We start from the raw sequence: 227,814 nt of genomic DNA, 5'->3' as shown, positions 1-227,814 counted from the left end.
ATGCCTATATCAAACCCCGCATAAAGCTCGAATTTGGTGCGCGGGGAGACCCGGAACCAAGCGAGATAAAGGCGATTTCCCCCTATCTGGCTGCGGTATTCCGTGAAGAACTACCGGATGCAATCTGCGACGTTCCTACTCTTTCCGTGATCCGAACCTTCTGGGAAAAAGTAACAATTCTTCATGCCCTTCATCATAATTCCAAACTGCGCGATGGGATGTCTCGCCACTATTACGATACTCTAATGCTGAGCCAATCTGGAATAGTTGAAGAGGCTTGCGAAAATTTGGACCTTCTTGAAAAAGTCGTGCGCAACAAAAGCCTGATGTTTGCTGACAATAAAGCTTCCTACGAGACGGCCATCGCAGGATCTTTGCGCCTCATCCCTGGTCAAGAAATCCTTACGAAACTCAAACAAGATTACGCCGATATGTCAGAAATGTTCATGGAGGAGCCGCCGAGTTTCGAAGAGCTAGTGGATGGACTTTCCAAACTTGAAGAGACGCTCAACCAATAAAAAGTCTGGCAACAAATGCGAGATAAAAAGAAGCGGCTTGCCTAGAGAGGCAAGCCGCTTCAGCCAGAAGACTACCTGTCAGGAGGAGGATCAGGCAGCCTTGTCAGCTATCTCGGGCGCTTCTTCCGACGTGCCGGTTTCCGAAGCATCATCTTTCAATGCCTCGTCAGCCTTTAGCGGGTCTGCAAAGCGCATTGCGTCAGGAACCCACCCGGCGGCTGTTTGTTTCACTTCAGCCTCTGCAATGAAGTTTCCGGAGAAGATGCGCTCGGCAGTTGCTACAAGATCGGCCTTTTTGGATGCGCCATAGCGGTTTGACATTTCCACACCGCCAACTTCTTCCATACCGGCAAGCGTTTTTGCCTTGGGCACACGGTCAAAATAATTGGTCGCAGTCGGGCGCCACCAGGCCGCCATGTCGATTTCCAGCACGCGCCCGAGATAATCGTGTAGCGAGACTTGCCGGTCGCCTTCAACATTAAGACTGGCAATAAGCGTTCGCGAAACGACATGGCCGAGCCAGGCGCTGCGCGCATCATCGCTGAGCTGCCTAAACGCCATGAAACGCTCGACATCGGTCGTGCCCGATTTCCAGCTTTCATCGAGCGATGTGCGAAGCTCCACCAAGGCTGCGCTTGCCGGTGCATCCTTTGCTTCAAAATCATGCGCAGGCCCATGCGCAACCGGGCCTTTCAGCGTCGATGCCTCCTGTGCCCGCCAGTCATGGCTGTCGCTATCTGCAAGCGTGAAGATCATAAAGTCGAGCGCGAGGGCAGGATCGCTCGCGACGTGAAGCGACAGGATATCGCGGCGCTGCATCGCCAGTTCATCAACCAGGCGTTTCGAAAGCGCCGCGCGTTTGGGTTTGGGCGAGGCCCCTTCCTCGACCAGTTCGACGCCCTCATCTTCGTGACCGACATCCGCCTTTTCGATATAATATTGCGGAACCAATGCTGGTACCCCGTCGTTACCAAGCACCAGAAACGCGCCCGCTTCGCTGCGATACTCATCGGCCAGAACGGGTTTGCGGTCATTCAGCGTGCGCATTTCCTGCTCAATTTCCGAAAGGCGATTTTCAGCCGCAATCACATCGTCTTCGCTGCTGTCTTCATCTTCTAGGATGGCGGCCTGATTGTCATATTGGGCCTCCAGTTCGGAAAGCCGCGCTACTGCTTCTTCGCTGAGCGGTTCGAGCTCGGTAGGAAGCCGGTTCAATCCTTCGATGAGCTCGTGCGAGACATAACAATCGAGCGTCGGTCTCACCCAGGCGAGGCCGTGCTCGTCTTTGACTTCATCAGCCCGCCATTCCATTTTCTCGGTCGCCAATCGTTCAAGCAGCGCAACATCAACCCAGCTTTCGCTCTCATCATCATCGAAGAGTTCCCGGTCAATCTTGCCGCCTACTTCAAGATAGGCATCGCGCCCGACCAGAACCGCGCGCGGATCGCTGGCCCGGACAGTAGCGTCCAGAACCATGCGCCGGATGCTGTCGGCATTGACGCCATAATATCCTCCCGACACTTCCTCGAACACCTGGGCCTGGCGTTCAATATTCGAGGTCGCGCCATAGGCTTTAGCAAAATCAAGCGTGATATCGCCGCTGGCCAAGGCTTCGAAGACGACCGGGGCGAGCTCGGCCAGACGCAGCCGTCCTTCGACAAAGCGAACGGTTTGGCCAAAACGAATGGCGACATCTTCGACGCTTGCGCCGTCATTTATAATGTCTTGAAATGCTTCGGCTTCATCGGCGGGGTTGAGTTTTGCCCGCTGAAAGTTTTCCGCAAGGCTGATTTCGCGGATTTCATGCGCCTCGCCGTTTTTGATCAGGCATGTGATCGGCTCGTTCTTCTTGATCGCCTTGCTCTTGGAAAGCGCTTTCAATGCCTTGAGCCGCCGGCCACCTGCTGTGACTTCATATTTGCGGCGGGGAAGCGCGTTAACGACGAGATTTTGAAGCAACCCTCTTGCGGCGATATCAGCCTTCAGCCAGGCATCGGCCGCAGGGTCGCTGCGTTTGCGCACATTCTTTTTCGACGGCACCAGTTTGTTGAGCGGAATGGATTTAAGCATGTTCTTTCTCCTGATTAATCGAACCATCGGTTTCAGGCGACCATCGCCAAAACCGGGTTCAAGACAGGGCAAGCCTCCTCCCCTCTCATTTTCAGGAGTCACGGGTTGGCTTGCGGGCGGCTTGAAATTTTGAAGAGCGCTGGAGTGCTCAGGCCGCCAGTTTATCCAGTATCTGCGATGCTTCATTCACAGGGACAAAAAGCCGCGTGCGATAGCGGATGATCTCGGTGAAGCAGCCCTTGGATTTATACCAGGCCAGACGCTCGGCAGAAAAACCCGTGAGCTCCAGTCGCTGGCTGCCGTTGACCAGCGAGCGTTTCGCCATGAGGTTATCTTGGGTTTGGAAGGCTAGCGCCTTTCCGCTTTGCATCACCATTTTCGCAATCCTGGATGGGTCAACCGCATGCTCGAGATCGAGACCAAAGGCGTGTGCAAGATCGGGCATGTCGAGCTCGGAAATTTCGCGGCCGATGATCGAACGTCCGTCGCTCGCGGCAATCCGCGTGACACGGACAATCTCCCCTGGAATCTTGTTCCAGACAGGAAGGAGCAGCCCAGTGGCAAGATGAACGCGCTCGCGGGCGATTTCTGATCCCGCCTTTTCTTCCTCTTCCAGCCAGCATTTTCGAAAGCTTTTGAAATCGGTCTGCTGCCAAAGGCTTTCCGATAATGCGTCAAGCGTCCAGTTTGCCGATTTTAGCGGTCTGATAAGGCGGCGGCGTTCGATAGTCTCACCCTTGTCGGTGATCATACGCCGGGTCGGAACCGACAAGGCCACACGGCCGGAACGCGCATTGCAAAGCAAATGGACAGTCGGCGAGCTAAAATCATGGAGTTTGTACAATCTTTTGAAGCTGACCGGTTTGAGCGGGCGCCGGGTTTCCAGCGTGACAAGATGCGTGGTTGCTCCGGAGATGCTGTCGGTTCGCAAAAGCTTGTCCGAAATGATCTTGAATTCATCGACGGCAATGGTTTCAACGCCCAGGTCCAGAGTTCCCGCTTCGCGCGCCGCTTCGACGCGCGCTTCGATCAGCGCCAGATATTCGTCAAATATCGCATTCTGCAAAGCGATGGGCAGCGCCAGTATCCGGTTTAGCCAGCGCTGGATGGTTGGCAGTTTCTCAACGAGATCACCGTCAGGTGTTTCAAGTTTGAGACCTGTGACATCCTGAAATTTATCCAGGGACACTGCTTCCAGCTTGCCTTCATAAAGCAGGTGAAACCAGCTTGTGAGCGCATCTCGGGCATATTCGCTTTCCAGATTATCAGCCGGATCGAACAGGTTCTGCCCGCCGGTCTGCCGTTGCCCGCGTGTCAGAGCGCCAAGGCTATCGAGCCGCCGGGCGATAGTGGAGATGAACCGCCGCTCGCCTTTGACATCGGTGGTAACGGGCCGAAAAAGCGGCGCGGATGCCTGATTGGTGCGGTTGGTGCGACCGAGGCCCTGAATGGCATTGTCCGCCCGCCATCCCGGTTCGAGCAGGAAATGCACACGGCGCTGCTGGTTTTGTGCGTCCAGATCTGCATGATAGGACCGGCCTGTCCCGCCCGCGTCGGAAAAGACCAGCACGCGTTTTTCTCCGTCCATGAAACTCTGGGCTTCGATTAAATTCGATCGCGCCGTGCGGCGTTCGAGGCGCTGCCGTCCGTCGCTGCCGCCGATAAGCCTGCGGGTTCGACCGGTCACTTCGGCCACATGATCTGTTCCAAAACGTTCGATCACTGCATCCAATGCAGCCCATATCGGAGGAAGCGCGCAGAGTTTTTCAATCATCGCATCTCTTGCCTGAACCGCGCGCGGGCAAAGGACCGGATGACCGTCGCTGGTGGACATCGGCTCTGAACGCAAATTGCCGTCATCATCACGAAAAACCTGCATGAGCCGGACTGGAAAGCTTTTGGCGAGATAGTCGATGACATATTCGCGCGGGGATAAATCAATATCCAACTGCTCGCGTTCTTCAGCGCTGAGATCGGCAAGCCTGCGGTTAAGCATGGCCTCGGCCGTCGATACCAGCTGCACAACGGCGGAATGCCCTTCTTCCAGTGCCTGCTCAATAGCCGGAAGCAGGCTGGGCAATTTCATCGATAGCAATAGCTGCGCGAAGAAGCGCTGTTTGGTGCCTTCGAATATCGAAAGCGCTGCCGCTTTGGCGTTGCGGTTGAGCGTGTCGCCGCTATCCTCATCGACTATCCGCGTGGCTTCGAGCGCCGCCTCGAGATTTTTGTGAATAATCGCCCAGGCCGCTGCATATTCGTTATATATGGAAATCTGATCCTCAGACAGCGCATGCTCCAAAATCTCATATTCAACGCCCGCAAAAGACAATGCACGCGCCAGATAGAGCCCCTGCGATTTCAGATCGCGCGCAACCAGTTCCATTGCAGATATGCCGCCAGCGCGAATGTCGCTCAAAAACTTATCATAGTTGGGAAAGGCCGTTTCCGGACCCCACAATCCGAGGCGCGCTGCATAACCAAGATTGGCAATATCCGAAGCTCCAGTAGCTGATGCATATAATATTCTCGCGCGGGGAAGAAGATTTTGGAGGCGCAGGCCTGCCATGCCCTGTTCCGATCCCTTGACCTTGCCGCGGCTTCCCGTTCCTCCCAGTGCATTCGCCATCGCATGGGCCTCATCGAAAGCGACAACGCCGTCAAACTCGCCCCCTGCCCATTCCAATATCTGAGCAAGCCTTGTTGTATCCATCCGGCCCGAACGCAGCGTGGGATAGGTGACGAACAATATCCCGTCGGACATGGAAACCGGCTTTCCCAGCTTCCAGTTCGAAAGCGACTGGATATCAAGCGGCAAGCCGCCAAGCGCGGACCAGTCCCGGCGGGCATCCTCGAGCAAGGCTTCGTTCTTGGTGATCCAGATATGGCGGCAATGACCCTGCAGCCACCGGTCCATGATGACGCTGGCAATCTCGCGGCCCTTGCCCGCGCCGGTTCCGTCTCCCAGAAAAAATCCCGTCCGGTATCGAAAACCATCTTCGGATGGCTCCAGCCCGGCTCCCTCATTGATCGGCTTGTAAGTTCCGGGCAAATCACGAGCGAAGGCATTTACCGCATAAATGAGCGTTTCGCACTGCGCGTCCGAAAGAAGCTTTTTCTTTCTCCAGTCTGCTGGAACAACCGGCTGATGTTCGGGGACCGGCGCAGCAACTGATCCCATCGCAACCGATTCCACCAGCGGGGTCGGATGGACGGGGGCGTTGTCGATGGCAATGCGGCTGGGACGATAGGCCAGGTAAATGCCTTTTTGCTCCGGCGTTGGTGCCACATCCTCCAGCACCTCAAAAACCAGCTTTTCTGATATCGGCGTGCCAGAGAAGGGCTTTGAGGCGGGCGCGACGGGGCGTTGCAAATTGTTGTTCAATATTAGCGCAAGCGGTTTTGCCTTGGGCCTGGATGTCAGCACCGCTGATTGAGAAGCGGCGCGCTCGGGTAAAGCACGGCACACCTCGCACAAGCCTTCGAAATCGTCGATGTCGATTGGAACTGCGTATTGTTGGGTAGCAATTTTATCGAAAACCACCAGACGCACAGTGACGCCCGTTCCCCGGCGCGCAAAGGATCGCACGATACGCGCATCCAAACGCAAAGCGCAGGATGAAGCATCATTTTTGGCAAATTTGGCCGCATCAAAACCTTCGGGCATGATCGCGATAAGCCGTCCACCTGTCGCCAGCCGCCGCCAGGCAGAGTGCAAGTGCCGCAGGGCTGCGCGACCATCCTTGCCCCGCTCTGCGCTTTGCGCAAATGGCGGGTTCATTAGCACAAGATTTGGATTGTGGCGGGGTGGAAGCAGTTCGTCGATCAGCTCACCATCATGGGATGAGTGCGCGGCGTTCGGGAACAGCCCACTTAAACACGCTCTGCGCAGGTCGTCGATTTCATTAAGTATCAGCGTCGCGCCGACAAGGTGCGGCCAGATGGCCAAGAGTCCAGTTCCGGCTGATGGCTCGAGAACGATATCATCGGGCATTATACCTGCAGCCAAGGCCATCGCCCAGGCAAGCCGGGCTGGTGTTGAAAATTGCTGGAGCGCGATTTGATCGTCGTGCCGATTATGTTGAGGCGGAAGGGCCTGCTCAACAGCCCCAAAGCATCTCTCGGCCTCCGCAAAATCGGAATTGGGCGAGATGCCGGAATGTTCGCGAAGGTGTAGAAGTTCGCCCAGCTCGATCGCGCAGCCGGTCATCTTGACCGACCAGCCATCCGCTGCATCGCTGCTCCCGGTTAGTTTTTCAAATATCGCGTTGATATCTTTTCGCGTGACTTGAAAGCCTGCTCCGAGACGATCTGCTATTTTATGAGCGGCCTTGATCACTATATCCGGCATCAGGTTCTGAGCATCGTCAAGTTGCAACTGTGCATTTTGTAAAGTCATGATAGCTTTCCTCCGTTGGGCACGGACAAAGCCGAAACGGCCTTATTGTGCGCACAAGGGGAAAGCCCCCTTTCCTCTCATTTTACGATGGTGCGGGTTAGCCAGCAGCAGCGGTTATGCGGAACAACTCGTCGTTCCAGTCATCGCCCCGCCGATATGGTCGGCGCGGTATTATCGACCGGCCAGGCATCTGGAAATGTTCGCAGGCCTTGGCTTCGGCAAGATCACCGCCAGCGTCATGATCGACAAATAAATACAAGAATTTCACGCTTTCAGGAATGGTCACAATCCCAAAACGCTCATTGCCGAGCGTTGCCCAGGTCGGGATACCGGTCAGCTGCGTTGCGGATATTGCGCTCTCAGTACCTTCCGCTAATCCAAGGACTCCATCTTCGGGCGGATAAAGGCGCACAGCCCCCGTGCCCAGCGATCCCAGCGCGCGTTTGGGCTTCTTGAATTTAGCCTTACTCGAACCATCGGGACGCAGGAAAGTACGGTGAATGGCCATGATGTCCGCGTCCGTGCGCACCGCAGCCAGCATGGCTGGTAGGAAACGGACATGGCCTTTTGGTCCCAGCGGAGTGCGCTCAAGGAAGCGCAATTCTGGAGACGTGATATTGATCAGGCGCTTTTGGAGATAGGTTTGAGCAATGCTTCCCGACAAGCGCCGAGCTTGCCGCCAGAGGCGCTGTGCATTGGCGCTCGGTTTAATCTCCTTGGGCGGTGCTGAGGAAATTGAGGCAGAGCCGCCACAAAAAAGACTGCGTGTAGAAACACCTTGGCGTTCAAGTGCCGCGAGCACATCTTTCTGCGGACAGCCTGCAAAACAATGGAAAAGAATCGCGTTTCGGCCGATGCTCACACCAAGTGATGGTGTATTATCATCATGGGCCGGGCAGCAGCACATTCCTTTGTCATTTTTCCAATAGCCTGAAAATTTTTCACAAATCTGTCTGGCAGTTCTCTCCAGATACGACTTGGGATCAGTTAGGACGTTACGGGACATCGAGGAGTTCCTTGTATCTGTGCCAGTTCTCCCCTTCCCGGCAGCCTCCTCTCTTCAAAACGTAAAAAAGCGCTTTCCTACAGCTATATGTTCTTTTTATGTTCTCATTTGATTCGATGCAAGATGGAGATGAAATTTGGCAAAGATGCTATCATTAGGAGTGGTTGGTGCTGTGTTGTGCGGAAGCGCGGCATGGGCACAAAACGTGAGTTTATCTGACAGTGTTGAACCTCCTGCACCGGAAACAGATGGCCAAAAGACCGTCGAACGTTCAAATTTCCAGCTATTCCAACACGGAATCTGGCAGCCAGCAAATCCAATACAATCAGTCCCGAGAACACAGGCCGTCAACGACGGAGCCAAAACCAATTTAAAACGGAGCAAACGTACACGGCTAAGCCGAACAGCCTCGGCCAGGCGAACTATTTACTTTAGCTCCATCAGGGCAGCCGAAAGAAAGCACGCGCTTCCCATTGGATTGCTCGACGCGCTAATTTGGCAGGAATCGCGGTACAATCCGATGGCTGTTAGTTCTGCCGGTGCCGGTGGATTGACGCAGCTTATGCCGGGGACCGCTTCGGACCTTGGCGTAAAAAACCGGTTTGATCCTGCCGCAAATATTGACGGAGGGGCGCGCTACCTCAGGCAAATGCTCGATAAGTTTGGCGGCGTCCACTTGGCGCTTGCGGCATATAATGCCGGACCTGGTGCGGTGCTGAAAGCTAAAGGCATTCCCCGGTACCGGGAAACCCGCGATTATGTGAAGAAGGTTCTTGCGCGCTGGACAGAATCGCGACTGTAGGACAGAGAGCGCACGATCATGGACCATTCAAACTCACACCGCCTTCGGCTGACCGGGCAATTGATAAAGGGCGAACGCCGCCATTTGCTTAAGTGCGCCGATGAGAAAGTCTGGCGGCTGAATCTTCTGGATGTGAAAATTCCGAAGGACGGTACCGAAGTGATAATTGAAGGCGTTCAATCGGGTGTTGACGGCATTGATGTCGACTGGATTGGGGCCAAAAAGTAAATAATCAAATGCTCTAATCAAGCAACTCAACAGCCTTTCTCTTATGCTCTGGTGCAAGATGTGCATAACGCAGCGTCATTTCGTAGTCACTATGCCCCAACAGCTCCCTGATCGCATTCAAATCAACGCCAGCCATAGCCAAGCGTGATGCAAAATGATGCCGCATGTCATGCCAACGGAAATTGACAATGCCTGCTTGTTTCAAGATTGCTGTCCACGATCTTTTTACATTGTTGAAACGGTGGCCATCGGCATTTTTAAACACCCTGCCCGATGATTTGGTGCATTGTTTCTGCCAACGAGACAGAATGTCGAAGCTCGTCCGGTTCATCGGAATATGCCTCGTTTTTCCTGACTTGGCCGTTTCTCCAACGACAGCAATTGATCTCACGCTGAAATCAACATGTTGCCACTTGAGGTCAAATATCTCCCCTCGCCGCATGCCGGTATGGAGTGATAGTAAGATCATGGGCTTGAGGTGATCGGTGAACGCATATTTGTTCAGGTTAGGAAGCGCACGATATCCGCGTTCTTTACGCCACCGGTTTGCACTATCCCGCTCGCCACGACGGCGCTCTTCGCGGCGATCTAGTGCATCAAGCAGCGACCCAAGCTCTTCATCATCGAGATAGCGAACACGCGGCCTTGTATCCTCTCTTGCCTTTTTCACTTTGGCAATTGGGTTTTGCTCAATGATCTCAAAATCGACCGCCCGGTTGAAAACTGCCTTTATGGAAGCAATGTCACGATTGATGGTCGTTGTCTTGTTGCCCACAGCGATCCGGCTAGCCCTCCAGCGTTCCAGATCAATAACGCTCACATCATCCAGTTTTCGTTTCAAAAAATCTTTGAACACTGTCCGGATCCGCTTGATATTTTGCTCATGCGCCTTTTGATGAGATTGAGCCCAGGGTTGGAAAAATAGGTCGATAAACTCACCGAGCGTGATTGCTTGCGCGTTTGATCTTTTCTCGTCCATTGGATCGATGCCGGAATGATATTGGGAAATTATTTGCTTCGCCTGATTTCTCGCCTGTCCAACGGCCATGGAATCTGCGCGTCCAAGACGCCAGCGCTTGCCGCGATCGTATTCGCAGTAGAATGACTTTACACCCGAAGGTTGCACGCGAACCAGAAAACCATTCAAACGGCTATCTCTTATTTCATAGGGTCTTTTTGCCAATTTGGCACGTTCCACAACCGTCTGTGTAAGTGCAGTTTGCACGGCCATTTCCTTTCTATCTCAACACACGCACTTTTTCTGTAAGTGCAATGTAAGTGCAAAATGATGAAATCTGCCGGGATCAATGAGTACAAAACGGGAACACCAAAATCAACCTATCTTTTTGATTTTATTGAATTTATAGTCCCAAAGCATACCAAATCGTCCCAACAAATATCACGCATTTATCAGCTGGGGGTGTGGGGGTCGGAGGTTCGAATCCTCTCGTCCCGACCAATTTTTTAACTCATTGTAGCGTTCGATTGATACGATCCAGTCGGTCGCACTGTTGCGCCCGTGATAAGGCGAAATCGACGCCACATTATTGTCCACTTTGGGCGCAAAGGCGGACACTAGGAATGCGGCAGATGTTGGTCGGATAAGCGCCTCAATCTCAGACAGGTGGCCATTATGCCGATTGCAGAAAGTCCGGTCTTGGCGGATCAGGTCGCGGCAACGGACGGCTGGCGAACGACCGACGCGGATACGAGATAGGGCTGTCGCATCGACCGAAAGCTGCTGGTCATCGATATCAAATAGCGAGAGGAATGGAGTTGCCCGCCGAATGCAAGATTACCGGCAATAACAGACTGCCGGTGCGCAGGCGTATCCACACGGCGAGAAAGGAAGGGATTGCTGTTAGGCCAAGATAGATCGGATCGAAGGCGAAGCTCCCGTCAGAATAGCTAAAGGCATGGGCGAGACCAAAAAGTAGACAGGATAAAATCGCGCCCCACCCCCACTCAACGCCAAACTTCCGAACGCGGCCTGCGTAGGCTTCATAAAGCGCCAACAAAACGATGCCCCGATAGAAGGGCTCTTCCTCGAAGCTTGGCATGGTAAGTTGGAACATAATCGTTTCCGTCGATGCGCCATCGTTGGGAAATGCAAAAGCAATGGCGACGAAAAAGGAACAATAGGCGATGGCGAGCGGAATGCAGCTCTTCAAACTGCCTTCTGCCTGTTTAAAAGTCAGTCCCGATCGCTGCCACCCAAAGCCCGGAAGCGATGCAATGATCAATGTGCATGCGAGTGCGAAGACTTTGCCTTGCCAGTTCCACTGTGAATCCGGGAAGATATCTGGAATGAGACCGTAAGCGTTCGTGAGCAGTGCATCGTTAAGAAAAACCAACCCGGCAGCGACAAGAAGCCAAGTGAAGGAGAAGTTTTTCCGATCGGCGATGCCAATCAATGTGCCCGGGACTATCAGCAGCGCCAAAACGCCGACGATCCCGACAACGCCGTCCACAGATACTCTCCTCGTGACCTCTAAGCTGGGCAAACTGTAACACTGTACCAATACAGTATGCAACTACCTCAACGCCCAGACGGCTAGAAAGACGGTCCGCCTCCCACGCCAACAAGAATCGTTGAGCGGGTGACAGTTCTTGGACCGTTAGCTGTTTATCGGGTTCTGACCGCTTTGGGTGCGGAAGGTGACGCTGGAATGAAACCATTGTGACGTTCCGGAGTTAGATCGATTGCGGGTGTCAATATTCTCCTCTAAACGCTTGATATGCGCCGTCGAAATTTGTGCTTTGCTTTAGGTATCATTTTCTTGGTGGGCATTGCATTGACCGCGAGAGAGACACTGGGTCGTGATCGAGCCGATCTATTGGCATGGTTTTCGTTTGATGATGGACCAATGACTTTTGCTAAGACTTACTCCTCAGGTTCCGTTGGTTCTTTCCATATTGGTGAAAGCCGGAATCAAGTCATAGAAAAAGCTAGTCGGCTGGATTTGCTGGAGCAAGATCGACCGCCGTTAGCTAACGATAACAGGATAGCTTTGCGCGCAAATGGCGGAGGGTATATTATCTACACTCTGACCTTTGAGGATAATCGCCTTCGAACCGTCGGAGTGTTTTATTCAGCTTTTGCGGGACTTTAGCTTGCGACCACTCTCGGGACATCGCGGAAGCTAGCAAGGAACGAATTGGAAAGCGCTTCCGACTGCACTCGAACAGGCATTGAAAACCACGCTTGTGATGCGCGCTGCATTTAGTGCGATATCCAGCAGGAAGGCAGCGATAACAAAGATGAAAATAGAATAGCCCCACCCCCAATAATCGCTGAAAACAATATTCATTACCCAGTTTTGACCAAGCACGTACCACAAGGTCATGAAGGCGGTACTAGCGGTCAATAGAAGCGAAATCGGAGCGAGATGCGTTGTTGCCTTCCCTTTAAACACGGAGAGTATGAAAGCCAAAGCAAGCATGATCGCATTGCTGCCTGCAAATATCTTCAGATCAGTGCGAAGCTCATCCATAACGTTTTCATACCTGCCAACCACCAGTTGTTCGACCCGCTCCAGTGCATTGCCATATCGTGCAATCGATACTTCGTAATATTTGCGTACCGCAATACGCGCCTTTTCTCTTTGTTCGCAGTCCAGTTTGCAGTTTGCAGACAGAATATCTGCAACAAATATGTCTATGCCGCCATCAAGTTGTTGCTCCATATCACCCAACTTTGATTTCAAGTTGGGTGATATTTTTTCCGCTGCTGAAGCCACCGTATCGGCCACAGAAGTCAGTTTTGGATGGGTGATTGATTCACTGACCCTGTCACTCACTTTTTCAATCACAAACTCTCGGGTTCGTTGACCAAAATCATCGGGAGCAAGATTGATGTACAAGAACAACGCTGCAAAAACTGCGGTGCCTATTCCAGTCAGGCAGATATTTGTGATCCGAAGGGAAGCAACATTCATCTCTAAATAGGTGGATGTTATTCACATGGTTTACAACCTCCGGTCTTTGGCGAACGTTTTGCCAACGTCCGCTTTCGGGATTTCGCAGACGCGACGCTAATCTTGGCTTTCAACCTGCACGCGGACTGAATGCACTTTGCAAACGACACTGCAAAGGCTGCTGCAGACATCTTATTGTGCACGACAACAATATCTGTTAACAGTTTGTTAGGGTTCGTATAATGCAAAGCGTGGGTGCGGTTGTACCGACGTTGCGAAAAATGGGGTTTCTTATGAAAAAGATGATTGTTTCGGCCACGGCCGGCTTGCTGGCACTTGCTGCTACGCCGGCTCATGCGACAGAAGTTATTGGTGATGGCGCAACCAGCGGGAATTGCTTTCCATTTACATGTGCTGGAACCGGGCCAAGTACCCGTTATCAACAAGTTTACAATGCTGGCGAGTTTTCCGGTGCGCTGGCGATAACTGGCATTACGTTTTTCACATTTCCGGGTTTTGATGGCCTCGCGAACGATGGCAATTTCACGCTCAGCCTCTCGACTACAGGTGCGCCCGTAGACGGGCTCGACAATGTCAATTTCGACAATAATCTTGGCGGTGACGATATCGTTTTGTTCGATGGTTTGTTGCCAAGCTTTAACGGAGCTGGCGAACTGACCTTCGCGTTCAGCTCCACCTTTAACTATGACCCGTTCGCAGGGAACCTGTTGCTCGATGTAAGCAATGACGGACTTGGTGGTGGCACGGCCTTTTTGCAGGCCTTTAACGGGGATGCCGGCGGAATTTTCAGCCGCGCTCATAATTTCGATGGCACCGGCCAGGCTGGTTGGGGCTTGAAGACAAGATTTGAGACAGGGGCCCTGGGCGCAGTTCCGGAACCCGCAACCTGGGCATTTATGATCTTTGGCTTTGGCGCCGTTGGCGGAGCCCTGAGATCAAATCGGCGTCGTCAACGTAAAGCGAATGTGAAAGTCAGCTACGCTTGAACCATCAGAAAGCATTATTACGAAGCCCTGCTGGAGCAATTCAGCAGGGCTTTTTATTGGGTCCTGACGTCCGCGTGCGCCCCCTCCCCGCTATTCGATCCCCTCGTGGTCATAGCTGATAATCCGGGTGATCTGCCAGCCGGCGGAGTTCGCCGCTGACCGTTTCCACATATGCATGAACACGCCCTTTTCGCGCGCGATGCTCGGACCATCGGGAACCACTTCGTGAAATTCGTGACGGCCGATTTGCATCGCGCCAAAATCACCGATCATATGGGTGGTCATGCTGCCGGGCACCAGGACCCGTTTGCCGCCCGAAGACCCGCTCGCGCAATCCCTCGCGACATCCGCAATAAACGCCGCTCCGGTGGTATAGGACAGACCATCCCGATCGTGATAAAATTCCAGATCATCCGCCAGCAATTGTTCCAGCACCGTCATGTCGCAGTCTTCAAAGGCCGCCTTGAACAGCCGGGCATCGAGCGCCGCAAGATCAGCCGCAACAGATTCTTCGGTTTCAGCTAGCGCACCTGCTCCTGCTGCAAGCGGAGCCGAAGCACCGCCGACGGCCAGCGCAGCAGCGGACATGAGTTTCTGTGATCGAGTCATCGCTAAAATTCCTTGTCTTGCCCGATCCCCTTGATCTGACTGAGTTACTGTATTGATACTATAATACACTATGGTCAAGCGGTTTCAGCCATTGGCGTGCGAACTGATGTCTAATACCGAACGGGCGGCGGCGGTTCCCTGCTGATTGGTGGTTTTCCGCTGTCAAACCTAAAAAACCCCCCACTTAATCCGTTTACTTATGGACAGACCACGGTCAGCCGATTGAGGACGAATGACGACATCAGCCAGAATAGATAACCGCCTTCCTGTTTTCGGGATGTTTTTGCTGATCTCCGGCCTATTCGGAATATTGGCGTGGGGCGGCGTCAATCTGACGCGGGATGATAGCCGCATTGCAGTTGTCTGGTTGGCCAATGCCTTTCTCGTCGCGGTCATATTGCGGTCGCCGTCCAGGCGCGTTCCGACTTATTTATCGGGCGCTTTTGTCGTCAATATTGTGGTCAATCTCATCGCCGGCGACGCCCTGTTGCGGGCCATTGGTCTGGCCGCAGTCAATCAGTTTGAGATTATTTTGATCTGGTACCTGATAAGACGGCTCGGGCTGCCGCGACCCAATATGCAAAATCTGACAGAGCTCGGCAAATTTTGCCTGGTTGGTGGTCTTGTTGCTCCGCTGGCATCAGGCTTTCTCGCGGCTGTGTTTCTGTCCCCAGACGGATGGCAGTCCTTTTTGCTATCCTGGCTAAAATGGACTTCAACTGATGGCCTCGGCGTGCTGTTGCTGAGTCCGGCATTGATGGTGATGATCGATGTCGCCAGACAGTCCAACCCGTCTTTGCCTGCTGAGAAACGCCTCATTTTCAACACCAGTCGGCTGGAGTGGTTTTTCATTCAGATATTCAATCTGGGCTGTGCGATCATGTTGTTCGGCGTTTTGACCTTTCCGATATTCTTTCTGATTGCGCCATTGGTCCTGTTCAGTGCGTTGCGCCTCGGCACGCCCGGAACCGCGGTGTCAATCATATCCATCGCTGCTGTTGTGGTCTTTGCTGCTGCATTTGAAACCGGGCCCTTTTATGCCGTGGACTTGTCGCTCACGGCCAAATTATTCGTGCTGCAGGTATTTCTGTTGAGCTGTTTTGCGGTCGGCATGCCAACCTCTGCGATACTTGCTGAAAAAGAGCAGATCCGCAAATCGCTGCAAACGCATCGAGAAATATCCAGTTCGATGCTGAAAAACATGAACGAAGTGATTTTCCGGACCAACGGCGCCCTTGAGTGGGAATTCCTGAACCCGGCCTGGGAAAAGCTTACCGGCTATTCGGTGGACGATAGCCTTGGCAAACATGCGACAGAACTGTTTTGCCAAAATGGCACACAGTCACTGGACAGCTATGTTCGATCGATCCGCTCGGGCACCCTGCCCCAATCCAGTTTTGCCGGTTCGCTGCGACATAAAAACGGTGCAGCGATTGATGTCGAGCTGAGCTTTTCGAGCCTCCCTAATGAAGACGCCACTTTCCTTGGGATTGTCGGCAGCATTCGGGATGTAACCGAGCGAAAGGAAATGGAGAGGAATCTGATTGCCGCAAGGGTCGATGCGGAGAAAGCCGCAAACGCAAAAACCCGTTTCCTCGCCAGCATGAGCCATGAAATTCGGACGCCAATGAACGGGGTGCTGGGGTTCACCCAGTTGCTGCTCGATAGCTCGCTGCCGGCCGAACAGCAAAAGCAAGCCCGCATGATCCTCGATTCCGGCAACGCGATGATGCGCCTGCTCAACAATATTCTGGATATCTCAAAGGTCGAAGCCGGTCAGATCGAATCCCGAGAAACACCAATAGAAATCGGCCATGTGCTTGGAAGCTGCGTTGATCTCATGGCCCCGACGGCCGATCAGAAGCAGATTGCCCTGCATCTCGAAATTGATGACAGCATGCCCGAATTGGTATTGGCAGATAGCCATCATTTGCGTCAGATCATACTCAACCTGCTCGGCAATGCGGTGAAGTTTACCGACGAAGGATCGGTCGTCGTCAAGGCAAGCGCTGAGGATGATCCAAACCAAACCGACAATATGATGATCCATATCAGCGTGGAGGATACCGGAATCGGGATCGCGGCTGATCGTCTGGAAGCCATATTTGCCCCCTTTGAGCAGGCCGCAAACGACACGTCCGAAACGTTCGGCGGCAGCGGCTTGGGCCTCACCATCAGCAGACAATTGATTTCGATCATGGGCGGGACGATCGACGTCAGCAGTACCGAAGGAAGCGGGACTGCCTTTCACATCCACTTCCCCGCAGAAAAGAGTAATATTCAATTGGCACAAGTGCAACATCGCGACGAAAGCGCAACATCAAACCAGATCCCTACTCAACATCCGGAAGCCGGACCAGGACTTGGTAAAATCCTGCTGGTCGAAGATCATGATATCAATCAGATATTGATCTCCGAAATGGTCAAACGCCTGGGCTATGACATTACACTGGCCGTCAATGGCCAGGAAGCAATCGAGAAAGTCGATGCCGCCGTGCAGCAAAACGCGCCTTATGATTTGGTCCTGATGGATCTGCAAATGCCCGTCATGGACGGCTATGAAGCCACCCGATCGATCCGCGTAAGTGGCTATAACGAGACGCAATTGCCGATCCTCGCCATTACCGCCAACGCTTATCCGGAAGACGTTACACGCTGTTTGGAAACCGGCATGCAGGACCATATCGCCAAACCGGTAATCTTCGATACGTTGCGGGTGGCGCTGGAAACATGGGTGAAAAAAGACCAACAAGCATCGCCACAATCGGTCTCTGAGCCATCGGACTTGCCCTATAGCGATGCGCTGGAGAAAAAATTCCTGCAGCATAAAACGAGATTACTCGACAGTCTGGCCGCGCTTCTCAATGCAGATAACTGGGCCCCTGATGGCCTGGACGATGCCGTGACTCAGCTTCACAAATATGCCGGCAGCGCAGCATTTTTTGGCGAAGCCGAACTGGGCGAGAAAGCGAGACAGATCGAGACCCGCCTGGCCGAAGACGCGCCAGCACGAAACCCTTCGGATGTTCGCAACGCGTTGAGTGATTTTCTCGCTGCGGCCTAGCAGCGGGCGTACGAATAGCCGTCCCGCATTCGGCACCCGGGAAAGCGGGACGGTTCCGATGGCGATCAAATCAGGGTCCGAATGCACAACTTTGATGGCTACCGGTCGGAACTTGACAATATAGCCATTTAGTTTGAAGCGAGGAGCATGCAGGATTATCTAATTCCGTTGATGATATCGGCGTTGCTCATAGCCATGTGCTTGTATCTGCATTTTTTGGTTTTGCGGATGGCCGCCAGAAAAGTCTCTGCAATTCAGTCCAGTACACGCTATCCGGTACTCGCGATCATGGCGCTGATATTCGCGACCCATCTGCTCGAGATCACACTTTTTGCCACCGCCTATTGGGCGATCGATGCGGCTGGTGCCGGCAGTCTGGCCGGCGCGCACATGTCCACGCCAGCGGACTATTTCTACTTTTCGGTCGCCTCTTACACGACACTCGGCATTGGCGACATCACACCCGAAGGCGCGATGCGCATCGTTGCCGGTATCGAAGCGTTGACCGGCCTGCTGCTAATCGCCTGGAGCGCTTCTTTCACTTATCTCACAATGGAGCGTCTTTGGACGCCGCAGCAGGAAAACTAGCGGATTGCCAATTATCAGCGATCAATTGATCGCAAAAACCGCGCCACCGCTACGATCGCGATAATAATCGATCCGTTCTCCATTCCAGTGATAGTCCAGATGACGCCCCTGTGAGACATGGGAACAGATATCCGGATAAAAGGCCGCCACGCATTGCCCTTTCTCGCAACGGACACTGGGATAGACGATTCCTTCTGATCCAAGCGCGCGTAGAGAGGATCCCAGCCGTTGGCCGGGTTCATAATTGTCGGGCGACAAGACGGACGCGTGTGCAGCCGGATCAGCTTGATGCCCGCGAATGTCATGCAGCCCAGCATCGACATCCAGGGTCAATTCTCGGAATTGCGATGTCCACCCGGGATCTTCATCCGTATTTGCCATGAACAGGGCGTGGTGGTGCACGGTCTCGAGCAACGCCACTTCAAACGTTTCCCCGGCATAAAGGGCGCCATAGCGACCATCGCTAAACCGCGACGGTCGTTGCGGGCTAACATGGGTAAATGGAGCCATCAGATAGGAAGCACCGGGTCCGCTGACCCGGCGATCAACCGGTACAAGGTCAAGATCTCCGATGGTTTCCATGATCCTCGGATTGGTCTTCTGTTCGGCTGAGATCAGCAAAGCCCAGTCTGCAGGATCGGCAATATCCTCAAACAGATCAATCGGCGGAAAGATGCTGCGGATGATCCGGACCGCCCCTTGCCAGTGGACATCCGTGACCGGGATTCCGGCCGGGTCGATCACCAGGCTCCGCGCTCTGCATCGAGATAGCGGCGCACCCGCATCAGGTCCGTCAATTCTCCGCCGAGCATGATGTCCAGTGCCGAATGCCCCTGAAACGCTTTGTTGGGCGCCTGTATCCAGGCATAGCCGCGCTGGGCGTTTCGAAATATCGTGCGCAAGGCCTTGTGAATGCCGACCAGATTGGACAGCCGGGCCTTGCCGTCCCGATCAATCCTGCCAAGCTGCCCACCCTTCCAGCGCCGGTAGGAGCGGACCGGCAGATCAAGCAGGATCGCGGCCTGATCGTCGGTCACCTGCCATTTGGCAAACAGATTAACAACCGCCCGAAACAAGGCCGCCCCTTCAGCATCCGTGATCGGAGCCGGCTTGAAATCGGCGACATCAGTGTCAATTTGGCGCAAAGCGGTCATGGGCCGTTTCCTTTCAATATGGCATTATATAGCATAATTGCTGCCATATTGCAATATCAAGGCTGCGGCCTGTGCCGGTCTCCGTGCTAGAAAGCGGAAAACGGCTTGTCTTTGTCCACACGAACATCCTGCGGCAGTCCCAGAACCCGCTCGGCAATGATATTTTTCAGAATTTCGTCGGTTCCGCCGGCAATTCGCAGACCCGGCGCCCACATGAAGCTTTCCTGGAATATCGCACTGGCGGGAGCCTCGTCCTTGTCTGACAGGATACCATAATGGTCTTGCATCTCAATCGCACTGTTACAGATATCCTGCAGATGATTGGCGTTGATAACCTTGCCAATGGAATTTTCCGGACCGGGCGTCTCACCTTTCGACAGCGCGGTCTGGGTCCGGAACTTGGTCAGCTTGTAACCCTGCGCGGCGACATACCAGTCCGCCAGCTTGGACCGGAAGGCCTGATCGCTGATCGAACCGGAACTGCGGGCATAATCCATGATTTCCTGCCAATCCGGCCCCGGAGAACCACCCACAGCCAGACGCTCGTTCATCAACGTAACCAGCGCGACTTTCCAGCCCATGCCCGGCTCGCCTAGACGATCACTGTCCGGAATCCGCACGTCGGTAAAATAGACTTCGTTGAACTCGCTGCCGCCAGAGGCCTGGTGGATCGGGCGGACATCGACCCCTTCCTGTTTCATGTCGACAATGAACATGGTCAGGCCTTTGTGCTTCGGAACATCCGGATCGGTGCGGACCAGCACGATGCCATAATCGGAATAATGCGCGCCCGATGTCCAGACCTTCTGGCCGTTAATCACCCACTCATCGCCGTCTTTGACAGCCTTGGTCTTCAATCCAGCGACATCGGATCCCGCGGCTGGCTCCGAAAACAGCTGACACCAGATTTCTTCACCAAACAGGGCCTTTTGCACATAGCGCTGCTTATGTTCGTCCGATCCGAATGCAATCACGGTCGGTACGCACATGCCAAGGCCGATCGCGAACGGCGCGGTCGGTGCATCAAATTTGGTTTCTTCCTGGTTCCAGATCACCTGCTGCATTGGCGACCCCCTCGCCCGCCAATTTCCTTTGGCCAGGTAATCTGGGCAAAGCGGTTTTCCGCTTTGGTTTTCTGCCATGCTTTTGCGCGCTGCAGAAAGTCTTCTTTGCGACCGGAACGCAGACCGGCGGCCTTTTTCGGCTCGAGATGTTGGCTGAGAAAGGCGTTGGCTTCAGCGCGGAAGGTCGCTTCTTCAGGGGAGTCTGTAAAGTCCATTATCGTGTCCTTTTCGGCAAATTTTCAATCACGCGGCATTTTTGGCTTCAAGCGCCGATACCAGTTTTTCTTTCCAAACCGCGGGGCTACCTGCTTGCACAGCGAGCAATTTGGCGCGGCGATAATAGAGGTGGCAATCTACTTCCCAGGTAAAACCCATGCCGCCATGGGTCTGGATATTTTCCTTGCTGGCAAACCAGAAGGCCTCCGAAGCGGCAACCCGGGCCGCGGCGGCAGCCTCTGGCAATTCGGCAGCATCGGTGGACAGCGCCCAGGCGCCATAATAGGCGTTGGATCGCGCCACTTCATTTTTCACATACATATCGGCCAATTTGTGCTTGATCGCCTGGTTGCCACCAATCGGGCGACCAAAAGCCTGACGTTCCTTCGCATAGTCGGTCGCCAGTTCCAGGCAGCGCGATGCCCCACCCAGCTGTTCAAACGCCAACAAGACCGCCGCCCGGTTGAGAAGCTGATCGTGGAGCGCCAGGCCATTGCCATCGCCGAGACGCTCTGCGGCGGCATTGGCAAACTGGATTTCAGCATGACTCCGCGTCGGCTCGATTGTTTTCAGCGGTTTGCGTGAAACACCATCCTGATCCAGCGCAACGACGAACAGGCCGGTACCGCTACCATCCTTCGCCAGCACCACGGCATGGGTTGCGATGTCTCCGTCGGTGACCGGGATTTTCGTGCCCGACAATTGTCCGTCTTTCACAGTAGCGCGGACGGTAGAGGCATCCAGCGCCCCGGGGCCCTCACTGGTGGCCAGGCAACCGATGATCGAACCGTCTGCTACCTTGGGCAGCAACGCCTTCTTCTGATTGTCGGATCCCGCCAGTTTGATCGCTTCGGCAAAGAAAAAGGCCGACGATCCGAATGGCACCGGCGCAAGCACACGGCCGAGCTCTTCAGCGATGACGCAAAGCTCGAGCATGCCGAGACCCAATCCACCATATTCTTCGGGAATAGCTGCGCCCAGCCAGCCCATCTCGACGATTTTCTGCCACACTTCTTCATTGTGGCTAACGGCATCATCGTCGAGCACTGCCCGCACATGTGCGCTGGTGCATTGCGCTTCAAGAAACTTCCGCGATTCATCACGGAGGAATTTCTGATCGTCAGAGAAATCAAAATTCAATGGTCCGGCTCCTAAGATTCTGGCGGATTTCAATCAGGTTCGAATCATCCGCTCGGATTGTGCAATCTTAGGCCCAATTGATCTTAATCAGTCAATTAAATTTATTTCTTCATGCTTTGGCTTTCCTACACCTAACCAAATAGGTTATTTTAAGCCTCCCTGCCACTGAAAAGCGCCGTCGCCCGCCCCAAGCATCGTCGTCGCGCCATGCCAAAAGGAATTCTCATGTCTCTGCTTTCCACTCTCATCGACCCCCTGTCGAAAATCATCGATAAAATCATTCCGGACAAAGCAGCCCGGGACAAGGCCAAGCTCGAGCTGCTGCAGCTCGAAGGCAGTCAGGACATGGAAGAAATCAGAATCCAGCTGTCGGCTATCCTGGCAGAAGCAGGATCCGGCGACCCGTGGACCAGTCGTGCTCGCCCCAGCTTTCTATATGTCATGTACCTGTTGCTGCTCTGGTCTATTCCAATGGGATTGATCGCGGCCTTTCGTCCGGAAGCCGCGAACGCCATTGCCACAGGAATGAATGCTTATCTCAGCGGCATCCCTGAACCGCTTTATGCCTTATTTGGCACGGGTTATCTTGGTTATACCGTGGCCCGGCAATGGGGCAAAATTCGCGGCGTGGACAAATAACCCCGAAATCCCGGCAGTTTTTCGCTGAAAAATCATGCAGGTTAATAATATTCTGCCTAATAAATGCGCAATTTCTGCCATTTTTCGCGATAAGGCACAAATGGGCTTGCCATGCTTATAGGTTTGAAGATAGAGGGGAAAGTCTAGTTCATCCAAAGGGGATATTTAATGTCTAACGAAACAAGTTTCCGCAAAATGCTGGCAGTAGCCGGTGGCCTTGCTCTTGCAGTTCCAGCTCTTTCAGCCTGTGCTGAGCAAGCTGAAGACGCTGCAGCAGCTGCTGAATGTGCCGCTGAATGCGCTGCATGTGCCGCTGGCTGTGCTGCTGAAGCTGCTGGCTGTGCCGCTTGTGCCGCTGGTTGTGCTGCTGCATGTGCCGCTGGTTGTGCTGCAGAAGCCGCTGGCTGTGCTGCTGAAGCTGCTGGCTGTGCCGCTTGTGCCGCTGCCTGTGCTGCAACTGAGTAATATCAGTTAAACGCATTGGAAAATGCATTAGAAAGGCTATTTGAGCTTACTGGCCAAATAGCTAAAGAGGGCGTCTCGCTAGTACCCAGAGTGGTGCCGGCAGACGCCCCTTTCGTTCAGTATCAACATTATCCCAAAGGCGACTGCATTGCTCCCGGCAATAAGTCTCGCTGGTTTTATCACGCGCATAAACCAGAGGAACGGGAAGAAGGCGAGCATGGGCATTTTCACATGTTTCTGCCGCTGGACGTCTTCAAGGGCGTATCATCGCTCTTCCAACCACCCAAAAAACTGCCCAATGGCAAGCCGACACAAGGTGTTGTCCATTTCGGGGCGCTGAGCTTTGGCCTTGATGGCATGCCGCTCAGCTGGTTCACGACCAACTATTGGGTGACCTATGAATATTTCATGCCGGCTGATGCGATTGCTCAGCGGCTGAAGCTGTTCGACATGTCCAACGCCCCCGGCGATCCGTTGGTCAATGACTGGCTCACCGCCGCGGTGAAGGTCTTTCACGACCCGATCATCACCATGCTCGAAGAGCGCGATGCCTTGCTGGCCGAGAAACGGGAAGAATTGGGCGATGGGGTTTTTGAGAATAAAAGCGTCGAGATCATGTCCCGCCAAGCCTTCGATCTTTAGGCCGGAACCAGTTCATCCCAACAGCTAGTGGTGCGCCCGACAGGATTCGAACCTGTGGCCTCCAGATTAGGAATCTGATGCTCTATCCACCTGAGCTACGGGCGCTTTATCGACGGACGTTTAAGCCACTCTCGCAGGTTTCACCAGTCAATTTTGTTGTTCCGGCGGGGTAATCGGAACCAGCAGCGGCGCGATTTCGACACCCTCTTCTTCCAGTTCCACGGCGTCATCGAGGGACGCGGTACCGTGAATGGGTTTGGCTTCCTTGTCGCCATAATGAATCGCCCGGGCCTCATCCGCAAATTTGCCGCCGACCCATTCCGACTGCGCTAGCATCTTTTCTTGCGCCTTGGCCAGTTTACCGATCAATTCCTGATATTCCGCCGGCACCGGGACCCCGCCGCTCGATGCCACCGGTGCTTCTGGCGTCGGGGCGCCTGTGGTGTTGGCTGTGGCGGCAGCTGTGGTGTCGGTCGCTTGTTCAGGCTGCCCGGACGACTGACCTACGCTGGTCTGATTGCCCTTTTTGCCGACATTGGGTGCCATGACGGCCTTCATCACCGTGGCGCAGTCACAGACCGGACAATGGACCAGGCCCTTGGCTTGCTGATCCTCAAAATCCGCAGACGAGCCAAACCAGCCTTCAAAAAGATGCTGGCCGTCCTTACAGATCAAATCGAAAACGATCATCCTGTCTCTCCCGGCAGCTGAAAGACCCGGCGGTTCTCAATTGCAGGCACCTGTCCGCGGACATCCTTCAGTCTGGTCCAATCAATATCGCAGGTCGCTACGCCGGTTCCGCTTTCCATGTCGAGCAGCACCTCGCCCCAGGGATCGACGACCAGCGAGTGGCCGTAAGTTTCACGCCCGTCTTCATGTTTGCCGCATTGCGCGGCGGCAACGACAAAGGCGCCGGCTTCAATCGCCCTTGCCCTCAGCAAAACCTCCCAATGGGCCTGACCGGTCGGCACGGTGAACGCGGCCGGAACTGTCAACAACCCCGCTCCCGCATCGGTCAGCGCGGTGTACAGGGCTGCAAAGCGCACGTCATAACAGATCGACAATCCCAGTTTGACGGCCCCGATGTCGGCAACCACCGCCGCTGTTCCGGGATCATAGGCCGAGGACTCTTTCCAGCTTTCACCAGAAGACAGCGCGACATCGAACAAGTGGATCTTGTCATAACGCGCCGCAATGTCGCCATTGGGCGCAATGACGAAGGACCGGTTCACCGCCTTGTCGCTATCGCTCCGGTCGGATTTCAGTGCGAGCGAGCCCAGCGCAACCCATGTTCCGGTTTCCGCTGCCGCATCGCGCGCCACTTGCAGCACCGCGTCATCCTGCTCGCGGCAGATATGGGTCTGCGCCCGGCTGCGCTTGCGGTCCAATAATCCGGTCATTTCCGGCGTGAAGATTATCTCCGCGCCTTGTTTTGCCGCGTCAGCAATATCGGCTTGCAACCGGATAGCGTTGGCAGCAGGGTCAATGCCGCTGCACATTTGTGCCAAGGCGATACGTTGGATCATCTAGCCCGCCAGCAAGGCGTCCAGTTTGCCATCTTCCTCGAGCATAGCGAGTTCGTCAGAACCCCCAATATGCTGTCCGTTGATGAAGATTTGCGGCACGGTGGCCCCACCATTGGCGCGTTGAATCATTTCGGCCCGCTTGGGACCGCCCATGGTGATGTCGGTTTCCTCAAACGCCACATTCTTGTGCGAGAGCAAGGCTTTTGCGCGCGCGCAATAGCCGCATGTGAATTTCGTGTAGATTTCAACCTTCGCCATAACGTGCTCATATCCTTTGTCTTCGTCTTTCAGATGGTCTTTCGCAAGGCAGATTGCAACACCCGTGGAGCTGCGCATCGACATTATCCCGGCTGACTGGTTTGCTCCGTCACCACTCGGGCCCAGCAAAAAACCAGAATCTTGCCAGCCCCCGCCCGCTTGAGAGTCCGCGCGCACGCATTGGCAGTGGCGCCGCTGGTGTAAACATCGTCAACCAGCACCACCGGTCTCCCGGCCAAGACCGGTTTTATCCCGGCATTTGCAGCAAAGGCCCTGTTCACTAACCGATGGCGTTGATTGGCCGTTAATCCGCGGAGCGGCGGAGTTGACCGCAATCGGACCAGAGCATCGGGATAGAGAGTGCAGCCGCTGTGTTTTGACAAGGCCCGACCGATCAGCACGGACTGATTAAATCCGCGCGACCATATCCGCCACCGATGCAAAGGCACGGGCACAATCATGGCATCCTGCGGAATGGAATCCTGAAACCGCATCATCTGCTGCCCGATCAGGTCCGCCAAACCCAGTCGCGCACCATATTTTAGCCGGAGCGCGGCTTTGGCGCTGTGATCATCATATGCCACCACTGCGCGCACGCCGTCATGGTTCAGAGGCGAAATCAGACAATTCGCGCAAAGGGCGTCAGCATCCTGTTCAAAAGCAAACGGCATGCCGCACGAAGCGCACCAGGGTGGGTTGATCAGGGACAACTGGCTCCAGCATGTCAGGCAAAACCGGTTGTCCGCATCGACAATCACCCCGCAGATCGGACAGCGGGGCGGGAGCGCAAAGTCCAGAAGCGGCTTGGTCAGGGACGAGAAAAAAGCCATTAACTCTTGTCGCCCGATGCCGTCACAGGCACAAGGCCGCATGGCTTCGGGCACGGATGATAGAGAGATATTTGATCGTCGGCGACGGCGACATTTCAGGGACCGGGCGTTCGCACGGACCGGGGCGGATGGCTTTCTGAATCGTATCTTGACCGAAGAACTGGTAGACCGCCTTGCCGATGTGAAGCGTGAATTCGCGGATTGCCTAGTGATCGGGCAGGCTGCGCCGGACTTGCGCGTGGCCTTGCAGGAGCGCGCCATCCATGCCGTGTTTGCCGATGCCAGCTTCGGATATGCCGATGCGCAAGGCGGAGTCCAATGCGATGAGGACCGCTTACCATTTGCGGACCACAGCTTTGATCTGGTCATCAACATCGCGACCCTGGACAGCGTCAACGATCTCCCCGGCGCGCTTCGCCTAGCCTGCCGGGTTTTGCGGCCAGATGGGTTTTTCCTCGCCGGATTTGTCGGCGCGGAGAGCCTGACCGCGCTGAAAGACATTTTGATGGCCGCCGAGGGTGATCGGATCTCGGCGCATGTCCACCCCCAAATCGACATTCGCACCGCTGGAGATCTGATGGCCCGCGCCGGATTCGCGCTGCCGGTGGTGGACAGCGACAATCTCCGCCTGCGTTATAGCGCGCTCGACCGGCTCATTGCCGATATCCGTGATATGGGCGGCGGCAATATATTACAGTCCGGACCGGACGCCCTGCCCCGGATGACCGTGGCGCATGCGCTGGCCAACTTTGCTGCGCGGCAGGAACCGGATGGCAAGGTGAGCGAGCAGATTGAACTAATCTATCTGTGCGGCTGGTCGCCCCATCCTGACCAGCCCGTTCCAGCCAAACGGGGCAGCGGTCAGATGTCACTCAAGTCCGCGCTGCGGAAAAACCGCCCGGCTAGCGTCGTCCTGGCAAGCGGCGATGAGCTGGTCCACCAAAGGGCCATCTGCTGGCGGCATATCAAGGGCGTGCAATTCCGCTATTGGTGACCATTGCAGAGCGGCCTCTTCCTGGCTTGCTGGCGCCCCATTCCATTTGCGGCATCTATAAAGCAGCAGCAGCAAGTGTTTCTCGCCAAGCGGCTCGCTGGCAAAGGCAACCGGTTCGAGATCCTCGATCGCGACCGCGATATCGAGCTCTTCGTTCAGCTCGCGGACCAAGGCCGCTTCGGGCACTTCACCGGCCTCAACCTTGCCACCCGGAAACTCCCAAAGCCCCGCCATAGGCCGCCCTGCCGGCCGCTTCTGGACCAGAACCCGACCGGAATCGTCGATCAATGCCGCCGCAACGACAAACAGATATGTCGGATTATTTTCCATTTTTTTTCGCGATGTAAGGATTTTGTTAATCCCTTTCTGTGAAATACCAAATCGTTCACAACGTAGCAGATCTTTTATTTATGCGGAGAGGGTTATGATCAGATTGTTGAAAAAAATCCATCTCTCCGAAAGAGGTGCAACGGCCGTGGAATATGGTCTGATTTTGGCGTTAGTCGCGCTCGCTGCCATTGTAGCGATAAGCGGTCTTGCCAATACAACAGGCAATATGTGGGATGATGTCGCCGACAAGGTGGTTGAAAGTTCCTGACGGCCAAAGTGCTTTAAACATTTGTAAAGAATTTGGTTCTACTGTGTTGAATATCGATCGATTACTACAGATCGATTTGGGTAAGTGAAGTGAATTTGTCATATAGGAGACCAGACATGAAACTCGTACGTAAAATGTTCAAGAACGAAGAAGGCGCAACGGCTATTGAATACGGCCTGATCGCTGCTCTGATCGCTGTTGCAGCCATCGTTGCAATGGGTCAGCTGGGTAACACCCTCAGCAACACCTTCTCCGAAGTTGATACTTCGATGCAGGGCTAATCTCCGGATTAGATACCAAATTGGAGACGGCAGCCTTCACCGGCTGCCGTCTTTTTTGTGCCTGCGAGACGCGCGATGCCAGCCGCAGTTTCGCAAGAGCCTCAATAAGTGACGATCTTGACCTTCTGCCCTACCTGCAACCGATCGCTGGCCCGCAACCGGTTGAGTACCAGAAAACGGTCCTTCTGATAGCTGGTATAAGCCATTTTGGCAGCGAGACTGTCAATCGTGTCTCCCGATCGCACCGTAACCACATCAATCTTGCGCGGTTTTATCGCCGCCGCTTCGCTGGTCGAAAGCCGATTGACGCTTTGATACATCGGCGAAAAGACCGATGCCCTGCCAGCCGGCGCCAAAGTCGCAAAGTGGAAAGCACTGGATTTGGAAAACTCGTAGGCGAATATCGTGACATCTACCTGTCCGCTCCGGCCGCTAACCCGGCCGATTGCATAAGCCGCAGGCAGACCATTGACTGTCGTGCGTTGAATATCGCCATAAGCAATCTCCTGCCCCTTGCCCGACAAGGACTTGAAGGCCGCCGCGATATAGCTTGTCATATTTCCATTATAGGCACCGGTGGTGAACTGGCCTTGTCCACTCGATCCATTAATTGTCACTGCCCGGGTGCCATTTTGCATCGAAAATCCGTTGGGCACGGCAAATTTCAGCTTCAGATCAGGATGCAGAAACTGATTGCCCTCGATCACCCCCTGCTTGGGATCATCGCCATAGAGAACGCCATCGAGATTCTGAAGAAAGACGGCCCGATTGCGTTTGCTCGACGTCGCGCCGGTTTTCCCGGCATTTCTCGCCGCCCGCGAAACCCGTTGCGCAGGATCAGGGTGGGTGCTTGCCCATTCCGGAACGCCGCGCGCATCCCGGCCGGCCAAACGGGCGTCAATCGCCGATTGCGACGCGAGCGAAGCCAGCATGGTCGACAGCGCCTGCGGATCATAGCCCGCGGAAGCGAGATATTGAATGCCGAGATCATCGGCTTCATATTCCTGTTTGCGGGAATAGCGCAGCGTCAACAACTGACTGCCTTTACCAAAGACTTCCTGCCCCAGCTTTCCCAGAGAGGAATCGCCGAGCAGAACCGCTGCGCCAATCTGTCCGATCGCGCCCAATATGCTGTTTCTTTTGGCGGCTTTCTGTCGTTTCTGGCCATGGCGCGCTGCGACATGCCCGACCTCATGACCCAATACGCCCGCCATTTCGGCTTCGTCATTCATCAGGGCCATAAGTTGCCGGGTGAGGTAGACATAGCCGCCAGGGATCGCAAATGCATTGTTGACCGGGCTGTTCAGCAAGGTGACGGTAAAGTCGCTACGCGCATCGCCCAAGCCGGATTGCACAGCGATATTCTGCCCGATGCGCACGACATAAGCCGATTGCGGACCGGTATAGGCGCCGCCAAATTCCTGCATCAATTGCGGGTGGGCTTCGGCGCCTTTGGCCTTGTCTGCCGCTGAAATCGTGCGGACTTCGCCCCTTTCCACCGCGGCATCACTGCCCGCAGATTCGACCGCTCCAGCATCCGCCCCCGAGCCGGTGCACGCCATTAAAGACAGGATCGCGACCGTGGTTAGCAATTTGGGTGATATGGGTTTCATGCGACTCTCCTTGTCAAAACTCTACAATAGAGGGTCAGACAACGGAAGGGTCGGGCATGTAAATAGCTGTTCAAAAGCACGGCGCTGGTCGTCTATTTGCCTCCGCCAGTCGAGAAAATTTCTATAAACTACCGATTTTAAGGAATTTTTCTCGGCGCATCGAACGCAGTTCTTTCCGGCTCATATCCTGTAGCGCTTCAATTTCGGCCATGATCGCCTTGCCGAGCGTCGCAATTGCCAGGTCACGATCGCGGTGGGCGCCACCAACCGGCTCTTTAACGATGCGATCAATGACACCGAGCTTCTTCAAGTTTTGCGCGGTTATCTTCATCGCATCCGCGGCAACGTCGGCTTTGTCTCCCGTGCGCCAGAGAATTGAGGCACACCCTTCCGGTGAAATGACCGAATAGACTGCATGTTCGAACATCAGCACCCGCTCCGCCGCAGCGAGCGCAACCGCGCCGCCAGAACCGCCTTCACCGACAATGACCGCCACCATGGGCACACCCAGTGACAGACATTTTTCGGTCGAGCGCGCAATTGCTTCTGCCTGACCACGCTCTTCAGCGGACACGCCGGGAAACGCGCCAGACGTATCGACCAAAGTGATGACCGGGAGCGAAAACCGATCCGCCAGATCCATCAGACGGATGGCCTTGCGATAGCCTTCCGGCTTCCCCATGCCGAAATTGTGCCGCAAACGGCTTTCGGTATCGTCCCCTTTTTCATGGCCGATGACGACGACCCGTTGATCCCCTTTTCGCGCCAGACCGCCAATAATGGCCTGGTCATTACCGAAATTGCGATCGCCGCCAAGCGGGATGAATTCATCGAACAGGCCGGCGACGAAATCCTTGAAATGGGGGCGGTCGGGATGCCGCGCGACCAGGGTTTTCTGCCAGGGCGACAGGCGCGCATAGGTATCGCGCAGCAATTTGGCAGACTTTGCCTGCAATTTGGCGATCTCTGATTCGATATCCAGAGAGCCTTCGTCAGCCGTTTCTCGCAACTCGATGATCCGGGATTCCAGCGCGGCGATCGGCTTCTCAAAATCAAGAAATGATGTCATCTCTTTCGGTTAGAACTGCTGAGCAGAAACGTCAACGCGAGAGATCATGTTGAGTCAGTGGATGACGCCGGTTAACCAGCTCGACCAGGCGCGCGCTGTCGACATGGGTATAAATCTGAGTGGTGCTGATATCGCTATGCCCCAGCAACGTCTGCAAGGCACGAAGATCGGCTCCGCCTTCCAGCAAATGTGTGGCAAAAGCGTGGCGCAGGACATGCGGGCTGACTTTTCCGGGGTTGATATCCGCCTGCACGGCAAGCTGCTTGACGATCTGAAACAGCCTTATCCGGCTCAAATGACCGGTTCTGGAAGGGAATAGATAGGTCTCATCCTCCTTGAGAAACCGTGCCCAGCGGCGCACCGCCTTGCGGGCCTGATCCGAAATCGGAACCAGCCGCTCCTTGCCGCCTTTTCCGCGAACGATCAGAAACGGCTTGTCTTCCTGAACGGCCCGGCGCGGCAAAGCAGCGAGTTCGCTAACCCGCAAGCCGGATCCGTAAAGCAATTCGATCACCGCCGCCAGGCGTGCGTCATTGGGTTTGACGGTCTCGGCGTCCAGTTTCGCCGCGATGACCGCGAACAGGCGCGCCACTTCTTCATGAGACAATATTTTCGGTAGCGATCGGAGGCTGCCCGGGCGCGGCAAGGCATCGGACGGGTCATCAGCACGGAGCCCTTCTTCCTGAAGAAATCCGAAAAACCGGCGTAGCGACGAGGATTTGCGCGCGATGCTGGCATTTTTGAGATCGCTCCAGTTGCTTGCCAGGGATTCCAGCTGCGCGCGATCCGCTGCGGTCAGACGCCCTTTGCAATGACCGGATGCCTGCTCCAGATCGGACCGGTATGCTTGCAGCGTGTTGGGCGAAGCACCGCCTTCCACCGCCATCATTTCCAGGAACCGGTCTAGCGAGACTGCATCATCATCCATGCTCAAATCCAATAGACCGTGGCTACGGTCTTGGAAAGGAGGAGATCATGACCTTATCATGTTCGCGATAGTGCTTCGGCGGCAATCATCCGGGCTTCCGCTTCCATGCCGACCCGTTTCAAGGACCGTGTAATATAATAGAGATGCAGCGGCGACATGGCTTGCCAGTCTCTGCCCTGCATGCCAACGGCCGCCAACAGGGCAACTGTACCACCCTGCCCGCGCTGGGCAGCGGAACGAATGGCACCGGTCCAGCGTGAACTGGCTGTCAGGTCAATCGAGAGATCGCCCGAAAATTCCTGCAGCGCTTGTGCATCGACACGATTCAGTCCAGCGAGCGCAGCCAGCAAAAACTTGCTTTTCAACTGACCGCTGCTGTCATCATTATCTGCAAATTCGTCAAGCGCATCATAGCTGACCGAGACAACCGTCTCCGGAGCCGCGACCGCCAGCAACGCCCAAGCTTCGCTGCCTGCTGTTGTCTGGCTTGCCCAAAGCGCGGCGTTGCGATCATAGCCGGCGCTCAGCATCGACGCGATCAAATCTGCGCTTTGCTCCGCAAGCCCTTGCGATGCCGGTATTTTTGCTGCAGCACGAGCCGTCAATATCTTCGCTGAATAGGTGGCCAGCGGTCCCGTCGAGCGGTTCCACAAATCCTGCATTGCCTCCACACGTTCGCTACTGGTTCCACTGGTATAGGCTTGTCGCAAGGTTGATGCGCGGGCTTTCAAATCGTCGCTGGCATCAGGATCTTCATAGGTTACCGAATAGAGATCAACCATGGCACGGTTGGACAACACGCCCAATGCAGCGGCCGTATCGGCGGCCTTCATCCGTGAATTTTTGGACAACATCGGCGCGCGCACCCGCCAGCCTTGGACATGCCGTCCGGCCTGTCCATAGAGGCGATCCGGCGGTTCCACGCCGGTGGCGGCACCGAGGCCAAAGCGCCAATTGTTGAAAAATTCAATGTCATCCCACTTGATCGTGACCGCTCGGCGTCCCTCAAAGCCCGCACCCACGGCTTTTTCTGCGAGCAGATAGTCGATCCCGGTGGCCACCTTGTTGCGGCGAGCGGATCGCAGAAGCGACGTCGCGCGACTCTGCTCCCCGGCGAAGGAGGCACAAATCGGGCGGAACAAATCCCAGGTTGGAGCATCAGACACCCGCGCACCGCCTTCAACATAGGGGCACATTCCCGCAGGATCGGCGGTGGCAAGATGGGCTTGCATGGCGACTTCATATAGCCGCTGGGTAAAATTACCGGCATCGACCTTGAGCACCAGCGCCCGTGCCGCTTCGGCTTCGCCGATCAACAAAAGACGCCAGGCCCGTTCAGCCACCCAGTCCGCAGGATTGACGTTATCCGGACTGTTCACTTCGCTCAACAAGGTGCGGCGCAACAGGATGGATCCCCAGCGCGAAATAATCGGCCCGTCAAGATTGCGGATCAAATTGGTCAGATACTGCCCGCCTTCCGCACCGAAGCCATCGGCTGCAATACCGCCTGTATCTTCGGTCAGAACGCCAACCTGCTTCATCGATCGTCGGGCGCCGGCGGCCAGATAATATTGCGGCCGCAATGCGTCATCCAGTTCACTCAGGTCGCCGTCTTCATCGAGATCGAGGAGCGAGGACGGCGGCCGGATTGCAACACTGGGCCCGGAACCGCTGTCGGGCACCGTGGCCGGCGTGGCGGCGGATGGCGGTGTCGGTCGACTGGTGGTCGGACCGGGTGCCGGTGTTGGCGCCGGACTTGGCGCTGGCGTCGGAGCGGGTGCCGGGGCCGGGTCACCAAATCCAGGTGGCAATAGCGATTCCGGAGAACTTTGTCCCAGAACCGGCAGCGACATCGCCAAAGCGGCAAGGCCAGTCGTGGCAAAAGCGATTTTTTTCCAACCCATGCGCATCTACTCGCTCAATTCCTTACCGATCACCGGCTTTTCTACCGGACCGACATCCTGTTCGACATCCATGGATGCGAGCAGAACCATCGCGGCAATCACAACAGCAAGAAAGACGATAAGGAAAACCAGATTACGCGGCATGAGTGTTCAACTGACTTTCTTCCATCCCAATAACAATCCGGAAACGCATTGCATTTTGCACTCGTCTCCATCCTCTGTATAGCCTTTGCCTCAATGGACAAAAACATGAAAGACCCTTTTCAGCCTTCCGCCGAAGAATCCGGTGAAGAGTGCAAGATATCCTCCGACAAGCCTTTGGTTTTGATCGGATTAATGGGTGTGGGCAAAACCACCGTCGGCCGCCGGCTGGCAAAACGGCTTGACCTGCCCTTCGTAGACGCGGATGAGGAAATTGAAAAGGCAGCCGATCTGAAGATTTCCGAGATTTTTGAGCGGTTTGGTGAAGAATATTTCCGCGATGGGGAACGCCGCGTCATTGCCCGGCTGATGGAAGACAAGCGGCAAGTCATCGCCACCGGCGGCGGCGCATTCATGAATGATCAGACTCGTGCCTTGATCCTGAATCAGGCCACTGCCATTTGGCTGGATGCGGACATTGATATCCTGGTCAAACGGGTGGCACGGCGCGATACGCGGCCGTTGTTGCGCCAGGGCGACCCGGAAAAAATCCTGCGGGATCTGGCCGAAAAACGCAATCCGATCTACGCGCAAGCCCATGTGCATGTGACCGGAAATGATGCACCGCATGAATTGACTGTTGAAAAGATAATCGAGGCCCTGACGGCATGACCACTATTACCGTTGACCTCGCTGGCGAGGCCTATGACATTATCGTTACAACCGGACTATTGGATCAAGCGGGCCGCCAGTTAGCGCCGCTTTTGGCCAATAATCGCACGTTCATCATTACCGATGACCAGGTTGGCCACCATTATCTGGCCCCGCTTGAAGCCAATCTCAGCAAAGCCGGAATCGCGTCGCATAGTCTAGTTGTCGAAGCGGGCGAAAAGGCCAAAAGCTGGCAAAATCTCGAGCGGGTGACGGACTGGCTGCTCGAACAAGGTGCGGAACGTTCCGACCTGCTGATCGCCTTGGGTGGCGGAGTGATTGGCGATCTCACCGGTTTTGCAGCGGCCATTATGAAGCGCGGCTGTGGCTTCATTCAGATACCCACCAGTCTGCTCGCTCAGGTCGACAGCAGCGTTGGTGGAAAGACCGCGATCAATAGCCGCGCCGGGAAAAATCTCATCGGCCGATTCAACCAGCCCCGCCGGGTGCTGATTGATCCGCTGGTGCTGAACAGCCTGCCCGACAGAGAGCTCCGCGCCGGCTATGCCGAGGTGGTCAAATATGGCCTGATCAACGACGCGGATTTCTTCAGTTGGTGCGAACAGAACAGCGCCGACCTGCTCGCCCGCGACCCGGACGCGCTCACCCACGCGATCATCCACAGCGTCAAAACCAAGGCCGCGATTGTCATCGAAGACGAGCTTGAACTCACTGGCCGCCGCGCGTTGCTCAACCTCGGGCACACCTTTGGTCATGCGCTCGAGGCCGAAACCGGTTATTCGGACGCACTGGTCCATGGCGAAGCAGTCGCTGCGGGCATGGCCCTCGCTTTTCATTATTCCGTCCGCCGCGGCCATTGTCCGGCTGACCACGCGGCGCGGGTGGAACACCATCTCAAGCGTAGCGGACTGCCCCATGATCTCGCGTCAGCGGGCGTCGATGCCAGCGGCGAGACATTGGTCAATCACATGTTGCATGACAAGAAAATGAGCGGTGGAAACCTGCCGTTCCTGCTCGCCAATGGCATTGGTGAAACCTATCTGGCCAAAGATGTGGATCTGCAGGATGTCGCGGCGTTTCTCGATCAGCCCGGCTGATCTGACCAACCGCTGATCAATCCCCGCCGTCGCGCTGCGCGCCCAGTCCAAATCCCAGATGACGCCCGGCCATCATGTCACCGGACGCGCGCTGGGCTTCGAGCCGGTCGCAATCCAGTTGCCGGAACTCGCGGTCAACCTCGTCAATCAGCGAATCATCAACATCTATGGCGATCATCGCCTGCCGCGCCAGATGGATCGCCGATTCAAACACTTCCCGCTTGGCACCGGCAATGCCGGCCTTTTTGACCTCGAGCAGATGCACCCGGTCATAGGCCCGCACAAACAGCTTCGCGTCGGGAAACGCCAAAGCGATATTCTCGAGTTTTTCGGCGTTGAACTCATTGCCATCCATGCAAAACACAATGGCGGCGCACTGATCTGCCCCCGCCCCGCGCAGCAGATCGACACGCGTGCCATCGCCATAGAAAACTTTGCGGCCAAATTTCTGGCTGACGCCAATTTGCTGAGGTTTGACATCGATGATGGTGACCGAGATATTGGCGCCATTCAGCATCTGAGCGACGGTCTGGCCAAAACGCCCGTGACCGACCACGATGATCGACGCCTGATCCGCCAGCGAGGGATCGTCCAGATCGGCATCACCGGCGGCAGTAGACACGGTAAAGCGCTCGGCGATCAGCATCAGCAGCGGCGTGGTGGCCATGGATACAGTGATAACCGCGCCAAATAAACTGCTCGCCTCGGGCTGTATCAGCAACGCCTGCTCGGCCTCTGCAAACAGGACGAAACCAAATTCGCCGCCCTGACTCAGCAACATGCCCATGCCGAGTGCGGGCATCGTGTCCATACCGAACAGTTTTCCAAGGCCGAAAATAATTGCGATCTTGGTGATCACCAGAACTGCAGCGGCGCCAAAGACAAAGCCCGTATTCTGGGCGATCACATCAAGGTCGAGCATCATCCCGACCGCGAGGAAAAAGAAGCCGAGCAGCAACGATCGGAACGGATCAATATCCGCTTCCAGTTCGTGTCGGTAGGGTGAATTGGCCAGCATCACGCCTGCCAGAAACGCGCCCAGCGCTGGCGACAGGCCGATGACTTCCATCAACGCCGCGCTGCCGCAAACCGCGACCAGACCGGCGACGATGAACAATTCGCGTTCGGCGATTTTGCCAATCAGTTCGAGCAATGGCTGCAGCAAATAGCGGCCAGCCAATATCAAACCACCAATAGCCAGAACGCCGAACAGGGCCGTTTGCCAGGCCGGCAATGCGCCAGCTTCCGGCGGCGCGCGGGACAAGACCGCGATGATGGTGAGCAGCGGGATAATCGACAAATCCTGAAACAGCAGGATTGAGAAGGCTTTCTCTCCCGTGGGCGTGTTGAGGCGGCCCGATGATTGCAGCATTGGCAGCACCTGCGCAGTCGACGACAAGGCCAGTGGCAAGCCCAGCGCAATGGCCGCACCAAAGGTGAAATTGGTCGTCGCCATGATCAGGATGAACAGCGCAATTCCGCAGAACACAACCTGACTCATACCCAATCCGAAAATCGCCTTTTTCAGCCGCATGAGCCGCGCCGGGGCGAGTTCCAGCCCGACCAGAAAGAGCAGCAATATGATCCCGATCTCGGAAAATTCGAGGATCGTTTCCCCTTCGCTGATCAGCCCGAATCCTGCTGGTCCGATCAAGATACCGGCGATCAAATAGCCCAAAACCGCGCCAATGCCGAACCGCCGAAATAGCAGCACCATGACCAAAGCAGCCCCAAGCATGACAAATCCGCCCAGCAGCAGATCACCCATGTGGGTTTCAGCCCCTTCCATCGCTATGCGGCCTCCGATTTCGCGGCCGCGTCGGCGCAGGCGGCCAGGATCGCATCAAACGGCAACAGGATGGCGGCATGCCGCCCCTGGTGCTCTTTGGCCGGCATGAGTTGCTGCATATTTTCCCAATCACCGGGATGATCAGCTTTTCCCGCCAGAAAGTCGCTCAACTGCTGGCGGACGGCGGTGATCTCATCGGCTGCGCGCCCCACTGCTTGCTGTCCCAGAATCGCCGCAGCCGCTTGCCCGAGCGCGCAGGCATGAACCTCGACACCCATTTCTGTGATCCGGCCGTCTGCCGAAAGCGTAACGTCCGCCGCAACCCGGCTCCCACAGGTGCGGGACCGCTGTTCTGCCGTGCCAGCAGGGTTCGGCAATCGGCGCTGATGCGGAATGGAAACCGCAAGACGCAGAATATCCCTGGTATAAAGCGCTTCGCTCATTCCGTTGGGCTTTCTTCGCTCGCGGCAAGATCACGCCGCTCCTCGACAAACTGGACCATCGCCTCACCGCTCGCATTGAGCAGCGGATAAGTCCGCGAATCCGCCACCCATTCCGGGCGTTTTTCATCCGCGCCATACACGCTGTCATAAACCAGGATCACCAACAAATAGGCCAGCGTTGCCCCGATAAGGCCCTTGATCATGCCAAAGCCAAAGCCGAGTACCCGATCGATCGGGCCCAGCAGTGATTTGCGCGATTTGCGGCCCACCGCCTTTGCGATCCCGCGACCGAGCGCGTAGGTAACGATTACAATCGATGCAAAAGCCAGCACCGAAGCGCCGCCTTCATTGCCGATTGGGCCAGTCAGGAAATCGGCCACCGGCGCATGCGCAAATCGCACCGCAAAAATGACCAGAACCCAGGCCATAAGCGACAGAGATTCCTGGACAAAACCGCGCATAAATCCAAAAACCGCTGCTCCGCCCATGAGCACCAAAACAAAAATGTCCAAACCAGTCATAGGCTCTTGCTAGTCACGGCCAAGCATATGGTCAACGAGATTGGCAAGTTGGGCAAAGTTCACACATTTCACACCCTGTGCGGCGGCATCCTTGGACGCCGGAAGCAGCGCCCGGCCAAAGCCCAGTTTCGATGCTTCCTTGAGCCGCAACGGTGTGTTGGAAACCGGACGGATTTCTCCGGAAAGCGCGATTTCCCCAAAAATAACCGCGTCGCTCGGTATCGGTTTTTCGGCATGCGCGGAAATCAGGGCCGCCGCCACCGCGAGATCAGCGGCCGGATCGGTCAGCCGATAACCCCCAGCGACATTCAAATAGACTTCCGCCCCGGAGAAACTCAGTCCGCAACGCGCTTCCAGAACCGCCAATATCATCGCCAGACGCGAGCTGTCCCAACCAACAACCGACCGGCGGGGCGTGGCGCCACTGGCCAGACGCACGGTCAAAGCTTGTATCTCGACCAGCACCGGACGCGTGCCCTCAAGGGCCGGAAACACCGTGGCTCCGGTGACTTCTTCGCTGCGGTCGGTCAGGAACAGAGCGGACGGGTTCTGCACCTCGTCGAGGCCCATTTCGGCCATCGCGAAAACACCGATTTCATCGGTCCCGCCAAAGCGGTTCTTGATCGATCGCAATATCCGGTATTGATGGCTGCGTTCGCCTTCAAAACTCATCACGGTATCGACCATATGCTCGAGCACCCGTGGCCCGGCAATATTGCCATCTTTGGTCACATGCCCGACCAGCATGATCATCGTGCCATGTTCCTTGGCAAATTTGATCAGCTCCTGAGCCGAAGCGCGCACCTGGCTCACCGTCCCGGGCGCCCCTTCGATAAGATCGCTGTGCATGGTCTGGATCGAATCGATGACGACAAAATCCGGCGCGTCCTTGCGCAGCGTCGTCAGAATGTCGCGCACGGACGTTGCCGATGCCAGCTGCACCGGCGCCTTGCCGAGTCCGAGCCGGCGCGCGCGCAGCCGCACCTGATCGGCGGCTTCCTCGCCGGAAATATAGGCCACCGAACAGCCCGCATTGGCAAGCTTGGCCGAAACCTGCAGCAATAATGTCGATTTTCCGATTCCCGGATCCCCGCCCATAAGCGTAGCAGAACCGGCCACCAGCCCTCCACCGATTGCCCGATCAAATTCGGCGATCCCGGTCTTTTTCCGTTCGGGCAGCTGAATGTCCGAATCCAGTCCGACCAGCCGCACCTCGCGGCCGCCGGTCTGCAAATTATGTTTGGCCGCGAAAACCGTGTCCCCGGCTTCTTCCTTCAGCGTATTCCAATCCCCGCAATCCGGGCATTGGCCCTGCCAGCGATGCGAGATTGATCCGCAATTCTGACAGGCATATTTTTTCTTCGGCTTGGCCATCACTATCCCCGACTAGAACAAACATAGAACATAATTTGTTTTCTTGGGCATTTCAACCGCTTTCCCGCTTGCACCATTTGGCGCATGCTGTCACTCTTGCGGCAATGCGGCAGAAAGAACTCAGACTGGCTCTTATATGTTATGGCGGCGTCAGTCTGGCCATTTATATGCATGGCATTACCAAGGAAGTGTGGAAACTGGCCAAGGCCAGCCGCGACTTTCATGATCGCGCCAAAAACGCGTCCTGCAGCCGCGGCACCTATTATGACATATTGGAGTGGATTGAACAGGAAACCGGGGTCAAGCTGCGGATATTGCCGGATATTATTGCGGGCGCCAGCGCGGGTGGAATCAATGGCATCTTCCTGTCACAGGCGATATTGTCGGGGCAGTCGCTGGAGCCGCTGACCGAAATGTGGCTCGATACAGCCGATGTCGATACCCTGCTCGATCCCGATGCGCGACCCCTGTCCCGTTTCTCCAAATTCTGGGCAGAACCGATTGCCTGGTTGGCGCTGGGTCGCAAAGGTGGGGCGGTTGAACAGACGGTTTCCAAAGAAGCCCGCGAAGAGGTCAAAATGAAGTTGTCGCGCTTCGTCCGGGCGCGCTGGTTTGCGCCGCCTTTTGGCGGGAAAATCTTTTCCGGACTGATTTTCGACGCGCTCACCGCGATGCAGAAAACCGATCACGGCCCGCGCCTGCTGCCGCCGGGTCAACCGCTTGATCTCTATGTCACGGTAACCGATTTTGTCGGCCATCCCGAACGCCTGCAATTGCATAGCCCGCCGGAAGCGCTCGAAATGGAGCATCGCATCACGATCAGCTTCTCCACCCGCGGGCGCCAGGGTCCGGATATTGCGGATCCCGCCGAACTGGTCTTTGCCGGCCGGGCCACCGCGAGTTTCCCCGGGGCCTTTCCGCCATTCACGGTTGTCGAACTGGATACCGTACTGGCAGAGCGCGATCATCAATGGCGCAACCGGGATCGGTTTCTTAGCCGTGTCCTGCCCAACCAGAGCCGCGCCGGCACGGTCGATGACACCGTTTTGATCGATGGCTCGGTGCTCGCCAATGCGCCTTTCGCGCAGGCGATCGAAGCGCTCAAGAACCGGCCCGCAAAGCGCGAAGTGGACCGGCGTTTTGTTTACATAGACCCGCGGCCCGATCTCGATGTCGCCAAAAGCGACCGCGCCCTGCAGCGGCTTCAGGCGGCGCAGGAGGCGGAAGACGAAAGCCTGCCCGGGTTTTTCTCGACCATTTTCGGGGCGATATCCAATATCCCGCGCGAGCAGCCGATCCGCGACAATCTCGACCAGATTTCGCGCCGCTCGAACCGCATTATCCAGATGCGACAGATTACCGACAATTTGCGGGGCGAGGTTGAGCAGAATGTCGAATCCATATTCGGTCGTACGCTGTTTCTCGACAAGCCGACCCCGGCCCGGCTTGCAGCGTGGCGCCGGAAGTCGCGGGACAAGGCCAGCAAGATGGCCGGATTTTCCTATAGCGCCTATGGTCATCTAAAACTGGCCACGGTGATCGAGGATATCGCGCATACCGTCCGCCGTGCCGCCGATGATACCAGCGCCAATAGTTTGCCCGTCATTCGCGATCTGATCTGGGCCGAATTGCGCCGCCAGGGCTTCGAGAATATCGGCAAGAAAGGTGGCGCCGGTCCCAGCAAACTGGCGGCTGAATTTTTCCGACACCATGATCTCGGTTACCGGATCCGACGCTTGCGGTTCCTGGCCAGGCGGTTGGCCGAAGATCTCGACAGCGCGGCGCCCGCTGATCAGCCAGCGATCGAACAAATGCATGATGTCATTTATGAATGTCTTTCGCTCTACATCGAACGCGAGACCATAGACTATCTTGGCGATGCTTTTGTCGCATTGGCCAAGGATCCGGCGAACAAGCCTGCCGCCCTGCTCGAAACACTGGCCGCCGCGCGGGATCTGGCGACGGCCGACAGCATGGTCGATCAGAAACTGGCCGATGCGCTGACCCGATTACCAAAAGTTGAAAAACGGTCGATGCTGCTCGCGTTTCTTGGCTTCCCCTTTTACGACATCGCCACCTTGCCTTTGCTGCAAGGCGAAGGGCTGGACGAATTTGATCCGATCAAAGTCGATCGGATCTCGCCCGAAGACGCCAAGTCGATCCGCAAGGGCGGCGTTGCAGCGACATTAAAAGGCATTGAATTCAATAACTTCGGAGCATTTTTTAGCCGATCTTATCGGGAAAATGACTATCTCTGGGGCCGTCTCCACGGCGCCGAACGGATGATCGATATCCTGCTGTCCACCCTACCCGAAGCCAAGCGTCCTGATGCCGAGAAAACCCTGCAGTTCAAAAAGATCCTGTTCCTCGCCATCGTCAATGAAGAGGAGCAGCGGCTGACCAAGGTCGGGCCGCTGATCACCTCTTTGCGCAAGGAAATTGCCCGCGCGACGATCTAGTGAGAATGATCCCCGCTATCGTGATCGCCGCCGTCATGATCCCCGCCACCATGGGCTGGCATCGCCAGGCTTTTGTAGACCGCCTCAACAAATGCATCGCCTTTGATAAACGCGTCCTTGTTGGTGTCCCACTGGGCCGCCGGCTTCATCGCCTGGATCTCAGCCAGTGACTTACCTTCGCCGCGCGCCTGTTCCACCGCACCGATCACGTTTTTCAGCATGTCGCGATAGTCCATCAGATCCGCCTTGGTCGCCATCGGCCCATGACCCGGAATGATCCGGGTGTCGTCATTGGCCAAACTCAGCGCTTTTTCCGCTGCGGCCAGAACACCGCGCGCATTGCCGCCGCTATTGAGGTCGATAAAGGGCAATGTGACCTTGTTGAAATACAGATCACCCATGTGAATGACATTGGCCTTGGTCCAATGGACAATACTGTCGCCGTCGGTATGGGCGTGTTTCATGTGCATGACACGCACCTCATCCCCATTGAGGTGAAGCTTTAATCCATCATGATAGGTCACCACCGGCAAGGCTTCCTTGGGTGATGCTGGATCATTGCCGCGTCCGGATTTCTGCACCCCAAGCATCCGCTCGCGGACATGGTCATGGGCCATGATCAGCGCGTCGGCTTTGCCAAAATTCTCGTTCCCACCGCTATGGTCGCCATGCCAGTGGGTGTTGATCAGATATTTGACTGGCTCGGCGCCAAGCGCGGCGATAGCTGCCTGGATTTTCGGCGTCAGCGGGGCAAATTGATCGTCGATCAGGACGGTGCCATCGGGACCGTAAGACACACCGATATTGCCGCCCGCTCCAAACAGCACCGCGACCCCGTCAGTCAGCGCTTCGGTCTTGATCTCGACTTTGGCGAAGCGATCATTGGACTGCGCATTGCTCTCCGCACAAGCCGTCAAGGCCAGCGGCGAAGCGGCGCATAATGTCAGCGCCAAACCTGATTTCCATATCTTTTTCATCGTGAGATCTCCTTAGCTTTCCTGTCTTTTAGACCATCAGCCGGTTCACGCAATGTTTGTGGTTGCCAGACCATCGCACAGCACTCACACCGCCGGGTCCAACTCCGCATCCCATCGCGTGGCGAGAAGGCTCTCGCGCTTGCCGATCCGGTTCAGCCAATGGCGCAAGGGTAGCAATTGTCCAATCAGATGGTCACCTTCGTTGGTCATCTGCACCGGGCGCAAAATGCAATAGAGGAAAATATCCGCGAGCGAGAATTGGTCACCGGCAAAATAGGGGACCTCCTCGATCCGGGCGCAGACAATCCCAAGATGTTCGGCAATTTCAGGCAAGGCCGCTTCGATAATATCCGACCGCAAGGGTGTTTTTAAGACCCGATTGGCGAGACGCGGCATCAGCAGCCCATGTTCGGCGACCGGAAAAATATAATTATTGGCCACGGATATCCAGCGATCCATTTCCGCCCGTGCGGCAGGCTCATTTGGCTGAAGCGCGGACTCATTATGCGCATTGTCGAGATATTGGCAAATGGCCACGCTCTCGAAAAGCTCGAGACCATCAATCGTCACCGTCGGCACTTTGCGAAACGGATGGCGCCTCTGGTTTTCCGGACTATTGGCCGGCGTTGCGGTAATCTGCCATGGCACGCCCGCTTCTTCGGCAACCGTTTGCACTATCCGGCTGTAGGTAGAGATGATCGTCCCATAAATGTGAAGCGAGGATGACGGCATGATGCCATGCTAGCTCCGAACAGGCGGGATGTCACCCACGCTAGCCGGTGGCGCCAAACGCCTGGTCTCATGCTGCAGCTGATCCGATCAAGGGTCAGTTACGGAACATCAGCCTGCTAATCCGCCAAGCCGTCCCAGGCCTCTTTAATCTTGGAGAAGAAGCCGCTGCTATTGGGACTTTCATCACCGGTTTCGGTTTCCTGAAATTCCCGCAGCAATTCCTTTTGCCGGCTCGACAATTTGGTTGGTGTTTCCACTTCGATCTGGACCACCATGTCGCCATGACCACGCCCGCGCAGAACCGGCATACCGGCCCCGCGTTGCCGGATCTGCTTGCCCGACTGGATACCCGCCGGAATGCGGATATCATGCTTGGTACCGTCCAGTCCGGGAATGGAAATTTCACCCCCGAGGGCCGCAACCGAAAAGCTGATCGGCGCGCGGGTGAACAGGGTTGTGCCATCGCGTTCGAACAGATCGTGCCGTTCGAGATGAAGGAAAATATAGAGATCACCGGCCGGCGCTCCGCGCGCGCCCGCTTCCCCTTTGCCACTGAGCCGAATCCGCGTACCGCTGTCGACACCAGCGGGAATTTCGACTTCCAGCGTTTGCGGCTTGTCGACCCGGCCTTCACCCAGACAGACATGACACGGACTTTCGATCACTTCGCCACGCCCCTGACAGCTTGCGCAGGTCCGCTCGACCACGAAAAATCCCTGCTGCGCCCGGACTTTGCCATGACCATGGCAGGTGCCACAAGTCTTGACGCCAGTGCCGGGCTCGGCTCCGGATCCGTCGCATTCGTCGCATCCGACGGAAACATCAATTTCGATTTCAGTTTGTTTGCCATGGAAAGCATCTTCGAGGCTGATTTCCATGTCATAGCGCAGATCCGCACCACGGGCTGGGCCGCGTTGCTGCTGCTGTCCGCCAAAGCCACCGCCACCACCGCCGCCACCGAAGATGGTTTCGAAAATATCGCCAATGTCGTTAAACGCTGCGCCGGCAAAACCGCCCTGCCCACCGCCAGCGGCATTGCCGCCGCCATTGGTGAAGGCTTCATGACCATAGCGGTCATAGGCCGCGCGCTTCTGCGGGTCTTTCAAGACATCATAGGCTTCGCTGACCGTTTTAAACTTAGCTTCTGCCGCAGCGTCGCCCGGATTGCGGTCGGGATGATATTGCATCGCCAATTTGCGATATGCGGATTTCAGTGTCGCTCCGTCGCAACCGCGATCGACCTGAAGCTCCTGATAGTAATCCATTTCGGTCGCCATTACTGTGCTTCCCCCGAAGCCTGAAGCATAAACAAAAGCCGTGCTCCCGCGCGTTTGGGAAGTTCCTCAACACCAGGTTTGAGCCCGAGGAAATCCCCGCTGGCGCGGGAACACAGTCTAAATTGCATTACTCAGCCGCTTTTTCTTTGGTGTCCGAATCCGCGTCATCGCTGTCATCAACCTCGGAGAATTCGGCGTCGACCACATCATCGTCAGCCTTGGCCGCAGCATCGGCCGCTGCAGCGTCTGCTGCGTCACCACCGGCCGCCTGTTCGGCTTCGTAGATCTTCTGACCCATTTGCATGGATACCTGCGCAAGCGCTTCCGACTTGGTCTTCATCGCTTCGGGATCGCCACCTTCAATGGCATCCTTGGTTTCCTGCATGGCCGTTTCGATCTGGCCCTTGAGATCCGCGTCGATCTTGTCCCCATGTTCCGAGAGCTGTTTCTCGGTCGTGTGAACCAGACTTTCTGCGTTGTTCTTGGCTTCTGCCTCTTCCCGACGCTTCTTGTCTTCCTCGGCAAATTTCTCCGCATCCTGGACCATCTGATCGATGTCATTATCGGTCAGGCCGCCAGACGCCTGGATCTTGATCTGCTGTTCCTTGCCGGTGCCCTTGTCCTTGGCGGAAACGTTGACGATACCATTGGCATCAATGTCAAACGTCACGTCAATCTGAGGAACACCGCGCGGTGCCGGCGGAATGCCGACGAGATCGAACTGACCCAGCATCTTGTTGTCCGCTGCCATTTCGCGTTCACCCTGGAACACGCGGATGGTCACAGCCTGCTGATTGTCGTCAGCGGTGGAGTAGACCTGCGATTTTTTCGTCGGGATCGTTGTGTTGCGATCGATCATCCGGGTAAAGACACCGCCAAGGGTTTCAATGCCCAGCGACAATGGCGTCACGTCAAGCAGCAGCACATCCTTGACGTCGCCCTGCAATACGCCGGCCTGAATGGCCGCGCCCATGGCTACAACTTCGTCCGGGTTCACGCCGACATGCGGCTCCTTGCCGAAGAATTTCTGGACCGTTTCGCGGACCAGCGGCATGCGGGTCATCCCGCCAACCATGACCACGTCGTCGATTTCGCTGGCGTCAACACCGGCGTCTTTCAGGGCCTTCTTGCACGGATCAAGCGTACGCTTGACCAGATCGCCAACCAGCTTCTCGAGGTCGGAACGGCTGATGCTCTTGACGAGATGCTTCGGACCATTTTGATCGGCCGTGATGAATGGCAGGTTGACTTCCGTGGTCTGCGCCGAAGACAATTCGATCTTGGCTTTTTCAGCGGCTTCTTTGAGGCGCTGCAAGGCCAGCTTGTCCTTGGTCAGGTCAATGCTTTCGGCTTTCTTGAAGTCGTCCGCCAGAAACTCGACCAGCTTGGCATCGAAATCTTCACCGCCGAGGAACGTGTCGCCGTTGGTTGATTTCACTTCAAACACGCCGTCGCCAATTTCGAGGATCGAAATATCGAACGTACCGCCACCAAGGTCATAAACCGCGATGGTCTTGCCGTCGTTCTTTTCAAGCCCGTAAGCCAGCGCCGCAGCGGTTGGCTCGTTGATGATGCGCAGCACTTCCAGACCGGCAATCTTGCCGGCATCTTTCGTCGCCTGACGCTGGGCGTCGTTAAAATAGGCCGGAACCGTAATCACCGCCTGCGTGACTGTCTCGCCGAGATAACCTTCCGCGGTTTCTTTCATCTTCTGCAAGGTGAAAGCGGAAATCTGGGCTGGCGAATAATCCTCGCCGCCGGCCTTGACCCATGCGTCGCCATTGGACCCTTTGACAATGTCATAAGGAACCAGTTCCATGTCTTTCTTGGTCATCGGATCGTCGAAGCGGCGGCCGATCAGGCGCTTCACCGCAAAAATCGTGCTTTCCGGATTGGTGACGGCCTGACGCTTGGCAGGCTGCCCGATCAGTCGCTCGCCATCCTTGGTAAAGGCCACAACCGACGGGGTCGTCCGCGCGCCTTCAGAATTTTCAATAACCTTTGGCTTACCGCCGTCCATAACGGCCACACAACTGTTCGTGGTGCCCAGATCAATACCGATTACTTTCGCCATTTTTCCCTCAATTCAGTGTTTAACTATTTTCTATACGAAGCAAAATAACCGCCCGGCCCTTTTTTAGTGGCACCGCTACGGCTTCGAATTGGGATATAGGTGGCATTTTCTTGGGCACAAGCCTTGGCACCGGGATGGAGAAGGCATACATAAGAAATATCAGGCTATGACCATCTAAATTCAGGAGTTTTCTGCCAGTTATGAAGAAACATCTTTCGATTATTTTTGGTGCGATTGCTGCGCTTTTTCTGGCCTCTTGCGGACAGGGCGATGTGCTTTATGTGGATAAAGCAGTGATCAATCTCTCTCCGGTCGATGGTAATCCGTCCTCCGGCTATCTCGAATTGCATGGCGGTCGACAGGATGTTTCGCTGGTGGGTGTCACCGCTGCCGATGCCCGCCGGGTGGAAATGCACGAGAGTATCGAAACCGATGGTGTCACGCGCATGGAGCCGGTCAAATCGGTCCCGGTTCCGGCTGGCGAAACGGTCCGATCTCGAACCTGGCGGCAAACATCTTATGCTCTGGGGTATTGGCGGCGGATCAGTGAAACAGGGTTTCCTAACCATGACTTTTATCTTTTCCAATGATGATCGGATCCAGATCGAGGCAGCCATTCAGCCGATCGGCGGTGCAGCGGCGGCCAAAGCGGAAGCGCAGGACGAACCCGCCGAAACGGACGCCAATCGATAAGCGATGACGAAAGCGGGATCCCGATCCGGCCGACCGCTTGCCGAAGCGGAAATCAATCTTTGCCGAACCATGTTCGGTGACGCGATTGATTATCGCCCGGTCCGGTTATTCAATCGCAAATGGCTCCCGTTCCAGCCCCGCAAGGTCACCATGGCGCCGGATGGCAATCTCTGGTTTCATCCCGACAGCAATCTGTTTGCCGATGATTTTTCCAAGCAGGACCTTAACCTCCAAGGTTTATTCATTCATGAAATGGTGCATGTCTGGCAGCATCAGCAGGGTATTTTTCTGCCGCTCGCTCGCCATCCGTTTTGCCGCTATGACTATGAGCTGGTGCCCGGCAAGCCTTTTACCGACTACGGAATCGAGCAGCAGGCGGAAATTGTTCGCCACATATTCCTGCTAAAACAGGGCGCGCGGCTGAAAAACGGATTGCAAATGTCCCATTTCGACGGACTGATCACTTTCGGGACGACCGCGGGCAACTATGCCTGATCGCGACGCGGGGCAGCGCGGGCTTCAGTCAAAAAGCTCTTCGAGAAAGGACTTGCGCCGCTTTTTCGGGCGTTGGTGTCGGTAGGTATCGCGGTATATCGATCGGTCTGGCCGATAGGTCGGCTCCGTGAGATGCCCGGGCCGCGACCGCTCCACGATTTTGTCAATTTCCCCGCGATCCAACCACACACCGCGGCATTGCGGGCAATAATCAATTTCGACACCCTGTCGCTCGCTGATCGCGAGATTGGTCCGACACACGGGACAGGCCATGCCGGATGAAAGCGTTGCGGCTTGTGGATCTTGATGCGCATGGTTGGTCATCGGGCAGGTCCTTTCGTCTGCTTGCCAGAGGGTCAACAAGTTTGCCAATCGGAAGGCGGAGTCAGCAAGGGCGACATGTACGTTTTCCGGCGGGGACCGGGGAGTGAAAACATTGTACATGCCGCCCAGCTACACCTGGTCTGCACCACGGGGTTCAAATGGGCGCAGGTTCCAGTTCGCGCTTCGCAGCGACGATTTTGTCCTTGATCCGCAAGCGGATCCGTTTGAGCTGTTGCATTTCGTGCTGGCGTCCAGCCGTTTTGCAATTGTCGATCAGGCGATTGAGGCGTCTGTGGCGTTTTTTAAGTTCGTCAAGATAATGCTTCATGTCGTCCTCCTGAAAACAGAAATGGCAAATCCGTTCCGATTGATCCAATCGAAACAGTTCGCTTAACTTGATAGATAATAACGATGATGAAAGCGGAACGGTGATAACCCTTTATCAATCCACAACTAGTTCGGCAGGAGGCCGATCTCGATCGCGCATCATCCAGCGCGAAATCATCAATATTGCGACGATGCCGAGACCGCTGGCCAGGCCGGTCCAGACACCAATGCCTTCCCAGCCCCGCCAAAAGGCAAGACCCGCCCCGACGCCGATACCGATAAACCAATAGCCCATCAGCGCAAAGACCATCGGCACCGTGGTGTCATGCAATCCGCGCAGCATCCCTGCTCCGACGACTTGTGCCCCATCGACAATCTGGAAAATGGCTGCAATGGCCAGAAAGCTGACCGCCAGGGCTGCGACCTGCCGGTTTTCCGGTTGCGCTGGGTCAATGAACAACCCGATCAGGAAATCGGGCGCGAGAACAAAGACCAGAGCCATGGCCGCCATAAATCCGGTGCCCAGCACGAAACTGACCCAGCCGGCACGAGTAATTCCGGCCTTGTCCTTGCGGCCATATTGGATGCCGACCCGAACCGTAGCGGCCTGGGCCAGGCCCATGGGAACCATGAATGTCAGCGATGCAAGCTGCAGGGCGATCGCGTGTGCCGCGACGGACTCGGCGTTGATCAATCCCATTAGCAAGGCGGCGATACCAAAGACCGAGCCTTCGAGACCCATGGTGATGGCGATCGGCAATCCGAGTTTCCAAAGCGCTCGATAGCGCGCCCAGTCGCTCACCCAGAAGCGCCCGAAAAGACGATAACGGCGAAAGCGCCGGTGCAGCACAACCACCAATGCCATGCCGCCGAACATCAACAGGTTGGTCATCACGCTGCCAATCCCCGCGCCGACGACGCCAAATTCTGGCACGCCGAATTTGCCGAAGATCAGTGCATAGTTGAACAGCGCGTTGGCCAGCACCGCGATCACGCTGATGATCAACGCCCAGACCGGTTGCTCAAGCGCCGAGACAAAATTGCGCAGGATTATGAAACACAGAAACGGCAATATCGACCACATATAGGCCGATATGTAGGTGCCGGCGGTATAGGCGAGATCTGGTTGCTGACCGAAAGAAACCAGAATGGCTTCGGTGTTCCAGAGCAGCATCCAGAAAGGGATGATCACCGTAACGGCGGCCCAAATGGCCTGCCGGAAGGTTCGACGCAAATCACGGACGCTGTTGCTCTTGCGCCCGATTTCGGTGGCCATCATCGGGGCCGACGCGGTCACCAGTCCCATGCAGAAAATCGCACAGCTCATCGCGAGATTAAAGCCGAGCGTTGCCCCGGCAAGCTCGCGCGCACCCAGCCAGCCGATCATCAGAACATCGGTCGCTCCGATCATTGCCATCGTCAGATTCGACAGGATAAGCGGCCAGGCGAGCTTCAGCGTCGTCGACGCTTCCCGTTGCCACGGTCCCGAAGACCGAAAATGTTGCGCTGTCGAGGCCATAGCAGCCCGTTACCGCAAGCCGCTTCCTCGCGCTAGCGAAAGAAACAAAGGGTGGATATGGCCTTCAGAATCATTGTCGCGCCGCCGATAGAATGTAAAGGGTGGGTCGTAAGCCTATCGATCTGCTTTCCCGGAAAAATGCGACCCGCAGAAAGACAGACTTACGACCGCCGATTGATCGGAGGAATAGATCAATCAATCGGGATAACCGGGTTCTCCTCGGCAATCATCATCGAGGGCGCCGACATCATTATAGCCATCGCAATCATCATCCTTGTCGATGAAATAGCCGGCCGCCGCGCCGGCGGCTGCACCAATGGCAGCGCCTTTCAAGGCATCGTCCGTGCCACCGGTCACCGCCCCGATGACAGCGCCGGTGGCCGCTCCGGCCGCCGCGCCCTCACCCGCATAATTGCCGGCGCAAGCCGATAGCGTGAGCGCCGCTGCAGCGGATAATGGCAGTATTGAAACTTTTCCAAGGGATACTCGCATGGGGACTTACTCCTGAGATTCTGTGGCCCCCGCAGCATTTCAAACATGGCGAGCCTCTCGGTTTCCTGAACATGTCGGGTTTTCGGGACGAATCGTATTGCCGCTGCGGCCAATGTGCATTCAGGGCAGCAGCACTGACCCGCCCGCTCGCCAGTCAGTGCCGCCGTCGTTCTGACACCCCTCAAAATTGACGCTTGCGACGCCTTGCCATCCTCTGCCACTAAGGCGGTTCAGATTGTGGGGACCAACAGACATGCTTTCAGCGATAGGATTAGCCGGCGGGCTGGCGCTGCTTATTTACATGACGGTTCGCGGCGTGAATATCCTGATCGCCGGCCCGGTTGCCGCGGCGATCGTGGCGGCCACCAGCGGCCTGGCCTGGTTGCCACCGCTGGCCGCAGAAGGCGCACCCGATTTCGCCACCGCTTATATGGATGGCTTTGTCAGCTTCTTCAAAAGCTGGTTCTTCATGTTCTTGCTCGGAGCCATATTCGGCGAGATCATGGGCGCCAGCGGGGCCGCAGCCAGCGTGGCCCACTGGATTATCGAAAAAATCGGCATCAAACATGCCGTGCTCGCCGTGGTCGCGGCCTGCGCGGTGCTGACCTACGGCGGCGTCAGCGTGTTCATCGTGGCCTTTTCGGTCTATTCGCTGGCCGTCCATCTGTTTCGCGAAGCCAATCTGCCGCGACGCTTCATCCCCGCAGCCCTCGCCTTCGGATCGGTGACATTCACCATGACAACCGCAGGCAGTCCCGAGATCCAGAATCTGATCCCGATGGAATTTCTGGGCACGTCCGCTTATGCCGGTTGGGAAGTCAGTCTGGTTGTGGCGGTTTTCATGGCGATAACCGGCCATTTCTGGCTCAACTGGATGGTCAAGCGCGCGGTCGCCAATGGCGAGACGTTCGTCGGCCGTGAAACCGACGACAGCAATACCGACTATGGCGCCCTGCCTGCCCCCATCCTGTGTTTGTTGCCGCTCGCTGCGGTTCTGGGCATTTTCCTGATTTTCCAATATCCCCAGAATATGGGCCCCTTGTCCGGCATATTGCCACAAAACTCACTGGACAAATGGGCCCTGGTCGCCGCGCTGGGGGCCGGCGCAGTGGTTGCGCTGATGGTCGGCTACCAAAAAATCAAGGCGATGCCCGAAGCATTTTCCCGCGGCGCAACCAGCGCGGTGGTTGCAATTACCAACACCTGTGCGGTTGTCGGTTTCGGTGCGGTTGCCAAGCTCTCTCCGGCCTTTCAGGAAGCCTTGGTGATGGTCCAGAATATTCCCGGCAGTCCGTTAATCGGTGCCGCTGTGGCGGTGACCGTGATCGCCGGCCTGACCGGTTCGGCTTCGGGTGGTCAAACCATCGCCCTGCCGTTGATTGCGCCCCATTATCTTGATGTCGGGGCGCAACCCGATGAACTCCATCGGGTCGTGGCCATATCCTCCGGCGCGCTCGATAGTCTGCCGCATAATGGCTATGTCGTGACCACCATCCGCGCCGTCTGCGGTGAAACCCACAAGGATGCCTATGGCGCGGTGGGAGCCCTGACGGTGATCATTCCGGTGGTTGGAACCATCATGGCGGTGATATTATTCGGCTTGTTCTGACCCACAAAAAGATGCTTAAAACGCGTCATGACAATCACCGCACGCACCTATCAACCGAGTGACAAGCCAGACTTCATCGCGCTGAACCTCGAATGGATCGAGAAATCTTTCTCGGTTGAGCAGAGTGATCGCGACCAGCTGGAGAATCTCGAAACAACAATCATCGGTGCTGGTGGGCAGATCATCATCGCCGAACAGGATCATCGGGTCGTCGGCACGGGCGCCGTCGTTCCGCCCCATCATGATCCGAACGATGGCCGGCAATGGTTGGAGGTTATCAAAATGGCGGCGCGCAAGGATCTGCGCGGGCGGGGTATTGGACAGACGGTCATGAACGCCCTGATCGCCGAAGCGCGCCGGCTGCGTGCCGACGCGCTCTGGCTGGAGACCAACGGGGATTTGAAAGCGGCGATCAGGCTGTACGAACGCAGTGGCTTCGTGCATCTGCCGGAAGACCAGCTGTGGCCGACGCCATATGCGCGCTGCAATGTCCAGATGACATTGATGCTTTAGCCACTATTTGAGCCGTTCAATCTTGCTCGCGGCTTCATCGATAATTGCCGCGACGTCGAGAATCTTTTCCGACCCCTTTTCTTCATCGGCCAGACGGATCCGGATCGCGCTTTTCATATTGCCAATCGCGCGCCGGATGGAAGCGCCATCGACCGCCTGATCCATTTGCGCAATGCCATCGAGCCGGGCCATGATCTCAGCGATATGCTTTTCTTCTTCCGCTAGCAGCGTGGTGCCGGCATCGGTGATCGAATAGACTTTTTTGCCACCATCATCGACTTTCTCGTCAATCAGATCCATTTCTGCCATCAAGGTCAGCGTCGGATAGACAATGCCCGGACTCGGCGCATAATGGCCGCCCGTCAGCTCTTCTATCTGTTGAATCAGGTCATAACCGTGGCGCGGTTCCTGTGCGATCAGGTGAAGCAGCACCAGCCGCAGTTCACCCCGGCCGAAAACCCGGGCGCGGCGCTTGGCCCTGGCCCCTTCCCGGGCTGCCTTTGCAAAGGCGCGCGCAAATTTCTGTCCGTTCATAGCTCCCCAGCGTTTACCGCTCCAGGCATTGCCACCGCAATCATTATAGTTGGAATAGCGCATAAAAGATCCTTTCTAATCTGTCTTAGTAAGCTCTAAGATATATCTTTATAATGCAAATGCAAGGCATGGACATGATCTTTTCACTAACGCTCGGAAATGACAGGGCTAATTTGCAGGCGCGCTTTTCGATTGTCGTGACATAGACCACGGACCCGCGGCGCGAAGTTCGGCGACTATGCTAGCCCGATGGCGCTATTCGGAATCCGCTTTTTCCGGATCAGCTTCCGATCCATCGTCTCCTTCCGGAGTAAGCAGCCATTTGCTCGCCTCGAGCAAGAGCTGGCGATAATTGTCATCTTGATAGCTGCTGGCCTGATGGCCGAGAGCGGAATAGAATACCCGCCCCTGCCCGACCCGATGATGCCAGATCATGGGGTGGTCACCCATTTTCAGGTCGCCACCAAACATCCAGGTCGAGGGATTATAGCTGTCCTCATCAATCGACACGAGCACATTCACACGGTCCCGGGGACTAGTTTCAAACGTATACCATTCGTCATTTTGCCGCCAGATTGCCGGCAAATGGCGCGTCGCCGGATGCCCACGATCCTCGACCGTCAGATCGGCATCCTGAAAATGCGGGATATTGGGATGGCTACGAAACTGGGTGCGGATCAGCACCTCCGGTTGCCATTGCCATGCATAGGACCGATCGCCGCCGGCTGCATGCAGCCCCAGAAACTGCCCCCCGTTCTCCATGAATGCCTTGAATGCGGCCTGTTGATCTGCCGTCAACGCATCGCCGGACACGTTGTTCCAGACCACCAGATCAAACTTGGCCAGATCGACCGCATTATGGACCGCGCCATTTTCGGTCGGGAACACCGTCCAGCCTTCCGCCTTGGCAAATTCGGCAAACATCGCATGGGCCGCCGGGATCGCGTCAATATGCCGGAAACCGTTGGTTTTGCTGAAAACCAGAATATGTGGCTGGTCGGACGCTGCGTCCGGTATGGTCGGCGCGACCAGGTCATAGGTCGGTTCGACAAACATCTCGTGTTTCCACAGAATATAGGTCGCATAAGCCGCGAACAGCAGAAACAGAATGGCCACAGGAGCGACAACAAATTTCAGCAGTTTCACGACAATGCCCATTATAATCTCTCTTTAAAGAACGCCCTGTTTCCATAATTTGGCGGCATAGTCCGCTGCGCGTGCGGTGAACGCCATATAGGTCAATGACGGATTGACATAACCGCTCGAAGCCATGGCAGATCCGTCAGTGACAAACAGATTGGGGACATCATGGCTTTGGTTCCAGCCATTAAGCGCCGATGTCCTGGCATCCTTGCCCATCCGCACCGTGCCCATTTCGTGAATCGCGGAAATCGGTTTTTCACTGCCATCATCACCGATGATCGCAACCGCGCCGGCGGCTTTCAATATACGGTCGGCCTGCGCGGTGATATCCTTGCGCATCTTGCGTTCATTCTCACCAAACTGCATCGCGATGCGAACAAGCGGCATACCAAAAGCATCCCGCCTGCTGTCATCCAGGCGAATACCGTTGTCCGCGTTGGGCAGGCATTCGCCAAAGGCCGACATATAGAACAGCCAGGGGCCCGGCTTGCGCAACATTTCCTTATAGTCCGCGCCAATCCCCTTCTGGTGCATCAGAAACCGGTGATCGAGACGGATGGTGTTGCACTGAAAGCCATAGCCGCGAATGAAATCGGCGTCGTCATCCTGTCCGTTCAGGTTTCGAAAGCGCGGAATATAGGTGCCATTGGGGCGTTTGCCGACAAAATAGCGATCAATATCATCGAAGAAGAGACCAATATTTGTGCTGTGTTCGTTGTGATCCATCAGATAGCGACCGACGACACCGCTGCTATTGGCGAGACCGTCTGGAAAAGTCTCCGATTTCGAGTTCAGCAAGATTTGGGCGCTGTGGATGGTCGATGCATTGAGGAAAATGATCCGGGCCTTGTAGACCAGCGTCTCGCCGGTTTTCATATCGCGCACCTGTACGGCGGTGGCCTTCCCGGTTGCCGGATCGTACAGAATTTTCTGCACCGCACTTTCGCTGCGCAGGGTCAGGCGACCGGTTTTCATCGCGGCGGGCAAGGTCGCGCTTTGCGTGCTGAAATAGCTGCCGGTAGAACAGCCCCGAGGACAGGCGCCGCAATAGTGACAAGGGCTGCGCCCTTCGAGCGGCTCGGTGAGCACCGCCGCCCGACCGATCGTGTAGGTCAGATCGCTGGCGTGGCGCGCAAGACGCCGCTTGATCCGCTTTTCCAGCGCATACATGTCCATCGGCTTCTGAAAGGTACCATCGGGGAAAGACGCCAGCCCTTCCTTCTGTCCGGTGACACCAATGAATTTCTCGACATGGCTGTACCAGTCGGCGAGATCGTCATAGCGCACCGGCCAATCGGTTCCGTGACCGTCTTCGGCATTGGCAACAAAATCCTGCGGCCCCCAGCGATAGGTCTGCCGCCCCCACATTAACGAGCGACCGCCGACACGGGCGCCTCTGATCCACTCGAAATTTGTGTCCTTTTCCTGAATATAGGGTTCGTCACTATCCTTGATGAAATGCGGCCGGGTGGTTTCGTCAAAGGCATAGCTTTGGGACTGGACATAATAATCCTCGGCATTGCGCTGATAGTCCGCCAGGCCGCCAAAAGGGATTGCCCAATTGGGCGCGTGTTCTCCGACATATTCTCCCGGATGGTTGAGCGCGGTGCCGCGTTCGAGCATCAGGACTTCCAGGCCCTTTTCGGTCAATTCCTTGGCTGCGAATCCACCTGTAATGCCGGAGCCGACCACAATTGCGTCATATATTCGCGTCGTCGACGCCTGAGATTGCGTTTCTGCCATTACATATACGGGACCGAGGCCCAGCTGCTGTCCTCGACAGACAGATCGGTTTCGCCGTCAAATTGGCCTGGCATCATTTCATAGCGCAAGACCTGTTTGGCCCCCACTTCCGACATGAAAAAGCCGACGACGGTGATTTCCTTGAACAGAGCCAGAAACGGAATATCGGTCTGTTCCTCGGTTACCGATTTCCCGCCGAAAGCAAACCAGCGATGGTCGCTTTGTTCTTCCTCCATTTGCTCCAGCACCGCCTTTTGCGCCCCGCCATCGCAAGCGACAAACGCTTTGCCATGGACCGCCCGGGCGCGATTATCAGCATCCAGCAAGCCTTCGTCGAACAGGGCTTTTTCGGGAACCGCCATCCATTGATCGTAAAGCAGTTCGAGAAATTTCGGGACATCAGCATCAATCGCGCCAGGCGTTTCGGTTCGGGGCAGCAGCGTTTCGCTGAGCGCAGCGACGAGCTTCCGTTTTTCCGGAGAAAAGGCATCGACTGTTTGATTGATAAACGCGTCGCGCTCCATCATCGGCATTATATCATGCGCTGCACCGCTGTCAGCCAGCATCGCCGCGAGACCCTGAGAATAGACAATACCGCCAACCGCCGCAGTTGCCGCCGATGCCATCAGGAAATCACGCCTCGCAACCGTCATGCTGGCTCCGCCTGATCCGCCCGGCGCCGACTGCGCAGCCACAGCCCGCCGAACCCGATCAGCGCAAAGCACAGCGTGACCACCCAGCGGTGCGGCCAGAACATATATTGTGCACTCGCATAGCGCAGCGCGCTGTAAATGGAGTAGATCGTCTCGATTTTGAGGAGATGATAGAGTTCAAAAACCAGGTCGGCGAGAAGCGGCGTGCCGAAATGAACAAAGGCCAGAAATCCCAGCAAAAAAAACATGCTCTTGTTGGTTATCCGCCCCATGGATTGGGGGTAACAGTGGCCAGTTTCAAAGTCAATTTGAGCCCAAATCGGTGATCGGGCCGCCGCGCCATATTAGCTGTGTCTAGCGCGGTTGGACACCGCGCAGGGCGAGATAGAAACCGGTCACCAGCAGGGCGATGAGATTGCACAGCATGAAGGATGCGGTCACAGCGCCATGACCAATGGCCGGAATGAAGTCGCGCGAAACCATTGCCGTCACGACAAACAGCGAGGCAAACAGGCCCCAGCCGGCGATGATTTTGGGAATCTGGCCGGAACGCAGGAACAGCAGGAAAAAGCCGGCATTTGCCGCCGTTGTGACAATCAGGCCGAGATGAAAAGATGTATAATCAGACGTCGCCTGAAGCCCGGTTAACAACAACCGTTGCTGATCGTTCGCCAGCACCAAATAGGCCGGATCACCGGCAATCTCGGCGGCGTTCATGGCAAACATGGCTCCCATCAGGATCAATACCGATGCCCCGAGGCCAACGAACAGGCTCCAATAGGCCAGCAACGGGCCAGCTCTGCGCAACAACAGAAACAATCCGGCGTTGATGATGACTTCGAGCGCAAAGACAAAGGCGGCGATATAGGCTTTGGCGCGCAAGCGGGTCTCGGCCTCCAGCATATTCTCGGCCGTTCCAACCACATCGGCGGTCAGGTTGATATCGATACCGCTGGAAATCGAAAAAGCCGCTCCGGCGCCGACCACAACGGTCGCCAACAAAGACCAGCCGACCCATCGGGCCAAGAGCTGATCGTCGAACCGCTCAGTCGGTTGCATCCGGTATTCCCCCCGCTAATAATGATTTAGTGCCATATTACAGCAATACACCTAAGTCAATGCAGCCAGCGGCTGCAAGACCAACCCGTTCCCTGAAAGCCGCCGATTGATTCTGACAGTCTGGCGCGCGCCTGCCGCCTGCGCTAGGCTCGGGACATGAACCCACTCTACGACAAGATCGGGATTGGTTATGCCAACCGCCGCCAGCCGGACAGCCGGATTGCAGCCCGCATTCACCAAGCGCTCGGCACCGCGCAAACCATATTGAACGTCGGTGCGGGCACTGGATCTTATGAACCAGCTGACCGTACGGTCACCGCACTGGAACCGTCCGCTGAAATGATCCGCCAAAGGCCGACCGGCCTCGCCGCTGCGCATCAGGGCGTGGCGGAGGCCATGCCGTTTGCCGACCAACAGTTTGACGCCGCCATGGCGGTGCTGACGGTCCATCATTGGTCCGATCTGGATGCGGGCCTGCGCGAAATGCGCCGGGTGACCAAAGGCCGGCTGGTGATTTTGACCTTCGATCCCGCCGGCCCCTATTTCTGGCTGGCTGACTATTTTCCCGAAATCATCACACTTGATCAACCGATCATGCCCAGCCTCTCCGCTTTTGAAAAGATACTCGGTCCGATCACTGTGGACCCCGTTCCGGTGCCGCACGACTGCACTGACGGCTTTCTCGGCGCCTATTGGCGGCGGCCGGACGCCTATCTGGATCCCGCGGTTCGCGCGGCGATCTCTACCTTTGCCAAGATGGATGATATTGCCGAACGGCTGGGGCTATTGAAACAGGATCTCAGCGCCGGCGCCTGGACCGAACGCTATGGCCATCTGATGACACAAGACAGCCTCGACATCGGATACAGGCTGGTGATTGCCGACCAACGTTGATCCGGTCCGTCGGGCTGCGACGAGCCGGATCGGAACCTATTCCGGCGCCTTGGCGACACCAACAAAGGCGGGCCGCAGCAAACGGTCCTTGATCATATATCCAGCCTGCATTTCCTGCACGACCGTGCCCGGTTCATGTTCGTCGCTGGGCACTTCGACCATTGCCTGATGCTGATTGGGATCGAGCGGCAAACCAACTGATGCGACGCGTTTGATGCCATTTTTCTCGAATACGGTTTCCAGTTCCCGGCCGGTGGCTTCGATGCCGCCGATCAGGCCCTTCCACTTTTCCTCATCCTTCACTTCGGACGGGATCGCCGCCAGGGCGCGTTGCAGATTGTCCGATACGCTCAAAATGTCGCGGGCGAAACCGGTGGCAGCATAAGCGCGCGCATCCTGGGCGTCCTTTTCGAGACGACGACGCACATTCTGGGTTTCCGCTTGGGCATAGAGCACCTGTTGCTTGGCCTCGGCCAACTCATTTTCCAACGCCGCAATCCGATCCTCGGGTGTCGGCTCCCCACTGTCCCCTTCACCGCCTTCCTTCAGCGATTCAGGCACGCCTTCAAGTTCCGCTTCTGCAGCGGCGTCGATTTTCGGTTCGTCTTGGGCTTCGGGTTTCGTATCACTCATTTTTTTGTCACTCATTTCAATATTCTAGTCCGGTTTACTTTAGCAATCTGGACAATGTTTGTGCTGTGAAATCTACCATGGGTACGACACGGGCATAGTTCAACCGGGTGGGGCCAATAACCCCGACCACGCCAACCACTTGTCCGTCGCCATCCTTATAGGGCGCCGCTATCACAGATGAGCCGGAAAGGGAGAATAATTTATTCTCTGCGCCGATAAATATTTTCGCGGCTTCGGCATCACGGGCATTGTCGAGCAAACGCGCAATTTCCTGCTTGCCTTCCAACTCATCGAGCAATTGCCGCACCCGGTCGAGATCATCCAGCGCGCTGTCCTCCAGCAGGTTCGCCTGTCCGCGCACAATCAATATGGGGCGTTCCGATGGGTCCTGAGTCCAGGTGACCAGACCGCGCTGCACGAGATCTTCCGACGCCTTGTCAATCGCGGTCCGACCGGCCTGAATGTCGCGGTCCATTCGCGCCAGCGCCTGGGTCAGCGTCTGACCGCCATATTGAGCGGTGAGATAATTGCCGGCCTCGATCAAGGCCGATTCCGAAATGCCGAGGGGAAGATCGAGCACGCGGTTTTCCACACCGCCATCCTGCGACACGAGAATGGCCAACCCCTGCCCTTCGGACAATTTCACAAAACTGAATTGTTTGAGCGTCGGCTCGCGCTTGGGCACCATGACGAGGCCCGCACAGGATGACAGGCCGGAGAGAATGGTTGTGGTTGCCCGCAGCGCATCCTCAACCGGGCCGCTTTCGCTAATCTGACTCTCAATCGCCTCGCGCTCTTCCTGGGATGGCTCGGCAGCCTGCATCATCCCGTCGACAAACAACCGCAATCCCCGCTCCGTCGGCATCCGTCCGGCGCTGGTATGCGGCGCGGCGAGCAATCCCAGTTCCTCGAGGTCCTGCATCACGTTGCGGATCGACGCCGGAGAAAGCTCGAGACCGGGTACTTTTGATATGGTGCGCGACCCCACCGGTGCCCCATTGTCCAGATAGGATTCCACCACCACCCGGAAGATATCGCGGGTTCGGTCGTTCATTTCGGTGATCGGTGTGGTGGTCATGAATGGTAGATAGGAACATTTCGAACGGGTTTCCAGCGGGATAATCCAGTCGCCCGTCCGAGACGAGGGTTGCATCCCCTGAACACTCTTCTAAACCCCGTCGAAAGCCAAAGGAGAATCACATATGCGCCCATCAGGACGCGCGCTCGACGAGATGCGTGCTATTACTATCGAAACCGGATTTACCAAACATGCCGAGGGCTCCTGCCTGATCAGCTTCGGTGATACGAAGGTCATTTGCACCGCCAGTATCGAAGAGCGCATTCCACCCTGGCTGCGCGGCAAGGGCGAAGGCTGGGTCACTGGTGAATATTCGATGTTGCCCCGGGCCACCAACACCCGCAATTCGCGCGAAGCCGCCCGTGGCAAGCAATCGGGTAGAACACAGGAAATCCAAAGACTTATTGGCCGCTCTTTGCGGGCCGTCGTCGATATGAAAAAGCTCGGCGAGCGCCAGATCACCGTCGACTGCGATGTTATTCAGGCTGATGGTGGCACACGGACCGCTTCGATCAGCGGCGCCTGGGTTGCCTTGCGGCTCGCGGTTAATGGCCTGCTCGAGCAAAAGCTGATCAGCGAAGATCCAATCGAACAGAAAATCGCCGCGATTAGCTGCGGTATCTATAACGGCAATCCGGTGCTCGACCTCGACTATGACGAGGACAGCAATGCCGGCGCAGACGCCAATTTCGTGCTCACCGGCGACGGCAATATTGCCGAAGCGCAGGCGACCGCCGAAGGCGAGACGTTTGATGACGAAGGGCTGATGCGCCTGATGCGGCTGGCCAAAATCGGTTGCGACCAGATTTTCGAGGCGCAGGACAAGGCGGTTGGTTGAAACAGAAACCGTCACCCCGGACTTGATCCGGGGCTCAGCTAACAGCAACGCCGCTTCCCGACTTCTTGTTTGGCTGGGTCCTGAAACACGTTCATGATGACGAAAAAGAGAAAAGCATGACCCACCGCAAACTCAAACCCGGCAAGCTGGTCATCGCCAGCCATAATCAGGGCAAGGTTCGGGAAATCCGGGCCTTGCTGGCGCCGTTCGGGATCGAGCCGGTTTCGGCCGGCGAGCTGGGCTTGCCGGAACCGGAAGAAACCGGAACGACCTTCGCGGAAAATGCGTTGCTCAAGGCCCATGCCAGCGCCCAGGGGGCCGACTGCGTGGCGTTGGCGGATGATAGCGGGCTCTGCGTTGCGGCGCTGGACGGCGCGCCCGGTGTCTATACCGCTGACTGGGCAGAAGCCGACCGGTTCGAAGGCGGACCGGGTCGCGACTGGTACATGGCCATGGGCAAGGTTGAAGGCAAGCTGTCCGAGCAGGGACCGGATACGGATCGCAGCGCCTATTTCATCTGCACCCTCGCGCTCGCCTGGCCAGATGGCCACGAGCAGATTTTCGAAGGCCGGGTGCACGGGTCCCTGGTTTGGCCACCGCGGGGCACTCTGGGCTTTGGCTATGACCCGGTCTTTCAGCCGGACGGGTTTGACCGGACCTTCGCTGAACTCGACCCGCAGCAGAAACATGACATGAGCCATCGCGCCGATGCGTTCGCCAAACTGGTCAGCGCCTGTTTCTAACTAATCTCGCCCTGATTAGGGAACCTGCCGACCAATGAAGTTGCCGGGTGGACTGTAGCGACAGACCAACACATCGCGCTGGCTATTGCTGGCAATGCCGCAACCAATCCGGGTGGTCTCACGCCAGATGATCTGGGTGTAGTGCCCGACATCCTGCCAGCGGCCGGTGGTGCTGACATCGGGGAATGTCCCGGCGACAAAAAACTGTTTCTCGTCAATCCAACCGTTCGCCATGTCCTGAAAGGAAAAGGCGCCTGCGGTTCCGGCCCACAGATTTTCGCCCTGATTGGGGCGGGAAGAACCGGGGCTATGCTCGAAACGGCCATTGGCGATGAGCACTTCGGCATAGTCGCGCGCGGCCGCGCTGAGCGCGGGGTCCAGTGCAACCGGCGGCACACCGACTTCGGCGCGCGCAGCATTATGCTCGGCCAGCATGACTTCCAGTAACGACCCGGTTGGCGGTGTTGGAGTTGGGGTTGGAGTTGGGGTTGGTGTGGGCGTCGGTGTGGGCGTCGGTGCTGGGGTCGGCGTCGGCGTTGGAGTTGGCGTGGGTGTCGGCGTGGGGGTTGGCGTGGGGGTTGGCGTTGGTGTGGGCGTCGGGGTCGGGGTCGGGGTTGGCGGCAATGTCACTGGCGGTGTTTCGCCACCTGACGTGCTACCACCGCCGCAGCCAACCAAAGCCACGATCATTGCCGCTTGCACGACTGTGCGCGGATATTTACTGATGCGCCGATGCTTCATAGTCCATCCTCCACCGTTTCAACCAAATCATCGGACTGTGATGCGCTTGCGCTGTACATTCACTGGCCCTTTTGTATCGCCAAATGTCCCTATTGCGATTTCAACAGCCATGTTCGCGATCACATCGATCATGAGGCATGGCAGACAGCCCTTCTTGTTGATCTCAGGCATGAATATAAAGTTAATGCCGGACGCCCGATCAGCTCGATTTTCTTTGGTGGTGGCACGCCGTCGCTGATGGACCCTCGTCTCGTCGCAACTCTGGTCGCGGAAGCCGACAAATTATGGGGCCTGACCAAGAGCTGCGAAATCACGCTAGAAGCCAATCCATCATCGGTGGAAGCCAGTCGCTTTGCCGATCTGGCGCTGGCCGGTGTTAACCGGGTTTCCTTGGGATTACAGTCGCTTGATGATCAATGTCTGGCATTTCTCGGGCGGGAACATGATGTCACAGAAGGCCTCGCCGCACTCGAAACCGCACAGCGAAATTTTGATCGTGTGAGCTTTGACCTGATTTATGCACGGCCCGGCCAATCCTGCGACGACTGGCAGACAGAACTCGAAAAAGCATTGAGTTTTGGTACCGATCATCTGTCGCTTTATCAGCTGACGATCGAACCGGGTACGCGTTTTGAAACACTGGTGCGGACCGGCAAATTGATCCCGGCTGATGACGATCATTGCGCGGACCTTTTCGCTCTCACTCAGGCCATGACTCGCGCCGCCGGCATCGCGGCCTATGAGATCAGCAATCACGCCCGGCCGGGGCAGGAAAGCCGTCACAACCTCACCTATTGGCGCTATCAGGATTATATCGGTATCGGCCCCGGTGCTCACGGCCGCCGGCAAAACCAAGCCACTGAACGCCACAAGAAGCCCGAAAACTATCTTTCTGCTGTGGCCCGCAACGGCAACGGATTGAAGGTGGAACAGAAGCTCTCTGCGAAAACCCAGGCCGCTGAGGCGCTGATGATGGGGTTACGGTTGACCGAGGGTGCTGATTTGGCCGCGCTGGAGCGCAAAACCGGATTGGTGATTGCGGACATGATTGACCGGCAGGCCGTGGCCAGGCTGGTGGATCTGGGATTTGTGACCGATCGGGGTGATCGCCTTACGGTCCGCGCCAAGGGCATGCCGTTGCTGGATGCCTTGCTGCCCGAAATTATCGCCGATGGGCAGTTTGACTAGGGCTGCCGCTAATCTTGCGCGCTTGGACTTTTGGCCCGGGCCTGCTAGATTCCGCTAATGTCCGCCAGCGCTGCCCTGATCGAAAATTTCTCGCGCCATTTGCGCGAAGGCCGGCGGCGGTCTGTCCATACAGTTCGGGCCTATGTCACGACGGCGGAACGGTTTTGCGGCTTTCTGACAGATCATCTCGGCGGCCCCGTCAGCGCCGCTCAGCTTGGCCAGCTCGGCCAGGCCGATATCCGCTCTTATCTCGCCTGGCGCCGCAATGATGGCCTGTCCAATAACAGCACCGCGCGCGAGCTTTCGGCGATCCGGGCATTTCTGCGCCATGTTGGCGGCGATGAAGCACAGATTCCGCCAATGAAGGGTCCCAAAGTCACCCGCGGCGTGCCGCGTCCGGCCAATCCCGACACGATATTGGCGATGGCTGACGATATTGCCGAAAATGCCCGCGAAGACTGGATCGGCGCGCGCGACTGGGCGGTCTTGCTGTTGCTCTACGGATCCGGTTTGCGGATCAGCGAAGCGCTCGATCTTGCCGGCGACGTGCTACCCCTGTCCGACACGCTGCGGATTACCGGCAAACGGGGCAAGACAAGGATCGTTCCGTTGTTGCCGCAAGTGCGAGATGCGATCATGTATTATGTCGACCTGTGCCCCCATCCCGTTCTCGCCGACAAAGCGCTGTTCCGCGGCAAACGGGGTGGCCCGCTGTCCCCCAACATGATCCGGCGCGTGGTACAAAATGCCCGGCGCAAGCTGGGGATTTCGGACAAAACAACCCCCCACGCGCTGCGCCACAGCTTTGCCACCCACCTGCTGGCCGGCGGCGCCGATCTGAGGAGTTTGCAGGAACTGCTCGGCCATGCGAGCCTGAGCTCCACGCAGGTCTACACGGCCGTCGATGCCGCCCATCTGCTCGACGTCTATCAAAACGCCCATCCGCGCGCGGGATAAACGGCGACCGCCTTACGTCAGACTGGGTCCCCGCTTTCGCGGGGATGACGGAAACGGTCATTCGGAAAGATTATGAATGGATGTACCCGACTATGATTGAAGCCGCCGCTCAATCGCATCCCAGATCATGCCCGCCGTGTCGGTTCCATTAAACGCGTCTATCGCCACGATGCCGGTTGGCGACGTGACGTTGATTTCCGTGAGCCACTTTCCGCCGATCACATCGATACCGACGAATATCATGCCGAGTCGTTTGAGATCCGGCCCCATCGCGGCGCAGATTTCTTTTTCGCGATCGGTCAGCTCCGCTGCTTCTGCATAGCCGCCCTGCGCGAGGTTCGAACGGAATTCCCCTTCCCCCGGCTTGCGGTTGATGGCGCCCGCAACCTCGCCATCGACCAGCACGATCCGTTTGTCGCCATCCTGCACTTCGGGCAGAAACGGCTGGATCATGTGCGGCTCTGGCCAGGTCTGGTTGAACACTTCGATCAGCGCGCTCAAATTGCTGCCGTCTTCCGGCACCAGAAATATGGCCTTTCCGCCATTGCCGTGCAGCGGCTTGACGACAATGCCGCCATGCTCCGCCTGAAACGCCCGGATTTCCTCGAGGTCCCGGCTGACCAGAGTCGGCGGCATATAGTCTGCATAGTCGAGCACATAGACCTTCTCCGGTGCATTGCGCACCGAAACCGGATTGTTGACGACCAGCGTTTCGTCCTCGATCCGCTCAAGCAAATGGGTTGCGGTGATATAGCCGACATCAAAAGGCGGATCCTGCCGCATCAACACGACATCAATATCGCGACCAAGATCCAGTTTCACCGGTTCGCCGGCGGTAAAATGGTCGCCTTCGACAGCCTGCACCGTCACCGGTGTCGCCATCGTGGTCAGACGGCCGCCAAGATAGGTCAAGTCCTTCACGTCATAGTGAAACAGCGTATAGCCCCGCTGCTGAGCGGAAAGCATCAGTGCAAAACTGCTATCGCCAGCGATATTGACGCTTTCCATCGGGTCCATTTGCACTGCGATTTTGAGGGTCATGCTGCTCTTTCCGGTTGATATTGCAATGGTCTGACTAGAATCCGTGCCAGACATTGGTTAGATGGATCGGCCACCGCCGCGGTGCAACCAAAATCACGTCGATGCGGGCATCTTCCCCGCGCGTGCAATAGCGCGGATACAGAATCTCGACGGCCGCAGCCACGCGTTTCAAGCGATGCAGGTCAATCGCATTTTCCAGATCAGCACGGGTTTTGCGGGCCTTGACCTCAACAAAGGCGACCAGCTTGCGCCGGCGGGCGATCAGATCAACCTCGCCGCGCGGCGTCCGCACTCGCTGGTCCAAAATCCGCCAGCCATGAATCCGCAACCAGCCCGCAGCAATGCCTTCTGCGCGGCGCCCCTGCTGTTCGGCGTGCCGGCGGCTCATCAGTCCTGCGCTTCTTTCCACGCGCTGGCCAGCGCATAGAGCGCCTTGCGATCAGCGCCAAAGCGCCGGGCGACCGTTCCAGCCGCCTTTGACGCCGGCATGTCCTGCAAAGCATCGCGCAGCGCCTGTTCAACCGTTTCCTGGCTGGCAGCGGCCGCAGGACCGGGCGGGCCCACAACGACAACAATCTCGCCTTTCGGTTTCTCATCACCATAGCGGCTTGCCAGTTCCAACAGCGAGCCGGTCACAGTTTCTTCAAATCGTTTGGTGATTTCCCGGATCACCGCTGCCGGACGATCGCCGAGTTCAGCCAGTGCGTCCGCCAGCATATCACCAAGACGGGATCCGTTTTCGTAAAAAATCAAGGTCGCTGGGACCGCTTTCAACGTCTCCAACGCAGTGCGCCGCGCCATTTGCTTGTTGGGCAGAAATCCCTCGAACAAAAAGCGATCGCTCGGCAAGCCCGACAAGGTCAAAGCAGCGATCACCGCGCTTGGCCCCGGAATGGTGGTTACAAAGCATCCCTTTGCGCGGGCATCGCGAACCAGTTTGTAACCGGGATCGGATATCAGCGGCGTCCCCGCATCGCTCACCAGAGCAACAATTTTACATGCGATGGCATCCAGCAAAGCGGCCCGATGACCCTCACCCTTGTGGTCATTATAGACCATCATTTTAGTCTTTTTACCAATATGGTTCAATAACTTACCGGTAACTCTTGTGTCTTCGACCAAAACCATGTCGGCGCAACCCAATATTTGCTCCGCGCGATGCGACAAATCTCCGAGGTTGCCGATTGGTGTGGCGACGATATACAGGCCATGTTCAACGGGAGCAGACATAATGACGGCCATGGCAGATAAGATGCATTCAGGACAAGACGAAACCCACATGACATTCCGACGACGCCTGTTGCGGTCGGCCGGTCTGGGCGCCATTGTCTTTCTCGCCGGTTGTGAATCGCTGGTCCCTCGCGGCGGCGACCGTGCGCCAGCACCGACACCGACGGCACCGCCCGTGACCAGTGAATTGCCCACCGATCAGAAGCATCATCGCATTGCGCTGTTGGTTCCGCTTTCGGGAAAAAATGCCGGTGTCGGCCAGTCGCTGGCCAATGCCACCACAATGGCATTGCTCGATACCAAGGCGCAGAACATCCGCATGACCAATTATGACACCGCCAAAGGCGTGACGGCTGCGGCGCGCAAAGCCATTGCCGATGGCAACAAGCTGATCATTGGCCCCCTGCTCAGTGACAATGTGGTCGCAACCGCCAATATCGCGCGCCCCGCCGGTGTACCGATCTTGAGTTTTTCCAATGATGCGGGCGTCGCCGGCAATAATGTCTTCCTGCTCGGTCATATCCCGTCCCAATCCATCAACCGGGTGGTCAGCTATGCCAAGTCCAAAGGCATGAACCGGTTTGCAGCGCTGGTCCCCAATGGCGTCTATGGCCAACGCGCCTCGTCCACGCTGCTGCGTTCGGTCAAGAATGCCGGCGGCACGGTCGTGTCGATTCAGAATTTCAACCGGGATTCGAGGTCAGTTGAAGCCGCATCCAAGAAATTGGCGGAAAACGGTGATTTCGACGCGGTTCTGCTGGCCGATAACGGCACGATGGCGATCAAGGCCGCGCCCTATATTCGCAAAAATGCCAGCAGCAGCGCCAAAATTTTGGGCACCGATCTGTGGAACACCAGCAGCAGTCTCGCCGGTGCGCCGTCAATGCGTGGCGCCTGGTTCGCGAGCGTTTCCGACGGGTTGTACCGCCAATATGCCGACAAATATCGCAGCCGCTACGGCCGCGCACCGTTTCGGCTTTCCAGTCTCGGCTATGATTCGGTTCTGCTGACTGTCAGGGTCGCGCAAAATTGGAAAGTCGGCACCCCCTTCCCGATCACGCAACTCACCGACCGGGGCGGCTTTGTCGGACTGGATGGCGTCTTCCGCTTCCGCCGCGACGGCATCTCGGAGCGGGCGCTTGAGGTGCAGGAAATCAAGGCGGGTAGCTTCACTGTGGTTGACCCTGCGCCAAAAGGCTTTTGAGCACGGTCGACACTGGACAGCACGCCCCGCCGCCAGACCGTCTTGCGATTGAATAGCTCGCGGCAGGAAAGCCCATCGTCACACGCGAAAAAGCAACCGAGCGGCGGAGTGACCACTCTTAGCCGCCCAGGGTTGTAGGCCATTCTTGATGCTGACAGACCGACACCATCGAAGTGTTTAACCAGTTTCGGCCAAGGCCGGTCGCCTGGTGCCTAGCCGATATTCTGCCCGGTATCTGCCCAGTCCTTCAGAAAGCCTTCAATACCCTTGTCGGTCAGGACATGCTTGAACAATCCGCGAATGACATTGGGCGGCATGGTCGCAACATCCGCGCCAATCCGTGCCGATTCCAGCACGTGAACCGGATGCCGGATCGACGCCACCAGGATTTCGGTTTCATAGGCGTAATTGTCGTAGATCAGACGGATATCGTCGATCAGCTTCATGCCGTCGAAGCCATTATCATCATGCCGCCCGACAAACGGAGAGATGAAGCTCGCACCGGCTTTGGCCGCCAGCAGCGCCTGGTTGGCCGAAAAGCAGAGCGTGACATTGACCATCGTGCCGTCGCTGGTCAGCGCCTTGCAGGTTTTCAGGCCATCAATGGTCAACGGCACCTTGATGCAGACATTATCGGCGATCTTCCGCAGCGTCTCGGCTTCCTTCATCATTGTGTCATGGTCCAGCGCAACCACTTCGGCGGATACCGGACCGTCGGTCAGGCCACAAATTTCCTTGGTGACTTCCATGATATCCCGACCGGATTTCTTGATCAGTGACGGGTTTGTGGTCACGCCATCGACCATGCCGGTCGCGGCGAGATCGGCAATTTCGGCGGTATCAGCGGTATCGACAAAAAATTTCATGCTTCATGCTCCTGCGCGGAAGGAAAAAGGGCGTTGTGCAATGCCTATCGCTTTTCCGTGAAGCGCGAAACTGGAGCCTCCAGAAAGCTGTGCAGAAACCTGTGGATAGCGTGTGGGCGATACGAGGAAAACCAGTCAGCGGACCCCGAATATCGCGATCAGCAGCGGATCGTTGGTTGCCCGCGGATTGGCCCGTATCCGCGCTTCCTGTGCGCCAATCGCGCGATAGATCGCTTCGCTGGCCTTGGCGGTCACGTCCTCGCTTATCGCCGAAAAGTTCACATCGCTGACTTGCGCAAGAACCAGATTAATCACTTCATTGTCGAACAGATTCAGCCCCTCACCGACGCCCGGCAGCATCTCCGACGCCAGACCGTTGCCCAATTGCGACCGCAACAGACCCGTAGCGGCCTGTTCTCCGCCGCCGATAATCGCCGCGGCGTCGGCAATATTCATCGTCCGGATTGTGTCGGCGATAAGCGGCGCTGCCAAATCAGCGCCTTTTTCCGCCGCGCGATTGACCTGCTTGAGCAAGCGGTCCTGAATCGGCTTGGAGCGCAACACCGCCGTGGCGATGTTGGTTACACGGGTACCGCCAAGGCGTTCAGGCACGGCAATCCGAGCAATCTGATTGTCAAAAAACCCGTTGGGTTGCAGCAATTCGGCAAAGGCATTTTGCGACGAAACGGTCAGCAGCCTGCGAATCGCTTCGGTGAGACTTAGACCAGGAAGAGTGGAACAGCCTGAAAAAACGAGGGCTGTGGCGACCCCGCATCCCGATAAAAAAGTCCTGCGATCGGTCAGCGGCATCGTCTTTCTCCCCTTCTGCTGGCCCAACCATAGCAGGTGATGACGCGATCCTAAAGCCAGCCTATAGGGAGAGAATGAATCGCGCCCAAAACCGAGTGAGAGTCCTGTTGCTCAACGCCGCCCTCGGTCCGCTGGATTATCGGGTTCCGGAGGGGATGAACGTTGGCCCTGGTTCTATTGTCATGGCTCCGCTCGGCCCGCGCAAATTGCCCGGCGTGGTGTGGGAAGCGGACCGGTTTCCGGCCGAAGAGATCGATTTCAAAAAACTGCGCCCGCTGCTCGAATGCCGCGATGTACCGCCCTTGTCCGCGCCCCTGCGGCGCCTGATCGAATGGACCGCCAGCTATTATTTCGCCGCTCCAGCCTCCGTTCTGCGGATGGTATTGTCGAGCGGCGCGGCCTTTACCGACAACCGCCCGATCATCGAGTATCAGCTGAACGGGATTGTTCCGGAACGGATAACCCCCCAACGCGAGCAGGTTTTTGCCAAACTGGGAGATGCCCAGGGGACGATCAGCGAACTGGCGTTCAAGGCCGATGTCTCGGTCGCGGTCATGCGGGGGCTGGAGAAAGCTGGCGCGCTCGAACGCAGCGAAGTTTCGCCTCAGGCCACCGTGCCGCAGCCGATTGCCGATTTTGCGCTGGTGGATCTCAGCGCCGACCAGCGCCGGGTCAGCGATCGGCTCAGCAGGGCTGTGGAGGAACGAAAATTCCAGCCATTCCTGCTTGATGGCGTGACCGGGTCCGGAAAAACCGAAGTCTATTTTGAAGCTGTGGCCGCCGCCCTGCGAAACGACATGCAGGTCCTCGTGCTGTTGCCGGAAATTGCGCTGACCGAACCGTTTCTCGAACGGTTTAGAGCCCGCTTCGGGCAGGAGCCGGTCGCATGGCACAGCGGATTGAAACAGTCCGAACGCAAGCATAACTGGCGCGCGCTGGCGGAGGGTACGGCAAAAGTGGTTGTAGGCGCGCGATCCGCCTTGTTTCTGCCCTATCAAAATCTCGGCCTGATCATCGTCGACGAGGCCCATGAAACCAGTTTCAAACAGGAAGACGGTGTGCGCTATCATGCCCGCGATGTTGCCGTCATGCGCGGGTTGCACGAGAAAATACCGGTTGTTCTCGCCTCGGCAACACCGGCGATTGAAAGCCGCCATCAGGTCGAGCAAGGCAATTATGAACTGCTCGAACTACCCGCGCGTTTCGGCCCTGCCACCATGCCGACAATCGAAGCGCTGGATCTGACACAGGATATTCCGGCCAAGGGGGCATGGCTTGCCCCTACTCTGGTGCACGCACTTGAGGACAATCTCGCCAAGGGCGAACAGTCGCTGCTGTTCCTCAATCGGCGCGGTTTTGCGCCGCTGACCCTGTGCCGAACCTGTGGCCACCGGATCGCCTGCCCCAATTGCACCGCCTGGATGGTCGAGCACCGTCTGACCAAAAGGCTGGCGTGCCATCATTGCGGCCACATCATGCCGCAGCCGGAAAAATGTCCGGAATGTGATGACGAGGACTCGCTCGTCGCCTGCGGGCCGGGGGTTGAGCGCATTTGCGACGAAGTGAAAATGCTGTTCCCCACCGCACGCACCGCCATTGTGACGTCAGACACGATCTGGTCTCCTGCCAAGGCCGGGGAATTTGTCGCCCAGATGGAGGCCGGCGCGATCGATATTGTTGTCGGGACCCAGCTGGTCACCAAAGGCTATCATTTTCCCAACCTGACGCTGGTGGGCGTGGTCGATGCGGATATCGGTCTGGAAGGCGGCGATCTGCGGGCCGCCGAGCGCAGCTTTCAGCAGATTGCACAGGTCGCGGGCCGCGCTGGCAGAGCCGAAAAGCCTGGCCATGTCTACGTCCAGACACGAATGCCGGGCGCTGCCGTGATCGAGGCGCTGATCAACGGGGACCGGGACGGATTTTATGCCGCCGAAACCGAATCCCGCCGTGCGGCCAGTGCGCCACCCTTTGCCCGGCTGGCGGCGATCATTGTTTCCTCGGAAGACAATAGCGAAGCGATGGAAACCGCCCGTTTGATCGGACAGACCGCCCCGAAAGTCGAAGGCTTTGCGGTCTATGGCCCTGCCCCGGCGCCGTTGGCGATGTTGCGCGGTCGCCATCGCCACCGGCTGCTGGTGCACGCCCACCGCGCGGTTGATTTGCAGGATATTCTGCGTCAATGGCTCGAAAAACTTGAATGGCCGCGCGCCGTGCGGGTCGGCGTTGACGTTGATCCCTATAGCTTTGTGTGATCATCCGCTTTATCCTGACGTCATGACATCCCGTCGCCTCGCGCCCCTTGCTCCCACGCCTCACCAAACAGAGAGTTCCCGATGAACCGCATTTTGTTCTTTTTTGCTGTCCTGCTGGTTTTGGTTCCGACCCAGCCAGCCCTTGCTGATCCGGCCGATATCAGCGCCGCGAGTCGATCCGTTGTGCGGGTGGTGCTGGCGGCCACGGATGGCGACAAGGTAGCCTTTGTCGGTCACGGCAGCGGCTTTGCCGTCGCACCCGACAAGATTGTCACCAACGCCCATGTGGTGGAAATTGCACGGCAGGAGAAATCGGTCGTTATCGGCATTGTTCCATCACAAGGGGGGACCAGCTACGGCGGGCGGGTGATTGCCTATTCCCCCGGCAATGATCTGGCGCTGATCCAGTTGCAGGATGGCGGAAGACTGCCGCCGATGACAATTTTCGGTGGCCCGGTTGGCGACGGCGCCAATGTGGTGGCAATCGGCTATCCGGGCTCGGTCGACCGCGCACAGGGCCTCAATCTCGATGATCTGATCAACCCGATGTCGCCGGTCAAAACCCGCGGATCGGTTTCCGGGGGCGGACAACCAAACAGTTTGACACCATTTTGCACACCGCACCGATTGCCAGCGGCAACAGCGGCGGACCGCTGATCGACAGCTGTGGCCGTATCCTGGGCGCGAACAGTTTCGGTTCGCTGTCCGATGGCAATGACGCCGAATTCGGCTTCGCCGTCTCCAGTCGGGAAATTTTGTCCTTCCTCCGCAAGGCCGGCGTCAAACCGGGCATATCATCGACACCATGCCGGTCGGTTGCCGATATCAGCCGGGCCGAACAGCAGCGCGAAGCCGCCGCTCGGGCGAAAGTCGAAGCGGCCCAGAAAGCAGAAATTGCAAAAAGAGAGCGCGCTGAAGCGGAACTGCGGACCCGGATTTCTCAGGAAGTGACCATTCAGCGCGAAAACTATATGGCCTTCGCGGCGCTGATGCTGGCGCTGTCTCTGGTGGCAGCGGCCGCCGGCGGATATTTGCTGATCCAGGCGAAACGCAATCCTGGCATTGCAACGGTGGCCGGCGCTGCGCTTTTGATGGTCGGCGCGATTATCGTCTTTCTGTCGAGGCCGGCTTTCAGTGATATTGATGACCGGGTTGCCGAAGAACTGAACGGTGGAAAGCCGGTAAACCCGGATGATGCGAACCAAGACGCAATCACTTCCACAGCCGGGCAATATCAGTGCCGGGTCAATATGGAACGCAGCCGGATCACGATCTCACAAACCGATACGCTGCCCATCGAATGGGCCGAAGGCGGATGTGTGAACGGCCGCACCCAATATGGTCGCGACGGCGCAAAATGGTCGCGGATATTTGTGCCCAATGAAGAACAAACCGTCACCATTAGCAGCTTTGACCCCGCCAAGGCGGAATTCACCACAGAACGCTATTTGCTCGGCTTGGGCGCAATGACCAAGGCCCGGGAAATTCGCCAGAAATATGGCAACAGAAGCTGTACGGCCGATCAGAAGTCCCTGTCCGATATTGAAGATATGGTCAAAGCGATCCGCAGCGAATTGCCGATGCAGCCCAATGAACGGCTGGTGTACGAATGCGAAAAAGCACAGCCATGAGTGCACACGAATGACGAAGCGCGGATGACGGTAGAAGCGAAGCAACGCCAGTCGGCGACCCGGTTTGTGCTGTTGACGGTGTTTATCTATTCGGCTGGATTCGGGATCATCATGCCGGTTTTGCCGGAGCTCATTCAGGAGCTTGAGGGCGTCAATCTGTCAGAGGCGACGATGATCGGCGGGTTTATCGGCGCCGCCTATGCCCTGTTTCAGTTTCTGATGGGACCACTGGTCGGCAATCTCGGCGATCGATTTGGTCGGCGCCCAGTTTTTCTGGTTTCCCTGCTCGCCTATGGCTTTGATTTCATTCTGATGGGCTTCGCGCCCAATATCATCTGGCTGTTCATCGGGCGCTCCATCGCTGGCGGACTCGGCGCGATTTTCGGACCGGCCAATGCCGCGATGGCCGACATCTCGAGCAGCGAGGACCGGGCCAAAAGCTTTGGCCTGGTCGGGGCCGCTTTCGGTGTAGGCTTCATCATTGGCCCGGCTCTGGGTGGTTTTCTGGGCGACTATGGCACGCGTTTGCCGTTTTTCTTTGCCGGCGGAATGGCCTTTCTAAACTTCATCTACGGCTGGTTCGCGTTTCCCGAAACCATGGCGCCAGAGGAAAAGCGCAGCTTTGCCTGGCGGCGGGCAAACCCGCTGGGCGCACTGGTCAATCTCGGCAAACTTCCCCACGTGCTGGGCGTTGCCGCGATCTATTTCCTGTGGATGCTCAGCAGCTCTATCTATCCGGTCAGCTGGGCCTTTTTTGCCCGTGCGCAATATGGCTGGGATAGCAAGACGGTCGGCCTGTCGCTGACCTGTGTCGGCGTGTCCATGGCGCTGGTTCAGGCCTTTTTGATCGGCCGGTTTGTCAGCCGCTTCGGGGAACGGAAAACCGCGATGTTCAGTATTTTCTCCGCAATCGCAATCTTCGTTGTTTATGTCGTGAGCGATAGCGCCATCGTCGCCTTCGCCATGTGCCTGATCGTCGGCCTCCAAGCGATGGCCATGCCGAGCATCAACGCGATGATGTCGCGCCGGACACCCAATAACATGCAAGGCGAATTGCAAGGCTTTAACGGCAGTCTTGGTGCGCTGGCGGCGCTGATCGCACCATTGCTTTACAATGGTTCGCTGTCCTATTTTACCGGCGACACCGCCCCGTTTCGGTTCGTCGGTGCCCCCTTTGCCGTTGCCGCGGTCATCGGATTGATCACCCTGGTGGCACTGCTCCTGCTGCGACCAGCCGCGTCCGGTCAGCCGACCCCCTAGCCCCTAGCGGATAACGCATCCGAACGGACAGCGAAACGGCAGTTGCACCGCCAATCAGTTCAGTATTCATCACCGGATCGTGCCAGATCAGGACGAACCAAGATAACCATCGCTTATTGGTTAAAAATTCGCTAAGGGCCTGTGAAGGGTCATGAATTTACGTACAATAATATAGGGGAAATCATGAAAATGACGTTTATCGCAGCGACAACCGCTGCAACTATGATGGTCGCGACGCCTGCCAATGCGGGGCTTATTGCGGACATTAACATCGACCAGCAATTTGCGGCCGGCGACGGCTTCAGCTTTACCGGCTTTGGACTGACCGATGTCTATTCGATCGAAACCCGCTTTTCGTTTGACGACTTGGGTGGCTACACCAAGATTATCGACTTCAAGGGCCTGACGACCGACGACGGCTGGTATAATATCAACAACAGACTGAACTTCTATAACGTGGCCGTATCTACGGATAACGTCTTCCAAGAAGGCGTGTTGGCTGATCTGCTGGTCACCAGAGACGCCGCCGGCATGGTCAATGGCTATGTTAATGGCGAACTGGCCGTCAGCTTTGATGACTCGGCATCACAATTTGCCGTTTTCACGGGCGACATCAACATGTTCATTGACGATACTGCAACCGGGGGAACCGAGAATAGCAGCGGTTTTCTTTCCTATGTCCGACTCTATGACATGGCGATCACGCCAGCTGCCGCCGTACCTGAACCGGCAACCTGGGCGATGATGATTTTCGGCTTTGGTCTGGTCGGCGGCGCATTGCGTCGGCGCAAAACGGTGAAGCCGGTCAAGCTGGCCGTTTCCTACAGCTAAGCGACACATCCCAAAGGGAGGGTCCCCGTGACCCTCCCTTTTTTCTTATCAGGCAACGCCATCGGCCGCTACTGCTGAGCCTATGTCAGGCGAATGAATAGATTTCCGCCGCTGCCGCCTCAAACGCGGCCATTGCCGTCCGCCAGGGGCCGGGGCCGTAGCTGATCCGGGCCACGCCCAGCGCAGCCAGTCTCGGGATCGAAAGGCCATCCGGCATCATCATCACATTGACCGGCAAGACCGCTTTCTCGCAAATCGCACCAATGGACTTTTCATCCGCTGCAAAGGGAACGAAAAAGCTGTCCGCGCCCGCGTCGGCATAGGCCTGGCACCGGTCCAGCGCCTGCGCGATCAGCGCATCATCATGATCCGCCGCCGGTGTCTGGATGAACAAATCGGTGCGGGCATTGATGAACAGGCCCGTATCCGCTGCGGCCTTGATGCGATCCGCCTGTTGCATCCGATCACGCAGCCCGCCGGCGGTCAGATCCTGATCTTCCAGGTTCAGCCCCGCCACACCAGCCGCTTTCATCAGGCCCGCGCGATCTCCAACGGCCGCAGCATCACGCCCATATCCGGTTTCCAGATCGATACTGACAGGCACGTCCACGGCCGCTGCAATATGCTTGGCATTGGTTAGCGCATAGTCAAACGGCAATTGCTCCCCATCGTCATATCCTTGCGCCCCAGCGACCGACAGACTGCCCGTCGCAACCGCCTTGGCTCCGGCACGGATCGCGGCCTGGGCACTGCCCGCATCCCAGATATTGTAGAGGATCAGGGGATTGCCCGGCTTATGCAGGGCGGAAAATTGGGTGATCATATCCGTCATTTTGCCGCTTCCTTTTTCAGCAACCGCTCTTTTATCTCGACGCCATAAGCATAGCCGCCCATGCTGCCGTCGCTGCGCACCACCCGGTGGCAGGGAATGAGCACGGCGACATTATTGGCACCATTGGCGCTACCAACCGCGCGCACGGCCTTGGGTTTGCCGATCGCTGCGGCAATATCGGCGTAGCTGCGGGTTTCCCCGAGTGGGATTTTCTGGAGCTCTTGCCAGACCGCTTCCTGAAAAGCTGTGCCTTGCACATCCAATGGAATATGGCTGAAATCTCCCGGCTGCTCGACCGACGTTGCGACCTGCGCCAACAAATCCCGAAATGCTGCGTCACCGGGCTGAAGGTCAGCCTTGGGAAAGCGGTCGCGCAAATCGTCTTCGCCTTCATTGAACGAAAGACAACATACGCCCTTTTCCGTGGCGGCGACCATCATCCTGCCGAGCGACGTTTCGACCGTGGCCCAGCGGATCGTCACGCCCGCTCCGCCATTTTTCCAAGCGCTTGGCTTCATACCCAATCTCTTTTCATTATCTGCATAAAATCGCGATGCCGAACCGTAGCCCGCATCATATATGGCCTCGGTCACAGATGCCCCTTCGTCCAGAGCCTTTCTGGCGCGTTCCTGCCGTAATGCCCGGGCATAGGCGGCCGGAGACAAGCCCGTTTCGCGCTTGAAAATACGCTGCAAATGGGTCGAGGAATAGCCTGTGATCGCGGCCAGTTCATCCAGTGTCGGCGGTCTCTCAGCCATGCGGATTGCATCTACGACCGATTTGACCGCCGCTTCATCCCGGGCCACATTTTTCGGCATGCAGCGCAGACAGGCGCGCAATCCGGCTGCCTCCGCCTGTTCTGCCGTTGCAAAGAACCGGACATTCTCCCGCTTGGGATGGCGTGCGGCGCAGGACGGGCGACAATAGATGCCGGTGGTCAACACACCGGTGACAAATTTGCCGTCATAAGAGCGATCGCGTGCGGTTATCGCCTGCCAGGCTCGCTGCTCTTCAATAGAGGATTCTTGCTTGTTCATAACATTCTTTTGCCAAGCTTTTGCTGACGCCGCATCCCGTATCTTGCGATCAAAGCGAATTTTGTTTGGCGCGCTATTCCATCACGCCCATATCGAGCCTGTCGAAGCCTATTTTCTGTATCCGTCGACAAGCTTGGGGTGAGTGCCGAGAGTGTCTAAAAATCCTGCCCAATTCGGCCCGCCGAAAATCATTCCCAAAGCCATCTTGCATCGCAGCAAAATGGTTGCTAGACGCCGCCCAACTCAAGGTGAGATGCGATTAATTTCACCGTTTGCAGGGTCCAATTCATATACCAGTTTTTTGACCACATGATCAGGTCAATAATACAGGCACGGAGTATCAATCGCGTGGAGAATTCCAGCGGCATTAGGGCGAGTTTAGCAGGGCGTTACGCCACTGCTCTGTTTGCTTTGGCCACCGAAAACAAAGCTATCGACACCGTCGAATCGAGCCTCAATGCCCTGGGTCAGGCGATGACCGAATCGGAAGACCTGAAGGCGTTGATCGCGAGCCCGGTCCTGTCCCGTGCGGATGCCGGCAAGGCGATTGCCGGTCTGGCCGCGAAGATGAAGCTCGACGAACTGACAACCAACACCCTCGGCGTTCTCGCCGCCAATCGCCGGCTGGACCAGATCCCCGCGCTGATCCGCGGCTTTTCGACTCTGGCATCAGGCCATCGCGGTGAAATCACGGCTGAAGTAACCTCCGCGCATCCGCTGGACGACAGCCAGGTAGATGCGCTGAAGACACAGCTCAAAAAACGCGTGGGCAGCGACGTCTCGGTAACCACCGCCGTGGACCCCGCCATATTGGGTGGCCTGGTCGTCAAGATCGGCAGCCAAATGATCGACAACTCAATTAGAACCCGTTTGAACACGCTTTCCCAGGCCATGAAAGGCTAATGGCTCCGGCCATAAAGGACTAAAAGGAAGACACATGGATATTCGCGCCGCAGAAATTTCAAAGGTCATCAAGGACCAGATCGCCAATTTTGGCAATGAAGCCCAGGTTTCCGAAGTCGGAACCGTGCTCGCCGTCGGTGACGGTATTGCCCGTATTCACGGCCTCGATCAGGTTCAGGCTGGTGAGATGGTTGAATTCTCCAACGGCACGCAAGGCATGGCGCTCAACCTCGAAGCCGACAATGTCGGTGTCGTGATCTTCGGCTCGGATGCTGAAATCAAAGAAGGCGACGTCGTCAAGCGGACCGGAACCATTGTGGACGTTCCGATCGGCAAGGAACTGCTCGGCCGCGTCGTTGACGGCCTCGGCAATCCGATCGACGGCAAAGGCCCGATCAAAACCTCGCAGCGCAGCCGCGTTGAAGTGAAAGCGCCTGGCATTATCCCGCGGAAGTCGGTTCACGAGCCCGTCCAGACCGGTCTCAAGGCGCTCGACGCCTTGGTTCCAGTTGGTCGCGGCCAGCGCGAACTGATCATCGGTGACCGCCAAACCGGCAAAACCGCCGTCGCCATTGATACGTTCATCAACCAGAAGACAATCAATGCTGGTGATGACGAAGGCAAGAAGCTTTATTGCATCTATGTTGCCGTCGGCCAGAAGCGCTCGACTGTTGCACAGATTGTGCGTCAGCTCGAAGAAAATGGCGCGATGGAATATTCGATCGTTGTTGCCGCTTCCGCTTCGGAGCCGGCACCGCTTCAGTATCTCGCCCCCTATACCGGTGTGACCATGGGCGAATATTTCCGCGACAACGGCATGCACGCCTGTATCGTTTATGACGATCTCTCGAAGCAAGCCGTTGCCTATCGTCAGATGTCGCTGCTGCTACGTCGTCCTCCGGGCCGCGAAGCTTATCCCGGCGACGTTTTCTATCTGCATAGCCGCTTGCTTGAGCGTGCTGCGAAGATGAACGAAGATAATGGTTCTGGTTCGCTGACGGCGCTGCCGATCATCGAAACCCAGGCGGGCGACGTTTCGGCCTATATTCCGACCAACGTGATTTCGATTACCGACGGCCAGATCTTCCTCGAAACGGATCTGTTCAACCAGGGTATCCGTCCGGCGATTAACGTCGGCCTCTCGGTTTCCCGTGTCGGCTCCGCTGCACAGACCAAGGCGATGAAGAAGGTTTCCGGCTCGATCAAGCTCGATCTCGCCCAATATCGCGAGATGGCCGCTTTCGCGCAGTTTGGTTCCGACCTTGATGCATCGACGCAAAAGCTGCTCAATCGTGGTGAGCGCCTGACGCAATTGCTTAAGCAGGCGCAATTCTCGCCACTGCCGTTCGAAGAGCAAGTCGCTTCCATCTACGCTGGCACCAGCGGGCATCTCGATGCCGTCGCCGCAACCGATGTGGTTCGCTACGAACAGGCGATGCTCGCACATATGCGCAGCGATCATGCCGATCTGCTCAAGACCATCCGCGATACGGCCGATCTTTCGGACGACAGCAAGAAAGCCCTCGAAGACGCGCTCGTCGCGTTCGGCAAGAGCTTTGCCTAATGGCGTCGCTCAAGGAACTTAAGGATCGGATCGGGTCGGTTAAATCGACCCAGAAGATCACCAAGGCCAAGAAGATGGTGGCCGCTGCCAAATTGCGCCGGGCGCAAATGGCAGCAGAGGCTGCGCGTCCCTATGCCAATGAAATGGCAAAAGTGATGAGCAGTCTGGCCGGCAAGGTAACGGTGGATGAAAATTCACCGAAATTGCTGGCTGGGACCGGCAAGGACCAAGTCCATCTGCTGGTTGTTGCGACATCCGATCGTGGCCTGTGCGGGGCGTTTAACGCCAATATCGTCAAGGCTGCGCGCATCAAGGCGGAAGAGCTCACCAAAGAGGGCAAGACCGTCCTGTTCTACATGATTGGCCGCAAGGGCATTCCGGTGATCAAGCGCGCTTATCCCGATCAGATTATCAAGCATTACGATACCAGCGTGGTCAAGGCCCCCGGCTTTGAAGAAGCCAAGGCGGTAGCGACCGAACTGACCGAAATGGTTGAAGACGGCAAATTTGACGTGGCGCATCTCTTCTATTCCAAGTTCAAATCGGCGCTGGTTCAGGAACCGACGCGCCAACAGCTCATTCCGGTGGCTATTGAAGCCGCGGAAGGCGATGGATCTGATGCCGCGGTGGAATATGAGCCCGACGAGGAGGAAATTCTCACCGAATTGCTTCCGCGCAACCTTACCACCCAGGTTTTCGGTGCATTTCTGGAAAATAACGCTGGCGAACAAGGCGCATCGATGACCGCCATGGAAAACGCCACGCGCAATGCAGGCGATCTGATTGACAGCCTGACCATCGAATATAACCGCAGCCGTCAGGCCGCGATTACCACCGAACTGATTGAAATTATCGCTGGCGCTGAAGCGCTCTAAAGCAAGTACGCAAGGAAAGACACATGGCAAAAACCAACAATGTAGGCCGCATTTCACAGGTTATCGGCGCTGTCGTCGACGTAACCTTTGACACGGATATCCCGGCCATTCTCTCGGCTCTCGAAACCGACAATAACGGCAACCGCCTGGTTCTCGAGGTTGCCCAGCATCTCGGCGAGAATACAGTTCGCACGATTGCGATGGACTCCACCGAAGGTTTGACCCGCGGTCAGGAAGTGACCGACACCGGATCACAGATCATGATGCCCGTGGGCCCAGAAACGCTTGGCCGGATCATGAACGTCGTTGGTGAACCCATCGATGAACTCGGACCGATTGGCGCCAAGAGCACCGCGCCTATTCACGCCGAAGCACCACCTTTTGTGGACCAGTCCACGGATAGTGAAATCCTCGTCACCGGCATCAAAGTCGTCGATCTGCTCGCGCCTTATGCAAAGGGCGGTAAAATTGGCCTGTTCGGCGGCGCCGGCGTGGGCAAGACCGTTCTCATTCAGGAACTGATCAACAATATCGCCAAAGGCCATGGCGGGACATCCGTTTTCGCCGGTGTTGGGGAACGGACCCGTGAAGGCAACGATCTCTATCACGAATTTCTCGACGCCAACGTCATCGCCAAGGGCGAAGACGGCAACGCCAAATCCGAAGGCTCCAAAGTGGCTCTGGTCTATGGCCAGATGAACGAACCTCCAGGCGCGCGTGCCCGTGTTGCTCTGTCCGGTCTGACCATCGCGGAATATTTCCGTGACCAGGAAGGCCAGGACGTGCTGTTCTTCGTCGACAATATCTTCCGCTTCACCCAGGCTGGCTCGGAAGTGTCCGCGCTGCTCGGCCGTATTCCTTCGGCGGTGGGCTATCAGCCGACCCTGTCGACCGACATGGGTGCGCTGCAGGAGCGGATTACGTCGACCAACAAGGGTTCGATTACATCGGTTCAGGCGATTTACGTTCCTGCCGATGACTTGACCGACCCGGCACCGGCAACCAGCTTTGCCCACTTGGACGCAACCACCGTTTTGAACCGGGCCATTTCGGAGCTGGGCATCTACCCGGCTGTTGACCCGCTCGATTCCACCTCGCGCGTTCTCGAGCCACGCGTTGTCGGCCAGGAACATTATGACACGGCGCGTGCTGTTCAGGAAATCCTGCAGAAATATAAGTCTTTGCAGGATATTATCGCCATTCTCGGTATGGACGAGCTGTCAGAAGAAGATAAGCTGGTCGTCGCCCGGGCACGGAAAATTCAGAAATTCCTGTCGCAGCCGTTCCACGTTGCGGAAGTTTTCACCGGCATCAAAGGCAAATTTGTCGATCTCGAAGACACGATCAAATCGTTCAAGGCCGTGGTTGATGGCGAATATGACCATCTTCCGGAAAATGCCTTCTACATGGTCGGCGGCATCGAAGAAGCGCTCGAAAAAGGCAAGCAACTGGCAGCAGAAGCGGCTTAATCCATTACCCCTCCCTCACGGGAGGGGAATAGGGACATAATAAGATGGCAAACCTACATTTCGAACTCGTAACCCCCGAGAAACTCGTCCGGTCGGATGATGTTTACATGGTGGTTGTCCCTGGCACAGAGGGTGACTTTGGCGTGCTTGCTGGTCACGCCCCATTTATGTCCACAATTCGGGATGCCGAGCTGTCCATCTATGCCAGCGAAGGCGCAGAAGCCGAAGTGATTACGGTTCAGGGCGGTTTTGCCGAAGTCAATGAAAAGGGCCTGACGGTCCTCGCAGAGGCGGTTTCCTAAGACAACCAGACGCAACTGGTGTGGCCGCCAACCCTAGTGCCGTCAGGCTTCCAGCAATGTCGTCGCCTTGCGTTCGCTGCGCCAGAGCAGCAGTCCGCTCACCAGGATCAAACCGGCACCGACAAGCGCCAGTGAATCAAGCTGGTCGCCGAAGATATTGACGCTGATCAACCCCGATATCACCAGTTGTATATAGACAATCGGCGCAATCGAAGCGGCGGTGGCACGCATGGTCGCCATATACAGCAGAAAATGGCAGCTGGTCGCGGTAACCGCGATCACCGCACAGCGGAGGATCACATCCCAGGCCGGAGGACCCGTTATAGTCATGACGGGAACCAGCAAATGCCCGGTGATCGCCGCCATCGTGAGAAACAGCGCGGCCCAGAAGGACAGGTAGAATTGTGCGGCGAAGATCGATCGCTGCGTTGACACCATCCGGTTCAGGATCAGCATGGCGGCCATCGCAAAGGCGGAAATCAGCGGCAGCACCGCCACCCAGCCAAATTCCGCGACATTCGGTCGCAACATGATCAACACACCGCCAAAGGCGACGAACGTGGCCACCCACGTGCCGGGCCGCATACGCTCCTTCAGAAGCCAGCCGGACAGCAAGGCGGTGATGATCGGATTGACGAACGCGATCGCGACAGCGTCCGCCAGCGGCATGATGTAAATGGCTGAAAAAAAGGTCAAAGTTCCAACCGCCAGGGCCAGACCTCGGGCCGCATGGAGCCAAGGACGATTGATCGTAAAGCCGGGCCGCCCTTCCCTGATCAGCAGCAGACAGGCCAGACCAATGGCCCCGATGGTGAACCGCAACGCCGCAACTGCGCCGGCTGGCCAGTCCCCTGCCATCGACTTCACAATCGCATCACCGATCGGAAAGCCGGAAAACGCAATCAATGCCAGCGTAATCCCGCTCCCGGGAATCGCATTGCCGCTTTTGCGTCCTGTGTTCAAATCTGTCCCGATCAGCAGTTGGTGTCATCCTGCGATCGCAGTCTATGCATCAGGAAACAAGCAGCATTTTTACCAATCGCGGGCTTCGATTGTCCCAATTTCCTCGAATCCATTATCCAAAGATTAACCATTTTCGTTGAAAGAGGGACCTAATCATTTGGAAACAACTATTTCCGGCGGAGAACCATGAGCGCATTTGGTAAGAAAAACGGACTGGGTGGCGGAAGACCATCATTCGGCGTTGCAAAGCCCATGTCAGGTGGCGGCAAGCAAAGGCCCGATGGGGAACAAACCGATGCGGAAGCAGAAGAAGGCGGCGCGCAATTCCCGCCCATCGACGCCGCTCCCCTGCCCGGCGACAATAGCGAACCAGCCGCTCCGGACCAGAGCGATGCCATGTCGCGCTTGGCAGAACGCTCCAATCCGATCGCAGAAGCCGAAGACAAAGATGAAGGCTTTGGCGCATCGGTTCACAAGATCAAGGAACAGGTTCTTCCCCGCTTGCTGGAACGGGTCGATCCCGAAGCCGCAGCGACGCTGAACAAGGAAGAGCTGACCGAAGAATTCCGGCCGATCATCATGGAAGTGCTGACCGAGCTGAAACTGACCTTGAACCGGCGCGAGCAATTTGCGCTGGAAAAAGTGCTGGTCGACGAACTGCTCGGCTTTGGACCGCTGGAGGAACTGCTTCAGAACCCCGATATTTCAGACATCATGGTCAACGGCCCGGAACAGACCTATATCGAGATCAAGGGTAAGCTCGAGATCGCGCCGATCAAATTCCGCGATGAAGAGCATCTCTTCCAGATCGCGCAACGGATCGTGAACATGGTCGGCCGTCGCGTCGACCAGACCACACCGCTGGCCGATGCCCGTCTTGCCGACGGGTCTCGTGTCAACGTGATCGTTCCACCGCTCAGCCTCAAAGGCACGGCGATCTCCATTCGTAAATTCTCCGAGAAGCCGATTACGCTCGATATGATGCAGGGCTTTGGCTCGATGTCGACGTCAATGTGTACCGCGTTGAAAATCGCTGGCGCCTGCCGCTTCAACGTTGTTATCTCCGGCGGTACGGGTTCTGGTAAAACGACCATGCTCAACGCGATGTCGAAAATGATCGATCCGGGCGAGCGCGTGCTGACCATCGAGGATGCTGCCGAGCTTCGTCTGCAGCAACCGCACTGGTTGCCGCTGGAAACACGGCCACCAAACCTGGAAGGGGAAGGCGCGATCACCATTGGTGACCTCGTGAAAAACGCCCTGCGTATGCGTCCGGACCGGATTATCCTGGGTGAGATTCGTGGCGCAGAATGTTTTGACTTGCTGGCCGCGATGAACACCGGTCATGATGGCTCCATGTGTACGCTTCACGCCAACTCCCCGCGCGAGTGTCTTGGCCGTATGGAAAATATGATCCTGATGGGCGACATCAAGATCCCGAAAGAAGCGATTTCGCGCCAGATTGCCGAATCGGTCGATCTGATCGTCCAGGTGAAACGTCTGCGCGACGGTTCGCGGCGGACGACCAACATCACCGAAGTGATCGGCATGGAAGGCGATGTTATCGTCACCCAGGAACTGTTCAAATATCAGTATCTCGATGAAGATGCAGACGGCAAGATTATCGGCGAATATCAATCTTCAGGCCTGCGCCCCTATACGCTTGAAAAAGCGCGGCAATATGGATTTGAACAGCCACTTCTCGAGGCTTGCCTGTAATCTGACGGTCAGTCGGTTGAGATAAATCCCAACCCGAACGCCACAGATATACCAAAGGTCAGCAATCCGGCGGCAGAGATGAACTGCCACGGCATGAAACCGACTTTGTTGATATCCTTTCGCTTCAACCGGCGGCGGTTAGCAACTTCCGAAATGACCGTGACGAGCGCTGCAACGCTGCAGACAATCACCCATTGCGGCACCATGGGGTTCAGGCCTTGTCGAGCATCTTGATGATGCCGGAAAAGTCCATGGCGCCCTGCTCTTCCGCTTCGGCATATTGCGCGTACAACGCCGCGGCCTTTTCGCCCATTGGCACAGATGCGCCAGCGCTTTCGGCCGCTTCCATGGCCAGCCGCAGATCCTTGAGCATCAGCGCAGCGGCAAAACCGCCTTCGTAACCGTTGTCAGCCGGGCTTTGCGGGCCGACACCAGGCACCGGACAATAGCTGGTCATCGACCAGTTCTGACCCGAGGCCTTGGATGAAATATCATAGAAATTCTGCAGATCGAGGCCTAGTTTCTCGGCCATTTTAAACGTTTCGCAGGTGGCAATCATCGACGCGCCCAGCAGCATGTTGTTGCAGATTTTGGCGGCCTGTCCCGCTCCGTTGTCACCGGCGTGAATCACCGCTTTGCCCATGTCGGACAGGATCGGTTCGGCCCGGTCAAAGCCGGCTTTGCTGCCGCCCACCATGAAGGTCAGCGTTCCGCCATTGGCCGCGGCAATGCCACCGGACACGGGGGCATCGACCGGCACCAAACCTTTTGCGTCGGCCATGGTCGCGACGTCTCTGGCGCTATCGACATCGATCGTGGAACAATCGATCACCAAGGTGCCGGGATCGCCATTGATGATGACTTCATATTCATAGACCTTGCGCACATGAGTGCCAGCCGGCAGCATCGTGACCACAGCTTCCATATTGTTCACCGCGAGCGCGGCATCGCTGACCGGATGGCAGCCCGCCTCTCCGGCCCGCGCGAGCGCTTCGCCAGACAGGTCAAAGGCATGAACCTCATGCCCCGCCTTTGCGAGATTGGCCGCCATGCCGCCGCCCATATTGCCGAGACCGATAAATCCGATTTTCATTTCGCGTTCCTTAAATCGTCATCCTGAACCTGTTGCAGGCTGTTCAGCCAGGCCGCACCCTATCGGGTTCGGCGGACCAGCTTAACGGCCCTTCCAGTTGCCTTCGCGTTTCTCGATAAAGGCAGCCATGCCTTCCTTCTTGTCCTCTGTCGCGGTCAGGATCTGGAACAGACGCCGTTCGTGCAGCAAGCCCTGATCGAGCATCGTTTCAAAGGCTGCATTGACCATTTCCTTGTTCACCTGGATCGCCATGGGCGGCATGGATGCAATCGTGCCCGCCGCCTTGATCGCTTCGTCGAGCAATTCATCATGCGGAACAACCCGGGCAACCAGGCCAGAGCGTTCGGCTTCATCGGCATCCATCATGCGGCCGGTCAGACACATATCCATCGACTTGGACTTGCCAACCGCGCGCGTCAGCCGCTGTGATCCTCCCATGCCGGGCGCCACGCCGAGCTTGATTTCAGGCTGACCGAATTTGGCCTTGTCGCTGGCGATGATAAAGTCCGCCATCATCGCGAGTTCACATCCGCCACCCAGCGCAAAGCCATTGACCGCTGCAATCCATGGCTTGCGGGTCGTCTTGACGATCTGGCTGGTCCATTTGGAGAAAAAATCCTCGAGATAGAAATCCGCTGCGGCCTTGTCGTACATTTCCTTGATATCGGCACCGGCGGCAAAGGCCTTGTCACCCGAACCGGTCAGAACCGCACAAAGCTGAGTCTCGTCCGCTTCAAATGCCGCAAAAGCCGCGATCAGTTCATCGAGCACTTCGCTGTTCAGCGCGTTCAAGCTTTTTGGCCGATTGAGCGTGATCAGCGTAACCTGACCGCGCTTCTCGGAAAGTATTGTGTCGTAGCTCATAATGGTTTCCATTCCTCATTGGCGGGTAGCGGTGCGAAAATCGCGTCAATCCATTCCTCCGACACGGCTTCTGGTGTCGGCGGATTCCATTTGGGATCATTGTCCTTGTCGACGATCAGCGCGCGCACCCCTTCCAGGAAATCATGCATCACCAGAACATGATACCCGATGCGATATTCGTTGCGCATCTCGTCCGCGAAAGTCTCCATCGCCGCGCCTTCCTTCAACTGACGCAGTGCAACCTTGCAAGTCTGCGGGCTCTTGGTCCCAAGCGTATCTCGTTCCTTGGCAGCCCACTCGCTGTCATCCGCTTCGAGCTTGGCGAGAATTTCTTCATACACATCCGACGCAAAAAAACGGTCGATCCGGTCGAGATTGCCGGTAATCCGCGCTTCGGGCACAGCACCGGACAATTGCCCCAATATACCTTCGATCCGACCCGGATTTTCGGCAATCCGATTCTTGGCCTCATCGAGATGTTCCGATTCCAGATAGTGGGTCGCCAGGCCAACTTCCTTGCATTCCGCGCCGTCCAGGCGGGCGCCGGTCAACGCCAGAAATTGTCCGAGACGACCCGCAAGGCGGGAGAGGTACCAGCCGCCACCGACGTCTGGAAACAGGCCAATCCCGGTTTCCGGCATCGCGAAACGGGTGTTCTCGGTTGCAACGCGATAGCGCGCGGGTTGAGAGATGCCGACCCCGCCGCCCATGGTGATCCCATCCATGAAGGCCACCACTGGTTTGGGATATTCGAACAACAGATGGTTGAGCTGATATTCCTTGTAGAAAAAGTCGCGCCCCTCCTTGCCATCCTTCAGGCCCGAATTGCGAAGCATAGCAATGTCGCCGCCAGCACAAAAACCACGGCCTTCGCTATGGTCGATGATCACCGCCTCGATGCTGTCATCGTCACGCCAGGCCAACAGGGCGTCGGTCATCGCAAGACACATGTCGAGATTCAGCGAGTGAATGACCTTGGGCCGGTTCAGGCTGATATGCCCGACACGCCCGTTTTTCCTGATGATAAGATCGTCTGTCATTATGGTCCTTTACTGCCGCAGCATTTCGCGAGAAACGATCATCCGCATCACCTGGTTGGTGCCTTCGAGAATCGAGTGAACCCTGAGGTCGCGCCAGAAACGCTCAATCGGATAGTCCTGGAGATAGCCATAGCCGCCAAAGAGTTGCAGCGCATCATTGACGATTTTCGATCCATTGTCAGTCGCCAGCCGCTTCGCCATGGCCGCAAATTTGGTCTTGTCGGGCGCTCCGTCGGTCACCTTTGCAGCGGCGAGGTAAAGCAATGCCCGAGAGGCTTCGAGGTCGGTGGCCATATCGGCGAGCATGAATTGGGTGTTCTGAAAATCGCTGATACTCTTGCCGAATTGCTTGCGCTCCTTGGTATAATCCACGGCCTCATCGAGACAGCGTTGCGCGCCGCCGAGCGAACAGGCGCCGATATTCAACCGCCCACCATCCAGCCCCGCCATCGCGATGCGAAAGCCTTCGCCCTCGCCACCGACGCGGTTCTCGACCGGGACGCGGACATTGTCGAAATTCACCTGCGCCGTGGGCTGGGAATGCCAGCCGAGTTTCTTTTCATTGGCACCAAAGCTGACGCCATCCATATCCTTTTCGATAACCAGACAGGTCACGCCGCCTGCGCCATTATCCGACGTCCGGGTCATCGTGACATACAATTCATTCTCGCCGCCGCCGGAAATAAAGGCTTTGGACCCGCTGACCACATAATGATCACCGTCCAGCACCGCTTTGGTTTTGAGCGACGCGGCATCGGATCCGGCACCGGGTTCGGTCAAGCAATAGCTCGAGATCTTGTCCATCCCGACCAGATCCGGAAGATATTTGTCCTTCACCGCCTGCGCGCCAAATGTGTCAATCATCCACGCTGCCATGTTGTGGATCGAGATAAAGGCGGACGTTGACGGGCAGCCATAGGCCATGGCTTCCATGATGATCGCGCTTTCCAGTCGACCGAGGCCGATCCCGCCGGATTCCTCGGACACGTAGATGCCGCCGAACCCCAGTTCCGCTGCCTGTTTGATGGTATCACGAGGAAAAATATGCTCCTCGTCCCATTGCGCGGCATGGGGCGTGATGGCGTCGGCGGTAAATTTCTGCGCCATTTCCTGAATGGCAAGCTGGTCTTCGGTCAGGGAAAATTGATTGGTCATTGAGGCTTCCATCAAAAAGGGCGGCGGAATAGTCCGCCGCCCATATTTCAAATTGCTACGGTCTCAGGCGAGTTTCCGCATCACGTCACCGAACAGCTCTTCGTCCGAAGGCAGTTCCTTGGCAACCGCAAGCGGCTTGGAAACCCAGGTTTCGTTGATCAGATCGCGCCAGGTGATGTTATTGTTCGTGCCATTGCCACCCCAACTGCCACAGCCGAGCGAGAAGGTCTGGCGCATACCGTTCCAGAGATTGCCGCTATTCGATGCGGACTGTGGTTGGTTGACCATGACCCGCGAGGTGTGGGTCGCATTGGCCAGCCGCATGATATTGTCATCCGACTGGGAATAGATGCCGCAGCTGTGGCCCTGCCCCTGATAGGCCTGAATATTGTTGGTCAGCGCAATGGCTTCGTCAATATCGGCCGCTCGGTAGAGCGCCATGATAACCGTCAGCTTTTCGCCTGAAAACGGGAAATCCGGTCCGAAGCCGGTTTCCGGGACCATGAAGAAGGTGCGCCCCTCGGGCAGATTAAACCCGGCCATGCCTGCGATTTTCTCTGCGGGCTGGGCCACAATCGCGGTGTTGAATTTGCCATCGGGCCACAGCGCATCCTGCAGTTTCTGCTTTTCTTCCTCATTGACCAGATAGCCGCCTTGATGCTTCAGCTTCTCGACCATCTCGTCATAGATCGCATCAACGAGGATCACGCTATTGTCCGATGAACAACTAGCCGCCAGATCCAGTGTCTTGGAAATACGGATTTTTTCTGCGGCATCTTCGAGATCAGCGGTTTCATCCACCGTGACCACGGCATTGCCAACCCCGACGCCGAGCGCAGGGGTCCCGCTGGAATAAGCGGCTGTTACCATCGCGCCGCCACCCGTGGCGAGCACCCGGTCACATTGCCGCATCAGTTCGTTGGTCTTTTCGACCGACGGCACATCGATGCTCAGAACCAGATCAGCCGGCGCGCCCATTTTGACGATCGCGTCGCGCATCAGGTCGCAGATCATCTTGTTGGTCAGCTTGGCCCGCGGATGCGGTGCGACGATGATTGAATTGCGGCCCTTGACCGCAGAAATCGCCTTGATGACCGGCGTTGCTTCGGGGTTGGTCGATGGCGACAAGGCCCCGATCACCCCAACAGGTTTGGCGATCTTGACGATATTGCGTTCATGATCCTCTTCGAGAATGCCGACCGACTTGTCGTCGATAATGTCGAACAGGGTCGCCCGGGTCTTGCGGAAAATCTTGAGATATTTGCCGTCATAATTGCCCAATTGGGTTTCATCGACCGTATGCTGGGCAATTTTCTCGGAAACCGATTCTTCCGCAACCGCCCAGACCATCGCCCGGATCAGGTCATCAACCTGCTCCTGGGTATAATTCTCGATCTGCGCTTGTGCGGCCCGCGAGCGCGCGACCAATTCAGCGATTTCTTCGACGACCGGGTCGTGCGGGTTTGAGGTTTTATCCAGCATTATGCGCTCCTGAAATTTCTATGTGCCTGTCGGTCAACGAAAAAGGGCGTGTTGAACCGGCTTTTTTGGTTTCTTTCACTATAATTCACTGCCGGTCAGCATGCAACGGGCTAGCCCATGATTCCCGCAACTATTAGCGTTTGCATTGTCACAGCCATTGCGCCAATCGTCAGCGAAACGAAAGGCTTCACCACCACTCTATGCGCCAAGTGACAACTGATGTTTTAGATAAAGAGCCGCCACAACCCGCGGTGATCGGCCAAAATCGACCGATCGCCGGGATATTGACCCGGCTCGCGGCAATGCTGTCACTGGCGATCATGTTTGCGTTTGTCAAACTCGCCGGTGCCGAAGGGGTCCATGTCACCGAGAGCCTGTTCTACCGCCAATTAACCGCGATGCCGATCATCTGTCTGCTGATCTGGCGCAGCGCCGCGGGATGGCCCGCGATCCGGTCGGACAAACATCATCTCCATATCCTGCGCTCTGCCCTCGGCATATTTGCCATGGGGCTGAATTTCTGGGCGATCACCCTGTTACCGCTGGCCGATGCCACGACCATCAGCTTCACCGTACCGATCTTTGCGACATTATTTGCTGCGCTGATCCTGCGCGAACAGGTTGGCATTCGCCGCTGGTCCGCCATTTTGATCGGATTCATCGGCGTCCTCGTCGTGATCCAGCCGGGCGGTACACTGATCCCCGCCTTTGGTGCCACGGTGGCGCTGGCTGGCGCCCTGGTGACCGCCGCCGTGACGCTGGTGATCCGTATGCTGGGGCGAACCGAAACGAGCATCGTGACGATATTCTGGTTCTCGGTCTACACGCTGCCCGGACTCGCCTTGTGCGCCTATATCTATGGCGGCGGGCATGATTTGAAGACCTGGGGCTATTTGCTCGGCGTCGGGATTTTCGGTGCACTCGGTCAACTGACCATCACCCAGTCGCTCCGCTTCGCGCCGGTCTCGACGATCATGCCAATGGACTATAGCGCGCTGCTCTGGGCTAGCCTGATCGGCATCACGGTGTTCAGCCAGTGGCCCGGCCTGTCAATCCTGCTCGGCGCCCCGATCATCATCGGATCCGGCCTGTTCATCGCCTGGCGCGAGCATGTCAAAACCAGCAAGCCGCTGCCCGAAAATCCCTAGCCGCCAAAGCGCTTCCGGATTGTCTCGCATTCGGCATAATAGCCCCGTACAAACCCGGGAACCTGATCCCTGTCTATCGCCGCCTTGTGATCGCCAGCCATGAACCGGCGTTTATACGCGGTATCTCCTTCGCTAAACGGTATTTTTTTGCCATTCCGATCCGCTCGGACATAGACGGCCCCGTTGATTGCGCTCCAGAAACTCAACCCCGGCATGGCGGACTGGTTGATCAAACCGGCGCCACTGCCATCCTGCATGATGTACGATGTCGCGCTGAGGCAATCGCGCGCGAGCTGGGCGGCGGTCGGCCGATCGCCATTCTTCAAGGTCCAGTTGTCGAGTTGTGACACGATTGTCAGCGCTCTGCTCTGGGGCATCACGAAGGGCGCCGCTATTGAGTACCGGTCCTGGTCGTGGTCTTGGTCCTGCGCCGGCATTCCCGCCAAAGCCAATACAAGCGTTGGAAACATATCCGCAAATTTCATCAAATCTCACCCCTTGCTGCACGCCATAACACGCAAATAGCGCTTGCCCAACCGGTCTCTAACAGCATAGGCTTCTGATAATTCGGGGAGGATTATAATGGCAATTTTCATGCGCCGGGTGGCGGCCATTTTGGCAGCGCTGAGCTTCAGTGGCCTGGCCATGGCATCGGAGCCATCGGAAACCATCGTCTATCCCGAAGTCACGGTCTACGAAGCGGCCCGGATCATCACCATGGAACCCGGCTATCCGGAGGCAAAATATGTCGCGGTGGCTGACGGTATCATTCTCGGACTGGCGCAGGAGGTTGAGGATCTCGAGCCCTGGACCGGCGGGCGCGACACCACTTATGATCGTCGCTTTGCCAACAAGATCATGATGCCGGGCTTTGTCGAACCCCATATCCATCCGATGCAGACCATCATGATGTTGCCGCTCCCCTTCATCAGCCCTGAGGCCTGGGAACTGCCAGGAAAAACCTATCCGGCGGCGCGCGGCAAGGCGGCCTATGAGCGGCGCCTGAAAGAAGAACTCGCTAAAAGCGATGAGGAGCTGTTCATCACCTGGGGCCATCACAAACTGTTCCACGGCGCGATGGACCGCACGGCGCTGGACCGGATTGCACCGGACCGGCCGGTGGTCATCTGGCAGCGCAGTTTCCATGAGATTATCGTCAATACACCAGCCCTCGCTTTGCTGGGCATCGGAACGCAGGAGGCGTTTAACGCCGCTTTTGACAAGCCTCGGATTACGCCGGGCCATGCCGATTTCGATTCTGGAATCATCCATGAAACCGCCCTTTTCAATGGCATTGACAAACTTCGCCCCTATCTCTTTTCACCAGAAAAAGTGCAACTCGGCCTGGCTCAGATGCGTCAGATGATGCTCGAAAATGGCGTGACCACCAGCGCCGATCTTGCGTTTGGCGGCTTCGGCGGACCGGAGATGGAATCCCGGCTGTTCAAGAGCCTCTATGACCAGCCGACAACCCCCTCACGGATTCTTGCCATCCCGATTGCTCCTTTGGTTACCGGCGATCCCAATAGCTGGCTGCAGACCATGAAAAGCCGGTATGAGAGCGACAAGTTCCGCATTTCCAACCGCGTGAAGCTGTTCGCCGATGGCGCCTTTTTCGCGCAATATATGCAGATGAACCCGCCCGGCTATAGCGACGGCCATGATGGCAAATGGCTGACCCAGCCCGACGAACTGACCGCACAAACGCGGCGGTTCTGGGACGCCGGCTGGAACCTCCACACCCATGTCAATGGCGACAAGGGGCTCGATGTCGTACTGGGCATTACCGAGAAACTGCCAGTCAGAAACGGCCAGCAGATCGTCCTCGAACATCTCGGCTATTCAACCGAAGCGCAGAACCGGCGGATTGGCGAAATGGGACTCTATGTCTCTGCCCAGCCCAATTATATCCGCATTCTTGGTGACGCTTACGCCAGAACCGGTCTAGGGCCCGACCGCGCCGCACAAATGAACCGGCTCGGCTCGCTCGAGCGTAAGAATGTTCCGCTGGGTCTGCACAGCGATTTCAACATGGCGCCGATCAACCCGCTCTACCTCGCCTGGGTAGCTAGCAACCGGATCACGCTCGATGGCAATGTAAAGGCGCCGCAGGAGAAGCTTTCGCTCGACAAGGCGCTGCGCGCGATCACCATCGAAGCCGCGCAGGTCATTGGCATGGATGCGCTGGTCGGTTCGATTGCTGCGGGCAAAAAAGCCGATTTCACCATCCTCGACCGCAATCCTTATCATGGCGGCGCGACAAAGTTACAGGAAGTGCAAGTTGAAGGCGTCGTGTTTGAGGGCCGCTGGTTTCCAGCGCAATGAGCTGATCGCGGCGCCGACAGGAAAGAAAGCCCCATTGAAAACAGCCAATTCATGGTGATGATTGCCCGTCCCATTCAGCAAAGCTTCACTGACGGTTGAACATCAAGGGCAACTCCACTTGGCGTTTCCCGCCAGAACCGGGAACGATCTGAAAGATGAAGTTCATGCCGCTTGCCAAAATGCCAAAACTCATCGCCGCCGGATTGATTGGCTATCTATGGAGCGTTCCGCTCAACGCAGAGACAACTGATAGGATCAACACGCCCGAGCGGATCAACATATTGGTGACCTATGGCGATGACGAATGCCCGGAAGCGCAAGGCGAAGAGATTGTCGTGTGCGCCAACCGACCGGAGTCCGAACGCTATCGGATTCCCAAGGAATTGCGGGAAGCCAGAAAAGAAGAACAAGCCGCAGAACAAAGCTGGTCGTCGGTCGTCGCCTCTCACGACGAAGCCGCCCGGCCCGGTCGGCCCAATAGCTGTTCCGTCGTCGGAACCTTTGGGTTTTCCGGCTGTCAGGCGGCGATCATGCGGCAATGGTTTGACGAGCGCCGGCAGAGTGGCGATTGAACCAGCGCGCATCGTGCGGATATCATTTGTGTTTTTCCTGGATCCTATTGTCGCCTGATGTCTGGACCTACCGGAAGCAAACTAACCCGTTGCGCTTCGAAAATACCGTGCGAACCACACTATTAGTCCGGTTATCGACAATAGCAGCAAAATGGTCCCGACTAGCAAAATCACTGGCTGACGCAGCGGCCCAAATGTCTCGCCGGAATGTATGGCATTATTCACCGCGCCGACTTTACCAAGACCGGACACTTGCGCCTTGTGAACGACATGCTCGCAGGACGCAGAAACCCAAACCCGCCGGTCGCCGTCGCGCTTGTCAAGATCGCCTGGAGCAGACAGGTATATCGTGTGATAAGGCTGCCACGGCGCGGCGAATTCTGCTTCCAGAACCTTTGTGCCGGGAAAAGCTGCAAGGGCTATCTGAGAGGCCTGGTTGATCGAGACCATGCCATCGCAGCGCGCCGATTCCAAAATAGTCCGCGCATCATCGGGCAAGATATCGGTGTTCGGCTTGATGATTGCAGGCCCCCAGTCCGGCTTGGACCAATAAGTCCCGGTCAGTCCCCAGATTACGATCAGCAATGCCCCCCAAAAGCCGAAAAAGCTGTGCAGGCTGAACGATTGGCTGGTTCGGTTTCCCTTGAGGCGCAGACGCTTTGCTTTCGACCAGAAACCGGCACGAATGGGCCACCAGAGATAGAGGCCGGCCAAAGCCAATAGCGACAATATCGCACCGAGGATCGCGACCACCAGTTCCCCGGTCTCGCCGGCCAGCAATTCATAGTGGAGGTCAATCAGCTTATGCGTCCACGTGCGATCTAGATAAAAGGCAGCAATGGCTTTCCCGGTTGCAGGATCAATGCTGACAATCTGCACCTCACCGCCTGCGTCCGGTGGGGCCGACATGCCATAGACCATCGGGATATCGGTCGCGATTTCGGCATGGGGACCGAGATATCCGACCGGCAGAAAATGCTCTCCCGCTTCCGCCTGAGCAGCAGCGATCATTTTTCCCAGATCGGGATCGGGTTGGAGTTCTGCGCTTAATTCCTTTGGAAACGCACCCGTTTCCGCGTGCATGAGCGGTGCGGAAAAGGCAATCGCCATGCCCGAAACCGTTACCACTATAATGAAGATCGAGACAATCGCGCCGATCCAGGCATGCAGGGTTGCGTTGAGTGCCTTGAAGGTCGAGCGATTTGCCATTCCAGCCTAAACTCCGTTCGGATCAGAACGCAAATTCAAGGCCAACGCTCACCTTGCGCGGTTCCCCAACATTGGCAAGATCACCACTGTCAAAAACCGACACCTCGTAAAAGGCATCGAAAGCGTTGGTCAGGTCGAGGAACAGCCGCAATCCTTCAATCTCGTAACTGACTTGAAAGTCAGCGACGAAATAGCTGCCGACACTGTTAACCGCGAAATTGGCATCATCACTGAAATACCCATCGCTGTAGCGACCAAATCCACTCAGTGCGAAACCAGCGGCTGGTTCCCAAACAAAACCGCCTACCGCAGTGAGTCCCGGCGTCCGCTGAAACTCGTTGCCATCGATCAAAGCACCGGCATTGGAATTGCTCTGGAATTTCGTGTCGGTTATGCCAATTCCGGCTTGCAAACTGAGCTGGTCATTGACGGCAAAGCGGGCTTCAAGTTCAGCGCCGACAGAGCGCGCTTTCGGCGCATTGCTAAAGACATTTGCGAAAAAACCCGGTCCGAGTTCCACCAATGTTGCGATCTGCAGGTCATCAATGTCGCTATAGAAGATATTGCCATTCAGAGTGAGCCGCTGATCAAGCAATTGCGCGCGGAAAAACGCTTCGTAATTCCACAATGTCTCCTGTTCAAATGTTTCGGCGGAGAATGTATCGAAATTAAAGGTGAAGCCGCCAGCATTAAAACCGCGTTCAGCGATAAGACCGATGCGAACCGCATCCGACACGTCATAAGCCAGTTCAAATTTGGGCAGGAACGCATCAAAGCTTTCATCAAAATCGATTGGGATCACACCCGCGAAACCGCCTTGCCGGGTCTGACTGTCGCGCTGCCAGCGCCCACCAATATTGGCATGCAGGGCGGATGACAGTGCGATATTCGCCTCGGCAAACAGACCGATACTATCCCGCTGGTCGCTGAAATCGCCAATGCCGATGCCAAATCCGCTGAGATCGAGCGTTTCTTCGCTGTCAAAGCGCGATACGTAGAAACCGGCAAGGCCGCTCACCAATGTATCGCCATTCCCGAATCGAGCGAGCAGCTCATTGGTCAGCTCATCCGATTGAATGTCCGCATTGCCCTGGCCCGGAGCCACAATTCTTTGAACACTGACATCAGAATAGCTGGTCGTATTGCTCAGCATAAAATGATCGCTGACCGCATAATTGAAGGCGGCTGTGACGGCATCCGAATTTGTTTCAAAAATCGAGAAGCCAGGGTTGAACCGCTGCAAATCCGAAAAGGGCGCGTCAACCCCTTCTGTTTGTGGTCGCGCCGTGTCGGTATGCGTCACCGTGACAAGTCCATCAAATCCGGGAAGTGCATCGGGCTTGATGCTCAGTTTTCCGCGTAGATTAAGCGTTTTAACCTGGCGGAGATCCCTTCCGAGATCCGCTGTTACGCCGAACGGCCGGACGAAGCTCTCTTGTTCACGATAATCGGCCGATGCGCGAAACGCCAATTGACCATCGGCAATCGGTCCGCTGATTACCGCCGATGCCTGATAGGTATCAAAATTGCCAGCTATGGCACGCACGCGCCCCTCGAATTCATCGTGATTGGGCTTGGCGGTTTCAATAAAGATGGCACCGGCAATCGCGTTGCGCCCTTGGGTTGTGGTTTGCGGCCCGCGAAATATCTCAACCCGCTCAATATCCCAGACGGATTCACCGGAATAGACAAATTCGTTAAACGTCAACTGGCGACCATCGACCTGAATGGTCGTCCGTGGCTGTGAACCACCGAAGAAGCTTTCCAGACTGGTGAGCACGCCACTGGTATTAGAACCCCGAATGGTTGGACCTTGGTTGCCATTGCCGGACGTCGTCACATTCGCGGTTTGATTGAAAATGCGCTCCAACGTGTCGGGACCTGCAAAAGCATCCAGATCGGCCTGAGTCGTGACGGTGACGGAAGACGCTGTTTCCTGAAGCGCGCGCTCCGTCCGCTCGCCGGTCACGATGATGGTGTTAGCCTCATCATCCAAATTTTCCTGTGCTGAAGCCACAGCGGGAATAGAAAGCGCCACCGACGCCAGTAATGCTCTACGAATCACGAGATGCTCCATCAAAATGATGGCACAGCGATAAGCAGGTCATAGGCTATTGTAAATGATAATTAATCGCATTATCAATTTTGACAAGCGTCAAGCTTTTGCAACGGTTTCCTGACACGACTCCTGCTCGCGCATTGCAGCCTGATGGCGAAGTGCCGCTTTATTACAGCGGAGAATGCGACAGAATTGCACCTGTATCGGATGCAAAACGACAAATCACATCCTCAGAAATGGAGAAATGGTGATAACGGGCGCAGGCCCAAAGGATAAGGGTCGCCCCTCAGCAACAACCGCTCTGGCTATTTTCCGTCGGTAAAACTGCCGCCGCCGCTCATGATTTGAATCGAGCCGACGACGTCTTCTGAAAGCCGCCTGCCGCTTTTCCGGGCTTCTGCCCATTGGCTGTTGGTCAGACAAACCCGGCGTTTTCTGGCAAGGCTGCCGATAATCGGTTCGGAGCGGCAACGCACATAGTCCGGATGCCGCTTATCGGTAATTTTCTCTTTTTCGGCAAGTTCTTCGGCCGACTTGTCGGCTTCATTTGTCGCCTGCAACTGCGTCGCGCCCGCGGCGCTGGCTAAGGCACCAGCGACCATCAGAGCCACCGCCTTGCTTGCGAAACTTGTGGTTCGTGCTGAAAATTTGATCATTTTTCAATTCCCCCGTTGATACTCCCGGTCCGGAGCATAGCATGATAATACAAAGAACAGAAATCGCATAATCGGGCCGCTTGTCGGAAGACATTGCGGCGCACGACTAATTCACGCCGCGCTCCTGCCCTTCCCAATAGGGGGCTCGCAATTCGCGGCGGAGGATTTTTCCGCTGGCGTTGCGCGGCAATTCCGGGATCACATCAACCGTCTTGGGCACCTTGAACCCGGCTATCCGCTCGCGCGCCCAGGCGATGACGCTGTCCGTGTCGACCTCTCCGGCATCGGGCTTGGGTGAGACCACGGCCTTGACCGCTTCGCCCCATTTGTCATCGGGAATGCCGATCACCGCCACTTCATTGACCTGCGGATGGCCGAAAATCGCGTTCTCCACTTCGGCGGGATAAACATTCTCGCCGCCGGAGATGATCATGTCCTTGACCCGGTCCTTGATGTAGAAATAGCCATCTTCATCCATCACCGCCGCATCGCCGGTATAGAGCCAGCCATCGGCATCGACTGTCTCGGCTGTTTTTTCCGGATTATTGAAATAATGCAGCATGTTGAGACCCGACCGTGTGGCTATTTCTCCGATCGTATTGGGCGGAACTTCCTGATGCTGTTCATCAACAATTTTCATCTCAACACCAGGCAGCGGCACCCCGATGCCGCGCATCCGGTCGTTGCCCGCCGGATCATGATCTTCTGGCGGCAGAATGCAGACCGTGCCGGTGGTTTCGGTCATGCCATATTGCTGACAGAACAAGGCCTGCGGCATCGTCTGAATACATTGACGAAGCAGCTCAAGCGGGATCGGCGCAGCGCCGTAAGTGACCGAGCGCACGCTGCTGAAATCGGTCTCTTTTGCGCGTGGCCAGTTGACCAGCATCTGCAGCGCGGTCGGCACGAGGAAAAACTGGTTGAGCCCCTTGTCGACACAATCAAGCACGCTGTCCGGATGGAATTCGGGAATGACCATCATCGTCGCGCCATTATAGAAGGCTATCGGACCGATTCCGGACCCCGCGATATGCGCACAGGGCATCACCGCCAGCGTGCTATCCTCGGGACCAATATCAATCCACGCATGTTCCGGCTTGTTCTCGACCAGCGGGCGCATCTTGAACAGGTTATCGTTGGTCAGCACCGCACCCTTGGGATTGCCGGTGGTACCGGACGTGTACAGTTGCAGCACGCCTTCGGCTGGGTCGGTGTCAGGCAGAGCTCCAGGCGCGGTTTTGATCAACCAGTCATCGAGCGATTGCAGGCCGTCGGCCTCTCCTGCCACCAAGATCGTTTGCACGGTTCCGGATTCGGCGGCCGCCGCCTTGGCAACCGCGGCAAATTCCGGTTCGCAGATCAGCATCGGGGCCTTTGTATCTTTGAGCACATAGGCAACCTCGGGGGCCGCGAGGCGCCAGCCGATCGGCGCCATCACCGCGCCGGTCCGGCTGGCCGCAGCGAACAGGGTGAAATAGAGCGCACTGTTCTTCCCGAGCCAGCACACCCGCTCGCCCTTGCCCAAGCCAGAGCCGGTGAGCGCGCGGGCATAGTCCGTGACGATGCGATCTAGCTTGGCATAGGTAATGGCACCAGCAGGATCATCCAGCGCGACATTGTCCGGCAATTGCTCGGCCCAATAGGCTATGGATGATCCCATGCACCGGCGCAATTCTGGTTGTTCTGTCGACATGCCCACTCCCTGTTTTCATTGCGCAAAGCGTAAGCCGTCATTCTGGCCAAAGCAAGAGCGGTCAGCTTACTGGCGTGTATAGATCAATGAGATATTATTTGCTGGCATTTCAACAAGATCGCTGCGGACAAAGCCATTGGCCTTCGCGAGCGCATTCATGTCCTCGACTTCGCGAATGCCCCAGCGCAGGTCACGGCTTTTCAAGCTCCGGTCAAAATCGAGATTGCCTTGCGCGGTCGGTGCGTCGCCGCGAAAATAAGGCCCGTAAAGATAAAGAAGGCTGCCGCGCGCAAGCAGCCTGGCGGCCTTTTCCATCAGCCCGATCGATGCCTCCCACGGAGCGATATGCACCATGTTGATGCACAGCAGCGCTGCAGGCGGGTCAATCGGCCAGTCGGATGCAAGCGCATCAAGTTGCAACGGCGGCAGCACATTGCCAACCCCGGCCCGCTTGGTCCAGGCAGCGATCGACCGACAGCCATCCGGATCGGGATCGCTGGGCTGCCAGGTCAGATTCGGGAACTTCTCTCCAAAATAGACCGCATGCTCGCCGGTGCCGCTGGCAATTTCTAGAACCGTGCCGCGCTCAGGCAATATATCCTGGAGCAACGCAACAATGGCATCGCGGTTGCGCAGGGTGGCAGGTGCGTGTTTTTCATCTTCCGGTCCGGCCTGATCGCGAAACCAGGGTGCGGAATCCCCGCTATTGGTCATTGCTGTTCTCCTCAACCGGTTGCCGTAGCCAGATCGCGGCAAGGAAACTGCCAATCACGACATGATAAACTGCCGAGATCGCGCTGGGAACCGGCGCCAGCGCCGCCTGCATCGGGGTTGCGAACTGCGCCGCAAAGGTCGGTGTCGATGCCAGACTGGATCCCAGTCCGCTATTCTGCATGCCGACTTCGATGCTGATCGTGCGCCGCTCGCCCACACCATAGCCCAGCATCCTGGTCAGCGCATAGCCAAGCCCGAAACCGAAGACGTGCAGCAGCAATATGGCCAGCATCAAGATCCCGAAATATTGTTCAATCAGGGCCTTGGAATTGGCCACGATACCGCCGACGATCAAGACAACCACGATCACCGAAGCGAGCGGGGACACCACCGCGATACGCCGGGTTATCTGGGGAAAATAGCGATTGAGAACCACGCCGGCGACCACCGGCAACAACACGATCGAGACCATGTTGATGAACAGGTTCCATTGATCAATCTCGACATATTTTCCGGCCAGCCAGCCGGTGAGCAGCGGTGTTGCCACCACGGCTACGAATGTCGAGGCCATGGTCATGCTGACCGACAGCGCCAGATTGGCGCGGGCGAGATAGGCGACCACATTGGATGCGGTTCCGCCAGGGCAGCAGGACACAAGGATCAGTCCGACCGCCAGTCCGGATTCCAGACCGACGCCGGTCGCGATGGCAATGCCTGCCAGCGGCATGACCGTAAATTGCAACGCCACCCCGGTGGCGACACATTTGGGAATTCGCGCGATGCGCTTGAAATCATCCACCGACAGCGTCAGCCCCATCCCAAGCATGATCAAGCCCAGCATCACACTGACCAGCGACTGTCCAAACGGACGGAACCGGCCATCGACAACCCAGAGGAAATGGTCCGGCAAAAACCAGGCCCAGGCGGTACCCAGCACTGTCCACAAAGCGAACAGGCTTGTCAGGCGCTGAAAAATCATTCAGCCGCTTCGGCAAATTCCTCGGGTTCCTGCCAGACCAATATCGGCTTGCGCGCAGCCTGGGTTTCATCAAGCCGCCGCAAAGGTGCGAAATGCGGTGCAGACTTCAGCAGCTCATCCCCGGCCTTGGCGCGTTCTGCCACCGATCGGAACGCACCGATAAACTGATCAATCGCCGCCTTGCTCTCGGTTTCGGTTGGTTCGACGAGCATCGCGCCATGAACCACGAGCGGGAAATACATGGTCATCGGATGATAGCCTTCATCGATCAACCCCTTGGCCAGATCCAGTGTTGTCAGGCCATTGGTAAACCCATTGTCGGAGAAAAGCGCTTCGTGCATGCACGGGCCCAGATCCGCAAAAGGCGCCTCGAGCACGTCTTCGAGACTGCGCAGCACATAATTGGCGTTGAGCACGGCATCTTCCGCCACCTGCTTGAGGCCGTCAGCGCCATGGCTCAGCATATAGGTCAGCGCGCGGCTGAACATGCCCATCTGCCCATGAAAGGCCACCATCCGGCCAAAGCTTTGCTCGTGATGGGCCTCGGCGGTTTCCTCTTCAACCAGATGGAAACGGCCATCTTCCCATTTCTCGACAAATGGCAACGGCGCGAAGGGCTCCAGCGCCGCGGAAAAGACCACCGGCCCGGATCCTGGTCCACCGCCGCCATGGGGTGTTGAAAAGGTCTTGTGCAAATTGATATGCATCGCATCAATACCAAGGTCACCGGGGCGCACCCGACCGACAATCGCATTGAAATTCGCGCCATCGCAATAGACCAGACCGCCAGCGTCATGCACCGCATCGGAAATGGCTTTCATATCCGGTTCGAACAAGCCGCAGGTGTTCGGGTTGGTGATCATCACACCAGCCACATCGGGACCAAGCCGCGCCTTGAGCGCATCGAGATCGACACGCCCGGCTGCATTGGCGGGAATATCCTCCACCTTATAGCCCGCAAAGGCCGCCGTCGCCGGGTTGGTGCCATGGGCGCTTTCTGGAACCAATATGACTTCGCGCGCATCACCGCGCGCTTCGAGCGCAGAGCGGATGGCGAGGATCCCGCACAATTCGCCATGGGCGCCGGCCTTGGGGCTCATCGCCACGGCCGGCATGCCGGTCAATGTCTTCAGCCATTCGGCCAGTTCGTGGATCAACCCGAGCGCGCCCTGAACGCTTTCAGTGGGTTGCAACGGATGGATATCAGAGAAGCCTTTGAGGCGGGCCATTTTCTCGTTGAGCCGCGGATTATGTTTCATCGTGCAGCTGCCGAGCGGAAACAAACCGACATCAATGGCGTAATTCTGCCGGCTCAACCGCGTGTAGTGCCGCACGGCTTCGGCTTCCGAAAGCCCGGGAATGGCAATTGGTTGCGTGCGCTCAAGGCCTCCCAGGCGAGAAGCGACGTCCGGTGCTTCCGGCAAATCAACCCCGCTGCGATCCGCCGAACCAATTTCGAAAATCAAAGGTTCATCCACCATCAAGGCGCGATTGCCAGTATGGGTTGCCGGGCCACTGGGTGAAGGCGCTGCAACATTGGCGTCCTGTTTGGTCGGGCGGCCGGTTTCTGCCATGCTCATGCCATTTCTCCTTCCAGCGCGTGCGCCAGGGTTTCAATATCCTCGTCGCTCGCGGTTTCCGTCACCGCCACCACCAGTCCATGAGCCAGCGCCTTTTCGTCCGGATACAGGCGCCCGAGCGACACACCGGCGAGAATTTTCCGGTCCGCAAGCCTGCGAACAATCAACCGGGCATCGTCATTCAGAACCAGCGTAAATTCGTTGAAAAAGCTGTCGTTCAGCAGCGAGATGCCATCTATACGCGAAAGTCTGTCGGCAGCCGCCACCGCCTTTTTGTGGTTGAGCATCGCCAGCTCGCGCAGCCCTTTTTCACCGAGCAAGGTCATGTGCGCAGTGAATGCCAGCGCACAAAGGCCGCTATTGGTACAGATATTGGACGTCGCTTTTTCGCGGCGAATATGCTGTTCGCGGGTCGACAGGGTCAACACGAAGCCGCGTTTGCCTTCGGCATCGACGGTTTCACCGCATAGCCGGCCGGGCATCTGGCGAACATATTTGTTCTTGCAACCAAACAGACCGACATAGGGACCGCCAAATTGCAGACCGACGCCGAGCGACTGCCCTTCCCCGACAACAATATCAGCCCCCATTTCACCCGGCGACGTGATCGCCCCCAGAGCCACCGGCTCGGTCACAACGGCGATTACCAGCGCTTTGTGCGCATGGGCCTTTTCCACCAGCGCAGACATGTCCGACAGGCGGCCCAATATATCCGGATATTGCACCACAACGCAGCTCGTTTCGTCATCAATCTGCGCCAGCAACGCCGCATTGTCGGTCGTCGCCGACAGTTCGGGTGCGTGGCCAAATATCTGGTCCTTGGTAAAGCGCGCCATGGTTCGGGCGACCGACACATAATGTGGATGCAGGCCGGAAGACAATATCACCTTGCCGCGCTTGGTGATCCGCCGCGCCATCACAATGGCTTCCCAGCAGGCCGTGGATCCATCATACATCGACGCATTGGCAACATCGATACCGAAGAGCCGGGCGACCTGGGTCTGGAATTCGAACAGGGTCTGCAAGGTCCCCTGCGCGATTTCGGGCTGATAGGGCGTATAGGCGGTCAGGAATTCCCCGCGCTGAATGATATGGTCCACACTGGCCGGTACATGATGCCGATAGGCTCCGGCGCCGAGGAAGAATGGCATGTCCCCTGCGGCATGATTCTGTTTGGCGAGCTTTTTCATATGCGCTTCCACCGCCATTTCCCCGGCGTGCATCGGCAGTGCACGGATCGGACCATCCAGCTGCGCATCGGCAGGAACATCGACAAACAGATCGTCAACCGATTGCGCGCCAATTGTGGCTAACATGTCTTGACGATCATCGGGTGTAAGCGGCAGATAACGCATTATAAATTCCTGATTGGGTTAAAGGTCTTCGACAAAGGCCTTATAGGCGGTTTCATTCATCAGATCGGAGAGTTCAGACGTATCGGACAATGTCAGGCGGAAGAACCAGCCATCTTCTTCGGCAGAATTATTGACCAGTGCGGGTTCGTCTTCGAGAGCCTCATTGGCTTCGACGACGGTTCCGGATACCGGCGCATAGACATCGGAAGCGGCCTTGACCGATTCCACGACAGCCGCGTCATCCCCTTGTGCGAGCTCCGCACCGATTTCCGGCGTTTCTACAAAAACGATATCGCCCAACTGCTCTTGCGCATAGTCGGTGATTCCCACCGTTGCGGTATCGCCTTCGACGTCGATCCATTCATGTTCATCAGTAAAATAGCGGCTCATAGTCTTGCTTTCTCCTCACTCCGTAATTTGATCATGCTTTGGGTTTGCGATGATAGCGATGCGGCACAAAGGGCATGTCTGCGACCGTACAGGCTATTGCCTTGCCCCGCTGCTCCACAGTAATTTCGGTTCCGGTTTGCGCCTGGGCCATCGGTACATAAGCCATGGCGATGGGCTTTTGCAGGCTCGGCGCGAAGCCACCGCTGGTGACCTTGCCAATATTCCGGCCCTCGTCGTCGACCACGTCCGCCCCTTCGCGGATCGGCTGACGACCATTGACCATCAACCCGACGCGCCGCTTATCGGCTTTGTCGGGATATTGCGCGAGCACGCGATCCGCTCCGGCAAAATTGCCCTCCTCGCGCCGCGCTTTTGACAGCGCAAAATTCAGGTTCGCCTCCACCGGCAACACCGTCGCATCCATGTCATGGCCATAGAGCGGCAAACCCGCCTCCAGCCGCAAACTGTCTCGAGCGCCCAGGCCAATGGGTTTCACCTCGTCCAGTGCACAGAGCGCTGCCGCAAGCTTTTCCATATGTTCAGCCGGGACGCTGATTTCAAAACCGTCTTCACCGGTATAGCCCGAGCGGCTGATCCCCAGCGGGATGTCACCCCACAGGAACGGTCCCGCTTCCATGAAAAACAATTCGGTCGGACCGGGCCAGTCCGGCTGCATCGGACGGATCTCCAGACGCGCCAGCGCTGCGGCGGCTTTTGGCCCCTGCAACGCAAGCAGACCGGCATCTTCCATATGGTCGAGGGTGATATCCGACGGCAATTGGGCCTCAAGATAGGTGATATCATCATATTTGGTCGCGCCATTGACGACCAGATACAGATTGCGACCGGTATTGGTCACCATCAGGTCATCGAGGATTCCACCATCCTGCGCCAACAGCAAAGTATACCGGATTTTGCCAACGCCCAGAGCGGAAATATTACCGGGAACAATGGATTCCAGAGCCGCAGCGGCGCCATCACCGGTCAATTGCACCTGCCCCATATGGCTGACGTCGAACAGTCCAGCATTTTCGCGGGTCCACAAATGCTCGGCCATCACGCCTTCATATTGCACCGGCATGGCATAGCCCGCAAAAGGCACCATCCGGCCACCCTGATCTCGGTGCCAGCGATCCAGCGGCAGAGTCTTTATATCATCCGTTATGCGTTCGCTCATCAAAAAGGTCCGATACTCAAAAGGTTACAGCACGCAAAAAGCCCGCATGCTGCCCCCTCTGTCACGGAACCTGAGAGCTTGGTCTGTCCGGGCGCGCCCAAAACAGATTTCCCCTTCGGTGGGGCGCGAGCATGGTTTGCCTGCGCCCTCTTTCCAGAGTGCTTGTGAAGCAATGCGGTCCATGGGCCTGAGAGTTTCCGGGGCGGTTGCTCCTTCGGCGGCTGGCAATCGGATCAAGGATTGCTAACGCTCTCCCGCAAGACTTCGTGGTCGATACCTGAAAGGTGGAAACCAAAAGCAGATGAAAGCGTGACCGACGCCAAGTTTAGAGTCAATGATTCGATAGTCTGACCAGGATTATTTTAGGCCTGCTGATGGCGAGCGGCGGCCAGCGACCAGATCGCATCATTTTCATGGACGGTTTCACCTGGCGCCTCCGCATGCAGCAATGCCGCGATCGCAGCGGCAACATCCGCTGCATCAATCGACCGATAACGCCGAAAACGACCGTGCAGCAGATTGTCGAGAACCGGACTGGCGATAATCGCCAGGCTCTCACCCAGCCGGAGATCATCGGTGCGGTTGCCCCGCAGCAGGCCGGGACGCACAAGGTCCAGCCGATCAAAACCCTGGTCCCGCATGATCTGTTCCGCCTGTCCCTTGACCTTCAGATAAAAGCTCGAGGCATCGGGGTCAGCCATGGTTGAAGATACCGCGATACAATGGGTGGCACCAGCCGCTCTTGCGGCAGTTACCACCCCACCGACCAGGTCACGGTCAATCCCCGCGAACGCTTCCTTCGAACCGGCTTTTTTCATCGTCGAACCGAGACAGGAGATCACCGTTCCGAGGTTTATTGTCGCGATCAACTCGGGCCACTGGTCGGGTGGTGCGACATGGATTTGGGCAGCGCCATAGTCCCGCGTCGCCGGCCGCCTCAGCAACAGATGCACCGGACGATCCTCGCCGTCGGCAAGCAATTGATCGACCAGCAAATTGCCGATCAAACCCGTGGCACCGACGATCACTATAGCCTGGTTCATCGCCGCTGCTCCCCAAAAATTTCGGCATGGCAATTGCTAGCGTAGCGATCGGTCATGCCGGCCATGAAATCCGCAATATGCCGCATCCGCTGCGGTTCCGCCGATGGCAACGACTGCGCCCAGCTTTCGGGCATGAGCGATGGTTTTTCGCGATAGGCCTCAACCAGTTCGGACACCACGACCCTTGCTTCGTCAGCCGCCGCCATTTGTTCGGCGTGATTATAGAGATTGGCGTACATGAAGCGTTTCAGTCGGCGCTCCTTCTCGGCCATGTCTTCGGAAAATCCACCGATCATCTGTCCGGCGGCCCGCACATCATCGACGGTTTCCACGGCAAGCGCCGACAGCCGGTTGCGGGTGGTCTCAATTACGTCGTTGACCATCAGACCGATCTGATCCCGGATCAGTTCTGCAACCAGCAAATCCCGGTCCACATCTGAAAAACGCGCACAAATGGCCTCCCAGCGCGAAGCGATAAACGGGAGTTCCAGCAATTGATCGATCGATAGCAAGCCCGCGCGGATCCCGTCATCAATATCATGATTGTCATAGGCGATATCATCCGCAACCGCCGCAATCTGGGCTTCCAGCGAAGGCCATGTCTTGAGATCCAGGTTCATCGCGGCATTGGCTTCGGCCAAGGCCCAGGTTGGCGTATCGATCGGCCCGTTATGCTTGGCGAGGCCCTCGAGCATTTCCCAGGTCAGATTGAGCCCATCCCAGCGCGGATAGGGCCGTTCCAATTGGCTCAGGGTGCGAATGGTCTGGGCATTATGGTCGAAACCGCCATATTCTTCCAGCGCCGCCTCCAGCGCGTCCTCCCCGGCATGACCAAAGGGTGGATGACCGATATCATGCGCCAGACAGAGCGCCTCGGTCAGATCCTCGTTTAGACCCAGCGCCCGCGCAATCGTGCGCCCGATCTGGGCAACCTCGAGACTGTGGGTCAGACGGACCCGGTAATGGTCACCATCCGGGGCCACGAACACCTGGGTCTTGTGGCGCAAACGGCGAAAGGAAATCGAATGGATGATGCGATCGCGGTCGCGTTGAAAAGCATCGCGTGGCCCCCGGATATTGGCCTGATTTTCGGCGCGCCCCTCATCATGCAATCGCCCGCGACTCTGTCCGGGGTCGCTGGCATAGCGGGCCGCACCGATCATGGGTTGAGCTTGTTCACTTCCACACCATCGGCGCTCACCCAGGCAAACCCGTCGCCACCATTTTTACGGAAGCCTGATTCAAATTTCTTCGCAGCCGTCAAATCGTCAAACGGGCCGACCACCAAACGCCGGGTTCTACCCCAGGGAGACGTCCAGCCCTCCTGCTTGGCAAACAAATCAGCATTTCTCCGCGCCATCTTGCGATAGTCAAATTTCAGCGCCGACAGGTTGGATCCGGTGGCAATCTGGACCCAGTAGCGCTTGGGATGATCGGGTTTTTTCGGTTCAGCAGTTTCGGGCTTGGTCGCGATCTTTTTCGGTTTGGGTTTGGCAGGCGTGATTTTTCCGAGATCCACAGGCACGACCTTTGATCGAGTTTCCTGTTCCGGAATTTCAATCGCGCCGATAATGGCGGACAAGGATTTGGTTGGTGGCGGCGACCCGACGGCACCGGACGTCATTTCTTTTGTGGCATTGGTCTGGGCCAGATCAAAGGTGATTAAATTCGCCGGTTTGTCGGCCTGGCCTGCAGACGCCTTTGCTGATTCTGCCGCCGCTTGATCTCCGATCTTCACTTGCCTTTTCACGGTTTCGGATACCAGCGGTGCGCGCGCCTCATTGGCCGCGGTCTGAACCGGTTTCCGGGCATCGCTCGGCTTTCCCTCGCCGCCCACCTCGGTTTCGAAACCGGGTCGCGCCGACGGGTCGGCATTGGCTGTTTTTGGTTGCGTATCCTCCGGCGGACTGACAGCGCGCACCAGGGGCCGAGCTGTTGCAGGGACCGGCAATTCGGTCCGTGGCAGCGCCACTGCAACCTTGGTATCTGCGCGTTCAGATGGCCTGGAATTGTTTTTCGTCGATGAGGAACCCGGGCGTCGACGCGGCGATGTGTCTGGCATGGCCAGAACGCGGGGCTTTTCAACCTCTTCGCCAAGCGGCTCACCGACCGGGATCAAACCGGCATCGGCTCCATCCCCACCGCGTACGGCAGAATTGGCCGCGAACCGAACAGAAGCGACATCAACACCAATATTTTCACTCGCCGGAAAATGACCGAAATGCACGGCAGCGGCTTTCTGTGCTGCGGTCAGTTTCGACATGCGATCGAAAAACGGTTTGATCGCCGCGGCCATCCGTTTCTGCATAGTCTGGCGGGCAATCTTGTTTGCTTCTTTCTTTTCACCGTTCATCGCAAAAATAAACGCCCGGTTGCGCCAGGCATCGCGGTCACTTTTCTGCAGCAACGGGTTCAGCTTTGCATCGGCCGCCTCAATATTCCCGCTGATCCCGAGCGAAATCGCATAGCGATTGAGCAGCTGCTTGCTTTGACCTTGCTGCATCGCCAATTCATAGTCTTTCTGAGCATCCGCATTGCGACCGATCAAGTCATAGGCAAGACCCCGATCAAGCGCAATCTCACGCGGGGCAATGCCGTGGACAATGGCTTCGTCAAAATAGCGTATCGCGCCAAATGGGTTTTCTTCTCTCAGCAAAGCCCGCGCAAGACCGGCCTTGACCCGGCCACTGCGCGGATAAATCTGGTCTGCCTTGGCTAGAAAACCGATCGCTGCGCGGGTATCGCCCATGTCCAGGGCAGCGAGACCGGCATCGGCAAGAGCCGTTGAATCATTCGAATTGCGCGCGATGCGGCGCAGCGCATCTTGAAGGTCGTTGGACGATGACGAAGCATTGGCCTGCGCGGCCGCAGGCTGGGCCGGAAGACTCGCCATTGCCATGGGCAACGCACAAAGTGCGAGAAGTTTTCTAAGGCGAGATCACAATCTTGCTAAGCGTCCAAATGGTGACAAAATCAAGCACTGGCGGTGGCCACCAAGGCCAGCTGCCCTGCCCTGAAGACCAATGCGGTCCGACGGTTGCATTTCATTCTCGGCCGGGGGACAGATTGCGGTCTCCTTATTGGTTGTTCTGGCGATTCAAAAAGCGCGGAATGTCGAGTGGATCTCCGGACTCTTCGTCATCATCTTCTGCAGCGGTTTCATCGTCTTTCGATGATCCCCGCGTCAGATTCGACATCCGTTCGAATAAGGTTCCCCCGCCGGTTGCGACACGTGGTGCGGGTTCGCCAGGAGCCGCCGTATCTTCTTCCAGCGGCTGGATGGTATCCCCACCCAGTACAAGCTCGTCTTCTTCCGGCTCGTCGGTAGCCATGCCCGGTGTCAGAGACGCAAAGGAGGGTGCCGCGTCTTCATGGGGGCTATCGTCATCATAGGTCGCTGCTGGCGCTGGCGCTGGTTCCGGAGCAGATTCTGCTGGTGACGCCTCGGACTCCGCCATTTCTGGCGCCGCTTCCTCAACAGCTTCCGTGGCTTCCAGCTCTTCGGACAGATCAAGCGGTGCCTCTTCGGCTGCGGCTTCCGCTTCCGGCTCGGACGCGATTGTTGATGCAAAGGACGGCGCCAGCGGCTCTGCCCCAACCGGATTGCTCATAGCAAAGGAAGAGGCTGGCGGTGCAGCCACCGACCCATCGCTGTCAATGCCGGTTGCGACGACCGACACGCGGATACGACCGTCGAGATTCTCGTTAAATGCGCTGCCCCAGATGATATTGGCATCCGGATCGACCAGTTCACGAATATGGTTGGCGGCTTCATCAACTTCCATCAGGCGCATGTCTTCGCCGCCGGTGATGGAAACAATAACGCCCTTCGCGCCCTGCATCGACACACCGTCGAGCAATGGATTGGCAATGGCTTTTTCAGCGGCTTCGAGCGCGCGTCCGTCGCCTTCCGCTTCGCCCGTGCCCATCATCGCCTTGCCCATTTCGTGCATGACCGACCGCACATCGGCAAAGTCGAGATTGATCAGGCCAGGCATGACCATGAGATCGGTGATCCCGCGCACGCCCTGCTGCAACACTTCGTCAGCCAGCAGAAACGCTTCCTTGAAGGTGGTGTTCGGATTGGCGACGAGGAACAAGTTCTGGTTGGGGATAATGATCAGGGTGTCGACATTTTTCTGCAATTCTTCAATGCCGGCTTCCGCGGATTTCATCCGCCGTGTGCCTTCAAAAGTGAATGGCTTGGTTACGACACCGACAGTCAAAATGCCTTTGTCGCGGGCCGCCTTGGCAATAACCGGCGCTGCGCCGGTTCCGGTGCCACCGCCCATGCCGGCAGCGATAAAGCACATATGCGCGCCATCAAGCGCCTGCTCCACGAGTTCCAGTGTTTCTTCGGCCGCCGCGCGACCCACTTCGGGACGCGAACCGGCGCCGAGGCCTTGTGTGATGTCGGGACCAAGCTGGATACGGCGCTCGGCGGGAGAACTGTTGAGCGATTGGGCATCGGTGTTGCTGACGATGAAATCAACGCCTTCCACCTTGGCGGCGATCATGTTGGCGATCGCGTTTCCGCCGGCACCGCCCACTCCGATCACCGCGATCCGCGGCTTGAGTTCTTCCACTTCAGGTGGGCCGATATTGATGCTCATTTCACTGTCTCCCCAGACATAAACTGATTGTGTAACATTTGGGTAACGCTTTGCACAAATTTCACCGAGGAATCACCCGAAAAGTTAATTTTTTTCGTAAATTTTCAAAAATTCCCCCGGATAGCGGACATCAGTCGACCAATAACAGCGGAACCACCATATTTCTGAACAGTTTGACGGCTCTTTGGAAGCGATCTGAGATCGACGGGTTCCTGCGACGCATAAAGCGCAAGACCAGCCAATCCGGCGAAGGCCGGGCCGCTATGCGCCTCGGGCAAAGCGGTCAGACCGATAGGGCGGCCGATCCGTACCGTCTGACCGAGCGCGGACTGGGCATAGTCCGCAATGCCTTTCAATTCTGCGCCACCGCCGGTCAGCACGACCTGACGACCCACGGGTCCGGTAAAGCCGAGAGTCTTAAGTGACTGCCCAATTTCACCGATCAGATGGTCGAGCCGCTGGCGAATAATGGCGATCAACTGGGCTTTGGTAATGCGGCCATCTTCATCATTTTCGCGCTCGGATTCGTCGAGGCCGAGATCAATCACGTCATGATTGTCGCGCGGACTGGTCGTGGCCGAGCCGTGGAAACATTTGATCCGCTCCGCTTGCGCCCGGCGCAGACCAAAAGATGATGCAATGTCGTCGGTAATGTCAGCAGCCCCATAAGGCAGCGTGTCGAGACCCACCAGCATGCCGCCAGCAAAAAGCGACACATTGGTCACCTCCGCGCCCAATTCGACCAGCGCGACGCCAAGCTCCCGCTCTTCCTTGGACAGGCAAGCCGTGCCAGCAGCGATGGGCGAAGCTATAATCGACCGGACGTTAAGGTGTGCGCCGCGTACGCTCATGTCGATATTGCGCACCGGGGATCCATCAGCAAGAATGACATGAATATCAACGCCGAGGCGGTCGGCATGCAGACCCTTGGGTTTCTTCACACCATTGAGGCCATCAAGCGTGTAGAGCGCGGGCTGCGCGTGGAGAACCATCTTGCCTTGCGGATCAATGCTGTTGCGACCGGCGCTGAGGAGATCATCAATATCCTCCTGCTCAATCCGGTGCCCGCCAAGTTCGGTTTCGACCGCGGTCAGCTTGCTGGTCAGGCCACCGGCAGAGAAACTGACCCAGACGTCGTCAATATTGGTCCCGGCGATCCGTTCGGCCTGCTCCACCGCGTCGCGCACATCCATCTCGGTCAGCTCGGTATCGGCAATATAGCCGCGCTTCACACCTTTGCTGGCGCGCTGTCCGGTGCCCAATACGGTGATCTCGCCATTTTCCATGCGGCCGGCGATCATCGCCGTGGTTTTCGACGAGCCAATATCAAGCGCCGTAAAGATTTTTTCTACCCGAGCTGCCATTAGTCCCGTTCCCCCAAATATGATATTCTGTCAGCCATGATCATGTTCAACTTTCCGGTTCTGTCGCCGGCTTGGGCGGCATCCGCAAATAGGCCCGCTCGTCATCTCGCAGATCGAAATGCACGACCCCGCGTCCGAGCAAACGGTTCACACCATCCATCCGCGCAAAGTTGAGCAACGCTGCGGCAGCCGTCTCCTCGCCTTCAGGCAGAGCCAGCGTCTCGCCGCTTTCAAATTCCAGATTCCAGCGCCGGTTCCCGATCCAGGTGGCACCGGTCACCCGCGGACTGAGTGCGGGAGCCACATCGAGCAAACGGGCCAGTTCCGGCACACGCTTATTGGCCTTTTTCCCGACAATCACCGGCAAATCCGGGATTTCCTCGGCCTGGATATTCTGCAATTCAAACCCCTGCTTGTCGATCAGCGACAGCTTGCCATTGCGCTGCCAGACCGCGGCCGGTTCCCGTTCGATGATTTCGACCACCAGGGTATCCGGCAGGCGGCGGGAAATGCGGGCATCTTTAATCCAGCCATTTTGCATCAGCTCGCTGCGCACCTGGTCAATATCGACCAGCATCATCGACCGGTCTTTCTGCGCCAGGGTAATTTCGTATATTTTCAGCTCGTCAATCCGGTTGACGCCGGTCACCTCGACCCGCTGAACCTCAAAGCCGGCATTGCCGACCAGTTCGGCGGTCTGATTGGACAGACGTTCGGTAATGCCGGTATAATGCGCCACACTATAGGCACCGAGAATGAACACGCCGACCAGGCCGATGGTCAGGCCTTTCTGGACCTGCGCCTCAGTCACCGGCATCGCCCGCAGAATCTTGTCAAAGACCGACAGTTGACGGACCTTGCTCTTCGCGGCCTTGCGCGGTTTTCCCTTTTGTTTCTTGTTGGTGCGTCTGACCGATGCTGCTGTCATAATGCTTCCCTCAAAATCAATTCCACCAGCTCTTCATAGCTGATGCCCATATGCTTCGCCTGTTCCGGAACCAGACTGAGCGGTGTCATACCCGGCTGGGTGTTGGTTTCGAGCACAAACAGTCCATCGACTCCCCGCTCGTCATCCCAGCGATAATCTGTCCGCGATGTCCCTTTGCAGCCCAGCAGCTCATGCGCACGCAGCGCATAGTCGAGACAGAGCTTTGCAATCTCGGCCGGGATATCAGCCGGACAGATATGCTCAGTGAGACCTTCGGTATATTTGGCGTCATAGTCGTAGAAACCGGATTTGGTGCGCAATTCCGTGACGCAAAGAGGCTTGCCGTCGACCACCGCAGTGGTCAGTTCCCGCCCCTTGATAAACGGTTCCGCCAACAGCTCGTCAAATTCCTGCCAGGGTCCCGTGACATCCCGGCCAACCGGATTGCCATAGTTGCCCTGATCGGTGATGATCGCCACGCCGACCGAAGACCCTTCATTGACCGGTTTCAGCACATAAGGCCGCGGCAGCGGGTCTGCTTCAAATATGTCGGCACTCTTGACCATCTTCCCTTCCGGCATCGCGATGCCTGCAGGCACCAGCTGCTGCTTGGTCAGTTCCTTGTCGATCGCGATGACCGAGGAGGCAAGACCGCTATGGGTATAGGGGATCTGCATCAAATCAAGCATCCCCTGCACCGAACCGTCTTCACCCGGGCAGCCGTGCAACGCATTGAACACCACATCCGGCTTCACGGCATCGAGCACCATCGCAATATTGCGATCCATATCAATTCGGGACACCCGATGCCCGTTTTTCTCGAGCGCATCGGCCACACCATTGCCGCTCATCAACGACACCTCGCGCTCGGCCGACCAGCCGCCCATCAAGACCGCGACATGGAGTTTACCGGTCATGCCGCTTCTCCCACGCGCTGGATTTCCCAATGCAGGTCCACGCCGCTATGTGCTTTCACGCGGCGCCGGACTTCTTCGCCCAGTGCCTCGATATCCGCCGAGGTGGCGCCGCCGAGGTTGAGCAGAAAGTTGCAGTGTTTCTCGGAAACCTGCGCCTGGCCGATTTGCAGGCCGCGACAGCCTGCCTCGTCGACCAGCTGCCAGGCTTTGGCGCCATCGGGATTTTTGAATGTCGATCCGCCGGTCTTGGTGCGCAACGGCTGGGACGCTTCGCGTTCATCGCCAATTCGTTTCATTTCCGCTGCGATTAATTCCTTGTCGCCTGCCTCGCCTTCGAACGTCGCGCTGACCACAATGGCGCCTTCGGGCAATCCCGAATGGCGATAACTATAGTCCATCGCTTCGCGATCAAATTGCGCCACCGAACCGTCGCGCAGCATGATTTCGGCCGCGACAAACACGTCACAGACTTCGCGGCCATAAGCACCGGCATTCATCCGCACGGCGCCGCCCACAGTTCCCGGGATACCGCGGAGGAATTCCAGCCCCGCGAGGCTGTTGTCGCGCGCGAAGCTCGCGGCGGAGATACCCGGCGCACCCGCACCGCAGACGATCCGGTTGGGATCGCTTGCGTGCATAGCAATACCGGAAAATGCCTTGCCCAATCTGACCACCACGCCCTGGATGCCCCCATCGCGGATGATCAGATTGGACCCTAGCCCCAAAGGCCAGACCGTCATCCCAGATCTGAGATTACGGAGAAACTGTTGTAGATCATTTCGATCCTTCGGTTCAAACAACCATTGTGCGGCTCCGCCGCTTTTGAACCAGACAAGCGGCGCCAGCGGCGCATCAGCGGTCAATTTCCCGCGCGTTTCGGGCATTGTGATCACCGCGCTCATGCCTGTGCCGCCTTGATAGTATCAGCCAGTCCCGCGGCCCATTTGGTGATATCGCCGGCCCCCAGACAGACGACCATGTCCTTGTCTTCGATCACATCTGCGAGTCGCTGTGCCAGTGCCGGGGCATCCGCAACCGTTTCGGCAATCCGGTGGCCGCGTTTCTTTAGACCATTGACCAGCGCCAGACTGTCGACGCCCTCGATAGGGTCTTCGCCGGCGACATAGACGGGTGTGACAAAAACCATATCGGCATCGTTAAAGGCCTGCTGGAAATCTTCCATATGATCGCGCAACCGGGTGAAACGATGCGGTTGCACCACCGCGATGACACGGCCTTCGGCGCCTTCGCGGGCAGCGGACAGCACCGCCCGAATTTCAACCGGATGGTGACCATAGTCATCGATGATCGTGACACCGTCCACTTCACCCACTTTGGTAAAGCGCCGTTTGACGCCGCCAAACTGATCAAAGCCACTCGCAATCTGTTGATCGGTCATGCCCATTTCGAGGCCGACCGCGACCGCCGCAATAGCATTTTCGACATTGTGCCGGCCCGGCATGGGCAGCGCGATCCCTTCGATCGTGCGCGTCTCGCCATCGCGGTCGCGGATCATCACGTCAAAGCGATTGCCACCGGGATAGGGTGTGACGTTAATCCCTTTGACATCGGCCTGCGCCGAGAAGCCATAGGTGATCAGACGGCGATCACGAATGCGCGGCAGGATCGCCTGCACTTCGGGATGATCGAGGCACAGGATCGCTGCGCCATAAAAGGGCACGTTTTCGATAAACTCGACAAAGCTGTCCTTGATCTTTTCAAAACTGCCATAATGGTCGAGATGTTCGGGATCGATATTGGTGACAACGGCAATGGTACCGTCAAGCCGTAGAAAACTGCCATCGCTTTCATCCGCCTCGACAACCATCCATTCGCTATCACCGAGACGCGCATTGGAGCCATAATTGTTGATGATTCCGCCATTGATCACGGTCGGGTCAATGCCCCCCGCATCAAGCATCGCTGCAACCATAGACGTGGTGGTTGTTTTGCCATGTGTGCCGGCAATGGCGATGGTTCTTTTGAGCCGCATCAGTTCGGCCAGCATCTCGGCCCGGCGCACCAGCGGAATTCGTTCTTCGAGCGCTTTTTCGACTTCCGGATTGCCGCGCTTAACAGCGGTGGAAATCACCACCACAGCGGTGCCCACGACATTCTCGGCCTGCTGCCCGATCATCACCTTGATGCCTTTGGCGCGCAACCCTTCGATAATATAGCTTTCGGCCAGATCGGATCCCTGCACCGCATAGCCCATATTGTGCATTACTTCAGCAATACCCGACATACCGATGCCGCCAATGCCGACAAAGTGGATCGTACCAATATCCGTACCGACGCCCTTCATTGGACATTGTCTTTCGCCAGCGCCTCGCGCTGGATGCCGCCCAGATTGCCCGACTCTTTCTTGACCTTCAGGGTTTTGGACAAAGGCGATGTGCCTATGCTTTCGACCAGGTCGGCGAGATCACTGACCGCTTCGGGCCGTCCGCATTTCCGGGCAAATCGTGCAGCGTTCTGCAGCGCATCGGGTCCGAGTGCCATTTTCTGCATTTGCTTGGCGAGTTCCTTGGCGGTGAATTGCGGTTGTGCGATCGCGCGCGCGCCGCCGGCAGCAACCATCTCGCGCACGTTTTCGGTCTGATGATCATCGGTCGCGATGGGCAGCGGGATGAGAATGGCAGGCCGGCCAGCCGTGGTCAGCTCCGCAATGGTTGAGGCACCGGCCCGGCCGATAACCAGATGCGCCCAGCCGAGACGCTGGGGCAGGTCCGGCAGATAGGTCGCCAGTTCGGCAGGGATATCATGCTCGGCATATTTGGCGCGCACCCGTTCGATATCCTGCTCGCGGCATTGCTGGGTGACTTGCAGCCGGTGGCGCAAATGCATCGGCAGCATCGCGAGGCCATCCGGAACGACATCCGAAAGGATCGTCGCCCCCTGGCTGCCGCCGGTCACGAGCACCCTGAAAATGCCTTCTTCTGTTAGCGGTGGATAGGGTTCCTCGCGCAGCGCGATAACCTCTTCCCGGACCGGATTGCCAACCAGATGCACCTTGGCCTTATGTTTTGGCTTCACCTTCATCACGTCGGGATAGGATGTCGCGATCGCGTTGACCGTCCGCGCGGCCAGGCGGTTCACCCGGCCAAGCACGGCATTTTGCTCGTGGACGATCGTCGGGATATCTTTCCGGTTCGCCGCCAGCAAAGCCGGGAAAGCCGGATAGCCGCCAAAGCCGACAACAGCGGATGGCTCGAATGTATTATAGAGCTGCATCGCCATCTTGCGCCCTTTGAGAATCGCCCGGGCACCCGAGAGCCAACCGCGGGGATCTTTGGTGATCCGGCCAGCCGGCAGGATATGGACCTGGCCATCATCGACCATGCCGGGAATTTTCTCTCCGCGTTCATCGGTAATCAGGGCTACCCGGTGCCCGCGCTGGACCAGTTCCTTGGCCAGCGCATAGGCCGGAATCATGTGACCTCCGGTGCCACCGGCGGCGAGGACAAAATGCTTCGTAAAACTCATTGGGCGACCGCTCCTTCCTTTGGCCATGCCGTGCCATAACGGGAGCGATCTAAATAGGGGTTTCTGCGCGTAAAGGCCAGCAGCAGTCCGACACCAAGCGACAGTGCGAGGAAGGAAGAACCACCATAGCTGATAAACGGCAATGTCATGCCCTTGGACGGGAACAGCTGCAGGTTGACCGCCATGTTGATCAATGCCTGCCCGCCAAATTGCGCGGTCAGCCCGCCGACGGCCAATATGATGAAATTATCTTCTTCATCGAGCAGGCGCAGGAACACCCGGACGATGATCGCCAGATAGACCAGCGCGATTGCAACGCAGGCGAGTAGGCCGAATTCCTCGCCAATGACCGAGAAAATATAATCGGTATGGGCTTCGGGCAATTTGAATTTGGCGGTTCCCAGACCGGGCCCGGTCCCCAGCAGACCGCCGCCGGTCAGCGCCCGATAAGCCAGCATCACCTGATCAAATTCGTCGCCGCCGAACAGCCAGGAGTTAATCCGCTGGGTGGCAACCGGATAAAGAAAATAGGCCCCGACAATGCCGCCAATACCGCCGATACTGATCGCTGCAATCAGGCGGGCCGAGAGGCCGGAGATCATCATCAGCACAAACCAGATGCCGCAGAATATGATGGTTTGCCCGAGATTCGGTTGCAGCATCAGCAGCAACGCCACGATACCGGTCAGCACGAACGACAGGGAAATAACCGGCAAAGACGGATCCTTTACCCGCAGCGACAGCAACCAGGCGATCGATACGGCGTAGAAGGGCTTGAGAAATTCACCCGGCTGAATGGTCGCAAAACCATAGCCGATCCAACGCTGGGCGCCGTTTACCGTTTTACCGAAAACCGGCACCAGAAACAGCAGCGCAAAGGCGACCACCGCGGCAATAAGGGCAAACCGGCGGGCTTGCTCTTTTGGCAGCATAGACACCACCAGCATGACCGGAACACCGACAATGACCCAGCCCAGCTGCCGATAGAAATAATAGAGCGGATCAATGGTTACGGTCGCGGTGCTGAGCTTCGGCGCCGAGACCGGCGAAGCCGCGGCAATGGCAATCAAACCGATCGCCACCAGTGTCATGATCAGCGCCAGCAACACGCGGTCCAGTTCCCAGAACCACACCGAAAGCGGCGACCGGTCGCTGCGACCCAGGCGGGATTGCAGCTGAAAGCGCTTTTTCTGCAGGCCCGCCGCAATTTCCGGCATGGCACCATCATTGGTTACACCATCACTCATGTCGCACTATCCCCCGACGCTGTCCCGACCTGCTGATTATCAATCACCGACTGTACTGCGCTGCGAAAACACGCCCCGCGCGCCTCGAAATCCTTGAACTGATCGAAGGACGCGCAGGCCGGCGACAGCAGAACAACCTCGCCCGGCTGCGCATTGGCCGCCGCATGTTGCACAGCGGTCAACATCATCTCGCACGGATCGACCGGCATGTGCGGCTGCAACAATTCCCCAAAAAGCGGGCCGGCATCCCCAATAGTATAAGCCTTGGCAACATGCCCGAAAAACGGCTCGCATTCCTTGAGATCATCGCTTTTCGGCAAGCCACCGACAATCCAGTGAATCTTGGGATAGGCGCCCAGCGCCGGTCCGGTGGAGGCGGGATTGGTTGCCTTGCTGTCGTTGACAAAAAGAACACCCGCCGCTTCGGCAACCGTCTCCATGCGATGCGGCAAGCCGGAGAAACTTTGTAAGGCGGGACGCCATTGGTGATCGGCAATGCCCAGCGCTTCCGCAACCGCTACCGCCGCTGTCGCATTTTGAAGATTGTGAGGGCCCGGCAGCGAGGGCCAGTCCTGCTGGCCGGACAACACGGCCCTGCTGGTATCAATGATCCGATGTACCCGGTTTTCGGCCCGTATTTCACGCAGCGCCAATTGCGTCTTGGCATCATCGCTGGCAAAAATCGCGATATGGTCAGCCGCCATCATGTCGAACAGCCGCGCCTTGGCAGCGGCATAGGCGTCGAAACTGGCATAGCGATCGAGATGGTCAGGGCTGATATTAAGCAACAGCGCAACATCACAATCCAGACTGTGAGTCAGGTCAATCTGATAGCTCGACAATTCAAGAACATAGACACCGCCCGCCGACAAAGGCGTTTGCGACAAAATCGGAACGCCAATATTGCCGCCCATATGGGACTGCAAGGCCGCGCTCTGTATGATATGATGAACCAGCGCCGTGGTTGTCGATTTCCCGTTGGTCCCGGTAATCCCGACCACTCGATGGGGCGGCAAGCTGGGACGGGCCATGGCAAACAATTCAATATCGCCGATAATCGGAACATTGTCGGCCGCCGCCTTGGCTGCAATCGGGTGGGTATTCAGTGGCACTCCGGGTGAAACAACGACCGCGTCATAGCCGCGCAGATCGGCTTCCATCGGATCAGCCACCGTGACCCGACCGGCAACTTTTTCGCGCAGCTCTTCCCGGCTGTCCCAGGCCATGATCTCCGCTTCGCTGGCATGCAGGGCGTCGAGTGTGGCCATGCCTGACCGGGCGAGCCCTAGAATCGCATATTTCTTGCCTGCAAAGACGGAAGAGGTGATCATCCCATCGGCCTCACCGCAGCTTCAGTGTCGACAGGCCAGCAAGCGCCAGCACCAGACTGATGATCCAGAAGCGGATCACCACCGTCGACTCGGACCAGCCCAGCTGTTCGAAATGGTGGTGAATGGGCGCCATGCGGAACACCCGCTTGCCGGTGCGCTTGAAGAAAAACACCTGAACAATCACAGACACCGCTTCGAGCACGAACAGGCCGCCGATAATCGCCAGCACAATCTCGTGGTGAATCGAAACCGCGATGGCCCCCAGCGCACCGCCGAGAGCCAGGCTGCCGGTATCGCCCATGAAGACGGCCGCTGGCGGGGCGTTGAACCACAGGAAGGCCAGACAGGCGCCGATAATGCAGGCACAGAATATGGCGAGCTCGCCGGCCCCCTTGACGAAAGGAATGCCGAGATACTCGGAAAACACCGCGTTGCCGGACAGATAGACAATTACCAGAAACGCGGCGCTGGCTATAACGACGGGCATGGTGGCAAGACCGTCCAGGCCATCGGTCAAGTTCACTGCATTGCCGGCACCGACGATCACGAACATCGCGAACGGATAATAGAACCAGCCCAAATTGATCTGCACATCGCTAAAAAACGGTACATAGAGATTGGTTCCAACCTGCTGGACAATCATCCAGGTTGCGAAGCCGGCAATGACAAACTCCATCAACAGGCGCACCTTGCCGGAAACCCCCTTGTGGCTGCCCTTACTGACCTTGTCATAGTCATCCATGAACCCGATCGCGCCGAAGCCGAGGGTCACAAAGATACAGCACCAGACGAAAATATTGCTGAGGTCCATCCACAGCAAAAGTGAGATAACCAGAGAGATAAGGATCATCAGACCGCCCATGGTCGGGGTTCCGGCCTTTTTCAGGTGAGTGATCGGTCCGTCTTCCCGAATCGGCTGGCCCTTGCCCTGGCGCATGCGGAGCATGTTGATGAATCTGGGGCCGATCAGCATGCCGATGAACAGAGCCGTCGCTATGGCCGCACCAGACCGAAAGCTCAGATAGCGAAAGACGTTGAAAATGCCTTCAAACTCAAGCCATTGTGCAAGCAGATAAAACATTAATACTCCCCGCTCACCAACGCCGAAACGGTTTTGGCGAGCCCCAGATAATTGGACCCCTTGATCAGAAGGATGTCGTCGGCGCTGATCTTTCCCGCGACCTCGGTCAGCGCGTCCGAAGCGCTTGCGACATGATGGATTTCGGGATTCTGATCAAGTTTTTCTGCAGCGAGCGCTTCCAGCCTGGCTGACGTATGCGCCATCTCGTCGCCCACCAGAATAACAAGGCTCGCACCGGACACAGCGATATCGTCGGCCAGGGCCTCATGATAATGCGCGGCCTTGTCCCCGAGTTCGCCCATCGCCCCGAGAATGGTGATTTTTTTGCCCGCGCACGGCTCGCTGCCGAGCTGTGCCAAGGTTGCCGTCATTGAGGTCGGATTGGCGTTGTAACTTTCATCAATCAACGCGGCTTGCCCACCGCGCGGCAGGGTCAGCCTGTGGCGCCTCCCCCGTCCATCCAGTCCTTCCAGTTCCGCCAGCGCCAGGCCAGCAGCGGCCAGATCACCGCCCACCGCCTGAACGGCAGCCAATATGGCCAGCGCGTTGGAAACCCAGTGCTGTCCTGGCGAAGCCACAGTAAAGCACAAGCTGTGATCACCGAGATTGGCGGTCACCAGCGATCCGCCGCCGGAAGCGGGCACGATATCCACCGCCCGCACATCGGCGCCTGCACCAAACCCGAAGCTGACAACATTTTTCGTTTGTCGCAGGGCCGCTTTTCTCAAACGGTCAAAATAGGGGCTGTCAAACGGCACCACCGCCGTGCCTTCGGCGGTCAGGCCCTGAAAAATCTCCGCCTTGGCATCGGCGATATCTTCGATGCTGGAAAAATGCCCGATATGGGCGGGAGCTATTGCGGTAATGATCGCCACATCCGGTCGCACCAGCCGTGTCAGCTGCGCCAGTTCTCCAGCATGATTCATGCCCATTTCAAAGATGCCGTAAGCGCTTTCGGCCGGCATGCGGGTGAGGCTCAGCGGAACGCCGACATGGTTGTTATAGCTTTTCACGGAGCGGTGCGCCTTGCCCATCGAACAGCGGTTGAGCGCCGCAAAAAGCGCTTCCTTGGTTCCGGTCTTCCCGACCGAACCGGTCACTCCGATGATCTTGGCCTGGGTGCGATCGCGCGCCGCTCTTGCCAGAGCGTTCAGCGCCGCGGTGGTATCGGCGACGCGAATATGGGGGCCATCGACTGCCTCGCTGACGACACAGCCATGACCACCTGCCTTGTGGACGTTATCGACATAGAGATGACCGTCGCTTTGTTCGCCCTTTAGCGCGAAAAACAGGTCGCCCGGGCCGATTTCCCGCGAGTCAAAAGCCACCCCCGAAACATCAAAGACAGCGCTGGCCTCGCCCTGCACTGCCGCAGCGATGGCGGAGGACGTCCACAAACTGCTCATGCCGCTGATTCCGATTGCTGATTGCCCGCACATTCCCGCGCGACCTCCACGTCATCAAACGGGATGACACGATCGCCAACAATCTGTCCTTGCTCATGGCCTTTTCCGGCCAACAGGATGATATCCTCGGCGGTGGCGATTTCAATCGCCTTTGTAATCGCCGCCCGGCGATCGGCCACTTCTTCGGCGCCCGGAGCGCCAGCCATTATTTCCGCCCGAATGGCAGCGGGATCTTCATTGCGCGGATTGTCATCGGTCACGATGACATGATCAGACAGGGCAGCAGCCACTTTCGCCATTTCCGATCGCTTGCCACGATCCCGGTCGCCGCCGGCTCCAAAAACCGTAATCAAGCGTCCGGTCACATGGGGACGCAACGCTTCAACCGCCGCGCGCAATCCGTCCGGTGTATGCGCGTAGTCGACGTAGACCGGCGCCCCGATCTTGGTAATCACGGCGCGCTCCAACCGGCCGCGCACGGGCTGCACACGCTGCATATGGTCGACAATATCGTCAATCGCGCCGCCGGTTGCCAGAACCGCGCCCGCTGCACACAAGATATTGGCCGATTGATAAGCCCCGATCAGCGGCAAGGCGATCCGGTGGGTATTGCCTTGCGCTTCAACCATCAGCACCTGACCCAGATGCGTTGGCGTCTGGGACACGAGGCGCAAAGCCGTGCCGTGCTGTCCGACGGTCAGCAGATTCAGGCCGCGCTCCCGCACCCGTTGAATGACTTTTGCAGACCAGCCGTCATCGGCCCAGATCACGGCGCTGCCGTCCGGGTCAACCACTTCGTCGAAGAGCCGCATCTTGGCTTCAAAATAACTGTCCATGTCGCCATGATAGTCGAGATGGTCGCGGCTGAGGTTGGTAAATATCCCGACCTGCACCGGCAAACCTTCAGTGCGATATTGCGAAAGGCCGTGGCTCGACGCTTCAAAAATGGCATGGCTTGTGCCTTCTCTCGCCAGCCCGGACATATTCGACAAAAACGTTACGATATCAGGTGTTGTCAGTCCGGTGCGCACCTGCTCGGATGCCGTGGTAACACCAAGCGTTCCAATCGATGCGCTGTTCAATCCGGCCATGTGCCATAATTGCCGCGTCAGTTCAGCGGTCGACGTCTTGCCATTGGTCCCGGTCACCGCTGCGACATGCTGCGGCGATGGCGTGAAGTACCGCGCTGCCAATATGGCAAACAGCCGGCGCGGTTCGTCATCGGCAATATGCATCGCGCCTTCAACTTCAGCATCGGGATGGGCCACAATCGCGATCGCGCCCGCAGCAATGGCTGCGGGAATGAAATCTTCACCGTTAAACTGGGCGCCGCGAAAGGCGCCAAAAATATTGCCAGGCGCAATCTTGCGATGATCAATCACAAAGCCGCTGACATGCCGTTCATGGTCTTCGCCATTGGGCTCAATCTGGTTCAGTCCGGCAATCAAGGCACTCAGCTTCATGGTCTATCCTTTCGGCGACCAAAGCAGCGGCGTCAATTCCGATACGTCAACGTCCCGATGTTCATCGGGCACCACGCCGAGCATGGGCCCGACACGTGGAACGACCTTGCGGACAACCGGGGCAGCGGTCCAGCCTGCGGTCCGCTGGAAACTGGTTGCAGCCGTCCCCTTGGGTTCATCGAGCATCGCAATGATGACATAGCGCGGATTGTCCATCGGGAAGGCTGCGGCAAATGTCGAGACCAGTGAAGTCTTGTTGTAGCCGCCATTGGACGGCTTTTCCGCCGAGCCGGTTTTGCCGCCAATCCGATAGCCTGGCGCGTCGGCATTGCGCCCCGTTCCGTTGGATACGATCATCCGTAGCAATTGCCGCATGCGCGCGCTTGTGGCTGCCTTGAACACCCGACGTCCTTGCGCCTCTTCACCTGGCTCGACCTTGAGCAGGGTCGCCGGGCGCCAGATGCCGCCATTGACCAGCGCCGAATAGGCCCCCGCCAGATGCAAGGGCGTTACCGCAATGCCATGGCCGTAAGCAACCGTCATGTTGGTCACCCGCCCCCAGCTTTGTGGCCAGAGCGGCCGGCCGCGCTCGGCAATTTCGATATGCGGCCGCTCGTCAAACCCGAGCCGGCGGATCATGTCTTCCATGCCCTGTTTGCCCAGATTGTCGGCAATACGGGCGGTGACAATATTGGAACTGTGGACCAATGTTTCCGGCACATTGAGATAGCGATCCTGACTATGGTCGTCCTTGATCGTGAAGCCAGCAACCTTGATCGGCTCGGTGGCATTATAACGGACCGCCAGATCCGTAACGGTTCCGGCATCCAGCGCCGCAGCGACAGTCAGCGGCTTGAAGGTGGAACCCAGCTCGAAAACGCTCTGGGTCACTTCATTGGTTTGATAAGACATTGTGTTCTTGCGGATTTTATTGGGATCGAACATCGGCAGTGATGCCAAAGCCATGACTTCGCCGCTATGCACATCCATGATAATGCCCGCTGCACCGCGCGCTTCGGTTGTGGTCATGGCAGCCAGCAACTCGCTCTCGAGCGCCGCCTGGACCCGGCTGTCGATCGATAAAATCGCTGGCTCGCCGCGCAAAGTCTCGTCTTTCAGGCGATCGTTCAGGGCGCGCTCCATGCCCATGATCCCTTCGTTATCCGCATCCACATAGCCGAGCACATGGGCCGCCAGATTGCGTTGGGGATAGAGTCGTTCATTCTCGCGCGGGAATTCAATGCCAATTTCACCCAGCGCATGCACCTGTTTGACCTCATTGGGCAACGCCCGGCGGCGCAAATAGGTTGGCCGCTTGCCGGTCAGCTTGCGGTAAAATTCAGCCTCGGTCGTATCAGGAAATAATCCCGCCAGCTGGCGAGACAGCAATTGCTTGTCGCCAAGCACACGCTCCGGAACGACCCGAATGGCATAGCCCTTCATCGTCCGCGCCAGCGGCACACCGTTGCGATCGACAATATCTCCTCGCGCCGGAATGAACACCGAGCTCGATCCGCGCGTGGTCTGTGCGTCTTCCAAAATGCTGAAACTGATCAACCGCCCGATAATGACCGTGAACACCGCCAGAAACACCAGTAGCAGCACCATCAGACGAAAGTGCGCGCTCGCTGCCATCTCCTTGTGTTTGCTGGAAAACTGCATTTTTCTGCTGCTTGCCAGAAGAGTGGTCATTGAGCCCGGCTCCCGATCGACTCGCGATCCGCCTTGGCGGCCAATTGTCGGATCAATCCGTCATCGAGCAGCTTGTCTTCCATATCAGCCACGCGTTCGGTGCGCGTTTCGCGCAGCTCTTCTGCGGTCGGCCCGTCTTCTGCAACAGCGTCGGACAACTGCTCAGCATCACCATCATCCGCAACGATTTCCAGCGGGGGACGGGTGGTCGCGGATGCGGTGGGGAAAACCGATCCGATAATGCCGGCGGGAGGGACCTTGTCCATCGTACTGATGACGGCAACCTTTACCGGCTTGCGCATATCGCGGCCACCAAGATTCGCCAGGGCCCGCTCGCCATCGAGATATTGTGCCGCCTTGGGCGAGATATAACCATATTCCAGCTTGTTCCAGTGCTCCAGCTGCCGCAGATTGGCGCGCGCACTGAATTCTGTTTCCAGATAACGGATTTCTTTTTTCACCGAGACAATCTTCTGATCGGTCCGCGCGAGATCGCTGCGTTGGGTGGCAACGCTGAGCGACAGCGGATAAAGCAGGATCGCGACCAGCAGAACGAGTGCCAGCCAGCCAATGCCTTCCAGTCGTTTGACGGCGAGCTTCATCGCGCACCTCCGGACTGACCCGCCACCGCGTCGTGTACGGGCGCGTCGGAACGCACCGCAGATCTGAGGGTGGCGGAGCGGGCTCGGGGATTAGAGACCTGCTCCGCCCCGGCCGGACGCACCATTTTGGCTGGTTTATGAAAGGTAGGCGCCGGCCGTTTTTCGGAAACTTGTGGGAGATGGCGCGAACCGCCGGACTGTTGTCCGCTGCGGTTGCGCAGAAAATTTTTGACAATACGATCTTCGAGACTGTGAAAGGTCACTACGGCAAGACGACCGCCCGGCTTGAGCAAACGCTCTGCCGCGACCAAACCGTCTTCCAGTTCGCCAAGCTCTCGGTTGATATGAATCCGGATCGCCTGAAACGTCCGGGTGGCCGGGTCCTTTTTGTCGCCGGGCTTTTGCCCCAGCGTCTTGCGGACCACCTGCGCCAGTTCGGATGTGCGCGTCAATGGACGGGCATTGACGATCGCCTTGGCAATCTTGCGGGAACGCCGTTCTTCGCCATAGCGAAAAATCACGTCGGCAATGTCTTCTTCCTCGGCTTCGTTGACAAATTCCGCCGCGGTCATGCCGTCTTGCGCCATGCGCATGTCGAGCGGGCCGTCTTGCTGAAAGGAAAAACCACGCTCCGCCTGATCCAACTGCATCGACGATACGCCAATATCGAGGGTGACGCCGTCAATATCCTCTTCCGCGAGAATATCCGCCATTTGCGAATAGCGCGCGTGGTGCAAAACCAGAGAACCATCCGTATCCTCGACCAGCTTTTCTCCGGCGGCAATCGCGTCCGGGTCCTGGTCGAAACCATGAACCTTCGCACCAGCTGCGATCATTGCCGTGCTGTAACCGCCCGCACCAAAGGTTCCATCGACATGCGTCTCGCCCGGGGTAATGGCAAGCGCATCGATCACTTCGTTGATCAGGACTGGAATATGGGGAGCAGCAGGAACCGGGGTCATTTCTTTTTCCCCAGTTCGTTCATGTGAAACTCAACCAACCGCTTGTTCACCGGGACATCATAGGTTGTATCCAACAGCGCCTGCGGGTCCCAAAGACAGAAAACCGGACCAACCCCATGGAAAAACACGCTCTTATCGAGTCCGCCAATCGCCTTGTAGACGGGCAAAAGGCCAAACCGGCCACTGGCATCAAAAGAGAAATCCTCTACGGACGCAAATTTGCGTGCTCCAGCTGCATGGCGGTCATAGGGCTCGCCGCGAGCAATGGCATTGGCCTCTTCCCGGTCAATCTCGTTTAGCAATTCGTTTTTGCGGCTCAAGCCAAAGCCAATGAGACAATCCCACTGCTCATGCTCGCCAATACAAATGGTCCGCCCGTCGCTGCTGGCAATAAGATCTTTACGCAAGGATGCCGGAATCGACAGACGACCTTTATCGTCAAATGTCGATATCCCCGATCCAGAATATGCGTAACTCACAGACACAGCCTCAATCCCTCAACAGAACCGTAGGCAAATCTCCCCTGTTCGAAGCAGCGCGCAAAAAGCCGCTTCCGAAAACAAGAATCCCGGACAGGAAATTTACCCCGATAACGCCTTAGGGTTAACAGGGGTCCACTGGGGATGAAAGGGGATATTACGGGGAAATTGGGGCCTATTAGACTAAGTGGCTGTATATATTAGATAATATTTTTTCCCTCTCTCGATCAGTTTAGCCGATTTTACGACTAATCGTTGGAAACATGGTTGTTTTTCTCCATTTCGCCAGCCTTTTCCCAACTCATCCCCGGCCCTCCCGCAATTCTTCGATCAATTGATCGACCCAAGCCGGCACCGGTTCAGACGCTGAAACCGCCTCATCATCAAGGGCAGCTTCGGTGTTCCACAAGGCGCTGTGCAGGAAATCTGCATCCGCAACAAGGATCGCCTTCCCCTGCCCAATCATGCAATGCGCGATCATGTCTGCCGCGCTCAAGCTGCAGCGCGTATCCGGTGGCGCCGATCCAGCACGCTGCGCAAATGTGCCGATACCCACAGTCTCGATGGTAAATCCGGCAAAGGCCATTTCAACCGTGACTTCTTGCTCTTCGGTCGGCGCCTGCAACTCCAGTCCCCAATAGCGCAGCAAGGGCGAGAGCAAACCGGTCGGGAGCGGGCGCATCTTGTCCCCGAAAGGCAATTCAGAAGGCCAGGCCAGCAACGGGTCTGTCAGGATCAGTGCCCGGCCACCGGCGCGGATCCATTGGTCCAATGCAGCGATATCCGCCGGATCCATTGCCCGGGGCTGGGCCAGTATGACGATATCAATGTCTGACTTTTGCAACCGCTCCAGGCTGTCGACCGCTTCTATTGCATAGCTGTTCTGCCAATGCGCATAAATCGGGGCTGGAGTCGTCGTTCCCGACAAGGTGCTTTCGATCGAGGAATTTTCACCCCAGACAATCGGCAGGCTGGTCATCAGCCAGACCGCGCTCCGAGGTTCGTCTGCCGCGATAGCCGCACCTTCCGACGGATCATTCTCTGCGGGACCACATTGTGTGAGCGCTCCCGATATAGCGATTAGCGCGGACATGCGGAGTGACGAAGCGAACCGTTGCAAAGTGTGCGCCAGAGCCAAGGATCAGGGCTCCTGATCCATCGGCGCTTCCAGTTTCGGATCCGGCTTGAGATCGGGAACAACCTGACCGCGATTGCCCGGCACAGTCGGGACCGGCTGAACAACATCATCTTCAGGAACCGGTGCTGGCGTAATGCCCAGTTCGGCCAGCGGCTCAGCCGGTGCCTGGGTCGGAACCGGCTCTGCTTCACCGACCAATTCCCGCGATGCGCCGGCCGCTTCGGCCTGAATCTCTTCAATGGCCGATTGCTCGTCACTGGCGCGCTGCAAAACGAAATTGGCGACGCTGACCAGCAGCAAGACGGCAACCAGACCGACGAGACCCACCTGAATGCGCTGCATCGTGTCCTGCCGGTTATTGATCTGCTTATCCTTCATTTGCATCCTCAAGCCAGGGGAAGACGGGCAAGCCCTTTTCCTTGAGCCAGGCCGCATTGTAAAGGGACGAGAGATAGCGAAATCCGGTATCGCACAGGATTGTCGCCACTTTGGCCTGCGGCCCCAACGTCTTGCCCAATGCAATAGCACCCGCGACATTAATGCCGGATGAGAGACCCAGGCACAGCCCCTCCTCTGCCAGCAGACGTTCCACCCATTTTATACCGTCTTCATCACTGATACGATATTGGGTGTCAATCGGCGCTTCTTCGAGATTTCCGGTAATCCGACCCTGTCCGATACCTTCGGCGACGCTGCTGCCCTCCGACTTTAACTCGCCATGCGCATAAAAATGATAAAGCGCGGCGCCGTGCGGATCGGCCAGTCCGATAACGACATTCTCATTCTTGGCCTTCAGGCCCATACCAACACCCGCGATGGTTCCGCCCGTACCAGCGGCACAGACGAAGCCGTCAACCGCGCCATCGAGCTGCGTCCAGATTTCTTCGGCGGTTGTTTCGATATGCGCGCGCCGATTGGCAACATTATCGAACTGATTGGCCCAAACCGCACCCTCGGTTTCTTCTGCAATCCGCCGCGACGTGTGCACGAAATGCCCGGGATTGGCATAGGGTGCTGCCGGCACCAGCACGAGTTTCGCACCGAGCGCCCGGAGCGTGTCCATCTTCTCCTGGCTTTGGGTTTCGGGCATCACGATCGTGGTCTTGTAGCCCTTGGCATTGGCCACCAGGGCAATACCAATGCCGGTATTTCCAGCCGTGCCCTCGACAATCATGCCGCCGGGTTTGAGCAGGCCGCGCTCTTCCGCATCCTGGACAATGAACAGCGCCGCGCGGTCCTTGACCGAGGCGCCCGGGTTGGCAAATTCACATTTGCCATAAATATCGCAACCCGCTTCGGCACTGGGGCCAGCGAGACGCACCATCGGGGTGTTGCCGATCAGATCGAGTGTGTTGGATAATGGTGTCATGGGAATCAAATAGGCCCCCCGGGCCGGCTCGGCAAGACGAGAAGAATTGGGGGGCCAAAAGTTATGCTTTGTCGACCGCGAAATAGTGCGTGCCGACCCCGGTATTCAAAACCGATAGGCCAGACCCGCACTGATTACCCACGGATCGATCCGGTGCCGCGTCCGCAGGATTTCAGCACCATTGTTTGACCAGGACGCATCGGTGCGGAGAAAATATCGCTTTGCATCCACGCTCAAACCCAGACCGCTATCATTAATCGCCAGATCAAAACCTGCCTGGAGCGCCACACCAACCTTGTCATTCAGCTGAAAATTATCCGCGCCAAAGCCCACCAGAGCGGCGCCAGGCTGCTCATCGATAAAGATGAAATAGCTGGGACCAGCGCCGACATAGGGTTTGAACCCGTCAGAATCGCCGAAATGATATTTCAGCGTGAAAGTTGCGGGGATTATCTTGGCATCGGAAACAGTTTCCAGGCCATCAATGGCGTCAACTCCGTCGACATCATGTTCCGTAACTCCAGCAATAGTCTCAATCGAGATATTGTCAGTGACAAAATATTCGACCGCCACGGTCGGAATGAAATTATCATTGGCGCGCGTGTCACTGCCTGCAGGCAGCCCGATATTGTCGACTTCAACCTCGGTAATCCGCGCATCGGGCGCGACCAATGTTCCCAGCATCTTGACCTGAAAGTCCCCGGCTTCGGCATGCGCGACGGTTGGCATCATGGCAACAACAGCAAGGGCTGAAATGGCTTTGGCGAGAGTTTTCTTCATATTGAAAATCCTATGATTAGATCACAACAGATCCGCCTCCGGGATGAGGCGACTGCTTGAGAACCTATCTAGGCATCAACCAAATTTAAGATATTTTAAAAGAAAATGCGATGTTGATAGTTTTTATCTATAGCCATCGAGTCCGCTTTGACCTAGGCAGCCAGATCAAATGGCTCCGGAACAACCTTCGCCAACATCTTGTTGCACGCTGTCAGATTGCGCTGGAAACTGGTGTGGTTTTTCATCGCTTCATAATGCGCGACCAGCGAAGGCCATTTGCCGGAATCGGGCAATCCCGCCAGCAGATCAGTCTGGGAAATCTGGCAAGCAACCGCGATATCGGCGATCGTCATCTGATCGCCGACAAAATGGCTGCGCCCATCGAGCTGCTTCTCAAGATAATCCCAGAGCGGCGGCAGCTTCTCATTCCAGGTCTTGCGGGCTGTATCGAGGTCCGGTTCCTTGCCCTGAAACAGATTGAAAACAATCGGTCGGAACAGCCCCATGCCACCGGCCATCGCCATGCCGGTATCGGCAAATTCTTCCAGCCACAGTGCCCGTCCATAGGTGAACGGATCGTCCGGATAGATAGCCGGGTCGGGCTGCTTCTTTTCCAGATAACCGCAAATGGCGGAGCTGTCGGTGATCGTGCCTGCCGGACCTTCCGTCGCGATCGCGGTATCGCGAAGGGACGGGATGCGCGCCAGCGGACTGATTTCCTTATACCAGTCCGGCATACCCATGACGTTGACCGCTTCGGATTCATAGTCAAGCGCCTTGAGCGCCAGCACGGCTTCGACTTTGCGTTGGAAGGGTGACAGCGGCGAACCGTAAAGAATCAGACTGGCAGTCATATCGGAAAAGCTCCTGAAATAGGGAAGGGTATCGGCTTAGCCATTGGAACATATTTATCAATAGCGCTGCCGAGGTTGCGCGCTTCAGTCATAGGTGATTTCGACATAATCCGCTGCCCGTTTTGCCAAAGCGCGGGCAGTGTCGGTGTCGGAGCCGGTTGCCAGCGCGACGGCCATCCGGCGATAGGGGCGGGTCACCGGTTTGCCGAAAATCCTGACATCCACTTCCGCTCGATCGCTGCCCAATGCCAAGGCTCTGTCCACACCCGTGAAGCGAAAGCTCTCGCTATCGCGATCCGCCAGAATAACGGCACTCGCACTCGCGGTAGCGGTCAAGGCAATATGTGGAATCGGCAGGCCCATAATTGCCCGGGCGTGCAAATCAAACTCGCTGAGATTCTGGCCGATCAGCGTTACCATCCCGGTGTCATGCGGCCGCGGGCTCAGTTCGGAAAAAATCACCTCTCCCGACCGGGTGACAAAAAACTCAACGCCGTACAAGCCATAGCCGCCGAGATTGTCGACCACCTTGCGCGCCATATCCTGTGCCGACGCCAGCGCTTCGTTGGTCATCGCGGCCGGCTGCCAGCTTTCCTGATAATCTCCACGTTCCTGGCGATGACCAATTGGCGGGCAGAATTGCACCCCGTCGCGGGTTCGCACAGTCAGCAAGGTAATCTCATAGTCAAAATCGACAAATTGCTCGACAATCACCCGCTTGCGATCACCGCGCATATTGCCGACCGCATGGTTCCATGCCGCCTCGATCTCCGTTTCTTGGGTGACCTTGCTCTGCCCCTTGCCAGACGACGACATGACAGGCTTGATCACCAGTGGCAGGCCGATGTCCGCGGCCGCACTGCGTACATCGGCCAGGCTTTCGGCATAATGATAGCGCGAGGTGGTCAGTCCCAGGTCCTGCGCTGCAACATCGCGAATGGCATCGCGGTTCATGGTTAGCTGGGTCGCCCTTGCCGACGGGACGACATGGAACCCCTCGGCTTCGACATCCGCCAGTATTTCCGTCCGGATCGCTTCGACTTCCGGCACGATCAGATTGGGTTGATGGTCCGCAATCGCCGCCCGCAAACGATCGCCATCAAGCATTGAAAAAACTTCCCGGTCATCCGCCACCTGCATGGCCGGCGCGTTGTCATAGGCATCGCAGGCGATGACATAAGCTCCGAGGCGTTTTGCCGATATCACAAATTCGCGGCCCAATTCGCCCGAACCGAGCAGCAATATTCTTGTCATGAAGGTCATCGAGCGACTATGCGAAGCCCGGCGGGAGAGCGCAAGCCGGAATTCAGATCAGTGCCCGCGATACCCGCGTTTAACCCGCCGCCATCATCTCGGACATACGCTTGTTCATTTCCTCGGGGTCAACATCCTCAATATGGGTCGACAAAGTCCATTCATGGCCGAACGGATCCTTGATCCAGCCTGACCGGTCACCATAAAACTGATCTTCCACCGGCCGCACAGCGGTAGCGCCAGCATTGACCGCGCGAGCAAAGGCTACATCGCTATCCTCGACATAGATCATCAGGCTGCAGGTACTCCCGCCCCGTGCCTTGGGACCAAGCTTGTCCATTTCAGGAAACTCATCGGATATCATCACGTGGCTGTCCCCGATCAGCAAATCGGCATGGCCGATCTTGTCGCCCATCGGCATCCGCATCACTTCCTCGGCCCCAAGGGCTTTTTTGTAAAAGTCGATCGCCGCCGCCGCATCATCAACCGTCAGATACGGCGTGACGCTGTGATAGCCGTCTTCTTTCCACTGGGTCATTATCTGTCTCCTCGCTTGCCCTGTCTCTAACGGTTTATAGCAAAAATGGGGCAACTTAGCGACAGCATCAGCTTATTAAGTGTTGTTATGTAATATCATCACATATATAGAGCGCTCCAATCAACCCGAACACCAACCCCAAAACCAAAGAGTAGTTGTTTATGTCCCTTTCGCCTGCCCCCCAAAAAGCCCTGATCGCCCTCGTCGTTAGCCTCGCAACCGCCGCGCCCGCTTGGGCCCAGAGTGGCAACGCTTCTGCCCAGCCGACCGAAGCTGCAGACGATTTTCACAATGAAGATGCGATTGTCGTGACCGCCCCCTTTGTGAAGCGGCTCGACTTGCTTGCCGGCACGTCCGTGCTGACCGGCGATCAGTTGACCGAAGATCTGCGCGGCCAGATTGGCGACAGCCTGACAAGCCTGCCCGGCGTATCGTCAACCAGTTTTGCGCCGGGATCCTCACGTCCGGTCTTGCGGGGTTTTCAGGGTCCACGGGTTCGCGTGCTGACTGATGGCATTGGGTCGCTTGATGCCTCGAACACGTCCGTTGATCATGCCGTGACTATCGATCCGCTGACCGCGCAGCGCGTGGAAGTCCTGCGTGGTCCGGCTGTGCTGCTCTTTGGTGGGGACGCGATCGGCGGCGCCGTCAATGTGATCGACAAGCGCATTCCGCGAGATGTTCCTGACGAAGCCTTCCATCTCGATGCCGTTGCTGGCTATGGCAGCGCCGCCGATGACTGGAGCGCAGCCGGTTCGCTAGATGTACCTCTCACCAGCTCACTGGTTTTCCATATAGATGGGAGCTATCGCAACACCAATGACGTCGATATTCCGGGCTTTGTCGTCGCCCCCGAATTGCGTGCCGATATTCTCGCCGAAGCCCAGGAAGAAGCAGCGGAAGGGGAACTTGAAGAAGCCGCTGAATTGACCGAAGCCGCCAATCAGCGTGGAACAATCCCCAATACCGCTAGCGAAACTATTACCGCCGGAACCGGCCTCGCCTTCATTGGCGAAGGCGGCAATATCGGGTTTTCGGTTAGCTATTTTGATACCGATTACGGCGTCCCTGCGCGTCCGGGTGTCGAACATGCCCATGGTGATGAAGAGGGCGGCGAAGAAGAGGAAGAAGAAGGTCCGGTCACGATCGGTCTGGAACAGATCCGCGCTGACCTGCGCGCGGGCGTCAATTTGGGTGGCTTTTTCGAATCGCTCAACTTGCGCGCGGGCTATTCCGACTATGAACATACCGAGTTTGAAGGCGACGAAATCGGAACCGTGTTCACGGTTGAAGGTATCGAAGCGCGGGCCGAACTGGTGCAAAGCGAGAAAAACGGCTGGCGCGGTGTGGTTGGAACGCAACTGCTGGTGCGCGACTTCAACGCGGTCGGCGCAGAAGCATTTGTGCCCAAAAACAGCATCGAAAGCTGGGCCGTGTTCACGATTCAGGAATTGGATCTCGGCAATTTCGAAATAGAGGGTGCGGCTCGCTTTGACCACACGGACATCAAGTCCAACGCTATCGATTTCGACCGCAGTTTCAACAGTTTCTCCGGCGCCGTTGGCTTTGCCTATGCACCGGACGGTTCGGGTTTCAAGATCGGAACCAATCTGTCGCGGTCCGAACGCGCGCCGTCGGCCGAAGAATTGCTTTCCGACGGGCCGCATATCGCAACCCAGGCTTTTGAAATCGGCAATCCGAATTTCACCACGGAAAAAAGCTGGGGTGGCGAACTCTACGCGCGTCTGGATACGGAAAATCTGGATTTGAGTGCGACCGTCTATGCCAATTTCTTTGACGATTATATCTTCGAAACCGCGACCGGTGCCGAGGAAGATGGCCTGCCAGTTTTCCAGTTTTTTCAGGAAGATGCGACTTATTATGGCTTTGAAGCCTCAGCTTCTGCTGTAATCGCCCGCAGCGGTGGCTTTGCCTTTGTCGCTGATGGGGTGGCAGATTATGTCCGAGCAAAAGTCAACAGCGGTGGCGGCCCGGTCCCGCGCATCCCGCCCCTGCGCCTGCTCGGCGGCATTGAAGCCCAAAGCGACTCGATCAACCTGCGCGCCGAAGTGGAATGGAGCGACAGCCAGAATCGGGTTGCGGCATTTGAAACCAGCACCGGCAGCTTCACCATGGTCAATGCCTCCGCTTCCTGGCGGCCATTGGGCAAGGATGGCGGCGTCACCCTGCTCGCTTCCGCGAACAATATTTTCGACGTCAACGCGCGTCGTCATGCCTCGTTCACGAAAGATTTTGTACCGCTGGCTGGACGTGATATTCGCATCAGTGCGAAATTCAGTTTCTAAGGAGATTGGGACCATTTCTCTATTCTCCTGAAACTGCAAACAGGAGAATAGAGTAATGCGCCGATATCTGATTGCCTTCACCCTGTCATCAGCCTTGCTGCTTGGCGCTTGCAACACTGTGCAAGGCGTTGGCGAAGATATTAAATCTGTCGGTCGCGCCGGCGAACGGGCAATCGACTAAGCGAACCAGAGGAGAGCATCATGCGCAAATTTCTGACCACCCTCATCATCGGATCCACCGTCTTGCTGGCGGCCTGCAACACCGTTCAGGGTGTCGGTCAGGATATTGAATCGGTTGGCCGGGCCGGAGAAGACGCGATAAATTAGGCGTCTTCGGCTTCGGTTTGTTTGACCCGCTTGCGCTCGGTAAACCACATGATGCCGAGCGAGACTTCGTACAGCATGATCAACGGGATCCCGAGCAGGAACTGGGATACCACATCAGGCGGTGTCAGGATCGCAGCGATCACAAAGGCTCCGACAACCATGTAGCGGCGCAGGCCCTTGAGCTGTTCGCGCGTCACAATACCGGCGCGATTGAGCAGCAGCAGCAACACCGGCAACTGGAAACAGATCCCAAAAGCCAGGATGAAACGCATCACCAGATCAAGATAGTCGCCCATGGCGGGGAGCGCTTCCTGTGTCATCCCGCCGACTTCGCCTTCAAACCCCAGAAAAAACCGGAACGCAGTTGGCATCACGATATAATAAGCCAGCGCGGCACCAATGGTAAACAGCACCGGTGTCGCGACGAGAAAGGGCAGAAACGCCTTTTTCTCGTTGGAATAGAGCCCGGGTGCTACGAACGCCCAAAGCTGGTTGGAAATGATCGGGAACGCCAGGAAAAAGGCCGCGAACATCGCGACCTTAATCTCGACGAAAAAGGCTTCATACAGCTTGGTGTAAACGAGCTTGCCCTCGCCCGGCGGAAACGCATCGGTCAGGGGCACGACCAACATGCCGAATATTTCGTCGGCAAAGAAGAAACTGACACCGAAGGCCACCGCCAGTGCGATAACCGACCATAACAACCGCTGCCGCAATTCGATCAAATGCTCGATCAGCGGTGCCTTGCTGTCATCGAGATCCGGGGCGGACTGTTCATTCATGATTTGGGTTCGGCAGATTTGTCGTCGGAAACCGGACCTTGAGTATCCTCCTCAGGAGCCGTCGCGTCATCTGCAGGTGCTGGCTCCGTTGCCGGCTTATCCAGCGGTGTCATCTGGGGTTCGTCATCGGAGACGTTGGGATGCTCGAGCATGATCCGCTCATTTTCTGCCGCCCATTTTTTTTCCATTTCCTGCAGTTCCGCTTCGCGAACCATCGCGTCCAGCCCGGTTCGGAAATTCGTCATCACGCCGCGCGCCTTGGCCATCCAGCGCCCGGCCGTCGCCAGCGCACGCGGCAGTTCCTTGGGGCCGATTACGACAATCGCAATGATCGCGATAATCGCGATTTCAGAGATGGAAAGGTCGAACATGGCGCTAAGCGGTCCTCTCTACCGGACCGGATCGTCAGCTGGCGGTCTTGTCGGACGCAGCGGTTTTTTCTGCGTTAAGATCGGCAGCCTTGCCGTCAATTTGGGCTGCGGGCGCCGGCTTTCCAGCGCTGTCTTCTTCTTCCGTGATGCCTTTCTTGAAGGAACGGATGCCTTTACCAACATCCCCCATCATTTCCGATATCCGGCCGCGACCGAACAGGATCAGCACCAATGCCGCTACAATCAAAATTTGCCAAACACTCGGTTGCATTAAAAATCTCCTGATCTGTCCCTCTTACTTAAGCGCTTTCTGCTTCGTTTTCCAGTGACAGAGTGGCTTCGGGATCATTTTGCGCGTTTTCTTCCGCATCCAGCGCAGATTCGAGCGCCAATTGCTCTTCCGCTTCGGTTTCGAGGCGCTCCATCGCCAGATCAACAGGATCGAGCAAACCGGCTGCCTTAAGATCATCGATACCGGGCAGTTCCTTGCGGCTTTGCAATCCGAAATGGGTCAGAAACTCGGGTGTGGTTGCATAGATTAACGGTCGTCCCGGTACTTCTCGCCGGCCGGCTGGCCGCGCCCAGCCTGCTTCCATCAACACATCCAGTGTGCCTTTTGCAACCTGGACACCCCGAATGGCTTCGATTTCCGCCCGGCTTACCGGCTCGTGATAGGCAATGATCGCCAGTGTTTCCATGCCGGCGCGGCTGAGCTTGCGCAATTCCGCTCGTTCCCGCCGCAGCAGATGTGACAAATCATGAGCGGTCTGGAAATGCCAGCGATCTCCGGTTTTGACCAGGACGATCCCGCGCTGGGCATAATCCTGCTGCAACTGCGCCAGCGCCTGAGGCACGTCACAATCTTCACCGACATAAAGCTTGATATCGGCGACCGTCATCGGGCTTTCAGAGGCAAAAAGCGTGGCTTCGACCGCCCGTGTCCCATCATCCAGGGCATCGGCAATCTGCTCGATTTCCAGATCGGCGGCTTGTGTTTGATCATCCATCCTGATTTGCTTTCAATCTGAGCGGGGCAAAGCTCTCGTCCTGGCTTAGCACCAATTTGCCCTGACGCGCCAATTCAAGCGCCGCTACGAAACTCGAAGCGAGTGCCGATTTGCGCAATTGCGGCGGCGCACCGGGTGGCAGAAAATCGCGAATATCCATCCAGTCGATCGCCTCGCCCAGCATCAGCGAAACCCGGGCGAGCGCATCTTCCAATGTCATTACCATGCGCTGCCTGACGATATGCACCGCCGGTGCATTGCGCCGTTTGACGCGGCCATAAGCGGCCAGCAAGTCGTAATATTCGGCCTGCCAATGGCGATTCTTGACCACCCGCAATCCTTCCGGAGCACCGCGGGCGAAGACATCGCGGCCGATCCGGTCTCGCGCGAGCAGACGGGCGCCCGCCTCCCGCATCGCGTTGAGACGTTCCAGCCGCATCTGCAGGCGCAACGCCAGTTCCTCGGGAGACGGATCAATCTCGGGGTCTTTCGGCAGCAGCAAACCGGACTTCAAATAGGTTAGCCAGGCGGCCATCACCAGATAGTCCGCGGCCAGTTCCAGCTTCAGGCTCTGCGCATCAGCGATATATTTGAGATATTGCTGGACCAGTTCGAGGATCGAGATTTCCCGCAAATCGACCTTCTGGTTCCTTGCCAGGGCAAGTAACAGATCGAGCGGGCCTTCCCAGCCATCAATATTGAGGGTGAGCGAGGCGTCCTCGTCCACCGCAGACGGAGGAAAGAAAAAGCTCTCTTCGGCGGGATCCTGATCGGCCATCAGGCGGCCGCCGCCAGCAGCGCATCGCGTTTGGCGATCAGTTCGGCCATGTCCGGCCCGTCCGCAGGCTCGGCAATCGTCGCCATCGCATCATCAAGCCGCTGGCGGGTTTTGTCCGACATCGCGGACAGCCCCTCGGCAATACCGATCATATCCTCCATCTTGGCCCAGCAGTTCAGCGCGATATCACACCCCGCCTCCTGCCCCAGAACCGCCCGTTCCGGGACACTGCCAGACAAGGCTTCCATGTCGAGATCATCTGTGAACAGCAGGCCGTCAAATCCAATCCGGTCGCGAATAACGTCCTGGATAACGATTTTCGAAAGCGTCGAGGGCACGTCCGGGTCCCAGGCGGTGAACAGCAAATGCCCGGTCATCCCCATCGGCGCGTCCTTGAGCGCCTGAAACGGAGCCAGATCCCAATCCAGTTCGGCATCGCTCGCAGTTACCGTCGGCAACGCCTTGTGGGTATCCACGCTGGTCCGCCCGTGGCCCGGCATATGCTTGACCACGCCAACCACGCCGCCCTTTTGCAAGCCGTCCAATATCGCCCGACCCAGCGCCGCAACCCGCAATGGCTCACTGCCCAGCGCGCGGTCGCCGATGACATTATTGGCATCGGCCTGACGGACATCCAAAAGCGGCAGACAATCCACCGTGATCCCCACCTCTTGCAAGCTCGCACCCAGCGCCTGGGCATTGATCCGCGCCGCTTCAATCGCGGTCGCTGGGGCAATATCATACAGCCTGTCAAACACCTCGCCTGCCGGAAAGGAGGGCCAGATTGGCTCTTTCATCCTGGCGACGCGGCCGCCTTCCTGATCAATCAATATCGCGACATCATCCCGGCCGTGCAGCGCGCGGAGTTCGTCGGTCAGCGCGCGCAGTTGCGCCTTGGACTCAATATTGCGACCGAAAATAATATAGCCCGCAGGATTGCTGTCTTTGAAAAACGCCTTTTCCTCGGCGCTGAGGCTGAGACCCGCCATGCCAAATATTGCTGGTGTCATGCGCGCATATTACCCAAAACTGCTAAAAACACGACCGATCATGCGCATATTCGTCGACAACGGTAAAGAGGAAAGCGCCGTTATCCACAGTGCATCCCCCTTTTTCCGCGATTTCTGACCCGTTCAGGATGCCGGAACGACGATGCAGCTTTCTCCAGCCGCTTTCAGCCCGTTGCAGATTTCCTGTGCTTTGCGGGTATCCGGCGCGACAGCGTTCAACCGAAAGATCGTGCCTCCTTCGACAGAGCCCTGAACAATTTTCTTGGGCAAACCGCCAATATCACCAAAGCGCCGGGCAAATCCGGACCAAGCGGCATCCGCCTGACCGGCCGTGCTGAACGCACCGAGCTGGATCATTGCGCTGCCTGCAGCGACCGGCGTGGTTTTTTTGACAGGCGCTTCGGTGGGCGCCTTGGTGCCCAATTTGGCTGGGGTTTCCTGACCCTCACTGGCGGCAAAGCTGGCATCGCCCTCGCCTTCAAATGTTTTGGCCTGCGGGTCATCCGGGCGCACTTTATAGTCGCCTTCTTGCGCGGCGATCAGTTCACCATCGCCATCCAGTCCGCCGCCATCCCGGTTCTGCAGCCAGTAAATTCCGCCCACGATCGCCGCAAGCAGCAACAAGGCCGCACCTATAAACAACGCCACTCGGACCGGAGAATATTCCCCTTCCCCATCATAGTCTTCGGCCGATTCCAGCCATGGCAGACGATCTTCGTCGTCCAGATCCAGACTGTCACGATTGATATCAGACATTACGCACACCCCACAAAATTGAGCGCTTACATTTTATCGGCGGCCTCGACCCCCATTAGCGCGAGACCGTTCCTAATCACTTGCCCTAAATATTTGGCTAAGAAAAGCCTCGCGGATGTAACTTCCGGTGCGTTAACCATTAGCATCCGCAGCTCAGGCCGATCATTACCCATATTCCAGAATGCATGAAAAGCCGCTGCCAGGTCATTGAGATAAAAGGCGACTCGGTGCGGCTCCCGATTCGCTGCAGCCGATTCGATGATCCGCGGGAATTGCGCTGCCTGTTTGATCAGGTCGAGTTCTTCGGGCCCAAGCAGTGCAAGATGCTCTGCCGAGGGTGCAAGATTGTCTTCGCCCCCTTTGCGCAAGGTCGACTGGATGCGGGCATGAGCATATTGGACATAGAAGACCGGATTGTCCCGTGACGCTTCGGTGACCTTGGCAAAGTCGAAATCCATCTGTGCATCGGCCTTGCGGGTGAGCATCGTGAAACGGACGGCATCCTTGCCGACTTCATCGACCATATCGGCGATGGTGACGAAATTGCCCGACCGCTTGGACATTTTCTCCGGTTCACCGTTGCGCAACAACCGGACCATCTGGACCAGCTTGACGTCGAACTTCGTCTTGCCCTCGGTCAGCGCGGCAACCGCGGCCTTGATCCGCTTGACCGTGCCCGAATGATCGGCGCCCCAGATATCAATCAGCTCATCCGCATTCTGGGCCTTCTGGAAATGATAAGCCAGATCGCCACCAAAATAGGTCCAGCGACCGTTGGATTTCTTGATCGGCCGATCCTGGTCATCGCCAAACTGAGTCGACCGGAACAGCGGCAATTCAACCGGCTCCCAATCGTCTATCGTCTTGCCCTTGGGCTTTTCGAGCACGCCGTCATAAACCAGATCCCGCGCCCGCAACGCCGCTTCCGCTGCGTCAGCTTTGCCTGCCTCGTGCAATTCGGCCTCGGATGAAAAGACATCATGCTTGATACCCAGCAGAGCGAGATCAGCCCGGATCATGTCCATCATGCCCGACACCGAAGCCTTGCGGAAAATCGGCAGCCACTCCTCAATCGGAGCATCGCGATACTGATCGCCAAATTGCTGCGCCAGCGCCCAACCAACCGGTTTGAGATAATCCCCCGGATAAAGCCCTTCGGGAATTGACAAAATTGTCTCGCCCAGCGCTTCGCGATACCGGATATGGGTCGATTCCGCGAGAATATCGACCTGTCCGCCGGCATCATTGACATAATATTCACGGATGACCTTATGGCCGACAAATGCGAGCAGATCGGCCAGCGCATCTCCGACAACTGCGCCACGACAATGGCCCATATGCATTGGACCGGTTGGGTTGGCAGAGACATATTCGACGTTGACGGTCACCCCGGCGCCGATGGTCGAGCGGCCATAATCATCGCCCAAAGCTGCGATCTGCTGCAGCTCAGTGATCAGCACGGAATCGCTGACGCGCAGATTGATAAAGCCCGGCCCGGCAATTTCGGCGGTTTTGACGTCATCCAGCTTGTCCAGCTCTGCGACGATTTTTTCCGCCAGATCGCGCGGCTTCTGGCCAGCAGCCTTGGACAATACCATCGCCGCATTGGTCGACAAATCCCCATGGGACGGATCGCGCGGCGGTTCCAGCGTGACATTGCTGCGGTCAAGCTCGGCCGGCAAGGCACCGGCAGCGACCAGCGCACTCAAGGCCTGATCAACATGACTTTCAAATGTCCGAAAAAGCATTGTCTTCCCCATTTTTCCAAAGGGCGCGGCACCCGAATTCTGTGAATTCGAGCTGCATATCACCCTGTACCCTGTATTTATCGCGTTGCGTTATACTGCAATTGTTCCGGCGTAAGCTGGAAACCGATCAGCTGCTCGAACGATGACCGGGCAACCGCAGCCCGCACGGCCGGATCGGCCAGCGGATCGAGCGCCGCATCCGGATCTCCGGGCTTGCGGCGGCGGGTGATCCGTTCAATCACATCTTCGGGCAGCCGTGCTGCGGCGGCGTCAACATAGGACCCCGCTTTGGCTGAAGTCGACGCCCGATACTGACCATCGGCAAATTGCAGGGTGACGGTATTGACCCGCTTAGCAACCACCGCTGTTCCGCCCTGCACAACCGTAGCGAAATACGGAATCGTAACCGTTCGGGCGCCTTCCGGGCGCGAACGCAGTGCATAGACGTCAAAGCTGGACTCGGTATAGATCCGTGCGCCCTCGCTGTTGCAGGTCGACCGCAGGTTGGTGATGTTGGCGACCACATCGATCGCGCTGGCGTCGGTGCTGCCGGCAGGATCGAATATCGTGACATCACCGGTATGATCCGGGACGGCGACTGCCGGGCAGCCGGTGCGGGTAACCGAAACGCCAACGCCGGAGCTGATGTCGATCTGTCCTTCGGTCGAGCAACCGGTGACGACAAGCACGGCCAGGCCGGTTCCTAACAGCTTCTTCAAACGCCCATTGATGCTCATACTCAATCCTTGTTTATTATCCCGTTATCGACAGTTTTCACTGCGTCCTTGTTCAGGGTCAGGAAACCCTTATCTATGCCTTTAGTGCCGCGCAACCATCCAGAGGATGAACAGACAGGCTTTTCGTCGCTTCCGTTTTTCACTAAGGCTTTGATTATGAATCACTCAGCATCAGAAAAACCCCATATTCGCTTGCTTGTAGCGGCACCACGCGGCTTTTGTGCCGGTGTTGACCGGGCGATAAAAATTGTCGAACTGGCGATCGAAAAATATGGCCCTCCGGTCTATGTGCGGCACGAAATCGTCCACAACCGCTATGTCGTCGACCAGTTGAAGAAGCAGGGCGCGATATTTGTCGAGGAACTGGACGAGGTGCCGGATGGTGTTCCGGTGGTCTTTTCCGCCCATGGCGTACCCAAAGCCGTGCCCCACAAGGCGGAAGAAAGAGGTCTAGAATATCTCGACGCGACCTGCCCGCTGGTTTCAAAAGTGCATCGCCAGGCCGAACGGCAGGTCGAAGCCGGCCGGCATATCCTGTTCATCGGGCATGAAAACCATCCCGAGGTGGTCGGCACATTTGGTCAGGTCGAAGAGGGCTTGATGACACTGGTCGAGACGCTGGAAGATGTCGCCGCGCTCGAACCGGAAGATGAAAACAAGCTCGCCTTCCTGACGCAGACCACGCTGTCAGTAGATGACACCCATGCGATTGTCGAAGCCCTGCAACAGCGTTTTCCCAATATTGTTGGGCCCAAGGGCGAAGATATTTGTTACGCCACATCCAATCGGCAGGAAGCGGTGAAACAGATTGCGACATCCAGCGATCTCGTTCTGGTAATTGGTGCGCCCAACAGCTCGAACAGCCTACGGCTGGTCGAAGTGTCCAAGCGCGAAGGCACCGACGCCTATCTCATTCAACGAGCCGGAGAGATCGACCTCAGCTGGTTTGAAGGAGTCGGCACCCTCGGGTTGACCGCTGGCGCGTCGGCACCGGAGATATTGGTTCGCGAAGTGGTCGCACATCTCGAGCAATATTTCGACATTGATGAAGAAAAAGTCCGGACCGTGGACGAGAATATGGTTTTCAAGCTGCCGCGCGGCCTCGAAGCTGCCTGATGGCCGTCTATACCAAGGTCAGCGCAGAAGAGATTGATCATTTCCTGACCCGCTATGATGTCGGAACGCTGATTTCGGCCAAAGGCATTGCCGAAGGCGTGGAAAACAGCAATTATCTGATCGAGACCACCCATGATCGATATATTCTGACCCTATATGAAAAGCGGGTCGATCCGGAAGACCTGCCTTTTTTCATTGCGATGCTGGATCATCTCGCTGCCAGAAACTGCCCTGTACCGCCAATGATCGCTGATCGCGCTGGCCAGCATATCCAGCAGCTTTGCGGCCGGTCGGCCTGTCTGATCACTTTCCTGCAAGGCGTGTCGGTCTCCGCACCGACCCCCGTGCACGCACAGGCGACAGGCGCAGCCCTTGGACAGATGCATTCCGCTCTTCAGGATTTTCCGGAATACCGGCCGAACAGCCTGGATCATCAGGGCTGGCGGCAACTCGCAGCGGATTGTGGCGCGCGCGAACTGGATGCCATCGCGCCGGGGCTTGATCATCTGATTGCCAGCGAACTGGATGCCCTCGATCAGCACTGGCCAGACCAGTTGCCAAAATCCGTGATTCACGCCGACCTGTTTCCCGATAATGTGCTAATGCTGGATGACAAGGTCACTGGTTTGATCGACTTTTATTTTTCCTGCACCGATATTCGCGCCTATGATCTGGCGGTCACCCACGCAGCCTGGTGCTTTTCCGACGATGGCACGCAATTCATGACCGATGTCTCGAAAGGACTGCTGCACGGCTATGCCGATGCCTTTCCCTTGACGGATGCGGAACGGGAAGCTTTGCCGATCCTGGCGCGCGGCGCTGCCTTGCGCTTCCTGCTCACCCGGGCCTATGACTGGATCAACACGCCTGCCGACGCGCTGGTCACCCGCAAGGATCCGGCGGCCTTTTTGCATCGCCTGCAATTTTACCAGCAAAATCAGGATATTTTCAGCGCATGACCGATCAACAAATTGTTGAAATTGCAACCGATGGCGCGTGCAAGGGCAATCCGGGTCCCGGCGGCTGGGGCGCCCTGATCCGCTATGGCGACAAGGAAAAGGAAATTGCCGGCGGTGAACCCGACACGACCAATAATCGCATGGAATTGCGCGCTGCGATCGAGGCGTTGAACACCTTGAAGCGCCCCTGCCGGGTCCGGCTTTCGATCGACAGCACCTATGTCAAGGACGGCATTACCAAATGGATTTTTGGCTGGCAGAAAAATGGCTGGCGCACCGCCGCGAAGAAACCGGTCAAAAATGCCGATCTCTGGCAGGATCTGCTAAAGGCGGTCGAACGCCACCAGATTGAATGGAAATGGGTCAAGGGCCATGCCGGAGATCCCGACAATGAGCGCGCCGACATGCTCGCCAGCGATGCGGCCATGGCAATCGCTGCGGAACAATAGCGATCCGTTATCCCCGCCAGCGCCGGAACAACGGATCGTTGCTGATAAAATCAGGCTTTAGCTATTATCTTCGACCGCCGCATTCGGTCCATTTTTGATGATCGAGGCAATCGCGTTCTTGGCACTTGCCTTGCTCGAATAGCCTTCGGTTGAGAACATGATTTCGCTATTATGCTTGAAGCGGACCCGGAACTCGCCTTTTTTATCTTTATAAATTTCAAACTTATGCGCCATGTTTTGCTCTCCTTTGTGAAGCCCATTGCGGGTCGCCAATTTATTGCGTTTTCGCGAACCGAACGCAACGGCAAAATTGTAAACTCTCTCAGCGTTCGAAACGACCGGGTTCGTAAAGACTGGCGTCGATCGCGCTGAGCGCGGCATCGCGCTTCGTGCCCAGCAATATGGCCCCGGCCAGTCCCGCTGCGGCTGGCGCGGTCTGAATGCCAAAACCGCCCTGGCCGGCGAACCAGAAGAAATCGGCAATCTGCGGATCAAATCCGTATATCGGCAAGCGATCCGGTGCAAAGCTCCGCAGACCGGCCCATTTTCGCGTCACCGCCTCGACCTTGACGTCGAGCACAGCCTGAAACCGGTCAATCGCCAGGGCAATATCCCATTCTTCCGGCGCCACATCGCCGGGGTTTGTCGGCGTTTCATCGTGAGGACTGAGCCAATAGCCCCCGCCCGCTTCGGGCTTGAAGTAAAAACTGCCATCCAGCGCCACCACCAAAGGCTGTCTGACATGCGAAGGCGGATCGGTCCGCAACTGGACCATCGTCCGCCGCATTGGCTGGATGCCAAGCGCCCGGGCGCCCGCCTGCCGGGCGATTTCATCCGCCCAAGCGCCCGCCGCGTTGACAATCTGCCGGGCCTGGATCTCGTGGCTTCCGCTGCGGATTGACCAATATCCGTTACGGCGATCGATAGCTTCAACCGGTGTCCGGCATTGCAGGGTCACTCCTTGTTTTTGGGCCTGACGCAAATAGGCCATGTGCAGGCCAGCGACATCGATATCGCAGCAATCCGGTTCAAAAATTGCCTGATTCCAATCGGCGCGAATATCGGGAACCAGCGGCTGGATCTGGTCGGCTGTCCAGCGCTCCATTGCGACACCGCTGCCGGCAAATTCTGCCAAAAAAGCCTCGAGGAGATGGGTTTCCTCACGCCGGCCAATATTCAAGGCTCCACGCCGAGAAAGAAAGCTCTGCTTTGAAAATTCCGGCGGCGGCGCTTTAAGAAACGCGTAGGAAGCGGTTGTCAGGGGCTGGACCTGGGGTCCGCCATAGGTTTCGGTCCAAAACGCGGCTGAGCGCCCCGTCGCGTGATAGCCGGGCTGATCTTCGGCCTCGAGGATGATCGTCGTACGGGCACGGCCGATTTCAGCCGCGATGCTCGCCCCGGCGATACCCGCACCGATTACAGCGACGTCAAATTGTTTCATTGCGCCGGCGCCTCACGGTCGAGAAAGCCGAAGCTCGTGCGCAAGGCTTCATCGCGCACAGCATCGGCTTCGCGGTAGATTTCATGGGCGCATTCCTTGCCAAACAGTTTCATCTCGGCCTTGGGCAGCAGATGGACCGCGCGTTCAATTGTTGGATGATCGACCAGTTCATCGGTATCCGTTGCCAGAAACAGAATCGGAACGTCAACCGCATGCAAGGCATGACGATCACGCAATTGTCGGGCCGAAGCATAGGCCCGCTCAACCCAGCGCCAGCTGGCCGGCCCGAGACGCAGATCGGGGCGCTCGCCAAACCAGAAAAACTCGTCGGAATAGCGCGCTGCATCATGAGTCAGCAATCCCTGACGCAGCACCTCCGGTTCCAGCGGCTTTTCGCTAACCTTCCAGGCGCGGCGCTTTTCGCGGCCGATCAGGCAAAGGATCTTTGACAATATATGCGCAGTCCACTCCGGCATACCACCGCCGGCCGGAGCCAGCATCGGGGCGCTCAGGATAACCGCATCGGGGTGGATTCGCTGTTCGGCCAGCGTGCGCATCACAAGATGCCCACCCATGCTATGACCGATCAGCACATGGGGCCCCGGATGGCTTGCAATCCAGGCGTGATAAAATTCCGTGAGGTCTCGCACCCACACAGCAAAATCGGAAATATGCCCGACATGAGGATGGGGTCCGCAACGTCCGGACCCGCCCTGCCCGCGCCAGTCAACCGACGTGACATGCCATCCCTGCTGGTGAAAATCGTGAAACGCCTCGAGATATTTTTCGTAAAAATCCGCCCGCCCGGTCATGAACAAAACCGACCCACGCGGATTGTCGGTGCGTTGCAACCATTCCAATTGCCGCAGTTCCCAGCCATCGCTTGCCAGCCATATCCGCTCTTCAGCATCCTGCGGAATCGCCCTCCGATCAAAAGAAGATGGGGATTTTTGGCTCAACTGCCACTCCGACCGGTTTGAAGATAATCATGGTTACGATTTGGTAAGTGATTTTTATTAAGGGTGTTTCTCATGAACGGGGAACAACTCATCTACTTGCTCTGGGGCGGCTTGGCAATTGCGCTGATTGTGGCGGCAATTACCGACATCAAGAGTCGTCATATTTCGAACAAGCTGAATCTGGTGATCGCATTGGGCGCTCCCGTCTTCTGGATCGCGAGCGGGATGCAATTATGGCCCGATATGATTCAACAAATTGGCATCGCTACGATCGTGTTTACCATATTTGCCGGCATGTTTGCGATCGGAGCGATGGGCGGCGGGGACGTAAAACTCCTGACTGCCATAGCGTTGTGGCTCCATTGGCTGACATTAATCGAGATGCTGGTGATCATGTCAATCGCTGGCGGCGTGCTCACGCTGTTAATGATAACGGCTAAGAAAATTCAAAAAACTACAGGTCCAGTAAAGGTTCCATACGGAGTTGCCATATCATTTGCCGGGCTTTGGATAATTTACGAACGATATTTTAACCATTTTACTTGAAAGAGAAACGCGCTGCCAAAGGATCGTTTCAGGGTGATCGATTGTGGCGGGGCATTCAGGAGGCGTAGAACGTCATGGACAAGAAGAAACTCATTTTGCTGATCGGCGCATTGGTGGTGGCTGCGGTTACCGCTCTGCTCGCCAGAAACATGTTTGCCGGCGCGTCTGCACCGCAAGTTGAAGCAAAGAAGGTCGAAGTGCTCGGCGAAGAAGTGCTCGTGGCATCACGCGCGCTGCCGGTTGGCACCATCATCACGCCTGACAGCTTCAGCTTTCAGCCATGGCCGGAAGAATTGGTTGAGGAAGCCTATTTCCAGAAAGAAGGCACCAACCTCGAATCACTGAATGGCACCGTTGTTCGCAACGCGATTACCGCCGGTCAGCCACTCACCAAGGGCGCAATTGTCAGCCCGGGTGATCGCGGCTTTCTGGCAGCGGCGCTTGGCCCTGGCATGCGCGCCGTGACGATCCCCGTATCGGGATTGACCGGTGTGGCTGGTTTTGTCTTCCCTGGCGACCGGGTTGATCTGATGCTGACCCAAACCGTGACCGGTGATGGCCCGGAATTAAAAGTATCCGAAACCGTTATTCGCAACGTCCGGGTTCTCGCTACCGACAATCGCGTCACGCAGGCGAAAAACGAAGCAGGCCAAACCATAGCGAAAAAGGCCAAGCTGGTTACGCTTGAGACAACGCCGAAAATCGCCGAGAAAATTGCCGTGGCACAAACGCTCGGTACGCTGAGCCTGTCGCTGCGTTCGCTGGCTGACAGCAGCGCGGAACTGGAAGAAGCCATTGCATCGGGCGAAATCACGCTGCCGAAAACGGATGACCCTGCTGAAGAAGCGGCGATGATCCGGTCTTTGGCCAAGCGTCCGAATAGCAAGAAATCAACCTTCTCAACCGGTGGCGAAGTCTCGCGTTTCGAAGCGCGCACCCCACCCCCGGTGAAAAAGGAACTGAAGCCAGAAGGACCGAAGGTTCGGGTGGCACGCGGCAACGCCGTCAACGAAGTTAAGTTTGGAGACTGAAAATGGCCGTACGATACGCAAAGCACAGCCTGCTCAATGGCACGTCAACCAAGAAAGCCTTGGGTGCCGCCATCGCAGCATCTCTCGCTCTGGCTCTGGCCGTCAGCAGCGCGACCCAGGTCAATGCCCAATCGGCAAAGATCACCAATCCCCAGTCTCGCGTCACGCTTGCTGTGGGACGCGGTAAACTGGTCACGCTGCCCAGCCCGATTGAAGATATCTTCATTGCTCAGAACAATATCGCAGACGTTCAGGTGCGCTCACCGCGCCAGATCTACATCTTCGGTAAAGCGAGCGGAGAGACCAGTTTCTACGCAACCAACAGTGCCGGAAAAGTGGTCTACTCGGCTGAAATCGCGGTCATCGGTGCCGAAATTTCTTCGATCGACCAGATGCTGTCTCTTGCCATGCCGAACGCGGACATTGCGGTCAGCACGACCAACAATTTCGTTCTGTTGACAGGCACGATTGCCAATCCGGACGACGCGGAGGAAGCAGAGAATCTGGTTCAGGCCTATGTTGGCGAAGGCACCCGGGTGGTTAGCCGGTTAAAAACCGCAACCCCGATGCAAGTCAATTTGCGGGTTCGGTTTGCTGAAGTCAGCCGTTCACTGGCAAAGGAAATCAATGGTAACGTGCTGACGCGCGACAATACCAGCGGTTTCCAGTTCGGTGTTTCGCGCGGCCGGAATTTCGGTGCGATTACCAATTTTGACACCAGCACCTTCCCCAATCTCGACGCGTCCAACCTGTTTGGATTGCCCGCAGGATCGATATCCTTGCCGTTTAATCCGGCGACCGGACAATTTGTCACACAGGGCGGCACCGCGTTCAACTTCAACCAGGGTACCGGTTTGAATACCATTCAGGCCGCTGGTCGGTTGTTCGGTATTGATATTGCCACCGCGCTGGATGTGTCCGAACGAGTTGGTCTTGTCACGACACTAGCATCGCCCAACCTGACCACGATTTCTGGCGAGACCGCCAACTTCCTGGCTGGTGGCCGGTTCCCGATCCCGCAATCTTCGGGTTTTGGTGAAGTCAGCGTAACCTATCAGGATTTCGGTGTGAGCCTTAACTACACGCCGACAGTATTGTCCAACGGTCGTATTTCGATCCGTGTCAAACCGAGCGTTTCGGAAATCTCCTCCGCTGGTGCGGTCCGTCTCAACGGTTTCGAGATCCCCGCGATCTCGACCCGCGAAGCGGAAACCACCGTGGAACTGGGTTCCGGCGAAAGCTTCATGATCGCTGGTCTGATGCAGAACAACTACAGCTCGACTGTCGACAAGACACCTGGCCTCGCCGACGTGCCGGTGCTCGGTAACTTGTTCAAGTCGGATGGTTATCGGAAAAACGAAACCGAACTGATGATCGTGGTGACGCCTTATCTCGTCAAACCGGTCAGCGACAGCGAGATCGTGCTGCCAACCGATGGTTTCAAACATGCCAACGACTTTGAGCGGGTCTTCATGAACCGTCACAGTTCAACCGGCACCGGGGATCGTCCCAAGCCAACCGTGGCACCGCCGGTGTCCAGCGGCCCAGCCTTGGGCAGCCTGAACGCACCGGAGGGCCGCAAATCGGCAAAGAAAACCAGAAAATCCGGTAGCGCCGCTCCCGGTTTCAGCTTCGACAAATAGTCCGTTTCAGGAGAATCCATCATGCGTATTGTTTCTACAGCACTCGTTACCGCTCTCGGACTATCCGTCGCAGCTTGTGGTAGCACCACCGCGAACCGGACGATCGAAAGCGAACGGCAACCCGTCGTTACACGCTCTCACTTTGTCCTCGACGTCAACACCGGCGCCGGCGGATCCATTCCGACCAGCGAACAGCGGCGTCTCGCTGGCTGGTTTGAAGCGCTCGACCTTGGTTATGGCGACCGCATCGCGATCGACGATCCCAGCTACACCGCCAACGCATCCGCGCGGGCCGCAGTAGCCGCCCAGGCCGCGCAATATGGCCTGCTGATCTCCGACATTGCGCCGGTCACATCCGGCAATGTGGCCAGCGGAACCATGCGCGTCGTTGTATCGCGGTCCACCGCCACGGTGCCCGGCTGCCCCGACTGGAGCAACCGGAGCCATACCGATTTTCAGGGCCGGACCAGCCAGAATTACGGGTGCGGTGTCAACAGCACTCTGACGGCGATGATTGCCGATCCCGAAGATCTCGTCCGCGGCCAGGCAGCCGATGACCAGAATCAAGAACAGGCTTCAAAAGCCATTCGCGCCTATCGCGATAAAAAACCTGCAGGAGGCCAATAATGAACGCTCCTTGGAAACCCGGCTCAATAAACGGTCGTGATCCTTTTTCCGCCTTCGTTTGTGACGAAGACACGCTGGACATTTTGCGTCCGGTTATCGAGGAAATGGGATGGCCTGCCGACAAATGCCACAAAGGCGGTCTGCGCAACGCGGTTCAGTCCTTGTCGGTTGCAGCCAGTCCGAACATCCTGCTGGTTGATCTTTCGGAATCGGGCGATCCGCTCGCCGACATCAACTCGCTGGCCGAAGTCTGCGAACCCGGAACCGTGGTTATCGCCATGGGCCAGGTCAATGATGTCCGGTTGTATCGTGACCTGATCGTCAGCGGTTTGCAGGACTATCTGCTCAAGCCGTTCAGCCCGGAACAGCTTCGTGACGTGCTCAGTCAGGCCCAAGCGGTTCTGAACGCGCCCAAACATGAAGAATTGAGCAGCGAAAAGCCGCATATTTCGACGGCCGTTATCGGCACCCGCGGTGGTGTTGGCGCTTCGACAATCGCCACGTCTCTCGCCTGGTTGCTAAGCCAGGAGAAGGAACGTCTCACAGCGCTGCTGGATCTTGACGTTCACTTTGGTACTGGCGCGTTGGCGCTCGACCTTGAACCGGGTCGCGGCCTCACCGACGCAATCGACAATCCAAGCCGGATCGACGGGCTGTTCATCGAACGGGCCATGATCAAGGCGAACGAGAAACTGTCTCTGCTGTCGGCAGAAGCACCGATCAACTCGCCGATGATGACCGACGGCACCGCGTTTTTCCAACTTCAGGAAGAATTTCGCGCTGCTTTCGAATGCACCGTGATCGATCTTCCTCGCGAGATGCTGATCAGCTATCCGCACCTTCTTGGTGATGTGAACGCGACGGTCATCGTGACAGAACTGACCCTGGCTTCGGCTCGCGACGCGATCCGTCTGCTGTCATGGCTCAAATCGCATGCCGCGCAGAGCAAGGTGATCGTTGTTGCCAACAAAGTGCAGTCGAGCAATCTCGAGATTTCCCGACAGGATTTCGAAAATTCGATCGAACGCAAGATCGATTTCGTCATTCCTGCCGATCCCAAAGCCGCAGCGCATGCCGCGAAACTGGGACAGGCCTTCGTTGAGGCTGGAAAATCCAGCAAAGCGACCGCCAAGATTGTCGCTTTGTCTGAGCATATTCTCGGCACCGTCGACGAGGAAGGCGATGAAGAGGAAGGCGCTTCAAAGGGATCGCTGATGGGCAAGTTCGGCAATATCAAAGCTTTGCTGCCGTCCAAGAAAAAGAAGGAAAGCGAGTCGTCCTGATTGTGATCAGGCCGATGCCGCTTTTTTCTAAACTGTAAGGACATCTGCAATGGATATTACGCAAACCCTCATCTTGGGCGCAGGATTACTGACCTTCCTAATGCTTTTGGTCTTTGCTTTTTCCGGTCCTTCTGAATCGGCAGCAAAAGCCAAGCGCCTCGACAAGGTCCGTTTCCGCCATTCCGACAGCGCGAATGCGAAAATGGAAGCGCAGATGAAAAAGGCGGTAAGCGCCCGCCGGAAAACCCATCGCCCGACCGGCGAGAATATGACGAAGATGGAAACGCTGGCCATCCGGCTTGAAAAAACCGGTAATGATTGGACCTTGCGTCAATTCTTCCTGGTTTGTGGCGTGTTGTTCCTGCTCGTCGGGGCGGCCTTGTTTCTTAAAGGCGCGCCTCTTCTGATGTGCCTGTTTGTCGGACTGGCTGTCGGCCTGGGACTGCCGCACTTCATTGTCGGCTTTCTGATCAATCGCCGTGTGGCGAAATTTACCGCATCCTTTCCCGATGCCATCGAATTGCTCGTTCGTGGTTTGCGCTCCGGTCTGCCGGTAACGGAGACCATTGGTGTCGTTTCCAAAGAAGTGGATGGCCCGGTTGGCGAAGAATTCGGTAAGGTTGTCGATCGCATCAAGATCGGCCGCACGATGGAAGACGCTTTGCAGGAAAGCGCCAAGCGTCTTGAAACACCCGAGTTCAAGTTTTTCTGTATTACGCTGGCAATTCAGCGTGAAACCGGCGGTAACCTGGCAGAAACCCTGTCAAACCTCGCCGACGTGCTGCGGAAACGCGGGCAGATGAAACTGAAGATCAAGGCCATGTCCTCCGAATCCAAGGCTTCTGCCTATATCGTTGGCTCCTTGCCGTTCATCGTCTTTGGCTTGGTCTATTCGGTCAACCCCAACTATATCGCCGGCTTCTTTTATGAAGAGCGGCTGATCATCGCGGGCCTCGGCGGCCTGACCTGGATGAGCATTGGCGTGTTCATCATGGCCAAGATGGTCAATTTCGAAATTTAAGGTGAAGGTGCTGAGCAAATGACTCAAGGCGGTGGACCAACATTAATGGGCGTAGATGTCCTGTGGGTAGCAACCATTTTGGCTGCTGTTGCCACAATGGCCATCTTCTTCGCCGTCTACGCGGCGATAACGGTCCGTGATCCGATGGCGAAGCGCGTAAAATCGCTAAACGAGCGGCGCGAGCAGCTCAAGGCGGGTATCACGGCGTCGACAACCAAAAAGCGCGCCAAGCTTGTCCAGCAGAACGATACAACCGATCGCATGCGCGGCATGCTGCAAGGATTGAAAGTCCTTCAGGATGATCAGCTCAAGGAATCACAACAAAAGCTGGCCCAGGCCGGCATCCGGTCCAAGGATCTCGCCTATGCGGTGATTTTCAGCCGGCTGGTGCTGCCGATTGTTCTCGGTGGTGGCGCCGCGCTGGCCATCTATGGCTTCGGTTATCTGGGTGACTGGACACCGATCAAGAAATTTGCCGTTTTCGCCGGTGCCACCATCGCTGGCTACAAGGGCGCGGACGTCTATATCAATAACCTGATCGCGAAACGGACGGACTTGATCCGCAAGGGTTTGCCGGACGCTATTGATTTGCTCGTAATCTGTGCCGAAGCCGGTCTGACCGTCGATACTGCCTTTGCGCGTGTATCGAAGGAACTCGGCGATGCCTATCCCGAACTGGCCGACGAATTTTCCCTGACGTCGATTGAACTCGGCTTTCTGACCGAGCGGCGTCAGGCATTTGAAAATCTCGCTTATCGGGTTGCGCTGGAGCATGTCAAAGGCGTGGTCACAACCATGATCCAGACAGAGAAATATGGTACCCCACTGGCTTCGGCCTTGCGGGTTCTGTCTGCAGAATTCCGGAATGACCGGATGATGCGCGCCGAGGAAAAGGCCGCGCGTCTGCCAGCGATCATGACGATACCGTTGATCCTGTTCATTCTGCCGACCTTGTTCATCGTGATCCTCGGCCCAGCGGCCTGCTCGATCTCCGATGCGATGATGTAGCGGTTGATAACCAAAAAACAAAAAAAGAGCGGCCTGAAAAGCGCCGCTCTTTTTTTGTCTGCCTGACAGACCGTTCCCGATGCGGATTCAATCAGTCGTCGGCAATCTCGTCGGCAGACTGTTTTATCTTGGCGAGCATTGCCGATAATTCCCGCTGCTGCGCTTGGCTGAGAACCGCCATGATTTTCTTTTCCATAACTTCGGCCGCCGGCATGATCTGGTGGTAAAGATCGTTGCCGGTTTGACTCAACATCAAATGGTGGGACCGGCCATCGGCGCTGTTCGGACTGCGGCCAAGCAGCGCGCGTTCGACTAGCGTCTTGACCGCGCGGTTGACCGTTACCTTGTCCATCAGGGTCGCTTCAACCAGCTGACGCTGCGTCGATGCCCCGCGGCTGCCGAGCACGGCCATGACGCGCCATTCGGGAATCTTCAATCCGAACCGGCTCTTATATTCCCGTGCAATAAGGTCGCTGACCGCATTGGATGCGGTCGACAACTGGTAAGGAATAAAATCGTCCAATTTCACACTCATATGTAATATTTATTCAATTTCTGCGCGAAGTCCAATCCAAAATGTCCGTGAAAAAGACCTTTCGATAATATTGCTACTGCTTATCGTCGTCTCTACCCGCGCATTGAACAGATTTTCAACCCGCCCTTCGACCAACAAACGATCGTTCACGGCAAACCCCAATCGGCCATCAAGGGTGAAGGCATCGTTGAGCCTTCTTGCATTCTGGTCATCTTCAAACTGACTGCCAACATAGCGGGCGGTTAGCGCAAAGCCCGATCCGTCATCGCTATCGACCTGCAAAGCGGCAAAGCCGTTATGCCGGGGGATCTGTGCCGGGCGCAGATTGTCAACCGCCAGCGCAGCACCCGAGGCCTGAACTTCCGCATCGACATAAGCATAGCCGGCACGCAACGTGAAATTGAACGCATCCGTCAGACTGCCGGTATAGGCGGCATCGAGCTCGAGGCCCTTTGATTCGATCGCATCCAGATTTTGCCGCTGCCGAAATACCCCTGCGCCAGAAACAAAACCGACACCGGGAAACAGCCCCGGGCCGCTGTCAAGCGTGACATTGGCGACGGCATTGTCGAGCTGGTTGTAAAATAGAGTCGCGCTCGCCGAGAACGGGCCGGCATCCCAGTCGAGACCGATTTCCGCGCCCTTGACGCGTTCCGGTTCGAGCAGTTCATTGGCTGCGGTTGCGTCCGGGCCGACACGAAAGGGCCGGAACAGCTCGTTCAAAGTCGGCAAGCGCCAGCCGAGATAGGCAGCGCCGCGCATTGTCAGCTGATCATTGGCGTCAAAGGCAAAGCCGCCGCGGCCGGTAAACTCCGTGCCGTTGCGATTGGCGAACCGGTTGTCATTGCGCTCGGCGCCAGGAAACGGATTTATGAGTTCAATTTCGCGGCGGAAGCCATCATCAATCGACCAGAAATCCACCCGGCCCCCGCCGGTCAGAATCAGCGCATCGCTAACCTGCACGCTGGCTTCGGCAAAAGCGCCATAAGTTGCTGTGACCCCACCCGCACGGCGACTGCGCCGCGGGGTGTCGTTGTCGGCAAAGAAGAAATTCTCGTTGGTCGTGCCTTCCGTCCGCCGCCAGTCACCGCCGAGGCGCAATTCGATGGCCTCCCCTACCGGTGGTCGCACCTCGAACCGCGCGCCGAGGCCGGTGGAAGGCACGTTAAACTGTTCGAACACGCGGCCAACGCTGTTGCGATCTGCGGCAACCCCGCCAAAGCTGACATCGAAATTGCGCACCTGCACATAGCCCAGCGCCGACCATTGCCAGCCGGTAGCCGAGCGATTGACCAGACGGATGCTGGCGTCTGCACCATCATTGTGGTTTTCGCTAAACGCGAAACCCCGCTCGCGATCGTCGGTGAACGCCCGGATATTGGCCTGCAGTTCGGTCTCATCGGATAGCGGCGCAACATAGCGGACGGCCAGGCCTGCCTGCTCATATTCGGCTGGACGATCAACCGTCCCGCGCTGGCTTTCGATGATCGGAATAAAGCCGTCGCCGCGCGCGTAGTTGGCCGAAATTGTCAACTGCCCCTGCCCCAGTTCCCGGCCAACGAGCAGATCCGCATCAACGCTGTTGCGGCTGCCATAAGCGAGGCCCGCTTCGATCAGATTGCCAACATCCGCGCTGAACAATTCCACGGTTCCCGCAATCGCGCCAGAGCCTTCGGACCCACTGCCGCCGCCGCGGGTGATGCGCGCCGATTGGATGGCAAGCGCGTCATAGCCCGGCCAGGCCACCCAGCCGCCAAAAGGATCGGCTTGCGGAACGCCGTCGAGCAACAGCAAGGCCCGTGACGACGCATTGCCGCCCAGTCCGCGGATCGTGATCCCCTGGCTGGTCGGGTTCGCAGAGCGCGCATCGGAGCGCCGGAACTGCTGCAGTCCAGGCACTTCGCGCAGGGCGTTTTCAACCCGTTCACCAGCCTTCACGGTAACGGTGGTCACGCTATAGGCATCATCGGCTTCGGGTAGCGGCAGGCCGGTGACAGTAATGTCACCGGGCTGAGCGCCAGTGTCGGCAAAGGCCGGGCTACTCGCCACCGAACATACCGCCAGAAGCGGCAACGCGATAAAACTGTTTTTCATGATATTAGCTGTGCATCCATTTCTGATGAATTGGCATGTCGTCGGGAAGCCGGTGAAACGGCTGCGCATCGCCGACAAAATTGGCGCTGTCGGCCTTGCCAAAGATACTGGGATCATCAAGGGATCCGACCTTGATGATGACACCCGCCGGAAAACCCGGCGCACGGGTGAACAAATGGGTGCCGCAATTTCCGCAAAACTCGCGCGTGACAGGGTGCTCGATATCGTCGCGGGCAAAGCCTTTCACCGCGCCTTTGGTCAATTTGAAACCTTCAACCGGCATTGCCATGACGAGCAGATTGCCGCCGCCGGTAATATATTGACATTCGCGGCAGAAACATTCCGCCTTCATCAACGGCTCGCCTTCCGCTGCGTAACGCACGGCGCCGCAATAGCATCCGCCTTCGACCTTCATAACGCCTGGTCCTTCACCGCTTCCGGAGCCGCTTTCTGGAACGCCGGTAGTTCATTACACGCGGCATCGATCCGGACGAGCTTTGGGAATGCCGTCAAATCGGTTTCAAAGCGCCGACCGTTATACATTTGCGGGACCAGGCAGACATCCGCCAAATTCGGCGCATCGCCACCAAAAAAACCGGTCTCCGGCGCCAGCGCTTCGAGCGCACGGAACCCTTCGTTGACCCAGTTGCGGTACCAGATATTGATCGCCTCCTGATCCTGGCCCATTTCATGTTTTAGATATTTCATGATCCGCAAATTATTAACCGGATGAATATCCGCGGCCACCACCAGTGCCTGCGCCAGTGTCCGGCTCCGCTGGAGAGGGTCGGCGGACACCATTGGCGGCTCCGGATCCCTGGCATCGAGATAGTCAATAATCGCCAGCGACTGCGTCAGATCATGCCCGTCAATGTGGAGCATCGGGATGAACCCTTGCGGGTTGCGCGCGATATAGTCGGCTTGCTTGGTGCTATCGTCGAGCAAATTGGTCGATGCCGCCTGATAGGCGATGCCCTTCAAATTCAATACGATGCGCACCCGGTAGCTCGCCGAACTGCGCCAATAGTCATAGAGGATGATTTCGGTCATATCCGGCTTGTGCAGAGCGCATCACCAAAATGCAAGGGGTCTGGCAAGCACTGCTGATCGCCGCCCGGCAAACCCGGCACCCGGGTTGTGATCAGGAGACCACCCTTCCCCCGTCAATGGCGATAGTCCCGTCGGCTTCGATCACCACCGGGCGGCCGGTGCGCTGGGACAATTGATCCAGCCACGCCGGATGATTGTTGAGCACGGCCGCCATTGTCGGATGCACTTCCACTTTCAAGGATCCTGCGGCCCGATCGCGCTCAGCCCGCCGCAGCAGCGCCAGAGCGGCGCTGAGCAACCGGTCCGACTGCAGGATTTCCAGGACCGAAGGCCCGGCCTTGCGCGCCACAACCTGCATGAAACCAAAGCCGTTTATCGCGGTCCGCTCACAGGGCGCGCTCATCGCTTGATCAAATATATCTGCGACAGCCGATCGATCCGCTTTGGCCTCCAGCGTCGGAAAGTCGATGCCAATCGCGCCGCCAATATCCAGCCTGGTCAAGGCCTGCGCCACCTGTTTGGCGGCGCGCTTGGCCAATTCTACCGGCGGCAGCGGCCCATCGACATCGATCACGGTCATCGCCGGTGTGAGGGAAATGAGCAACGTGCCGCCATCAAAATCGATCCGGCCCGTCTCGGCCTGTTCCATGGCTTCGTGCCATCCGAACGCCGCGAACAGATCCTCGTCATGCGGCTCGAGCAACTGCACCGGTTGCCCATCAGCAATCAGGCGATCGTGCAAAGTCGGCCCCGCGGCCAACGGGCAATCATCAGCCACCGGCCGGGCTTTCGCGCGCTTGGCCTGCCCTCCGATTTCATTCACAGCTTCCCGAACGATCTCGACCCGCAGCTTGGATCCTTCCGTCAGACCTTTGGGCAGCGGCTGCAACAGGCATTGTTCGCCGCTATCGAGCGCCACGATGCCGGATCGTCCCGGTACCCATTGCTCGACAAAGCGGGCGCCGATAACCGCACCCTGTCTTGCGCCGCCAGCGCTCCGTTCAATGCGGACCGCAACCAGGTCTCCCTGATGCACCTGCAGCGCCCGGTTTTCGCCGATACCGGACTCATAGAGCCACCCGCTTCGAAGCTCAAACAACCGGATATCCCGAAGAAATCAGCAGATTCCGGGTTTCATAGAGCGGCAAGCCCATGATTCCGCTGAAGCTGCCGCCGATGGCAATGACAAAGGCTTCGGCCCGCCCCTGAATGGCATAGCCTCCGGCCTTGCCCACGCCTTCGCCCGAAGCGACATAGCTGTCGATCTCATGGGATTCGAAACGTTTGAACTTGACGGTGGAATCCGATAATTTTGTCCGCGCCGTTCCATCTGCCGCAATGACACAGACGGACGACAGGACATGATGCCGACGGCCGCTCAGCAGGGTCAGAAAGCGGCGTTGCTCGGTTTCGTCCGATGCCTGCCCCAAAATCCGGCGACCAACCGCGACGGTGGTGTCGCCCGCAATCAGGACTTCATCAGCCGCGCGATCGACGGCGGCGGCCTTTTCCCGGGCCATGCGCAGGACATAGTCGCGCGGCACTTCGCCGTTCAGCGGGCTTTCATCAATATCGGGCGAAATGATCCGATCGGGTTCCAAACCCAACCGGCCAAGCAATTCCAGCCGGCGCGGGCTGGAAGAAGCGAGAACAAGCCGCGTCACAGCAGCCGTCTCCGCTTATTTGAAACGATAGGTTATGCGACCCTTGGTCAGGTCATAAGGTGTCAGTTCGACCAGCACCTCATCGCCCACCAGCACCCGGATGCGGTTTTTGCGCATCTTGCCAGCGGTATGGCCCAGGACTTCATGGCCATTTTCCAGTTCGACCCGGAACATCGCGTTGGGGAGCAGTTCGCGAACCAACCCCTTCATTTCCAATAATTCTTCTTTTGCCATTCGGCTATACTACATCCCTGTTGATTCGAAGGTTTTCGTGCATGTTGCGGTGCGCCATAACCCCAAAAAGCGCAAAAGGGAAGGAATTGCTGCAAAGGTCAGCACGATCCCGGCAAAGTTGCGACAATTTGATACACGGAAATTCTTGCGAACCGCCGATCGAGACGGCAATTGAGACCTATATCGCGCACCCTGCCCCCTGTTCAAAGTGACGATAAGCATGATTTTTCCGCAAAATACCCGCTCCTTTGCGGTCATCGCCATCGCCCTTTCATCCGGCGCGCCAGCCCAGGCCCAACTGTCTGACAACACTCTCGATAATGATGATATTGTCGTGATTGCCGAACGCCCTCGCGGGTCGGTCATCACCGAGGTCCCGCCACTGGTTGAGCTGGATGCGGACGACATCGAAAGCTACGGGGTGTCGTCCATTGAGGATCTGCTTGGTGAATTGACCTCGCAAACCCAATCCAGTCGCGGTCGGGGCAGCGGCCGGCCGATCGTGTTGATCAACGGCCAGCGGACATCCGGTTTCCGGGAAATCCGTGATCTGCCCCCCGAAGCGATCCGGAATGTTCAGGTTTTCCCGGAAGAACTGGCCCTGCAATATGGCTATCGCCCCGATCAACGGGTGATCAACTTCATCCTCAAGGACGATTTTACCGGCTTTAGCGCTGAAGCGGAATATGGCGTGCCGACCGCCGGTGATCAGGGTCAGACAGAGCTCGAGTCCACGCTTACCCGGATCGGGAAGAACAGCCGGATCAATATCAATGTCGAATATCAGAACCAGACCGCGATCACGGAGACCGAGCGCAACATCATCCAGGATGCCGCCGGAACAGCGGTTGGTCTTGGCGATTTCCGGACATTGGTCGCGCCGTCTGACAATCTGGAACTGAATGCCAATTACAGCCGGACGTTCAGCAACGGCATGTCCCTGTCGTTCAACGGCGGCTATGTCTATGACCAGTCCAGATCACTGCTGGGCCTGTCAGGGGCAACGATCGATATTCCAGCCACCAGTCCGTTCGCCATGGCGAGCAGCGATGAAAGCCTGTTTCGCTATTTCCCCCAATTTGGCGCTTTGGAAAAACGGGTCGAAACCAACACGCTGCAAGGCGGTGCTGTGCTCAATGGCTCGCTGGCAAATTGGCGCTGGTCCCTGACCACCGATTTCAGCCGGGAAACCGTTGACATCGAAACGGATCGCGACAGCGATATCACGGCGCTGCAGGCCGCAATTAACGCTGGCACGGTCAATCCCTTTGCCGCTGATTTTGGGGTATTGTTACCGATACCCGGCACCGACGAGGCCCAGTCCGTCAGCCAGACCATTGAGACCCTGGCGACAATCGCCGGTACGCTGTTTAACCTGCCCTCCGGCTCCGTAACCGCCACCCTGCGTGGCGGCTACGACCGGGAGGATTTCGACAGCCGTGAAAGCAGCAATGACAACAGCACGCTCACCGCGCTGGATCGGGACACGTTCAGCACCGGTATCAATATCGACATTCCGCTGGCGGATGAGAATATCGGCGTTGCCGAGGCAATTGGCGGTCTCTCGATCAATGGCAATCTGGGCTATAGCGACCTGTCTGACTTTGGCGGCCTGATCGAATTTGGCTTTGGTCTCAACTGGGAGCCGTTTGACGGCTTTGTGCTGACCGCCACGGCAATTGGCGAAGAAGCAGCGCCGACGGTCAGCGAACTGGGCAGTCCGGTCATCATCACCCCCAATGTCACGACATTTGACTTTACCAACGGCGAAACCGTGCTCGCCACGATCAGCACCGGGGGCAATCTGGCACTACCGGAGGAGAAACGCCGCGATATCAAGTTGGCGGTCAGCTACAGCCCGCGATGGTTCGACAATATGACCTTTCTGACGGAATATATCCGCAACAACAGCGAGAATGTCGCCTCCGATTTCCCTTTGCTAACCGCCGAGATCGAAGCCGCATTTGCCGACCGCGTAACCCGCGATGGAGCCGGGCGTCTGATCGCCATCGACCGGCGGCCGGTCAGCTATGACAATGTACGCAGCGAAAGCGTTCGTTACGGTTTCAATTTTTCCAAACGCTTTGGACAACGCAGAGGTCGTGATGGTCCACCCGCTGGACGCCCTGGGCGCGAACGCGGTGGGCCTGACGGTCCATCCGACGCCAATGCCAATGCCAATGGCGATAACGCTCCGCCACCAGACGGCAATGCGCGACAGGGACGACCAGCCGGCGCCCAGTCCGGTGGTCCCCGCGGGCCGCGCTCGGGTAGGCCCCGCGGCGGACGATGGCGGCTCTCGGCCTATCACACCATCCGCCTCGACGAACGGGTACTGATCCGGCCCGGTGTTGCAGAACTGGACCTGCTCAACGGATCAGCCATCGGATCGACCGGCGGCAGCCCGCGCCATGAATTCGAGCTCGAGGGCGGGTGGTTCAATAATGGTATCGGCTTTCGAGTCCGCGCACAGCATCAGAGCGCGACGCGGGTGGCCGGCGGCGCAACCGGTTCGGATCTGCGCTTTTCGGATCTGACCACGCTCAACCTGCGAATGTTCATCAATCTTGATGATCGCGGCCGGTTGACCGAACGCCTGCCCTTTCTCAAAGGGGCACGCATTGCCCTTCGGATGGATAATCTGTTCAACGACATTCAGGATGTGCGCGATGACAGCGGTCTAGTGCCGCTGCGCTATCAGCGCGGCTTTGTCGATCCGGGCGGGCGCTATGTCGAGCTCAGCTTTCGCAAGCGATTCTAGGCGGCCTTTCCTACAGACCAGCCGCTATGCTATTGCGTTATTGGCTTTTTCTGATTGGTGATGTTGCTGCACAATGATGTGCATCGCGAGCGCCGGGAGGGGTGTGAATTGTGTGAACTTTCAAGCGAAGAACCCGTCATCCCGAAACACGTTCAGGATGACCGCATCAGCCTTCGTTGGGCATTACCGGTTCACAACCACGAATCTCATCGCACGATCCGCAATTTCCGCAGCACCCGCCAGCTCAACGCTTTCGCCTTGTTCTGCGCGGGGAACCGGCCCGGCATGGCGGGAGAAAGGCCCCAGTTTCGTAGCATGTGGTTGAACGCATGGGCATCGGCTTCGGCAAAGCTCCAGTCGGAACGCCAGGTAATCGACAAGGATATGCTCGGCTCCGGCCCGTTGCGCACAAAATGCGGGGCCATGACGGGGACGAATATCGCTTTGCCCGGCGTGAGATGATGGGCAACGCCGGCATCTTCAAACGCGTCCTGCCATAGCAGATTGCGCGGACCACCGGTGTGATAGGATTCATGCGCGCTTGCCGGCGCGAACCGTTCATTGCCGGCGGGGAACACCGTCATCGTCTTCTCGCCGCGCAGTTGCAGCAGGATATTATGCTCCGGATCGAAATGATAAGGCGTCATTGCATCGGGCGAGGATATAAAGATAAAACCCTGCGGCCGCATCATCTTGCCGGTCTTGGTTTCAAGGATCGGCCGAATCTCTTCGAGCAGCGCCAGCAACAGCGCTTCATAGCCTGGAACCTGTTCGATATTTTTGAGCACCGCCCAACTCGCCGAATGGGCAATATGGCGGATTGTATCCGCGATGGTCATCCCATTTTCGGGAACATCCTCAGGCGCAATGCCCACTGGCAAGTCGCCGGGATTATATTCGACACTGGCCGCAGGCAACGCAGTCCCGAGGTCTGCCAGAGCGTCGAGCGTAAGCAGATCATGGGACACCAGGCCGTGATCAAAAACTTGCGGCTGTTCCGGGTAGCAGGTTGAAAATTGCGCCCGCATATCGGCTCCGAAAATCTGTTTCATAGCGATGATGCCTGCCGTGAAATGTCGATAATCTCGCGCTTCTTGAGATGCGCCATCAGATCTTCTCCCATCCGCACACCCCGAAAAACGGCGGTGCGTGACAACCCCTTCAGTTCAATCGAAAAGCGGCCAATATGCCGCCGCCCGGACCACAGGCTGTCGATCATCGGATGATCTTCGCTCGCACAACTGTCCATCCACGCAAATTCCTGTTGACCGAGAATTTCCAGATTCTGACGCTGCAACAGGACCCCGGGAGAATAGCGCGCATAGTCTTCATCAAAGGTTGTCTTGAAGGAAAAGCTGCCCGGCGCCGACAGAAAGTTCACCAGCATAGCGATCGGTCGACCATCCAGCCGGAGGTCATGTCGCTCCAGCTGACCGGCAGCAGCGGCTCCAGCCAAAGCAGCCTTGAAAAAGCCCCTTGTGCTGTCCGAACAATCGAGAGCGGAGCCCTCTTGTCCTTTCCAGCTTTGTCGTTCGAGGGCCAAAAATTCTGTAACCCATGATTCCAGATCATGATCATCGCGCCGATGCGAGAAGCTCAAGGCACCGAGTTCAGCCAAACGATTCGACTGCCGCCGCAGTTCCTTGCGCTTCTTGGCGCGCACTGTCGCAGCATAGTAGCTTTCCGCATCCAGCGAACTTTCGAGCAAAGCGCGCGCTTCGCTGTGGACCAGATCGCAGCGGCGCTTTTGCCGGGCGCAGGCTGCCCGCAAGGCCTGATCAAGGGGGCCGGCTATGGTCAGCCCGTTAATATGCAGAAACCCCGGCCAGTTCTTGGCATCGACCGCGGCAAAGAGCGCCGTCCAGAACTGATTTTCAAATCCGCCCCGGACCAAAGGTGTTCCGAGAAAAGCGTTATGGTGTATCCAATTCTGGACATGCGGCACCGGCCAGCGGCCAAATTGACGGGCCGGGCCCACCGGCAGCAAACCGATCAGATCGGACTTGTGGGGGACACCAGCCCAGAACAGGAACAGATGCAAATCGGCATTATGCGCAAAGTGCCGCAACGCGGGCTGTAGCAGCCAGGATTCATAGAACACATTGGGTTCACTGGCATTACGCGCCAGCTTGTCCCAGGACGTCCGCAATCCGTCATTAATGGCGGCAACCGGAACCAATTCCGAAGTGGCCGAGGATATCAGGCAGACGCGATCGTTCGTTTCGTTGTGAAACGCCCCATCGCCTTGCGTATGACCGCCGCCTGCATCCATTTGTGACCGCCCCCGGACATGATGTTCCTGAATTGCCCAGAGATTTAGCAAAAATAGGGTAATGATCGATTAACGGCATTATCGGGCGAATATATCCGTTCAACCAAAGAAAAACCCCGCCGGAATTGCTTCCGGCGGGGTTTTGCTTGTCCCAAATTGCGGGTGGTTTAAACCGCGCCGTGCGCCAGAGCTGCGAGCAGCAACAGAGCAACAATATTGGTGATCTTGATCATCGGATTGACAGCCGGACCAGCGGTATCCTTGTAAGGATCGCCAACCGTGTCGCCCGTCACAGCGGCTTTATGGGCTTCTGAGCCCTTGCCACCGTGATTGCCGTCTTCGATATATTTCTTCGCATTGTCCCATGCACCGCCACCAGCAGTCATCGACAAAGCGACGAACAGGCCGGAAACGATCACACCGAGAAGCAAGGCGCCAAGGGCAGCAAAGCCATTGGCCTGACCCGCTACGGCGGTGATCACGAAATAGACCACGATCGGAGCCAGAACCGGAAGCAAGGACGGCAGAACCATTTCCTTGATCGCAGCCTTGGTAACCAGATCCACGGTCCGTGCATAGTCCGGGCGGGAAGTCCCGTCCATGATGCCCTTGTCGGCAGCGAACTGCGCGCGGACGTCTTTGACAACGTCACCGGCAGCACGGCCCACAGCGGTCATGCCCATGGCTCCGAAGAGATAGGGCAGCAACGCGCCGAGCAGCAGACCGACAATCACATAGGGATTTTCGAGACTGAAGCTGACTTGCAGATCCGGAAAGAACTCCTTGAGATCGGCCGTGTAAGCCGAGAACAGGACCAGCGCAGCCAGACCGGCAGAACCGATGGCATAGCCTTTGGTGACAGCCTTGGTGGTGTTGCCCACGGCATCCAGTGCGTCGGTTTTTTCACGAACCGATTCATCGAGACCCGCCATTTCGGCAATGCCGCCAGCATTGTCCGTTACCGGACCATATGCATCGAGCGCCACAACCATCCCGGCCAGAGCCAACATCGACGTTGCCGCAAAGGCGATGCCGATAAGACCAGCCAGCTGAAAGGCCACCACAATACCGATAACGATTACCAGTGTCGGCAGAGCCGTGGCTTCCATGGAGATCGCCAGACCCTGGATCACGTTGGTTCCGTGACCGGTTTCCGACGACTTGGCGATCGACCGCACCGGACGATATTCTGTCCCGGTATAATATTCGGTGATCCAGATGATCAGGCCGGTTACAGCCAGACCAACCATCATCGACCAGAACAGGGTCATGCCGGTAAAGCCGCCCGTGCCGTCCAGACCAGCGCCGATAACCACGTTCATGTCACCCAAGGTTTGGAAGGTCACATAATATATTGCGGGAACCGACAGCAGAGCCGTGGTGATGAAACCCTTGTACAGGGCGCCCATGATATTCGTACCATTGCCCAAACGGACCATGTAGGTGCCGATGATCGAGGTCAGGATACAAACGCCACCAACGATCAATGGCAGCGCCATCAGATTGTTGAGCATCGTGCTGCCAACCAGATCACCGAAGATCAGCGCCAGCAACACCATGGTGGCGCCAACCGTCACAACATAGGTTTCGAAAAGGTCAGCGGCCATGCCGGCACAGTCGCCAACATTGTCGCCGACATTGTCGGCAATAGTGGCCGGGTTGCGTGGATCATCCTCGGGGATGCCCGCTTCAACCTTACCCACCAGATCGGCGCCCACGTCAGCGGCTTTGGTAAAGATACCGCCGCCGAGACGCGCAAAGATCGAGATCAGGGAAGCACCAAAGGCCAAGGCAACGAGAGAGTCGATCACCGTCCGGCTTTTCGGCTCGAGGCCCATTTGCACGGTCAGAACCCAGAAGAAGATCGAAATAGCGAGCAGCGCAAGTCCGGCGACCAGCATACCGGTCACGGCACCGGCGCGGAACGCTACGGTGAGACCTGTTTGCAAGCTTTCGCTAGCGCCCTGTGCCGTCCGCACATTGGCGCGGACCGAGATGTTCATCCCGATATAGCCGGCCACGCCGGAAAGGATCGCGCCGACGAGAAAGCCGACTGTTGAAATGCCGCCGAGGAAGATGAAAACCAATATGGCAACCACCACACCAACCACGCCAATGGCGCGATACTGGCGGTTCAGATAGGCTTGCGCACCTTCTTGCACAGCACCAGAAATTTCTTGCATTTTTTCATTGCCTGCCGGCGCATTGAGCACCTGGCGGCTGGTTACGAAGCCATAGATAATGGCGATGAACCCGCATATTATTGAAATGGTGACAACAGTCATTTGTTGCGCTCCCCCTACGTTATTTTATAACAAAACGCCCCGAAAACCGGGACGCCATGGGGCACGCCTATAGTGCGGGAAGCGCAAACCGCGCAACCCCTGATTTTTGTAGCCTTGGCGTGCCTTTGTCATGGCCCGGAAATTGTTGGGAATTCGCACCCATCACGCGTGGACGAAGCCAAGCGATTGCGGCAAATGCACCGCCTCGCCGCGCTGCAGAAGCGACACGCCGGTACCGGAACGGCACCGGCCAATTTTGGTCAACGGAATCGGCAACACCGTTTCCGGACTGGCGGTTAGCAAAAGCTGATAGTCATCGCCGCCGGTCGCGGCGTGCATCCGCGCTTCCTCACCTTTGCCGAACACCGCCTCAAATTCTGCGGACAGCGGAATCCGCTTCAGATCAATCTCGACATTGACCCCGCTGGCTTCAGCAATCCGTGACGCGTCCAGCAACAGTCCATCGGAAATATCCATCATCGCGCTGACCAGCGAGGACAGCGCCCGACCATCCTCCAATCTGGGTTCCGGGCGATTATGCGCGCGCAATAGCTTCGCCGATATCGCTATATCGTCGGCCTGCTTGCGGCCGGATGCCAGCTGCAGTCCGGCCCAGGCGTCACCAATCGGACCCGTGACATAGACGGAATGCCCGCGGGTCGCGCCGCAACGCGCGGGGATGATATGGCCTTTCGCTTCGCCAAATGCGGTAAGCGAGAAGGTGCGCTTGTCGCCAGGTGTGACCGAAACCGTATCGCCACCCAGCAACGGCACGCCAAAATGACTGATCGCCTGCTTCAAACCACGAACGAAGGTCGCGTCCCAGCTGTCATCGCCCGAGCGGCTGTAACCCATCAGGACACCCAGCGGTTTGGCGCCTTTGGCGGCAAGATCAGACAGATTGACCGCGACCAGCTTCCACGCGACATCGGCCGGGTCGGCGGTCGCAAGGAAATGGACATCCTCGACCATCATGTCCTGGGTCATCACCAGTTTATGGCGGCCAAAGGGCAAAACGGCCACATCATCAGCCAATCCGCGCGCAGCGGGATGGGTCGCCAGCGCTTTCAGCTGGTCAATAAAGTTCAGTTCGGTCAATCAGGGCCCCCTTCAAAAGAAAGACGTGCCCCACATCAATTACTAACACTTAAACTTCCCCTGCAAAGCAAGAGCGTATCCAATCAGCTGCGCACCTGCTTCGCTATTACGTCCAGCAATCCATTGACGAAGCCGCTATCCTTCTTGTCAAAAAAGGCATGAGCGACGTCAACATATTCATTGATCACTGTCCCCGTCGGGACTTCATCCCGGACCATCAATTCAAAGACCCCTGCCCGCAAAATTTGCAACATCGTTTTGTCGAGACGCCCCAAAGACCAGCCGGATGCCAGATTGTCAGCGATAAATTGATCGATTTCGGTGCGTTTTTCGGTCGTACCGATAACGATATCGTTGAAAAATTCGATCTCGACGGGACGATATTGCGCGTCTTCAATCTCGGCGCCCAGCCGGTGGTCATGAAATTCCTTTAGCAGGCGCGGCACTGGCGTCTTTTCCATATCATGCTGGAACAGAGCCTGAACCGCAGCAAGGCGGGCGGTGGAACGGGTGTTTGATTTTGCGGTCATACTGGTTGCGTCATCCGCGGCATGCCGACAAAATCCATCTTGCCAATCTGGAAGCCGCGTTCGCGAAGCAGATCATAGGCCGTGGTGGCGTGAAAATAGAAATTGGGTTGTGCGAAACTCAGCAGGAAATTTTCAACCGTGAACGGCATGACGGTCGTTCTGAACCGAAATTCCATCGGTTGTCCGACAAATCCTGCCATTTCCGCTTCGTCAACCTGCTCCAGGCCAGCCTTCGCTTCATCGAGCTTTTCGTAAAGCCCTTCCCAGCTGTCTGGCGGCGCCGCGAGACTGGGAGTAAACACACCGTCACGCGCAGCCTCGATCGCGCCCAATGAATGTTCGCGACAACATTTCACCTGATAGGAAAAGGGCTGCATATCCTCGATAAGCCGGGCACCGATAATCTCTGCGGCTGCCGTGCCCGTGTCTTCACAATGGGCCTTTGCCTTATCAACCAGCGCGCGAACGGCGGCGATAATTTGAAGCTGTGACGGAATAACCGCGTCATATAGGGAAATGGTCATAGGCTTTATCTTTCTGTTTATTATCGACGCCTGTCCAGCCGCTTTTGCACGCTGGCGGCATGCGCCGGCAATCCTTCGGCTTCGGCAAGGGCAACGGCCGCCGGGCCAATTTTCGCCAGCGCCGCTTCGTCGCATTCCAAAAAGCTCGTGCGCTTCATAAAGTCTGTCACCGACAATCCGGAGGCAAAACGCGCGCGCCTTCCGGTGGGCAGCACATGATTGGGACCGGCCACATAGTCACCAATGGCTTCCGGTGTATGACGGCCAAGGAATACAGAACCGGCGTGGCGGACGGTGTTGAACAGCGCCTGCGGATCATCGCAAGCCAGCTCGAGATGTTCGGCGGCTAGTCGATCGACGAGCGGCATCGCTTGTTCCAGCCGGTCGACCAGGATGATCGCACCATTGTCGGTCCAGCTTTGAGTCGCGGTTTTGCTGGTGGCCAATGCGCAAAGCTGGGCCTCGATCCGAGCTGTCACCTGGTCAGCAAATGCGCTATCGTCAGTGAACAATATCGATTGACTGGTCGGATCATGTTCCGCCTGGGACAAGAGATCAGCGGCAATCCAGTCCGGATCATTTTGTCCGTCGGCCACGACCACAATTTCAGAAGGACCCGCGACCATATCGATGCCGACGACGCCATAAACCTGGCGCTTGGCCTCTGCGACCCAGGCATTGCCCGGACCGGTAATCACATCGACCGGCGCGATTTTCTCTGTTCCGAAAGCGAGCGCCGCAATCGCTTGCGCGCCGCCGATGCGCCAGATTTCATCGACACCGGCAATCTGCGCCGCCGCCAGAACCAGCGGATTGACTTCTCCGCCCGGTGTCGGCGTGACCATTATGACCCGGTCAACGCCGGCCACTTTGGCGGGGATCGCGTTCATCAGTACCGACGATGGATAGGCAGCTCTGCCGCCGGGAATATAGATCCCTGCCCGCTCGACCGCGTTCCAGCGGGCACCAATGCGCAAGCCGGCATCGTCACGATAATCGCGGTTGTCGGGTTTTTGCCCCTCGTGATAATCGCGAATCCGGATCGCCGCCAATTCCAGTGCAATCCGCAGATTCGGATCAAGACCGTCAAGCGCTGCTTCACATTCCGCGACCGACATTTTCCAGCCGGTAAAATCCAGATCATGACCGTCAAATTTTTGGGTCAGCCGGGCAACGGCCTCGTCTCCGCTCGCCCGCACGTCCTTGATAATCGCAGCGACATCGGTCGACACGTCGGCATCAGCCTCGCGGCGAGCGTTGACCAGCGCGTCAAAGGCATCGGCAAAGCCGGTATCCGAAGTGGACAGCCGCAAAGCCATCAGATCTGCCCGACCAGTTCACGGAATTGCTGAACCAGTCCGGTCAATTCCCCGCTGCGCATCTTGAATGCTGCCCGGTTGACGACCAGACGCGCCGAGATGTCGATGATACGGTCGGTCTCGATCAGACTATTGGCCTTGAGCGTGCTGCCGGACTCTACCAAATCAACAATATGCCGCGACAGTCCGAGCGAAGGCGCGAGTTCCATCGCGCCATTCAGTTTCACGCATTCTGCCTGAATGCCACGCGCTTCAAAATGCCTGCTCGTCAGATTGGGATATTTGGTCGCGACCCGGATATGCGAGATATTGCTAATCTGGTCAGCATCATCCTTGGGCTGCGCCACCGATAGCCGGCACCGTCCGATGCCCAGATCGACCGGCGCATAAAGCTCGCTATAGTTGAATTCCTCGATCACATCCGAGCCGACAATTCCGATCTGGGCCGCGCCATGGGCAACAAAAGTCGCCACGTCGAACGCCCGCACACGGATGATCGAGACGTGCGGCTGGTTGGTTGCAAAACGCAGGGCGCGGTTGCTCTTGTCGAAAAATTCGGGCGCAGGCTCAATTCCCACCTGTGCCAGCATGGGCAAGGCTTCATCGAGAATTCGTCCCTTGGGGATTGCAAAGATCAGGGGTTCGGTCATAGCACCATTGTCAGTTTCGCTGGCGGCTTTAGGGCTTGGACCGGAAAAGGGCAATGGAGAAAGGGCATCATGACACAGCGACCGACCGTGGAAACCGCCTTTGCCAATCAGGTCGCATATTGCCGCGCCAATGATGCTCCGATTACCGGCCGGATGGTCGAAGCCATCCATAATGCGCTGGATGATGAGACCGAATTGGGGCGCCAGATCCTTGGCTGGTCCGGCAATCCGCTCGCCGATGCTTTGCCGCTGCGCATCGCCGGTGGCTTTCATGCATTACATCTGGCGGGTGCTCACGCGTCTTTGTCGGCCATATATACAGGCGAACCGAATGCGGCGGACAATGCCGAAGCCATTGTGCGCGATGTCATCTCCCAGTTTGAAACCGCCTTATTGCCATGGCTGGACTCGCCGCCACAGACCAACGAAGCGGGGCGCTCGTCCTCTTATATCGCCGGTTTGCTATGGCTCACCGCAACCGGGATGCCACCGCGGTACGAACTACTCGAAATCGGATCGAGCGCCGGTTTGAACCTGATGATCGATCGCTATCATTACGATCTTGCTGGCGTTTCCGTGGGGCCACAAGATGCAGCGCTGCGCTTCCAGCCGGAATGGCAAGGCCCACCGCCGCCGGACCATCATTTCGCGTTCGAATCCATCCGCGGATGCGACATTGCCCCGGTTGATCTGGCCGATCCGCAGCAGGCCCGACGCCTGACCGCCTATATCTGGCCGGAACATATCGCGCGGTTTGAGCGCATGAAAACCGCGATAGAGCTAGTGCGGGATGAGGCTCCCGACCCGATTGCTGCCAGCGCGGATGATTGGATGGAAGTGCAGTTATCCAGACCGCAGCTTCCCGGCGTGACGCGCGTGTTGATGCATTCGATTGTCTGGCAATATATCCCGAAAGCCGGCCGCGAACGGGTTGAGGCTGCGATGGCACAAGCTGGTGCCAAGGCAACGACAGAGCGGCCGTTGGTCTGGCTGGCGCTGGAAGCCAATCGCGAGACTTACCGGCACGAACTGACCGTCCGCCAATGGCCCGGTGATGGCAAACCAGTCAAACTGGGGGAAGCCCACGCCCATGGCGCGTGGGTCAAATGGACTTGCGTTAGCTAAAGCCGGTCAAGATCAACCACGGTCTTTTCAGTGATCACATTGCCGGTGTTCAAAATCGACTTGGGTTCCAGCAGCAATACGTGACATTCCCCGTTCAATCCTTCCGGGCGATGCTCCACGCCGCGTGGAATGATGATAAACTCGCCCGGCGCGACATCAATATCGCCGGTCCGCAGGCCCATCCGCATGGTGCCGGAAACGACCAGAAACAGCTCGTCTTCCGAGTCATGATGATGCCAGTCAAACTTGCCTTCGAACTTTGCCAGTTTCACCTGTGCGTCATTGATATCGCCTGCCACTTTCGGCGACCAGTGGTCGGAAAAGCTGGCAAAGGCCGACCGGAGATTAACCTTCTGAGGGGCAGACTGGTCGGTCACTCGCCGGGTGCCCGCGCCTTGATCGCCATCGCGTGGACCTTTTCGCGCATCAGGTCGCCAAGCACCTTGTTGACCATGCGCTGCCGATTCAGCCGCGATTGTCCGGCAAAGGCCGCACATTCGATTTCGACGGTAAAATGGGATTCGCCACTGCCATCATCTCCGGCATGGCCATGATGACTGGCGCTGTCGTTAATGACGTTCAGGGCGGTCGGGGCCAAAGCCTCGAGCAGCCGCTTTTCGATTTCCGCGGCCACAGGGCCTTTTGATTCTGTTTCCATCATGCCTATATAGACGCTTCGATCGCTTTTGCGAACCGCGATATCAATTCACCAAACGGACAGATCCTTGCCTTCCTCCGACCCACAGAAGAAAAAGCCGAACCGCTTTCACGGCCGCGTGGAAAGCGACGGGCGGCCCTGCGCGATTGAAGGCTGCGCGGCTGATGGGGAATTTCGGGGCCCGTCCATCTATGGTGCGTCGCACAGCTATGACGGCCCCGGAGAATATCGCTGGCTTTGTCTCGACCATGTTCGCGAATTCAACCAGGGCTATGATTATTTCGCCGGCATGGACCAGGATGCGATATTCGATGCCCAGCACCCGATCCACGGATGGGACAGCGAACGGCGAATCTATCGCAATGGGCCGACCGATTCTCCCGCCTGGGCAGATTTTACCGATCCGCTCGATGCGATCGGGGCAAGATTTGCAGCAAGCCTCAATCGCGGCCAGAGAAGCGGACCTCCGATCAGTTCGGTCGACCAGAAAGCGCTTAAGACGCTAGGGCTTGGCGACAATGCAGGACGCCAGGACATCCGACGACGCTACTCTGAGCTTGTGCGAAAATATCATCCGGATCGCAACGGTGGCGATCGTACGCACGAGAAAGACTTGGCAGACGTCATCGCGGCCTATACGCAGCTGAAGGAATCACCCGATTTCGAATGACCATGTTTTATTGAGACTAGCCAAACCGGGATGCGAAAAACGATAGGCGCGGTTCGCGCGCACCGATGCTAACGGGATCGCATAGTTTAAGGAATGTTATGACTGATATACCCAACACTCATCCCAACGGCAGCGGCGAAACTGTTCTGGATGCACCCGATCAAACGGTCGATGCGCGGGAAATTTTCGGTGTCGATCTCGATATGCAGATTCCGGCATTCAGTGAAAAAGACGAGCGCGTCCCCGATCTCGACCCATCCTATGTTTTTGATCAGGACACGACCACAGCGATCCTGGCCGGCTTTGCCTTTAACCGCAGGGTCATGGTGCAGGGCTTCCACGGTACCGGCAAATCAACCCATATCGAGCAGGTCGCAGCACGATTGAACTGGCCATGTATCCGGATCAATCTCGACGCCCATATCAGCCGGATCGATCTTGTCGGACGGGATGCAATTGTTCTGAAGGACGGACAGCAGGTCACGGAATTCCGCGAAGGCCTTCTGCCCTGGGCGCTTCAGACTCCCACCGCGCTCGTATTCGACGAATATGACGCCGGTCGCCCCGATGTGATGTTCGTGATCCAGCGCGTTCTCGAAGCCGAGGGCAAGCTGACCCTGCTCGACCAGAACCGGGTCATTCGACCCAATCCGAATTTCCGTCTGTTCGCGACCGCCAATACCGTCGGTCTCGGAGACACCAGCGGCCTTTATCATGGTACCCAGCAGATCAACCAGGGGCAGATGGACCGCTGGAACATTGTGGTCACGCTGAACTATCTGCCGGCAGCAACCGAAGCCAAGGTCATCCTGTCGAAAGTCCCGGATACCGACGACAAGACGGTAGAAAATATGATCAAAGTGGCCGATCTGTCGCGCCAGGGCTTTGTGAACGGCGACATTTCCACCGTAATGAGCCCACGGACGGTGATCAGCTGGGCGCAAAACGCAGCGATTTTCAACAATGTCGGCTTTGCCTTCCGGCTCAGCTTCCTGAACAAATGTGACGAAGCCGAGCGGATGCTGGTGGCGGAATATTATCAACGCGTCTTCGGCGAAGATCTGCCGGAAAGCGTGGTTGGCGCGTAAGCCTCGCCGAGCGCCGTCAATTTCCTCTCGCCAAAGCCGTGTTATTGATATAATACAGCTGTAATGCTGGATCAGACTTCCCCCCGATGCGTTCGTCACGGCGCTGGTATTGGCCATTTTCCCGGCGGCAGCCTGCCGAAACTATTCTCTACGAGCCTTATGGCAGCACGCCGCGGCCTGCGGATTCGTTTGACAGCACCACACCCCCGCCCAAAAAACCGCGAGGCAAATGGTGGTGGTTCAGCCGGGGATTAGCCAGCGCCCTGTTCCTTTTCATACTGTTGGTCGCGTGGCTTGCAATCACGGCACCGATGTCCAAATCCCTGCAACCGATTGCACCGCCCCAGATCACGCTGCTGACCTCTGACGGTCAACCGATCGCCCGCAATGGCGCGGTGGTCGATGCCCCGGTGGAAATCAGCGCCCTGCCCGATCACGTCGTCGAGGCGTTTCTGGCGATCGAGGACCGGCGGTTCTATTCGCATTGGGGTGTTGATCCACGTGGTCTCGCAAGGGCAGCCTGGAGCAATGCCACCAGCAGCGGCGGCACCCAGGGGGGCAGCACGATCACGCAGCAACTGGCCAAATTGACCTTCCTGACCCCCGAGCGCAGCCTCACCCGCAAGGCGCGGGAAATGCTGATCGCCTTCTGGCTGGAAGCCCGTTTGTCCAAGGATGAAATATTGCAGCGTTATCTGTCGAACGTGTATTTCGGCGACAATGTCTATGGCCTTCGTGCCGCGTCCCTGCACTATTATTATCGCAAGCCTGAAAATCTGAAACCCGAGCAAGCCATCATGCTAGCGGGCCTGGTGCAGTCCCCTTCCCGGCTTGCGCCGACGCGGCACCCGGAAAGAGCCGGCAAGCGCGCCGAACTGGTCAAGGGCGCGATGGTGGCCGCCGGATATCTGACACAGGCCGAGGCGGACAAACTGCCTGCCCCGATCCTCGATGTGCGGGCAAAGAACACCGTGCCAACTGGGACCTATTTCGCCGATTGGGCGATGCCCCGCGCCCGCGCCCTGTCAGAAATGAGTTACAGCAAGCTGACGCTCACAACGACACTGGATTCCCGCCTGCAGGAAATTGCCAGGCGCGTCGTTGGTCGCGCCCCTTTGGCCAATGCGCAGGTTGCACTGGTGGCGATGCGGCCGGATGGCGAAGTGGTCGCGATGATCGGCGGACGGGACTATAAGCAGTCAGCCTTCAACCGGGTTACGCAAGCACAGCGGCAACCCGGGTCTACCTTCAAGCTTTTCGTCTGGCTGGCCGCCTTGCGGTCCGGCATGACTCCGCAAACGCTGGTCGATGATAGCCCGATTACCAAAGGCGGCTATTTGCCGAAAAATTCAGGCGATACCTATCGCGGTAAAATTCCGCTGAAAGAAGCCTTTGCCCGATCAAGCAATGTCGCTGCGGTGCGGCTATTCGGTCAACTGGGCGACAAAGCGGTCATTCGTGAAGCGCGCAATCTGGGAGTGAGCGCGCCACTGGCGGAAGATGATCCCAGTCTCGCCCTGGGCACATCGACGATGACCTTGCTGGAACTGACCGCGGCCTATGCCGGGGTGGCGCACAACCAATGGCCGGTCGTGCCCTATGCGTTCGAGAAAAAGGAACAAAGCTGGGCAGAATGGTTGACCGACTGGCCCGGGAGCTATGGCCGTAAAACCCATGAAGATATGCAAGAAATGCTGCGCGCAACGGTTTCCGATGGCACCGGTCGCGCCGCCCAGCTGGCGATCCCGGCTTATGGTAAGACAGGCACTAGCCAGAACAACCGGGATGCTTTGTTTGTCGGCTATGCCGATGACCTGGTTGTCGGCGTTTGGGTCGGCAATGATGACAACAGCCCACTTAAAGGCGTGAATGGCGGCGGATTACCAGCACAAATCTGGCGCAACTTCATGGCTCAGGCGATCTCGGGCGCCGAACCGGTTCGCACGCCCAAAACGACGAAAACGCCCGACCCCGATGGACCAGTCAAGCCGCTGGATATCCCGGATATCGACGATTTGCAGGATATCCCGATTGATCTTGGCGATTCCGAGATTCGTATCAAGGGCAAGGATGGGATTACGCTTTCGACGGAAATTGGCGGCATTCCCCTGGACCTGACGGTCAATGAAGACGGCCTGCTGGTCGAGGACCGGCGTCAGGACGAAGCGCCGGCCGAAGACAGATGATCGTCCAGCTGGCGACCGGACGTTCTACCGCTCAAAGGGACTAGCAAAAACGTTGTATTTAGCCCTTTGATTCCCTCTGCTTTTCCGCTTATGGCTATCCGCTTCTATGGCTGATCGTTCCAAACTTGATGACTTGAAAGACGTGCTCGGCGGCGCTGCGCGCGCAATGTCCCATGAACCCGAGGTCGAGCTGGCCTATACCGCCGAAGCCCCGTCGCAATCGGGTCAGCATTTGAAAGTGCCGATGCCGGCCCGCGACCTGCCACCGGAACAAGTCGCTCAGGCCCGTGGTTTCGCAGACAGCTTCGCGATGCGCTTGCGCCATCATGACGAGGCACGTCACCGGCAGAATGCGCCGCAGGAAGCAATTGCCCGGGCATGTTTCGATGCACTGGAACAGGTGCGGACCGATGCGCTGGGCACGCGCAATATGAAAGGGGTTAGCGGCAATATTGATGCGGCGCTGGAAATGCGCATGCGATCCGATCCGATTGCCCGCGCCCAAAATCGCGATGAGGTACCGATTTCCACGGCCCTGGCATTGCTCGCGCGGGAAAAGCTGACCGGGGAAACCCCGCCGGATTGCACGCAAAAAGGTGTCGACATGCTGCGCGAGTGGATTGAGGATGAAGCCGGAAGTGATCTCGATGGACTAAGCCTGACCCTGGATGATCAGGACAGTTTTGCCAAATTGACAACCCAATTGCTCGAACATCTCGATCTCATCAAAAGCGACGACGAGAATTCCGAAGCCGATGAAAATGAGGACGATTCAGACGACGACAGCGACGATCAGGAAGATGACGGCGCGGATGATGAAGCCACGGGCGATCAGGGTCAGGCCGATACACGCTCCGAACAATCCGACGATGCGCAGGAAAGCGACAGCGAGCAGACTACAGATGATCTGGAAGAAGGCGCCGAAGACCAGATGGGCGATGCCGGCGACGACGGCATGATGCCGGTCCGTCCCAATCGCCCGATGTCCGACCTGCCGCCCGGTTTCGACTATGCGCCCTGGACCGAAAAATACGACGAAATCATCAGTGCAACCGAACTGTGCGATGAAGAAGAACTGACCCGTTTGCGGGCGTTTCTCGATCAGCAATTGACCAACTTGCAGGGCGCGGTCACAAAACTCGCCAACCGCCTGCAACGGCGACTGATGGCCCAACAGAATCGCAGTTGGGACTTCGACCAGGAAGAGGGCATGCTGGATGCTGCGCGGCTCGCCCGTGTGGTCAGCAACCCGGCTCACAGCCTGTCTTACAAGATAGAACGCGAAACCGATTTTCGCGATACGGTCGTGACGCTGCTGATCGACAATAGCGGCTCCATGCGGGGGCGACCGATCAGCATTGCCGCGATCAGCGCCGACATCATGGCGCGGACACTGGAACGGTGCGGCGTCAAGACCGAGATACTGGGCTTTACCACCCGCGCCTGGAAAGGCGGCCAGTGCCGCGAAAGCTGGCTGGCCGAAGATCGCCCCGCCAATCCCGGGCGTCTCAATGACTTGCGCCATATCATTTACAAGCAAGCCGACGAACCCTGGCGGCGGGCGCGCAAAAATCTCGGCCTGATGATGCGCGAAGGCCTGCTGAAAGAAAATATCGATGGAGAAGCGTTGCTCTGGGCGCATAGCCGCCTGATCGCTCGCCCCGAAGAGCGCCGCATATTGATGGTCATCTCCGATGGTGCGCCGGTTGATGATTCCACTCTTTCGGTCAATCACGGCGCCTATCTCGAAAACCACCTGCGCAAGGTGATTGAATGGATTGAGGGCCGGTCGCCGGTACAGCTCGTCGCGATCGGTATCGGCCATGACGTTACCCGCTATTACAAGCGCGCGGTGACGATCATGGATGCCGAACAACTTGGCGGCACGATGGTCGAACAGCTGGCCGGACTTTTTGATGAGGAACCCAAATGAACGTAACCGAAGCGGTCCATTCCCGGCGCTCTGTCCGGCAATTTCTCGACAAGCCGGTCGATCTTGCGGCAATCCAGCAGATCCTTGAAACCGCCCAGCGCTCTCCTTCCGGTGGCAATACCCAGCCCTGGAACGCGATCCTCGTGACTGGTGACGAGCTGGCACGAATTACAACCGCCATCAAGGCCAAGGCGCCGACGGCTCCGGCGGGAGAAGGCATGGAATATGCCATTTATCCCAAAGAACTCGACGGACGCTATGAGCAGCAACGCCGCGGTGTCGGGGAAGCCATGTTCAACGCCGTGGGCATCGAACGGGGCGATGGCCCCGCCCGCATCAAGCAGATGATGGCCAATTGGGACAGTTTTGGTGCCCCGGTCCAGATGTTCACCTATACGCCCAAATATATGGGGCCACCACAATGGTCCGACATGGGCATGTGGCTGCAAACCGTCATGCTTTTGTTGCGCGAAGCGGGCCTCGACAGTTGTTCCCAGGAAATCTGGGCGATGTATGGCACCTATATGCGTGAGCTGCTCGGCATTAACGATGACCACGTCTTCTTTTGCGGCATGGCCATCGGCTATCGCGATCCGGATGCCGCGATTAACAATTTCGCAGTCCCGCGCGTCCCGATAGCCGACAGCATCGAATTTCGCGGATTTGCGGGTAATTAGTGCCATAATGGGCCGGTGCTGACACTAAGTCCTTCCAAAAAGTGACTTTTATCACCCTATCTGCACAAGCTTGTCGATAAATTACTATACCAGACTCGGAAACCTCGCTTATGGGGGTATCCGAGGGGACAAAAACGGGTCGCAATAGGCACGGCTTGCGCTGGGAAAAGCGCAAGACTGCGGTTATATTGTGGGGAATATATGAGGCGTCCTAGAAACTATTTCATGCCACTTCTGGCATTGGTGCCGGCCTTGGCTTTGACACCGGGCGGCGCATTAGCGCAGAATACACCCATCAGCCTGCGCGACAGTTTTCCTATTGGTTCCGGCGACGGCACGCTCTGCCAGGTGCAAGACCGCAGCCTCGAGAACAAAGCCAAACAAAGCATATTCGACCGCAATTGGGCGATTGTTTGCCGCGACTCCGCGCGCGCGGTCGGCTATATCTATGCATTTCGTGAACCGGATGGTGATGTTCTGTCCCGTGTCGCGCAACATCGCAGGGACAGCATTTCCTGTGGTACCGAAGCACCAAAAGACACAGTCCAAGGCATTGACCGGACCGTGTGCCAGTTCGCAGACGAACCGGTAAACTATTCGATTTTCCGCAATCAGAGCGGTAATATTTCCTATGTGGCAGAAGGCTTGACCGCCTATGATGACGCCACATTGCTGGCGTTGCGGTCGATCAAGGCCAACCGGATTGTCGACGGCAAAATCGAAGTCGCCACCACTTCCATAGCCGATCCCTTTGCTTTTGCCCGTGTTCAGGCACTGACGCTGAAGCCAGCGCAGGCGCTGGCCGAAGGTTATCGGCGCAATCTCAATGGCGATTATGCCGAGGCCGCTGCATTTTTTGAAACCTTGCAACAGCGTACCGCCGGATCGGCAAAGCAGGAAATCGATCCGGAAGAATATTATATCAACCGGGGCTTGCAGAAATCCAACCTGGGCGAATTTGCCGAGGCAGACGCGCTGTTCGCGCAGGCCCGCGCGCTGGAATCAACCAATGTTATCAACCAGAAATTGCTGCGCAATTTCGAAGGTATTCATTTGCTGAACCAGGGGCGTTTTCGGGCTGCCATTGATCGCATCAATTTACCGATCCGGACGGCGGCGGTCGAACAGTCGGGAACCGTCAACAGTCTCACGATAACGGCACCGATCTCGTCGCGCATCAACGTAGACAGCCAGGCCGCAAGTCTGCTCGGTTTTGCTGACGATCTGAAATTGACGGATCAGGAGCGCGCTGAGATTATTGACGCGCAGGCCCTGCAGCTGATCGGCACAGCGCAACGGATCATCGGCAATAATGATGCTGCCGAACGGACGCTGACAATTGCCTATAATCGGGCGGTTGCCGTTCGCGATGGTCGGGTCACGTCGATTACCCGCCTGCGCGCCCAGACATTGACCGAACTGGCCTTGATTGCCGAAGAGCAAGGCGATCTCGGGAAAGCCGAGCAGCTTTTACGGAGCAGTCTGGAATTGCTGGAACTCCAGCATCCGGAAACCCGGGCACTCAATGGCGCCCGCGCGAAACTGGCGGCCTTTCTGCTGCGCACCGGCAACCCAACGGAAGCGCGGACCATCTACCGGGACGTGGTCGACAATTCGATCGGCAAACGCGGCGCGACCAATGGCATCGCTAATCAGCTGGCGCCTTATTTTGCTTTGATGAGCGAGGATAGCGATGCTGAAGAAGAATTTTTCAAGGCGACACAAATCCTGATCCGCCCGGGGGTTGCAGAAACCCAGGCGGCCTTGTCGCGTGAATTGAGCGGCGGGACCGATGAAGCGGCCCGGCTGTTCCGCCAGTCGAGCAATCTCAATCGCAGCATCGAACGCCTGCGGATGCGCTTTACGGCGCTCGGCAAACGGCAACAAACCGGGGAAACACAGCGCCGGCGCAACGATCTCGCGGCAGAAATTGAAGAGCTGGAGCGCAGTCAACAGCTGACGCTGGTCCGCTTGTCCGAATTCCCCCAGTATCGCGCGATAGCCAGCAGCGAAATCAATCTTGCCGACTTGCGCGACGGCATGCGCACCGGCGAAGCCTATGTCCGCATGGCCGTCGTTGGCGATGATATTTTCATGTTCTACACCGACAAGGGTTTCGCGACCGCGTATAAGGTCGACCTGACGGAACAGGAGCTCGATCGCCGGGTAGATATTCTGCGCAATTCGATATCCCAGTTCGAAAATGGCCAATATGTCACCTATCCCTTTGATATCGAAGCCGCACGGGCACTCTACAAAATACTGTTCGAGCCGATCAACCAGCGGCTCGGCGCGACAAGCCATCTGATTTTTGAACCGGATGGCGCGATGCTGCGTTTGCCGATCAATCTGCTCGTCGCCGATGATGGATCCGTCGCGCGCTATCTTGAACAAGTAGATCAACCCGATGGCGATGCGTTTGACTATACCGGCGTCAACTGGCTGGGAACCAGCACGGATGTGAGCACCGCCGTATCGGCTCGCGCTTTTGCGGATGCCCGCAAGGCACCCAATTCGAGGGCAAACCGGCAATATCTGGGCATGGGAAAAAACCAACCCACGACGGAAAGGCAAGCCAGCTCTGGCGTGCGATCCGCGCAAGGCTCTACGACAGCCGGCGCAAATTGCGAATGGCCGCTAAGCGAATGGAATAATCCGATATCGGATGCTGAGCTGGTGCAGGCCAAGACGATTGTCGGCCAACAAGGGTCCGAGATTCTGACCGGAAGCGCCTTTACCGATCAGCAGATCCTGTCAAAATCCGATATTTCCGACTATCGTATCTTGCACTTCGCCACCCACGGCCTGGTCACCGCACCGCGCCCCTCCTGCCCGGCGAAACCCGCCTTGCTGACATCATTTGGTGGCGCGGAGTCCGACGGCCTGCTCGCATTTGACGAAATTTTCGATCTCAAGCTGGACGCCGATATCGTCATCCTTTCGGCTTGTGACACCGCTGGCAAGGCCAGCATACAGGCCACGCGTGAAGCGGGCGTCAGCAGCGGCGGCGGCACCGCTCTGGATGGCCTGGTGCGGTCGTTCATCGGTGCGGGCAGTCGTTCGGTTATCGCCAGCCACTGGCCGGCACCGGATGATTTCAAGGCAACTGAACGCCTGATCGGCGGACTGTTTAACAGCGGTCAGGGGCAATCGGTTGCGACCGCCCTGCGCAATTCACAAAAATTGCTGATGGATGATCCGATCACATCGCATCCCTATTACTGGTCCGGCTTCGCCATTATTGGCGATGGGTCGCGGCCGTTCCTGCCCGCAACACAAAGCGCTGACGGAGCCCTGCCCGCCACCGATGACAAACGCGGAGTCGCCTTGCCCTGATGGCGGCAACCAATATCTCGAACAACCCGGCAGAAGCCAGCCGTGATGTCAAAACCGAAGCGCGCAGTGTGATTGTTTCCCTGCGCCGACTGTTCCAGCAACTCGGCCCGATTCGTCTGTTCTCGACGATTCTGTTCATGGTACTGGCGGTCCTGATCGCTCGGTTCAGCTGGGACACGCCGCTGATCCAGGATGCAGAAAGCGCGCTCTATGATCTGCGCGCCTCCGTCTTTTCCACCCAGGTTGAAAAAGATGATCGCATTGTCATGATCGTCTACAACGAAGACACGTTGAAACTGACTGGCCAGCGATCGCCAGTCGACCGGACAATTCTGGCCCAGGCGCTGGAAGCGATTGATGCGGCCGGTCCCCAATCGATCGGCATCGATATTCTGTTCACAATGCCGCAAGACGATGATGACTTGCTGAAATCGGCCTTCAGCAATCTCCAAACACCGACATTCGTGGCCTATGCCAGTCCTGAAACCAATGCGGAGATCAGCGTCGCCGAGCATGCTTTTCTCGAGGAATTCCTTGCCGATTCCGCTGGCCCCAATCTCAAACCCACGGACATCAAACTGGAACCGGATGATGACGGCGTGCAGCGGCGCTGGACTCCCAGCAATCCGGATCTCCCTCCGTTTATGGCCATCGCGCTGACCGGTCCCAATCCGAAATTTGCAAAAAATGCCGGCGCGATCCGCTATCATGTGCCGGCCAGCCTCGATGTGCCGGTGTTTGACAAATTCCCGATCGAGAATTTCGCTGATCCTGAACTGGCGGAAATGGTCGGTGCGTTCATCAAGGGCAAACATGTTCTGATCGGCGGTGACTTTGTCGATCGTGACCGGTTCGACACCCCGCTTGGTTCGATCAAATCGACAACCAACGAATTTGGCGAAAGCGTCCAACTTGACGACGGCAAAATGATCGGGCTCGAAGTACACGCCCACATGCTGGCCCAGTTGCTCAACGACGATATGCCCGCGCTAACTCCCGGCTGGGTGCTCTGGATCGCGGCATTGATCGTTGCCATATGCGGCGGCCTGTCTTCGCTGATTATTGGCAATGCTGCCAAGGTTGCGGGCATATTGATCAGCCAGTTCCTGTTTTTCCTGATTTTCCCGTTCGTCCTCCACAGAACCGGGATCGATACCTTGTCTCTTCCCGCCTTTGGATGGGGGCTCGGCTGGTTGTTCGGCTATGCCTCCGTGGGTTCGGCCGCGCGCACGATCAATTCCAAGCAGCGGGCTTTCGCCCAGAACGCACTCGGCAAATATCTCCCGAAATCCATCGCCGGAGAGATTTTGAGAGACCCTGAGAAACTCGCGTTGCACGGCGAAAAACGTCAGATTTTTGCGGTGTTTACCGATCTCGAAGGCTTTACCAAACTGAGCCATGCGATCGAACCGGAAATGGTTGCAACCCTGCTGAACGACTATCTCGACAAGCTCAGCGATGTGGCGCTTGAATATGGTGGTACGATCGACAAATTTGTCGGCGACGCGCTGGTGACCTTCTGGGGCGCTCCGATCTCCTATCCCGATGACGGCGAACGCGCTGCAAAAGCGGCCTATGCCCTGTATCAGGCTGGTGAAGAGTTTCGCAAGAACGTGCCCGAAGGCGTGCCGCCAATTGGCCGGACGCGGGTGGGCATGCATTATGGCGATGCGATTGTCGGCAATTTCGGTGGCGAAGGGCGTATCCAATATACTGCGCTGGGCGACGCGATGAATACCGCCGCACGCCTCGAGGCAGCCAACAAAGCCTTGGAAACCAAGGTGCTGATCAGCCGTGAAGCGATGGAGCGTACCGGACTCGACTGGTACCGACCGATGGGCCGGATCACCCTGCGCGGTCGCTCCACGCCGGTAGACGTGTTCGAGCCGGTTCCCGACTGGGAAGAAAAAGACCGGTTGGCAGTGACCGCGGTCATAGCGGCCCATGAAAAAGGTGATATTGGTTACATTCAGACACTTACTGCTATGATGAAGCAATCTGGTGAAGATCTCGGTCTTGCCAATTTGCTGCAGAGATTGAAAAAAACAAAAAATGGAGAAAGCTATGCACTTGGCTGAAAACCGCGCAACAAAGTCGACCAAATGGAAGCAAGGATTGGGCAAAACCGCTCTTGGCGCGCTCTTGCTCGTCGGCATTAGCGGCACCGCTCTGGCACAAAATATGGTGATCCGCTCAACCGGTCCTTCGGCAAAATCCTATCCGGCGGGTAAAAAGCTCGCAACCAATGCCAAGGTGACACTGAAAAAGCTCGATACGGTGACAATATTAGGCAAGTCCGGAACGCGGGTGCTCAAAGGACCAGGCACGTTCGCACTGAACCAATCCGCCCGGAAGCAGACCAGCGCGGACCGCTTGTCCAGTTTCATCAATAATCGCGGAAAAAGCCGGGCCCGCACCGGAGCAGTACGCAGCGCCGGAGTTACCACCGATGTCGCAGCGCCGAAAAATCCCAACCTCTGGTATCTCGATGTGACCAAGGGCGGGAAGTTCTGTGTCGCCAACCCGGCAACGCTGGTGCTGTGGCGACCGGACTACACTGGATCAGCAACCGCCAGCATTGTTGAGCCCGCCGATGGACGGGTAACCGAAGTGGCGTGGAGAAAGGGCAATCCTTTGAAAAGTTGGCCCAGAGCCGAAGCGCCGATCACAGACGGCGCCAGCTACCGGCTGATCGGTTCCAATGTCGAACAATCTGTTGAAGTCAATTTCGTGATGCTCGCAAATGCACCGGAAAATCTGGACCAGGCGGCAGAAGCGCTGATTGCCAATGGCTGTCAGAGCCAACTGGATCTGCTCGTCGAAACACTCGATGACGGGGCATCGGCGGAGCAAAGCGAAAGTTAATATCATCATTGTCTGTGCTTTGGATTGAGGGTTCGGGCACAGACTGAATATCCAATATTTCCAGGGGGTCGCGCAGGAAATATTGTCACACGGGGGAATATATGTCGCGAGCGCGCGCAACGGTAAGAACAGCTTTGTGGCTAACAGGGTCAACGATCCTGAGCGCCCAATCAGGGGCTTTTGCTCAATCATCGGTCGCAGCACCTACGCGGGATGAAATCCAGCAAGGGTTGCTGGGCCAGGCCGACAAGGGTCAGGCGCGGCCATTGACGGTCGAAGGCGGCATTGAACGGTCCGCTTGCCCCTTGGCGAAACCCGAATTTGCGGACGTCAAGCTGACGCTCCGCGCGGTGGAATTCAGCGGCATGAGTGTCGTCGACGAGAATATCCTGCGGTCTTCCTATACCGGTTATGTCGGACAGGAAGTGCCGGTTGCGGTCGTGTGCGAAATCCGCGACCGTGCCGCCACGATCTTGCGCGGGGCCGGCTATCTCGCAGCGGTTCAGGTTCCGCCGCAGACGATCGAGAATGGCATTGTCAAATTCGATGTTTTGCTCGCCAAGATGACTCAGGTGCAAGTGCGCGGCGATGCCGGCCCCTCTGAAAAGGTTCTGCAACAATATGTCGAACGGCTGACCAACGAACCGGTGTTCAATATCGAGGTTGCCGAGCGGTATCTTTTGCTGGCGCGGGATATTCCCGGACTTGACGTCCGCCTTTCCTTGCGGCCAGTCTCGGCGAATTCCGGTGGTCAAGTCGGAGAGGTGATCGGTGAATTCAACGTCGTTCGCACGCCGGTTTATGTCGATGCCAATATTCAGAATTTCGGATCGAAAGCTGTCGGACGCTTTGGCGGCCTCGCCCGCGTCCGGTTCAACGGCCTAACCGGCCTGGGTGATGAAACCACAATCAGCGCCTTCTCGACCGCTGATTTCAACGAACAGCAAGTGTTCCAGATCGGGCACGAATTCCGCGTTGGCGGCGAAGGACTCAAATTTGGTGGGAACTTCACCTATGCATCGACCGATCCCGAGCTGTCTTCGCGCTTTGACATTGATTCAGAGACCTTCATCGGCGGCGTCTATGCGAGCTATCCGCTCATCCGGAAACAAGCGCGCAACCTTTTTGCTACTGTCGGGCTGGAAGTCATTTCTCAACAAACCGATATTCTCAGCACCCGCACCAATGAAGATGACTTGAGCATCGCCTATGCGCGACTTGATTTTAACGCCATCGAACCCGGCAGCATTTCCGGGCGCGGCGGCTATTCGGCTTTCGAGCCGAAATGGGGCATGGCAGGATCTCTGGAATTTCGCCAGGGGTTGGGCATTTTCGGGGCCAGTGATGGCTGTGGGCCGGGCTTTGTCCGCTGCGTGGGACAGACCGTGATTCCAACCCGCGCCGATGGCGATCCGACGGCCTTTGTCGTGCGCGGTGACGCGAGGCTGGACTATCGCCCGACACCGCTGCTGGCCTTCACCTTGAAGCCGCGTTTTCAATATTCTCCCGACGCGCTGTTTGCCTATGAGGAAATTTCAGGCGGCAACTACACCACCGGACGCGGCTATGATCCCGGCACGGTGATCGGCGACAGCGGCTATGGTTTGCAGACCGAAGTCAGCTACGGATCGCTGGTGCCGGAATCCCCGGACGGGATCGCCTGGCAACCCTATGTCTATTTCGATGCCATGGCGGTGTGGAACAAGAACTTCCCGGGCGATCCCCAGAAAATCTACTCCGCCGGGGGCGGCATCAGAGCGACGATCGGGCGTCAGGCCAGTCTCGATGTGATGGCGGTGGTTCCGTTGAAACGGGGCCCCTTCCAGACGCGCCGCGATAGCGCCCGTGCACTCATGACGCTGACCGTGCAACTCGCACCTTGGAAACGATAATGGCGCCGCAAGACAGATCAACCAGAGGCAAGACGATGATGAAATCCGCCAACCACTGCGCAACGACCCCGGCTATGGACAGTCCGAACCCAGCCAGGGCTTCGTCTCGAAAACTGCGGCTTCTGGCAGGGGCTTCTGCCACGGCGGCTGCGGTTCTGCTGTCGTCTGTCGGGCAAAATGCCCAGGCGCAAGCCCTTGATCCGGGCCGGTCATTCCAGGCCACCGCCAGTGTCATGGCTGGCGATACCGTCACGCCCGGTGCCACACGCGACTTTGTTTCGATCGTCAACACGGAATCGGTGATCAACTGGACGCCGCTCGACACGGCAACCCTGGATACCACCACCTCAGCGATCAATATCCTGCCAGCTTCGCGGATTCTCCAGTTTGATAGCGCCGCCGAATATACGGTGCTGAACCGGATCCTGCCGACCGCCAGTTCTACTGGCGAATTTCGGCCCATTCAGTTTAACGGCACCGTCCAAAGCTTCGTCAACGGCACCCAGGGCGGGGAAATTTGGTTCTACAGCCCTGGCGGGATCATTGCCGGTTTGGGTTCCAACTTCAATGTCGGCAGCCTCGTCCTCACCACCAATGATATTGACACAACCGGCGGCCTGTTTGGCCCATCGGGTGAAATCCGCTTCAATGGGATTGCCGAAAGCAACGCAGCGGTATCGATCAATGCAGGTGCGTCGATCAACGCCAATTCGGCCTTTGTCGGTGGTGGCGACTATATCGCGCTGGTTGCGCCGCGGGTCGAACAGCGCGGCTCTGTGGATGTCGATGGTTCGGTCGCCTATGTCGCGGCGGAACAAGCCGAGCTGACCTTCAACCAGGGTCTGTTCGATATCAACGTCACGGTTGGTACCAGCGACACAACGGGTGTGATCCACGGTGATACTGGTACCACGACCGGTATCGCATCAGTCCCCACGCCGGATGATCCCAACACTGCCGGCGTGAACGAGTTTTTCTCCGATCCCCGGGCCGCCTATTTCGTGGCGGTTCCCAAAAATACCGCAGTTACGATGCTGGTTGGCGGCAATATCGGCTATCGCCCTGCCGCTTCGGCTTCGGTCGTCAATGGCAATGTGGTTCTGAGTGCCGGCTATAATGTCTCGGTCCAGGGCACCGTCAACAGTCCCACGGCGGAATTTGCGGCAGACCCGGTCAACGCGCTCTCCGGCAACATTGAATTCACCGGCGGCACGTTCAATGCCGATGTCACCGCCCGGGCCAGCGATTCAATTAATGCCTTGGTCGAGAACGACGCAGCGATCAATATGAATACCGGTGCGGTTGGCTATGATCTCTCCCTCACCGCGGCCAATGTCATTGATTTCGGAGGTCTGGCCGGTGGCCGCATTTCCGCCGATGGGAATGTTACCCTCACTGCTGGCAGCAACGGCGTCGGAGGAACCGTCAACATCGCGGTTGACCGCAACACGGCCGATCCCGACGCGCTGGGTGTCATCGATATTGCCGGCAGCCTGACGGTCAGCACCGCAGCGGTCGGCGCCGATGACTTCTTCACCTTCCGCAACAATGGCGGTACCGGCGTTGGCCAGGATGCGATTGGCGGCGATATTTCAGTGGATGTATCGGCCGGCGGACGATTCCTGGTTAGCGGCAGCAGCAGCTTCACAACCGATGCACAGGGCGGCAAGGGAGAGGAGTTTAACGGCTTCACCCAGGCGGGCGATATCGAGATCAATCTGTCCGGTGCGACGAGCGAAATCACGCTCGATGGTGCTCTGTCTCTGAGCGCCAATGCGATGAACACACAATCCGGAAAAGCAGGTGGCAATGGACCGGGTATTGTTGGCAGCGACAGCATAGCCGGTGATATTGCGATCGATGTCAGCGAGGGTAACTTCACGGTCGGATCCTTGATCATCGACAGTATGGCAGACGCGTCGAGCGGCTCTGGTGAAACGATCACACAAAGCAATGATGCGACATCCGGCGATATAATCCTGCGCTTTGTCGGCGGCACTCATGTCCTGAACAATATCGGACTGTCGTCCACCGCCAATGGTGCGGCCTCATTTGAAGCGGACGGCAATGAAATCCTCGGTCAGGTGGAATTGGGTGCTTACGATTTCCGGATCGACGCAGCCGATGTCACGGTCAATTCAAATATTTTCTCTTCTTTCTCTTTTGATGGACGGCCAACCGATGCGACCTTGTCAGCGGTTGAACTGGACATCGTCAACGGCGCGAATCTCGACGTAGGCGGCACATTCTCACTGAACACCGATCAGAATAGCGACCTCTCCGCGGTCGCTGAACAATCTGCCAACCTGACGCTGAACGTCGACAATGCGACTTTCTCTTTTAACACTCTGGACCTGGGTACAGACATTACACGGTTCTCTGTTTTCACGGAAGACCCGGAGAATACGGGTGCCTTGTCGGCTGGTGATATTGCTCTGAACATCAGCAACGGCGCTGTCGTCAGCGGCGAATCGATCAATCTCGACGCTAATGCGACCAACCAGAATAGTGGCGGCGTGGCTAATGGTGGCGACATATTGATCGACGTGAACAATGCCAACCTGACGGTTACCAACAGCATATCGGCAACCGCAAATGGTGAAGGCGGTCCGACCACCAATCCCAATGTGATCAACCGCGGCGGCGGATTTGGCGGCGACATTGTCTTCCGTCTGCAAGGCGCCTCCGGGGTGATGGATTTTAACGACGTCACCGCCTTTGCCGATGGCTCGTTTGTTATCGCCTGCGAAGAATGCGGATTTGGCGCTGATAGCGGTCTCGGCAATGGCGGAATGGCAACGGGCGGATCCATTACATTTGACCTTCTCGGCGGGACGTTGACCGGCAATGATTTCGAACTGGGTTCGGACGGTTTTGGCGGTGATGGCACATCCGGTACCTTTGATGACAGCCTGATCATGGCATCGTCATTTGCGTCTTCCAGCACCGGCCCGGTTGTCGGACCGGCCAGCGCCATTGTCGCAGCGGTTGGAGATGGTGGAACCGGAACCGGCGGCGATATCGTGTTCAATCTGGACGGCGGCAATGCAACGGTTGTCACACTGGACGTCACCGCCAACGGCTTCGGCGGCGATGGCGGTTTTGGTGATTTCAGCAATGGAACTGAAGCCGGCAATGGTGGCGATGGTATTGGCGGAACGGCGACGTTCAATGCCATCAGCGGAATTCTGACCGTTAGCGAACTGAATGTGACGGCACTCGGCAATGGCCAGCCATTCACATCCTTCGTCTCGCGTGGCGGCAGCGGCGGCAGTGGAAACGGAGTCGATGCTGGCAATGGCGGCGTCGGAACCGGTGGCACGGCGACTTTCAACCTCAATGGCTCAGCCACGATCAACGCGACCGCGGTGCTGGTTTCGACCGATGGCTATGGCGGGCGCGGCGGAAGATCCGATCCTGATTTTGGTACACCAACGGTTCCGTCGGGTCTTGGCGGTGATGGCGGTGATGGCATTGGCGGGGACGCGATTTTCAACAACACCACTGGCACTATAGCGTTTGACCAGCTCACCGTCCGGTCCAATGGCGATGGCGGCGATGGCGGCTTCACCTCTGGCGTCTTCTCAACTGAAGCGACCAGCGACGGCGGCAATGGTGGCGATGGTATTGGCGGCACCGCAACCATCAATCTGAACCAGGCCGAAGCCACAAATCCGACCTATCTGATCGCAGCCGAAGGTATTGGCGGCGACGGCGGGTCCGGACTCAATGGCGGTGACGGCGGGGATGCATCAGGCGGTGTTGCTGCGCTGAACATCAACAATATTACGGCAAGCCTGAACAATCCGCAGATCAGCGCGATCGCTACCGGTGGCAATGGCAGCGCGTCGGACGGTATCAGCGGCAATGGCGGCAATGGCGGCAACGCCATAGGCGGCACGGCGCGCATTGAAGTGACCGGAGTGGATGGTGAATTCACCTTCACAGCCGACACCGCACCGCTCAATTCAGATGCGACCGGAGGCGATGGCGGCGGCGGTCAGTTTGATTTTTCCGGGGGCGTTGCCGGTGACGGCGGCGATGGCGGCGATGGCGAAGGCGGCCGATCGGAATTGGTCGCGCGCACGGGCGGTCTGATTGATATCGTTCCCAGCGCGACCCCCGCGCCTTCGGAATTTGATTTCGCGAGCAGTGGCTTCGGCGGAGACGGCGGCCAGGGCGGCGGTATCGACATGATAAGTGGCGGCTCTGCCGGTAACGGCGGTGATGGTGGAGACGGCATCGGTGGCGCCCCGCTATTCCTGGCCCAAGGCGGTACCATTTCCGCCAATGGCGTCAACTTCCTGGGTAATGGCCAGGGTGGCAATGGCGGCGCAGGCGGCGATGATGGCACGATTACGATCGGCGCCGATGGCAATGGCGGGGCCGGTATCGGCGGTAATCCGATGATCCTTGTTGAGGAAGGCAGCCCCGGAATCGTGACGATCGGTGACGCGTTCATGCAAGCGTCGGGCACCGGCGGGACCGGTGCTGCAACCGGAGCGACTTTCAGCGGCCGGATTGATATTTCCGACACATCAACCGACCCGTTGGGCTTGATTTCGATGGGCAGTCTCGACATTGAGGCGCAGGGTCTGGTTGCAACCAGCACCAGCGGGTTCTTTGTCGTCGGGAACAGCGGCCCGATCGACGTTGGAGGCACTTTGATTGTCGATGTCGTTGGTGATATCGAATTTGCCTTTGATGGCAGCGGTCAAATGACGATTGCCGGCGATACGATACTGGATGCCAGCGGCAATATTCTGGTGACCCACAGCAATAACAGTGGTGCGACATTCTCCATCGATACCGGCAGCGACTTCGCGGCGACAGCGGGCGGCTTTTTTGACAGCCAGGCGGGTTCGCGTATTCGGTCCGGTGGGCCGATGGACATTCGAGCGGAAGCAACGGCTTCGGCCGCGGATCTTACCGCCGATGACCGGATTGATCTCTCCGCCGGGCAAGACGCGACGCTAGGCAACGCGACGGTGACCGGCACGCCATTTACCAGCGGAACACCGCCAGTCACGACCTATCCGGAAATCCGCGTCAATGCGGGCGTCGATAGCTTTGGTGGGTCGACCTATGACCCTCAATTCAGCGCAACATTTACCGGAACAACCAATACGACCGGCCAACTGCTTGCCTTTGCGGGCGGGAATATCGTGGTCGAAACCGGCGCGGATGTTCAAGCGGACAATGCGATACTCTTTTCCTCCGGCGACGATATCATCATCGAAACCGGCGCATCCGTGACCGCTGCTCTCAATCCTTTCCTGACGCTGGATCCATCCAGTCCGTTCACCAATGAAGCGGTTCTGCGGCTTGATGCGGGCGGCTTGAGCGCATCGCTGGTCGGCTCTCCCCTCACCCCGATCGCATCGATCGTTGCGGCGGGCGATATCGGAGCGCTGGACTCTGCAGTGATCCTGAGTGCGGATGCGATCGACGGATTGGGCGGAACAGTTACATCCAGTTCGATCAGCGCGGACATCAACAATGCGCCATCCAACGCGGTTATCGCCGCGGTCGGCCAGTCGAATGATAACGGCTTACTGAGCGCCGGTTGCGTCGAAGGTAATCTCTGTCTCGGCCTGCTGACCGCAGACAATATTGTCTCGATCGGTCAAAGTGGACTGCCAATTCAGGCCATTCTCGAAAATGGCGATGTCTTTGCCAATCGTATCCTGGTTTCGACACGGCGCGATATTGTGATGGGCACCGATGGGATTCCATCACGCTTTGTCGCCAGCGATGAAGTTTTCGTCGAGAGCACCGAAGGCGATATCAACTTGCGCGATGCAACATTGACCAGCGGCTTGCTCGGTATTTCAGCGGCGGGCAGCTTGCTCGGCTCCGGTTCACTGAACAGCGGTAATGATATCGGCATCACGGTAGGTAGCAGCATTTCTGCGGGAGCGATCAATACCGGCCGCGAACTGACCACGGTTGCTGGTCGCGGCGATGTGCTGGAAGGCTTTTACTCGGTTCCCGGCAGCATGGATGTCGGAATTCTGACCGTGGGTGTCGGCGACGTGAACTATGACGCCGGCGGCAATCTCGACTTTGGTCAGATCAATGTCCCGGGCACAGACATCATCCTGACCGCGACTGGCGTGGTCTCGATTGGTGGTTCCTCCAGCGCAACCAATATTGACATTGCCGCGGATGTTATCGATCTCGGCGGCGTGAGCGCAGGCAACGAGATTTTCCTGGGCGCTGACTCCGCCATTTCTTTCGGCGTTGTATCGGCTGGCGGCATGCTCGATATGAGCGCAGGGGACGTTTCAGGGGATGTTGCGGAAGGCGATAATATCTTCATATTCGCTGACGCAACCGCCGACATCAACGACATCCTGGCATCCGATCAGCTTAATATCGACGCCGAGAATATTTCGGTTGGCAATGCCAATACCGGCGGCGACGCGACATTGACCGGCGGCACGGTTTTCCTCAACTCCGGTTCCATCGGCGGCAATCTGACGATGGAAGCATCAGCGGGTGATATTGACGGCAGCGGCCTGGTTTCGGTCGGCGGGTTTGTCGATCTCGACGCCACAGGCGACATCACTTTTGGATCGCTAACCGCGTTTTCCGACTTTGATGCCAATGCCGGTGGATCGATCAGCTTTGATCAGGCGGGATCGACTGACCGTCTCGTCATTATGCGGGCTGGCAACGGGGTCGACGGAGGCGATGTCAATGCCCGGCTTGGAGGCCAGATCAGAGCGTTGGACGGCGATATTCAGCTGGACGTCGTCGAAGGCGGAGCCGGCACGTTCCGGGCGGATTCAACCGGCACGGTAACCATTGATTCCGTTAGCGCGACCACAACACGAATTACCGCTCCGGATGGCATCGAATTAAATCAGGTCATTGGCGGATCTGCTATACTCTCGGCAACCAATGGACTTGTTGCAATTCGGGAAAATGCCGATCTTTCAGATCGCGTTGAAGCGCTTGGTGAAGCCGTATTGCTGCGGTCCAACGACCGTTTACGGGTCGATGCAGAAGCGACGGCGGGCGATATTGACCTGGTGGCCAACGGCAACCTGATCATTGACGAAGGCATCGCTTCCGGCAATATTTTTGCCACCAGCCTCAACGGCAGCGCGCAGCTTACTGAAGTGACCATACCCAGCGCGTCGACCGGTCAGATACCCGTTGGCATTACCGGGCAGGCAACGACCAGCAGCAATGGCAATATCACGGTCACGGCGGCGGACGATGTGCTGATTGACAGCACGACCAATGCCGCCAATGCGCTGGTCATCACGGCCGGCAATCTGATCGACATCCAGGCGCTGGCGACCGGTACAACAATCGATCTGTCATCCGCTGATATCAATATCGGCACAGCCGGTCAGCTCGGCCAGTTCACGCAAACCAATGATATTTTCATTGAAAGCAATGGCACCAACCAGGCCGTTCTGGGAGGGACCGGCACCGCGGGCGTCTATAGTCTCGACAATGATGAATTTACGCGCATTCAGTCCAATCAGGATCTCACCTTTTTTGCCGATGCGACCGGTGGCAGTGTTCTGCCGGACCTGATCATTCAGGACCTGACGATCCAGGCCGGAGTCAATGTCAGCGGTCCGCAGACCGCCAATATCGGCTTCTCCGGAACCCTGACCATCGACTCGGCCCAATCGACACGGGTGAACGGCAATCTCAATCTGACCAACGCGTCTTTGGGAACAGCGCTCAGCATGACCGCTGCCGATGATATCTTCATCAATGCCAATGGCGGCCTGGTGCAGATTACCGATGACAATCTGAGTTTCGGCAGCGTCGGTCAATTGACCCTCAATGCGACCAATATCTACGCTATGACTGATCAGGCGTTCACCGATATTGCCGGTCTCAGCGTGGATGCTATCGATATCCGCCTCGAACGGAATGATGGCGTCGATATTGACGGCGGACTGATCCGCGCCGGCAGTGCGCTGATCCAGATCGACAATGATTTCTTCATACAGAATACATCACCCGGCGTGGATTTTGACTCTCGGCGTGGTTCTACATTCGGTTCGCTGGTGATCGAAGGAATTAGCGCAGGCAGCTTCGGCAATATTGTGATCAACGGTATTGTGAACGGCGAAACCGGGATCAACACTATCCCTGCCTCTGATGTTGTTGTCACTTTCGATGACTTCTCCACCATCAACGGCTGCGTGATTATCGATCCGGCCAGTTGTGGCGGTCCGATCAATCCGATCCCGACACCGACACCGACGCCGACGCCGACACCGACACCGACGCCTACCCCGACGCCTACCCCGACGCCAACACCAACACCGACACCAACGCCGGCGCCTGAGCCCGGGATTGATGACCCGGTTCAGGACGTTATCGAAGAGGAGGTCACGCCCAATGAAGGTGACGGCCAACTGGTCAGCGATCCGTTTGAAACCAACCTGATCGAAATCAAGGAAAATGAAGAATTTATCGATGATCCGTTGATTGACGAACCGGTGACCGGCGCGGGCAATGATGATCTTTGGGTCAGCGATGAGGAGTCCGAAGAGACCGAAGACTGCGCAGAAGGCGACGCCAGCTGCGGTCAGGGCGGTCCGGATGACGCGGAGACTCTTGAACCGGCAGAATGAGAATTGACCGGTTGACCTTTGGCGCTACAAACCACTAGGCGTGGCGCTATGACTGATAGCAATGCCTCATCGTTGAACCTGTTCAACAGCCTGACCCGTTCACTCGAACTTTTCACGCCTGTTCATCCCGGCGAAGCCCGGGTGTATACATGCGGTCCGACCGTCTACAACTATCAGCATATCGGGAATATGCGGGCTTATGTGTTTGCCGATCTGCTCGGCAGAACGCTGCGCTGGAAGGGGCTCAAGCTGACCCATATCATCAACATCACCGATGTCGGGCATTTGACCTCGGATGCCGATGTTGGCGATGACAAGATGGAAAAAGCCGCCAGCGAAAGCGGCAAGTCCGCCTGGGACATCGCCAAATATTATACCCAGGTTTACTGGGATGACATTGAACGGCTCAACATCCGGCAACCCGCCAAATGGTCAATCGCCACCGATCATGTCGAGGAAATGATCGCCTTTGCCGAGAAGATCGCCGACAAACACTGCTATGAATGTGCATCCGGTTTGTATTTCGACACCACAACCGTCCCGGCCTATGGCAGTCTCGCTCGTGCGCAGACCGAAGATGGCGAAAGCCGGATTGAACTGGTTGAAGGCAAACGGAACCAGAATGACTTCGCAATCTGGCGCAAAACGCCGCCGGGTGAAACACGGCAGATGGAATGGGACAGCCCCTGGGGCCGCGGCGCGCCTGGTTGGCATCTCGAATGCTCACAGATGAGCCATAAATATCTCGGAGAAACCTTCGATATCCACACCGGCGGCATCGACCATCGCGAGATCCATCACCCCAATGAAATCGCCCAGAACCAGGCGCATAACTGCTCGGACCATAGCGGTGCCAATATCTGGATGCACAATAATTTCCTGATTGATCGCGCCGGCAAGATGTCGAAGTCGTCCGGCGATTTCCTGCGGTTGCAGGTGCTGGTCGACAAAGGCTTTCATCCCCTCGCCTATCGGCTGATGTGCCTGCAGGCGCATTATCGCAGCGAGCTTGAATTTACCTGGGACAATCTGCAGGCAGCGCTCACGCGGCTGAAGCGGATCGTCATGGCGGTTGAGCAGCTGCGGGCCAAGGCGACCGGCAGCGCGAAGCAGATTGATCATCCGCGCCTTGTTCAGCTGCAAGCGCAGTTTGATGCCGCCATTTGCGATGATTTGAACAGTCCGAAATGTCTGCCGCTGCTCGAAGAATTGCTCGGTCAGAAAAAGATCGATGCCAATCAGCGCATGGCCCTGATCGAAGAATTTGATGCGGTTCTCGGCTTTGGACTGGACACGCTTAGCCGCGCGGACCTGCGGGTTCGCCCGGCTGACGCCACGACGGAGCAGGATGCGATTGAACAGCTGCTCGACAAGCGTCAGGCTGCGAAGGCGGACAAGGATTTTGAAACCGCCGATGCGATCCGGGACAGCCTGACCGAACAGGGCGTCGAACTGATGGATGGCGATCCACTACGCTGGGAATGGAGTCTTTCAATATGAGCAAACCTGTAGCCGCCATGGCTTCTCTCGTCCGCCCGCTGGTTGAACCGCATTGCGGCGACCTGGATGTCACCTGGTTTACCAGCACAGAAGAAGCGCTGGAAATCGCGCCTCATGCCGAAATTGGCTGGTTTGACATGTATGACAAAGACAAGATGGCGGAAGTGCTGGCCTCGGCCACCAGCCTGAAATGGCTGAACAGTATCTATGCCGGTGTCGAGCATTTTCCCCTGGAGCAATTGAAACAGCAAGGCACGATCGTCACCAACGGCGCGGGCTTGAACAGCTCGCCAATTGCAGAATTTGTGGTCATGGGCATGCTCTCCGCGGCCAAGCGGACCGACAAATTGCTGGCGATGCAAGCGCAGCAGGCCTGGCCCGAGCAAGCGCCCGGCACGGTGGAACTGTCTGACAGCAAGGCCTTGATTATCGGCTATGGCGGTATCGGTCAGCAGGTGGCCAGAAAACTGTCCGGCTTTGATATGGATGTGACAGCGGTCCGCCGAACCGCCAGCGAAGATCCGGCGGGGCTCGGCACCGAAGTTATCGGTACCGCAGACTGGCGCGACCGGCTTGGCGAATTTGACTGGGTGATTGTTTCCGCACCGGCCACCGACGAAACCCGGAAACTGCTGGGCGCTGACGAATTTGCCGCGATGAAATCCTCGGCATGGCTGGTCAACGTCGCCCGCGGTTCGCTGGTTGATCAGGATGCACTCGTCGCCGCGCTCAACAGCAAAGCGATCGGAGGGGCCATGCTCGACGTGACCGATCCCGAACCGCTCCCCAAGGGTGATCCGCTCTGGACTGCGCCCAATTGCTTCATCACGATGCATGTTTCCGGTGTTGCCCAAACCCGGATGTTCCAGCGCGCCGCGGCCCGCTTTGTCGAAAATCTGAAGCACTATCAGGAAGGCGGACCGATGATCGCGGTCGCGGATCTGGATCGCGGCTACTGATCGCCAGACTATTTTTTCGATTGAGGCGTGACAGCCATGTAAATTTGACTTATCAACCAACGGCATAGGGGTAGGGATGAGTCTTTTCTGGAGGGGAAAATCTCATTTCGGGGTCGTTGCCATTTCTTTTGAGCAAAAACTGATCATCACGATCAGGGAAGGACCCACATGACCAAAGCATCCGATCTTTTCGTCCAATGTCTGGAAAATGAAGGCGTCGAATATCTATTCGGTGTCCCCGGCGAAGAGAATCTCGATATGCTCGACAGCCTGTCGCGCTCCACGAAAATCAAACTGATCCTGACCCGGCACGAACAAGGCGCCGGCTTCATGGCCGCCACCTATGCGCGGCACACTGGCAAGACTGGCGTCTGCATGGCAACATTGGGGCCCGGTGCGACCAACCTGGTCACCGCAGCGGCCTATGCGCAGCTTGGCGGAATGCCGATCCTGATGGTGACCGGTCAGAAACCGATCAAGAAGTCCAAACAGGGCCGCTTCCAAATTCTCGACGTGGTCGACATGATGGGACCGATTACAAAATTTACCCATCAACTGGCCTCTGCGGACAATATTCCGAGCCGGGTCCGCGAAGCGATCCGTCTGGCCGAAGAAGAAAAGCCTGGCGCAACCCATATTGAATTTCCCGAAGATGTCGCCGACGAGCAGACGGATTCAACGCCGATCAAACCGAGCCTTTCGCGGCGCCCTGTGGCGGAGCCCAAAGCGGTGCGCGCAGCGACCAAGAAAATTGAAAATGCGAAGTCCCCGATCCTGGTGATCGGCGGCGGCGCAAACCGCACCACCACCGGCAGGATGCTGACGCAGTTTATCGAGAAAACCGGCATCCCCTTCGTCACCACACAGCTGGGCAAGGGCGTCGTCGATGAAACCAACAAGGAGTTCATGGGCTGTGCTGCGCTGTCGGCCAATGACTTCGTGCACAGCGCGATCGAATCTGCCGACCTGATCATCAATGTTGGTCACGACGTGATCGAAAAACCGCCCTTCTTCATGCAGGATGGCGGTACCGAAGTCATCCATGTCTCGATGAACACCGCGGAGGTTGACCCGGTCTACTTCCCGCAAATCGAGGTTATCGGCGATATCGGCAATGCGATTTGGCAGATGAAGGAAGATATTGTGCCTTCCGGGTCGTGGAATTTCGATCATATGTACAAGGCCCGGGCGGCCGAAGAAGAGCATACGGCGACGATGGACGACGACATGCGCTGTCCGATCTATCCGCCGCATCTGGTCAAGGTCGTGCGGGAACAAATGCCAGCCGATGGAATCATCTGCCTGGATAACGGGGTCTACAAGATCTGGTTCGCCCGCAACTACAAGGCGCGCCAAGCCAATACCGTCCTGCTCGACAATGCGTTGGCGACCATGGGCGCAGGTCTGCCGTCAGCAATGGCATCGGCAATGGTCTATCCGGATCGCAAGGTCATGGCGATCTGCGGTGATGGCGGGTTCATGATGAACAGCCAGGAAATGGAAACCGCGGTTCGGCTGAAGCTGAATATCACCGTGCTGATCCTGAACGACAGCAGCTATGGCATGATCCGCTGGAAACAGGCCAATATGGGCTTCAAGGATTGGGGTCTGACCTATGACAATCCCGATTTCGTCAAATATGCCGAAAGCTATGGCGCCCATGGGCATCGGATCACCAGCGCGAAGAACCTGCAGGAGACCATCGACAAGTGTCTCAACAGCGAAGGCGTCCACCTGATTGACTGTCCGGTTGACTATTCCGACAATGATCGCATTCTCAATCTAGAGATCAAGGAACTGAGCGCGAAAGTCTGAGGAAACCGGAATGACAAAACTCAAGGATGTTTATCCGCTTTACCTCAACAATGTGGCCGCCCAGCCCAATGAGGATCTCGCAGTCACGGACAAGTTTACCAATGAGGTTGCGTTCCGCACCGCCTTGGCGACGCCCGATGTCATCGAGGAGGCCATTGCCGGAGCTGTAGCAGCGACCGAACCCATGGCTGCCATGGCGAGCTATGAGCGGCAGAATGTATTGCAGCATTGTGTCGACCGATTCAAAGAACGTTTTGATGAACTGGCTTATTCCCTGTGCGTGGAAGCGGGCAAACCGATCAAGGACGCCGAAGGCGAAGTCGGCCGCCTGATCGACACGTTCCGCATTGCCGCCGAGGAAGCCGTCCGCAACTATGGCGAAGTCCAGCCGCTCGACATATCCGAGCGCGCCAAGGGCTATCAGGGCATGTGGAAACGGGTACCGATCGGCCCCTGCAGCTTCATTTCTCCGTTCAATTTTCCATTGAATCTGGCGGCCCATAAAATCGCTCCGGCCATTGCCGTCGGCTGTCCCTTCGTGATGAAGCCGGCATCCAAAACGCCGCTGGGCGCGATCATCATGGGTGAAGTTCTGGCTGAAACCGATCTGCCCAAGGGCGCCTTTTCGATCCTGCCGGCCAGCCGCGATGGGGCTGATCTGTTTACCGTGGACGAACGATTGAAGCTGCTGTCCTTCACCGGCTCTCCCGGAGTTGGCTGGGATTTGAAGGCCAAAGCCGGCAAGAAACCGGTCATCCTCGAGCTTGGAGGCAATGCCGCCGTTATTGTCGACCAGGATGCGGATCTCGACGATGCGCTGGAACGGATCATCTTCGGGGCCTTTTATCAATCCGGACAAAGCTGCATCGGCGTGCAACGGATCATCATTCACGAAGCGATCTATGATCGGTTTAGGGATATGCTGGTCGCCAAGACCAAAACCTTGATCGCCGGCGATCCGAAAGACCGCGATACGTTTATCGGTCCGATGATTTCAGAAGGGGAAGCATCCCGACTCCATGGCTGGATTGAAGCGGCCGTGGCCGGTGGTGCGACGCTTCTGTGCGGCGGCAACCGGACCGGCAACATGCTGGAAGCCACCTTGCTGGAAAATGTCGACAGCAACGCCGACGCCAATCGCGAAGAGGCTTTTGGGCCGCTGGCATTGCTGTCCAAATTCAGCAACTTCAACGATGCGCTCGACGAAGTGAATGACAGCAAATTCGGACTGCAGGCCGGTATCTTCACCCGCGATTTGTTCCAGTCTCTCGATGCCTGGGACCGACTCGATGTGGGCGGCGTGGTGATTAACGACGTGCCATCCTACCGGGTCGACAACATGCCTTATGGTGGCGTCAAGGATAGCGGACTGGGCCGCGAAGGCATCCGCTTTGCCATGCAGGACATGTCCGAGATTCGCAATCTGGTGATCAGAAGAAATCGCTGAATCGGATCGATTCGATAAAGACAGCCGCGACGGTTCTGTGCATTGTGGTGACAGGACAGTGGCAAATGAGCAACGTTCGACTCGCAAATCCACAATAAACTGTGATGCAAGTCATAGAAAATGAACATATTTTCGGGATTTTTAGCATTGCATTGAGTTGGGAATGAAGCATAATATAGTTGAGTGAAACATAGTTAACGGCTTGGGTCGCGTCGTGCTCAAAGAGGGGCCTGGTCTTTGGATCAGGATGAAGCAACGATGCAAATGGGGTTTAACATTTCGTGGAAGCACGGGTGGATGGCACGCAACGTGTCAACCGTTGCTGCTGGATTGGTCTGCCTCGCCTTGGCAGCCATCGCCTTATTCGTTTCCACCCTTGCCGCACCCGAACCGGTTGAAGCCGCGGATGGCCTGGCCAGCGGAACCCATTTGGGCGTCGCGTCTTGCGGCGGCACCACCTGTCATGGACGCCAAGAAGCGGATGGCGAAATTGTCCGTCAGGACGAATTGATGCGCTGGCAGGAAGAATCCACACCAGGCGGTGCCCATAGCCGTGCCTTTCGTGTCCTCCGGGAACCGCGCAGCATCGCTATCGCCAAACGGCTCGGCATCAAGGATGCCGCATCGTCTTCACAATGTCTGGGGTGTCACAGCACACCAGCGGCCAAAAAAGGCCCGCGCTTCCAGGTCAGTGATGGCGTTGGCTGTGAAGCCTGTCACGGTCCAGCCTCCGGCTGGCTGTCGGCTCACTATGCGGTCGGTGCCGATCATGCGCGCAATGTTTCGCTGGGCCTGACGCCTCTCGACAACCCCAAAGTCCGTGCCAGCAATTGCCTCGATTGCCATTTTGGCAGCGCAAAGGATGGGCAGTTTGTGGATCACCGGATCATGGCCGCCGGTCATCCGCGCATCTCTTTCGAGATGGATCTGTTCTCCACCTTGCAGCAGCATCATGACGAAGATGTCGACTATATCCGGCGCAAGGGACGCACCAATTCGGTGCGCTTCTGGGCCGTTGGTCAATCCATGGCTCTCGAACGTTCTTTGAACCTGTTCTCCAAGCCGGCGCTGGCAACCGAAGGCATATTCCCGGAATTCTACTTCTACGACTGTCACAGCTGTCACCGGCGGATCTACGATCAGGCATCGGCAAGACCGACCTCGGTCAACAATCCCGGACGGCCGATACCCGAAGGCATGCCGCCCTATAATGATGAGAATATCATCATGCTGACCGCGGCCGTCAAAGTGGCGGCGCCGGATCTGGCCGGGCAATTTGAGGCCCGGTCCAAGGCGTTTCACGCCGCAATGGGACGCGGACGCGGCCCGGCCGTTGAAGCCGCAGCGCGGCTGCGCCAGACGGCAAACCTGCTGGCCGATCGCTTCTCCCGTGCCAGCTTTGGTCGCGAACAGACCTTCCGGATCATGGAAACCATTGCCGGTCAGGCCATTTCGCCTCGTTTCACCGACTATGAGGGCAGCGTTCAGGCCGTGATGGCGATTGACACCTTGCTCAACGGTCTGGTCAACAGCGGCCAGGTCAGCGACGCCGCAGCCGCCAGCTTGCGCGGACAGATTAACGTCGCTTACGCCGCTGTCGACGAACCCAATAGCTACAAGCCGCTGCAGTTCCGGCGCGCACTGGGCAGCGCCGTCCGCACCATCCGAGCGCTTCGCTAATGGGGGCTTTCAAGACAAATATGCGCTTCACGGCAGCCGTATCGGCGATGGCCTTGCTATTGACCTCATGTGGTGGCGGTGGCGGCAGCAATAATTTTGGCGGCGACCCGGCCCCGGCCCCAACGCCTGCCCCGACCCCGGCTCCATCACCGGTGGATGGCAATGGCGGTGCCTTTACCCCGCCGGCCCAGGAATCCCTTTCGGTTGCAGACGTCCAGACGGTCATCGCCCAGGCAGTTGGTGAAGCGACAGCGCGAAACCTGCCATCGGTCATTGCCGTCACCGACCGGGTCGGCAATGTCCTCGCGGTATTCGAGATGAACGGCGCTGCGGCCATTGCAACAACCAGCGCCCGAACCGCATTGGGAATCATCAACAATCCCGGCATTGACGTGCAAGGCGTCGATGTCCCGGCCGCCGCTGGCGCAATCGCCAAGGCGGTAACCGGTGCCTATTTGTCAAGCGCCGGCAACGCGTTCACAACCCGCACCGCAAGTCAGATTGTGCAGGAGCATTTTCCGCCCGCGCCGACGACAGCCGGCCTGGAAAGTGGCCCCTTGTTCGGCGTGCAATTCAGCCAGTTGCCCTGTTCCGATCTCAATCAACGTTTCAACGCCGCCGCCGGTTCGGCAGCGCTCATCGGCCCCAAGCGGTCTCCACTGGGTCTGTCCGCCGACCCTGGTGGCTTGCCACTCTATAAAAATGGCGTGGTGGTCGGTGCGATCGGCGTGATGGGCGATGGCGATTACGGTTTTGATCCCAATATTCTCGACGTCGATGTCGATGATGAGGAAGCCATTGCACTGGCGGGTATTCAAGGCTTCGCGCCGCCTGCCAGTATTACCGCCAATCGCATTTCGGTCGACGGCACGACTCTGCGATTCAGCGACATGGTGGTTGATGATCTGTCACCGCTGCAGAATAATTTTGCGGCGATCAACGGAACCGTCGGCAATTTGATCCCGGTTACCGGTTATAGCAACGGCACGATTTTGGCGGGTTCGGCTTACGGAACCGAGGCATCCGGCATCCGGGCCTCCACAGCGGCAGAATTCAAAAATCGCGATGCCTTTGTCCTGTCGGACGGCACTGGTACCAACCGCTTCCCCATTCGCGCGGCAACGGACGGCGCTTCGGTCGCGACACCGCTGACTGCCGATGAAACCCGGGCGATACTCGAGGAAGCCTTCATCATCATGAGCCGCGCGCGGGCCCAGATCCGGCAACCGCTCGACAGCCGCGCACAGGTTTCCATTTCCATTGTCGATACGCATGGCGAAATCCTGGGCATTGTCCGGTCTCCGGACGCACCGATTTTCGGCACCGATGTATCGCTGCAGAAAGCGCGGACCGCATCCTTTTTCTCGAACAGCGCTGCCGCGTCCGATCTGCTGGCCAATCCGGATTCGGATGTCGCCGCCTATGTCGGCCGGGTGCGCACCTTCCTCAACGATCCCAACGCGCTGACCGGCTCTGTGGCTTTCGCCGATCGGTCCGGCGGCAACTTGGCCCGCCCCTATTTCCCAGACGGGGAACTCGGACGACCAGCTGGCCCTCTGTCTAGGCCGATTGAAGATTTCAATCCGCTGGCGACCGGTTTGCAGGCCGCTTTGATATTCTCCAATCTCGGGCAGCATCTCGCCTTCGTGACCGGCGCCTCAGCGACCGACACACCGATGCGCTGCACCAACAGCCCGGATGCAGTGGCTGGCCAGAACCGGTTGGAAAACGGCATTCAGATTTTCCCTGGCAGTGTACCCATCTACCGTGGTGACCAGTTGATTGGTGGGCTTGGCGTTTCGGGCGATGGCATCGATCAGGATGACATGATCAGTTTCCTCGGATTGCACAATGCCGGCCTCCGTCTTGGCGGTATCGGCAATGCACCCAAGGCCATTCGCGCTGACAATGTCGTGGTTGATCTCGGCGATGCGCAGGTCCGGTTGCGCTACATCAATTGCCCCTTTGCGCCATTTCTTGATACGGATGATCAAAATGTCTGCGAGGGGCTCTAGGCATTATGGCCGCGGTTTCCTCTTCTTTCGTCCCAATATTGGCCGTGATGTCCGGTCAGGCCGAGCAAATGGAGGCGCAGCGCGCATCGGTCGATGAAATGGAAGCCTCGCTGACCGCCTTGCTCGCTGGCGAGAATTTTGAATGGGCACAATCTGCCACACCAGACACTATCGAAACGGTTGTCGCCATGGGCGGACCAGCCCCCGAAGATGAAGCGGCGATCGCGGAAGACACGATGAAATCGGCTTCTCCCGCAACCGCAGAGCCACCGGCGCAACTGGAAATGGACTTTGACGGTCTGGGGGCTGATGATGCCTTGATTGACGGACGGCGGCGTCCCGGTGTCCCGAAAGAATTGCCGGATCGGGTCATTCAGAATAATCCTGGCGCGGTCAGTGCGCCGCCGCCAGAGGCCTTTCCGACCGACGAATTTCCGGTACCGGATCGCTGGCGCATCCTGCAGACGCTCTGCCCGCAAAAAGGTGGTGACCAATCGATCTTCAAGGTGTTTGGCGCCCTCCAGAATAACTGCCGCAGCACGCTCAACCCTTATGCCCAGAACGTGCTCAAGGGCGACAAACCGATCCCGGCGGACAAGAAACCGTCTTTCTTGAAGGGCGATGACTGGTTTTTCGTGGTCAATGCCATCTCGGATACCGTCATCGAACCGCGGAGTTTTCCCATTCCGGTCGGTGTTCAGACCACTGAGCGTTCCAACAGTATTGATGTTTTCGGACGCTCAGGGTCGGAAGTTTACGCCCAGACTTTCATCACCGGCTTTGCCTTGATCAAGGGGTCCACTGCCTATAAGCCACCGGATGTGGAATATCGGCTGACGCTCGCCACGCAGATCAACCATGTCAATGTTCCCGAACGCCGGGTCCTGTTTGTCGAACCGTCGAAAACCTCCAACCGCACCGACTATTTTGTCGGCGTTCAGGAAGCGTTTTTCGATTATCACATCCGCAACACATCGGCGCGTTACGACTTTGACAGCTTTCGTATCGGTATCCAGCCGATGCAGGCCGACTTCCGCGGCTTTCTGTTTCAGGACAACCAGCTGGGCTTTCGCCTGTTCGGGACCCGGGACAATAATCGCGTACAATATAATCTCGGAGCCTTTGTCCAGCTCGAGAAAGACACCAATAGTGGTCTCAACGATATTTTCCAGACGCCGCGCGAAAGCTATATTTTCTTCGCCAATCTCTATCGCCAGGATCTGCCCGCGGTCGGTCTGACCAGTCAGTTCAGCGTCACCTACAACATGAATCGCGAGAAAAGCGATGTCGAGATTGACGACAACGGCTTTCCCGTGCGCCCGGCCCTGATCGGCGACTTGCGCGGGCGGGCTTATGATGTTGTCTATCCCGGCTATGCGATGGATGGCCGTATTGGGCGGATCAACGTCACCGGTCAGCTGTACGGCGCGTTTGGCGAAAACCGCAACAACATCTTCACCAGCGAACCTTCCAAGATAGCGGCCTATTTTGCCGCCGCCGAAGCGAGCTACGATGTCGACTTCCTACGGTTTCGGGCTTCCGGCCTGTTTGCGAGCGGCGATGGCAATCCCTATAACAATACCGAGGCTGGCTTTGACTCGATCTTTGAAAACCCGATTTTCGCCGGCGCGGATACGAGCTACTGGATCCGCCAGACCATTCCCTTTGCCGGCGGTGGCCGCGCGATCAGTATTAACGGTCGCAACGGCATCCTGAATTCACTGCGCTCTTCAAAAGAGCAAGGACAGAGCAACTTCAACAATCCAGGGACGATCCTCGCCGGCGTCGGTGTCGACGCTGATCTGACGGCTGATTTCCGTCTGTCAGCCAATGCCAATCATCTGTGGTTTCACAAGACCGAGACACTGGAAGCGCTGCGCGTGGAAGGGTCGATCCCGAAAGATATTGGCTGGGATTTGTCGATGGCTGCCATTTATCGCCCCAAAGCAACCCAGAATATCGTGTTCCGTCTGTCCGGCGCCGCGCTGTTGCCCGGTGATGGCTTCCGCGACCTGTTCGACCAGACCGACAAACGCGACTTTCACTATTCCATTCTCTTCAACGCAATATTGGCCTTCTGATATGCAACTGCTTTCTCTCCTGTCCCGCCAAAAACGACTGGTCCTAGCCGGGTTGGGCGTGATGGCCATGAGCCTGTTGCCCGCATCGCCGGCCTTTGCTGCCGGCAAAGAGAAACCGCAAAAGGTGGATTATAGCTTTACGCCGCCGGCACCGCAGAATCAGACCTGGGATGCGGCGAATACAAAGAGTTCCGGCTGCGTCACCTGTCACACCGACAGCGACCAGAAAACCATGCACGAGACGCCCGCCGTGGTGCTGGGCTGCGTGGATTGTCATGGCGGCGATGCGACGGTGATGGCGGATGCCGAATGGAGCAACGCCAGCCCGCAATATATGTATGCGCTCAAAAAGGCGCATGTCCTGCCGAAATATCCCGAAAGCTGGCACTGGCCGTCTTCAGCCAATCCCAAGCGCAGCTATACGTTGCTCAACAAGGAATCGCCGGAATTTGTCCGCTTTGTCAATCCGTCAGACTATCGCGTCGCCCGCGAAGCCTGCGGGGCGTGCCATATGGAGATTATCGAAGCCTCCGAACGCTCGCTCATGGCCACCGGCGCGATGCTCTGGGGTGGCGCAGCCTATAATAACGGTATTGTGCCGTTCAAAAATTATGTCTTTGGCGAAGCCTATACGCGTGACGGCCAACCCGCGACGATCAAGTCGCCGGGCAGCCCGCACGGGACCGTCACCGAAGAGCAGAAGAAACGCGGCGCCCTGCCTATTCTCTACCCCCTGCCCACCTGGCATGTCATTCCACCAGGCGATGTTTTCCGGGTATTCGAGCGCGGCGGGCGCAATATCAACACGCAGTTCCCGGAAATTGGCCTGCCCAATATTGGCGGCATCATCCAGCGCCTCGAAGAGCCTGGACGACCCGACCTCAAACAGTCGAACCGCGGCCCCGGCACCGGCCTGCGTGTCGCCATCCCGGCGCTCAACATCCACAAGACACGGCTCAATGATCCATTCACCTGGTTCATGGGGACCAATGACCAGCCCGGCGACTATCGTCAATCCGGCTGCGCAAGCTGCCATGTTGTCTATGCCAATGACCGGGAGCCGCGACACAGCCTGATCTGGGCAAAATATGGCCGCGATGGCCAGACCCAGACCAAGGATCCGACAATCCGCAATCTCAAGGAAGGCCAGCACCGCTTTGGCAGCTATGGGACCTATGACGCAGCACATGGCAAGAAAGGCGATCATGGCGGAGGCGAAAAGAAGGCAGCCGGCGGGCATGGCGAGGGTCATGATGATGGCCATGATGGTGATCACGCTGGCGATATAGATCCGGCTGACCGCGAAAAGGGCCATCCGATCCAGCACGCCTTTACCCGCGCCATTCCGACCGCCCAGTGCATGAACTGTCACATGCACCAGCCCAATATTTTCCTGAACAGTTTCCTCGGCTACACGATGTGGGACTATGAATCGGACGCGCCATTCATGTGGCCCGGACCGGACAACAAGACCCCGCGCCCCGAAGGCATGAGCGATGAAGACTATCAGCGCATCTACAAGCAGCAGAAGTTCCCGACGGCCGAAGAAGTCCGCAAGGTGCTCGATCGCAACCCCGAAATGGCATCGCCAAAAGGCCTGTGGGGTGACCTCGATTTCCTGCGCAATGTCTATGATCTCAACAAGGATCTGAACGACACGCAATTTGCCGATTATCACGGCCATGGCTGGAATTTCCGCGCCATCCTGAAACGGGACCGCGATGGCAATCTGCTGGATAAGGCCGGCGATATTGTCGAGAATGACGATCCCGAGAAATTCCGCCGTGAAGGCGAGGAGAAATTCGTCGAGCCAGGCATTAATCCCGGGAAATCAGTGCACATGATGAGTATTCATGCCGAGGTCGGCATGCAGTGCGCCGATTGTCATTTTGCGCAGGATAGCCATGGCAACGGTCTGATTTATGGCGAAGTCGCCAATGCCGTGGAAATCAGCTGCAAGGATTGTCACGGCACTCCGGATGCCTATCCGACCCTGATGACGTCCAATCTTGCAGCGCGCCCCAAAGGCAAGAATCTGGGCCTGCTGCGCAATGCGGATGGTCAGCGCCGCTTTGAATGGATGAAAGACGAAGATGAAAATCGCGTGCTGATCCAGCGCTCGATCGTCGATCCCGAACTGAGTTGGCGTGTCAGCTTGGTCAAAGACAGTGTTGACCGCTCGCATCCCGATTTTAATCTCAAGTCCGCGCGGGCCAAATTGATGTCGAAGACCGGTTCCGAAACCGGGGAGTATAAGTTCGGTAGCGGCGTGGCTGCGGCTGATCGTGCGCATAAAGAAGAGGAAATGGTGTGCTTCACCTGCCACCTCAGCTGGACCACCAGCTGCGGCGGCTGTCATTTGCCGATCGAGGCAAACTGGCAAACCGAGAGCCACAAATATGAAGGCGGAACGACCCGCAACTATGCCACCTATAATCCGCAGGTTGCAAGGGATCAGATGTTCCAGCTCGGCAAGCACCAGACCACCAAGGGCAATATCATTGCTCCGGTCCGGTCGACCTCGGCGCTGGTGCTGTCCTCGACCAATATCAATCGCGAACGCATATATGTGCAGCAGCCGCCAATATCGGCGATTGGTTTTTCCAGTCAGGCCTTTGCCCCGCATTTCCCGCATACCGTGCGGAAGACCGAAACCAAGCAATGTTCCGATTGCCATCTGAGCGAAGCCAATGACAATAATGCGATCATGTCGCAGCTGCTGCTGCAAGGCACGAATTTCGTCAATTTTGTCGGCCTGCATGCCTGGGTCGGTCTTGAAAAAGGCTTCGAGGCGGTGCGCGTCACCGAGTGGGACGAACCGCAAGCCGTGATCGGATCCTACCTTCAGAAATACGCCTATCCCGACTATTGGCGGATGCATGTTGAGGATAACGGACGGGAGCTGATCAATTGGGTGCGCGGAGAGCGGCTGGATGACGATTTGTCCGGCGAAACCAAGGCCCTCGAAGAATTTGCCAATGTGGTCCAAGGCACAGGTGACAGCGTCCGCTGCCTGCAACTGCGCGGCGAATATATGTTTGTCGCTGAAGGCAAAGGCGGCTTCCGCGCCTATGACGTCGCTTCGATCGGCAATAAGGGCTTTTCGGAGAGGATCGTAAAAGCGCCCTTCTCCTCGCTTGGTCATGACACCCATGTCGATACCAAGAACGCAACCTGCATGGCGCTGTCCACCAACCAGCCGATCGCACCGGAACGCAATACCGAAGAGCTGCGTGAAATCAACGAGGAACAGGCATTCCATCCAATCTATAATTACGCGGTTGTGACCGATAGCGAAGAGGGTTTGATCCTGGTCGACGTCAACACACTGGCCGATGGCGAGTTCCGCAACAATTTCTTCAAACGGGCGGCAACCTGGAACGAAGGCAATGTGCTGGACGGTGCCCGCCATATCACGCTGGCAGGCCATTATGCCTATATCGCCGCAGCCAGTGGTATGGTGGTGGTTGATCTCGACGATCCGTTGCAGCCTCGCCATGTCATCACCATGCCGATGACCGACGCCCGCGCTTCGGCGTTGCAGTTCCGCTATCTCTGGGTCACCGATACGGACGGCGTGAAGCTGTTTGATGTGACCGACATGGAGAAGCCGATAGCGGTACCATCGGGCACGATCCCGCTGGCCAATGCGCAGCGGCTCTACCTGGCCCGGACCTATGCCTATATCGCGGCCAAGGAAGACGGCCTGGTGATCGCCAATATCACCAAGCCGGAAGCACCGGTGATCTATCGCAAGGAAAGCTTCGGCGGCACGATGAACGATGCCGAAGATGTGATCGTCGGATCGACCAACGCGACCCTGTTCGCTTATGTCGCCGATGGCCGCAACGGGTTGAAAGTCATTCAGCTCACTTCGCCGGACAGCCAGCCCAACTATTACGGCTTCTCCCCGCCACCGATGCCGGAACTGATCGCCTTTGCGCGGACGCCGAAACCGGCTCTGGCGCTTTCCAAGGGCCTTGATCGCGACCGGGCGGTCGATGAAACCGGCGGACAAATGGCGGTGTTTGGACGATTGGGGTCGCGCCCCTTCTCCCGCAGCGAGATGCAGCGCTTCTATCTCAACAGCAAAGGGAAGCCCTATTTCGTCCAGGACAAGGCCAATCTATCCGACTGGCTCGGTCCGGTGCCGCCATTGTTGGCGCAGCGCTAAAACAAGCGGGGACCGGTTGTCCGACGTGGGCACACGCAGACCACCGATCCCCTGTCCCCGGTACGCTACTCGGGGAAGGCAAGGTCCTGGGCATTCGAAGCAATGCCAAGGACCAAACTCTAGTTCATTCAGAGGCGCCTTTTAGCAATTTCCATCAATCGCACGGCCTGCCAACGCACCGACTGCGCCGCCGATAATCGTGCCTTCGGTCTTGCTGCCGCGGCGAGCGACCTCATTGCCGAGCAGACCGCCGGCAATTGCGCCGATAATCGTTCCGCCGGTTCCGCGATCACATCCGCGATAACGCCGACGATCGCTCCGATAGCGCCGCTTTTCGCGATAATAGCGCCGGTCACGACGGTCATAACGGCGGTCACGCCGATCATAATAGCGGTCGTCCCGGTAATAATCTCCGCGACGGTAGCGCCGGTCATCATAGCCGACTCGTTGGTAATATCCCTCGCTATAGCCTTGCGAATAGCCGCTCCGCGCTTCGGCTGGGGTTGCAAATGCCATCGCTGAAACAGCAGCGGTGGTGATGGCGAGTGTTCCTAAAATCTTGCTGATCATGTTCTTACTCCAATGGGTCTGTCTGGTGACCCGACTCGTTTGATGCCCGACATGAATATTACTAGGTGATTCGCCTTGACCATCGGCTGAATGTTGGTTTTATCTGAGGTTCATATTCAGGCCGCCTTTTATGAACGCTCTGAAAGTTTTGGTTATCTCCTAATCTTTTAACCCATTGCCGTTGCCCGTCAGGCGGGATAGCCCTGTGATCAAACAGACCGGAGAACGAGCCATGAAACTTGAAGGTAAAATCGCAGCCATTACCGGTGGCACGGCAGGGATTGGACGCGGCATTGCCGAGGCCTATCTGGCGGAAGGCGCCTCGGTCTCGCTTATGGCCCGCAATCCGGACAAGGGGGCAAAGCTTCTAGCAGCGCTCGATGTCGGCGACCGCGCGCATTTCTATGCCGGCGATGTCATGGACCAGCAATCGGTCGAAGGCTTTATCGACGAAACCGCCAGCGAGTTTGGGACGGTAGACATACTGGTCAACAATGCCGGCGGCGCGGGCGCACTGGCGCCGCTGGCCGAATTGACGGACGAGGCTTTTGACGAAGCGATGAAATGGAATATCTACGCGACATTTTGGGCCACCCGGCGCGCGCTCCAGACGATGATCCAGCAGAAATCCGGCCGGGTCATCAATATCAGCTCGACCGAAGGCAAGATGGGCAAGCCCACTTTTGCACCCTATACGATCGCCAAGCACGGGATTAACGGCATGACCAAGGCGGTGGCGCAGGAAGTCGGTACGATGGGCATCACTGTCAACTCGATCTGCCCCGGTCTCGTGCTGACCGACCTGATCATGGACAATGGGCCGACCACCGCGAAGGGTCTTGGCATGACCTTTGAGGAAATGATCGACATGTTTGCCCAGGAAAGCGCGCTCAAGCGGCCCAATACGGTCGAGGAAGTCGCGGCCCTGGCGGTGCTGCTGGCCTCGGAAGCCGGTGGCGGCATTACCGGCGCGACGCTGAGCGTTGACGGGGGCACGGCCCCCTACTGACGCCCATAGCCTCGACTGGACTACCAGACCGCGGGTTCAGATTGGGCACTATCCTCCGGATCGCCTCTGGCATTGTCCGGCTTTGACCGGCCCTCTGTCCGGGCGGCTGGCTGAACGCCATCCGGTCCCAGAACCAGCGTCTCGCCAGCTTCCGGCGCTGATGGCGGCTCGGCGGCGACGCAATAGGCGGTCACCAGCACCATCGCCGCCCACCACAGGGCATTGGAGCGACTGGCGAAGACTTTGCTGAGGCGGGGTCCGAACATGAACCTGCCTTACCGGCGCGGGATTAAGATCCGGTAGCAATGGGTCGCGTTTCCCTAAAACATAGAAACCAATAGTTGGTATATTTTCCCACTATTCAGTTTTCATTCATCTTCGCAAATCAGCAGAAATCTCTTAACTATCTGTATTACTTGTATTTTCTAAAACTGGCACGGCCCCTGCAATGTATCAGACATCTTCGCAAACACACACCGAAGACCCTGATTAACTTGAAAGGAACCAACCATGTCGAACATCAATTTCCAGAACCAGGCCCTCGCAGCCTTCGCCGCTCTTTTCTCCGCCGCCCTGTTCATCAGCGCCAGCGTTGGTCCAGCCGCTCAAAATGCCGCTTCGTTCATCGCCTGATTGCCTAATCGCAAAACCCAATTTTCACTCTCGCCTAAGAGGACAAAAATAATGACCGTTTCTATCCAGAACCAAATCGCCACCGCTTTCGCTGCCATGACTTCCGCTGCCATCTTCGTGATCGCCGCTGTCGGACCAGCCGCCAACAACGCCGCATCCTTGGTCATCTGATCAACGATGCGGTCCTAACCCCCGAAGGATTTTTATCATGCCCCGCAATTTTCATAGCAATCTCACCGCCGCCATCGCCGCTCTGCTCTCCGCCGCCCTGTTTGTCGGCACCAGCATCGCCCCGGCCACCCAGAATGTCACTTCGCTGGTCATCTAGGACCAGCGGCGCCGGCCCGCACCATTAGTTTTCCGGCGCCTCGCTCTTCTCTTCAGCCTCCTTTTCTGACGACCGCTCTTCCCCCCGACTTTCGATGAGCGTTACCCCCATCAAGATCACCGAAAAGAGCAGCATCGCTGCCATCACGACCAGCACCGGGACTTGCATCAGCGGCTCGGTCACATCCCTTCTCCTTTTCCGTTCCTGGCCCTTGTCTCCTCAGCTGAGGCCTTAGCAGCGTTGCGGTGCCGCCGCCTTGACCTGAATCAAATCCGGCCCACCACAAGGCGAGCCGGATCTCATATTCTGACAGTGGAGGCGGGTTCAGCCGGTTAGCGGCATTTCAGATCTCCGCGATCAATTTCCCGGCCGAGCAGAGCGCCACCCGCTGCCCCGAGCACGGTGCCCAGCGTGCGGTCGCGGCCGCCGTCAATCTCGCGGCCCAGCAGAGCCCCTACGGCCCCGCCAATAATCAAGCCGGTGGTACCGTCGTCGCGCTTGCAGTAATAGCGCCCGTCGCGGCCCCGCCAATAGCGATCGCCGCGCTTCATCCGGCGCGGCTTGTACCGACGATAATCATCATCATCGTCATCCCAGCCATCATCGCTGATCCGGACCAGACCGGCCAGCGGCGTGCCGGAACCGGCATAGCCATCCGCCGCGGCGAGCGCTGGCGTGGCAGGCAGGAAGAGGGTTGTGGCGGCGAGGCCTAGCAATGTCTTGTGCATGTCAAACTTCCTTTGTTGCGGTGATTGTCAGGAATAGCGCCCTGAATATGAACGCCGGACGACCGGCTCGTTCAGCTGCGCGGCCCAGCGGCGAGCCGCCCGGAAGCTGCGATAAATGGCAGGTGGCCACCCGCACCGCCGGGTGCCGGCTCCGCGGCTAGCGACAGGCCTGGAGCAGCGTCTTGATCTCTTCACCCGAGCCGCTCAGCGCGATGCTGAACCGGTTGCCGTTGAGATTGACATAGACCCGGCTGCCCTGGGCCAGCGCCGGGAAGAGCGGGTGGCGCGGGGTGGTGTAGAATTTGGTCGCATAAATGCCGCGCCGCTGTTTCCGGGTTTCAGCGATCAGGCCGATCATCCCGAGCGACGCCCGGTCATCGACGCGCAGCGAAAAGCCGAAGCGATCGCCCGCGCCCATATCCGGCGCATCGGCATCAATATGATGGACGATCCGCGCACCGCCGCTGCTGCGCACACAGGCCATGGTCCACAGCCAGTTGCCGTCCTCGGGCCGCCCGAAATCGAGATGGGTCCGCCCGCCCTGCTCCCAGGTGAACCACTGGCGCCCGAGATCGGCGGCCAGCGCGGGATGGTCGGCTGGCGACGGCAGCACCGCCACCGGCGCCGCGCGGTCGGGCCGGATCAGCGCGCGGCCGTCCTGTTCCGGCATCGGTGACGACCCGATATCCTGCGCGGCGGCTGGCAGCGCCAGTGGCAGGAGAAGCGACAAGACAGCAAAGCTGCGGGCGAAGCGGAAGGACGGGCTGATCATGTGCCGCAGGCTAGCATTGATCGCGCCGGATGGGAAAGCGCAATGGGTTCGGAATGGAGCGAGGCTGCGGCGCGCTTTAACCCGCCCGGGCATGACTGTCCCAAATCGGGACTCACCATGCCACGAGCCCGCTACCTCCCGGAAAACCTTGCTTTTTCGGCGTCCACTTGTTAACTTCCGGTTAGGGTTTGCATTTTTGACGATTTTCTGCGCGATATTCAGCGCTGAAATCTGTCGCACATATGGGGTTTTATCATGAAAAAAGTCATTCTGGCCACTGCGGCCGCGCTGTTTTTTCCGGCATCGGCCAATGCCGCTATTGTCTGGGACTGGAGCTTCGCCGGTGAAGCGGGCACGTTCACCACGGACGGCACGGCAGTTGGCGGTGTCGCTGCAGCAGGCAATTATATCTATACCGACTTTTCGGTGACCACCAGCGCGCTGGGCCGGACCATCGGCAGCGTCAGTGGCGGCGAATATGTCGCTGCCGGCTTCACCACCAATCCGCAATATGACTTTGACTGGGATGGCTCGGCGGTAACCCAGTGGAACCATGCCGGAACGAACAGCTTCAACTGGTGGGTCTTCAACCAGACCGGCAGTCAAGCCTTTCACTTTTTTGGCCGCCAGAGTGGCAATATTAACGACGCGACCTTTGCCGGTCTGTTTGCGGACAGTGCTGATCAGATTGACGGCCTCGTCACGGTATCTGTTGCCGACACGGCGGCCGCCGTACCGGAGCCCGCCACCTGGGCGTTCATGATCTTCGGCTTTGGTGCCATTGGCGGCGCGCTCCGTCGCACCCGCAAGGCGAATGTCAAACTCAGCTACGCCTAAGCGCAGCGGACAAGCAAAAATACCAGGCCCTGTCGGAGCGATCCGGCGGGGCTTTTTGTTGGCACCTGCTCGTGGCTCGCTGATCATCCCGCTGATCATCGCCCACCACGCCCCCATCAGGCAGACCGCGCCGCGCCCCGGGTCGCGAACCAGGCGAGCAGGAACAGCAGCGCCCAGACCCCGTCGATCATCGCGGCGTAAAACAGCGCGCCTTCCGCCAGCCGGCCGATGCTATAGAGCCACATCGTCGAACTGAAAAAGGCGAGCTTCCCCAGCACCCCAAGCAGCATCAGCGGCCGATAGCGCAGCGGATCAATCGCGATCATCGCGTAGAGCAGCTGGAACACCAGCGCAGCGCCGAGAAAGCCGTAGTAAAATTCCGGATGGGAGATCGCCGGCGGCAGGGTCGCACTATAATCCGCCTCGCCGAACAGGCCCGGCGCCAGCACGGTCACACCGAACAAGGCGGCCAGCGCGAACAGGATGCGAGTGATGGATAGCGCGTTAAAGGTCACAGTCTAGACCCCCTTGCTTGGCGCATTTCGCCGGCCCATCATCCCCGCTATCAGGGCGCGGCGTGACCCGGTAAAGATGCGCCAGGACCGATAAAAGCGCTTTATTATCAGGCATTTGCTGAACTCCCACATAGCGCCGATCATAGAGTATCGGGCGATAGCGGCCAAGCCGGACGCGCTGAAACAGCCGGGCCAGTGTGACCTTCCGCTTGCCCCGATCCGCGCCCTTTTCAGACTCCGGACCGGCGAGAACATGGTCCCACGCCGCCGCGAAATCAGCCGCTTCCGGCCTGCGGCGCAGGCGATAGGCGCTTTCGCGGCTCATCCCGACCCGCGCCGCCGCCGCTTTCACACAGCGCGTTTCCGCCAGATACCCAATAAACGCCGCCTGCCGCCGCGGCGTCCACCCATCCCGCCGCCCGCGCAGTTCGGCTGGCGTAAACGCCGGAATCCACCCAATCCGCCGCTGCTGCACCACCGCGCTGCGCGGATCGGGCGTCGCACGCGGCGGGGCGGATTGCGGGGCAGGTGGTCGATGGGCCATGGCGCGATTAAGCCATGAAACGGGCTGTGTAGGAAAGGGTTTTTTGGGGGTGGTGGGAGGTGGTGGGGGTTGCCGACCAGCATGGCTGCCATCCCCGACCCCACACCACCATGCCCGCTCCCCTCCCCGCCATCGGCATCCCCCTCTCCGTCATCCCCGCGAAGGCAGGGATCCAGCGGGTTGCGCGCGGCTTCTCTGGGTTCCCGACTGCGCGGGAATGACGGAAGCGGTCCAGCCGCGCTCCGTGGGACGACGCCTTAGCCTTTCCTCAACATCCGTCCGGTACTTTCTTCTGATGAGCCGGAGCACCGTCACACCCTTTCGCCAGCTGCCCAAAAGTGGCGGCCATGCAACTGTCGGGTGGCCCGCCTTTGTGATCATCACGCTCGCGGCATGCTCCGCCCTGTTTGCCACCATCTGGTATAGCGGCGGACCGCCAGCCTCGCAGAGCGCCGCAATCGATCCGCACCGCGCGAGCTTCGGGGTCTGCTTTGGCGCGGTTCGCACCAATTGTGTGGTCGACGGCGATACCTTCTGGTTTGCAGGCCGCAAGATCCGCATCGCCGATATCAACACCCCGGAAATTTCCAGCCCCGGCTGCGCTGCCGAGAAACAGCTCGGTGAGCGCGCAAAGATGCGGCTGCTGGGATTGCTCAACGCCGACCGATTTGCGCTGCAATCCATCGACCGCGACCAGGACAAATTTGGCCGCGACCTGCGGATCGTTACGCGCAATGGCAAAAGCCTGGGCGCGCAGCTGGTGGACGAAGGGCTGGCGGAAGAATGGCAAGGCTATAAACGGGACTGGTGCTGAACGAACGGGTTGCCATACTCGCTGCCCGCCACTGATCATCCCCACGGCCCCTCCCGTCATCCCCGCGAAGGCGGGGATCTAGCGGGTGTGCGCGGCCTCTCCGGGTTCCCGCTTGCGCGGGAATGACCGCTTGTGGTGGCCCGACGCTATGCCCCCTCTCTGTTGCGGATATGGACCCGGGCGGTGCGATCCGATAGGTCGTTGATATGACGGACTTATACACCTGGAACCCGATGCCGCACCGGGTCGCCGTAAGCTGCCCGGGCTGTGCCAGGGAGGCGGTTTTTGAGTTTGCGGAACGGATCCAGATCGGACGGCGGGAAGATATTCCCTATTTCCAAAACTCGCGCCATTTTGACTATGAAAAGGCGACGCGCGGATCCGTCGGGCTCCATCACTATGCCTGGTATTATCACGGCCTGGGCCGCGGGCAGCTGGATGCTATTGCCGATTTGCCGGCACCCTATGATCCGTCCTTATGGGCGCATAGCGAATATCTCTATCGCGGGCATGGCACGGATCGGGGCACGCTTTATTGCACGGCCTGTGATTGGCGACGCAAACATGTGTTGCACTGGCCGGACGACGCCTATTTCGCGATAGCCTATAAGGACAGGATGCTCTGGGCGTTCAACCGCGCAATGGCGCAGGAACTGATGGTCTTTATTGACTCTGACGACCGCGATTTCAGCCAATTCAGCTATGGGTCATCCTTCAGGAAAATACCCAAGCATTTTTTGTCAGCCAAGGCGCGAAGCCAGGTGGTGAAAAAACTCGCGGCGAAAATCCAGCAACCCATATAAGCACGGTCGTTTGGGAGTGCGTTGCCGATGGCCGCCCGCCATCATCACTCCGCTGCCACATCCCCGGATCGCGTGACATCGCCCCGCCCTTTGAGCAGGCCGGCGATCGAAATATCCTCGTCAATCTCTTCCCAGTGCAGGCCGGACCGGCTCAACTCGACCTTTTCGCGCTGTTCGGGCGAGGCGTGCAGCAGGCGGGGGAACCAGGCCAGCGGAATGCCAAGCGTGCGCCCGTCTTCCAGGGTGACCCAGAAACTGTGTTCGTCAAACCGCACGGCGGTCGGTTCAGGCGGAAAAGAAGTCATGCCATTCTCTTTCAATGTCATCGCGCCGTTCCTCTATAACCGGAATCAGCTGTGAAAGCACCCGGGCTGGAAATCCGCGATTGAACGCCACACGCACATCCGGATCAAGCCAGAATTTGGCATTGTCCCTGCCCTTGCGAACGTGGATGTGCAGCGGTTCGCGGGGAGAGCCCTCATTGGCATAAAAGTGGAAACGATAGCCCTTCCAGATGAAAACTTTCGGCACGCAGAGCCCCCGGCAATTCCTTTTTATCAGGACTAGGCCAATTGCCGAGTCAGATCACCCGCGCCGCGACCGATTGGCCGGCACTATCAAGTGCTTCCACCCCAACCCCTCACCAGACCGCGCCCCAGAGGTCCATGGCCAGGCCGGCGAGCCAGATCATGTGGGCGAGCAGGGCCACGGCGCAGAACAGCCACAGGGCGACGAAGCGGGAGATGCGGCGCAGGCGGGTGCGGAAGGTGGACCAGCGGGGTTTTTTCATGACGGGCCTCCTGCTTGCGGGGGAGGCAGAACGCCCGGCGGGCAGAGCCGGGTGTTTAGAACCCTGCACTGTCGTCAGAGCGCCGCCGTCTTTAAGCGGAGCTCTGGACATGCACGACGGCCACCCGGCCGTTATGAATAACGACCGGCGACAGTGTTGCTTGAGGTTCTAAAGCCTCACGACAGGAATTGGCCTGCCGCACCGACGGGTTTAGCCGATGGGGGTGCGGTTGGGAAGAGTGGTGGTGGGGGGTGGTTTTGACTTTTGCGGTCGGGGGTTGTGATGACCCTCGCACTCGTCGTGCTGAACTTCTCATACATCGTCATCCCCGCGCAGGCGGGGATCTAGCGGGTTCGCGCTGCCTCTCTGGGTTCCCGCTTGCGCGGGAATGACGGTAGGAAAATCCGGCAGCCTGTTCTAAACCCTTGCCAGATTTGGAGATTTCACCATGCGCAAACCCGCATCCGTCAACGCCCTCACCGATCTGGGCCGCGTGCGCCTGTCGCCGCATTTTTTCATGCGCGACATGCTTTATTCGGAGATTGCCAATCTGCACGGGGTGCCCAATATTCCCGATGATCCTGATCTGGCGATTGCCGCCGGAACCCGGCTGTGCACGGATTTGCTCGAGCCGCTGCAGGATCAGTTCGGCCGCATCACAATCCGCTCCGCCTATCGCAGCGCGGCGGTCAATCAGCTCGGCAATGACCAGCAACGGGCTGGCAAGGCGGGCTATAATTGCGGCTCCAACGCGTCAAATGCCGCGGCCCATATCTGGGATCAGCGGGATGCCAATGGCCATATGGGCGCGATGGCCTGTATTGTGATTCCGGCGTTCTGGGACGCGCATGGCGAAGAGCCGGGCGGCTGGACCAAGCTGGCGCGGTGGATTGATGCCAATCTGCCCTATAGCTCGCTCTATTTTTTCCCGCATTATTGGGCGTTTAATATTGGCTGGCATGAACAGCCGGAACGGCGGGTGGATAGCTATGTCGAACCGAAGGGGCGGTTGATTTAGGGTTAGAGGTATCGGACGAGATGGCGACGACCCACGCTATTCGTCATGCTGAACTTGATTCAGCATCCATTTACCCTCTTGATGCAGCTCTGCAGTTTCAAGATGGATCCTGAAACAAGTTCAGGATGACGAGGGAAAGGTTTACTAGGATTTCAATGATCGTATATTTGCCACACCCTTGTCATTTCCGACATCGCTAGTAGTGGAACTCTATCTTGTGCAACGGAAATAAGCTCCGTTGAGGCTAGCGCCAACGCGGATGAAAGTGAAACATCCTTCATCCAATGGTCAGGGTAGTAACGAGCATAATTACCTAGGATATAAAGAGAAACATAAAATAGGCCAAATTCGTTCAAACTGTCATTCGAGGAAAAAAATAGTATTTCTTCTGCTCGAAGTTGGGTAGCCATAGGATAGTGCCCACCATAACGAACGTCACTTATCTTGTCCTTCTGAGTAATAACACACCCATTTTCCATCAGTTTTATATCCAAAGATGGGATATTGGCAGGATGAAATTCAACTTTAGAGTAAAACGCTTCCAATTGCTTTGGTTCAGCTGGTTGAACAATAGTTGATTGAGTAATATTATTATTCTTCAAATCTTGAATGACAGAGTACGAACCTCTCACCAAATCCGATACCAAGCCATGATGTGACATAGTATTAGATAGTTCGGGTATTGATTTAAGGCAGTCCAAAAGTGTTAACCCGTTTATTGGCATCTTCTTCGGCGTGACATCTATAGGATGCGCCCAAACTCCGTGGCCTACTTTTGTAGTCAAGTTGTCTAAAATACTCGTCTGTTTTCCAGACAAAGGAGTTTCACGGCTTGAGTTATGCCACAGCTCAAAAGTACCTTTTCGATTGCTACCAGTTTTCATCGGAACGGCTCGAAGCATTGATGCACTCTGAGACAATTCTGGAAACGAACTCGTCTTTCCATCGACTTTTAGCACCAAGCCATGATGCGCATTTTCTCCTCTTGCTGCGTCCAGACTAGCGATACCTTTATTTTTCAGTAGTATTTCTGCCAGCGCTAGGCTCATTATGCCATAATATAGCAGCAAGGGCTGGGTAGCGATGGATACCGAATTTGCCGCCAGAAAGTACTCTTCCGCTTGTCTTATGCAAAAACCAATTTGCTCCGCTTGTTTTTTTACATTTCTCTTCTGGTCACTCGGAGGATCATGAAGCGCCTGCAATCTTGACGCCGTAAAAGTCGCATTTTGAAAAGCCCTCAATCCAGACCAAGCATACCTGCTTACATCACGAGCGCGAACCGGAGCGGAATCAGTAATGATCATTCTTTAGTCTTTAGATACCCCTACTCCGCAGCAACCCCCGCCGCTTCGAACATATCTTCGCCATCATCATCATTATCGGTATCCTCGATGCCGATAATCTTGCCGCCCTTGCGCTGGTCGAAGCTGTCCCACACTTCGTTCCAGTTGCCGCGGGTCGCGCCTTTGGAATATTCGGTGGCGCGGGTTTCGAAGAAATTGGCGTGTTCGACACCGTTGAGCAGCGGCGCGAGCCATGGCAGCGGGTGGTCTTCGATCATGTAGATCGGCTGGAAGCCGAGCTGGCCGAGGCGCCAGTCGGCGATGTAGCGGATATAGCGCTTGATTTCCTTGGCGGTCATGCCGGTCACCGGGCCGTCGCTGAATGCGAGGTCGATAAACGCGTCTTCGAGCCGCACGGTTTTCTGGCAGCAGTCGATAATCTCTTCCTTGACATTCTTGGTCAGGCAGTCGCGTTCCTGGACGAAGGTGTGGAACATTTTGACAATGCCTTCGCAGTGCAGGCTTTCGTCGCGGACCGACCAGGAGACGATCTGGCCCATGCCCTTCATCTTGTTGAAGCGCGGGAAGTTCATCAGCATCGCGAAGCTGGCGAACAGTTGCAGGCCTTCGGTAAAACCGCCGAACATCGCCAGCGTCTTGGCAATATCTTCATCGGTGTCGACGCCGAACGTGCCCATATAGTCGTGCTTGTCCTTCATTTCCTCATATTCGAGGAACATCGAATATTCGCTTTCCGGCATACCGATCGTGTCGAGCAGATGCGAATAAGCGGCGATGTGGACGGTTTCCATGTTGGAGAAAGCGGTCAGCATCATCTTGACTTCGGTCGGCTTGAACACGCGGCCATATTTGTCGTGATAGCAATCCTGCACCTCGACATCGGCCTGGGTGAAGAAGCGGAAAATCTGGGTCAGCAGATTGCGCTCGTGATCGGTCAGCTTTTGCGCCCAGTCGCGGCAATCCTCGCCGAGCGGCACTTCTTCCGGCATCCAGTGGATCTGCTGCTGGCGTTTCCAGAAGTCATAGGCCCAGGGATATTCAAACGGCTTGTAGGTCTTGCGGGCTTCTAAAAGGGACATGTGGAACTCCTATCCGGCGACTAAGTGGTTGATACAGGGTGCGGTTGCGCACGAGGCGTGATCCGCTTGGCGAGGTTGATAAAGCGCTGTTCGAAATGATAAGTCGATACGTGCGCAAGGGCAAAAGTGGCCGCGAAAAGCAGCGGCCGCTTGAGATATTTTTCCAGCGTCTCGCCCGAACCCAACCATGTGTGGTCGAGCATCACGTGAAAGACATAGAGCGCGTAGGAAATTTTGGCAATATAGGCCGCCGGCCGCGAGCACAGCAGGGTCTGCGCCCAGACCGGCACGTGCCACAGCGTGACCCCGACCATCAGCGCGATCGCATAGGGCCGGGCATAGGCCAGC

Annotated in this window: 216 protein-coding genes, 1 tRNA gene, 1 pseudogene and 1 riboswitch (2 of these 219 only partly in view); of the genes and pseudogenes, 80 read left to right on the top strand and 138 right to left on the bottom strand. The window is 57.3% G+C overall.

Translation table 11 applies throughout. The features are described from left to right. A protein-coding gene (locus ACZ1GS_RS05690) for a nucleotidyl transferase AbiEii/AbiGii toxin family protein (protein WP_472697522.1) crosses the window boundary here: on the top strand, positions 1-518 show its 3' portion. Its footprint begins 508 nt before the window's first position; the window shows 518 of its 1,026 coding nt (coding positions 509-1,026); its start codon lies beyond the left edge, outside the window; the stop codon is at positions 516-518. Positions 519-608: 90 nt separating this feature from the next. Here the strand turns inward: ACZ1GS_RS05690 and ACZ1GS_RS05685 are convergent, their stop codons facing one another. From ACZ1GS_RS05685 to ACZ1GS_RS05675, 3 genes are all read right to left on the bottom strand, one after another. Beyond that, positions 609-2,588: a ParB/RepB/Spo0J family partition protein gene (locus ACZ1GS_RS05685; protein ID WP_472697521.1), complete on the bottom strand. Its 1,980-nt coding sequence runs from the start codon at positions 2,586-2,588 to the stop codon at positions 609-611. Between the two features lie 148 nt (positions 2,589-2,736). Next, complete coding sequence (locus ACZ1GS_RS05680; RefSeq protein WP_472697520.1) at positions 2,737-6,984, bottom strand: strawberry notch-like NTP hydrolase domain-containing protein; 4,248 nt, start codon at positions 6,982-6,984, stop codon at positions 2,737-2,739. Between the two features lie 97 nt (positions 6,985-7,081). Then, on the bottom strand, positions 7,082-7,990 hold the full coding sequence (locus tag ACZ1GS_RS05675) for a DUF7146 domain-containing protein (protein ID WP_472697519.1): 909 nt from the start codon (positions 7,988-7,990) through the stop codon (positions 7,082-7,084). Positions 7,991-8,135: 145 nt separating this feature from the next. Between ACZ1GS_RS05675 and ACZ1GS_RS05670 the strand changes: the two genes are divergently transcribed. Together ACZ1GS_RS05670 and ACZ1GS_RS05665 are read left to right on the top strand one after the other, a co-directional pair. Continuing rightward, complete coding sequence (locus tag ACZ1GS_RS05670; RefSeq protein ID WP_472698070.1) at positions 8,136-8,792, top strand: lytic transglycosylase domain-containing protein; 657 nt, start codon at positions 8,136-8,138, stop codon at positions 8,790-8,792. 18 nt (positions 8,793-8,810) lie between these two features. Beyond that, positions 8,811-9,020, top strand: a complete 210-nt coding sequence (locus tag ACZ1GS_RS05665) for a DUF5818 domain-containing protein (protein ID WP_472697518.1) — start codon at positions 8,811-8,813, stop codon at positions 9,018-9,020. Between the two features lie 13 nt (positions 9,021-9,033). Here the strand turns inward: ACZ1GS_RS05665 and ACZ1GS_RS05660 are convergent, their stop codons facing one another. Both ACZ1GS_RS05660 and ACZ1GS_RS05655 read right to left on the bottom strand, forming a co-directional pair. Beyond that, positions 9,034-10,245 (bottom strand): phage integrase, encoded by a 1,212-nt coding sequence (locus ACZ1GS_RS05660; RefSeq protein WP_472697517.1) that lies wholly within the window; start codon positions 10,243-10,245, stop codon positions 9,034-9,036. A gap of 529 nt (positions 10,246-10,774) precedes the next feature. Next, positions 10,775-11,491 (bottom strand): CPBP family intramembrane glutamic endopeptidase, BDIM_20840 family, encoded by a 717-nt coding sequence (locus ACZ1GS_RS05655; protein ID WP_472697516.1) that lies wholly within the window; start codon positions 11,489-11,491, stop codon positions 10,775-10,777. Between the two features lie 309 nt (positions 11,492-11,800). Here ACZ1GS_RS05655 and ACZ1GS_RS05650 point away from each other — a divergent pair, with 309 nt between their 5' ends. Then, on the top strand, positions 11,801-12,133 hold the full coding sequence (locus tag ACZ1GS_RS05650; protein WP_472697515.1) for a hypothetical protein: 333 nt from the start codon (positions 11,801-11,803) through the stop codon (positions 12,131-12,133). Positions 12,134-12,163: 30 nt separating this feature from the next. Here ACZ1GS_RS05650 and ACZ1GS_RS05645 read toward each other — a convergent pair whose 3' ends face one another. Further along, positions 12,164-12,883: a hypothetical protein gene (locus ACZ1GS_RS05645; RefSeq protein WP_472697514.1), complete on the bottom strand. Its 720-nt coding sequence runs from the start codon at positions 12,881-12,883 to the stop codon at positions 12,164-12,166. A gap of 347 nt (positions 12,884-13,230) precedes the next feature. Between ACZ1GS_RS05645 and ACZ1GS_RS05640 the strand changes: the two genes are divergently transcribed. Further along, positions 13,231-13,944: a PEPxxWA-CTERM sorting domain-containing protein gene (locus ACZ1GS_RS05640; protein ID WP_472697513.1), complete on the top strand. Its 714-nt coding sequence runs from the start codon at positions 13,231-13,233 to the stop codon at positions 13,942-13,944. 90 nt (positions 13,945-14,034) lie between these two features. On the opposite strand, the gene ACZ1GS_RS05635 is transcribed toward ACZ1GS_RS05640, so the two are convergent. After that, positions 14,035-14,553 carry a nuclear transport factor 2 family protein gene (locus tag ACZ1GS_RS05635; RefSeq protein ID WP_472697512.1) on the bottom strand — a complete coding sequence of 173 codons (519 nt, stop codon included), beginning with the start codon at positions 14,551-14,553 and terminating at the stop codon, positions 14,035-14,037. Between the two features lie 283 nt (positions 14,554-14,836). Here ACZ1GS_RS05635 and ACZ1GS_RS05630 point away from each other — a divergent pair, with 283 nt between their 5' ends. Beyond that, a complete protein-coding gene (locus ACZ1GS_RS05630) occupies positions 14,837-17,617 on the top strand; it encodes an MASE1 domain-containing protein (protein ID WP_472697511.1) in 2,781 nt (926 codons plus the stop codon). 228 nt (positions 17,618-17,845) lie between these two features. After that, positions 17,846-18,205 (top strand): ion channel, encoded by a 360-nt coding sequence (locus ACZ1GS_RS05625; RefSeq protein WP_472697510.1) that lies wholly within the window; start codon positions 17,846-17,848, stop codon positions 18,203-18,205. A gap of 21 nt (positions 18,206-18,226) precedes the next feature. Here the strand turns inward: ACZ1GS_RS05625 and ACZ1GS_RS05620 are convergent, their stop codons facing one another. The 5 genes from ACZ1GS_RS05620 to ACZ1GS_RS05600 form a co-directional block, all read right to left on the bottom strand. Further along, the gene (locus ACZ1GS_RS05620) at positions 18,227-18,949 is read right to left on the bottom strand and encodes an RES family NAD+ phosphorylase (RefSeq protein WP_472697509.1); all 723 of its coding nucleotides are present in this window, start codon (positions 18,947-18,949) and stop codon (positions 18,227-18,229) included. Then, positions 18,946-19,359, bottom strand: coding sequence for an MbcA/ParS/Xre antitoxin family protein (locus tag ACZ1GS_RS05615; RefSeq protein WP_472697508.1), 414 nt, complete (start codon positions 19,357-19,359; stop codon positions 18,946-18,948). Before ACZ1GS_RS05615 ends, ACZ1GS_RS05620 begins: the two co-directional genes overlap by 4 nt. An 86-nt stretch (positions 19,360-19,445) precedes the next feature. Continuing rightward, positions 19,446-20,423, bottom strand: a complete 978-nt coding sequence (locus ACZ1GS_RS05610; protein ID WP_472697507.1) for an acyl-CoA dehydrogenase family protein — start codon at positions 20,421-20,423, stop codon at positions 19,446-19,448. Further along, positions 20,411-20,638: an acyl-CoA dehydrogenase family protein gene (locus ACZ1GS_RS05605; protein WP_472697506.1), complete on the bottom strand. Its 228-nt coding sequence runs from the start codon at positions 20,636-20,638 to the stop codon at positions 20,411-20,413. The genes ACZ1GS_RS05610 and ACZ1GS_RS05605 overlap by 13 nt, the downstream gene beginning before the upstream one ends. A 28-nt stretch (positions 20,639-20,666) precedes the next feature. Continuing rightward, a complete protein-coding gene (locus ACZ1GS_RS05600; RefSeq protein WP_472697505.1) occupies positions 20,667-21,779 on the bottom strand; it encodes an acyl-CoA dehydrogenase family protein in 1,113 nt (370 codons plus the stop codon). Positions 21,780-22,004: 225 nt separating this feature from the next. On the opposite strand from ACZ1GS_RS05600, the gene ACZ1GS_RS05595 reads away from it, so the two are divergent. From ACZ1GS_RS05595 to ACZ1GS_RS05585, 3 genes are all read left to right on the top strand, one after another. Continuing rightward, a complete protein-coding gene (locus ACZ1GS_RS05595; protein WP_472697504.1) occupies positions 22,005-22,418 on the top strand; it encodes a holin family protein in 414 nt (137 codons plus the stop codon). Between the two features lie 211 nt (positions 22,419-22,629). Further along, positions 22,630-22,893 (top strand): hypothetical protein, encoded by a 264-nt coding sequence (locus tag ACZ1GS_RS05590; protein ID WP_472697503.1) that lies wholly within the window; start codon positions 22,630-22,632, stop codon positions 22,891-22,893. A gap of 5 nt (positions 22,894-22,898) precedes the next feature. Continuing rightward, the gene (locus tag ACZ1GS_RS05585) at positions 22,899-23,525 is read left to right on the top strand and encodes a DUF6969 family protein (RefSeq protein ID WP_472697502.1); all 627 of its coding nucleotides are present in this window, start codon (positions 22,899-22,901) and stop codon (positions 23,523-23,525) included. A gap of 28 nt (positions 23,526-23,553) precedes the next feature. Here ACZ1GS_RS05585 and ACZ1GS_RS05580 read toward each other — a convergent pair. The 5 genes from ACZ1GS_RS05580 to ACZ1GS_RS05560 form a co-directional block, all read right to left on the bottom strand. After that, positions 23,554-23,630, bottom strand: a tRNA-Arg gene (locus ACZ1GS_RS05580). Positions 23,631-23,672: 42 nt separating this feature from the next. After that, on the bottom strand, positions 23,673-24,215 hold the full coding sequence (locus ACZ1GS_RS05575; protein ID WP_472697501.1) for a DUF1178 family protein: 543 nt from the start codon (positions 24,213-24,215) through the stop codon (positions 23,673-23,675). After that, positions 24,212-25,051 carry a carbon-nitrogen hydrolase family protein gene (locus ACZ1GS_RS05570; RefSeq protein ID WP_472697500.1) on the bottom strand — a complete coding sequence of 280 codons (840 nt, stop codon included), beginning with the start codon at positions 25,049-25,051 and terminating at the stop codon, positions 24,212-24,214. The genes ACZ1GS_RS05575 and ACZ1GS_RS05570 overlap by 4 nt, the downstream gene beginning before the upstream one ends. Continuing rightward, positions 25,052-25,309 carry a glutaredoxin 3 gene (gene grxC / locus ACZ1GS_RS05565; protein WP_472698069.1) on the bottom strand — a complete coding sequence of 86 codons (258 nt, stop codon included), beginning with the start codon at positions 25,307-25,309 and terminating at the stop codon, positions 25,052-25,054. An 83-nt stretch (positions 25,310-25,392) separates the two neighbouring features. Further along, complete coding sequence (locus ACZ1GS_RS05560) at positions 25,393-26,139, bottom strand: ComF family protein (protein WP_472697499.1); 747 nt, start codon at positions 26,137-26,139, stop codon at positions 25,393-25,395. Positions 26,140-26,155: 16 nt separating this feature from the next. On the opposite strand from ACZ1GS_RS05560, the pseudogene ACZ1GS_RS05555 reads away from it, so the two are divergent. Next, a pseudogene (locus ACZ1GS_RS05555) lies at positions 26,156-26,536 on the top strand (SAM-dependent methyltransferase); the annotation flags it as partial. Between the two features lie 471 nt (positions 26,537-27,007). Here the strand turns inward: ACZ1GS_RS05555 and ACZ1GS_RS05550 are convergent. Further along, positions 27,008-27,463 (bottom strand): (deoxy)nucleoside triphosphate pyrophosphohydrolase, encoded by a 456-nt coding sequence (locus ACZ1GS_RS05550; RefSeq protein WP_472697498.1) that lies wholly within the window; start codon positions 27,461-27,463, stop codon positions 27,008-27,010. A gap of 94 nt (positions 27,464-27,557) precedes the next feature. Between ACZ1GS_RS05550 and ACZ1GS_RS05545 the strand changes: the two genes are divergently transcribed. Continuing rightward, entirely contained in the window at positions 27,558-27,731 is a 174-nt protein-coding gene (locus ACZ1GS_RS05545; protein WP_472697497.1) for a Flp family type IVb pilin, read from the top strand. A gap of 116 nt (positions 27,732-27,847) precedes the next feature. Next, positions 27,848-28,012 (top strand): Flp family type IVb pilin, encoded by a 165-nt coding sequence (locus tag ACZ1GS_RS05540; RefSeq protein ID WP_472697496.1) that lies wholly within the window; start codon positions 27,848-27,850, stop codon positions 28,010-28,012. Positions 28,013-28,113: 101 nt separating this feature from the next. Here the strand turns inward: ACZ1GS_RS05540 and ACZ1GS_RS05535 are convergent, their stop codons facing one another. The 5 genes from ACZ1GS_RS05535 to ACZ1GS_RS05515 form a co-directional block, all read right to left on the bottom strand. Beyond that, complete coding sequence (locus tag ACZ1GS_RS05535) at positions 28,114-29,625, bottom strand: M48 family metalloprotease (protein WP_472697495.1); 1,512 nt, start codon at positions 29,623-29,625, stop codon at positions 28,114-28,116. Positions 29,626-29,746: 121 nt separating this feature from the next. Beyond that, positions 29,747-30,694, bottom strand: coding sequence for an acetyl-CoA carboxylase carboxyltransferase subunit alpha (locus ACZ1GS_RS05530; protein WP_472697494.1), 948 nt, complete (start codon positions 30,692-30,694; stop codon positions 29,747-29,749). Positions 30,695-30,725: 31 nt separating this feature from the next. Further along, positions 30,726-31,622, bottom strand: a complete 897-nt coding sequence (locus tag ACZ1GS_RS05525) for a tyrosine recombinase (protein WP_472697493.1) — start codon at positions 31,620-31,622, stop codon at positions 30,726-30,728. Positions 31,623-31,678: 56 nt separating this feature from the next. Then, positions 31,679-33,526, bottom strand: coding sequence for a hypothetical protein (locus ACZ1GS_RS05520; protein ID WP_472697492.1), 1,848 nt, complete (start codon positions 33,524-33,526; stop codon positions 31,679-31,681). A 6-nt stretch (positions 33,527-33,532) separates the two neighbouring features. Beyond that, complete coding sequence (locus tag ACZ1GS_RS05515; protein WP_472697491.1) at positions 33,533-33,670, bottom strand: hypothetical protein; 138 nt, start codon at positions 33,668-33,670, stop codon at positions 33,533-33,535. Positions 33,671-33,775: 105 nt separating this feature from the next. Between ACZ1GS_RS05515 and ACZ1GS_RS05510 the strand changes: the two genes are divergently transcribed. Together ACZ1GS_RS05510 and aroB are read left to right on the top strand one after the other, a co-directional pair. Continuing rightward, on the top strand, positions 33,776-34,339 hold the full coding sequence (locus tag ACZ1GS_RS05510; protein ID WP_472697490.1) for a shikimate kinase: 564 nt from the start codon (positions 33,776-33,778) through the stop codon (positions 34,337-34,339). Then, on the top strand, positions 34,336-35,436 hold the full coding sequence (gene aroB / locus ACZ1GS_RS05505; RefSeq protein WP_472697489.1) for a 3-dehydroquinate synthase: 1,101 nt from the start codon (positions 34,336-34,338) through the stop codon (positions 35,434-35,436). Before ACZ1GS_RS05510 ends, aroB begins: the two co-directional genes overlap by 4 nt. A gap of 16 nt (positions 35,437-35,452) precedes the next feature. Here aroB and ACZ1GS_RS05500 read toward each other — a convergent pair whose 3' ends face one another. From ACZ1GS_RS05500 to radA, 4 genes are read right to left on the bottom strand one after another with little or no spacing between them, the layout of a single operon-like run. Beyond that, positions 35,453-37,204, bottom strand: a complete 1,752-nt coding sequence (locus ACZ1GS_RS05500) for a monovalent cation:proton antiporter-2 (CPA2) family protein (protein WP_472697488.1) — start codon at positions 37,202-37,204, stop codon at positions 35,453-35,455. A 23-nt stretch (positions 37,205-37,227) separates the two neighbouring features. Beyond that, a complete protein-coding gene (locus ACZ1GS_RS05495; protein WP_472697487.1) occupies positions 37,228-37,668 on the bottom strand; it encodes an iron-sulfur cluster assembly scaffold protein in 441 nt (146 codons plus the stop codon). Next, entirely contained in the window at positions 37,665-38,189 is a 525-nt protein-coding gene (locus ACZ1GS_RS05490) for a CvpA family protein (protein WP_472697486.1), read from the bottom strand. Before ACZ1GS_RS05490 ends, ACZ1GS_RS05495 begins: the two co-directional genes overlap by 4 nt. 9 nt (positions 38,190-38,198) lie before the next feature. Beyond that, on the bottom strand, positions 38,199-39,563 hold the full coding sequence (gene radA / locus ACZ1GS_RS05485) for a DNA repair protein RadA (RefSeq protein ID WP_472697485.1): 1,365 nt from the start codon (positions 39,561-39,563) through the stop codon (positions 38,199-38,201). Between the two features lie 104 nt (positions 39,564-39,667). Between radA and ACZ1GS_RS05480 the strand changes: the two genes are divergently transcribed. After that, complete coding sequence (locus tag ACZ1GS_RS05480; protein ID WP_472697484.1) at positions 39,668-42,022, top strand: patatin-like protein; 2,355 nt, start codon at positions 39,668-39,670, stop codon at positions 42,020-42,022. Here ACZ1GS_RS05480 and ACZ1GS_RS05475 read toward each other — a convergent pair. The 4 genes from ACZ1GS_RS05475 to dnaK form a co-directional block, all read right to left on the bottom strand. After that, a complete protein-coding gene (locus tag ACZ1GS_RS05475) occupies positions 42,019-42,999 on the bottom strand; it encodes an MBL fold metallo-hydrolase (RefSeq protein WP_472697483.1) in 981 nt (326 codons plus the stop codon). The genes ACZ1GS_RS05480 and ACZ1GS_RS05475 overlap by 4 nt on opposite strands. Before the next feature lie 84 nt (positions 43,000-43,083). Then, positions 43,084-43,731 (bottom strand): glutathione S-transferase family protein, encoded by a 648-nt coding sequence (locus ACZ1GS_RS05470; RefSeq protein ID WP_472697482.1) that lies wholly within the window; start codon positions 43,729-43,731, stop codon positions 43,084-43,086. 116 nt (positions 43,732-43,847) lie between these two features. Then, positions 43,848-45,008, bottom strand: a complete 1,161-nt coding sequence (gene dnaJ, locus ACZ1GS_RS05465) for a molecular chaperone DnaJ (protein WP_472697481.1) — start codon at positions 45,006-45,008, stop codon at positions 43,848-43,850. Between the two features lie 127 nt (positions 45,009-45,135). Next, entirely contained in the window at positions 45,136-47,082 is a 1,947-nt protein-coding gene (dnaK, locus tag ACZ1GS_RS05460; RefSeq protein WP_472697480.1) for a molecular chaperone DnaK, read from the bottom strand. Between the two features lie 200 nt (positions 47,083-47,282). Between dnaK and ACZ1GS_RS05455 the strand changes: the two genes are divergently transcribed. Genes ACZ1GS_RS05455 through ACZ1GS_RS05445 form a run of 3 tightly spaced genes read left to right on the top strand, consistent with a single transcriptional unit; the run spans position 47,283 to position 48,270 of the window. Continuing rightward, the gene (locus tag ACZ1GS_RS05455; protein ID WP_472697479.1) at positions 47,283-47,672 is read left to right on the top strand and encodes a copper chaperone PCu(A)C; all 390 of its coding nucleotides are present in this window, start codon (positions 47,283-47,285) and stop codon (positions 47,670-47,672) included. Beyond that, positions 47,650-47,775, top strand: a complete 126-nt coding sequence (locus ACZ1GS_RS05450) for a hypothetical protein (RefSeq protein ID WP_472697478.1) — start codon at positions 47,650-47,652, stop codon at positions 47,773-47,775. Before ACZ1GS_RS05455 ends, ACZ1GS_RS05450 begins: the two co-directional genes overlap by 23 nt. Before the next feature lie 3 nt (positions 47,776-47,778). Further along, positions 47,779-48,270 carry a vgr related protein gene (locus ACZ1GS_RS05445; RefSeq protein ID WP_472697477.1) on the top strand — a complete coding sequence of 164 codons (492 nt, stop codon included), beginning with the start codon at positions 47,779-47,781 and terminating at the stop codon, positions 48,268-48,270. Between the two features lie 24 nt (positions 48,271-48,294). Here the strand turns inward: ACZ1GS_RS05445 and ACZ1GS_RS05440 are convergent, their stop codons facing one another. The 4 genes from ACZ1GS_RS05440 to ACZ1GS_RS05425 all read right to left on the bottom strand — a co-directional run bounded on the left by ACZ1GS_RS05440 (position 48,295) and on the right by ACZ1GS_RS05425 (position 50,932). Beyond that, positions 48,295-48,594: a TFIIB-type zinc ribbon-containing protein gene (locus ACZ1GS_RS05440; RefSeq protein WP_472697476.1), complete on the bottom strand. Its 300-nt coding sequence runs from the start codon at positions 48,592-48,594 to the stop codon at positions 48,295-48,297. Positions 48,595-48,748: 154 nt separating this feature from the next. Continuing rightward, a complete protein-coding gene (locus tag ACZ1GS_RS05435; protein WP_472697475.1) occupies positions 48,749-48,922 on the bottom strand; it encodes a DUF465 domain-containing protein in 174 nt (57 codons plus the stop codon). 114 nt (positions 48,923-49,036) lie between these two features. Beyond that, positions 49,037-50,440 carry an MATE family efflux transporter gene (locus ACZ1GS_RS05430; RefSeq protein ID WP_472697474.1) on the bottom strand — a complete coding sequence of 468 codons (1,404 nt, stop codon included), beginning with the start codon at positions 50,438-50,440 and terminating at the stop codon, positions 49,037-49,039. Positions 50,441-50,635: 195 nt separating this feature from the next. Continuing rightward, entirely contained in the window at positions 50,636-50,932 is a 297-nt protein-coding gene (locus ACZ1GS_RS05425; RefSeq protein WP_472697473.1) for a YMGG-like glycine zipper-containing protein, read from the bottom strand. A gap of 253 nt (positions 50,933-51,185) precedes the next feature. Between ACZ1GS_RS05425 and ACZ1GS_RS05420 the strand changes: the two genes are divergently transcribed. Both ACZ1GS_RS05420 and ACZ1GS_RS05415 read left to right on the top strand, forming a co-directional pair. Beyond that, entirely contained in the window at positions 51,186-52,541 is a 1,356-nt protein-coding gene (locus tag ACZ1GS_RS05420) for a GntP family permease (protein ID WP_472697472.1), read from the top strand. A 27-nt stretch (positions 52,542-52,568) separates the two neighbouring features. Further along, positions 52,569-53,054: a GNAT family N-acetyltransferase gene (locus ACZ1GS_RS05415; RefSeq protein WP_472697471.1), complete on the top strand. Its 486-nt coding sequence runs from the start codon at positions 52,569-52,571 to the stop codon at positions 53,052-53,054. Positions 53,055-53,057: 3 nt separating this feature from the next. Here ACZ1GS_RS05415 and ACZ1GS_RS05410 read toward each other — a convergent pair whose 3' ends face one another. The 6 genes from ACZ1GS_RS05410 to ACZ1GS_RS05385 all read right to left on the bottom strand — a co-directional run bounded on the left by ACZ1GS_RS05410 (position 53,058) and on the right by ACZ1GS_RS05385 (position 58,186). Continuing rightward, entirely contained in the window at positions 53,058-53,651 is a 594-nt protein-coding gene (locus ACZ1GS_RS05410; RefSeq protein ID WP_472697470.1) for a PadR family transcriptional regulator, read from the bottom strand. 192 nt (positions 53,652-53,843) lie between these two features. Then, entirely contained in the window at positions 53,844-54,746 is a 903-nt protein-coding gene (locus ACZ1GS_RS05405) for a ThuA domain-containing protein (protein ID WP_472697469.1), read from the bottom strand. 12 nt (positions 54,747-54,758) lie between these two features. Further along, the gene (locus ACZ1GS_RS05400; RefSeq protein ID WP_472697468.1) at positions 54,759-56,474 is read right to left on the bottom strand and encodes a GMC family oxidoreductase; all 1,716 of its coding nucleotides are present in this window, start codon (positions 56,472-56,474) and stop codon (positions 54,759-54,761) included. Next, positions 56,474-57,127 (bottom strand): gluconate 2-dehydrogenase subunit 3 family protein, encoded by a 654-nt coding sequence (locus ACZ1GS_RS05395; RefSeq protein ID WP_472697467.1) that lies wholly within the window; start codon positions 57,125-57,127, stop codon positions 56,474-56,476. The genes ACZ1GS_RS05400 and ACZ1GS_RS05395 overlap by 1 nt, the downstream gene beginning before the upstream one ends. Further along, positions 57,124-57,375 (bottom strand): hypothetical protein, encoded by a 252-nt coding sequence (locus ACZ1GS_RS05390; RefSeq protein ID WP_472697466.1) that lies wholly within the window; start codon positions 57,373-57,375, stop codon positions 57,124-57,126. Before ACZ1GS_RS05390 ends, ACZ1GS_RS05395 begins: the two co-directional genes overlap by 4 nt. A 106-nt stretch (positions 57,376-57,481) precedes the next feature. Beyond that, positions 57,482-58,186, bottom strand: a complete 705-nt coding sequence (locus ACZ1GS_RS05385; protein WP_472697465.1) for a DUF4386 domain-containing protein — start codon at positions 58,184-58,186, stop codon at positions 57,482-57,484. Positions 58,187-58,342: 156 nt separating this feature from the next. On the opposite strand from ACZ1GS_RS05385, the gene ACZ1GS_RS05380 reads away from it, so the two are divergent. Beyond that, complete coding sequence (locus ACZ1GS_RS05380; protein ID WP_472697464.1) at positions 58,343-59,080, top strand: class I SAM-dependent methyltransferase; 738 nt, start codon at positions 58,343-58,345, stop codon at positions 59,078-59,080. A gap of 36 nt (positions 59,081-59,116) precedes the next feature. Here ACZ1GS_RS05380 and grpE read toward each other — a convergent pair whose 3' ends face one another. Both grpE and hrcA read right to left on the bottom strand, forming a co-directional pair. After that, complete coding sequence (gene grpE, locus ACZ1GS_RS05375; RefSeq protein ID WP_472697463.1) at positions 59,117-59,728, bottom strand: nucleotide exchange factor GrpE; 612 nt, start codon at positions 59,726-59,728, stop codon at positions 59,117-59,119. Between the two features lie 19 nt (positions 59,729-59,747). Next, positions 59,748-60,791 (bottom strand): heat-inducible transcriptional repressor HrcA, encoded by a 1,044-nt coding sequence (hrcA, locus tag ACZ1GS_RS05370; RefSeq protein ID WP_472698068.1) that lies wholly within the window; start codon positions 60,789-60,791, stop codon positions 59,748-59,750. Positions 60,792-60,915: 124 nt separating this feature from the next. Here hrcA and rph point away from each other — a divergent pair, with 124 nt between their 5' ends. Both rph and rdgB read left to right on the top strand, forming a co-directional pair. Further along, positions 60,916-61,629 carry a ribonuclease PH gene (gene rph / locus ACZ1GS_RS05365; protein WP_472697462.1) on the top strand — a complete coding sequence of 238 codons (714 nt, stop codon included), beginning with the start codon at positions 60,916-60,918 and terminating at the stop codon, positions 61,627-61,629. 116 nt (positions 61,630-61,745) lie between these two features. Further along, positions 61,746-62,372 carry an RdgB/HAM1 family non-canonical purine NTP pyrophosphatase gene (rdgB, locus tag ACZ1GS_RS05360; RefSeq protein WP_472697461.1) on the top strand — a complete coding sequence of 209 codons (627 nt, stop codon included), beginning with the start codon at positions 61,746-61,748 and terminating at the stop codon, positions 62,370-62,372. A gap of 15 nt (positions 62,373-62,387) precedes the next feature. On the opposite strand, the gene ACZ1GS_RS05355 is transcribed toward rdgB, so the two are convergent. Further along, positions 62,388-63,113 (bottom strand): CAP domain-containing protein, encoded by a 726-nt coding sequence (locus ACZ1GS_RS05355; protein WP_472697460.1) that lies wholly within the window; start codon positions 63,111-63,113, stop codon positions 62,388-62,390. On the opposite strand from ACZ1GS_RS05355, the gene hemW reads away from it, so the two are divergent. Then, positions 63,105-64,301 carry a radical SAM family heme chaperone HemW gene (hemW, locus tag ACZ1GS_RS05350; protein WP_472697459.1) on the top strand — a complete coding sequence of 399 codons (1,197 nt, stop codon included), beginning with the start codon at positions 63,105-63,107 and terminating at the stop codon, positions 64,299-64,301. The two genes, ACZ1GS_RS05355 and hemW, sit on opposite strands and share 9 nt — an antisense overlap. Before the next feature lie 57 nt (positions 64,302-64,358). Continuing rightward, a complete protein-coding gene (locus ACZ1GS_RS05345) occupies positions 64,359-65,258 on the top strand; it encodes a tyrosine recombinase XerC (protein WP_472697458.1) in 900 nt (299 codons plus the stop codon). 90 nt (positions 65,259-65,348) lie between these two features. Here ACZ1GS_RS05345 and gshB read toward each other — a convergent pair whose 3' ends face one another. From gshB to rsmI, 3 genes are read right to left on the bottom strand one after another with little or no spacing between them, the layout of a single operon-like run. Then, on the bottom strand, positions 65,349-66,299 hold the full coding sequence (gene gshB / locus ACZ1GS_RS05340; protein ID WP_472697457.1) for a glutathione synthase: 951 nt from the start codon (positions 66,297-66,299) through the stop codon (positions 65,349-65,351). Between the two features lie 34 nt (positions 66,300-66,333). Further along, positions 66,334-66,687, bottom strand: coding sequence for a YraN family protein (locus tag ACZ1GS_RS05335; protein ID WP_472697456.1), 354 nt, complete (start codon positions 66,685-66,687; stop codon positions 66,334-66,336). Next, the gene (gene rsmI / locus ACZ1GS_RS05330) at positions 66,687-67,529 is read right to left on the bottom strand and encodes a 16S rRNA (cytidine(1402)-2'-O)-methyltransferase (RefSeq protein ID WP_472697455.1); all 843 of its coding nucleotides are present in this window, start codon (positions 67,527-67,529) and stop codon (positions 66,687-66,689) included. Before rsmI ends, ACZ1GS_RS05335 begins: the two co-directional genes overlap by 1 nt. A 49-nt stretch (positions 67,530-67,578) precedes the next feature. Between rsmI and ACZ1GS_RS05325 the strand changes: the two genes are divergently transcribed. Continuing rightward, the gene (locus ACZ1GS_RS05325; RefSeq protein ID WP_472697454.1) at positions 67,579-68,733 is read left to right on the top strand and encodes a penicillin-binding protein activator; all 1,155 of its coding nucleotides are present in this window, start codon (positions 67,579-67,581) and stop codon (positions 68,731-68,733) included. 212 nt (positions 68,734-68,945) lie between these two features. Here ACZ1GS_RS05325 and fsa read toward each other — a convergent pair whose 3' ends face one another. Beyond that, positions 68,946-69,599, bottom strand: coding sequence for a fructose-6-phosphate aldolase (gene fsa, locus ACZ1GS_RS05320; protein WP_472697453.1), 654 nt, complete (start codon positions 69,597-69,599; stop codon positions 68,946-68,948). 135 nt (positions 69,600-69,734) lie between these two features. Next, entirely contained in the window at positions 69,735-70,409 is a 675-nt protein-coding gene (locus tag ACZ1GS_RS05315; protein WP_472697452.1) for a DUF4197 domain-containing protein, read from the bottom strand. 74 nt (positions 70,410-70,483) lie between these two features. Here ACZ1GS_RS05315 and ACZ1GS_RS05310 point away from each other — a divergent pair, with 74 nt between their 5' ends. The 5 genes from ACZ1GS_RS05310 to ACZ1GS_RS05290 all read left to right on the top strand — a co-directional run bounded on the left by ACZ1GS_RS05310 (position 70,484) and on the right by ACZ1GS_RS05290 (position 76,383). Then, the gene (locus ACZ1GS_RS05310) at positions 70,484-72,661 is read left to right on the top strand and encodes a primosomal protein N' (protein ID WP_472697451.1); all 2,178 of its coding nucleotides are present in this window, start codon (positions 70,484-70,486) and stop codon (positions 72,659-72,661) included. A gap of 81 nt (positions 72,662-72,742) precedes the next feature. Continuing rightward, a complete protein-coding gene (locus ACZ1GS_RS05305; RefSeq protein WP_472697450.1) occupies positions 72,743-73,318 on the top strand; it encodes a trypsin-like peptidase domain-containing protein in 576 nt (191 codons plus the stop codon). Continuing rightward, entirely contained in the window at positions 73,273-74,292 is a 1,020-nt protein-coding gene (locus ACZ1GS_RS05300) for a hypothetical protein (RefSeq protein WP_472697449.1), read from the top strand. The genes ACZ1GS_RS05305 and ACZ1GS_RS05300 overlap by 46 nt, the downstream gene beginning before the upstream one ends. Then, entirely contained in the window at positions 74,293-75,552 is a 1,260-nt protein-coding gene (locus ACZ1GS_RS05295; protein WP_472697448.1) for an MFS transporter, read from the top strand. A 183-nt stretch (positions 75,553-75,735) separates the two neighbouring features. Further along, positions 75,736-76,383 carry a PEPxxWA-CTERM sorting domain-containing protein gene (locus ACZ1GS_RS05290; RefSeq protein ID WP_472697447.1) on the top strand — a complete coding sequence of 216 codons (648 nt, stop codon included), beginning with the start codon at positions 75,736-75,738 and terminating at the stop codon, positions 76,381-76,383. 85 nt (positions 76,384-76,468) lie between these two features. Here the strand turns inward: ACZ1GS_RS05290 and ACZ1GS_RS05285 are convergent, their stop codons facing one another. After that, complete coding sequence (locus tag ACZ1GS_RS05285; protein ID WP_472697446.1) at positions 76,469-77,215, bottom strand: isocitrate lyase/PEP mutase family protein; 747 nt, start codon at positions 77,213-77,215, stop codon at positions 76,469-76,471. Further along, complete coding sequence (gene ada, locus ACZ1GS_RS05280; RefSeq protein ID WP_472697445.1) at positions 77,212-78,252, bottom strand: bifunctional DNA-binding transcriptional regulator/O6-methylguanine-DNA methyltransferase Ada; 1,041 nt, start codon at positions 78,250-78,252, stop codon at positions 77,212-77,214. The genes ACZ1GS_RS05285 and ada overlap by 4 nt, the downstream gene beginning before the upstream one ends. Before the next feature lie 348 nt (positions 78,253-78,600). Between ada and ACZ1GS_RS05275 the strand changes: the two genes are divergently transcribed. The 5 genes from ACZ1GS_RS05275 to ACZ1GS_RS05255 are packed head-to-tail and all read left to right on the top strand — an operon-like array spanning position 78,601 to position 83,365. Next, complete coding sequence (locus ACZ1GS_RS05275) at positions 78,601-79,155, top strand: F0F1 ATP synthase subunit delta (protein ID WP_472697444.1); 555 nt, start codon at positions 78,601-78,603, stop codon at positions 79,153-79,155. Positions 79,156-79,189: 34 nt separating this feature from the next. After that, positions 79,190-80,719, top strand: a complete 1,530-nt coding sequence (gene atpA / locus ACZ1GS_RS05270) for a F0F1 ATP synthase subunit alpha (protein WP_472697443.1) — start codon at positions 79,190-79,192, stop codon at positions 80,717-80,719. Further along, the gene (locus ACZ1GS_RS05265; RefSeq protein ID WP_472697442.1) at positions 80,719-81,594 is read left to right on the top strand and encodes a F0F1 ATP synthase subunit gamma; all 876 of its coding nucleotides are present in this window, start codon (positions 80,719-80,721) and stop codon (positions 81,592-81,594) included. Before atpA ends, ACZ1GS_RS05265 begins: the two co-directional genes overlap by 1 nt. A 23-nt stretch (positions 81,595-81,617) precedes the next feature. Continuing rightward, complete coding sequence (gene atpD, locus ACZ1GS_RS05260) at positions 81,618-83,063, top strand: F0F1 ATP synthase subunit beta (RefSeq protein WP_472697441.1); 1,446 nt, start codon at positions 81,618-81,620, stop codon at positions 83,061-83,063. A 44-nt stretch (positions 83,064-83,107) separates the two neighbouring features. Next, on the top strand, positions 83,108-83,365 hold the full coding sequence (locus ACZ1GS_RS05255; protein WP_348302690.1) for an ATP synthase F1 subunit epsilon: 258 nt from the start codon (positions 83,108-83,110) through the stop codon (positions 83,363-83,365). Positions 83,366-83,407: 42 nt separating this feature from the next. Here the strand turns inward: ACZ1GS_RS05255 and ACZ1GS_RS05250 are convergent, their stop codons facing one another. Continuing rightward, the gene (locus ACZ1GS_RS05250) at positions 83,408-84,328 is read right to left on the bottom strand and encodes a DMT family transporter (protein ID WP_472697440.1); all 921 of its coding nucleotides are present in this window, start codon (positions 84,326-84,328) and stop codon (positions 83,408-83,410) included. A gap of 186 nt (positions 84,329-84,514) precedes the next feature. Between ACZ1GS_RS05250 and ACZ1GS_RS05245 the strand changes: the two genes are divergently transcribed. Further along, positions 84,515-86,047 carry a CpaF family protein gene (locus tag ACZ1GS_RS05245; protein WP_472697439.1) on the top strand — a complete coding sequence of 511 codons (1,533 nt, stop codon included), beginning with the start codon at positions 84,515-84,517 and terminating at the stop codon, positions 86,045-86,047. Between the two features lie 8 nt (positions 86,048-86,055). Here the strand turns inward: ACZ1GS_RS05245 and ACZ1GS_RS05240 are convergent, their stop codons facing one another. The 6 genes from ACZ1GS_RS05240 to ACZ1GS_RS05215 all read right to left on the bottom strand — a co-directional run bounded on the left by ACZ1GS_RS05240 (position 86,056) and on the right by ACZ1GS_RS05215 (position 91,681). Then, the gene (locus ACZ1GS_RS05240; RefSeq protein WP_472697438.1) at positions 86,056-86,253 is read right to left on the bottom strand and encodes a hypothetical protein; all 198 of its coding nucleotides are present in this window, start codon (positions 86,251-86,253) and stop codon (positions 86,056-86,058) included. 5 nt (positions 86,254-86,258) lie between these two features. Continuing rightward, positions 86,259-87,140 (bottom strand): 3-hydroxyisobutyrate dehydrogenase, encoded by an 882-nt coding sequence (gene mmsB, locus ACZ1GS_RS05235; RefSeq protein WP_472697437.1) that lies wholly within the window; start codon positions 87,138-87,140, stop codon positions 86,259-86,261. 81 nt (positions 87,141-87,221) lie between these two features. Then, positions 87,222-88,004, bottom strand: coding sequence for an enoyl-CoA hydratase-related protein (locus ACZ1GS_RS05230; RefSeq protein WP_472697436.1), 783 nt, complete (start codon positions 88,002-88,004; stop codon positions 87,222-87,224). Beyond that, positions 88,001-89,044, bottom strand: coding sequence for an enoyl-CoA hydratase/isomerase family protein (locus tag ACZ1GS_RS05225; protein ID WP_472697435.1), 1,044 nt, complete (start codon positions 89,042-89,044; stop codon positions 88,001-88,003). The genes ACZ1GS_RS05230 and ACZ1GS_RS05225 overlap by 4 nt, the downstream gene beginning before the upstream one ends. Positions 89,045-89,053: 9 nt before the next feature. After that, entirely contained in the window at positions 89,054-90,199 is a 1,146-nt protein-coding gene (locus ACZ1GS_RS05220) for an acyl-CoA dehydrogenase family protein (RefSeq protein WP_472697434.1), read from the bottom strand. Positions 90,200-90,262: 63 nt separating this feature from the next. Continuing rightward, a complete protein-coding gene (locus ACZ1GS_RS05215; RefSeq protein WP_472697433.1) occupies positions 90,263-91,681 on the bottom strand; it encodes an aldehyde dehydrogenase family protein in 1,419 nt (472 codons plus the stop codon). A 251-nt stretch (positions 91,682-91,932) separates the two neighbouring features. Here ACZ1GS_RS05215 and ACZ1GS_RS05210 point away from each other — a divergent pair, with 251 nt between their 5' ends. Then, the gene (locus ACZ1GS_RS05210) at positions 91,933-92,829 is read left to right on the top strand and encodes a DMT family transporter (protein ID WP_472697432.1); all 897 of its coding nucleotides are present in this window, start codon (positions 91,933-91,935) and stop codon (positions 92,827-92,829) included. Here ACZ1GS_RS05210 and ACZ1GS_RS05205 read toward each other — a convergent pair. Further along, positions 92,826-93,317 (bottom strand): hypothetical protein, encoded by a 492-nt coding sequence (locus ACZ1GS_RS05205; protein WP_472697431.1) that lies wholly within the window; start codon positions 93,315-93,317, stop codon positions 92,826-92,828. The two genes, ACZ1GS_RS05210 and ACZ1GS_RS05205, sit on opposite strands and share 4 nt — an antisense overlap. Before the next feature lie 94 nt (positions 93,318-93,411). Between ACZ1GS_RS05205 and ACZ1GS_RS05200 the strand changes: the two genes are divergently transcribed. Continuing rightward, on the top strand, positions 93,412-95,154 hold the full coding sequence (locus tag ACZ1GS_RS05200; RefSeq protein ID WP_472697430.1) for an amidohydrolase: 1,743 nt from the start codon (positions 93,412-93,414) through the stop codon (positions 95,152-95,154). A 155-nt stretch (positions 95,155-95,309) separates the two neighbouring features. Further along, a complete protein-coding gene (locus ACZ1GS_RS05195) occupies positions 95,310-95,726 on the top strand; it encodes a hypothetical protein (protein ID WP_472697429.1) in 417 nt (138 codons plus the stop codon). Positions 95,727-95,807: 81 nt separating this feature from the next. Here the strand turns inward: ACZ1GS_RS05195 and ACZ1GS_RS05190 are convergent, their stop codons facing one another. From ACZ1GS_RS05190 to ACZ1GS_RS05015, 36 genes are all read right to left on the bottom strand, one after another. Continuing rightward, the gene (locus ACZ1GS_RS05190) at positions 95,808-96,935 is read right to left on the bottom strand and encodes a PepSY-associated TM helix domain-containing protein (RefSeq protein ID WP_472697428.1); all 1,128 of its coding nucleotides are present in this window, start codon (positions 96,933-96,935) and stop codon (positions 95,808-95,810) included. Positions 96,936-96,957: 22 nt separating this feature from the next. Beyond that, complete coding sequence (locus tag ACZ1GS_RS05185; protein ID WP_472697427.1) at positions 96,958-99,000, bottom strand: TonB-dependent receptor; 2,043 nt, start codon at positions 98,998-99,000, stop codon at positions 96,958-96,960. Positions 99,001-99,299: 299 nt separating this feature from the next. Further along, complete coding sequence (locus ACZ1GS_RS05180) at positions 99,300-99,650, bottom strand: hypothetical protein (protein WP_472697426.1); 351 nt, start codon at positions 99,648-99,650, stop codon at positions 99,300-99,302. A 106-nt stretch (positions 99,651-99,756) separates the two neighbouring features. Beyond that, the gene (locus ACZ1GS_RS05175; protein ID WP_472697425.1) at positions 99,757-101,343 is read right to left on the bottom strand and encodes a long-chain-fatty-acid--CoA ligase; all 1,587 of its coding nucleotides are present in this window, start codon (positions 101,341-101,343) and stop codon (positions 99,757-99,759) included. A gap of 66 nt (positions 101,344-101,409) precedes the next feature. Further along, positions 101,410-102,057 (bottom strand): DUF938 domain-containing protein, encoded by a 648-nt coding sequence (locus ACZ1GS_RS05170; protein ID WP_472697424.1) that lies wholly within the window; start codon positions 102,055-102,057, stop codon positions 101,410-101,412. After that, complete coding sequence (locus ACZ1GS_RS05165; RefSeq protein WP_472697423.1) at positions 102,047-103,036, bottom strand: bile acid:sodium symporter family protein; 990 nt, start codon at positions 103,034-103,036, stop codon at positions 102,047-102,049. Before ACZ1GS_RS05165 ends, ACZ1GS_RS05170 begins: the two co-directional genes overlap by 11 nt. Next, positions 103,033-104,616: an aminomethyl-transferring glycine dehydrogenase subunit GcvPB gene (gene gcvPB / locus ACZ1GS_RS05160; protein ID WP_472697422.1), complete on the bottom strand. Its 1,584-nt coding sequence runs from the start codon at positions 104,614-104,616 to the stop codon at positions 103,033-103,035. The genes ACZ1GS_RS05165 and gcvPB overlap by 4 nt, the downstream gene beginning before the upstream one ends. Beyond that, positions 104,613-105,971 carry an aminomethyl-transferring glycine dehydrogenase subunit GcvPA gene (gene gcvPA / locus ACZ1GS_RS05155; protein WP_472697421.1) on the bottom strand — a complete coding sequence of 453 codons (1,359 nt, stop codon included), beginning with the start codon at positions 105,969-105,971 and terminating at the stop codon, positions 104,613-104,615. Before gcvPA ends, gcvPB begins: the two co-directional genes overlap by 4 nt. Positions 105,972-105,989: 18 nt before the next feature. Beyond that, the gene (gcvH, locus tag ACZ1GS_RS05150; RefSeq protein ID WP_472697420.1) at positions 105,990-106,361 is read right to left on the bottom strand and encodes a glycine cleavage system protein GcvH; all 372 of its coding nucleotides are present in this window, start codon (positions 106,359-106,361) and stop codon (positions 105,990-105,992) included. Positions 106,362-106,392: 31 nt separating this feature from the next. Then, positions 106,393-107,538, bottom strand: coding sequence for a glycine cleavage system aminomethyltransferase GcvT (gene gcvT / locus ACZ1GS_RS05145; RefSeq protein WP_472697419.1), 1,146 nt, complete (start codon positions 107,536-107,538; stop codon positions 106,393-106,395). Between the two features lie 165 nt (positions 107,539-107,703). After that, positions 107,704-107,805, bottom strand: a riboswitch (glycine riboswitch). Between the two features lie 95 nt (positions 107,806-107,900). Further along, positions 107,901-108,581, bottom strand: coding sequence for an NAD(P)H-binding protein (locus ACZ1GS_RS05140; RefSeq protein ID WP_472697418.1), 681 nt, complete (start codon positions 108,579-108,581; stop codon positions 107,901-107,903). Then, a complete protein-coding gene (locus ACZ1GS_RS05135) occupies positions 108,578-109,744 on the bottom strand; it encodes a deoxyguanosinetriphosphate triphosphohydrolase (RefSeq protein WP_472697417.1) in 1,167 nt (388 codons plus the stop codon). The genes ACZ1GS_RS05140 and ACZ1GS_RS05135 overlap by 4 nt, the downstream gene beginning before the upstream one ends. Beyond that, positions 109,741-111,480, bottom strand: coding sequence for an SPOR domain-containing protein (locus ACZ1GS_RS05130; protein ID WP_472697416.1), 1,740 nt, complete (start codon positions 111,478-111,480; stop codon positions 109,741-109,743). The genes ACZ1GS_RS05135 and ACZ1GS_RS05130 overlap by 4 nt, the downstream gene beginning before the upstream one ends. A 178-nt stretch (positions 111,481-111,658) precedes the next feature. Continuing rightward, positions 111,659-113,194, bottom strand: a complete 1,536-nt coding sequence (ftsZ, locus tag ACZ1GS_RS05125) for a cell division protein FtsZ (protein ID WP_472697415.1) — start codon at positions 113,192-113,194, stop codon at positions 111,659-111,661. Positions 113,195-113,298: 104 nt separating this feature from the next. Continuing rightward, entirely contained in the window at positions 113,299-114,558 is a 1,260-nt protein-coding gene (gene ftsA / locus ACZ1GS_RS05120; protein ID WP_472697414.1) for a cell division protein FtsA, read from the bottom strand. A gap of 46 nt (positions 114,559-114,604) precedes the next feature. After that, entirely contained in the window at positions 114,605-115,486 is an 882-nt protein-coding gene (locus tag ACZ1GS_RS05115) for a cell division protein FtsQ/DivIB (protein WP_472697413.1), read from the bottom strand. Further along, the gene (locus ACZ1GS_RS05110) at positions 115,483-116,403 is read right to left on the bottom strand and encodes a D-alanine--D-alanine ligase (RefSeq protein WP_472697412.1); all 921 of its coding nucleotides are present in this window, start codon (positions 116,401-116,403) and stop codon (positions 115,483-115,485) included. Before ACZ1GS_RS05110 ends, ACZ1GS_RS05115 begins: the two co-directional genes overlap by 4 nt. Next, on the bottom strand, positions 116,400-117,305 hold the full coding sequence (gene murB / locus ACZ1GS_RS05105) for a UDP-N-acetylmuramate dehydrogenase (protein ID WP_472697411.1): 906 nt from the start codon (positions 117,303-117,305) through the stop codon (positions 116,400-116,402). Before murB ends, ACZ1GS_RS05110 begins: the two co-directional genes overlap by 4 nt. Then, on the bottom strand, positions 117,302-118,708 hold the full coding sequence (gene murC, locus ACZ1GS_RS05100; RefSeq protein ID WP_472697410.1) for a UDP-N-acetylmuramate--L-alanine ligase: 1,407 nt from the start codon (positions 118,706-118,708) through the stop codon (positions 117,302-117,304). Before murC ends, murB begins: the two co-directional genes overlap by 4 nt. Continuing rightward, positions 118,705-119,889, bottom strand: coding sequence for an undecaprenyldiphospho-muramoylpentapeptide beta-N-acetylglucosaminyltransferase (gene murG / locus ACZ1GS_RS05095; RefSeq protein ID WP_472697409.1), 1,185 nt, complete (start codon positions 119,887-119,889; stop codon positions 118,705-118,707). The genes murC and murG overlap by 4 nt, the downstream gene beginning before the upstream one ends. Further along, positions 119,886-121,106 (bottom strand): FtsW/RodA/SpoVE family cell cycle protein, encoded by a 1,221-nt coding sequence (locus ACZ1GS_RS05090; RefSeq protein ID WP_472698067.1) that lies wholly within the window; start codon positions 121,104-121,106, stop codon positions 119,886-119,888. The genes murG and ACZ1GS_RS05090 overlap by 4 nt, the downstream gene beginning before the upstream one ends. 26 nt (positions 121,107-121,132) lie before the next feature. Beyond that, positions 121,133-122,467 carry a UDP-N-acetylmuramoyl-L-alanine--D-glutamate ligase gene (gene murD / locus ACZ1GS_RS05085; RefSeq protein ID WP_472697408.1) on the bottom strand — a complete coding sequence of 445 codons (1,335 nt, stop codon included), beginning with the start codon at positions 122,465-122,467 and terminating at the stop codon, positions 121,133-121,135. 10 nt (positions 122,468-122,477) lie between these two features. Continuing rightward, positions 122,478-123,548: a phospho-N-acetylmuramoyl-pentapeptide-transferase gene (gene mraY, locus ACZ1GS_RS05080; RefSeq protein ID WP_472697407.1), complete on the bottom strand. Its 1,071-nt coding sequence runs from the start codon at positions 123,546-123,548 to the stop codon at positions 122,478-122,480. Further along, positions 123,548-124,954, bottom strand: a complete 1,407-nt coding sequence (locus ACZ1GS_RS05075) for a UDP-N-acetylmuramoyl-tripeptide--D-alanyl-D-alanine ligase (RefSeq protein WP_472697406.1) — start codon at positions 124,952-124,954, stop codon at positions 123,548-123,550. Before ACZ1GS_RS05075 ends, mraY begins: the two co-directional genes overlap by 1 nt. Then, on the bottom strand, positions 124,951-126,417 hold the full coding sequence (locus ACZ1GS_RS05070) for a UDP-N-acetylmuramoyl-L-alanyl-D-glutamate--2,6-diaminopimelate ligase (RefSeq protein ID WP_472697405.1): 1,467 nt from the start codon (positions 126,415-126,417) through the stop codon (positions 124,951-124,953). Before ACZ1GS_RS05070 ends, ACZ1GS_RS05075 begins: the two co-directional genes overlap by 4 nt. A 3-nt stretch (positions 126,418-126,420) precedes the next feature. Continuing rightward, the gene (locus ACZ1GS_RS05065; RefSeq protein ID WP_472697404.1) at positions 126,421-128,109 is read right to left on the bottom strand and encodes a peptidoglycan D,D-transpeptidase FtsI family protein; all 1,689 of its coding nucleotides are present in this window, start codon (positions 128,107-128,109) and stop codon (positions 126,421-126,423) included. Next, on the bottom strand, positions 128,106-128,711 hold the full coding sequence (locus ACZ1GS_RS05060; protein WP_472697403.1) for a hypothetical protein: 606 nt from the start codon (positions 128,709-128,711) through the stop codon (positions 128,106-128,108). Before ACZ1GS_RS05060 ends, ACZ1GS_RS05065 begins: the two co-directional genes overlap by 4 nt. Continuing rightward, positions 128,708-129,673 carry a 16S rRNA (cytosine(1402)-N(4))-methyltransferase RsmH gene (gene rsmH, locus ACZ1GS_RS05055; RefSeq protein ID WP_472697402.1) on the bottom strand — a complete coding sequence of 322 codons (966 nt, stop codon included), beginning with the start codon at positions 129,671-129,673 and terminating at the stop codon, positions 128,708-128,710. Before rsmH ends, ACZ1GS_RS05060 begins: the two co-directional genes overlap by 4 nt. Next, positions 129,670-130,152, bottom strand: a complete 483-nt coding sequence (locus ACZ1GS_RS05050; RefSeq protein WP_472697401.1) for a division/cell wall cluster transcriptional repressor MraZ — start codon at positions 130,150-130,152, stop codon at positions 129,670-129,672. The genes rsmH and ACZ1GS_RS05050 overlap by 4 nt, the downstream gene beginning before the upstream one ends. Positions 130,153-130,453: 301 nt before the next feature. Further along, positions 130,454-131,290 carry a tRNA(Met) cytidine acetyltransferase TmcA domain-containing protein gene (locus ACZ1GS_RS05045; protein ID WP_472697400.1) on the bottom strand — a complete coding sequence of 279 codons (837 nt, stop codon included), beginning with the start codon at positions 131,288-131,290 and terminating at the stop codon, positions 130,454-130,456. 3 nt (positions 131,291-131,293) lie between these two features. Further along, positions 131,294-131,668, bottom strand: a complete 375-nt coding sequence (locus tag ACZ1GS_RS05040) for a hypothetical protein (RefSeq protein WP_472697399.1) — start codon at positions 131,666-131,668, stop codon at positions 131,294-131,296. Further along, a complete protein-coding gene (locus ACZ1GS_RS05035) occupies positions 131,658-132,659 on the bottom strand; it encodes a cysteine synthase A (protein ID WP_472697398.1) in 1,002 nt (333 codons plus the stop codon). The genes ACZ1GS_RS05040 and ACZ1GS_RS05035 overlap by 11 nt, the downstream gene beginning before the upstream one ends. A gap of 105 nt (positions 132,660-132,764) precedes the next feature. Further along, positions 132,765-133,439, bottom strand: a complete 675-nt coding sequence (locus tag ACZ1GS_RS05030; RefSeq protein WP_472697397.1) for an OmpW/AlkL family protein — start codon at positions 133,437-133,439, stop codon at positions 132,765-132,767. 152 nt (positions 133,440-133,591) lie between these two features. Next, positions 133,592-134,293 carry a glutathione S-transferase family protein gene (locus ACZ1GS_RS05025; RefSeq protein ID WP_472697396.1) on the bottom strand — a complete coding sequence of 234 codons (702 nt, stop codon included), beginning with the start codon at positions 134,291-134,293 and terminating at the stop codon, positions 133,592-133,594. A gap of 84 nt (positions 134,294-134,377) precedes the next feature. Further along, a complete protein-coding gene (purT, locus tag ACZ1GS_RS05020; RefSeq protein ID WP_472697395.1) occupies positions 134,378-135,556 on the bottom strand; it encodes a formate-dependent phosphoribosylglycinamide formyltransferase in 1,179 nt (392 codons plus the stop codon). 70 nt (positions 135,557-135,626) lie between these two features. Beyond that, positions 135,627-136,085 (bottom strand): VOC family protein, encoded by a 459-nt coding sequence (locus ACZ1GS_RS05015; RefSeq protein WP_472697394.1) that lies wholly within the window; start codon positions 136,083-136,085, stop codon positions 135,627-135,629. Between the two features lie 161 nt (positions 136,086-136,246). Between ACZ1GS_RS05015 and ACZ1GS_RS05010 the strand changes: the two genes are divergently transcribed. The 3 genes from ACZ1GS_RS05010 to ACZ1GS_RS05000 are packed head-to-tail and all read left to right on the top strand — an operon-like array spanning position 136,247 to position 138,718. Beyond that, positions 136,247-138,391, top strand: a complete 2,145-nt coding sequence (locus ACZ1GS_RS05010) for a TonB-dependent receptor (RefSeq protein ID WP_472697393.1) — start codon at positions 136,247-136,249, stop codon at positions 138,389-138,391. Positions 138,392-138,446: 55 nt separating this feature from the next. Beyond that, positions 138,447-138,572 carry an entericidin A/B family lipoprotein gene (locus ACZ1GS_RS05005; RefSeq protein WP_472697392.1) on the top strand — a complete coding sequence of 42 codons (126 nt, stop codon included), beginning with the start codon at positions 138,447-138,449 and terminating at the stop codon, positions 138,570-138,572. A 20-nt stretch (positions 138,573-138,592) separates the two neighbouring features. Continuing rightward, positions 138,593-138,718, top strand: coding sequence for an entericidin A/B family lipoprotein (locus tag ACZ1GS_RS05000; RefSeq protein WP_472697391.1), 126 nt, complete (start codon positions 138,593-138,595; stop codon positions 138,716-138,718). Here ACZ1GS_RS05000 and tatC read toward each other — a convergent pair. The 9 genes from tatC to ACZ1GS_RS04955 form a co-directional block, all read right to left on the bottom strand. Beyond that, entirely contained in the window at positions 138,715-139,500 is a 786-nt protein-coding gene (gene tatC / locus ACZ1GS_RS04995) for a twin-arginine translocase subunit TatC (RefSeq protein ID WP_472697390.1), read from the bottom strand. The two genes, ACZ1GS_RS05000 and tatC, sit on opposite strands and share 4 nt — an antisense overlap. Next, entirely contained in the window at positions 139,497-139,871 is a 375-nt protein-coding gene (gene tatB / locus ACZ1GS_RS04990) for a Sec-independent protein translocase protein TatB (RefSeq protein ID WP_472697389.1), read from the bottom strand. Before tatB ends, tatC begins: the two co-directional genes overlap by 4 nt. Before the next feature lie 34 nt (positions 139,872-139,905). Further along, complete coding sequence (locus ACZ1GS_RS04985; RefSeq protein ID WP_472697388.1) at positions 139,906-140,142, bottom strand: twin-arginine translocase TatA/TatE family subunit; 237 nt, start codon at positions 140,140-140,142, stop codon at positions 139,906-139,908. A 28-nt stretch (positions 140,143-140,170) separates the two neighbouring features. Then, positions 140,171-140,878, bottom strand: a complete 708-nt coding sequence (gene scpB, locus ACZ1GS_RS04980; protein WP_472697387.1) for an SMC-Scp complex subunit ScpB — start codon at positions 140,876-140,878, stop codon at positions 140,171-140,173. Further along, positions 140,871-141,656 carry a segregation and condensation protein A gene (locus ACZ1GS_RS04975; protein WP_472697386.1) on the bottom strand — a complete coding sequence of 262 codons (786 nt, stop codon included), beginning with the start codon at positions 141,654-141,656 and terminating at the stop codon, positions 140,871-140,873. Before ACZ1GS_RS04975 ends, scpB begins: the two co-directional genes overlap by 8 nt. Beyond that, positions 141,656-142,666, bottom strand: a complete 1,011-nt coding sequence (gene nagZ / locus ACZ1GS_RS04970) for a beta-N-acetylhexosaminidase (protein ID WP_472697385.1) — start codon at positions 142,664-142,666, stop codon at positions 141,656-141,658. Before nagZ ends, ACZ1GS_RS04975 begins: the two co-directional genes overlap by 1 nt. A 123-nt stretch (positions 142,667-142,789) precedes the next feature. Then, a complete protein-coding gene (locus ACZ1GS_RS04965; RefSeq protein WP_472697384.1) occupies positions 142,790-143,422 on the bottom strand; it encodes an SPOR domain-containing protein in 633 nt (210 codons plus the stop codon). A 26-nt stretch (positions 143,423-143,448) separates the two neighbouring features. Next, positions 143,449-145,170 (bottom strand): arginine--tRNA ligase, encoded by a 1,722-nt coding sequence (argS, locus tag ACZ1GS_RS04960; protein WP_472697383.1) that lies wholly within the window; start codon positions 145,168-145,170, stop codon positions 143,449-143,451. A gap of 77 nt (positions 145,171-145,247) precedes the next feature. Beyond that, positions 145,248-145,907, bottom strand: coding sequence for a hypothetical protein (locus ACZ1GS_RS04955; protein WP_472697382.1), 660 nt, complete (start codon positions 145,905-145,907; stop codon positions 145,248-145,250). Between the two features lie 156 nt (positions 145,908-146,063). On the opposite strand from ACZ1GS_RS04955, the gene ispH reads away from it, so the two are divergent. Genes ispH through rnhA form a run of 3 tightly spaced genes read left to right on the top strand, consistent with a single transcriptional unit; the run spans position 146,064 to position 148,431 of the window. Further along, complete coding sequence (gene ispH, locus ACZ1GS_RS04950; protein WP_472697381.1) at positions 146,064-147,023, top strand: 4-hydroxy-3-methylbut-2-enyl diphosphate reductase; 960 nt, start codon at positions 146,064-146,066, stop codon at positions 147,021-147,023. Further along, complete coding sequence (gene thrB, locus ACZ1GS_RS04945) at positions 147,023-147,982, top strand: homoserine kinase (protein WP_472697380.1); 960 nt, start codon at positions 147,023-147,025, stop codon at positions 147,980-147,982. The genes ispH and thrB overlap by 1 nt, the downstream gene beginning before the upstream one ends. After that, on the top strand, positions 147,979-148,431 hold the full coding sequence (rnhA, locus tag ACZ1GS_RS04940; protein WP_472697379.1) for a ribonuclease HI: 453 nt from the start codon (positions 147,979-147,981) through the stop codon (positions 148,429-148,431). The genes thrB and rnhA overlap by 4 nt, the downstream gene beginning before the upstream one ends. A gap of 57 nt (positions 148,432-148,488) precedes the next feature. On the opposite strand, the gene ACZ1GS_RS04935 is transcribed toward rnhA, so the two are convergent. The 3 genes from ACZ1GS_RS04935 to ACZ1GS_RS04925 all read right to left on the bottom strand — a co-directional run bounded on the left by ACZ1GS_RS04935 (position 148,489) and on the right by ACZ1GS_RS04925 (position 150,831). Further along, the gene (locus ACZ1GS_RS04935) at positions 148,489-148,665 is read right to left on the bottom strand and encodes a YegP family protein (protein WP_472697378.1); all 177 of its coding nucleotides are present in this window, start codon (positions 148,663-148,665) and stop codon (positions 148,489-148,491) included. Positions 148,666-148,753: 88 nt separating this feature from the next. Then, positions 148,754-149,872, bottom strand: a complete 1,119-nt coding sequence (locus ACZ1GS_RS04930) for an NAD(P)/FAD-dependent oxidoreductase (RefSeq protein WP_472697377.1) — start codon at positions 149,870-149,872, stop codon at positions 148,754-148,756. Further along, the gene (locus ACZ1GS_RS04925) at positions 149,869-150,831 is read right to left on the bottom strand and encodes an alpha/beta fold hydrolase (protein WP_472697376.1); all 963 of its coding nucleotides are present in this window, start codon (positions 150,829-150,831) and stop codon (positions 149,869-149,871) included. The genes ACZ1GS_RS04930 and ACZ1GS_RS04925 overlap by 4 nt, the downstream gene beginning before the upstream one ends. A gap of 72 nt (positions 150,832-150,903) precedes the next feature. Between ACZ1GS_RS04925 and ACZ1GS_RS04920 the strand changes: the two genes are divergently transcribed. The 7 genes from ACZ1GS_RS04920 to ACZ1GS_RS04890 all read left to right on the top strand — a co-directional run bounded on the left by ACZ1GS_RS04920 (position 150,904) and on the right by ACZ1GS_RS04890 (position 157,990). Then, a complete protein-coding gene (locus ACZ1GS_RS04920) occupies positions 150,904-151,377 on the top strand; it encodes an A24 family peptidase (RefSeq protein ID WP_472697375.1) in 474 nt (157 codons plus the stop codon). 74 nt (positions 151,378-151,451) lie between these two features. Beyond that, a complete protein-coding gene (gene cpaB, locus ACZ1GS_RS04915; RefSeq protein ID WP_472697374.1) occupies positions 151,452-152,408 on the top strand; it encodes a Flp pilus assembly protein CpaB in 957 nt (318 codons plus the stop codon). Between the two features lie 2 nt (positions 152,409-152,410). Next, positions 152,411-154,051: a type II and III secretion system protein family protein gene (locus tag ACZ1GS_RS04910; RefSeq protein WP_472697373.1), complete on the top strand. Its 1,641-nt coding sequence runs from the start codon at positions 152,411-152,413 to the stop codon at positions 154,049-154,051. A gap of 21 nt (positions 154,052-154,072) precedes the next feature. Further along, entirely contained in the window at positions 154,073-154,678 is a 606-nt protein-coding gene (locus tag ACZ1GS_RS04905; protein ID WP_472697372.1) for a CpaD family pilus assembly protein, read from the top strand. Next, positions 154,678-155,961 carry an AAA family ATPase gene (locus ACZ1GS_RS04900; protein ID WP_472697371.1) on the top strand — a complete coding sequence of 428 codons (1,284 nt, stop codon included), beginning with the start codon at positions 154,678-154,680 and terminating at the stop codon, positions 155,959-155,961. The genes ACZ1GS_RS04905 and ACZ1GS_RS04900 overlap by 1 nt, the downstream gene beginning before the upstream one ends. A 49-nt stretch (positions 155,962-156,010) precedes the next feature. After that, on the top strand, positions 156,011-156,982 hold the full coding sequence (locus ACZ1GS_RS04895; RefSeq protein ID WP_472697370.1) for a type II secretion system F family protein: 972 nt from the start codon (positions 156,011-156,013) through the stop codon (positions 156,980-156,982). A gap of 18 nt (positions 156,983-157,000) precedes the next feature. Continuing rightward, entirely contained in the window at positions 157,001-157,990 is a 990-nt protein-coding gene (locus ACZ1GS_RS04890) for a type II secretion system F family protein (RefSeq protein WP_472697369.1), read from the top strand. Positions 157,991-158,081: 91 nt separating this feature from the next. On the opposite strand, the gene ACZ1GS_RS04885 is transcribed toward ACZ1GS_RS04890, so the two are convergent. The 7 genes from ACZ1GS_RS04885 to infA all read right to left on the bottom strand — a co-directional run bounded on the left by ACZ1GS_RS04885 (position 158,082) and on the right by infA (position 163,567). Beyond that, complete coding sequence (locus ACZ1GS_RS04885; protein WP_472698066.1) at positions 158,082-158,519, bottom strand: MarR family winged helix-turn-helix transcriptional regulator; 438 nt, start codon at positions 158,517-158,519, stop codon at positions 158,082-158,084. Between the two features lie 15 nt (positions 158,520-158,534). After that, positions 158,535-160,619 (bottom strand): TonB-dependent receptor, encoded by a 2,085-nt coding sequence (locus ACZ1GS_RS04880; RefSeq protein WP_472697368.1) that lies wholly within the window; start codon positions 160,617-160,619, stop codon positions 158,535-158,537. A gap of 4 nt (positions 160,620-160,623) precedes the next feature. Then, positions 160,624-161,034: a GFA family protein gene (locus ACZ1GS_RS04875; RefSeq protein ID WP_472697367.1), complete on the bottom strand. Its 411-nt coding sequence runs from the start codon at positions 161,032-161,034 to the stop codon at positions 160,624-160,626. After that, a complete protein-coding gene (gene maiA / locus ACZ1GS_RS04870) occupies positions 161,031-161,669 on the bottom strand; it encodes a maleylacetoacetate isomerase (RefSeq protein ID WP_472697366.1) in 639 nt (212 codons plus the stop codon). Before maiA ends, ACZ1GS_RS04875 begins: the two co-directional genes overlap by 4 nt. Before the next feature lie 91 nt (positions 161,670-161,760). After that, positions 161,761-162,768 carry a ribonuclease E/G gene (locus tag ACZ1GS_RS04865; RefSeq protein WP_472697365.1) on the bottom strand — a complete coding sequence of 336 codons (1,008 nt, stop codon included), beginning with the start codon at positions 162,766-162,768 and terminating at the stop codon, positions 161,761-161,763. Further along, positions 162,761-163,333, bottom strand: a complete 573-nt coding sequence (locus ACZ1GS_RS04860; protein WP_472697364.1) for a Maf family protein — start codon at positions 163,331-163,333, stop codon at positions 162,761-162,763. The genes ACZ1GS_RS04865 and ACZ1GS_RS04860 overlap by 8 nt, the downstream gene beginning before the upstream one ends. A gap of 15 nt (positions 163,334-163,348) precedes the next feature. Beyond that, positions 163,349-163,567, bottom strand: a complete 219-nt coding sequence (infA, locus tag ACZ1GS_RS04855; RefSeq protein WP_472697363.1) for a translation initiation factor IF-1 — start codon at positions 163,565-163,567, stop codon at positions 163,349-163,351. Positions 163,568-163,787: 220 nt separating this feature from the next. Here infA and ACZ1GS_RS04850 point away from each other — a divergent pair, with 220 nt between their 5' ends. Continuing rightward, positions 163,788-166,328 (top strand): TonB-dependent receptor, encoded by a 2,541-nt coding sequence (locus tag ACZ1GS_RS04850; RefSeq protein ID WP_472697362.1) that lies wholly within the window; start codon positions 163,788-163,790, stop codon positions 166,326-166,328. A gap of 206 nt (positions 166,329-166,534) precedes the next feature. Here ACZ1GS_RS04850 and ACZ1GS_RS04845 read toward each other — a convergent pair whose 3' ends face one another. The 8 genes from ACZ1GS_RS04845 to hisG all read right to left on the bottom strand — a co-directional run bounded on the left by ACZ1GS_RS04845 (position 166,535) and on the right by hisG (position 175,006). Next, complete coding sequence (locus ACZ1GS_RS04845; protein WP_472697361.1) at positions 166,535-167,380, bottom strand: transcriptional regulator; 846 nt, start codon at positions 167,378-167,380, stop codon at positions 166,535-166,537. Continuing rightward, positions 167,377-168,600 carry a GNAT family N-acetyltransferase gene (locus tag ACZ1GS_RS04840; RefSeq protein WP_472697360.1) on the bottom strand — a complete coding sequence of 408 codons (1,224 nt, stop codon included), beginning with the start codon at positions 168,598-168,600 and terminating at the stop codon, positions 167,377-167,379. Before ACZ1GS_RS04840 ends, ACZ1GS_RS04845 begins: the two co-directional genes overlap by 4 nt. 167 nt (positions 168,601-168,767) lie before the next feature. Beyond that, positions 168,768-170,885: a sodium-translocating pyrophosphatase gene (locus ACZ1GS_RS04835; protein ID WP_472697359.1), complete on the bottom strand. Its 2,118-nt coding sequence runs from the start codon at positions 170,883-170,885 to the stop codon at positions 168,768-168,770. Positions 170,886-171,047: 162 nt separating this feature from the next. Beyond that, positions 171,048-171,983, bottom strand: a complete 936-nt coding sequence (thiL, locus tag ACZ1GS_RS04830) for a thiamine-phosphate kinase (RefSeq protein WP_472697358.1) — start codon at positions 171,981-171,983, stop codon at positions 171,048-171,050. A gap of 83 nt (positions 171,984-172,066) precedes the next feature. After that, positions 172,067-172,513 (bottom strand): transcription antitermination factor NusB, encoded by a 447-nt coding sequence (gene nusB, locus ACZ1GS_RS04825; RefSeq protein ID WP_472697357.1) that lies wholly within the window; start codon positions 172,511-172,513, stop codon positions 172,067-172,069. Continuing rightward, positions 172,510-173,037, bottom strand: a complete 528-nt coding sequence (locus tag ACZ1GS_RS04820) for a DUF1993 domain-containing protein (protein WP_472697356.1) — start codon at positions 173,035-173,037, stop codon at positions 172,510-172,512. Before ACZ1GS_RS04820 ends, nusB begins: the two co-directional genes overlap by 4 nt. 20 nt (positions 173,038-173,057) lie before the next feature. Further along, entirely contained in the window at positions 173,058-174,356 is a 1,299-nt protein-coding gene (gene hisD, locus ACZ1GS_RS04815; RefSeq protein WP_472697355.1) for a histidinol dehydrogenase, read from the bottom strand. Further along, entirely contained in the window at positions 174,356-175,006 is a 651-nt protein-coding gene (gene hisG, locus ACZ1GS_RS04810; protein ID WP_472697354.1) for an ATP phosphoribosyltransferase, read from the bottom strand. Before hisG ends, hisD begins: the two co-directional genes overlap by 1 nt. A 69-nt stretch (positions 175,007-175,075) precedes the next feature. On the opposite strand from hisG, the gene ACZ1GS_RS04805 reads away from it, so the two are divergent. Beyond that, positions 175,076-176,131 (top strand): DUF2332 domain-containing protein, encoded by a 1,056-nt coding sequence (locus tag ACZ1GS_RS04805; protein ID WP_472697353.1) that lies wholly within the window; start codon positions 175,076-175,078, stop codon positions 176,129-176,131. Here the strand turns inward: ACZ1GS_RS04805 and ACZ1GS_RS04800 are convergent. Together ACZ1GS_RS04800 and ACZ1GS_RS04795 are read right to left on the bottom strand one after the other, a co-directional pair. Next, the gene (locus tag ACZ1GS_RS04800; RefSeq protein WP_472697352.1) at positions 176,128-176,508 is read right to left on the bottom strand and encodes a cupin domain-containing protein; all 381 of its coding nucleotides are present in this window, start codon (positions 176,506-176,508) and stop codon (positions 176,128-176,130) included. The genes ACZ1GS_RS04805 and ACZ1GS_RS04800 overlap by 4 nt on opposite strands. Next, entirely contained in the window at positions 176,505-176,789 is a 285-nt protein-coding gene (locus tag ACZ1GS_RS04795; protein WP_472698065.1) for a BolA family protein, read from the bottom strand. Before ACZ1GS_RS04795 ends, ACZ1GS_RS04800 begins: the two co-directional genes overlap by 4 nt. Before the next feature lie 67 nt (positions 176,790-176,856). Between ACZ1GS_RS04795 and ACZ1GS_RS04790 the strand changes: the two genes are divergently transcribed. The 18 genes from ACZ1GS_RS04790 (at position 176,857) to ACZ1GS_RS04705 (ending at position 215,719) form a co-directional block, all read left to right on the top strand. Further along, positions 176,857-177,459 (top strand): J domain-containing protein, encoded by a 603-nt coding sequence (locus ACZ1GS_RS04790; protein WP_472697351.1) that lies wholly within the window; start codon positions 176,857-176,859, stop codon positions 177,457-177,459. A gap of 98 nt (positions 177,460-177,557) precedes the next feature. Next, positions 177,558-178,547, top strand: a complete 990-nt coding sequence (cobS, locus tag ACZ1GS_RS04785) for a cobaltochelatase subunit CobS (protein WP_472697350.1) — start codon at positions 177,558-177,560, stop codon at positions 178,545-178,547. A 311-nt stretch (positions 178,548-178,858) separates the two neighbouring features. Then, positions 178,859-180,733: a transglycosylase domain-containing protein gene (locus tag ACZ1GS_RS04780; RefSeq protein ID WP_472697349.1), complete on the top strand. Its 1,875-nt coding sequence runs from the start codon at positions 178,859-178,861 to the stop codon at positions 180,731-180,733. A gap of 106 nt (positions 180,734-180,839) precedes the next feature. Beyond that, positions 180,840-182,666, top strand: a complete 1,827-nt coding sequence (cobT, locus tag ACZ1GS_RS04775) for a cobaltochelatase subunit CobT (RefSeq protein ID WP_472697348.1) — start codon at positions 180,840-180,842, stop codon at positions 182,664-182,666. After that, positions 182,663-183,343 (top strand): nitroreductase, encoded by a 681-nt coding sequence (locus tag ACZ1GS_RS04770; protein ID WP_472697347.1) that lies wholly within the window; start codon positions 182,663-182,665, stop codon positions 183,341-183,343. The genes cobT and ACZ1GS_RS04770 overlap by 4 nt, the downstream gene beginning before the upstream one ends. Before the next feature lie 225 nt (positions 183,344-183,568). Continuing rightward, on the top strand, positions 183,569-186,679 hold the full coding sequence (locus ACZ1GS_RS04765) for a CHAT domain-containing protein (RefSeq protein ID WP_472697346.1): 3,111 nt from the start codon (positions 183,569-183,571) through the stop codon (positions 186,677-186,679). Next, positions 186,679-188,757 (top strand): CHASE2 domain-containing protein, encoded by a 2,079-nt coding sequence (locus tag ACZ1GS_RS04760; protein ID WP_472697345.1) that lies wholly within the window; start codon positions 186,679-186,681, stop codon positions 188,755-188,757. Before ACZ1GS_RS04765 ends, ACZ1GS_RS04760 begins: the two co-directional genes overlap by 1 nt. Then, on the top strand, positions 188,744-189,544 hold the full coding sequence (locus tag ACZ1GS_RS04755; protein ID WP_472697344.1) for a hypothetical protein: 801 nt from the start codon (positions 188,744-188,746) through the stop codon (positions 189,542-189,544). Before ACZ1GS_RS04760 ends, ACZ1GS_RS04755 begins: the two co-directional genes overlap by 14 nt. Before the next feature lie 101 nt (positions 189,545-189,645). Beyond that, complete coding sequence (locus ACZ1GS_RS04750) at positions 189,646-191,436, top strand: ShlB/FhaC/HecB family hemolysin secretion/activation protein (RefSeq protein ID WP_472697343.1); 1,791 nt, start codon at positions 189,646-189,648, stop codon at positions 191,434-191,436. Beyond that, positions 191,436-200,048 carry a hypothetical protein gene (locus ACZ1GS_RS04745; RefSeq protein ID WP_472697342.1) on the top strand — a complete coding sequence of 2,871 codons (8,613 nt, stop codon included), beginning with the start codon at positions 191,436-191,438 and terminating at the stop codon, positions 200,046-200,048. The genes ACZ1GS_RS04750 and ACZ1GS_RS04745 overlap by 1 nt, the downstream gene beginning before the upstream one ends. A 48-nt stretch (positions 200,049-200,096) precedes the next feature. Continuing rightward, positions 200,097-201,548 carry a cysteine--tRNA ligase gene (gene cysS, locus ACZ1GS_RS04740; RefSeq protein WP_472697341.1) on the top strand — a complete coding sequence of 484 codons (1,452 nt, stop codon included), beginning with the start codon at positions 200,097-200,099 and terminating at the stop codon, positions 201,546-201,548. Next, positions 201,545-202,507 (top strand): D-2-hydroxyacid dehydrogenase, encoded by a 963-nt coding sequence (locus ACZ1GS_RS04735; RefSeq protein ID WP_472697340.1) that lies wholly within the window; start codon positions 201,545-201,547, stop codon positions 202,505-202,507. The genes cysS and ACZ1GS_RS04735 overlap by 4 nt, the downstream gene beginning before the upstream one ends. A gap of 168 nt (positions 202,508-202,675) precedes the next feature. Next, positions 202,676-204,322, top strand: a complete 1,647-nt coding sequence (locus ACZ1GS_RS04730; protein ID WP_472697339.1) for an acetolactate synthase large subunit — start codon at positions 202,676-202,678, stop codon at positions 204,320-204,322. Between the two features lie 10 nt (positions 204,323-204,332). Beyond that, positions 204,333-205,769: an aldehyde dehydrogenase family protein gene (locus ACZ1GS_RS04725; RefSeq protein WP_472697338.1), complete on the top strand. Its 1,437-nt coding sequence runs from the start codon at positions 204,333-204,335 to the stop codon at positions 205,767-205,769. A gap of 297 nt (positions 205,770-206,066) precedes the next feature. Further along, on the top strand, positions 206,067-207,449 hold the full coding sequence (locus ACZ1GS_RS04720; protein WP_472697337.1) for a multiheme c-type cytochrome: 1,383 nt from the start codon (positions 206,067-206,069) through the stop codon (positions 207,447-207,449). A gap of 20 nt (positions 207,450-207,469) precedes the next feature. Next, on the top strand, positions 207,470-209,464 hold the full coding sequence (locus ACZ1GS_RS04715; protein ID WP_472697336.1) for a heme-binding protein: 1,995 nt from the start codon (positions 207,470-207,472) through the stop codon (positions 209,462-209,464). A 284-nt stretch (positions 209,465-209,748) separates the two neighbouring features. Continuing rightward, complete coding sequence (locus ACZ1GS_RS04710; protein ID WP_472698064.1) at positions 209,749-211,545, top strand: hypothetical protein; 1,797 nt, start codon at positions 209,749-209,751, stop codon at positions 211,543-211,545. Position 211,546: 1 nt separating this feature from the next. Further along, positions 211,547-215,719: a hypothetical protein gene (locus ACZ1GS_RS04705; RefSeq protein ID WP_472697334.1), complete on the top strand. Its 4,173-nt coding sequence runs from the start codon at positions 211,547-211,549 to the stop codon at positions 215,717-215,719. Between the two features lie 141 nt (positions 215,720-215,860). Here ACZ1GS_RS04705 and ACZ1GS_RS04700 read toward each other — a convergent pair whose 3' ends face one another. After that, positions 215,861-216,289 (bottom strand): glycine zipper 2TM domain-containing protein, encoded by a 429-nt coding sequence (locus ACZ1GS_RS04700; RefSeq protein ID WP_472697333.1) that lies wholly within the window; start codon positions 216,287-216,289, stop codon positions 215,861-215,863. Between the two features lie 232 nt (positions 216,290-216,521). Here ACZ1GS_RS04700 and ACZ1GS_RS04695 point away from each other — a divergent pair, with 232 nt between their 5' ends. After that, entirely contained in the window at positions 216,522-217,298 is a 777-nt protein-coding gene (locus ACZ1GS_RS04695) for an SDR family NAD(P)-dependent oxidoreductase (RefSeq protein WP_472697332.1), read from the top strand. A gap of 20 nt (positions 217,299-217,318) precedes the next feature. Here ACZ1GS_RS04695 and ACZ1GS_RS04690 read toward each other — a convergent pair whose 3' ends face one another. Beyond that, positions 217,319-217,564 (bottom strand): hypothetical protein, encoded by a 246-nt coding sequence (locus ACZ1GS_RS04690; protein WP_472697331.1) that lies wholly within the window; start codon positions 217,562-217,564, stop codon positions 217,319-217,321. A 244-nt stretch (positions 217,565-217,808) separates the two neighbouring features. Here ACZ1GS_RS04690 and ACZ1GS_RS04685 point away from each other — a divergent pair, with 244 nt between their 5' ends. Further along, positions 217,809-217,931, top strand: coding sequence for a hypothetical protein (locus ACZ1GS_RS04685; RefSeq protein ID WP_472697330.1), 123 nt, complete (start codon positions 217,809-217,811; stop codon positions 217,929-217,931). Here the strand turns inward: ACZ1GS_RS04685 and ACZ1GS_RS04680 are convergent. From ACZ1GS_RS04680 to ACZ1GS_RS04665, 4 genes are all read right to left on the bottom strand, one after another. Then, positions 217,904-218,098: a hypothetical protein gene (locus ACZ1GS_RS04680; protein ID WP_472697329.1), complete on the bottom strand. Its 195-nt coding sequence runs from the start codon at positions 218,096-218,098 to the stop codon at positions 217,904-217,906. The two genes, ACZ1GS_RS04685 and ACZ1GS_RS04680, sit on opposite strands and share 28 nt — an antisense overlap. A gap of 185 nt (positions 218,099-218,283) precedes the next feature. Beyond that, the gene (locus ACZ1GS_RS04675; protein ID WP_472697328.1) at positions 218,284-218,442 is read right to left on the bottom strand and encodes a hypothetical protein; all 159 of its coding nucleotides are present in this window, start codon (positions 218,440-218,442) and stop codon (positions 218,284-218,286) included. A 149-nt stretch (positions 218,443-218,591) separates the two neighbouring features. After that, entirely contained in the window at positions 218,592-218,987 is a 396-nt protein-coding gene (locus tag ACZ1GS_RS04670; RefSeq protein WP_472697327.1) for a glycine zipper 2TM domain-containing protein, read from the bottom strand. Between the two features lie 157 nt (positions 218,988-219,144). Next, a complete protein-coding gene (locus ACZ1GS_RS04665; protein ID WP_472697326.1) occupies positions 219,145-219,852 on the bottom strand; it encodes a hypothetical protein in 708 nt (235 codons plus the stop codon). 162 nt (positions 219,853-220,014) lie between these two features. Between ACZ1GS_RS04665 and ACZ1GS_RS04660 the strand changes: the two genes are divergently transcribed. After that, complete coding sequence (locus ACZ1GS_RS04660; RefSeq protein WP_472697325.1) at positions 220,015-220,596, top strand: PEPxxWA-CTERM sorting domain-containing protein; 582 nt, start codon at positions 220,015-220,017, stop codon at positions 220,594-220,596. A gap of 116 nt (positions 220,597-220,712) precedes the next feature. On the opposite strand, the gene ACZ1GS_RS04655 is transcribed toward ACZ1GS_RS04660, so the two are convergent. Together ACZ1GS_RS04655 and ACZ1GS_RS04650 are read right to left on the bottom strand one after the other, a co-directional pair. Further along, positions 220,713-221,111, bottom strand: a complete 399-nt coding sequence (locus tag ACZ1GS_RS04655; protein ID WP_472697324.1) for a hypothetical protein — start codon at positions 221,109-221,111, stop codon at positions 220,713-220,715. Next, the gene (locus ACZ1GS_RS04650) at positions 221,101-221,655 is read right to left on the bottom strand and encodes a hypothetical protein (protein WP_472697323.1); all 555 of its coding nucleotides are present in this window, start codon (positions 221,653-221,655) and stop codon (positions 221,101-221,103) included. Before ACZ1GS_RS04650 ends, ACZ1GS_RS04655 begins: the two co-directional genes overlap by 11 nt. A gap of 295 nt (positions 221,656-221,950) precedes the next feature. Between ACZ1GS_RS04650 and ACZ1GS_RS04645 the strand changes: the two genes are divergently transcribed. Together ACZ1GS_RS04645 and ACZ1GS_RS04640 are read left to right on the top strand one after the other, a co-directional pair. After that, on the top strand, positions 221,951-222,469 hold the full coding sequence (locus ACZ1GS_RS04645) for a thermonuclease family protein (RefSeq protein ID WP_472697322.1): 519 nt from the start codon (positions 221,951-221,953) through the stop codon (positions 222,467-222,469). Positions 222,470-222,675: 206 nt separating this feature from the next. Further along, positions 222,676-223,272, top strand: coding sequence for a hypothetical protein (locus ACZ1GS_RS04640; protein ID WP_472697321.1), 597 nt, complete (start codon positions 222,676-222,678; stop codon positions 223,270-223,272). A gap of 44 nt (positions 223,273-223,316) precedes the next feature. Here ACZ1GS_RS04640 and ACZ1GS_RS04635 read toward each other — a convergent pair whose 3' ends face one another. The 3 genes from ACZ1GS_RS04635 to ACZ1GS_RS04625 all read right to left on the bottom strand — a co-directional run bounded on the left by ACZ1GS_RS04635 (position 223,317) and on the right by ACZ1GS_RS04625 (position 224,062). After that, on the bottom strand, positions 223,317-223,577 hold the full coding sequence (locus ACZ1GS_RS04635; RefSeq protein WP_472697320.1) for a DUF2442 domain-containing protein: 261 nt from the start codon (positions 223,575-223,577) through the stop codon (positions 223,317-223,319). Then, on the bottom strand, positions 223,558-223,803 hold the full coding sequence (locus ACZ1GS_RS04630; protein ID WP_472697319.1) for a DUF4160 domain-containing protein: 246 nt from the start codon (positions 223,801-223,803) through the stop codon (positions 223,558-223,560). The genes ACZ1GS_RS04635 and ACZ1GS_RS04630 overlap by 20 nt, the downstream gene beginning before the upstream one ends. Positions 223,804-223,912: 109 nt before the next feature. Next, entirely contained in the window at positions 223,913-224,062 is a 150-nt protein-coding gene (locus ACZ1GS_RS04625) for a hypothetical protein (RefSeq protein WP_472697318.1), read from the bottom strand. 448 nt (positions 224,063-224,510) lie between these two features. Here ACZ1GS_RS04625 and ACZ1GS_RS04620 point away from each other — a divergent pair, with 448 nt between their 5' ends. Beyond that, positions 224,511-225,080 carry a hypothetical protein gene (locus tag ACZ1GS_RS04620; protein WP_472697317.1) on the top strand — a complete coding sequence of 190 codons (570 nt, stop codon included), beginning with the start codon at positions 224,511-224,513 and terminating at the stop codon, positions 225,078-225,080. 152 nt (positions 225,081-225,232) lie between these two features. Here the strand turns inward: ACZ1GS_RS04620 and ACZ1GS_RS04615 are convergent, their stop codons facing one another. The 3 genes in view from ACZ1GS_RS04615 to ACZ1GS_RS04605 are tightly spaced (at most 20 nt apart) and all read right to left on the bottom strand, a layout consistent with a single transcriptional unit that may run on beyond the window. Next, positions 225,233-226,387, bottom strand: a complete 1,155-nt coding sequence (locus ACZ1GS_RS04615) for a YaaC family protein (RefSeq protein WP_472697316.1) — start codon at positions 226,385-226,387, stop codon at positions 225,233-225,235. Positions 226,388-226,407: 20 nt separating this feature from the next. Continuing rightward, positions 226,408-227,466, bottom strand: a complete 1,059-nt coding sequence (locus ACZ1GS_RS04610; RefSeq protein ID WP_472697315.1) for a ribonucleotide-diphosphate reductase subunit beta — start codon at positions 227,464-227,466, stop codon at positions 226,408-226,410. Between the two features lie 20 nt (positions 227,467-227,486). Next, positions 227,487-227,814: the 3' end of an acyltransferase family protein gene (locus ACZ1GS_RS04605; protein ID WP_472697314.1), read on the bottom strand. It continues 725 nt past the right edge of the window; only the last 328 of its 1,053 coding nucleotides appear in the window; its start codon lies off the right edge, out of view; its stop codon occupies positions 227,487-227,489.

Source organism: Parasphingorhabdus sp. W113 (assembly GCF_055693205.1).
This window is presented reverse-complemented; position numbering and strand designations above follow the sequence as displayed.

Excerpts from the sequence above, each read along its gene's own strand:
- ACZ1GS_RS04910 (WP_472697373.1), top strand. The coding sequence starts at position 152,411 with ATGGCCGTACGATACGCAAAGCACAGCCTGCTCAATGGCACGTCAACC.
- ACZ1GS_RS04755 (WP_472697344.1), top strand. The coding sequence starts at position 188,744 with ATGCACTTGGCTGAAAACCGCGCAACAAAGTCGACCAAATGGAAGCAA.
- ACZ1GS_RS05470 (WP_472697482.1), bottom strand. The coding sequence starts at position 43,731 with ATGCCGTCATCCTCGCTTCACATTTATGGGACGATCATCTCTACCTAC.
- ACZ1GS_RS05570 (WP_472697500.1), bottom strand. The coding sequence starts at position 25,051 with ATGATCCAACGTATCGCCTTGGCACAAATGTGCAGCGGCATTGACCCT.
- ACZ1GS_RS04745 (WP_472697342.1), top strand. The coding sequence starts at position 191,436 with ATGGCGCCGCAAGACAGATCAACCAGAGGCAAGACGATGATGAAATCC.
- ACZ1GS_RS05385 (WP_472697465.1), bottom strand. The coding sequence starts at position 58,186 with ATGCAACCGACTGAGCGGTTCGACGATCAGCTCTTGGCCCGATGGGTC.
- ACZ1GS_RS05140 (WP_472697418.1), bottom strand. The coding sequence starts at position 108,581 with ATGAACCAGGCTATAGTGATCGTCGGTGCCACGGGTTTGATCGGCAAT.
- ACZ1GS_RS05010 (WP_472697393.1), top strand. The coding sequence starts at position 136,247 with ATGTCCCTTTCGCCTGCCCCCCAAAAAGCCCTGATCGCCCTCGTCGTT.
- ACZ1GS_RS05495 (WP_472697487.1), bottom strand. The coding sequence starts at position 37,668 with ATGAGCGAAGCGCTTTATACCAGGGATATTCTGCGTCTTGCGGTTTCC.
- ACZ1GS_RS04730 (WP_472697339.1), top strand. The coding sequence starts at position 202,676 with ATGACCAAAGCATCCGATCTTTTCGTCCAATGTCTGGAAAATGAAGGC.
- ACZ1GS_RS05285 (WP_472697446.1), bottom strand. The coding sequence starts at position 77,215 with ATGACGGATATGATCACCCAATTTTCCGCCCTGCATAAGCCGGGCAAT.
- ACZ1GS_RS05040 (WP_472697399.1), bottom strand. The coding sequence starts at position 131,668 with ATGAAGGATAAGCAGATCAATAACCGGCAGGACACGATGCAGCGCATT.
- ACZ1GS_RS05130 (WP_472697416.1), bottom strand. The coding sequence starts at position 111,480 with ATGGCAATGGCGAGTCTTCCGGCCCAGCCTGCGGCCGCGCAGGCCAAT.
- ACZ1GS_RS05450 (WP_472697478.1), top strand. The coding sequence starts at position 47,650 with ATGACTTTTATCTTTTCCAATGATGATCGGATCCAGATCGAGGCAGCC.
- ACZ1GS_RS05070 (WP_472697405.1), bottom strand. The coding sequence starts at position 126,417 with ATGAAGCTGAGTGCCTTGATTGCCGGACTGAACCAGATTGAGCCCAAT.
- ACZ1GS_RS05435 (WP_472697475.1), bottom strand. The coding sequence starts at position 48,922 with ATGAAGCATTATCTTGACGAACTTAAAAAACGCCACAGACGCCTCAAT.
- cobT (WP_472697348.1), top strand. The coding sequence starts at position 180,840 with ATGGCTGATCGTTCCAAACTTGATGACTTGAAAGACGTGCTCGGCGGC.
- rsmI (WP_472697455.1), bottom strand. The coding sequence starts at position 67,529 with ATGTCTGCTCCCGTTGAACATGGCCTGTATATCGTCGCCACACCAATC.
- ACZ1GS_RS04690 (WP_472697331.1), bottom strand. The coding sequence starts at position 217,564 with ATGTTCGGACCCCGCCTCAGCAAAGTCTTCGCCAGTCGCTCCAATGCC.
- ACZ1GS_RS05170 (WP_472697424.1), bottom strand. The coding sequence starts at position 102,057 with ATGACCAATAGCGGGGATTCCGCACCCTGGTTTCGCGATCAGGCCGGA.
- ACZ1GS_RS04920 (WP_472697375.1), top strand. The coding sequence starts at position 150,904 with ATGAACGGGGAACAACTCATCTACTTGCTCTGGGGCGGCTTGGCAATT.
- ACZ1GS_RS05315 (WP_472697452.1), bottom strand. The coding sequence starts at position 70,409 with ATGCCGCTGACCGATCGCAGGACTTTTTTATCGGGATGCGGGGTCGCC.
- ACZ1GS_RS04835 (WP_472697359.1), bottom strand. The coding sequence starts at position 170,885 with ATGACTGTTGTCACCATTTCAATAATATGCGGGTTCATCGCCATTATC.
- dnaJ (WP_472697481.1), bottom strand. The coding sequence starts at position 45,008 with ATGGCGACCGAAATGGATTACTATCAGGAGCTTCAGGTCGATCGCGGT.
- ACZ1GS_RS05615 (WP_472697508.1), bottom strand. The coding sequence starts at position 19,359 with ATGACCGCTTTGCGCCAAATTGACACTGATGTCGCCGATTTCAAGCCG.
- ACZ1GS_RS05390 (WP_472697466.1), bottom strand. The coding sequence starts at position 57,375 with ATGTTTTTTTTGCTGGGATTTCTGGCCTTTGTTCATTTCGGCACGCCG.
- ACZ1GS_RS05075 (WP_472697406.1), bottom strand. The coding sequence starts at position 124,954 with ATGAGCAGTTTGTGGACGTCCTCCGCCATCGCTGCGGCAGTGCAGGGC.
- ACZ1GS_RS04685 (WP_472697330.1), top strand. The coding sequence starts at position 217,809 with ATGTCGAACATCAATTTCCAGAACCAGGCCCTCGCAGCCTTCGCCGCT.
- ACZ1GS_RS04695 (WP_472697332.1), top strand. The coding sequence starts at position 216,522 with ATGAAACTTGAAGGTAAAATCGCAGCCATTACCGGTGGCACGGCAGGG.
- ACZ1GS_RS05550 (WP_472697498.1), bottom strand. The coding sequence starts at position 27,463 with ATGGAAAATAATCCGACATATCTGTTTGTCGTTGCGGCGGCATTGATC.
- ACZ1GS_RS05090 (WP_472698067.1), bottom strand. The coding sequence starts at position 121,106 with ATGCCGGAAATTGCGGCGGGCCTGCAGAAAAAGCGCTTTCAGCTGCAA.
- ACZ1GS_RS05610 (WP_472697507.1), bottom strand. The coding sequence starts at position 20,423 with ATGCAGCAGGTGATCTGGAACCAGGAAGAAACCAAATTTGATGCACCG.
- grxC (WP_472698069.1), bottom strand. The coding sequence starts at position 25,309 with ATGGCGAAGGTTGAAATCTACACGAAATTCACATGCGGCTATTGCGCG.
- hisG (WP_472697354.1), bottom strand. The coding sequence starts at position 175,006 with ATGACCGAACCCCTGATCTTTGCAATCCCCAAGGGACGAATTCTCGAT.
- ACZ1GS_RS05540 (WP_472697496.1), top strand. The coding sequence starts at position 27,848 with ATGAAACTCGTACGTAAAATGTTCAAGAACGAAGAAGGCGCAACGGCT.
- ACZ1GS_RS04890 (WP_472697369.1), top strand. The coding sequence starts at position 157,001 with ATGACTCAAGGCGGTGGACCAACATTAATGGGCGTAGATGTCCTGTGG.
- ACZ1GS_RS05455 (WP_472697479.1), top strand. The coding sequence starts at position 47,283 with ATGAAGAAACATCTTTCGATTATTTTTGGTGCGATTGCTGCGCTTTTT.
- ACZ1GS_RS05665 (WP_472697518.1), top strand. The coding sequence starts at position 8,811 with ATGGACCATTCAAACTCACACCGCCTTCGGCTGACCGGGCAATTGATA.
- ACZ1GS_RS05475 (WP_472697483.1), bottom strand. The coding sequence starts at position 42,999 with ATGAAAAAGATATGGAAATCAGGTTTGGCGCTGACATTATGCGCCGCT.
- ACZ1GS_RS05220 (WP_472697434.1), bottom strand. The coding sequence starts at position 90,199 with ATGACCAATCAATTTTCCCTGACCGAAGACCAGCTTGCCATTCAGGAA.
- ACZ1GS_RS05240 (WP_472697438.1), bottom strand. The coding sequence starts at position 86,253 with ATGGTGCCGCAATGGGTGATTGTCTGCAGCGTTGCAGCGCTCGTCACG.
- radA (WP_472697485.1), bottom strand. The coding sequence starts at position 39,563 with ATGGCCAAGCCGAAGAAAAAATATGCCTGTCAGAATTGCGGATCAATC.
- ACZ1GS_RS04645 (WP_472697322.1), top strand. The coding sequence starts at position 221,951 with ATGAGCCGGAGCACCGTCACACCCTTTCGCCAGCTGCCCAAAAGTGGC.
- ACZ1GS_RS05265 (WP_472697442.1), top strand. The coding sequence starts at position 80,719 with ATGGCGTCGCTCAAGGAACTTAAGGATCGGATCGGGTCGGTTAAATCG.
- nusB (WP_472697357.1), bottom strand. The coding sequence starts at position 172,513 with ATGACCGCAAAATCAAACACCCGTTCCACCGCCCGCCTTGCTGCGGTT.
- ACZ1GS_RS04650 (WP_472697323.1), bottom strand. The coding sequence starts at position 221,655 with ATGGCCCATCGACCACCTGCCCCGCAATCCGCCCCGCCGCGTGCGACG.
- ACZ1GS_RS05380 (WP_472697464.1), top strand. The coding sequence starts at position 58,343 with ATGAACCCACTCTACGACAAGATCGGGATTGGTTATGCCAACCGCCGC.
- ACZ1GS_RS05035 (WP_472697398.1), bottom strand. The coding sequence starts at position 132,659 with ATGACACCATTATCCAACACACTCGATCTGATCGGCAACACCCCGATG.
- ACZ1GS_RS04905 (WP_472697372.1), top strand. The coding sequence starts at position 154,073 with ATGCGTATTGTTTCTACAGCACTCGTTACCGCTCTCGGACTATCCGTC.
- ACZ1GS_RS05030 (WP_472697397.1), bottom strand. The coding sequence starts at position 133,439 with ATGAAGAAAACTCTCGCCAAAGCCATTTCAGCCCTTGCTGTTGTTGCC.
- atpD (WP_472697441.1), top strand. The coding sequence starts at position 81,618 with ATGGCAAAAACCAACAATGTAGGCCGCATTTCACAGGTTATCGGCGCT.
- mmsB (WP_472697437.1), bottom strand. The coding sequence starts at position 87,140 with ATGAAAATCGGATTTATCGGTCTCGGCAATATGGGCGGCGGCATGGCG.
- ACZ1GS_RS05430 (WP_472697474.1), bottom strand. The coding sequence starts at position 50,440 with ATGGCCTCGACAGCGCAACATTTTCGGTCTTCGGGACCGTGGCAACGG.
- ACZ1GS_RS04615 (WP_472697316.1), bottom strand. The coding sequence starts at position 226,387 with ATGATCATTACTGATTCCGCTCCGGTTCGCGCTCGTGATGTAAGCAGG.
- ACZ1GS_RS05135 (WP_472697417.1), bottom strand. The coding sequence starts at position 109,744 with ATGATCGGTGCGGCCCGCTATGCCAGCGACCCCGGACAGAGTCGCGGG.
- aroB (WP_472697489.1), top strand. The coding sequence starts at position 34,336 with ATGACCACTATTACCGTTGACCTCGCTGGCGAGGCCTATGACATTATC.
- ACZ1GS_RS05400 (WP_472697468.1), bottom strand. The coding sequence starts at position 56,474 with ATGGCAGAAACGCAATCTCAGGCGTCGACGACGCGAATATATGACGCA.
- ACZ1GS_RS05180 (WP_472697426.1), bottom strand. The coding sequence starts at position 99,650 with ATGATCAAATTTTCAGCACGAACCACAAGTTTCGCAAGCAAGGCGGTG.
- ACZ1GS_RS05395 (WP_472697467.1), bottom strand. The coding sequence starts at position 57,127 with ATGACGGTTGCGAGGCGTGATTTCCTGATGGCATCGGCGGCAACTGCG.
- ACZ1GS_RS05005 (WP_472697392.1), top strand. The coding sequence starts at position 138,447 with ATGCGCCGATATCTGATTGCCTTCACCCTGTCATCAGCCTTGCTGCTT.
- ACZ1GS_RS05110 (WP_472697412.1), bottom strand. The coding sequence starts at position 116,403 with ATGACCGGTAAACTCCATGTCGCGGTCTTGATGGGCGGCTGGTCGGCC.
- gcvH (WP_472697420.1), bottom strand. The coding sequence starts at position 106,361 with ATGAGCCGCTATTTTACTGATGAACATGAATGGATCGACGTCGAAGGC.
- atpA (WP_472697443.1), top strand. The coding sequence starts at position 79,190 with ATGGATATTCGCGCCGCAGAAATTTCAAAGGTCATCAAGGACCAGATC.
- argS (WP_472697383.1), bottom strand. The coding sequence starts at position 145,170 with ATGCTTTTTCGGACATTTGAAAGTCATGTTGATCAGGCCTTGAGTGCG.
- nagZ (WP_472697385.1), bottom strand. The coding sequence starts at position 142,666 with ATGACACCAGCAATATTTGGCATGGCGGGTCTCAGCCTCAGCGCCGAG.
- cobS (WP_472697350.1), top strand. The coding sequence starts at position 177,558 with ATGACTGATATACCCAACACTCATCCCAACGGCAGCGGCGAAACTGTT.
- ACZ1GS_RS05165 (WP_472697423.1), bottom strand. The coding sequence starts at position 103,036 with ATGATTTTTCAGCGCCTGACAAGCCTGTTCGCTTTGTGGACAGTGCTG.
- ACZ1GS_RS05415 (WP_472697471.1), top strand. The coding sequence starts at position 52,569 with ATGACAATCACCGCACGCACCTATCAACCGAGTGACAAGCCAGACTTC.
- rph (WP_472697462.1), top strand. The coding sequence starts at position 60,916 with ATGCGCCCATCAGGACGCGCGCTCGACGAGATGCGTGCTATTACTATC.
- ACZ1GS_RS04660 (WP_472697325.1), top strand. The coding sequence starts at position 220,015 with ATGAAAAAAGTCATTCTGGCCACTGCGGCCGCGCTGTTTTTTCCGGCA.
- gcvPA (WP_472697421.1), bottom strand. The coding sequence starts at position 105,971 with ATGCGTTATCTGCCGCTTACACCCGATGATCGTCAAGACATGTTAGCC.
- ACZ1GS_RS04620 (WP_472697317.1), top strand. The coding sequence starts at position 224,511 with ATGCGCAAACCCGCATCCGTCAACGCCCTCACCGATCTGGGCCGCGTG.
- ACZ1GS_RS04820 (WP_472697356.1), bottom strand. The coding sequence starts at position 173,037 with ATGACCATTTCCCTATATGACGCGGTTATTCCGTCACAGCTTCAAATT.
- ACZ1GS_RS05000 (WP_472697391.1), top strand. The coding sequence starts at position 138,593 with ATGCGCAAATTTCTGACCACCCTCATCATCGGATCCACCGTCTTGCTG.
- ACZ1GS_RS05335 (WP_472697456.1), bottom strand. The coding sequence starts at position 66,687 with ATGAGCCGCCGGCACGCCGAACAGCAGGGGCGCCGCGCAGAAGGCATT.
- ACZ1GS_RS04795 (WP_472698065.1), bottom strand. The coding sequence starts at position 176,789 with ATGGAAACAGAATCAAAAGGCCCTGTGGCCGCGGAAATCGAAAAGCGG.
- ACZ1GS_RS05480 (WP_472697484.1), top strand. The coding sequence starts at position 39,668 with ATGCGGCAGAAAGAACTCAGACTGGCTCTTATATGTTATGGCGGCGTC.
- ACZ1GS_RS05510 (WP_472697490.1), top strand. The coding sequence starts at position 33,776 with ATGAAAGACCCTTTTCAGCCTTCCGCCGAAGAATCCGGTGAAGAGTGC.
- ACZ1GS_RS04625 (WP_472697318.1), bottom strand. The coding sequence starts at position 224,062 with ATGAAAAAACCCCGCTGGTCCACCTTCCGCACCCGCCTGCGCCGCATC.
- hemW (WP_472697459.1), top strand. The coding sequence starts at position 63,105 with ATGCTTCATAGTCCATCCTCCACCGTTTCAACCAAATCATCGGACTGT.
- ACZ1GS_RS04840 (WP_472697360.1), bottom strand. The coding sequence starts at position 168,600 with ATGGATGCAGGCGGCGGTCATACGCAAGGCGATGGGGCGTTTCACAAC.
- ACZ1GS_RS04935 (WP_472697378.1), bottom strand. The coding sequence starts at position 148,665 with ATGGCGCATAAGTTTGAAATTTATAAAGATAAAAAAGGCGAGTTCCGG.
- cysS (WP_472697341.1), top strand. The coding sequence starts at position 200,097 with ATGACTGATAGCAATGCCTCATCGTTGAACCTGTTCAACAGCCTGACC.
- ACZ1GS_RS05015 (WP_472697394.1), bottom strand. The coding sequence starts at position 136,085 with ATGACCCAGTGGAAAGAAGACGGCTATCACAGCGTCACGCCGTATCTG.
- ftsA (WP_472697414.1), bottom strand. The coding sequence starts at position 114,558 with ATGGCAGCTCGGGTAGAAAAAATCTTTACGGCGCTTGATATTGGCTCG.
- hisD (WP_472697355.1), bottom strand. The coding sequence starts at position 174,356 with ATGGCTTTGCGGCTGTCCACTTCGGATACCGGCTTTGCCGATGCCTTT.
- ACZ1GS_RS04610 (WP_472697315.1), bottom strand. The coding sequence starts at position 227,466 with ATGTCCCTTTTAGAAGCCCGCAAGACCTACAAGCCGTTTGAATATCCC.
- ACZ1GS_RS05190 (WP_472697428.1), bottom strand. The coding sequence starts at position 96,935 with ATGGCAAATCGCTCGACCTTCAAGGCACTCAACGCAACCCTGCATGCC.
- ACZ1GS_RS04780 (WP_472697349.1), top strand. The coding sequence starts at position 178,859 with ATGTCCAAATCCCTGCAACCGATTGCACCGCCCCAGATCACGCTGCTG.
- ACZ1GS_RS05410 (WP_472697470.1), bottom strand. The coding sequence starts at position 53,651 with ATGCGCTATTCCAACTATAATGATTGCGGTGGCAATGCCTGGAGCGGT.
- ACZ1GS_RS05675 (WP_472697519.1), bottom strand. The coding sequence starts at position 7,990 with ATGTCCCGTAACGTCCTAACTGATCCCAAGTCGTATCTGGAGAGAACT.
- ACZ1GS_RS05595 (WP_472697504.1), top strand. The coding sequence starts at position 22,005 with ATGTCTCTGCTTTCCACTCTCATCGACCCCCTGTCGAAAATCATCGAT.
- ACZ1GS_RS05500 (WP_472697488.1), bottom strand. The coding sequence starts at position 37,204 with ATGGGTGATCTGCTGCTGGGCGGATTTGTCATGCTTGGGGCTGCTTTG.
- hrcA (WP_472698068.1), bottom strand. The coding sequence starts at position 60,791 with ATGACCACCACACCGATCACCGAAATGAACGACCGAACCCGCGATATC.
- ACZ1GS_RS05605 (WP_472697506.1), bottom strand. The coding sequence starts at position 20,638 with ATGGACTTTACAGACTCCCCTGAAGAAGCGACCTTCCGCGCTGAAGCC.
- ACZ1GS_RS05535 (WP_472697495.1), bottom strand. The coding sequence starts at position 29,625 with ATGAAACCCATATCACCCAAATTGCTAACCACGGTCGCGATCCTGTCT.
- grpE (WP_472697463.1), bottom strand. The coding sequence starts at position 59,728 with ATGAGTGACAAAAAAATGAGTGATACGAAACCCGAAGCCCAAGACGAA.
- cpaB (WP_472697374.1), top strand. The coding sequence starts at position 151,452 with ATGGACAAGAAGAAACTCATTTTGCTGATCGGCGCATTGGTGGTGGCT.
- ACZ1GS_RS05065 (WP_472697404.1), bottom strand. The coding sequence starts at position 128,109 with ATGACCACTCTTCTGGCAAGCAGCAGAAAAATGCAGTTTTCCAGCAAA.
- ftsZ (WP_472697415.1), bottom strand. The coding sequence starts at position 113,194 with ATGAGCATCAATATCGGCCCACCTGAAGTGGAAGAACTCAAGCCGCGG.
- ACZ1GS_RS05325 (WP_472697454.1), top strand. The coding sequence starts at position 67,579 with ATGACATTCCGACGACGCCTGTTGCGGTCGGCCGGTCTGGGCGCCATT.
- ACZ1GS_RS05230 (WP_472697436.1), bottom strand. The coding sequence starts at position 88,004 with ATGAGCTACGACACAATACTTTCCGAGAAGCGCGGTCAGGTTACGCTG.
- ACZ1GS_RS04845 (WP_472697361.1), bottom strand. The coding sequence starts at position 167,380 with ATGAAACAGATTTTCGGAGCCGATATGCGGGCGCAATTTTCAACCTGC.
- ACZ1GS_RS04955 (WP_472697382.1), bottom strand. The coding sequence starts at position 145,907 with ATGAGCATCAATGGGCGTTTGAAGAAGCTGTTAGGAACCGGCCTGGCC.
- ACZ1GS_RS04705 (WP_472697334.1), top strand. The coding sequence starts at position 211,547 with ATGCAACTGCTTTCTCTCCTGTCCCGCCAAAAACGACTGGTCCTAGCC.
- ACZ1GS_RS04760 (WP_472697345.1), top strand. The coding sequence starts at position 186,679 with ATGGCGGCAACCAATATCTCGAACAACCCGGCAGAAGCCAGCCGTGAT.
- ACZ1GS_RS05305 (WP_472697450.1), top strand. The coding sequence starts at position 72,743 with ATGAACCGCATTTTGTTCTTTTTTGCTGTCCTGCTGGTTTTGGTTCCG.
- ACZ1GS_RS05195 (WP_472697429.1), top strand. The coding sequence starts at position 95,310 with ATGAAGTTCATGCCGCTTGCCAAAATGCCAAAACTCATCGCCGCCGGA.
- ACZ1GS_RS05420 (WP_472697472.1), top strand. The coding sequence starts at position 51,186 with ATGCTTTCAGCGATAGGATTAGCCGGCGGGCTGGCGCTGCTTATTTAC.
- gcvPB (WP_472697422.1), bottom strand. The coding sequence starts at position 104,616 with ATGAGCATGGCAGAAACCGGCCGCCCGACCAAACAGGACGCCAATGTT.
- ACZ1GS_RS04735 (WP_472697340.1), top strand. The coding sequence starts at position 201,545 with ATGAGCAAACCTGTAGCCGCCATGGCTTCTCTCGTCCGCCCGCTGGTT.
- dnaK (WP_472697480.1), bottom strand. The coding sequence starts at position 47,082 with ATGGCGAAAGTAATCGGTATTGATCTGGGCACCACGAACAGTTGTGTG.
- ACZ1GS_RS05515 (WP_472697491.1), bottom strand. The coding sequence starts at position 33,670 with ATGCCGCGTAATCTGGTTTTCCTTATCGTCTTTCTTGCTGTTGTGATT.
- gcvT (WP_472697419.1), bottom strand. The coding sequence starts at position 107,538 with ATGAGCGAACGCATAACGGATGATATAAAGACTCTGCCGCTGGATCGC.
- ACZ1GS_RS05355 (WP_472697460.1), bottom strand. The coding sequence starts at position 63,113 with ATGAAGCATCGGCGCATCAGTAAATATCCGCGCACAGTCGTGCAAGCG.
- ACZ1GS_RS05405 (WP_472697469.1), bottom strand. The coding sequence starts at position 54,746 with ATGGGCATTGTCGTGAAACTGCTGAAATTTGTTGTCGCTCCTGTGGCC.
- ACZ1GS_RS05245 (WP_472697439.1), top strand. The coding sequence starts at position 84,515 with ATGAGCGCATTTGGTAAGAAAAACGGACTGGGTGGCGGAAGACCATCA.
- ACZ1GS_RS05670 (WP_472698070.1), top strand. The coding sequence starts at position 8,136 with ATGCTATCATTAGGAGTGGTTGGTGCTGTGTTGTGCGGAAGCGCGGCA.
- ACZ1GS_RS04750 (WP_472697343.1), top strand. The coding sequence starts at position 189,646 with ATGTCGCGAGCGCGCGCAACGGTAAGAACAGCTTTGTGGCTAACAGGG.
- ACZ1GS_RS04900 (WP_472697371.1), top strand. The coding sequence starts at position 154,678 with ATGAACGCTCCTTGGAAACCCGGCTCAATAAACGGTCGTGATCCTTTT.
- ACZ1GS_RS04700 (WP_472697333.1), bottom strand. The coding sequence starts at position 216,289 with ATGATCAGCAAGATTTTAGGAACACTCGCCATCACCACCGCTGCTGTT.
- ACZ1GS_RS04715 (WP_472697336.1), top strand. The coding sequence starts at position 207,470 with ATGCGCTTCACGGCAGCCGTATCGGCGATGGCCTTGCTATTGACCTCA.
- ACZ1GS_RS05175 (WP_472697425.1), bottom strand. The coding sequence starts at position 101,343 with ATGTCGACAGAACAACCAGAATTGCGCCGGTGCATGGGATCATCCATA.
- ACZ1GS_RS05490 (WP_472697486.1), bottom strand. The coding sequence starts at position 38,189 with ATGACTGGTTTGGACATTTTTGTTTTGGTGCTCATGGGCGGAGCAGCG.
- rdgB (WP_472697461.1), top strand. The coding sequence starts at position 61,746 with ATGACCCACCGCAAACTCAAACCCGGCAAGCTGGTCATCGCCAGCCAT.
- ACZ1GS_RS05200 (WP_472697430.1), top strand. The coding sequence starts at position 93,412 with ATGGCAATTTTCATGCGCCGGGTGGCGGCCATTTTGGCAGCGCTGAGC.
- ACZ1GS_RS05060 (WP_472697403.1), bottom strand. The coding sequence starts at position 128,711 with ATGAAGCTCGCCGTCAAACGACTGGAAGGCATTGGCTGGCTGGCACTC.
- ACZ1GS_RS04665 (WP_472697326.1), bottom strand. The coding sequence starts at position 219,852 with ATGCCCGGGCGGGTTAAAGCGCGCCGCAGCCTCGCTCCATTCCGAACC.
- ACZ1GS_RS05520 (WP_472697492.1), bottom strand. The coding sequence starts at position 33,526 with ATGGGTTGGAAAAAAATCGCTTTTGCCACGACTGGCCTTGCCGCTTTG.
- ACZ1GS_RS05115 (WP_472697413.1), bottom strand. The coding sequence starts at position 115,486 with ATGACAGCAGCATCGGTCAGACGCACCAACAAGAAACAAAAGGGAAAA.
- ACZ1GS_RS05525 (WP_472697493.1), bottom strand. The coding sequence starts at position 31,622 with ATGGATGATGATGCAGTCTCGCTAGACCGGTTCCTGGAAATGATGGCG.
- ACZ1GS_RS05255 (WP_348302690.1), top strand. The coding sequence starts at position 83,108 with ATGGCAAACCTACATTTCGAACTCGTAACCCCCGAGAAACTCGTCCGG.
- ada (WP_472697445.1), bottom strand. The coding sequence starts at position 78,252 with ATGAACAAGCAAGAATCCTCTATTGAAGAGCAGCGAGCCTGGCAGGCG.
- ACZ1GS_RS05310 (WP_472697451.1), top strand. The coding sequence starts at position 70,484 with ATGAATCGCGCCCAAAACCGAGTGAGAGTCCTGTTGCTCAACGCCGCC.
- ACZ1GS_RS05445 (WP_472697477.1), top strand. The coding sequence starts at position 47,779 with ATGACGAAAGCGGGATCCCGATCCGGCCGACCGCTTGCCGAAGCGGAA.
- ACZ1GS_RS04930 (WP_472697377.1), bottom strand. The coding sequence starts at position 149,872 with ATGAAACAATTTGACGTCGCTGTAATCGGTGCGGGTATCGCCGGGGCG.
- ACZ1GS_RS04875 (WP_472697367.1), bottom strand. The coding sequence starts at position 161,034 with ATGAAGGTCGAAGGCGGATGCTATTGCGGCGCCGTGCGTTACGCAGCG.
- ACZ1GS_RS04720 (WP_472697337.1), top strand. The coding sequence starts at position 206,067 with ATGGCACGCAACGTGTCAACCGTTGCTGCTGGATTGGTCTGCCTCGCC.
- ACZ1GS_RS04725 (WP_472697338.1), top strand. The coding sequence starts at position 204,333 with ATGACAAAACTCAAGGATGTTTATCCGCTTTACCTCAACAATGTGGCC.
- ACZ1GS_RS04850 (WP_472697362.1), top strand. The coding sequence starts at position 163,788 with ATGATTTTTCCGCAAAATACCCGCTCCTTTGCGGTCATCGCCATCGCC.
- ACZ1GS_RS05575 (WP_472697501.1), bottom strand. The coding sequence starts at position 24,215 with ATGATCGTTTTCGATTTGATCTGTAAGGACGGCCAGCATCTTTTTGAA.
- ACZ1GS_RS04895 (WP_472697370.1), top strand. The coding sequence starts at position 156,011 with ATGGATATTACGCAAACCCTCATCTTGGGCGCAGGATTACTGACCTTC.
- ACZ1GS_RS05680 (WP_472697520.1), bottom strand. The coding sequence starts at position 6,984 with ATGACTTTACAAAATGCACAGTTGCAACTTGACGATGCTCAGAACCTG.
- rsmH (WP_472697402.1), bottom strand. The coding sequence starts at position 129,673 with ATGACCCCGGTTCCTGCTGCTCCCCATATTCCAGTCCTGATCAACGAA.
- ACZ1GS_RS05635 (WP_472697512.1), bottom strand. The coding sequence starts at position 14,553 with ATGACTCGATCACAGAAACTCATGTCCGCTGCTGCGCTGGCCGTCGGC.
- ACZ1GS_RS04640 (WP_472697321.1), top strand. The coding sequence starts at position 222,676 with ATGACGGACTTATACACCTGGAACCCGATGCCGCACCGGGTCGCCGTA.
- fsa (WP_472697453.1), bottom strand. The coding sequence starts at position 69,599 with ATGAAATTTTTTGTCGATACCGCTGATACCGCCGAAATTGCCGATCTC.
- ACZ1GS_RS05640 (WP_472697513.1), top strand. The coding sequence starts at position 13,231 with ATGAAAAAGATGATTGTTTCGGCCACGGCCGGCTTGCTGGCACTTGCT.
- ACZ1GS_RS04805 (WP_472697353.1), top strand. The coding sequence starts at position 175,076 with ATGACACAGCGACCGACCGTGGAAACCGCCTTTGCCAATCAGGTCGCA.
- ACZ1GS_RS05425 (WP_472697473.1), bottom strand. The coding sequence starts at position 50,932 with ATGCGAGTATCCCTTGGAAAAGTTTCAATACTGCCATTATCCGCTGCA.
- scpB (WP_472697387.1), bottom strand. The coding sequence starts at position 140,878 with ATGGATGATCAAACACAAGCCGCCGATCTGGAAATCGAGCAGATTGCC.
- ACZ1GS_RS05025 (WP_472697396.1), bottom strand. The coding sequence starts at position 134,293 with ATGACTGCCAGTCTGATTCTTTACGGTTCGCCGCTGTCACCCTTCCAA.
- ACZ1GS_RS04985 (WP_472697388.1), bottom strand. The coding sequence starts at position 140,142 with ATGCAACCGAGTGTTTGGCAAATTTTGATTGTAGCGGCATTGGTGCTG.
- ACZ1GS_RS04975 (WP_472697386.1), bottom strand. The coding sequence starts at position 141,656 with ATGGCCGATCAGGATCCCGCCGAAGAGAGCTTTTTCTTTCCTCCGTCT.
- ACZ1GS_RS05685 (WP_472697521.1), bottom strand. The coding sequence starts at position 2,588 with ATGCTTAAATCCATTCCGCTCAACAAACTGGTGCCGTCGAAAAAGAAT.
- ACZ1GS_RS04710 (WP_472698064.1), top strand. The coding sequence starts at position 209,749 with ATGGACTTTGACGGTCTGGGGGCTGATGATGCCTTGATTGACGGACGG.
- ACZ1GS_RS05530 (WP_472697494.1), bottom strand. The coding sequence starts at position 30,694 with ATGACATCATTTCTTGATTTTGAGAAGCCGATCGCCGCGCTGGAATCC.
- ACZ1GS_RS04765 (WP_472697346.1), top strand. The coding sequence starts at position 183,569 with ATGCCACTTCTGGCATTGGTGCCGGCCTTGGCTTTGACACCGGGCGGC.
- ACZ1GS_RS05440 (WP_472697476.1), bottom strand. The coding sequence starts at position 48,594 with ATGACCAACCATGCGCATCAAGATCCACAAGCCGCAACGCTTTCATCC.
- murD (WP_472697408.1), bottom strand. The coding sequence starts at position 122,467 with ATGATCACCTCTTCCGTCTTTGCAGGCAAGAAATATGCGATTCTAGGG.
- ACZ1GS_RS04680 (WP_472697329.1), bottom strand. The coding sequence starts at position 218,098 with ATGACCAAGGATGCGGCGTTGTTGGCGGCTGGTCCGACAGCGGCGATC.
- ACZ1GS_RS05345 (WP_472697458.1), top strand. The coding sequence starts at position 64,359 with ATGTCCGCCAGCGCTGCCCTGATCGAAAATTTCTCGCGCCATTTGCGC.
- ACZ1GS_RS05215 (WP_472697433.1), bottom strand. The coding sequence starts at position 91,681 with ATGCTGGATAAAACCTCAAACCCGCACGACCCGGTCGTCGAAGAAATC.
- ACZ1GS_RS05560 (WP_472697499.1), bottom strand. The coding sequence starts at position 26,139 with ATGGCTTTTTTCTCGTCCCTGACCAAGCCGCTTCTGGACTTTGCGCTC.
- ACZ1GS_RS05625 (WP_472697510.1), top strand. The coding sequence starts at position 17,846 with ATGGCCGCCAGAAAAGTCTCTGCAATTCAGTCCAGTACACGCTATCCG.
- maiA (WP_472697366.1), bottom strand. The coding sequence starts at position 161,669 with ATGACCGAAATCATCCTCTATGACTATTGGCGCAGTTCGGCGAGCTAC.
- purT (WP_472697395.1), bottom strand. The coding sequence starts at position 135,556 with ATGACCTTCATGACAAGAATATTGCTGCTCGGTTCGGGCGAATTGGGC.
- thrB (WP_472697380.1), top strand. The coding sequence starts at position 147,023 with ATGGCCGTCTATACCAAGGTCAGCGCAGAAGAGATTGATCATTTCCTG.
- ACZ1GS_RS04670 (WP_472697327.1), bottom strand. The coding sequence starts at position 218,987 with ATGCACAAGACATTGCTAGGCCTCGCCGCCACAACCCTCTTCCTGCCT.
- ACZ1GS_RS04965 (WP_472697384.1), bottom strand. The coding sequence starts at position 143,422 with ATGTCTGATATCAATCGTGACAGTCTGGATCTGGACGACGAAGATCGT.
- ACZ1GS_RS05225 (WP_472697435.1), bottom strand. The coding sequence starts at position 89,044 with ATGACAGACGATCTTATCATCAGGAAAAACGGGCGTGTCGGGCATATC.
- tatC (WP_472697390.1), bottom strand. The coding sequence starts at position 139,500 with ATGAATGAACAGTCCGCCCCGGATCTCGATGACAGCAAGGCACCGCTG.
- murB (WP_472697411.1), bottom strand. The coding sequence starts at position 117,305 with ATGAGCGCGGTGATCACAATGCCCGAAACGCGCGGGAAATTGACCGCT.
- mraY (WP_472697407.1), bottom strand. The coding sequence starts at position 123,548 with ATGTTTTATCTGCTTGCACAATGGCTTGAGTTTGAAGGCATTTTCAAC.
- infA (WP_472697363.1), bottom strand. The coding sequence starts at position 163,567 with ATGGCAAAAGAAGAATTATTGGAAATGAAGGGGTTGGTTCGCGAACTG.
- murG (WP_472697409.1), bottom strand. The coding sequence starts at position 119,889 with ATGAGTTTTACGAAGCATTTTGTCCTCGCCGCCGGTGGCACCGGAGGT.
- gshB (WP_472697457.1), bottom strand. The coding sequence starts at position 66,299 with ATGACCCTCAAAATCGCAGTGCAAATGGACCCGATGGAAAGCGTCAAT.
- tatB (WP_472697389.1), bottom strand. The coding sequence starts at position 139,871 with ATGTTCGACCTTTCCATCTCTGAAATCGCGATTATCGCGATCATTGCG.
- ACZ1GS_RS05545 (WP_472697497.1), top strand. The coding sequence starts at position 27,558 with ATGATCAGATTGTTGAAAAAAATCCATCTCTCCGAAAGAGGTGCAACG.
- ACZ1GS_RS04880 (WP_472697368.1), bottom strand. The coding sequence starts at position 160,619 with ATGAAAAACAGTTTTATCGCGTTGCCGCTTCTGGCGGTATGTTCGGTG.
- rnhA (WP_472697379.1), top strand. The coding sequence starts at position 147,979 with ATGACCGATCAACAAATTGTTGAAATTGCAACCGATGGCGCGTGCAAG.
- murC (WP_472697410.1), bottom strand. The coding sequence starts at position 118,708 with ATGAAGGGCGTCGGTACGGATATTGGTACGATCCACTTTGTCGGCATT.
- ACZ1GS_RS04770 (WP_472697347.1), top strand. The coding sequence starts at position 182,663 with ATGAACGTAACCGAAGCGGTCCATTCCCGGCGCTCTGTCCGGCAATTT.
- ACZ1GS_RS04635 (WP_472697320.1), bottom strand. The coding sequence starts at position 223,577 with ATGACTTCTTTTCCGCCTGAACCGACCGCCGTGCGGTTTGACGAACAC.
- ispH (WP_472697381.1), top strand. The coding sequence starts at position 146,064 with ATGAATCACTCAGCATCAGAAAAACCCCATATTCGCTTGCTTGTAGCG.
- ACZ1GS_RS05290 (WP_472697447.1), top strand. The coding sequence starts at position 75,736 with ATGAAAATGACGTTTATCGCAGCGACAACCGCTGCAACTATGATGGTC.